Origin of the sequence: Nonomuraea sp. KM88 (assembly GCF_052245635.1) — a bacterium.
Lineage (GTDB): Bacteria > Actinomycetota > Actinomycetes > Streptosporangiales > Streptosporangiaceae > Nonomuraea.
Map to the genome: position 1 here is coordinate 280,558 of NZ_JBQQCC010000003.1, position 230,686 is coordinate 511,243.

The window sequence follows — 230,686 nt, forward strand, 5'->3', positions numbered from 1 at the left end:
GCGTACGCTGGGACGTCTTGAAGATGGCGCCGTTCTCACCCTTCACCAGGGCGTCGACATGGGGCGGCCCAGCCTCTTGACGTGTACCACCGTTCCCGGCGACTCCCGTGTCAAGGTCTCGGGCACCGCAGTGCCCATTCGGTAGCGGCAGTTCGGGGTTCGCCGTCCAAGGTCGTCTCAGCGAGGCCGTGCCACGCTGCTCGCCGCCGGCCACGACATGTGGCTCGCGCTGGAAGAGCGCTGGTACGAGCGCGCCGTCGATGCCGTGGGCGTGGCCGGTTCGCGGTGCAGGACCCGGACGGCTATCTCCTGCGCATCTCTCAGCGCCTGGGGATCCGCCCCCGATAGCCGCCCGCGTCACCGAACGCCGGCCTCCGACCTTCGGCGAAGCGATCCCGGAATCCCTCGCTGGACATCGCCGACGGATCCCGGGCGGATGACGCTAGGGGACCTGCCAGCCGCGTTCGCGCAGGGCCTCGGAGAGCGTTGCGGCCGCGTCGGGCTCCACCGACAGCTCGGCGATGCCCAGCGGCAGCCCAGGGGCGTGCTCGAGGCGCACGTCCTCGACGTTGACGCCGACCTCGTCGCACACCTGGAACAGCCGGGCCAGCTGGCCGGGGCGGTCGCCGATGACGACCTGGACGACGGCGTAGGAGGAGGCGGGGCCGCCGTGCTTGCCGGGGATACGATCGTGGCCGACGACACCCCGCTTGAGCAGCTGGGTGATCTCGCCGGTCGCGGTGCCGTCGCCCTCGGCCAGGGCCCGCAGCGCGCTCGCCGCGTCGGCCAGGTCGTGCGCGACGGCTTCGAGCACCTCGGCGACCGGGGAGGCGTTGCCCGACAGGATGCCGAGCCAGAGCCCGGGGTCGCTGCCCGCGATCCGGGTGACGTCGCGCACGCCCTGCCCGGCCAGACCGAGAGCGACGTCGGTGGCGTCGGCCAGGCGCGCGGCCACGGCGGAGGCCGCGACGTGGGGGGCGTGGGAGACGACGGCGACGGCGCGGTCGTGGTCGGTGGCGCTGACCTCGACCGCGTTGGCGCCGCACAACTCGATCAGGCGCAGCACGGCCGCCTTCGCCTCGGGGTCGGCCTCCTCCGTGGGGCACAGCGCCCACGGCCGGCCCAGGAAAAGGTCGTCCCTGGCCGCCCCCGGGCCGGACTTCTCGCGGCCGGCGAGCGGATGGGAGGCGACGTAGGCGGACAGGTCGCAGCCGAGCTGCGCGGCCCGGTGGATGGGCTCCGCCTTGACGCTGGCGACGTCGGTGTAGAACCTGGCCGCCTGGAGCCGCTGCAGCTCGAGCAGCTCGGTCGCCACGTGGGCGGGAGGCACCGCGATGATCGCCAGGTCAGCCTGCTCAGTGGCCCGGCCCTCCTGCGGGACTGCTTCCTCGAGGGCCTGGCCGCCGGGCGGGGCGAGGTGCGGGCCGCCGGGCCGCCACTCCTCGCCCGCCCCGAGCTCCCGTGCCAGCCGTACGGCTCCCTGATCGCGGTCGGCGAGCAGCACGCGCACACCGCGCTTGCGCAGCGCCAGCGCCGCGGAGGTGCCGATGAGACCGGTGCCGACGACGAGCACGGTGCGAAGATCCATCTGGTGTCCTGATTTATCGGGCCATTGGGATAGCCAGTATCTCGTTATGTGATGCCCGGTCGCTCACTGCGCGATGTCCTGCCGCAGCGCCACCGCGCCACGCAGGTAAACATGCTGGATCTCGGCTCTCGGCCGGTCGGTCTCCACGTGGGCCATGAGCCGCACCACGCGGGGCAGCGCACCCGGCACGGCGATCTCGGTGCAGCAGATCAGCGGCACCTCGTGGAAACCCAGTTTCCGCGCCGCGAGCGCGGGAAACTCGGCCGTCAGATCGGGCGTGGCCGTGAACAGCACGCTGATCACGTCATCCGGGGTCAGCTCGTTACGCTCCATGATCGCGCTGACCAGCTCGGTCGTCCCTTCGATGATCGAGCCACGGTCGTCGGCGTCCACCTGGATCGCCCCACGAATCGCGCGCACCATGTGGTCAGTCCCCTTCCCTAACCGGGAGAGCCCGCGCGAGGATCGCACGGGCTCCTTCTTCCGGCCAGGTTACAGCTTCACGGCGGCGTAGAGCTCGCCGACTTCCTTCAGGCTGAGCGCCCGGATGGTGCCCGGCTTCGTACGGCCCAGCTTCACCGGACCGAACTCGATTCTGGCCAGGTCGATCACCCGGTGGCCCGCCACCTCCAGCATGCGCCGCACGACGTGCCTGCGGCCCTCGTGCAGCACGACCTCGACCAGCGCCTGCTGCCCGTGCTCCTGCACGACGGTGAAGCTGTCGGCCTTGACGATGCCGTCCTCCAGCTCGATGCCCTGCTTGAGCCTGCGGCCCAGATCACGCGGGATCGGCCCGGGCACCTTGGCCCAGTATTTCTTCTGCACCCCATAGCTCGGATGCGTCAGCCTGTTGGCCAGCTCGCCGTCGTTGGTGAGCAGCAGCAGGCCCTCGGTCTCGGTGTCGAGCCTGCCCACGTGGAACAGCCTCGGCGCCAGCTCCTCGACGTAGTCGGCCAGGCACGGGCGGCCCTGCGGGTCGTCCATCGTGGAGACGACGCCGATGGGCTTGTTGAGGGCGTAGTAGACCAGGTCGGGGGCGGTGGGGATGCGCTTCCCGTCGACGTGGATGACCTGCGTCGCGGGATCGACCTTGGCGCCGAACCTCCGTACGACCTGGCCGTTCACCGTGACCCGGCCCTCGCCGATCATCTCCTCGCACGCCCTGCGGCTGGCGACGCCCGCTTGGGCGAGTACCTTCTGCAGCCGCACGCCGTCAGGGACCTCGGTGGTGTCGCGCTCGTCGGAGTAGCCCTCGGGGTAGAAGTCACGGTCGCGCAGGGGCTGGCGGGCCGCCTTCACCCGGTCGTGCTGAGGGCTGCCGTAGCCGTTTCCGCCGCCGCGCCTGCCCCCGATCGTCTGGACGTCGTCCCGCCGGGGACGACCGGTACGCCCGGCGTCACGCCCGGTGCGGCCGGTGTCACGTGTGGTGCGCCCGGTGTCGCGCCCGGTGCGGGCATCGCCGTCGCGCCTGCCGTAACGGGACCTGGTGGACTCGGCGCTCCGGGAACCGGCCTCACGGCGCCCGCTCCTGTCGGCCCGGAACCCGCCGCGCTCATCACGCCGCTCGCCTCCGTAGCCACCCCGGTCGGACCTGCCGCCCGGTTCGGAACGGTAACCGGTGCCGCGCTCGTCACGCCGCTCGGACCCGTAACCACGCTCGAACCTGTCGCCGCGCTCGGACCGGTAACCGCCGCCACGCTCATCACGACGCTCGTACCTGTCGCCGCGCTCGGACCGGTAACCGCCGCCACGCTCGTCCCGACGCTCGGACCGGAAACCACCGCCGCGCTCGGAACGGTAACCGCCGCCGGCGCGCTCGTCACGACGCTCGGAACGGTAGCCTCCCCGGTCGCCACGAGGACGCTCACCACGTCCGTGGCGATCCTCGCGGCCCTCGCTCTGGTAACGGTCGTCGCGGTCGTAACGGTCGTCGCGGTCGCCGCCCGTGAAGCGGTCGTCGCGGCCGGCTCCGCGCGCGTAGCGGCCGCCGCCGGCGTCGTCGCGCCCGGCGGGCCCGCCGTACCGGGCGCGGGTGCCGCCCCGGTCGGCGCGGAGGGAGTCGTGGGAGGGCCGGGAGTCGCGTGCGGAGTCGCGACCGCGGCCACGGTCGTCGCCCCGGAAGTCGTCACGGCGAGACCCGCCTCTGGAGTCTCTTCGGCCGGTCCCACCGCGGAAGTCGTCGTCACGCCGGGAGTCGCCGCGGGCGTCGTCGGAGCGGAAGGCGGGACGCCCACCACGGCCGGAGCCGCCTGTGCGTCCACGACCGCGTCCATCACCGGACGGGGTGCTGCGCCTGTTGATCACTTTGTTGTCTCCTCGAGGTTTTCCACGTCGTCGGGGAGGAAGGGCGCGAGTTCGGGGAGCTCGCTCAGATCCCGTAGTCCCAGACGTTCAAGGAAGTATGAGCTTGTCCGGTAGAGCACCGCTTGGCTCTCCGGGTCGGTGCCGGCCTCTTCGACCAGCCCCCTGGCGACGAGTGTGCGCATGACACCGTCGCTGTTGACGCCGCGTACGGCGGCGACGCGGGAACGGCTCACCGGTTGCCGGTAGGCCACGACCGCGAGTGTTTCGAGCGCGGCCTGGGTCAGCCGCGTCTGCTGGCCGTCGCGTACGAACCTTTCGACCAGCGGCGCGCAGTCGGCACGCGTGTAGAAACGCCAACCACCCGCCACTTCTCTCAAGTCGAAACCCCGTCCGGCGGCCGTGTATTCCGCCGCCAGCCCACGCAGCGCCGCGGCGACCTCGTGGGTGGGCCGTTCGAGCACCTGAGCCAGGGTCACCTCGGCGACCGGCTCGTCAACGACAAGCAGGATAGCCTCCAGCGCCGCCTCGAGCCTCGGCCCCTCCCCCGGCTCGGCTCCCACCGCGCGTCCGGCAGCGGCGTCCACGTCTGGCCCGTCGCCGGGTGCCAGGGCGCCGTTTCCCGTGGCCGGTGTGGTGTTCGTGCCGTCCGCCGCCTCGTCACGGCGGGCGCCGGTCACCGGCCCGTCGCCCTCAGCCGTCCTGTCAGCGGCGAAGGCCGGCCCGTCAGCACCAGCCACCGGCTCCTCTTGCGGCACCCGCTCCCTGTCCTGCGCCACGTCCTCGTCCGGGCCCAGGTCCTCGTCACGTCCCAGGTCCTCGTCCGGCCGCGTCCCAACCCTGGACGTCGTGCCGTCCTGGGACGGCGTCCCCCCAGGGACGGACCTGCCCCTGTGGGCCTCCGGCTCGCCCGGGCCGGGGGTGTCGTCCGCGGCCCGCGCCTCCGCAGGCAGCGTGTCGTCCGCAGCGGACGTCTCCGCACGAGACAGCGTGCCTCCCTCGACGCGCGTGTCGTCCGCGACGGACGTCTCCGCGCGGGACGGCGGGTCGTCCTGGGGCGGGTCCTCGTGGGGCGGGGGCGGGTCGTCGGGCGGGGAGGTCTCCGCCTCCGGGGCGCCGGGCTGGACGAGGGAGCCGGGGAGGGTCATCCAGGCGGGCAGCGGCGGCTCCGAGTCGGGAGACTTGCGGGGGTTAGGCAGTGGGTTGTCAGTCATGGGATGGTTTCTCCGCGGATTCCTCGTAGTCGTCCCCCACCGCGACGTCGCCGTCGTCGGCGCCCGTCCAGGTGACGTGCAGGTCGCCCAGCGGCTCGACCTGCTCGAACGTGACCGCCGACTCCCGGAACAGCTCCAGCACGGCCAGGAAGCGGGCGATGACCTCGAAGGTGCCCTCGCAGTCGGCCACCAGCGCCCTGAAGGTGGCCCGCCGGAGGCGCCGCAGGTGCATGACCAGGATGGCCGCCTGCTCCTTGACGCTCGCCAGCGGCTGGTAGATGTGCCCCACGCTGACCGTGGGCGGCAGCTTGGGCGTGAAGGCCCTGGCGGCGATCTTGGCGAGCTCTTCGGGCCCGATGCCCAGGATGAGCTCGGGCAGCAGGTCGGCGAACTGCGGCTCGAGCGGCACCGTACGGGGAAAGCGCAGGGACTCCTCGGCCATCCGCCCGGCGAAGATCTTGGCGACCTCTTTGTACGCTTTGTACTGCAGCAGCCGCGCGAACAGCAGGTCTCTGGCCTCCAGCAGGGCCAGGTCTTCCTCGTCCTCCACCTCGCCCGACGGCAGCAGCCGGGCCGCCTTGAGGTCGAGCAGCGTGGCCGCGACCAGCAGGAAGTGGCTGGTCTGGTCGAGGTCCCACTCGGGGCCGCGGGAGCGGATGTAGGCGATGAACTCGTCGGTGACCTTGGAGAGCGAGACCTCGGTGATGTCGAGCTTGTGCTTGGCGATGAGGCCGAGAAGCAGATCGAAGGGACCCTCGAAGACGTCCAGGTGAACCTGGAACCCTTGGGGCTCGGTCTGCTCTGCGGTCACCTGGCCATTGTGGCAGGCGCGGGCCAGCGCGAGAGCACTTCGCGCGCCAGCTCACGGTAGGCGTTGGCGCCGAGGGACGAGGGGTCGAAGGTGGTGATCGGCTCGCCGGCGACGGTCGCGTCGGGGAAACGCACCGTGCGGTTGATGACGGTGTGGAACACCTTGTCGCCGAACGCGTCGACCACGCGGGCCAGCACCTCGCGGCCGTGCAGGGTGCGGGCGTCGTACATGGTGGCGAGCAGGCCCTCGATCTCGAGGTCTTCGTTGAGCCGCTCCTGGACCTTGGAGATGGTGTCCATCAGCAGGGCGACGCCGCGCAGCGCGAAGAACTCGCACTCCAGCGGCACCATGACGCCATGGGCGCACGTGAGCGCGTTGATGGTGAGCAGGCCGAGCGACGGCTGGCAGTCGATGAGGCACACGTCGTAGTGCGGCAGCAGCGGCTTGATCACGCGGCCGAGCACCTGCTCGCGGGCGACCTCGGTGACGAGCTGCACTTCGGCGGCCGACAGGTCGATGTTGCTCGGCAGCAGGTCGAGCCCCTCGACGCCGGTCTCGAGCAGGACGTCCTCGGCGGTGACGCCACGCTCCATCAGCAGGTTGTAGACGGTCAGGTCGAGCTGGAGCGGGTTGATGCCCAGGCCGACGGAGAGCGCGCCCTGCGGGTCGAAGTCGACCAGCAGCACCTTGAGCCCGTATTCGACGAGGGCCGCGCCCAGGTTGATGGTGGTCGTGGTCTTGCCGACCCCGCCCTTCTGGTTGACCATCGCGACCACGCGCGCCGGGCCGTGCACGTCGGGCACCACCGGCTCGGGGAACACGGGTCTGGGCCGCTGCGTGGGCCCGAGGTTGACGCCGTTGGAAGGCGCGTTGGTCTTCGTGTCGCCCCAGGGGTTGTCGGGGGTCCCCGGGGTCGAACCCTTGGTCGTCACAGTCACCAGCTCGAACCTCCCTGACGATCCCGAACCGGACCGTCCGGACGGACACTATGGCGTCACCACTTAACGCGGCAAGGCGGCACGCCGAGGGTGCCGCACACCGCAAAGACTATAGATCACTGCCGGGCCCGTGGATGCGCCGCGGCGTAGACCTCGCGGAGCTTGTCGACCGTGACCAGGGTGTAGACCTGGGTGGTCGTCACCGAGGCGTGGCCGAGCAATTCCTGGACCACCCTAACGTCCGCGCCGCCGTCCAAGAGATGAGTTGCAAAGGAATGTCGGAGAACATGGGGAGATATCTGTTTTAGCCCGGCTCGTTCGGCGGCCGCGTGCAGCACCTCCCACGCTCCCTGCCTGGTCAGACGTCCTCCCCTGGCGTTCAGGAAGACGGCCGGCGTGCCGCGCCCGTGGGCCAGCAGGCCGGGCCGGGCGCGGACGAGGTAGGCGTCGAGGGCGGAGCGGGCATAGCGCCCCAGCGGCACGACGCGGGTGCGGCCGCCCTTCCCGCGCAGGCGCACCTGCTCGTCCTCGAGGTCGTCCACGGCCAGCCCGACGGCCTCCGAGATGCGGGCGCCCGTGCCGTACAGGACCTCCAGCAGGGCGCGGTTGCGCAGCGTGAGAGGCGCTCCGTCCGGGCCCGAGGCGGCGATCAGCCGCTCGACCTCGTCGACGGCGATGGCCTTCGGGAGCCTGCGCATCGGGCGCGGCGGGCGTACCTCGTGGGCGGGGTTGTGGGCCGTGACGCCTTCGCGCAGAGCGAAACGGTGCAGCCCGCGCACGGCCGACAGGGCGCGGGCGGCGGAGCTGGCGACAAGCGCCGGGTGTTCCCCGTCGCCCTCGCGCAGCGCGGCGAGGAAGGCCAGGACGTCCGCCTCGCCCACCTCGTGGAGCTCCAGGCGCCCGCGCGCCCGCAGGTGCTCGTAGTAGCGCCGCAGGTCACGACGGTAGGATGCGAGCGTGTTGGCAGCCACGCCCTGCTCCACCGCCAGATGGGCGAGGTAGCTGGAGAGCACGGCCTCCACGATCGGTCCTTCCGTCACGCCTCCGGGGCGTCGGCGGGGCGCAACAGGGCGAGTCCCTCAACCGAAGCCGCGTACGCGGCGAGGATACCGGCCACGGCCGGGGAATTGTGGATCATTCCCATGAGCGCCTTTTCTACCGCGTCGGGCAGAGGGACCCATTCGACCGGCATGTCGATTTCTTCGTGCCGGTGCACGAAGCCGTTCTCCTCGTCGGGGATCTTGGTCAGGTCGCGGGCCAGGAACACCCTGATGCGCTCGTCGCTCATGCCGGGAGAGGTGCGCAGGTCGACGAGCGTGTGCCAGGTGGCGGCGCGGTAGCCGGCCTCCTCGGCGAGCTCGCGCGCGGCCGCGTCGACCAGCGGCTCGCCCGGCACGTCGCGGATGCCGGCGGGCAGTTCCCACATCAGGCGGCGGGTGGGGTGACGGTATTGCCTGATGAGCAGGACGCGGTCCTGGTCGTCGAGCGCGAGCACGGCGACGGCCCCGGGATGGATCACGTAGTCACGCTCGGCCGCCTCGTCGCGCGGCATCCTGACGGTGTCGGTGACCACCTTGATGACGTGGCCCTCGAACCGCTGCTTCGTCTCGAGCACGTCCCACGACTCGGGCGTGTCCCTGATCACGCCCGGCACGAGCCGGTCGGGCGAACCGTCGCCGCCGGCGGTCACTGGCCCACCGTCGTCGCGCCCACGCGGCCGTCGGCGTAGGCCAGGGCCGCGCCGATGAGACCCTTGAACATCGGGTTGGCCCGGGTGGGCCGGGAGCGGAACTCCGGATGCGCCTGGGTGCCGATGAAGAACGGGTGGATGTCGGGGGGCAGCTCGGTGTACTCGACCAGGCGGCCGTCGGGCGACACGCCGGAGAAGACGAGGCCGACCTTCTCCAGCTGCTCGCGGTAGGCGTTGTTGACTTCGTAGCGGTGGCGGTGGCGCTCGTCGGCCTTGGCCACGCCGCCGTAGAGCTGCCGGGCGAGGGTGCCCTCGGCGAGCTTGGCGGTGTAGCTGCCCAGCCGCATCGTGCCGCCCATGTCACGCTCGCCGGCGACGACGTCCTCCTGGTCGGCCATGGTGGAGATGACCGGGTGCTTGGTGTCGGGGTCGAACTCCGTGGAGTTGGCGTCCTCGACGCCCGCCATGTTGCGGGCGGCCTCGATGACCATGCCCTGCATGCCGAGGCAGATGCCGAGCAGCGGGATCTTGCCCTCGCGGGCGTGGCGGATGGCGCCGATCTTCCCCTCGATGCCGCGCACGCCGAACCCGCCGGGGATCAGCACGCCGTCGACGCCGTCGAGCTCGCGCGCGGCGCCCTCGGGGGTCTCGCAGTCGTCGCTCTTGACCCACCGGATGTTGACCCGCGCGTCGTTGGCGAACCCGCCGGCCCGCAGGGCCTCGGTCACCGAGAGGTACGCGTCCGGCAAATCAATATATTTCCCCACAAGGGCGACAGTGGCTTCCCTCGCCGGGCGGTGCACGCGGCGCAGGAGCTGCTCCCACTCCTTCCAGTCGACGTCACGGAAGGGCAGGCCGAGCCGGCGCACCACGTACGCGTCGAGGCCCTCGGAGTGGAGCACCTTGGGAATGTCGTAGATCGAGGCCGCGTCCACGCAGGAGACGACGGCGTCCTCGTCGACGTCGCACATCAGGCTGATCTTGCGCTTGATCGACGTCTGCACGGGCCGGTCGGAGCGCAGCACGATCGCGTCCGGCTGGATGCCGATGCTGCGCAGCGCGGCCACGCTGTGCTGCGTCGGCTTGGTCTTGAGCTCTCCCGAGGGCCCGATGTACGGCAGCAGCGAGACGTGCAGGAAGAAGACGTTGTCGCGCCCCACCTCGTGCCTGATCTGCCGCACGGCCTCCAGGAAGGGCAGCGACTCGATGTCGCCCACCGTGCCGCCGACCTCGGTGATGACGACGTCCACCTCGGGACCGGCCATGCCCCTGATCCGGTCCTTGATCTCGTTGGTGATGTGCGGGATGACCTGGACGGTGTCGCCCAGGTATTCGCCCCGCCGCTCCTTGGCGATGACGTTGGAGTAGACCTGCCCGGTGGTGACGTTGGCCGAACCGTGCAGGTCGGTGTCGAGGAACCGCTCGTAGTGGCCGACGTCGAGGTCGGTCTCCGCGCCGTCGTCGGTGACGAAGACCTCGCCGTGCTGGAACGGGTTCATCGTGCCGGGGTCGACGTTGAGATAGGGGTCGAGCTTCTGCATGGTGACCCTGAGACCGCGCCCTTTGAGCAGGCGACCGAGGCTGGATGCCGTGAGGCCCTTGCCGAGACTGGAGGCGACACCGCCGGTGACGAACAGATGCTTGGTTTGCGATGCGCTGCGCAAAGGGGCTCCCGTGGCTCGAGGTGTGGTCGAAGTGTCCACGGGCTCTCAGGATATCAAACAACGCCCCTCACATGGGCGAACGGCATGACCTGAGGGTAACTTTGGACTCTATGTCACTCGTACGGCGGGCAACGGGCGCGCTGATTCACCGTGTCTACCGGGCGATCCGCCGTGCGGGCGCGATCACTCCGGCCAGTCCGGCGGGCCACCGGTTCCGCCGGCTCGGCGACGGGGTCAGCATCGCGTTCCCCCCTGGCGCGATCTTCGGCGAGCAGTGGATCGAGATCGGCGACCACACCCTGATCGGCGAACGGGTGTCGCTCTCGTGCGGCATGGGCCCGGGCGTGGACCTCGGCCCGGGATCGATCCTGCGCATCGGCGGCGGCTGCTCGATCGGCCGGGGCACGCACATCGTGGCCCACCAGTCGATCGACGTGGGCGACGACGTCTTCACCGGCCCGTACGTCTACATCACCGACCAGAACCACGTCTACGACGACCCCGACGTGCCGATCGGCAGGCAGTGGCCGCGCAACAGCCCGGTCTCGATCGGCTCGGGCTCGTGGCTGGGCGCCGGCGCGATCGTCCTGCCCGGCACGACACTCGGCCGCCAGTGCGTGGTGGCCGCCGGGGCGGTGGTGCGCGGCGAGTTCCCCGACCACAGCGTGGTGGCCGGGGTGCCGGCCAGGCGGGTACGCGGTTACACGGCCGAGTTAGGCTGGCACGCCCCCGACGTCGTCCTGGCCGACAGCGGATCCTGATCTGGACCGAACATCGTTCTGACGGTTAGCGTCACATCATGCGAACCGCCATCTGCGAACGCCTGGGCATCGAGTTCCCCCTGTTCGCGTTCAGCCACTGCCGCGACGTGGTGGCCGCGGTGACGAACGCGGGCGGCTTCGGGGTGCTGGGCGCGATCGCGTACTCGCCCGACCGGCTCGACACCGAGCTCACCTGGATCGACGAGCGGGTGGGCGGCCGGCCGTACGGCGTCGACGTGCTCGTGCCGGGCAAGGTCGACGCCTCCGCGCTCGACCGGCGCGCGCACCTCATGGACTTCATCCCCGAGCGGCACCGCGACTTCGTCACCCACCTGCTGTCCAAATACGGCGTGGGCGCGGCACCGCAGCCGATGACGGCGGTGGCCGACGAGTTCGGCCGGCGGGTGACGGCGTCGGGGGCGACAGGGCTGATCGACGTCGCGCTCGAACACCGGATCGGGCTGATCGCCAGCGCTCTGGGCCCGCCGCCGCCCGAGATGGTGGCCAGGGCCAGGGAGGCGGGCGTGCCGGTGGCCGCGCTGGTCGGCACGGTCGAGCACGCGCGCAGGCAGGTCGCGGCGGGCGCGGACCTCATCGTGGCACAGGGCACCGAGGCGGGCGGGCACACCGGCGAGATCTCCACCATGGTGCTGGTGCCGCAGGTCGTGGACGCGGTGGGGCCGGTGCCCGTGCTGGCGGCGGGCGGCATCGCGTCGGGGCGGCAGATGGCCGCGGCCATGGCGCTCGGCGCGGACGGCGTGTGGTGCGGCTCGGTCTGGCTCACGACGGAGGAGGCGGAGACGCCGCCCGCGGTCAAGCGCAAGTTCCTGGCGGCCTCGTCGCTGGACACGGTCAGGTCCAGGTCCCGTACGGGCAAGCCGGCCAGGCAGCTCCGGTCGGCCTGGACCGACGAGTGGGACTCCAGCCAGGAGAGCCCCGGCCCGCTGGGGATGCCGCTGCAGCTGCTGGTGGCCGAGGGGGCCATGGCGCGCATCGCGGCGGCGGCGGAGAAGGGCGAGCCGGGGGCGGTGGAACTGGTCAACTACTACGTCGGGCAGGTCGTGGGCCAGCTCGACCAGGTCAAACCGGCCAGGCAGGTGGTCTACGACCTGGTCAGCGAGTTCGGTCAGGCCGTGGAGCGGCTCAGGCACCTGTCCGGGTGACGCCCCTGACGGCCGGTCGGCGAGAATGGCGCTTCGGCGGCTCGTGGTCGCGCGCCGCGCTCCTACACCAAGGACGGGGACACCGTGGGCAAGACGTACGACAGCATCACCGACCGTTTGCGGACGTTCATCGAGGCGCAGCCCGTGTTCTTCACGGCGACCGCGCCGCTCGCCGGCGACGGCACGGTCAACCTCTCCCCCAAGGGAGTGAGCGGTTCGCTGGCGGTACTCGACGAGCTGACGGTGGCCTACCTCGACTTCGCCGGCAGCAACGCGGAGACCGTCGCCCACCTGCGCGAGAACGGCCGGATCACCTTGATGTGGTGCGCCTTCCAGGGTCCTCCGACCATCGTGCGGGTGCACGGGCGCGGTGAGCCCGTCTTCAGGGACGACCCCCGGTGGGCCGAGCTGGCCGCCCGCTTCCCGACGGTCGACGCCGGCGTGCACGGGCTGCGCGCGATCGTGGTCGTCCACGCCGAGCTGATCCGCGACACCTGCGGCTTCGCGGTTCCCCTCATGTCCTACGAGCAGGACCGCGACCTGCACGCGAAGCGGTTCGCCCGGGAGGACGACGAGTCGCTCAACGCCTACTTCTCGCGCAAGGAGCACGTCGCCACCAGCATCGACGGCTTGCCGGGCCTGCCGCTGCCCCTGCCCTCTCCCCGGCCGCGGGAGACCGTCGAGGGCTGACCGGGCTACGATGCGCGTGTGGTCGGGACACCGCCTCAGCTGGAGCGCGGCACCGGCGTCCCCGCGCACGTGCAGATCGAGCGGTGGCTGCTCGAGTCGATCTCCAGCGGCGAGCTGGCGCCGGGCGACCGGCTGCCCGGCGAGCGCGAGCTGGCCGGGCGGCTCGGCGTGAGCCGGATGACGCTCAGGCAGGCGCTGGCCACGCTCGAACGCGACGGCGTGCTCATCAGGACGCCCGGCAGGACGGGCGGCGCGTTCGTGGCCGAGCCGCGCATCGAGTGCGACCTGACCGGGCTGACGGGGTTCACCGAGCAGATGCGGCGGGCGCACCTCCGGGCCGAGGCGCGCATCCTGGTGGCGGCGACGGTGCCCGCGCCCGCCGCGGTGGCCACGGCGCTGCGGGTCGCTCCCGGCTCGCCGGTGCACGAGGTGGCCAGGGTGCGCTCGGCGCGGTCGGCCAGGAGGCGGTCGCCGGTGGCGCTCGAACGCTCCTACTTCCCCGACCTGCCCGGCCTGCTCGACGAGGACCTGACCGGCTCCCTCTACGCGCTGCTCGCCGGCCGCTACGACCTGGCGCCGCGCACGGCCGTCGAGCGGCTCGACCCGGTGATCGCCCGTCCGGCCGAGGCCGCGGAGCTGGGCACGACGCCGGGCGCGCCGCTCATGCTGATCGAGCGCACGGCGTACGCGGAGGGCGGCATGCCCGTGGAGTTCGCCCGCGACCTGTTCCGCCCCGACCGGGTGCGGATCTCGGTGCGCAGCGGCGTCACGGAACCAGCGGGGTCCTGACCACGGTGCCTGGCACCCAGGCGCCCTCGACCTCGATCTCCACCCCGGCCCCCGGCTCGACCGGCAGGTACGCGTACGCGATCGACTGCCCGGCGGTGTAGCCGTACCCGCCGGAGGTGACGCGGGCCAGCACCTGACCGTCCACCCGGACCGGCTCGTTGCCGAGCGCGACCGCCCCCGGGTCGCTCAGCGTCACACAGTGCAGCCGCCTCCCTGGGGCGGGGTCGAGGGCGTCCCTGCCGAGGAAGTCCTTGTCCGGCTTGACGCAGAACCCCAGCCCTGCCTCGTACGGCGTGGTCTCCGGCCCGATGTCGGCGCCCCACACCCGGTAGCCCTTCTCGAGCCGGAGGCTGTCGATGGCGCGGTAGCCGCAGGCCGCCATCCCGTGCGGTTCGCCCGCCTCCCACAGCGCCTGCCACAGGGCGAGCCCGTACTCGCTGGAGCAGTAGAGCTCCCAGCCGTGCTCCCCCACGAACGTCACCCGCAGCGCCAGCACCGGCACGTCGCCCACGGTGAGCTCCCGTGACGACATGAACGGGAAGTCGAGCGGGTCGGGGGTGAGGCCGGACAGGATGTCGCGGGCGCGCGGCCCCCACAGGGCGAGGCAGGCGTACTGCCCGGTGACGTCGGCGATCCTGGCGGCCGAGCCCGTGAGCGCGGCCTGCTTGCGCAGCCAGCCGAGGTCGTGGGTGCCGCACGCGGTGCCGGTGACGATGAGGAACTCCTCCTCGCCGCGCCGGGTGACGGTGAAGTCGCACTCGATGCCGCCGCGCCGGTTGAGCGCCTGGGTATAGGTGACGGCGCCGACCTCGCGGGCGACCCGGTTGTCGCACACCCACTCCAGCAGGGTGGCCGCGCCGGGACCGGTGACCTCGATCTTGGCGAACGAGCTCTCGTCGAACAGCCCCGCGGCCGTGCGCGTGGCCCGGTGCTCGGCCCCGGTCGCCGGCGACCACTCGCGGCCCGCCCAGCCCGCGGGGCGCTCGCCGCCGTCCCCGCCGGCTTCGTTGGCCGCGTAGTGGTTGACCCGCTCCCAGCCCGCCTTCTCGCCGAAGACGGCCCCGTGGCGCTGGTGCCACGCGTACGCGGGCGAGACCCGCAGCGGCCGTCCGGCCGACCGCTCGTGGCCGGGGTAGCGGATGTCGTAGTACGTCTCGTAGTTCTCGACCGCGCGCTTGATCGTGTACGACGGCGAGCGGTAGTGGCGGCCGAAACGGCGGATGTCCATGTGCCGGACGTCCATGGCGGGCTCGCCCTCGACGATCCACTCCGCCATCACCTTGCCGATGCCGCCGGCGCCGGCGATGCCGTGGGCGCAGAACCCGGCCGCGACGAAGAACCCGCCCACCTCCGTCTCCCCCAGGCAGAACTCGTTGTCCGGGGTGAAGGCCTCGGGCCCGTTGATCAGCTTGCGGATGCCGACGTCGGCCATCGCCGGCACGCGGATCCTGGAGTTGTCGGAGATCTCCTCGAATCTCGCCCAGTCCTCGGGCAGGAGGCGGCCGTTGAAGTCGGGCGGCACCGCGTCGAAGGTGTCGTGACCGGCCGTCCAGGGCGCACACGTGCGCTCGTAGCCGCCCATGACCAGGCCCTGCACCTCCTGCCGGTAGTAGACGAGCAGGTCGGGGTCGCGCAGCGTGGGCAGGTCCTGGTGGTCGTGAAAGGCGTCGGTCACCACGTACTGGTGGGACATCGGCACGATCGGGACGCGCACGGCGGCCATGCGCCCGATCTCGGCGGCGAACATGCCGCCGCAGTTGACCACGATCTCGCAGTCGATGTCGCCCTGGTCGGTGCGCACGCCGGTGACCCGGCCCCGTGCGGTGGTGATGCCGAGGGCGCGTGTCTTGGTGCGCAGCCTCGCCCCGCCCTCGCGGGCGCGCGCGGCCAGCGCGTAACAGAGCTGGGAGGGGTCAACCTGCCCGTCCGTGGGCAGGTACGCGGCACCCACGACTCCTTCAGGGTCCATGAGGGGGAACAGCTCGACGGCCTCCGCCACCGAGATCTCCCGCAGCGGCAGCCCGAACGTGCGCGCCCAGCCGATCTGGCGGCGGATCTCCGCCATGCGCTCGGGCGTGGAGGCCAGCTTGATGCCGCCGCACTCCGTCCAGCCGGCGTCGAGGGTGCGGTAGAGCTCGACGGAGTACTGGTTCATCCGGGTCAGCGTCGGGTCGGCGCGCAGCTGGCCGACCAGGCCCGCGGAGTGGAAGGTGGAGCCGCTGGTGAGCTCGTCCCGATCCAGCAGGACGACGTCGCGTTCGCCTAGTTGGGTGAGGTGGTAGGCGACGGACGTGCCGCCCACCCCACCACCGATGATCACGATGCGGGCCGAGTCGCTCATGGTCGCGAGGCTAACCGCCGTACCATAAAAGGTCTAGACCGTTTAGGCCGGTGGAGCTAGCATCGACCATGGCCGTTGCCCAGGTCCTCGATCGCATCCCCCTGCTGTCCGGCGTGCCACGAGCCGTGGAGGAGCTGCCAGGGGGGTTGACCAATCGCAACTATAAGGTGACCACGCCCGGCGGCACGTATGTCGTGCGCGTGTCGGCCAGCGACGGCGCGCTGCTGGCCATCGACAGGGACGCCGAGCACGCCAACTCGCTGGCCGCGGCGCGCGCCGGGGTCGGCGCGCCGGTGCACGCGTACCTGCCCGGCCAGGGGGTGCTGGTCGTGGGCTACCTCGAGGCGCGCACGTTCACCGAGGCGGATCTGCACGATCCGGCCAACCTGCCGAGGGTGGCGGAGGTGTGCCGGCGGCTGCACGCCGGGCCGCGGTTCGTGAGCGACTTCGACATGTTCGACGTGCAGCGGCGCTATCTGGAGATCGTTCAGGAACGCGGCTTCCGGCTTCCGGCCAGATACCTCGAGTTCATGCCCATCGTTGCCGAGATCCGGAAATGTCTGGCTATACGGGATGAAGGCACGGTTCCGTGTAACAACGACCTCCTGCCCGGCAACATCCTCGACGACGGCCGGCGCCTCTGGCTGATCGACTACGAGTACGCCGGCAACAACGACCCCTGTTTCGAGCTCGGCAACGTCTGGAGCGAGTCCGACCTGCCGTCCGGCCACCTGGAGGCGCTCGTCACCGCGTACTACGGCCGCCCGCTCCGCCACAAGATCGCCCGCGCCCGCCTGCTCGGCCTCATGTCCAAGTACGGGTGGACGCTCTGGGCCTCCATCCAGGACAGCGCGAACGCGAGCATCGACTTCGACTTCTGGTCCTGGGGGATGGAGAAGTACGAGCGGGCGGTGGCCGAGTTCACCGGTCCCGCCCTGGCGGGCCTCATGGACGACGCGGCCCGGGCAGACTAGGGGCATGCTCGCCGCTCTGACCGGTCTGGGCCTGTCCACGGCCGCCGGGCTCAACGCCTACATCCCGCTCCTCGTCGTGGGCGTGCTCGCCAACGTCACCGACGCCGTGAAGCTCCCCGACGGCTACGCCTGGCTGTCCAACTGGGGCGTGCTCGCCGTGATCGCGGTGCTGCTGATCGCGGAGACGGTCCTCGACAAGGTCCCCGCCGTCGACAGCGTCAACGACGCCATCCAGACCGTGGTCCGCCCGGCGTCGGGCGGCGTGGTGTTCTCCGCCACCAGCGCCGCCGCCGAACTCGACCGGTCGACATGGATGGCCGAGCACCCGTGGGCCGGATGGCTGCTGGGCATCGTGATGGCGCTGGCCGTCCACGTGGTCAAGACCACCGCCCGGCCGGTGATCAACGTCGGCACGGCCGGGACCGGCGCGCCGGTCGTGAGCACGGCGGAGGACGCGGGCGCGCTCGGCATGAGCCTCGTCGCGATCTTCCTGCCCGTCCTCGTGATCGTCGCGCTGCTGCTGCTCGCCGTCCTGAGCTGGTGGCTGATCAGGAAAGTACGCCGCCGCCGCGCCCGCGGACGGGCGGCCGGAGGAGCGCCCCCGGCCCGAAGCCGCCCCCCGGTGTGAGGCCGCCCCCGGCCTGAGCACGCCACCCGACCTGGCCCCGGGCCGCTCACCGGGCCACCCACCGGGCCACCCACCGGGCCGCTCACCGGGCCGCTCACCGGGCCGGCCACCGGGCCGGCCACCGGCCGGTCATGTGCGCAGGCGGGCCACCCACCCCTCCACCAGGCGGACGAACTCGGCGGCCCGTTCCTCGTGCAGCCGGTGGCTCGAACCCTCCCAGCACACCACCTTCGAGGCCGGATCGCTCAGCAGCCCGGCCTCCCAGCGCGCCCGGCCCGGATCCGACCAGATCGACAACACCGGGCACCGCCTGCGCGCCAGGTAGTCGTCGGAGGCCGGCCGCACCCCGATCGCGCCCGGACCGGTGAACATCGCCTCGAACGCCTCCGCCAGCACGTGCGGCGGCATGGCGTGCAACCGGCGCTTGTGCCAGCGCCTGATGACGGCGGGGGTGGCGGCGTTCGTGCACCACTCGTCGATCTGCTCGGCGACCGCGTGCGCGTGCTCGCCACGCAGGCCCGCGATCATCTGAGGGAAGCCGGCGGCGACGTCCTCCGTCATGCCGTAGCCGGGGTCGACGGCGACGATCCCGCGTACCCGCCCGGGATGTTCGACGGCGAGGATGGACACCACCTGGGCCCCCATCGAGTGCCCGGCCACGGTCGCCTGCGGGATGCCGAGGTGGTCGCCGAGCAGGGCATGCAGGTCCCCGGCCATCGCGCGGGGGGTGTTGCCGGTTTCAGGAACCGACGAGTAACCGTGGCCGCGCAGATCGACGGCGATCACGCGGTGCCGGGCGGCCAGCGCGTCGATGTGCCACGACCACTGGTGCGAGTCGGCGCCCCACCCGTGTACGAGCAGCAGCGGCGGCCCGTCACCGTCATCGGTGTAGAAGAGCCTGACATCCTCCCCGACGTCGGCGTACGGCATCGGCCTACCGCTTCCCTTCCGGCTGTTCCTCGTCCGGCCCGGTCCCGTCTCGCGGGTCCTCGTCCTGCCGGTTCCCCTCCATGCGGCTTCTGTCAGGGCGGAGCAGCAGCGCGGCCTCCCCCGCCGTCAGCCCTCCGTCGACGGCCAGCTCGGCCCCCGTCACGTACGAGGCCGCGTCGGACAGCAGGAAGGCGATCGTCTCCGCGACCTCCTCCGGCTCCCCCCAGCGCCCGGCCGGGGCCAGCGGGAAGGTGCCGTCGCCGGACACCGCGCCGAGCGGCTCGGTCATCGTTGTGACGATCATCCCGGGATGCACGGAGTTGACCCGGATGCGGTGCCGCCCGAACTCCAACGCCGCGATCTTGGTCAGCCCGCGCACCCCCCATTTCGAGGCGCCGTAGCCGCCCGTGCCGGGCAGGGCGCTGAGGCCGGCGACCGACGACAGGTTCACGATCGCACCGCCGCCCGACTCCCGCATGGGCCCCACCACCGCCTTGAGACCAAGGAAGACGCCGAGCAGGTTGACCCGCAGCACGTTCTCGAACTCCTCGGCCGACTGCTGCTCGATCATCAGCATGGTGGCGATGCCGGCGTTGTTCACAAGCCCGTCGAGCCGCCCGTGCTCGTCGACCGTCCGGGCGACCACCGCCGCCCACTGATCCTGGTCCCGCACATCGTGGGCGACGAACCGGGCGTCTAATTCCTTGGCCGTCGCCGTACCCTCCTCGACCAGCACATCCGTGAGGACCACCCGCGCCCCCGCCGCGGCACACCGCCGCGCTGTCGCCGCCCCCATCCCCCTCGCACCACCAGTGACGATCACAACCTTGTCCTCAAGCACCGCCCTGTTCCCTTCTGCCGCACAACGCCTCTGGTCGCGTCGCCGGCAGGCGTGACCCGCCGCCCGGCGACCGATGCCGATGGTGAACTGAAACACAGGCCAAACTGATCGATCAAGAGCCGCTCCGGCCAGGCACCCCAGACCCGCCCGGCCGGACTATCCTTCACATCAACAACCCCGACAGGAGGTGGCGGAGATCAGCGAAATCCTTCTCATCGCCCTGGTGATCCTGGCGTTCCTCCTGTTGCTGGGCGGCGTCGGCATCTACGTGCTGGTCAAGCTGGGCAAGAAGGCCGCCGTCAAGGCCAGGGAGGCCACGACCCGGATCACCACGCACGTCAACGCGATGGGCACGGGCCAGGCCGCCGAGACCGAGCGCCTCCGGCTCGACCTGCGCCGCGAGATGACCCTCACCCGCCAGGCCGTCGATCAGGCCCAGCGCCAGGGGTGGGGCCTGGGCGACCTGCCGAGGATCATGGCCGACCTGACGAAGCACGTCGACACGCACGACGAGCAGCTGGCGATGTTCGCCCAGCAGCAGCGCGTGTCCCCCTACGTCGACCACGTCACCCTCGACCGGCTCAGGCAGCACCAGGCCACGCTGACGGCCACGTGCGCCCGCATCCGCACCGGCCTGCTCAATGACCAGGTCCACCACACCGCGTCCGGCATCGCCGATCTGACCTCCCGCACCGACCTGGAGATCGAGGCCCGGCGCCGCGACCCCGACCCGCTGGACGAGATCGACGACCTCTACCGCCGCACGATGGAGGAGCGCAGGAACGAGCCCTGACCATCGCTCGTTGTGACACACTAGATGCGTCGCGTGAGATTCGCTGAGGAGGCATTCCGATGACCACGGCCCTCCCGGAGTGGTTCTACCCCGGCCCTCCCGGTGGCTGGACCGCCGACATGCTCGATCACCTTCCCCCCGGCGCGCCTCGGCACGTCGAGCTGATCGATGGGTCACTCATCATGATGTCGCCGCAGACTGGCTTTCATATGCTCGCGCTCCGGTTGTTCGAGCGATCACTCCGTCCGCCGAAAGAGCTCATGGCTGTTCGCGAGATGACGGTGACGCTGGGAGTGCGTCAGCGTCCTGAGCCTGACGTCCTCTTGGTCAAGAGGTCGTCCTTCAGCACCAAAGGCACTTCATTCAAGCCCGAGGACGTCCATCTCGTCATCGAAGTCGTCTCTGATGAGTCCAGGGAGAGAGATCGAGCCACCAAGCCGATCAAATATTCGAACGCGGGCATCAAGCACTTCTGGCGAGTCGAACAGGAAAACGGCCAGCCCGTGGTCTATACATTCGAGCTCGAGCCGGCGGTCAAGGCATATGTCCCTACCGGCATTCACCGCAAGCGGCTGCAGATCGACATTGGGTTCGAGGTAGACATTGATCTCGACTTGGGCGCGGTCACGGATTGACCGCTGAGGTCACCTGCAGCCCCAGTCACCGAAGATGACCGCGGCCAGCTCCGCCTCGGAAGCGCCCCTGCCCGCCATGGCCTTGGTGGCCTGAGCCTGCTCGACGGTGGGCAGCCGGCCGTCCAGGAGCACGGGCAGCGACAGGCGCCGCAGCAGCACCTCCGACGCCGAGATCCCGTACGGGCGGCGCGTCACGGCCACGTTGACCCGCAGCGCGTGCTCGTTGCCCGGCGGCACGCCCGGGCGGTCGATCTCGATGGCCGCGTAGCGGAAACCGTTGGCCAGGTCGCAGGGGGCGCATCCGGCCGGGCCCCTGCTGAGCCGGCCGCCGCACTCCGGGCAGGTCAGGCGGTCGTACGCGGCGTCCACCACGCGCCACGCATGCCGGTCCGGTTCGTCCACGACCATCTCGGCGATGAGCCGCTCGCCGGGCGGCTCCGGAGTGCCGAACTCGCGCTCCAGAAAGGCCCGCCAGCCCTCCTCCACGATCTCGTCGACCAGCCTCGCGCACCGGGCACAACCATGGGCGCCGGCCGGCTCCCACTGCGCGCACTCACCGCACCGTCGCATGCCCGCAAGGTACACGTCCGTCCGGCCGTACCGCACCGCGATATCGGGCCCCGCCCACACATGCCGGCGGCATCCGCCCGCATCGCGACAGGCCGTTTTTTCGGTTGCGGCGCTCGGGGTGGACCGGAATACTCGGGCGGAGTCGATCGCTGCGACGCGAAGGGAGGGTGAGACCGTGATGACGATTGTTCGCGTGCCGTTTTCCGCGTCCTCACACCTTCCCACCGGGCGTTCGCTGACCTGACCGCGACGAGCCGGTGGGCCTCACTTCTGGAGCAATCCCACCGTGCCCAAGCACTCGCAACACCGCCGCCGCGGCAAGTACGCCCTCGACGCCGACGACATCGCCTGGCTGGAGAGCACCTCTTCGAGCATCTCACCGGGCACCTCCTCCGGGCTCGATGACGGCCCTCCCGAAGGTGATCGCTGGTCCACCTGGGACCAGAGCACGCCGACCGAGAAGGGCCCCAGGCCCTACCCTGACTGGCTGGTCACCGACCTGGCCGCCGTCGACACCGAGCACGGCGTGCTCAAGACCGGCAAGGAAGCCGACGTCCACCTGATCTCGCGTGGCGTGCCCGGCACCGACCGCGAGTGCCTGCTGGCCGCCAAGCGCTATCGATCCGCCGACCACCGTCTCTTCCACCGCGACGCCGGCTATCTGGAGGGACGCAGCACCCGCGAGAGCCGGATGAACCGGGCCATGGCCAACCGCACCGCCTTCGGCAAGCAGGTGATCGCCGCCCAGTGGGCGGTGGCGGAGTTCGCGGCCCTGTGCCGGTTGTGGCAGCTCGGGGTGCCGGTGCCGTATCCGGTGCAGATCGTCGGGACGGAGATCCTGGAGGAGTTCGTCGGCACGCGGGACGGCTTCGCGGCGCCGCGGCTGGCCCAGGTGACCGACGACCTGGGCGACCTGTGGGAGCAGCTGGTCGCGGCCATGGTCACCCTGGCCAGGGAGGGGCTGGCCCACGGGGACCTGTCGCCGTACAACCTCCTGGTGCACGAGGGCAGGCTGGTCATCATCGACCTTCCGCAGATCGTGGACGTGATCGCGCATCCGGCGGGCCCGTCGTTCCTCGACCGCGACGCGCGCAACGTCGCCACCTGGTTCGCCGCCAAGGGCGTCACGGCCGCCGACCCCGGCACCCTCGCCGCCCTTCTGCGGGAGGAAGCCCGGATGTGACCGCCCCCGTCGTCGCGGCCGGGGCCTGCCCCGGCCGCGACGACCCTCATCCCGCTGGTCCCCCTGGTCACCGAGCGTCGGGAGCGAGCGGGCCGGGCCGTCGACGCGTGGCGCCACCGCCAGACGATCGGTTATTCGACGCCTGCCTCGCGCATGTCGCGCAGCTCGCGCTTGAGCTCCTTGATCTCGTCGCGCAGCCGGGCGGCCACCTCGAACTGCAGGTCGGCCGCGGACTGGTGCATCTGCTCGGTCAACGAGTCGATCAGGGACTCCATCTGCGCCCTGGGCATGTCGCCGGCGATGGCCTTGGCGTGCTGACCGGCCTGCCGGGCGGCGAAGCCCGGCACCGGCGCCTTGCCGCGCGACTGCTGGCGCCCCCCGCCGAGCAACCGGTCGGTGTCGGCGTCCTCGCGCTGCAGCGAGTCGAGGATGTCGGCGATCTTCTTCCGCAAGGGCTGCGGGTCGATGCCGTTGGCTTCGTTGTAGGCGATCTGCTTGGCCCGGCGCCGGTTGGTCTCGTCGATCGCCCTCTCCATCGACGGAGTGATCTTGTCGGCGTACATGTGGACCTGGCCGGAGACGTTACGGGCGGCACGGCCGATGGTCTGGATCAGGGACGTCTCCGAGCGGAGGAAACCCTCCTTGTCGGCGTCGAGGATCGACACCAGCGAGACCTCGGGCAGGTCGAGGCCTTCGCGCAGGAGGTTGATGCCGACGAGCACGTCGAACTCGCCGGTGCGCAGCTCGCGCAGCAACTCGATGCGGCGCAGCGTGTCGACCTCGCTGTGGAGATAGCGGACCCGGATGCCGAGCTCCAGGAGGTAGTCGGTCAGGTCTTCCGACATCTTCTTGGTCAGCGTGGTGACCAGGACGCGCTCGTCGCGCTCGGCGCGCTCGCGGATCTCGTGGACCAGGTCGTCGATCTGGCCCTTGGTCGGCTTGACCACGATCTCGGGGTCGACCAGGCCGGTCGGGCGGATGACCTGCTCGACGACCTCGCCCTTGACCCGGCCCAGCTCGTAGGGCCCCGGAGTGGCCGACAGGTAGACCGTCTGCCCGATGCGCTCCAGGAACTCCTCCCACTTGAGCGGCCGGTTGTCGAGCGCCGACGGCAGCCGGAACCCGTGCTCGACCAGCGTGCGCTTGCGCGAGGCGTCGCCTTCGTACATGGCGCCGATCTGCGGCACGGTCTGGTGGGACTCGTCGAGCACCAGGACGAAGTCTTCGGGGAAGTAGTCGAGCAGCGTGTTGGGGGCGCTGCCGGCCTCGCGGCCGTCCATGTGGCGCGAGTAGTTCTCGATGCCGGAGCAGGTGCCGATCTGGCGCATCATCTCGATGTCGTACGTCGTGCGCATGCGCAGCCGCTGCGCCTCCAGCAGCTTGCCCTGGCGCTCCAGCTCCGACAGGCGTTCGGCCAGCTCAGCCTCGATGCCCGCCACGGCGGCGGCCATGCGCTGCTCGCCCGCGACGTAGTGGGAGGCGGGGAAGATGTAGAGCTCTTCGTCTTCGGTGATGACCTCGCCGGTCAGCGGGTGCATGGTCGAGAGCTTCTCGATCTCGTCGCCGAACATCTCGATGCGCACGGCCAGCTCTTCGTATTTCGGGATGATCTCGATCGTGTCGCCGCGCACCCGGAACGTGCCCCGCGTGAAGGCGAGGTCGTTGCGGGTGTACTGCATGTCGACCAGGCGGCGCAGCAGCTGGTCGCGGTCGACGTCCATGCCGACGCGGAGCCTGGCCATGCGGTCGACGTATTCCTGCGGCGTGCCCAGGCCGTAGATGCACGACACGGAGGCGACCACGATGGTGTCGCGCCGGGTGAGCAGCGAGTTGGTCGCCGAGTGGCGCAGGCGCTCGACCTCGTCGTTGATCGAGGAGTCTTTCTCGATGTAGGTGTCGCTCTGCGGGACGTAAGCCTCAGGCTGGTAATAGTCGTAGTAGGAGACGAAATATTCGACCGCGTTGTTCGGCAACATCTCGCGGAGCTCGTTCGCGAACTGCGCGGCCAGGGTCTTGTTGGGCTGCATCACCAGCGCGGGCCGCTGCAGCCGCTCGATCAGCCAGGCGATCGTGGCCGTCTTGCCCGTGCCGGTGGCGCCCAGCAGGACGCTGTCCTTCTCCCCGGCCTTGACGCGGCGCTCCAGCTCGGCGATGGCCGTGGGCTGGTCGCCGGAGGGAGTCATCTCGGTGACGACCTCGAAGGGCGCCACCTTCCGCTGCAAATCTGTGACCGGTCGCATGGTGCCCACTGTAGGCGGCCGGACTGACAGAAAACGTCAAGCGGACCGCTCGCCGATCCTGGGGAAGGGGCTGGTGGAGAAGACCACTTCGACGGGCACCTCGAAATAGCCGGCGATGCGCAGCGCCAGGTGGAGGCTGGGGCTGTACTCGCCGCGTTCGAGATAGCCGACGGTCTGGTAGTGGACTCCGAGGGCCTCGGCGAGCTGCCTGCGGGTCACGTTCCGCTCCGCGCGCAGCAGCGCGATGCGGTTGTAGACGGTCTCGCTCATGGAACTCCTTGCGCGCATCCCCGACGTAGCACGTCCACTACATACGCAGCACACCTGCTACCAACAGCAATACATATGTGACGCCGCATTGCAAGCGAACAGTAAGTCATTCCCGATACGGTCGGAATCGCCTGTAGCGGAAAAGGAAGGTCCAATGTCACGTCCCAGAGAGGCACTACGCCAAGCAGGTCAGGGCATCGCCCAAGCGATGGCGCAAGGGGGTGACGTACGCCAGGCGATGGGTCAGGCCGCGGAGCAGTTCGCCGGCCAGATGGGGCCCCAAGGCGGTGGGGGCCAGGCCCCGGGCTTCGTGCTGAACCCGCACGACTTCGCGGCGGCCCGCGACGGCGGGGCCTCCATCGGCACCCTCATCGAGGCCAGGACGGCGTCGCTGAACGAGGCCGGCGAGATCGTCAACCGCAGCTTCGCCGACAACGGCATGCACGTCATCTCGCCCGTGGTGATCCCCAAGGGCAGCACCGCGAAAGTGCTCGTGCCCCTTGTCATCCTCGTGGTGCTCGGCCTGATCGGCGCCCTCGGCAACGTCATCCCCAACACCGACCTGATCTTCGGCCCGCACTACTGGTTCGTGCTGGTCCTGGCCGCCGTGTTCCTGTGGTGGCGGCGGAGCGTGGTGATGGTGCCCGAGGGATGCAAGGCGCTGATCACCAAGTTCGGCAAGCTGGTGCACATCGCGGACCCCGGGCGGGTGACGCTGTTCAACCCGTGGAAGCGGGTCAGCTACATCGTCAACACCACGCGCGAATACCCGTTCAACGCGCCGATCAGCGAAGCGCCGACCCAGCAGGGCGTCAAGGCGAGCGTGGACCTGTTCCTGCAGTTCAGGATCGAGAACCCGGCCGAGTTCATCTTCGTGCTCGGCTCGGTCAGCGGCTTCCAGTCGAAGCTCCAGAACGCCATCAGCGAGGTCACCCGCTCCCTCATCTACGCCCAGCGGGCCGAGGAGATCTACGACCTGGTGGGCGAGAGCACGCTCGGCATGCTGGAGAGCCTCAACCAGCAGTTCCTGCCCGCCGTGCGGCTCACCGACGTGAACATCACGCACGCCGAGCCCTCCAGCCAGGAATACCGCATGGACCTGGCGGCCCCCGAGATGGTGCGCGTCGCCAAGGAGGCCTACACCTACGAGTACGAGCTGAACCTGCGCAAGGAGCAGAACGAGGGCGACCTGATCAAGGAGCTGGCCGGGCTGCAGGAGACGCTGAGCGCCATCCAGGCCGAGATCGCCGGCTACCAGGCCCGCATGGACACCGCGCTCGAACGCGCCACCCACCAGGCCACGGCGCAGGCCAGGCAGCGGCTGGTCGAGGCCGAGTCCACGGCCAACGCCAACGCCGCGCTCCTGGAGGCCCAGGCCCTGGACATCAGGGCGCTGTCGGCCGCGGAGGCGCCCGAGATCCTCGACTACCGCTTCCAGCAGGACCTGCTGACCAGGCTGGAGTCCGTCTCGGCCCGGCTGCCGCAGGTGGTGCAGGTGGGCGAGCAGACCGACATCGACTTCCTGGCCCTGGCGCAGCAGCTGGTGGGCGGGAAGGGCGCGGTGCTGTTCTCCCCCGAAGACATGGCCGCCATCCGCTCCAGGCTCGACGAGATCGGCGCTCGCGTGGCGGGCCGGGAGGACGAGATCGTCGCCCTGCTCAAGAAGGCCGCCGCCGACGTGGGCGAGGCCGTGGAGACCCCGGAGCCGGACCCGGAGCTCGATCGGACCGTCGAACGCCTCCTGCCGGGCGGCCGGGCCCAGGGAAGTGAGCTCCTGTGAGCAGAGAGCAGAACCGACGCGTGTTTGAGGAGCTGAGCGACCGATGAGCAGGGAGCGAACCCGACGCAGTGAGCGGAGTGGAGGGCCGAGGAACGAGGCACTCCGCGGAGCGAATGAGGAGCTGGTGAGCGACCGATGAGCAGGGAGCGAACCCGACGCAGTGAGCGGAGTGGAGGGCCGAGGAACGAGGCACTCCGCGGAGCGAATGAGGAGCTGGTGAGCGACCGATGAGCAGGGAATTCTCGAAGATCAAGGAGTCGCTGGCCTCCTGGAGCGAGATCCGCCAGCTGCTGCGCGGAGGCGAGCAGGGCCAGCTCGTCCCCGTCGTGATCCCCAAGGACCGCCGCGGCTTCGCCTGGATGGCGCTGGTGTTCCTGGCGCTCTACTGCGCCGGCATGGCCGCGCTGACCGACCTCACCATCATCGCCGCGCTGGCGGCGCTGATCTTCCTGGCCCTGGCGCTGGTCACGATGTGGCGCAAGGCGATCATCGAGATCGAGGAGGGCACCACCGGCGTGCGCAGCCGTTGGGGCGCCATCACCAGCACGCTGCCCCCTGGCCGCCACTACCTCTGGCTGCCGTGGGACCGGGTGGACGCGGTCGTCGACACCTCGACCGAGATCCCGTACTCGGCGCCGATCGTGGCCTGCCCCACGGCCGAGAACGTGCCGCTGAAGTCGATCGAGTTCTTCCTGAAGTTCCGCATCGTGGACCCGGTCGCGTTCGTCCGCACGATCGGCGCGGGCAACTTCGACCTGGTGCTCTCCAGCGCGGTGCAGGACGCGATCAGGCAGCGCAGCCGCAGGGTCCACACCGAGCGCGCGTACGACCTGCGCGGCTCCGACGTCGGCGACATGCAGGACGCGCTCAACCGCCAGCTCGGCAGGTACGGCGTGCGCATCACGGGCGCCAACATCCCCGACGTCCAGCTGCCCGACCAGTACCAGCAGCACCTGTCCACCCGGGAGAAGGTGGCCAAGGAGATGTCGGCCTACGAGCGCGAGTGGGAGCTGACCCGCAAGCGCCGCATCGACACCCTGCTGATGGAGATCGAGCGCTCCAAGAAGACCCGTGACGCCCGCGTGGTCGAGGTCAAGGCCGCCCACAACACCGCGCGCAAGGACGTGGCGCGCATGCTGGAGGAGCAGGAGACCGAGGCGCAGCGGGTTACGTGGGAGATCGAGGCGCGCGGCAGGGCCGAGCTGACCGCCGCCGAGAACGAGGCCAAGGCGCTGCGCCGGCTGGCCGAGTCGTACCGGGACAACCGGGCCGTGCTGCAGTACGAGCTGGCCCGCAAGCGCCTCGACGTGGGCGCCAAACTGGCGGAGAACGCGCCCCAGCCGCTGGTCGTACGCACCCAGCAGGGGCAGTCGGACTCCGCGCTCTCCACCCTCCTCCTGGCCCAGCTGCTTCCCCGCATCTCGGGCACGGGCCCCGGCCAGAACGGCCACACACCTTCCGCATAGGAGAACCCCCATGGTGTTCCGCAAGTTGATGGCCGCGTTCGGCGCGGGCGTCGAGGTTGACACGGTGCTGACCAACACGGGAGTGCGCCCTGGCGAGCTGCTGCGCGGGGTCGTCCACTTCCGCGGCGGCAAGGCGGACTACAAGGTCGAGGGCATCCACATCGACCTGACGGCCGTCGTGGAGGTCGAGTCGGGCGACAGCGAGTACAAGTCGACCTACAGCTTCCTGCGCCAGCAGGTCTCGGGGCCGTTCCAGCTCGCCGCGGGCGCGCAGCACCAGCATCCGTTCGAGGTGGCGATCCCGTGGGAGACGCCGATCAGCGCGATCGCGGGGCAGCCGCTGCGCGGGATGAGGCTGGGCGTGCAGACGGAGCTGGCGCTGGCGGGCGCGCTCGACAAGGGCGACCTCGACCCGCTGTTCGTCAGCCCGCTGCCCGTCCAGGAGCACGTGATCGCCGCGCTCGACCGGTTGGGCTTCCGGTTCAAGAAGGCCGACCTGGAGCGCGGCACGCTCTACGGCTCGACGATGCCGTTCTTCCAGGAGATCGAGTACTACGCCGGCGGTAAGTGGCGGCGCCACTTCAACGAGCTGGAGCTGACGTTCATCGCCGGGCCCGGGAAGATGGACGTCATCCTGGAGGCCGACAAGCGGGGCGGCTTCCTGACCTCCAGCCATGACGCCTACAACCGGTTCACCATCCGCTACGACGATCCGCCGGGCGCGGCGGAGCAGGCCCTGGAGCGCGGGCTGGAGAAGATGGCCCGCCACCGCGGGTGGTTCTAGACCCGTGTCACGGCCAGCAGGTGACCGCTGGCCCCCAGGAGCGACGGCTCGCACTCGACCTTGCGGGCGGCGTCGAGCAGCAGCTCGCGCCGCCCGTCGTCGTCCAGCCAGGCGTTCACGTCCCCGTAGAGCCAGAACACGCCCTCCAGGCCGTAGCGGCGCGGCTCGGGCAGCCCGGCGTCGGTGAACTCGCCGGGGATCTCCTCAGGGGTGTGCAGGTAACCCCGGAATCCCGTGTCCACGGTCGAGACGATCGTCCCGGTCTCGACGGAGCGGTAGTCGGCGGCCCGCGCGGCCTGCTGCGTGAAGGTCCCGTGGTAGACGCTGTCGTGCAGGGCCGCGTACCTGCTGATGAAGGCTGCGGCGATCGTGCCGCCGGGCCGTGCGGCCCGCCGCGCCTCGGCCAGCGCCCGGACGCGGTCGGCCCGCTCGGGCAGGTGGTAGAGCGGCCCCAGCAGCAGCACCGCGTCGGCCTGCCCGCCGGGGACCGGCAGGTCGCGGGCGTCGCCGAGCCGCGCGCTCACCCCCGGCAGCGCCGCCGCCTCCTCGACGTGCAGGGGCACCGGGTCGATCACCTCCACGGCGTACCCGTCGGCCGCCAGCCACTCGGCGTGCACGCCGGCGCCGCCACCCACGTCGAGCACCCGGGCGGGCGGCGGGGGCAACGTGCGGCGCAGCACGTCACGGGTGCGGTGGAACTCCAGCCTGCCGCGCCCCTGGCGCAGCCTGGTCAGCTCTCCACCGCGCTCGTAGTAGGCGCGGACTTCCGGATCCATGATCATGCCGTTGGATCCTACGTCGGGTCGCGATCCGGGTTCGACGTGTTATCCGGCCGGCCCTTGCTCTCGCACGGGTGTCTGAGGAAAATTCCGCACCTGTTGTGTGCCGTATGCCGATGAGTTCCGCCGCCGTTCGCGGTCTATTCAGAGGGTGCCGGCGAACGGCACGTATGAGAGGAGCCCGACATGTTCACCACGACCGAGCTGGCCCAGGTGCTCTTCGCGACCGCTCTGCAGCCGTCGGACCGGCTGACGCCCGTCCAGATCCGCGAGGCCGTGAACGAGCGGCTGTGCGCGTGCGGCGGCGACCCGGCCTGGTGCGCGGCGTACGTGGCGCAGGAGGCCGGCGACCACCCCGAGACGTACGTGAGGCGGATGCGCTGGGCGCTGGGCGCGGTCGCCGGCGCCGACACGCTGGCCGCCGCCTGACACGCCGGGCGCTCGGCGGGCGCTCGGCGGGCGAGCGGCATCCGGCGGCGCCCGGCGGCGCCGTCACGCGTCCGAGGTGCCCGACATGGGACGGCCCAGCAGGTCTCCGGCCACGGCCGCCACGTGCGGGGCGAGGTCGTCGAGGCCGGCCTCGGCCAGCGCCGGGGTGGCCACGACCGAACGCAGGATGCCGATGCCGACCAGCCAGGCGCTGAGCAGCTCCGCCCGCAGCTCGGCGTCGTCGCCCTCGGCGAGGTCCTCAAGGGCCCTGACGTAGGTGGTGCAGACCTCCTCGCGGATGCGCTGCCTGGTCTCCTCGTGGGCCGAGGAGCGCAGCATGGCGAGCAGCGGGTGCTCGCCGCCGTAGCGGGTCCAGTCGGCGAAGACCACGGAACGCACCATGCGGGCGACCAGCTCCTCCTCGGGGCCGTCGAGCAGGTCGGCGGGAATGTCGGCGGGAATGTCGGCGGTGACCTCGTCGAAGAGCCGCTTCTTGTTGCCGAAGTAGCGGAAGATCAGGCCGGCGTCGACGCCGGCGTCTCCGGCGATGTCGCGCACGCTCGTGGCGTCGTAGCCCTCGCGGGCGAAGCGCAGCCTCGCGGCCTCCAGCAGGCGCGCCCTGGTGGCCTCCCGGTCTCTCTTCCGCACGTGGCACTCCCCTCACAGTCATCGATCGTTGACATTGTACGACCATGGTGTGCTACGTTCCCCATTAGTCAGCGTTCGATGACTTGGAGGATGGAATATGCGGACATATGTCGTGTCGGGCGGCACAACCGGTATGGGGAGAGGGTTGGCCCGCCACTTCCTGCGGCGCGGCGACCAGGTGACGATCATCGGCAGCGATCCCGCGAAAGGCCGGCGCTTCCTCGACGAGGCGGCCCGCGCCGGGGCCGGCGACCGGGCCGCGTTCGTCCAGGCCGACCTGACCTCGGTCGCGGAGAACGTACGCGTGGTCAAGGAGATCACGGCGCGGCACGACGCGCTGGACGGGCTCGTCCTCACCGCGATGCGGCACTTCCCCGGCCGGGTGGTGACGCCCGACGGTTTCGAGGCCACCTTCGCCCTCTACTACGTCAGCCGGATGCTGCTCAGCTACGGCCTGACCGGCCTGCTGGACAAGGGCGCGAACCCGATGATCGTCAACGTGTGCGGCGTCGGCGCCACCAAGGGCCGCATCCACTGGGACGACCTGTCTCTGGAGAAGGGATTCAACCGCATCAAGGCCGTGCTCCAGGCAGGCCGCGCCACCGACCTCCTCGGCGTCGCCTACGCCGCCGACCATCCGGACGGGCGTACGCGTTTCCTCCTGCACCACCCGGGCTTCACCGACAGCGGCACCGACAGCCTCCGCGGGCCGGCCAAGGCCGTCATCAAGGTGCTGGCCAGGTTCTTCGCCCAGCCCGTCGAGAAGAGCATCGAGCCGATCATCGAACTCATGGACGACCCGCCGGGCGGCGGCCTGCTCGCCTACGACCGGCGCGCCCCGGTCGACCCGTCGCTGCCGACCCTCGACCCGGGTGACGCGCGCCGCCTGCACGAGCAGACCGCCCACCTGCTGCGGCCGTGAGGCTCAGTACACCTCGATCCGGTCCATGCTGATCACGGTGCTGCCCGAGGCGGGGTTCTTCTCCCCCGTGACGCGGACCCGCAGGGTGTGCGTGCCACGCGGCAGGACCGGGCTCAGGTAGTTGAGCTGCTCACCGACCCGGATGCCGCTGTAGTAGTCGACGCGCTGCTCGGGGCCCCCGTCGATGGAGATCGCGGCGATGCCGTTGCCGCGGTCGCGCACGCTCAGCAGGGCCACCCTGGTACCGCTGAAGGTGACGGTGGCGGTCGCGCCGGCCTCGCCGCTCCAGTGGTCGTTGCTCCAGAAACACTGGTTGCCGCAGCCGGAGCCCGACTGCCACGTGCCGGCGTACGACACCTGCGGGTCGAAGTCGTTGATCACCGAGGTGGCCGCGCCCGGGTCGCCGGACGGAAGATCCTGGGTGGCGCCGGCGGCCAGCGGGCGGCCGAAACCGGGCGTGCCGTCGGCGTTCCAGGTGAACTTCTGCACGCGGGTGGTGCGGAAGTCGTAGGTGTAGGTGCTGCTGTTCTTGCCGTGGTAGGCGATCCAGTCCTCGGTGCCGTCGGGCGAGCGGAAGAACGAGTGGTGACCCGGGCCCCACACGCCGGTGGAGTCGTTGCGCGAGAACACCGGCCCGGGATGCTGCCTCCAGTTGGCCGCCACCATCGGGTCGGCGCCGTCCGCGATGCTCTTCATCCACAGCTGGTAGTCCGGCTTGCCGGTGTCGCAGGTGGAGTAGGTCAGGAACGTCCTGCCGTTGCGGTAGAGCGGGGTCGGCCCCTCCCGCACCTCCGTGCAACCCCCGTCGGCGGGGATGGCCACCCGGCCGCCGGTCACCGTCCACGGGTTGCTCATGCGGGCGATGTAGAGCTGCGCCGGGCCGCCCATGCCGCGGCCCGGGCCGGCCCAGACGAAGTACTGCCGGCCGTTGTGGGTGATCGGCTCGCCGTCGATGGCGTACTCGCCGAAGTCGGCGATCTTGGCCTTGAAGGTGTACGGGCCCATCGGGTCGTCCCCCGCGGACTCCAGGACGTACATGCGGTGGTTGGCGTCGACGCCGTCGGAGGCGGTGTAGTAGACGTACCAGCGGGATCCGACGTGGCGGAAGGCGGGCGCCCACATCTGGGTGTTGCGGCTCGGGTCACTGTCGCGCCACACCACCTGCTCGGGCGCCGACAGCAAAGTGGCCAGGCTGGGCGACCTCCAGATGCCGATCCGGTCGCCGCGCGTGGTGGCCACGTAGTAGTTGCCGTCGTGGTACATCAGGCTGGGATCGGCGCTCGGGTTGACCGGGTTGCGGAACGTCTGCGTCGCGGCGCTCCCTGCGGCGGCGCCGGGGAAAACCCCCATGAACGCGATGAGGACTGCGGCTAAGACGGCGGACAAGCGCGGCATCGGGATCCTTCCACGAAACCTGTCGGGTGATCTTTCCGATGGTCATGGATCGGGGTCAGCCCGTCAACGCCCGGGGCGCGGCTCCCGCGGGCCTGGCCCGCCCGCGCTCAGTCGCGGCCGGCGCGTCTCGCCAGCTCGTCCCAGACCTCGGCCACGCGGGTCTCCAGCTCCTCCAGGGAACCCTCGTTCGGCACCACGATGTCGGCCGCCGCCAGCCGCTCCTCCCGGCTCGCCTGGGCGGCGATGCGGGCCCTGGCGTCGGCCTCCGGCATGCGCCGGTGCTCGGCGAGCCGCCTGACGCGCACCTCATCGGCCGCGTCGACGACGATGACGACGTCGTACATCGAGGCCAGGTCGTTCTCCACCAGCAGCGGCACGTCGTAGACCACGATCGCGTCGTCGGGCGCCTGGCCGCGCAGCTCCTCCACCCGCTCCCCCACCAGCGGATGGACGATCGCGTTGAGCTCGGCCAGCCGCTCGGCGTCGTTGAACACGATGGACCCGAGCCGCTCCCTGTCGAGCGAGCCGTCCGGGTGGAGCACCCCCTCGCCGAAGGCGGCGACCACCTTGGCCAGGCCGGGCGTGCCCGGCTCGACCACCTCGCGCGCGATCTTGTCGGCGTCGATCACCATCGCGCCCCTGGCCGCGAGCCGCCTGGACACCTCGCTCTTGCCGGAACCGATCCCGCCGGTGAGCCCTGTCGTCAGCACGCACCCGAGCCTATCGGCCGCAGGGCGGGCACGGAGCGGTGGTCACGGCGGGGGTGAGGGCTCCGCGGGCCTGCGCAGGTGCACCAGGGTAAGGTGATCGTCCATCCGCTCCCGGTGCGTCTCCCGGTAGCCGAGGCGGCGGTAGAGCCGTACGTTGCCCTCCGACAGATGGCCCGTGAACAGGTCGAACGCGGACGCCTGCGGCACGGCCTCGTGCAGGGTGCGCAGCAGGGCCGTGCCCAGCCCCTGCCCCTGGCGGTCGGGCGCGACCACCAGCCGGCCGACCACGCACGTGGCGCCCGACAACTGCCCGCGCACCGCGCCGACGATCCTCCCCGGCCTTCCCGCGTCGAGCGCCTTGAGCACGACGGCACCCTCGATGGCCTTGCGCATCTGCTCCAGCGACTCGACGAGCGGCGGGATGTACGGGTCGCCGTAGAGCTGGGCCTCGCTCACGTAGGCCGCCCGCTGCAGGGTGAGGATCTCGCCCGCGTCCGCGGCAACCGCCCGTTCGATCAGCACGCGCAGCACCCTACCCGGCGCTCGCGCCTCTCGGGTTCATACCGTCCACCAGCGCTCCCCTGCAGGCTGTGCCGCGGGCGGGCAGCGTGCCCTTGACGAAGTAGTCGTGCACGCGGGTGCGCAGGCAGGTGGCGCGGAGCTTGCGTACGCCCTGCAGCAGGTAGGCGTCATGCCCGTCGCCGTGCCACAACACCACCGCGCCGGGGATGCGCCTGGCCGCCCGTGCCGAGCCGGAGGCGGGCGCCTCGATGTCCAGCCGCCCGATGCCCACCAGCACCCGCGCCCGCGCGGACGGCGAGGACGGCCGGGACGGTCGGGGCGGCTGGGACACTGCGGAGGAGGGCCCCGTGCCCGCCAGGCCCAGGCACCGGCCGGCCTCGTGCCTCCCGCTCATCCACCCCACGCGGGGCGCGACCGCGCGCAGCCTCTCCTCCATGGCGAGAAAATCCCGGTATCGAGGCATGGCGGGCACGTCCTGGCACCTCATCATCCGCAGCGTCGTACCGTTCGTGCCGCCAGCCGTGGCGCGAACCGCACCGCCGCCCGGGGCGAGCCCGCTCAGCGGCAGCCGAGGCGCGTCGTCCGCGCCAGCCGACGCCGGGAACGGAGACGCCAGGGAGGCCAGTTGGCGGGCATCGCCGGACCTGGCCGCCGACAGAGCCCTGGCCAGTTCGGGCCAGCGTGCCGGGGTGAGGCCGGCGTACACGGCGGCGACCAGCCGCCGGGCGTTCACCTCGCTTCGCGGCCCGTCGGGCAGCGGCACGCGTCCGGCCAGGTCGTCGAAGACCGACACGGCGTCGTCCTCGCCCAGCGGGCAGCCGAGCCGGCCACGGCACCAGTCGCGGAAGGCGTACAGCTGGCGCTCCACCGCGCGGGCCCTCGTGGTCATCCGCCGCTCCAGCCCGGATCCGGTGAGGTCGGGTACGCCTTCCAGGTACATCCGCCCCACGCGGCCCGGGAACGACTCCGCGTACGCCTGCCCGTAGACGGCGCCGTAGGAGTTGCCGAAGTAGCGCAGCCGTGCCTCTCCGAGGGCGGCCCGCAGGGCGTCGAGGTCGCGGGCGACCTGCCAGGACGTGAGCCGGGTGGCTCCCGCGGCGGCGCGGCAGCTCCTGCCGTGGGCGGCGTTGGCGCGGGCGTGGGCGCGCCAGCCGGCCGGGCCCCGGGACAGCTGGAGGCGCAGCACGTCGGGGGGCGGCACCGCGCATCGTACGGCCGCCGCGCTGTCGTGGTCGCCGGACCCGCGCGCCTCCATGATCACGACGTCGAACCACCGCGCCAGCTCGCTCACGGTGTCGGGCCGCGCCCGCACGTCCTGGATGGAGGACCCCGCACCGGTGTTCACGACCAGGTGGCCGCGACTGCGCCGCGGGTCCCGCGCGGGCATCCGGGCCACGTCGATCTCGGTACGGGCTCCGCCCGGCCTGGCCCAGTCGGCGGGCACGGACAGCTTGGCGCACCGCAACCCGTCCCCGCAGTCCCACCAGGCAAGCCCCCGCCGCGCCCCGCCCGCCCGCCGCAGCGCCGCGCGGCCACCGCCCACCTTCCGCGCCGCCGCGCCGCCACCGCCCACCTTCCGCGCCGCCGCGCCGCCACCGCCCGTCTCCAGCACCATGCGAGCGTCGCCGGCCTGCACCGCAGGAGTGCCGCCGGCCTCCGGAGCGCCGGTCACCACCGGCACGGCACCCGTCCCATGGATTTCCGGCGGGACCGGCGCGGGGCCCGCGCCGGCCGCTCCCGGTGCGGCGAGTACGCCACCCGCGCCGGCGACCGTCAGAGCGGTCGTCATCCGCAACATCCGCTGACCCATGCCCACCGCGTCGCTCCTGCAGAGTAGTGCCGACAGCGCAGGTCAGCAGTCTGTCAGCGCCCTGCGGGCCGGTGGACGGCTTCGCCGAAGGCCGTAGGGGAAATCTCCGGCAGCCTCAGCGGATCGTCCGGAAAGCGGCGCGTATGCCCGCCACCAGGGAGTCCGGCGCCGCCATGGCGACCATGTGGCTGGGGCTGTGCGCCTCTCCCCAGTAGACGATGTCGTTGCCGCGTTCGGCGATCCGCCGCATCACCGCCGGCCCGCCGTGTGTCACCCCGGTCGGCACGGCCCGCTGGTCGACGGGCAGCCCCGCGGCGCCTTCGTAGTAGGGCCACGACGACGACCCACCGGTGCCGGTCAGCCAGTAGAGGCTCGCGTTGGCCAGCACCAGGTCGCGCTCGACGGGTTCGGACCCCGCCCCCCACCCGTCGAACTCCTTGAACCTCTCCACGAGGTAGGCGAGCTGCGCCACCGGCGAGTCGGTGAAGCCGTACGCGAGCGTCTGCGGCCTGCTCGCGAGGTAGGAGCCGTACCCGCTGCCCTCGGTCATCCAGGCGGCCATCTCCGCCAGCTCGGCCCGCTCGGCCTCGCTGAACCCCTCCAGCTGCGCCGGGTCACCCGTGTGGAGGCCGAGCCCGGCCGTGATGACGGAGCCGATCACGTGCTCGCTGTCGAGCGCGGCCAGTTGCGGGGTCACCAGCGCTCCGGCGTCGTTGCCGTGGGCGCCGTACCGCTCGTAGCCGAGCCGGCGCATCAGCTCGGCCCACGCGCGCGCCACCCGCTCGATGGTCCACGGCCGCTCGTCGGCGGGCTCGGGGAACGGCGAGAAGGCGAACCCGGGCAGCGATGGCGCCACGACGTGGAAGGCGATGTCCGGGTCGAGCCCGTGCCGGCGCGGGTCGGTGAGGGGCCCGATGACGCTCAGGAACTCGGCGACGGAGTTCGGCCAGCTGTGCGTCATGATCAGCGGTATGGCGCCGGGCTCCGGAGAGCGGGCGTGCACGAAGTGGATCGTCTGCCCGTCGATGCCGGTGGTGAACTGCGGGAAGGCGTTGAGCCTGGCCTCCCACGCCCGCCAGTCGAAGCCGTCGGCCCAGTGTTCGGCGAGCTCGCGCAGGTATGGTGCGGGCACGCCCCGGCTCCACCCGCCGGGCAGCGCCCTCGCCCATCTGGTACGCCTCAGCCGGTCGCGCAGGTCGTCGAGGTCGTTCTGCGGAATGTCCAGGTGAAAGCGCTTGATGACGTTCATGCCCGGCACCCTAGGAACCCTTGCGGCAAGAAGGCTTCCGCATCGACCCGCTCGGCCGGACCGTCCGGAGGATGGCGTACGCGTGGGGTGCCGCCCGAGCGTCACCGGCGCGGCCCGGGCGCGAGCCGGAGGGCCGCGTACCGTAAATGCTCAGGGGCACCCGCGACGACACCCGCATACGAAGAACCCCGCACGGGTCGTCCGTGCGGGGTTCTCGTTCAGGCCAGGGATCGAGCCGCAGCCTTCAGTGAAGCGTCAGCTCTGGCCGCCGGCGAGCTTCTCGCGCAGGGCCGCGAGCGCCTCGTCAGAGGCGAGCGCGCCGCTGGCGGGAGCCGACGACGAGCCGCCGCCGCCCGACTGGGCCGGCGAGTCGCCGCTGTAGGACGAGGGAGCGGCCTCGCCGGCCTCCGCCTCGGCCTTGCGGGCCTCCTCGATCTGCTTCCTGTGGGCCTCGAAGCGCTGCTGGGCCTCGGCGTACTGCCGCTCCCACTCCTCACGCTGCTTGTCGAAGCCCTCGAGCCACTCGCCGGTCTCCGGGTCGAAGCCCTCGGGGTAGATGTAGTTGCCCTGGTCGTCGTAGGTGGCCGCCATGCCGTAGAGGGTCGGGTCGAACTCGACCTCGGTGCCGACACCCTCGTTGGCCTGCTTCAGCGACAGGCTGATGCGACGGCGGTCGAGGTCGATGTCGATGATCTTGACGAAGATCTCGTCGCCGACCTGGACGACCTGCTCCGGGATCTCCACGTGGCGCTCGGCCAACTCGGAGATGTGGACCAGGCCCTCGATGCCCTCCTCGACCCGGACGAACGCGCCGAACGGCACCAGCTTGGTGACGCGGCCCGGCACGACCTGGCCGATCTGGTGAGTGCGGGCGAACTGCTGCCACGGGTCTTCCTGGGTGGCCTTGAGCGACAGGGAGACGCGCTCGCGCTCCATGTCGACGTCGAGGACCTCGACCGTGACCTCCTGGCCCACCTCGACGACCTCGGACGGGTGGTCGATGTGCTTCCAGGACAGCTCGGACACGTGGACCAGACCGTCGACGCCGCCGAGATCGACGAAGGCGCCGAAGTTGACGATCGAAGAGACGACGCCCTTGCGGACCTGGCCCTTCTGGAGGGTGTTGAGGAACGTCTGGCGAACCTCGGACTGCGTCTGCTCGAGCCAGGCACGGCGCGACAGGACCACGTTGTTGCGGTTCTTGTCGAGCTCGATGATCTTGGCTTCGAGCTCGCGGCCGACGTACGGCTGCAGGTCGCGGACACGCCGCATCTCGACCAGGGACGCCGGGAGGAAGCCACGGAGGCCGATGTCGAGGATGAGACCACCCTTGACGACCTCGATGACGGTGCCGGTGACGATGCCGTCCTCGTCCTTGATCTTCTCGATCGTGCCCCAGGCGCGCTCGTACTGGGCGCGCTTCTTGGACAGGATCAGGCGACCCTCCTTGTCCTCCTTCTGGAGAACCAGGGCCTCGACGTGTTCGCCGACCTCCACGACGTCAGCAGGGTCGACATCGTGCTTGATCGAAAGCTCGCGCGAGGGGATGACACCCTCGGTCTTGTAGCCGATATCGAGAAGGACCTCGTCTCGATCGACCTTGACGACGGTGCCCTCGACAATGTCGCCGTCGTTGAAGTACTTGATGGTCTCGTCGATCGCTGCGAGGAAGGCTTCCTCGGACCCGATGTCGTTGACCGCTACCTGCGGGGTGCTCGAGGTGGCCTCAGTGCTGGACGTCATGTGTGGAATTGCTCCGAACGCGGACAGGATGTCGATGTGGCGGATGCGCGGCAGGCCCTCTTCCGCATCAAGCCGAGGAATGACGACATCGACGTGACCGAGCGCGAGCCCGCTCCGTCTGAGGCGCGCGCGAGCCCACAGCGCAGCGATCAGCATATGAGACCTTGGCCACGAGGTCAATCCAGGGAGGCGTCAGTACGCGATGACCTGGAGCCCTCGCTTGGCCCTGATATTACCGCGTAGTTTCTTCGGTATGGAGATCCGGTCGGGATCGCCGTCGGAGACGTAACGCTCACCAGGGTGCTTACGCAGCCAGTCGAGCCAGTGTTGCGAACACCACTTGCGGCACTCGCCCTTCTTGGCGTTGCTCTGGATGCGCTGGATCGCCCCCCGGTCGAATTTTTTCGCGTAGGGCGAAAGTGACGGCTCGGCCCCGGCGAGGAACACGCCTGCGAAATCATAACGCGTGCCGTCCCACTTCCCGACCCGAGCGGGCTTCTTCCCGCGGGGCAACGAGCCGTACGGCAGCGCCATGGTCCTGGAGGACGGCACGCCGAGCTTCTTGAACAGGCGTTCGAGCCGGACGATCTGCTCGTGCACCTTCTTCCGCTTGATCGTCCGCAGGTCGGGGTGGCTCCAGGTGTGGTTGGCGACCTCGTAGCCGCGGTCGACCAGCCACCGCACGGCCGCCGTCTGCGAGGGCCTGTCGCGCAGCCCGAAGGGTTCCTTGTTGATCCAGAACGTGGCGACGGGCCGGAAGGACGGGTGTTTCCTGGCCACCTCCTGGATCACGGCCACGGCCGTGCCCGCCGCCGGGTTGCCCGCGGCGTCGAGGGCGAAGTGGCTGGGGTGACCGTCGTCGAACGTGAGCACCACCGGGAACCTCCCCGCGGGGACCGGGATCTCGCCGGTGACGAACTCTCTGGCGGTGATCGGCACGTAGCCCTCCTTCGCCAGCCGCTCCAGCTCCTTCCTGAGCTGGGCGGGGGTCCTGTCGATGGAGGCCCGCCGTTCGGCGACGATCCGGTGGTACATCAGGACCGGCACCAGGCCGGCCTCGTTGGCGCGCACCTGACGGGCGAACTCCGGCGTGGACACGACGCCGGGCGGCTGGCCCACCGGCGACGGGCTGGGCGGCGAGCTGGGCGGCGGAGAGCTGTCGCCGACCTCGGCCGCGTCGTCCGGCCGCGCGTGCGGCCGCGGCTCGTCCGGTAACAGGCTGAGCCCGACGATGGCCACCGTTATCACCACCACGTTCGCTATGCCGATGATCCGCGTGAGGGACGCTGGTAACCGCACAGAACTCCCGGGCCGCTCAGGTGAGAAACACGATCAGGCTAGTGCAGATCCCCCACGACGGGCGGCCCTCGCCGTCAGTGGCAGGGCCAGTGGCAGCGTCGGTGACAGGGCCAGGGTCAGGGTCAGTGGCCGGCGTCCTCCCAGGTGCGCCCGACGCCCACGGAGACCTCCAGCGGCACGCGCAGGTGGTAGGCGGCGTTCATCTGGTCGCACACGAGCTGCGTGAGCGGCTCCAGCTCGCCGGGCGCCACCTCGAACACCAGCTCGTCGTGGACCTGCAGCAACATCCGGGAGGCCAGCCCCTCCTCGCCGAGCGCCTGGCGCACGTGCAGCATGGCGACCTTGATGATGTCGGCCGCCGAACCCTGGATGGGGGCGTTGAGCGCCATGCGCTCGGCCATCTCGCGGCGCTGGCGGTTGTCGCTGGTGAGGTCGGGGAGGTAGCGGCGGCGGCCCATGATGGTCTCGGTGTAGCCGTCGGCGCGGGCCTGCTGGACGATGGCGTGCAGGAAGTCACGCACGCCGCCGAACTCGGTGAAGTATTCCTCCTTCAGCGCCCGCGCCTCGGCCACCGGGATGTTGAGCTGCTGGGCCAGCCCGAAGTCGGACAGGCCGTAGGCCAGGCCGTAGTTCATCGCCTTGATGCGGGCGCGCAGCTCGCCGTCGATCTGCTCGGGCGGCAGGTCGAACACGCGGGCGGCGGTGGCCTGGTGGAAGTCGTGGCCCGACTCGAACGCCTCGATCAGCGACTCGTCGCCCGACAGGTGGGCCATGATGCGCAGCTCGATCTGGCTGTAGTCGGCCGTCAGCAGCGTCTCGTAACCCTCGCCGACCACGAAGCCCTGCCGGATGCGGCGGCCCTCGGCGGTGCGGATCGGGATGTTCTGCAGATTGGGCTTCTCCGACGACAGCCGGCCCGTGGCGGCCATGGTCTGGTTGAACGTGGTGTGGATGCGCCCGTCGTCGGCGATCTCCTTGATCAGGCCCTCGACGGTGATGCGGAGCTTGGCCTGGTCGCGGTGGCGCAGCATGATCGTGGGAAGCTCGTGCTCGGTCTGGGTGGCCAGCCAGGCGAGCTGGTCGGCGTCGGTGCTCCAGCCGGTCTTGATCTTCTTCGTCTTGGGCAGGTTGAGCCGGACGAAGAGGATCTCCTGCAGCTGTTTGGGCGAGCCGAGGTTGAACTGCTCGCCGACCGAGCGGTGCGCCTCCTCCACGGCGTGCTTGACGGCGGCGCCGAACTCGGCCTCGAGGCCCGCGAAGTATTCGCTGTCGACGGCGATGCCGGCGCGCTCCATCTCGGCCAGCACCGACAGCAGCGGCAGCTCCACGTCGGTCATGAGCTGGGTGCCGCCCCTCCCGGCCAGGAAGCTCTCCAGGGAGTCGGCCAGCTCGCGCACGGCGTGGGCGCGCAGCGCGAGATCCTTGGCCGGCGCGTCCTCGTCGTCGCCGAACAGCGCGGCCTGCCCGTCGGGCTCCTCCTCGGCGCGCAGGTCGCGGTTGAGGTAGCGCCTGGCCAGGTCTTCCAGGGCGAACGTGCGCTGCCCCGGCATGGCGAGGTAGGCGGCCAGCGCGGTGTCGCAGCTCAGGCCGCGCAGCTCCATGCCCTGCGCCCAGAGGGCCAGGATGGGACCCTTGGCGTCGTGGACGGCCTTGGGGCGGGCGTCGTCGCCGAGCCAGGTGCGCAGGGCCGTCTCGTCGGCCTCGGTGAGCTTGACGAGGTCGATGTGGGCGGCCGTGCCGTCGGGCGAGGCGATGGCGACGGCGTCGACGCGCCCGCCGCCGCTGCCGTAGGAGCCCTTGAACGCCAGGCCCGCGCGGCCGGCGGGCAGCGCCGACAGCCAGCCCGCGACGCGGTCGGGGCCGAGCAGCACGGTCTCCACCTCGAAGCCCTGCTCGGGCTCCTGCTCGCCGGTGCCGAGCACCTTGAACACCCGCTCGCGCAGCTCGCCGCGGATCTGCAGGGTGTCGAACAGTTTGTTGATCTCCTCGCGCTCCCACGTGCCCTGGCTGAGCGCGCCGGGCTCGACCTCCAGCGGGACGTCGCGCAGCAGCTCGGTGAGCCGGCGGTTCATCAGCACCTGGGCGACGTGCTCGCGCAGCTTGTCGCCGACCTTGCCCTTGACCTCGTCGACCCGGTCGACCAGCGCGGTCAGCGAGCCGAACTCGCGCACCCACTTGGCCGCGGTCTTCTCCCCCACGCTCGGGATGCTCAGCAGGTTGTCGCTGGGGTCGCCGCGCAGTGCCGCGAAGTCGGGGTATTGAGCGGGCGTCAGGCCGTATTTCTCCTGGACCGCCTCGGGCGTGAACCTGGTCATGTCGCTGATGCCGCGCCGGGTCATCAGAACGGTGACGTTCGCGTCGACCAGCTGGAGCGCGTCGCGGTCGCCGGTGACGATCAGGACGTTCATCCCCTCCGCCGAGGCGCGGGTGGCCAGCGTGGCGATGAGGTCGTCGGCCTCGAAGCCCGCCTTGGACAGCCGCGGGATGCGCAGCGTGTCGAGCAGCTCGAAGATCAGCTGCATCTGCCCGCGGAAGTCTTCCGGCGTCTCGCTCCTGTTGGCCTTGTAGTCGGAGTATTCCTCATGGCGGAACGTCGGCTCCGACCTGTCGAAGGCCACCGCCACGTGGGTCGGCTGCTCGTCGCGCAGGATGTTGGTCAACATCGAGGTGAACCCGTAGACCGCCTCGGTGTGCTGACCGTCGGTGGTCATCAGGTTGGCGTCCTTGAGCGCGTAGAACGCGCGATAGGCCAGGGAATGCCCGTCAAGCAGCAACAGGCACGGGCGGCTGGGGGTCACTTCACTCTTCGGCACACCCGCAGCCTAGTCTGCGTCTGCGACAGAAAACCTGAGCTCGGAAGAGTGGAGGCGTCCCTTTGACACAGACCAACCCCATGGATGCAGCGATGGTCGGCGACATGCACGCGGGCACGCTTCCAGAGCGGATGGGCGTCGAGTTCCTCGAGGCCACGCCGGAGCGGGTGACGGGCCGGATGCCGGTCGAGGGCAACACGCAGCCGTACGGGCTGCTGCACGGCGGGGCGTCTGTGGTGCTGGCCGAGACCCTGGGCTCGGTGGCGGCGGCGATCCACGCGGGGCCCGACCGCATCGCCGTGGGCATCGAGATCAGCGCCACCCACCACCGCCCCGCGACCTCCGGCCATGTGACCGGCGTCGCGACCAGGTTGCACGCGGGCCGGACCCTGGCGACGTACGACATCGTGATCAGTGACGAGCAGGGGCGTCGCGTGTGCACCTCGCGCCTCACCTGCATGCTGCGCGACCGCTGACACACCGGCCACTTGCGCGCAGCCTTTGCGCGCGCCCCCCGCGGGTCGCTACGGTTGACCGAACAGAGCCCCGCGGGGAGGCTCAGTAGAAAACGTGTACGGCCGGGGAAGCCTTACACGGCCCCAAAGGCCGCCCCGCGGGCTCGTCAACATCCACAGACGATCGTTATTCCATCGTTTTCCCCACGTGCCAGGCGTCTCCCCCGATTTAGCCCCTGACCTGCCTCGTTGGTTCCTCACATCAGTGACACACACATGTCACTAATTGGTGACGAACGATACTGAAACGGGCGCACCCAGAATAAGCTCCCGCCATTGCATTCCAGTTGTGCCTGCGATGCGCGCGTGTCGAGATGGAGGGGCACAACCCCGCCTTGACCTATTTTCGAGGGAGCACCATTGCGCAGAGCCGTGATCGCGTTCACGGCCTTCCTGGGTGGACTCATCTTCCTGCTCGCCGGTCCGGCCCACGCGGGGCCGGCCGACTGCCAGGGCTTGAGGGGAACACTCAACTTCCAAGGCCAGCCAGTGAACGGCGCCAGAATCTCCGTGACCACCGAGGACGGCAAACCCGTCTCGGAGGCCACCACCGACGCTCAGGGCAAGTGGGATGTCCAGGTCGAGGATCCAGGCAGATACAAGGTCACCCTGGATCCCGGCAGCCTGCCGCAGAACGCCGAGCCGCGGGGCGGCACGAACGTCCGCACGCTGAGCGTCCATGAGGGCAACTGCTCCACCGCCCTCTTCCCCCTCCAGCCGAAGGGCGGCGGCCAGGACCAGGGGCAGCAGAGCGACGACGACAGCGCGTTCTGGACCCGCGCCGCGCAGCTCACCTTCGAGGGCTTCAACCTCGGCCTGATCATCGCCCTGGCCGCGCTCGGCCTCTCGCTCATCTACGGCACGACCGGCCTGACCAACTTCGCCCACGGCGAGCTGGTCACCCTCGGCGCGATCCTCGCCTACGGGTTCAACGCGGGAATGGGCCTCGGCCTCATCCCCGCCGCCGCCATCGCCGTCATCGTCGCCGGCCTGCTCGGCTATCTGCAGGACCGCTTCTTCTGGGGGCAACTGCGCAGGCGCGGCACCGGCATCATCGCCATGATGATCATCTCGATCGGCGTCGCGCTCTTCCTGCGCTACCTGTTCCTCATCGTCTTCGGCGGCCAGACCGAGGCGTACACCGAGTACAACGCCCAGCCCGGCGTGCAGGTGGGGCCGATCTCGGCCGCGCCGAAGAACTTCGTCGCCATGGGCATCGAGCTGGTCGTGCTGATCATCGTCGGCATCGCCCTGCTGCGCACCCGCACCGGCAAGGCGGCGCGCGCGGTCGCCGACAACCCGGCGCTCGCGGCGTCGTCCGGCATCAACGTCGACCGGGTCGTCCGGATCATCTGGACCTCGGGCGGCGCCATCGCCGCGCTCGCGGGCATCATGCTCGGCCTCTCCCAGAACCTGAAATACACGATGGGCCAGGAGATGCTCCTGCTCATCTTCGCCGGCGTGACGCTCGGCGGGCTCGGCACCGCGTTCGGCGCGCTAATCGGGTCGCTGGTGGTCGGCCTGTTCATCCAGGTCTCGACACTGTGGGTGCCGCCGGAACTCAAGAGCGTCGGGGCGCTGGCCGTTCTCATCATCGTGCTCCTCGTCCGGCCGCAGGGCATCCTCGGCCGCCGCGAGCGGATCGGCTGATCGGGGGAGGATCAGAATGGACTGGATCACGATCTTCAGCACCACCATCAAGTCCGCGGTCGGCGTGGAGACAGTGCTGTACGGCATCGCCGCCATCGGTCTCAACATCCACTTCGGCTACACCGGGCTGCTCAACTTCGGCCAGGCCGCGTTCATGGGCGTGGCCGGTTACGGTCTGGCGGTCACCGTCGTCGTCCTCGGCATGCCGTTCTGGGTCGGCATCATCTTCGGCCTGATCGCGGCGGTGATCCTGGCGTTCCTGCTGGGCATACCGACGCTCCAGCTGCGCGCCGACTATCTGGCCATCGTCACCATCGCGGCGGCCGAGATCGTCCGGCTCGTCTTCCGCTCGGTGCAGTTCAAGGACGTCTTCGGCGGCTCCGACGGCCACCGCGGCTTCACCGAGGGCTTCTACGCTCTCAACCCCTACCCCGCGGGAAACTACGGCTTCAACCTCGGCCCCATCCCGCTGTTCTTCAACCACCGCACGATGTGGGTGATCACCGTCGGCTGGGTGCTGATCGCCCTGGCCTGCCTCATGGTCCACCTGCTGATGAAGAGTCCGTGGGGCCGCGTGCTCAAGGCCATCCGCGAGGACGAGGACGCCGTGCGCAGCCTGGGCAAGAGCGTCTTCTCCTACAAGATGCAGGCGCTGGTGCTGGGCGGCGTCATCGGCAGCATGGGCGGCTTCATCTACGGTCTGGGCTATGCCTCGGTGCAGCCTGACGTGTTCGGCACCGAGACGACGTTCTACATGTACACGATGGTCATCCTCGGCGGCGCGGCCCGCGTGCTCGGCCCGGTCATCGGCTCGATGCTCTTCTGGGTCCTGCTCGTGCTCATCTACGGCGTGCTCTCCGAGGCCGTCCGCGTGGGGTACATCACCTTCATGGACACCAACCAGGTCGGCGCCCTGCGCTGGATCCTGGTCGGCGCCGGTCTGATCCTGTTGCTTGTCTACCGGCCACAGGGCATCTTCGGTGACAAGAGGGAGATCGCAATCGATGCACGCTGAGACCATGAGCACCGACCGCAAGGCCGCCGCCCTGGCCGCCTTCAAGGACCTGGCGCGCGATCCGGGCGTGCCCAAGCCCGACCCCATCCTCGTGGTGGACCGCGTCGTCCGCCGCTTCGGCGGCCTGACCGCCGTCGACGTCGGCCACGTGGAGATCCAGCGCGGCTCCATCACGGCGCTGATCGGCCCCAACGGCGCCGGCAAGACCACGTTCTTCAACCAGCTCACCGGGTTCGACAAGGCCGACGCCGGCTCGTGGACGTTCAACGGGCGGTCCATGAACGGCGTTCCCGCCCACAAGGTGGCCAGAAGCGGCATGGTCCGCACCTTCCAGCTCACCAAGGCCCTGTCGCGCCTGACGGTGCTGGAGAACATGCGCCTCGGCGCCCAGAGGCAGAAGGGCGAGAACTTCTGGCAGGCGCTCGTGCCGCGCCTGTGGCGTGCCCAGGAGGACGAGATCACCGAGCGGGCCGAGGAGTTGCTGGCCCGCTTCAAGCTCGACGCCAAGCGCGACGACTTCGCCGGATCGTTGTCCGGCGGCCAGCGCAAGCTGCTGGAGATGGCCCGCGCGCTCATGGTGAACCCCGAGCTGGTCATGCTCGACGAGCCCATGGCGGGCGTCAACCCGGCGCTGACCCAGTCGCTGCTCGGCCACGTCAAGGACCTGCGCGAGCAGGGCATGACGGTGCTGTTCGTGGAGCACGACATGGACATGGTCCGCGACATCAGCGACTGGGTGATCGTCATGGCCCAGGGCGCGGTCATCGCCGAGGGCCCGCCCTCGACGATCATGTCCGACGAGCGGGTGATCGACGCCTACTTGGGCGCCCACCACGACGCGCCCCTGTCCGAGGGCGAGCTGGAGGCCCAGCTGCACGAGGCCGAGGCGGCGCTGGAGGCCGAGATCGAAGAGGAGACGCAGAAGTGAACGCCGGCGCAGAGTCTAAGGCGGCCGTCACCGACCGCAGCGCGCATCTGGAAGGCGCCGAGGACGCCGTGCTGCGGTGCGACGAGCTGATCGCCGGCTACCTGCCGGGCGTCAACATCCTCAACGGCTCCGACCTCTACGTCAAGGACGGCGAGCTGATCGGCATCATCGGCCCCAACGGCGCCGGGAAGTCGACGCTGCTCAAGGCCATGTTCGGGCTGGTCAACATCCGCAGCGGAACGGTGCTGCTCAAGGGTGAGAACATCACGAACATGAAGGCGCACACGCTGGTCGCCCGCGGGGTGGGCTACGTCCCGCAGACCAACAACGTCTTCCCCAGCCTCACCATCGAGGAGAACCTCGAGATGGGCGCCTTCCAGACACCGGGGAAGTTCAAGGAGCGCTTCGCGTTCGTCGCCGAGTTGTTCCCCGCGCTCAAGGAACGGCGCAAGCAGCGCGCCGGATCCCTGTCCGGCGGCGAGCGGCAGATGGTGGCGATGGCCAGGGCCCTGATGACCGAGCCCTCGGTGCTGCTGCTCGACGAGCCGTCCGCCGGCCTGTCGCCCAAGCTGCAGGACCTGGTCTTCATCCAGGCCCAGCAGATCAACAAGGCGGGCGTGACGGTCATCATGGTGGAGCAGAACGCGCGCCGCTGCCTGCAGATCTGCCACCGCGGCTATGTCCTCGACCAGGGCCGCAACGCCTACACCGGCACCGGGCGGCAGCTCGCCAACGACCCCAAGGTCATCGAGCTCTACCTCGGCACGCTGGCCAAGGCGTAGATCCGGCGATCGTTCGCGAGAACGGCGAAAGGGCTCCCCGTGAGCCCCTTCGCCGTTCTTTAATGATCGGTGTGAAACGTTTGGCGACAGTCGCGCTCATGCTCCCCGTCCTGCTCGTCGGCTGCCAGGACGCCGCCTCGTCGGCGGGGAAGTACAGCACCGGAGGCGATCCCACCGACAGCCCCTGCGCCCGCGTGGTGTCCGCCATCGGGTACGCGGGCCTCATGCTGGGTCCGAAGGGCCAGGAGGACCGCCAGCACTTCGAGGACGCCCTGACCGGCCGCCTGGCGGAGGTGCACGGCATCACGCGGGAGTTCGGCGGCCGGCTGCCCGGCTCGCTGAGCGGGGCCGTGGAGACCGTCGAGACGACGACCGCGGGGCTGTCCAGGAACGACGTGCCGCGCGAGCGGCGGGTGGCGCTGCTGAAGCGCTACCGCGCGGCCGCCGACCGCATCGTGGCCGGCTGCGCATGAAAAGGAGAAGGGCCCGGTCCTGACGACCGGGCCCTTCTCCGTCACGCGGGTGCCGGTCAGCCCTCGATGTTGCCGGTGCGGTACTCCAGCGCCTTGACCGGGTACTTGTTGTCGTCGGCGTACTGGTAGATGCCGATGGTGGCGACCGCCGGGTCACCGGCGTCGTTGAACTCGACCGGGCCGCTGACGCCGTCGTAGTCGATGTCCTTGCCGGCCTTCAGCAGGTCGACGCACTCCTTGAAGTTCTTGCACTTCTCGCCGCCCTTGCTGACCTCGGCCAGCTTGGCCGCGATGTCGGCGCCCGCGTCGCTCTTGGCGGCCTCGGCGGCCAGCGCGATCAGGTTGGCCGCGTCGTAGGACTCGGGAGCGTAGGTGTAGTCCTCGAGCTTGGGGTCGACCTCGAGGAGGTTCTTCCTGAACGCGTCGGGAGCCGAGGCGCCGGGGTAGGTGCCCTTGACGCCCGTGAGCGTTCCCTTGGGCATCTTCTCGTAGTTGGTGTTCGACATGTTGCCGTCGACCATGTACCACTTGTGCTTGCTGGCCGGCATGCCCTGCTTGACGAGCTCGCCGATGACCTTCGCGGTCTCCTCGAAGCCGATCAGGACGATGCCCTTCGGGTTCTTCGCCTTGATCTTGGCGACGTCGGCGGAGAAGTCGGGCGCCTTCGGGTCGTAGTCGACCCGCTCGACCACCTGGGCGCCGGCGTCGGTGACGGTCTTCTCCACCTGGTCGGCCAGGCCGGTGCCGTAGGAGTCCTGCATCGCCATGATGGCGACCGTGTCGTTGCCGTCGGACACCACGAGGTCGCCCAGCACGCGGCCCTGCAGCTTGTCCGGCGGCGCGGTGCGGAAGTAGAGGCCGTTGTCCTTGATCGTGGTGAACTTGTCGGAGGTGTTGGCGGGCGAGAAGTGCACCACGCCGGCACCCGTGATCTTGTCGATCACCGACTCCGACACCGACGACGACGCGGCGCCGATGATGGCGTCGGCCTTCTGCGCCAGCAGCTTGTCCACCGACTGGGAGGCGATGTTGGTCGTCGTGTCACCCGAGTCGGTGTCGAACTTCTCGACAGGCTTGCCAAGCACTCCGCCGGCCTCGTTGATCTCCTTGAGCGCGAGATCGACCCCGGCGAACTCGGGCGGGCCGAGGAAGGCCAGCGAGCCGGTCTGGGGCAGCAGCGTGCCGAGGGTGAGCGTGCCGTCACCCTTCGCCGCGGCCGGGGCCGACGAGGATGAGGCGGGCGCGGCACTTTCGGAGGTTTGCGTGGCCGTGTCGCCGCCACCACCGCAGGCTGTCAGGGCCAGGCTGGTGGCAGCCGCGACAGCCAGCGCCCGTCCCACGGGAGCAATGCGGATCATGAAGTGTCTCCTTCATTTCAGGCCGGGGATCCGTCAGCACCGCCGAACGTTCCCGATCGAATGACGGAAACGTACAAAACTGTCGCATGCTCCAACCAGATGCCGCGAGGAACTGTCGGCACTTGGATGCGGAGTCGTAATCAGTCCTCAACTTACGGGACCTGCGGAAGCAGGCTTAATGTGCGTCAGGTGAGGCGTAACACCACATTCTTGGCCGCGGTGGCCCTTCTCGCCGGGTGCGGTTCCAGCGGGCCGTCTCCCGCGACTGTCTCGGGCCCGCCCGCCGGCGTCTCCGTCACGCTCGGGCAATGGCGTTCCGACGAACCGGCACACCGGCTTCAGGTGGCCGTGCGCAACACCCGCGACACCCCCGTCTATTTCGCCGACGTCCAGCTGGTGACGCCGTCTTTCCGTACGGTGCCCGCGAGCCAGGCCCGCGCCGCCATCGGCAGGACCGAGCGCACCGACCTGCCCATCCCGTACGGCGCCGCCAACTGCTCGCCCGACGGCCTGCCCCAGGTGCGGCCCGCCACCGTCGTGGCCCATCTCCGCACCGGAGCGGAGCCGCTGCGCAAGGTCGTCTTCGAGCTGCCCCATCCCGACCCGCTGCTGGCCAGGCTGCTGCGCGACGAGTGCTCGGAGTTCCTCATCAAGCAGGCGGTGAACATCACGTTCGGCCCGGAATGGACGGAGTCCGGCAAGGTCATGCGCGGCGACCTGGTCGTCACCCGGCGCGGCGCGGGAGCGGTGACGCTGGCCGCCATGGGCGGCACGACGCACTACAACGTCGCCTACGACGGCCGGCGCCTGGGCCTGCTGCGGGCCACGGAGCAGCGCCTTGAGGTGCCGATCGAGCTCACCCCCGCACGCTGCGACGGCCACGCGTTCGGCGAGGCCAAGAAGGCCTTCCAGTTCCCCGTGCGGGCCGGCATCGACGGGGGCGAGGAGCGGGTGGTCGTCGTGGCCCCGCCCAAGCCGCTGCAGGACCGCCTGATCGGCTACGCGTTCAGGGCGTGCGGCTTCGGCCGCTGAGCGACCCGCCGCACGCGGGGTCGCTCAGCGGCCGGATCCGCAGGGTCAGCCCTCGATGTTGCCGGTGCGGTACTCCAGCGCCTTGGTGTCGTAGGTGTTGTTCTCGCCGTACTGGTAGATGCCGATGGTGGCGACCGCCGGGTCACCGGCGTCGTTGAACTCGACCGGGCCGCTGACGCCCTCGTAGTCGATGTCCTTGCCCTCCTTCAGCAGGGCGGCGCACTCCTCGAAGTTCTTGCACTTCTCGCCGCCCTTGCTGACCTCGGCCAGCTTGGCCGCGATCGACGCGCCGGAGTCGTCCTTCGCCGCCTCGGCGGCCAGGGCGATCAGGTTCGCCGCGTCATACGACTCCGCCGCGTACGTGAAGTCGTCGAGCTCGGCGTTGAGCTTCTTGAGCTTCTTCCTGAAGTCGTCAGGGGCCTCGGCGCCCGGGATGGTGCCCTTGACGCCCGTGAGCGTGCCCTTGGGCATCTTCACGTAGTTGGTGTTCGACATGTTGCCGTCCACCATGTACCACTTGACCTTGTCGGCCGACAGGCCCTGCTTGACCAGTTCCGCGATGACCTTGGCGCCCTCCTCGAAGCCGATCAGCACGACCGCCTTCGGGTTCTTCGCCTTGATCCGCGCCACGTCGGCGGAGAACTCCGGCGCCTTCGGGTCGTAGTCGACCCGCTCCACGACGCTCGCCCCCGCCTCCTCGGCGGTCTTGGTGACCTGGTCGGCCAGACCGGAGCCGTAGGAGTCCTGCATGGCCAGGATGCCGATGGTGTCGTTGCCGTCGGCGGCGATCAGGTCGCCCAGCACGCGGCCCTGCAGCTTGTCCGGCGGCGCCGTACGGAAGTAGAGGCCGTTGTCCTTGATCGTGGTGAACGCGTCGGAGGTGTTGGCCGGCGAGAACTGCACCACGCCGGCGCCCGTGACCTTGTCGATGATCGACTCCGACACGGACGACGACGCCGCGCCCACGATCGCGTCCACCTTCTGCGCCAGCAGCTTGTCCACCGACTGCGACGCGATGTTGGTCGTCGTGTCACCCGAGTCGGTGTGGACCGTCTTGACCGGCTTGCCGAGCACGCCCCCGGCGTCGTTGATCTCCTTGACGGCCTGGTCGACGCCGGCGAACTCGGGCGGGCCGAGGAAGGCCAGCGAGCCGGTCTGCGGCAGCACCGTGCCGAGGGTCAGCGTGCCGTCGCCCTTCGCCGCGGGTGCCGAGGACGCGGCGGACGACGCCGGCGCGGACTGCTGCGCCGACGTGTCGTCGCCACCGCCGCCGCCACAGGCCGTCAGAGCCAGGCTCGCCGCGGCCGCGACGGCCAGCAGGCGTCCCGCTGGAGCAATGCGGATCATAAAGAAGACTCCCCCAATCTCAGCGAAGGAACGTCCCCTTCGCCGGGTTCTCCGAGCTCAGCATGCCGCTCGAATGGCACACCAGGGAGTTGTTACGCGACTTTTATACTGATTCGTAATGTCCCAAATACCCATAGTAATGGGATGTTCCACCACAGTTACGGACACTTCACACAAAGAACGGCCCTGACCCGAAATTTCGGGTCAGGGCCGGAATGATGGGGAAGGTGGGACATGAGGGAATGCGGAGGCCGCGCCATGACAGCGCCCTGACCGCGGCCCGCCCCGAAGGCTAGGACGCGACCGGGCACACCGCGTGGTGCGGGCGCCTCAGCCCCGCTCGGCCGCGTCGTCCATAACGATCTGAGCAACCTCGCGCATGCTCAGCCGCCGGTCCATCGACGCCTTCTGGATCCACCGGAAGGCCTGGGGCTCGCTCCAGCCGTGCTGCGTCATCAACCGCCCCTTGGCGCGCTCGACCAGCTTCCGTGTCTCCAGCCGCTCCGACAGGTTGGACACCTCGGCGGCCAGCGCCACCATCTCCTCGTGCCTGCTGACCGCCATCTCGATGGCCGGCACCAGGTCCGCCTTCGTGAACGGCTTGACCAGATAGGCCATCGCCCCCGCGTCCCTGGCCCGTTCGACCAGGTCACGCTGGGAGAAGGCGGTCAGGATGAGGCACGGCGCGATGCGCTCGCCCACGATGCGCTCGGCCGCGGATATGCCGTCGAGCACGGGCATCTTGACGTCGAGAATGACGAGGTCGGGTTTCAGCTCGGCAGCCAGCCGGATCGCCTGCTCGCCGTCGCCGGCCTCGCCCACGACGACGTAGCCGTCCTCCTGGAGCATCTCCTTGAGGTCAAGGCGGATCAGGGCCTCGTCTTCCGCGATCACTACTCGCCGCTGCGTACTCACGAGCGCAAGAGTACAGACGTCCGGTAGATTAGATCCACGCTGGCACCCGTTGCTGATCATCTTCAGCGGTGGAGCGCGGCGTTGATCCGGACAAGTCCGGAAAATCAGCCGGAATGATGGAATGGCAGACATGGACGCCTCAAAAGCGTCTGCTCGAAAGGGCGTGCGGGTTCGAATCCCGCTTCCGGCACTCCATCCTCGCGCGACGGCTCCATCTGCTGGAGTCGGTTCCCCCTCCGTGCAGGCCCGGCCCCTGCACATCGCCTGCGCTGCCAGCGGGCCCGTCCTCGTGCAGGAACGTGCCGGCGCCCGCAAGCCGTCCACCCAATCAGCACGGGCCGCGTGATGCGGAGGCCGGGGTGCGGGCACCGTCCGGCCGCCATCCGGGCTGCTGGGGATGGGCATATCGGGTGCCCTAAACTGGCGCGCTGACAGGAACGCATGATCATTGGAGTGCCGCATGGCTACGCTCTCCGGGCAGGATGACGATCGCGAGATCATGGCCGCGATCGACGGCAAGGTCGACCAGATGGTGCGGGAGTCCTTGGCGGCGCGGGATCGCGATCGGGTGATCGCCGGGGTCGGCGAGAGCGACGACGGGATGGTCAGGGCGAAGGCCGACGCCGACGGCGCGATCGTCGCGCTCGCTCTCGACCCGCGCGTGATGCGGCGTGACGCGGACCGTCTCGCCGAGGATGTGTCCGCGGTGCTCAGCGCGGCGCAACGGGACGCCCGGGAGCAGGCGCGCGAGATCCTGGACGGCGCCGCCCTTTCCTCGATCACGTCCGACCGGCTCGGCGAGAGCCTGGCGACCGACAGGGACGGCCGGGCGGTGAGCGACGTTCTCCGCCGCCTCCTGGAGATGTCCGGCTCCGGCTCCGGCGCCGTTGCGGGCGAGGACGAGCGCCGGGTGCCCGATGTCCTGGAGCAGCGGTACGACGAGCTGGAGAGCCTGGTCGGCACGGGCGCGAATGCGTCCGGACACGTCACGGCGACCGCGGACGCGCACGGACGCGTCCGCGAGATCAGCATCGGGCCCCGTGCCATGCGGCTGGACAGTCACGTGCTGGCGGAGGAGGTCCTGGCAGCCGTCCGCGACGCCCGGCGCGCGGTCGTCGCGCAGGCGGAGGAGAAGGTGGTCGACGCCCTCCCGGATCTCGATCCCGAGGCCGGCATCGACGTCGTGACCCAGGATGGCCCCTCGCGCCCGCGCCGGTGACCCGGGACGGCGCCTCGTGTCACGCCGGTGAGGCGCCGTCCCGGTTTCGTCCCTAGGAGACCTTCTCCTTCTCGAGTTCCGGGATCACCAGTTGCTGGCCCGGATACAGGTGGCCCTGGTCGATGCCGTCGATATGCCAGTTGGCCTGCTGGAGGAGCGACACGTAGCGCTCGCTGCCGTATTCGCGCTGAGCGATCGCCGACAGCGTGTCGCCGCCCTGCACCGTGTGCGTGGTGGCGCCGACCGGTTGCCTGGAGCCGGATCTCGACGGTTCGCCATTGGAGCCGTGATCCCAGTTCCGGTAGTCGGGGATCGTCAGGTCGACGGGCTCGCTCTGGCCGCGGGGGACCAGGGTGTAGTTGATGGTTCCCGGGAGGAGGCCGAGGATGCGGCCCTTCCAGAAGGGGTTCAGGTTGAGGAAAGCGTTGACCGGCCCGATCTGCCTGGCTCGGTAGGTGAGGCTGTTCTTCGGGAGCCAGATCTTGGTGCCGTCGCTGAGCTTCATCTGGGCGAGATGGGAGCCCTTGGGGGTCGCGTAGCGGACGTTGGTGGCCGACATCGCGCTGCCCGCGTTGGCGGGCCCGAGTTTCTTGACTCCCCATTTGTCCGCCCTGCGCCAGGCGAGGTGCTTCAGGCCGGTCGCGTCACGGAGCAGTCCGTAGTATCCGGCGCCGAAGACCGCGCTGACGCCGCCGACGATGACGCCGTCCTTGAGCGCGGCACCGAAGCTCTTGTTCTCGAACATCATGCTCAGTGCGGTGGCGGCGCCGGCGTTGATGCCGAGTTCGAGCGCCATGTTGAACCCGAGAGGGTGGGCCTGCGCAAACCTGGTGACCGAGCCGAGCCTCTTCATGAGAGAGAAGGCGCCGCCGAGGCCGAGGAGGAAGGACAGGGTGCCCAGCATGCCCGGGGAGACCGAGAAGGGATTTTCGACGCCCCGTCCCCAGTTCGCCAGCGAGGAGTTGACGTAGTTCGCGCCGACGACGCCGATCCCGTTCTTCATGAACCCGCTCAGCACCGGGCCGCGTCCGGCCGCGCTCTTCCCGAATCCCTTGCCCAGCTGACTGAGTCTGCTGCGCAGGAGTTTGATCACCAGCATGGCACGCTGCCTGAGAGCCTTGACCATCCTCACGAGGAAGGCGCGTACCGCCGGGTTGAGGATCACCGCGCCGGCCATGATGACGCCGATCGCCGCGAGCGTCTGCAGGGTGCGCTTGACGAGGTGCTTGGACCTGTGAGTCTCCTCGGCGGCGTTGCCGAGGATCTCGGCGGAGTGTTCGGAGCGCGCCGCCCACTGTTCCAGGGTCTGGGCCTGGTCTGTCCCGCCGCCGGAAGGGTTGACGTATCTCGTCCAGGCTGCGTGGTAGGTCTGGGCGGCGTCTCCGCCCCATCGCGCCTTCTCGACCTCGTCCTCGACCGCGTCGATGTCGGGCTGCAGCGCCCGGAGCCGACGGGCTGTGTCCTCGCACGCCTGCTGCATCTCGAGGAGCTTGCGCTCGTAGTCGTCGCCGAGGCCCAGCAGGTCGAGTGTCGCGTTGAACGTCACGGACATGGTGCCGGGATCGGGGAGCTCGACGCTCTCGCGGATGGGGGGCGGGTCGTCGGGCGGGAGGAGCCGCTCGCTCCAGCCGTAGTTGGCCGCGGAGTACTTCAGGTTGCTGCCGCAGTTGCTCAGAGCGCTGGCACGCCGGTACATGGAGTCGGACAGGTCGCCGAAGAACTGGTTGTAGCCGCTGGCGAGTTCCGCCGCGCCGTCCTGGATCAGGGCGTACGTGTTGACGTCGCCCTTCGCGTGTGTGACGAACGACCTGCGGATCCCTACGAGGCTCTCACCGGCGTCCTGGCTTCTCAGGCCGGCCCGCTTGAGATGCTCAAGACCCTCCGGACCGGCGTAGCTGAAACCACTACTGGCCATGCACTTCCTTAGTGACTTTGACGACGTGGCCGCTCGACGGGATCACCGCCGCGGTCTCGTGCCGGCACTGCGCCGCTGAGGAGGAGCGGCTTGTTCGACCGTAATTCGCTAGACATTAGTTGATCAGCAATCTTTCGGTCAACCGATCTTTTACTACCTGACGTCGGTCGTTTCATGACATTTCCTACATGTCGCAGCCCATCCAGTGACGAACATGATCGTCGCACGCTTATCTTTTAGGTTAGGCTTACCTAATTAGGCTCACCACAGGAGGCGCACATGCGGGTTGCGATGTTCGGCTACCAGACCTGGGGACACCGTACGTTGCAGGCACTGCTGGAATCCGGCCACGACGTGGTGCTCGCCGTGACGCACCCGAGGAGCGAGCACGCCTACGAGAAGATCTGGGACGATTCGGTGGCCGGTCTGGCGGCCGGGCACGGCGTTCCCGTCCTGCTGCGCGCCAGGCCGGACGACGAGCTCGTCACCGCGCTCAAGGAGGCGGAGCCGGACATCATCGTCGCCAACAACTGGCGCACCTGGATCCCGCCCGAGATCTTCGGGCTGCCCCGCCACGGCACGCTGAACGTGCACGACTCGCTGCTGCCCGCCTACGCCGGCTTCTCGCCGCTGATCTGGGCGCTGATCAACGGGGAGGAGGAGGTGGGCGTCACCGCTCACCTCATGGACGGGGAGCTGGACGCCGGCGACATCGTGCTGCAGCGCGCCGTGCGCGTCGGGCCTTCGGACACGGCCACGGACCTGTTCCACAGGACCGTCGCGCTGATCGGCCCGATCGTGCGGGACGCGCTCGCGCTGATCGAGAGCGGCCGGGCCGCCCCGGTCGCCCAGGACCGGTCGAAGGCGAGCTTCTTCCACAAACGGTCCGTCGAGGACAGCCGCATCGTCTGGACCTGGCCGGCCGAGGACATCGAGCGGCTGGTGCGCGCGCAGTCCGACCCGTACCCGAACGCCTTCACGTTCTACAGGGGCGAGCGCATCCGCGTGTTGAGGGCGTCCGTGTCGAAGGGTCTGTACGGAGGCACCCCCGGCCGCGTGTTCATCCGGGAAGGCGACGGAGTGGTCATCGTCGCCGGCCCTGAGGCCCGGAGAGGGCGCGGCCACGGGCTCGTGATCGAGCAGGTCCGCACGGAGTCGGGCGCGGACCTGCCCGCCACGGAGGTCTTCCGCACGATGGGCGGCTATCTCACCGACCGGTGACCTGAGAGGCCGAGCCGGGGACGGGGGCGGCCGGGTCGGCTCCGAGGCCGACGATCCGGTTGCGCTCGTCGACGTGCACCACGAAGGGTACGTGCGATCCCGCCTGGTCGTCGGCGACATGCCGGAAGGACATGATGATCACCAGGTCTCCGGGGGACACGAGGTGTGCGGCGGCCCCGTTGATGCCGATGACGCCCGAACGCGCCTGGCCTTCGATGGCGTAGGTGACGAGCCGTGACCCGTTGGCGATGTTCACGACATGGACCTGCTCCCCCTCGATGAGCCCGGCCGCGTCCATGAGGACCTTGTCGATGGTGATGGATCCGACGTAGTGGAGGTCGGCCTGGGTCACGGTGGCCCGATGGATCTTCCCGCCGAGCAGGATGCGCTGCATCTTCAGCTCCCATGATCAATGTTAGGTAATGCTATCCTAAGTTCCATCCCATCACCTGGCCAAGAAGGACCACAGATGATCAGTTTCCGCGCGCTCCGGCGAGCCTTGATCAGCACCGTGTCAGGCCTTCTCCTGGCGGCTTCGCTGATCTCCTGCTCGGCGGGAACGCAGGCCGGGGCGCCGCGGGCCGCCGCGCCCGCCGATCCCGCCTTCCCGGTCACCATCGACCACAAGTTCGGCAGCACCACGATCGAGGCCAGGCCGTCCCGGGTCGTCACCGTCGGTTGGAACGATCAGGACTTCGCGCTCGCGCTGGGCGTGGTGCCGGTCAGCACGCGCGCGTGGTTCGACGAGTACACGAGCTTCCCGTGGGTCAAGGCGGCGCTGGGCGGCAGGCAGCTGTCCACGTTCTCGGCGGAGCTGAACTTCGAGGCCATCATCAAGCAGCGGCCCGACCTGATCATCGCCATCTACGAGACCGTCAACAAGGAGACGTACGACAAGCTCTCCCAGATCGCGCCCACGGTGATCCAGTCGGGCGACCACGCCGACGAGCAGACCCCGTGGGACGTCCAGACGCTCACCACGGGCAAGGCGCTGGGCAGGTCCGCCGAGGCGCAGGCGCTCGTCGACAAGGTCAACGCGAAGATCGCCGAGGCGAAGCAGGCGCATCCCGAGTTCGCCGGGAAGGTCCTCGTGGTGGACTTCGGGCCGGAGAACGGGCAGCACTGGCTGATCCCGGCCCGCGACCCGCGCCGCGCGCTGTTCGACGCGCTCGGCTTCGCCGCCCAGAGCGAGTCGGAGGAGATCAGCGAGGAGCGGCTCGACCTGCTCGACAGGGACGTGCTGTTCGTCAACGGCGCGACCAAGGCCACGATGCTGGAGTCGCCGGTCTTCTCCCGCCTGAAGGTGGTCAAGACCGACCGCACGATCTACACGGACTTCTCCACCCCGCTCGGCGGCGCGCTGTCCTACAGCGGGCCGGACGCGCTGCTATACGCGCTCGACGTGCTCGTGCCGCAGCTCGCGAACGCCGTCGACATGGACCCCTCGACCCCGGTCAAGGACCTGTCCGCCGTCACATGAGGCGGGCCAGCAGCGGCCCGAGGATCTCCAGGGTGCCGGCGTCCAGCAGCTCGGAATGCCGGCACCCCACCGCGACCACGCGCAGCTCCCCCGCCACGTACGGCCTCCACCGTTCCGAGGCCGCGCCGGCGAACCCCTGCTCGGGCACGGTCGCGTCGACGAAGAGCACGTCGCCGGGGTAGACGTCGTACGTGGCCCGCTCCATCATGCGGTCCCCGGCCAGATAGCTCTCCACGACCCGCTCGATCTGCTCGTCCTCCAGCACCGCGACGCCGTCGCCCATGCCGCGCAGGAAGGCGACGGCGTCCGCGGCGGACATGCGCTCGTCCGGCATCCGGTACCCCATCTCGGCCAGCAGCGCGGCGACGTCCCCCGCGACCCCCGGCACCTCCACCGGCGTGTCGAGCATGCCGAGGAGGTGGATGTCGCGGCCCTCGGCCGCCAGCCGCACCGCCACCTTGTGCGCGACCGCGCCGCCGAACGACCACCCCAGCAGGGCGACCGGCCCGTCCGGGGCCACCCCGGCGATGAGGCCGGCGTACTCCGCTGCGAGCTCGTCCATGGTCGCGGGCAGGCCGCTCTCGCGGCTCAGGCGGGGCGACTGCAGGCCGTACAGGGGGACGCCCTCCGGCAGGTGGCGCTTGAGCGGGGCGAACGGCCAGCTCAGCCCGCTGGCGGGCGGGAAGCAGAACAGCGGCGGCCGGGTGCCGTCGCCCGGCCGCAGGGTCAGCAGTTCCGCCATGGCGTCGGACGTGGCAACGCCGCCGCTGATCCGCCTGGCCAGGGCGGCCGCGGTGGGAGCGGTGAACAGCTCCGCGACCGGGATGTCCGCGCCCAGCCGGGCGCGCAGGGCGGCCGCCAGGCGCACGAGCAGGAGTGAGTGGCCGCCGAGGGCGAAGAAGTCGTCGTCGACGCCGACGGAGCCGGCCGGTCCGACGCCCAGCACCTCCGCCAGGACGGCGCAGACGGCCTCCTCGGTACGCGTGCGCGGCTCGGCCCGGGTGGCCGCCGGCGCGACGTCCACCTCGGGCAGGGCCGCGCGGTCCACCTTGCCGTTCGGGGTGAGCGGCAACGCGTCGAGGACGACGACCGCGGCGGGCACCATCCAGGAGGGCAGCCGCCGCGCGAGATGGTCGCGCAGCGCGGGAGCGGGGGCGGTGACGTACGCGACGAGCCGGTCCCGCCGGGCGGCGACCGCGACCCGCGACACGCCCGGGCAGGTCGCCGCGACCGCCTCGACCTCGCCCGGCTCGATGCGGAAACCGCGCACCTTGACCTGCTGGTCGGCCCGGCCGAGGAACTCCAGCTCGCCGCCGCCGTTCCAGCGGGCGAGGTCGCCGGTACGGTACATCCGCCCGCCGGTGAAGGGATCGGCGACGAACCTGGACGCGGTGAGACCGGGGCGGCGCAGGTAACCGCGGGTGACCTGGGCCCCGCCGAGGTACAGCTCACCGGCGACGCCGGGAGGTGCGGGGCGCAGCGCCGGATCCAGGACGTACGCGGCCGTTCCCGGCAGCGGCCGGCCGAGCGTGGGAGGCTCGTCCCGGCGGACGGTCGCGGCGGTGGCCCACACGGTCACCTCGGTCGGGCCGTACACGTTGGTCACGGAGGCGGCGCGCGCGGTCAGCTCGCGGGCCAGGACGGGCGGCAGCGCCTCGCCGCCGACCAGGACGCGCACCCCGCCCAGATCGACGCCGGGCACGTCGACGCCGCCCAGATCGACGCTGGGCTGATCGACGCGGGCCGGATGGACGTCGGGCGACAGCGTGGACCACAACGACGGCGTGGCCTGCATGACGGTGATCCGCTCCGCACGGAGCAGCCCGGCCAGCAGGTTCGGGTCGCGTACCTGCGCGCCGGAGGCCAGCACCACGCAGCCCCCCGCCTGCAACGGCCCCATCAGCTCCAGGACGGAGATGTCGAAGGAGAGCGTCGTCACGGCGAGCAGCCGCTCGCCCGGCCCGGCCACCGGGAGGGCGCCGAGGAAACACTCCAGGTCGTGCTGGGTCACGACCACGCCCTTCGGGCGGCCGGTGGAGCCGGAGGTGTAGATGACGTACGCGGCCGAGCGGGGGTCGCGCGGCGGCGGAACGAAGGACGCGGGCCCGCCGCCGAGCGTGATGCCCTCGGGGAAGAGCTCGCGGGTGCGGTCGTCCACCACGATCGCCGCCGGTCGCGCGTCGGCCACCATGAAACGCAGCCGTTCGGCGGGGAACGCGGGGTCGAGGGGGAGGTAGGCGGCCCCCGCCTTGGCCACGCCCAGCACGGCCACCAGCAGCCCGGCCGAGCGCGGCAGGGCGATCCCGACGAGGTCCTCGGGGCCGAGGCCGCCGAGCCGGGCGGCGAAGGCGTCGGAGGCGGCGTCGAGCTCGGCGTAGCTCATCGTCTCGCCCTCGAAGACGCAGGCGTCCGCGTCGGGGGTGCGCCGCGCCTGCGCCGAGAAGCGTTCGTACCACAGGGACCCGCCGGCCCGCGGCGGCCCGCCGTCCTGCCACCGGGCCAGGTCGGCCCGGTCTCGCTCCGCGAGCACGCCGGCGGTCTCGACCGGCTCGTCCGGCCGGGCGGCGACCTCGCCGAGCAGGACGAGGAGGCGCTCGACGAGCCGCCGCGCCGTCTCGGGCCGGAACCGGCCGGCGTCGTACTCGAGGATCACCTCGAACGGCTCTCCGTCGACGAAGGTGACGTTCAGGTCCACCTTGGGATCGGCGGCGACCGCGGGCGCCTCCCTCACCGGCAGGCCGAGCAGGGTGTCGCGGCCGGCCGGCCGGTGCAGGTAGCCGAGCATCACCTGGAACAGCGGGTTGCGGCCCTGCGCTCGGGCCGGGTTGACCGCTTCCACCACCTGCTGGAAGGGCAGGTGCGCGTGCTCGAACGCGGCCAGGTCGCTCTCGCGCACCCGGCGGAGCAGCTCGGTGAACGTGGGCGAGCCGGACAGGTCCGTACGCAGCACGACGGTGTTGACGAAGAAGCCGACGAGGTCGCCCAGCGCGGGGTCGGCACGGCCCGACGTGGGGGTGCCGATCGGGATGTCGGTGCCGGCGCCGAGGCGGGACAGCAGGGTGGCGAGCGCCGCGTGCAGCACCATGAACATGCTGGCCGACCCGGCCCGTCCCAGCCCGCGCAGCGCGTTGACCAGCTCGGGCGGCAGCTCGGCGGTCACCTGCCCGGCAGGCCGGGAGCCGCGGGCCCGCGAGGCCCCGTGACCGGGCAGGCCAGCGGGCAGGGCGGCGGGCGTATCGACGGGTGTGTCGACGAGTGTGTCGGCGGGCAGGATGATGCGGGTGGGCAGGCCGCGCAGCCGCCGTTCCCAGTAGGCGCGGTCGTCGTCGTGCCGGTCGTCGAGCCGCGACCAGAGCGCGTAGTCGGCGTACTGCACGGGCAGCGGCTCCCAGCCGGGGGCGTGCCCGGCCAGCCGGGCGGCGTAGGCGGTGCCGAGGTCCCGCAGCAGCGGGCCGTCGGACCACTCGTCCATCGCGATGTGGTGCATCACCAGGGCCAGCACCGTGTCGCCGGTGTCCTGCTCCTCGATCAGGGTGGCCCGCAGCGGCGGTTCTGCGGCCAGGTCGAAGGGGCGGGCGAGCGCTTCGGCGAGCGCCGGAGCGGCCGTGGCGCGGCGGACGACGGCCAGGTCGATGCGGGGCTCGGCCAGCACCCGCTGGGCGGGCCCCTCGTCGATGACCGTGCGCAGGACCTCGTGTCTGCCCGCCACGTCACGGAGCGCCGCCCGCAGGGCGGCGGCGTCGACGCCGCCGCGCAGGCGGACGAGCAGCGGGTAGGTGTAGGCGGTCGAGGCGGGGTCCAGCTGCTGGAGCAGCCAGAGCCGCTCCTGCGCGGGCGACAGCGGCACGCGGTCGGGGCGCGGCCGGCGGACGATCGCGGGCCTCGCGTTCCCCGCCGCCGGACCCGCCGATGCACCCGTTGAGAGGCCCGCCGCTGCACCCGCTGAGAGGCTCGCCGCTGAACCTCCTGAGGGGCTCGCCGGCAGGCCGGCAGGCAGAGCCGCCACCTCCGCCAGGCGGTCCGCGAGGCGGTCGGCGAGCCGGGCGGGGGTACGCGCGTCGAACAGGTCGCGCAGCGACAGGTCGGCGTCCGTCGCGGCCCGGACGAGGCCGAGCAGCCGGATGGCCAGCAGCGAATGGCCGCCCCTGTCGAAGAAGTCGTCCTCGGGCCGCACCTCCTCGCCGTCGCCGAGGGCCTGGCGGAACAGCGCGCACAGCAGCCGTTCCCGCTCGTTCGCGGGCGGCCGGGAGCTGGAGGCGAGCGCGCGGGGCGGGGGCAGCGCGGAGGTGTCCAGCTTGCCGTTGACGGTGAGCGGCAGCGCGTCCACGACCGCGTACGCCGCCGGCACCATGTGGCCGGGAAACGCGGCCTTCAGCTCGCGATGCACCTCGGCGGCCAGCGCGTCGGGGTCGACCGGGCGGTCGGGGACGAGGTAGGCCACCAGCCGGCCGCCCCCCGCCTGGTCGGGCACGGCGAGCACGGCGCTCTGGTGGACGCCCGGCCGGGCGGTGACGGCCGCCTCCACCTCGCCCGGCTCCACCCGGTGGCCGCGGATCTTGACCTGGTCGTCGGTGCGGCCGAGGAAGTCGAGGTTGCCGTCGCCGCGGACGCGGACCAGGTCGCCGGTCCGGTACATGCGCCCGCCGGGCACGAACGGGTCGGCCACGAACCTCTCGGCGCTCAGCCCGGGGCGGCCGAGGTAGCCGCGGGCCAGCCCGGCGCCGGCGATGTAGAGCTCCCCGACGGGAGCCGGGCGGAGGAAGGCGTCGAGTACGTGGCAGCGGGTGTTCCGGATCGGCCGCCCGACCGTGGTGGTGGCGCTGTCGGCGGTGCCCGCGCCGAGCGTGTTGATGGTGTACTCGGTCGGTCCGTAGAGGTTGTAGCCGTGCACGCCTTCGGCCTCGCGCAGCTCCGACCACAACGACTGGGGCACCGCCTCGCCGCCCAGGAGCACCAGGGGCGGCCGGTGGGGCCCGTCGAGGAGTCCCTCGTCGAGCAGGTGCCGGGCGTAGGTGGGCGTCACGTTCACCACGTCGACGCGGTGGCGGTGGCAGTAGGCGACGAGCGCCGTGGCGTCCCTGCGCAGCTCCTCGTCGCAGACGTGCACGTGGTGGCCCTCGACCAGCCACAGCAGCTCCTCCCACGACATGTCGAAGGAGAAGGAGACGGTGTGGGCGATGGTGAGGACCCGGCCGCCGGCCGCCGCGACCGTCGGCGTGAAGATCGCCTCGCGGTGGTTGAGCTGCATGTTGGTCAGGCCGCGGTACGGCGTGACCACTCCCTTGGGACGGCCGGTGGAGCCTGAGGTGTAGATGACGTACGCGGGATGGTCGAGCCGTCCCGCCGTGCGGGGGACGTCGACCGGGCCGGTGGGCCCCGACACGTCGTCCAGGAGCAGCCCGGCCACGGGGTGGGAGGCGAACCTGGGCGCCACCCCCCGCGTGGTGACCAGCAGGACGGGCCCGGCGTCGGCCAGCATCGCGAGCAGCCGCTCGTCGGGGTGGTCGAGTTCGAGCGGCAGGTACGCCGCCCCGGTGCGGAGCACGGCGAACAGCGCGGCGACCATGTCGACGGAGCGGGGCACCGCGAGCGCGACGATCTTCTCCGGCGCCGCGCCCCCGGCCAGCAGCGACCGCGCGATCTGGTTCACCCGCGCGTCGAGCTCGGCGTAGGTCAGGGTCCGGTCCTCGAAGGTGAGCGCGGGCCGGTGCGGGGTCCTGCCGGCCTGGGCCGCCAGGAGGTCGGCGATCGTGTCCTCGCCGACGGGCCCGGTGACCCCGTCCATGGAGGTGCTCTCCCCCGCCGGGAGCAGCGGCACGTCGGCCACGGTCGCCCGGGGGTCGGCGGTGAGGCGGAGCAGGACGTGCTCCAGCCGGGCCAGCAGGGCCTGCGCCTGCTCCCGCGCCACGACGTCTCCCCGGTACTCCAGCCGCAGGGTGAGCCGCGCGCCGGGGGTGACCACCCACGTGAGCGGGTAGTGCGTGGCGTCCACGCTGGACACGCCGACGACGCCGTGCGCCTCCTCCAGGTCGGTGAAGGTGTCGTCGTCGAGGAAGTTCTGCAGCACGTAGAGGCTGTCGAACAGGGCGTCGCGGCCCGCCGCCCGCTGGATGTCCCCGAGCCCCAGATGTTCGTACGGCATCAGCTCCACGCGCTCGGCCTGGACCCGCTTCATGACGTCCAGCGCGCGATCGCCGGGGGCGAGCCGGACCACGGCCGGCACGGTGTTGAGGAACACCCCGATCACCGACTCGATGCCGTCCAGCTCGGTCGGCCGCCCGGCGACCGTCGTGCCGAACACGGCGTCGCGGCGGCCCGACGCGTGGGCCAGCACCATGCCGAGGGCGGTGGTGAGCATCGCGTTGAGCGTCACGCCGCAGCGGCGGGCCCGGTCGGTGACCTGCCGGGTCTGCTCCTCCGTCAGCCGCGCCGACAGGCTGGTCGCCGGCACGGGGGCGGTACCCGCCGCCGCCGGGAACAGGACGGTGGGCTCCACGCCGGCCAGGGCCCGCGCCCACGCGCTGCCCGCGGCCCCGGCGTCCTGGCGGTCCAGCCAGGCGAGGTAGTCGGTGAACGTCGCCCCGCCCGTGGGGAGGGCGGGGCGCTCGCCGCGGGAGTCGTACAGGGCGAACAGCTCGCGCAGCACCAGCTCGCGCGACCAGCCGTCCCACAGCAGCAGGTGGTACGTGAGGACCAGGCGGTCGCGCCCGCCCGGCAGGTGGACCACGGTCAGGCGGCACAGCGGCGGGCGGGCCGGGTCGAAGGGCCGCCTGCGGTCCTCCGCCATCACCTCGGGCAGCCCGGAGCCGTCCGCGGACAGGTCGACCACGCCGACGGCGGCGTCGAGGCCGGTGCCGACCACCGCCACGGGACGGTGCCCCTCGCCGGCGGTGAAGCCGAGACGCAGCGTGGGATGGCGGTCGAGGAGGGCCGCGTACGCCAGGCGGAGGGCCGGCAGGTCGAGGCGGGTGGCGAAGTCGAAGGCGTTCTGCGCCACGTACACGTCGGCGTCGCCGGCGTAGCGCGCCTGGAAGAACAGCCCCTCCTGCAGCGGCGACAGCGCCCACTGCTCCGGCCCGGCCTGACGGCCCGCGGCCAGGTCGCGCAGCGCGGCGCCCCAGCCGTCGGCGAGCAGGCGGGCGTCGTCCGCGCCCAGCCCGCCCTCCGCGTACGTGAACACCGCGTGCAGCTCGGGACCGTCCGGGGTGTCGTGGCAGGCGACGTTGATCTCCAGCAGGTACGGGGTCCCCAGGTCAGGGTCGGGAGCCACGCGCAGCGCCGCGGCCTCCGGCGCGGTGTCCCAGTCGCGCGTCCCCCCGGCGGGGAACCTGCCGAGGTAGTTGAACAGCAGCTGGGGCGTGCCGAGCCGGGCGAGCGCGGCGGCGGTCCGCGGGTTGCAGTACCGCAGCAGCCCGAACCCGAGCCCTCCGTCGGGCGCCGCCCGCACCGCCTCGCGCACCTCGCCGGGCGTGGCCTGGCCGCCGGGCAGGCGTACGGGGGCGATGGCGGTGAACCAGCCGACCGTCCTGGACAGGCCCGCGTCGCCGGCGCGGCCGTGCCGTTCCAGGTCGAGCACCAGCGGCGCGTCCGTGTCCAGGCCGCGCGCGGAGCGCCAGCGGGCGACCGCGGCGTGCAGCGCCGCGACGAGCGTCCCGGTGACGTCCCCTCCTTGCTGCGCGGCCGGGACGGTGGTGAGCAGCGGCTCCGTCACGTCGGGCGGCAGGCGGAGCACGTGGTCGCGGGTGGCCCCGACGGTGAGCCCGACGGCCGGGGCGGCCGGGTCGAGCTCGCCGCCCGGGCGCAGCGTGTCCGCCCAGTGCTCGAACTCCGCCAGCCTGGCCGCCTGGGCGGCGTTCTCGGTCAGCGCCCGCGCGTGGGCGCGCAGGGAGGTGGCGACCGGGTCGAGCGCGGGCCGCTCCCCCACGGCGACGGCGTCCCACGCCTGCCGCAGGTCGTCGACGAGGATGCGCCAGGACACCCCGTCCACGGCGAGGTGGTGGGCGACGATCAGGAGCCTGCCCTGCCGGTGCGGCCCCCGGTCGAACCACACCGCCTGGAGCATCCGGCCGGCGTCCGGGTCGAGCCGGCCGGCGGCGGCGTCGGACTCGGCGGCGATGAGCGCGCGCAGGCCGTCGTCGTCGTGCCCGGTCGCGTCGACCGCCAGCACGCCGGGCTCCGGCGGGTCGCCGGCCGGACGGGCCTCCAGCGACCACAGCAGCGGCGAGGGCCTGCTGAGCTTCAGGCGGAGCGCGTCGTGCCGGTCGGCCAGCGCGCGGATCAGCTGGGCGGCCTGCTCGCGCGTCATGCCCGGCGGGGTGCGCAGCAGCTCGGCCTGGTTGAGCCGGGAGATCGTGCCACCCAGCTCGGCCAGCCGGTGCACGATCGGCATGAGCATGATCTCGCCGACGCCGTCCGACGCGGCGTTCTCCGGTACGGCGGGCTCGGGCCCGGAGCCCAGGGCGCGGGCGAGGGCGGCCGGGGTCCTGCGGACGAACACGTCCTGCGGTGACAGGTGCAACGCGCGGCGCCTGGCGAGGTTCACCAGCTGGATGGCGATGATGCTGTCACCGCCGAGGTGGAAGAAGTCGTCGTCGGGGCCGGCCGCGTCCACCTGCAGCACCTCGTCGAACAGCGCGCACAGCGCCGCCACCGCGTCCCCGCCGGCCGGCGCCGTCGCGGAGGCCGCGGTGCGGGCGGCGGGTGCCGAGGCAGGCGTACGGGCGGCGGTCGCCGTGAGCGGGACGGCGGCCAGCGCGTCCCTGTCCAGCTTGCCGTTGACCGTGAGCGGCAGCTCCTCCAGCGGGACGACGGCCGCCGGGACCGCGTACGAGGGCAGCGACCGCGACAGGTGCGACCGCACCGCGTCCACGTCGATCCGCGTGCCCGGCCGGGGGACCGCGTAGGCCACCAGCCGCCGCCGGCCTTGCCGGTCCTCGCGCACGGCCGCCGCGGCGCCGGCGACGCCGTCCAGCGCCAGCAGCGCGGCCTCGATCTCGCCGAGCTCGATGCGGTAGCCGCGTACCTTCACCTGCTGGTCGGCCCGCCCCATGTAGACGAGGTCGCCGCCGGGATTCCGGCGTGCGAGGTCGCCGCTGCGGTAGAGGCGGCCGCCGGGGGTGGACGGGTCGGCCACGAAGCGGGCGGCGGTCAGCGACGGGCGGCCGAGGTAGCCGCGGGCCAGCTGGTCGCCGGCCACGTACACCTCGCCCGTCGCCCCCGGCGGGACCGGCTGCAGGTAGCGGTCGAGCAGGTGGACGCCGAGGCCGGGCAGCGGCCCGCCGATGGTGCCGGCCGGCTCGCCCCGGGTGTCGTCCGGGGTGAGCTCCCTGAAGGTGACGTGCACGCAGGTCTCGGTGATGCCGTACATGTTGACCAGCCGGGCGGCCGGGTGGCGGCGCTGCCACGACGCCAGGCGGGAGGGGTCCAGCGCCTCGCCGCCGAAGACGACGTACCGGAGGGCGAGCTCGCCCTGCGCCGCCTCCGCCAGCGGGTGGAACGCCGACGGGGTCTGGTTGAGCACGGTCACCCGCTCGCGCTCCAGCAGGCCGAGGAACCGCCGCGGGTCGCGGGCCACCTCCCGGTCGACGACGACCAGCCGCCCGCCGTGCAGCAGCGCGCCCCACAGCTCCCACACCGAGAAGTCGAACGCGGCGGAGTGGAACATCGTCCACACGTCGGCGTCCCCGAAGTCGAACAGCTCGCCGGCCGCGGCGAACAACGACAGCACGTTGCGGTGCGTCACCTCGACGCCCTTGGGCGTCCCCGTCGAGCCGGAGGTGTAGATGACGTACGCCGTGTTGTCCGTCCCTGCCGAGGTGAGAGGGGCGGCGGCGTCACGGTCGTCCGGCTGGTCGTCCAGCAGCACGATCGGCACCCCGGTCCCGGGCAGCTCCGCCAGCGTGGCGGGCTCGGTCAGCAGGCACGCCGGCGCGGCGTCGTCCAGGATGAAGGCCAGCCGGGCGGCCGGGGCGTCGAGGTCCAGCGGCACGTAGCAGCCGCCCGCCTTGACGACGGCCAGCAACGCGACGACGAGGCCGGCCGAACGCGGCAGCGCCACGGCGACCCGCGTCTCGGGCCCCACTCCCCTGGCGGCCAGGACCCGGGCCAGCCTCGTGGCGGCGGCGTCCAGCTCGGCGTGGGTGAGCGAGGTGTCGCGCCAGGTCACGGCGGTCGCGGCGGGCTCGGGCCTGGCGGCGGCGTACGCGCCGGCCAGCGTCCCCGCGGCGGCGGGCGCCCCGGCGGCCGAGGAGGCGGCCGAGGAGGCGGCCGAGGAGGCGGCCGAGGAGGCGGCCGAGGAGGCGGCCGGCGCAGCGGAGGGCTGGGACGGGGCGGCCTCGTGTTCGGCGCCGGTGAGCAGGGCCAGCCGCGAGACCGGCGTGTCCGGGGCCGTGACGAGCTGGTCGAGCACCCGGGTGACGAGGTCGAGCAGGGTCCTGGCGCGTTCCTCCCCGACCAGCTCCACGTCGTACTTGATCTCCAGGGCGAGCCGCTCGCCGGGGAAGGCGACCAGCGAGACCGGGTAGTGCGGCGAGTCCGTGCCGGTGAAGCCGCGCAGCGCCAGCCCGGACCGCTCGCCCCCGCGCGCGGCGGGGAAGTTCTCCACCACGACCATGGTGTCGAAGAGCTCGCGGACGCCCGCGAGCCGGGCCAGCTCGGCGAGGCCGACGTGCTGGGCGTCGAGCAGGTCGCCCTGCTGCCCGTGCAGGCGGCGGACGATCTCCCCCAGGGTCTCGTCAGGCCGCCAGGACATCGGCACGGGGATGGTGTTGATCAGCAGGCCGACGACGGTCTCGACGCCGGGCAGCCGCCCGCCGCGGCCGGACACCGTGGAGCCGAAGACCACGTCGTCCCGCCCGAGCAGCCGGCCGAGCAGCAGGCCCCACGCCGCGTGCACGAGGGTGCTCACCGTCACGCCCCGCTCGCGGGCCGCGGCGGCGACCGGGCCGGCGGGCAGCTCGCCGTGCACGCTCGCGTGCCTGGACACCGCGTACGTGGCCGGGAACAGGCGCGTCCCGGAGCCGACCCCGGCCAGCGCGGCGGCCCACGCCTCGCGGGCGGCGGCCCGGTCCAGCCCGGCCACCGCCTCCACGTGATCGCGGAACGTCACCACGGGCGCGGGCAGCGCGGCGCCGCGCTCGTAGGCCTCGACGACGTCGCCGAAGACCAGCGGGTACGACCAGCCGTCGGCGATGATGTGGTGCATGGTCTCCACGAGCCGGTGGTCGGTGTCGCCGAGCGAGACCAGCGCGTAGCGCAGCAGCGGCGCGGCCGCCAGGTCGAACGGCTCGGCCAGCTCGGCGGCGGCCAGCTCGGCCAGCCGTTCGCGCGCCTCGTCCGCGTCCAGCCCTCTCAGGTCGGCCGTGCGCCACGGCACCTCGACCGTGCCGGCGACCACCTGGACCACCCGGCCGTCGGCCAGCTCCTGGAAGCACGCCCGCAGGGCGTCGTGGCGGTGCACCGTCGCGGTCACCGCCCGGCGCAGCGCCGCCGGGTCGACCGGGCCGGACAGCTCGGCCACCTGCTGCACCACGTAGGTGTCGGTGTGGCCGGCGCCGAAGGACGCGTGGAAGTACATGCCCTCCTGGAGCGGCAGCAGCGGCAGGACGTCGCGGGCGCCGGCGAACCGGTCGACGTCCTCCTGCGTGAGCGCGACCAGGGGGAAGTCCGACGGGGTGTGCCCGGCCAGGTCGCCGCAGCGGGTCAGGGCGGTCAGCGCGGCCAGCCACAACCCGGCCAGGTCGGCGACCTCTCCGTCCGCCATGAGGCCGGACGGCCAGGACAGCGTGGCCGAGAACGAAGGCCCCTCCGGTCCGTCCTGGGCCAGGGCGTTGACCTCCAATCCCATCGCGGGGTTGTCCGGGTGGACGCCCTCGCGCAGGGTCTCGCCGCCGCCGGCGAAACGGCCCAGGTAGTTGAAGAGGATCTGCGGCGGCTGCGGGAGATCGAGCCCGTCGAGGTGGCGCAGGACACCGTGGCCGAACCCCTTGCGCGGCACCGCGCGCAGCTGCTCCTTGACGGCCCTGGCGGCCCTGGCCAGCGCCGGGCCGGCCGCGGTGACCTCGTCCCAGCTCAGCGGCCCGGGATCGAGGCGTACGGGGTGGATGGCGGTGAACCAGCCCACGGTTCGCGACAGGTCGGCGCCGCCGGCGAGGTCGCCGTCGCGGCCGTGGCCTTCGAGGCTGAGGAGTACGGCGGAGCCGTCGCCGCGCCCGTGCACGCGCCGCCACCGGGCGAGCGCGACGGCGAAGCCCGTCAGCAGCACGTCGTCGACGCCGCCGTGCATCGCGGCGGGCACGGCTCCCAGCAGGGCCGCGCTCGTCTCCACGGGCAGGGACACGGTCAGCGACCGGACGGTGGCGGCCGTGTCGACCGCGGGGTCCAGCGGGCGGGCGCCCAGCGGAGGATCGTCGGTGGCCAGGACGTCGCGCCAGTATCCGGCCTCGTCCCGGAAGGAGGGACGCGCGTCCTGGATCGCCGACGCCCAGGCGCGGAAGGACGTCGGCACCGGGTCCGGCGCGGGGTCGCGGCCGGCCGCCAGGTCGGCCCAGGCGCGGGCGAGGTCGTCGGCGATCACGCGCCAGGAGACGCCGTCGATGACCAGGTGGTGGACGACCAGCAGCAGGTGACCGGGGTTGGGGCCGGCGTCGGACCAGACCGCCTGCAGCATGATCCCGCGCTCCGGGTCCAGCCGCCTGGCCACCTCCTCGGCGTCCTCCCCTGCGTCCTCCCCGGTGCGGGGTGCTTCCTGCCGCGTGCAGAGCGCGGACGCGTCGAACCCCTCCGGCGGCGGCACCGACAACGTCCACGTGTCGCCGTCGCGGTCGAGCCTGGCCCGCAGCAGGTCGTGGCGGACGCAGAGCGCCCGTACCGCCCGTTCCACCTGCCGTGCGCCGAGGCTGGCGGGGACCGGCAGGACCATCGACTGGTAGAAGCGCTCCAACGGCGTGCGGGCCAGCATCGTCTCGGCGAGCATCGGGGTGAGCGGCACGACCCCGGTCGCGGGCACGCCGGGATCGCGCGCCTCCCCCGGCGGCGGGTGCGGGAGGGCGGCGGCCAGCGCCCGCACGGTGCGGCGGCGGAAGACGTCGCGCGGGGTGAGGTTCATGCCCGCCCTGCGCGCCCGGCCCGTCACCGCGATCGAGGAGATGCTGTCACCGCCGATGGCGAAGAAGTCGTCGTCGGCGCCGACCTCGGCCAGGCCGAGGACCTCGGCGTAGATGGCCGCCAGGATCTGTTCCCGCTCGCCGCGCGGCGCCTGCCGCGCGGCGCCGCCGGGCGCGACGGGCTCGGGGAGCGCCGCCACGTCGAGCTTGCCGTTGACGGTGAGCGGCAGCTCGTCCACCACCCCGTACAGGGCGGGGACCATGTAGCCGGGCAGCCGCTCGGCCAGCGCCGCGCGCAGGGCGGCGGCGAGCTCGTCGCGGGCGCCCCCGGGCGCCGGGATCACGTACGCGACCAGCTTCCTCAGCCCCGGCACCGCGGGATCGGGGCGGGCGACCACGGCGGCCTGGCGCACCCGCGGGTGGGCCGACAGCGCCGATTCGACCTCGCCCAGCTCGACCCGGTACCCGCGGATCTTCACCTGGTCGTCGACGCGGCCGAGGAAGTCGAGGTTGCCGTCCTCGCGCCGGCGTACGAGGTCACCGGTGCGGTACATGCGCCCGCCGGGCACGAACGGGTCGGCGACGAAGCGGGCGGCCGTCTGCCCGGGGGCGTGCAGGTATCCGTGCGCCAGGCCGGCGCCCGCCACGTGGAGCTCGCCGATCACGCCCGCGGGCACGGGGCGGAGCCACCCGTCCAGCACGTACGCGCGGGTGTTCCAGATGGGACGGCCCACGGTCGGGGTGGCGCTGTCGCGGGTGCCCGCGCCGAGCGTGTTGATCGTGTACTCGGTGGGCCCGTACAGGTTGTATCCCTCGGGGCCGTCCGGCTCGCTCAGCCGCTCCCAGACGCTCTCGCTGACGGCCTCGCCGCCGAGCAGCACCAGGCACGGGGCGTGCCCGCCGTCGAGCAGGCCCTCCTCGAACAGCAGGTGGGCGTACGTCGGGGTGACGTTGACGACGTCGATCCCGTTGGCCTGGCAGTACGCGACGAGCGCGGTGGCGTCCCTGCGCAGCTCCTCGTCGCAGATGTGCACCTCATGGCCCTCGACCAGCCACAGCAGCTCCTCCCACGACATGTCGAACGAGAACGACACGGTGTGCGCGATGCGCAGCCGCTGCCGCCCGGTCCGGCGCGCGGCCGGGCCGAAGATCTCGGCCCGGTGGTTGAGCTGCATGTTGGTCAGCCCGCGATAGGGCGTCACCACTCCCTTGGGCCGGCCGGTGGATCCGGAGGTGTAGATGACGTAGGCGGGCAGGTCGCCCGGCACGTCCACGGTGAGCGGGCCGGCCGCGAAGCCGTCCACGTCCGGGAGCACGCACCGCCCGCCGAGCCGCCGCTGGTGCTCGGCCAGCGCCGAGCCCGGATCGGCGCAGACCAGGAGGACGGGCCGGGCGTCGTCGAGCATGGCGGCCAGCCGGTCGAGCGGATGGTCGAGCTCCAGCGGCAGGTAGGCGGCGCCGGCGCGCAGGACGCCGAAGAGCGAGACGACCATCTCGACGCCGCGGGGCAGCCCGAGCGCGACGATCCCGCCGGGGCCCGCGCCCTGCGAGCGCAGCAGCCGGGCGCACTGGTTGATCCGGCCGTCCAGCTCGGCGTAGGTCAGTCGCCGCTGCCCGAAGACGAGGGCCACGTCGTCGGGGCACGCGCGGGCCCGCTCGGCCAGCAGGTCGGCGATCGTCGCCGTGCCGATCGGATGCTCGGCCGCCGCCCACTGCCGGGCCAGCTCGTCGCGCTCCTCGTCGAGCATCAGGTCGAGCGCGCCGACCGGCACGGCGAGGCCGTCGGCCAGCGTCGCCAGCAGCCGGGTGAACCGGCGCACCATCCGCCGGGCGTCGCGCTCGGGCACGTCGGGCCGGTACTCCAGCTTGATCCACAGGTTGGCGCCGGGGGTGAGCACCCAGGTGAACGGGTAGTGGGTGCTGTCGGTGTAGTCCACGCCGACGATGCCGTGCTCGCGTTCCAGGTCGGTGAACGTGGTGTCGGTCAGGAAGTTCTGCAGCACGTACAGCGTGTCGAACAGCTGCTCCTGGCCGCACGCGCGGTGGATGTCACCGAGGCCGAGGTATTCGTGCGGCGCCAGGTCGACGCGGTCGTCCTGGGCGCGGCGGGCCAGGTCGAGCACGGTGGCGCCGGGCGAGGGCGCGACCCTGGCGGGGACCGTGTTGAGGAACAGGCCGATCACGTTCTCGATGCCGGGCAGCTCGGCCGGGCGGCCGGCCACGGTCGTGCCGAACACCACGTCCTGGCGGCCGGACTCGTAGCCGAGCAGGATGCCCAGCGCGGCGGTCAGCAGCGCGTTGAGCGTGACGCCGCCGCGGGCCGCCTGCTCGCCCAGCCGTGTGGTGACCTCGGCGGGCAGCGCGGCGAGGACGCGTTCGGACGGCACCGGTTCGCGGCCGGCGGCCTCCGGCGCCAGGACGGTCGGCCCGTCGACTCCCGACAGGGCCGCCCGCCAGGCGGCCGCGGAGGCGTCGCGGTCGCGCGTGCCGATCCAGGTGAGGTAGTCGGCGAACGTGCTCTCCGCCGGAGGGAGCGCGGCGCGCGTGCCGCCCGAGCCGTAGAGCGCGAACAACTCGCGCAGGACCAGCTCGCGCGACCAGCCGTCCCACAACAGGAAGTGCGAGGTCAGCAGGAGCCGGTCGCGCCCGTCCCGCAGGCGTACGACGGTCAGCCTCACCAGGGGCGGCCGGGCCACGTCGAACGGCTCCTCCCGGTCGGCCCGCGTCACCGCGTCGAGCCGGCCGTCCTGCTCCGTCAGGTCGACGACCCGTACCTCGGCCGGCACGTCCGCGGCGACGAGTTGCGCGCCACCGTCGGCGGCGAACCCCGCGCGCAGGGTGGGGTGGCGGCGCAGCAGCGCCGCGAAGGCCTCCGTCATGGCGCGGACGTCGACGCGCCGGTCGAAGTCGAAGACGTTCTGCGCGATGTAGGTGCTGTTGCTGTCGGCGAAGGTCGCCTGGTAGTAGACGCCCTGCTGGAGCGGCGACAGCGGCCAGAGCTCGCCCACCGCGCCCCCCTCGGCCGGCGGCTCCGCCTCCCGCAGGGACGCGGCGAGGGCGGCGGGCGTGCGCAGGCGGAACACGTCCCCGGTGGTGAGCTCCACGCCGTCCCTGGCGAGCAGGCTGACGAGGCGGATGGCGAGGATGCTGTCGCCGCCGACGGTGAAGAAGTCGTCGTGCACGCCGAGACCGTCGACGCCGAGCAGGGCGCCGGCGCGGGCGCAGATCATCGCCTCCTCGGCGGTCCGCGGCGGCCCGCCCCTGACGCCGGGTTCCGGGTCGGGCAGCGCGCGGCGGTCGCGCTTGCCGTTGGGCAGCACGGGCAGCCGGTCCAGCACCGTCACCGTCGCGGGCAGCAGGTAGTGCGGCAGGTCGGCGCGGAGCAGGGTGCGCAGCCCTTGGGGGTCCAGCTCCTCGCCCGGCGCGGCCACCACGTACGCGTGCAGCGCGCCTCCCCGGACCGCGACCGCCGCGTCGCAGACCCCGGCGCGGCGCATCAGCGCGGCTTCGAGCTCGCCCGGCTCGACCCGGTAACCGTTGATCTTCACCTGGTCGTCCGCCCGGCCGAGGAACTCGACCCGCCCGTCAGGCGTCCAGCGGCCGAGGTCTCCCGTCCGGTAGAGGCGGGCGCCGTCGCCGAACGGGTCCGCCACGAACCGGTCCGCGGTCGTCCCCGACCGGCCCAGGTAGCCGCGGGCGAGCTGCGCGCCGCCGACGTAGATCTCGCCGGGCGCGCCGGGCGGCACGAGCTGGAGCGCGGAGTCGAGCAGGTAGAGCCGCGTGCCCGGCACCGGCCTGCCCAGCGTCACCGGCTCTCGCGGGTCCACCTCGCCCTGGAGCACGTCCCCCGCGACCTCGGACGAGCCGTAGGAGTTGACGATCCTGGCCTCGGGCGACGCCCGGCGCAGGGAGCGTACGCAGGCCCGGCCGAGCGGTTCGCCGCTGCAGATCCAGCGGTTGAGCGCGGCGAGCCGCTCGGGCGCCGTGTCGGCGAGCGCCGCGGCCAGGCTCGGTACGGCGAGCAGCTGGGTCGCCCCCGACCGTTCCACGAGCCGGGCCAGCGCCGCCCCGTCGGTGGCCTCACCGTCGCCGGCGATGACCGTCGTCGCCCCGGCGACCAGCCCGCCGAGCAGCTCGGTAGTACCGTCGATGAAGCTCAGCGAGCTCTTGGCCAGCCGCACACGCGCATCCCAGGCGGCCGCCGCCCAGGCGAGCCGGTTGGCGAGCGCTCCGTGGGTGCCCACCACCGCCTTCGGCCGGCCGGTCGAGCCGGAGGTGTAGACGACGGAGACCGCGTCCAGCGGCGTCACGGGCGTGCCCGCCGCGGCCTGGCCCGCGGCGGCCTGGCCCGCGGCGGCGGCCCGGACGGTGAAGGAGGGCAGGTCGTGCGGGGGCAGCGTCCTGGCGTTCGCCTCGTCGGTGAGCAGGCAGGCCGGACGCGCGTCGCCGAGCATGAACTCGATCCTGGCCGCCGGGTAGCCGGGGTCGACGGGCAGGTAGGCGGCCCCGGCCCGCATGACGCCGAGCAGGGCCGCCGCCATGTCCGCCGAACGGCTCGTCGCCACCGCGACGATGTCGCCGCGCCGTACGCCGGCCGCGGCCAGCGTGCCGCACACCCGCCGGGCCCGGTCGTCCAGCTCGGCGTAGGTGAGCGTGACCCCTGCGGACATGACGGCGGCGCGCGCGGGATGCTGCGCGACCTGGCGGGCGAACAGGTCCAGCACGGAGGCGCCACCGCCCGCAGCCCCGGCGCCGGTCCCGGCGTCGGCGTCGGCATCGGCATTGGCTGCGGTCAGGACTGCCGCGGTGGTTCCGGTTCCGGCGGCCAGCAGGTGCCGGCGCTGCTCGCCGGACACCAGCTCCACCTGGCCGCACGTCAGCGTGGCGTCGTCGGCGAGGGCGGCGAGCAGCCTCTCGTACTGCTCGACCAGCAGGTCGGCCGAGGTCGCGGAGACCAGCCGCCGGTCGTGGGTCAGCGTGAGCACGATCCGGTCGCCGGGCTTGGCCATCAGCGTCACCGGATAGTGGGGCGCCTCGATCGTGTCGATCCCGGCGACCGCGAGGTCGCCCTGCTCTGCGGAGGGCTCCGGGTGGTTCTCGACGACCACCAGGGTGTCGAACAGCTCGGCCACGCCCAGCCGGCGGTGCAGCGCGGCCAGCGGGACGTGCTCGTGCTCCATCACCTCGCGTTGCGTACGCGCGAAACGGCGCAGCACCTCGGCCAGCGGGTCGGCCGGCTGCCAGCGTACCCTCGCCGGCACGGTGTTGATCAGCAGCCCGACCATCGCGTCGATGCCCGCCGGTTCGGAAGACGCGCGGCCCGACACGGCCGAGCCGAACGTCACGTCGTCGCGCCCGGTCAGCCGCCCGACGAGGATCCCCCAGGTCGCGGCGAGCACCGAGCCGGCGGTGAGCCCGTTTCCCTGCGCCCATGCCCGCAGGCGGTCGCCGAGATCGCCCGGCAGCTCCCGCCGGACCCGGCCGAACCCGCCACCCCCGGACCCGCCACCGGTCCGGCCACTGGGCCCGCCGAACGCCTCAGCCGTCATCCCGGCCTGCGGGACGGCCGGCGCGTCGGTCTGCGGGACGGCCGGCGCGCCGGCCAGCGCGCGGGCCAGCATGGTCGGTTCCCGAACGCCGGACAGGGCCTCGGCCCACGCCTCGATCGCGGTGTCGGTGTCCTGCGCCGCGAGCATCCTCAGGAACTCCCGGTAGGGCGGCGGCTCGGGCAGCGGCCTGTCCTCGTAGAGGGCCAGCAGGTCGCGCAGGAGCAGCGGCACCGACCAGCCGTCGGCCAGGATGTGGTGCACGGTGTGGACGAGGGCGTGCCGCCGCGGCCCGAACTTCACCAGCGCGAAACGCATGGCCGGCGGCCGGGCGAGGTCGAACGGCGCCGACCGCTCGGCCGCGGCGATCTCCTCCAGGAGGGGCTGGGCGAGGTCGACGTCGCTGAAGTCCTCGCTGCGCCACGGCACCTGTGCACGGCCCGCGATCACCGACACCACCTGCCCGTCGCCGGTGGTGCGGAAGGCCGGGCGCAGGTTGGGGTGGCGGCCGAGCAGGCGTTCTGCCGCGGTGCGCAGGCGCTCGCCGTCCATCGGCCCGGTGAGCTCGATGACCTGCTGGACGACGTACGGATCGCTGCCGGGGTCGAGGGTGGCGTGGAAGTACAGGCCGGTCTGCAGCGGCGAGAGCGGCAGCACGTCCTGCAGCCCTGGCGTGTCCGCCTCGATGGCGGTCACGTCGGCCTGTTCCAGCTGGACGAGCGGGAAGTCGGACGGGGTGTGCCCGGTGACCGTGTCGCTGGTGGCGATGTCGGTGAGGGTCTGCGTCCACAGGGCGGCCAGCTCCCGTACGCGGCCGGCGTCGAGCACGCCCGCCGGCCAGCTGAACGTGGTCGCCAGGACCGGCCCGCCGGCCGTGTCGACGGCGACGGAGTTGATCTCGAGTACGCGCGGCAGCGGCATGCGCGGATCGCGCCGCTCGACCACGATCTCGCCGCCACCAGCAGGCGCCCAGTCACCGGTCCGATCGCCGGCGCTCTCCTCGGCCCGAGCGGAGGCAGGATCACCGGACCAGTCGCCGGCGCGACCGGAAGGCCGCTCGGAGGACCGGTCGCCGGCTGGGGTGCCGAAGCGGCCGAGATAGTGGACGAGCACCTGCGGCGCCACGGCCAGGTCAGGGCGCGGCCCGTCCCCGAGGTAGCGCAGCGCCCCGTAGCCGAGCCCGCGTTGCGGTACCTGGCGGAGCTGTTCCTTGACCGCCTTGACCGCCTCGCCCGGCGTCCCGGAGCCGGGGTCGATCACGGCGGGGAACAGGGTGGTGAACCAGCCGAAGGTACGCGACAGGTCGGCGTCGCCGGCGGCCTCCTCCTCCCGCCCGTGCCCCTCCAGTTCCAGCAGCACGGCCGGGCCGGAGCCGCGCCAGCGGACCAGGGCGCGCGCCGCGGCGGCGACCAGCACGTCGTTCACCCCGCCGTGGACGGCGGCGGGGACCGGGCCGAGCAGGCGGCCGGCGATCGCGGCGGGGATCTCGACCGTGAGCGACCGCTCCGTGGCGACCACGTCGCGCCGCGGATCGAGCGGCCGCTCGCCGATCATCGGGTCGGGCGCCGCCGCGGTACGCCGCCAGTGGTCCTCGCCGGCGCTGAAGTCGCACTCCCGCAGCCGGGTCGCCCACTGCCGGAACGAGGTGGGCGCCTGGGGCAGTTCGACGGGACGGCCCGCCCGCGCCGCCTGCCAGGCCTGGGCGAGGTCCTCCAGGAGGATGCGCAGCGACACGCCGTCCACGACCACGTGGTGGACCACGATCGCGAGCCGCCCCTGGGCGCGCGCTCCGGCGTCGAGCCAGACGAGGTCGAGCATGCGCCCGCCGGCCGGGTCGAGCCGTCCGGGGGCGGCGGCGACCTGCCGTTCCAGGTCGGCCGCGGTCTCGACGCGGGTGATCACCTCGGCGGCCCTGGGCTGCCCCGGTGGCCGCACCGTGAGCGTCCAGCGGCCGGCGCCGGTCGTCCGCGCCCGCAGCAGGTCGTGGGCGGCGAGCACCGCGTCGATCATGCTCTCCAGCTGGTCGCCGGTCAGCCCGGCGGGCGTGCGTACGGTCATCGACTGGAAGAAGCCGTCCATCGACGGCCCGAGGTCCTGGAGCCACTCGATGATCGGCGTCGGCGGCACCTCGCCGACCCCGCTCACCGGGGGCGGCGAGGCGGTGCCGACGCCGGTAAGCGTGGCCGCCAGAGCGGCCGGGGTGGGGTGGGCGAACAGGTCGCGCGGGCGTACCGCGAGCCCGGCACGCCGCGCCTGCCTGACCACGCCGATCGCGACGATGCTGTCGCCGCCCAGGGCGAAGAAGTCGTCCTCGGCCCCCACCTCGGCCACACCCAGGACCTGCGCGAAGACCTCACACAGGACACGCTCGCGCTCGGTGCGGGGCGCGCGCGTGCCGGCCGCGGGTTCGGCCGGCCGGGGCAGTGCCTGCCGGTCCACCTTCCCGTTGGCGGTGACGGGGAAGCGGTCGAGGACGACGTACGCGTCCGGCACCATGTACGCCGGCAGCCGGCCGGCGCACCAGTCACGCAGCTCGGCGGCCGGGACGGCGTCGTTCGACCTCGCGTACCCGACGAGCCGCCGCCCGTTCTCGCTCACTACGACGGCGGCCTGCCGCACGTCCGGGTGGGTGGCGAGCGCGGCCTCGACCTCCTCCAGCTCCAGTCGCATGCCGCGGATCTTCACCTGGTGGTCGGCGCGGCCGACGAACTCCAGCGAGCCGTCGGGGGCCTGCCTGGCGAGGTCGCCGGTCCGGTACATCCGGGAGCCGTCCGCGGCGAACGGGTCGGCGACGAACCGGCCGCCGGTGAGCGCGGGCGCGTTGATGTAGCCGCGGCCGAGCAGGAACCCGGCGGCGTACAGCTCGCCGGCCGTGCCCGGGGGCACCTGTTCCAGGCGTTCGTCGAGCACGTACAGCCGCGTGTGCGGATTGGGGCGGCCGATGGAGGTCGCGATGCGCTCGGCGGTGTCGCGGTAGATGACGTGCGAGACGCCGATGGTGGCCTCGGCCGGGCCGTACCCGTGGTAAAGGGTCGTCGAGAGCTGGCCGCGGAAGCGGTCGAACAGCTCCGGGGTGAGCACCTCGCCACCGCACCAGACGTGCTTCAGCCCGGACAGCAGCGAGGTCCCGCGGGCCATCTCGAGCAGGACGTCGAGCATCGACGACACGAGGTAGACGAACGTCACGCCCTCGCGGGCGATCAGGTCCAGCAGGTACTGGGGGTCGCGTTCGCCCCCGGGCTCCGCGATCACCACGTAGCCGCCGGACACGAGCGGCAGCAGGATCTCGTTGACGGAGATGTCGAACGACAGCGGCGCCTTGAACAGGGACGCGTCGCCAGGACCGAAGCCGAGGATCTCCTCCACCTGCCAGAGCAGGCGGTGGCTGATCGCCTCGTGGCGGATCATGGCGCCCTTGGGGGTGCCGGTCGAGCCGGAGGTGAACATCACGTACGCCAGCCGGCCGCCCTGGACGGACACGGGCGGCGGCTCGGCGGGCTCGTGGGCGTACCCCCAGGAGCCCAGATCCACCTCCCGCACGCCCAGCGTGCGGGCCGCCCCCGCCTCGGCGCTGACCTGGCGGCGGCGCGCCGGCGGCCAGGCCGGGTCGACGGGCACGAACGCGCCGCCCGCCACCATGATCGCCAGGACGGAGACGACCATCTCGGCGGAGCGCGGTGTCGAGACGGCGACGACCTCCTCCGGGCGCAGCCCCTGCCTGTGCAGGTGCTGCGCCAGCTGGAAGACGCGGGCGCCGAGTTCCGCGTACGTCAGCCGCACGCCGGGCGCGACGACGGCCGGCGCCTGCGGGGTCCGGCGCACCTGGTCGATGAACAGGTCCGCGATCGTGGTGATCCTGGCGGGAGAGTTCGCTTCCATGGCTGCCTAACGTGATGACGACGTGGGGGTGCGCGCCTCCCAGGCACGCCAGAGCTGCGCGTACCGGCCGCCCGCGGCGACCAGTTCCTCGTGCCGGCCCTGCTCCGCGATCCGGCCGTGCTCCAGGACGACGACCCGGTCGGCGGCGGCGGCCTGGGTCAGCCGGTGGGCGACGATCAGGGTGGTGCGTCCCCGGGTGGCCGCGGCGGCGGACTCCTCCAAGGTGCGCGCGCCGAGGCTGCCCGCCTCCGCGGTGGCCTCGTCGAGGATGGCGATCGCCGGGTCGACGAGGATCAGGCGGGCGAGGGCGAGTTGCTGGGCCTGGGCGGTGGTCAGCTCGTGGCCGCCCTCGCCGACCACCGTGTCGAGACCGTCGGGCAGGGCCGTCGCCCAGTCCAGCGCGCCGACGGCGGACAGCGCGGAGGCGATCTCGCCCGGCGACGCCTCCTGCCTGGCCAGGCGCAGGTCCTCGATGAGAGGGCCGGCGAAGACGTGCACCTCCTGGGTGATGATCGCGACGTGCGCGCGCAGCCGGTCGGGCGGCAGCGCCACGCCGCCGACGGACACGGTGCCGCTGCCGGGGCGCAGGATGCCCGCGGCGATCGCCGCGAGCGTGGACTTGCCCGCGCCCGTGGATCCGACCAGCGCGACGCGGGCGCCGGCGGGCAGGCTGATGGAGACGCCGTGCAGCACCTCCGGCCCGGCGTCGTAGCCGAAGCGCACGCCTGACAGCTCCAGCCCGGCGCCGGCCGGCCGGTCCGCGCCCCCGTCCGCGCCAGGACGGTCCGGGTCGTCGCCAGGGTCCGACGCGAGGTCCACCACGCCGACCAGCCGGGCGAGGCTCGCCGCCGCCGCCTGCAACTCGTCGAACGTGAACAGCAGCATGCCGATGGGGTTGAACAAACGGTGGAACAGCACGGCCGCCGCGGCGCTCTGGCCGACGGTGACGGCTCCCGATCTGACGAGGAGGAAACCGACCACGAGGATCGCGGCCAGGCCGAAGAACTCCGCCCGGTTGACCCGGCCGACAAAACGGGTGAACAGCGTGAAAACCGACAGGGAGATGTCGTGCACCTGGTGCGAGGCGTCGCCGATGTCGCGCAGCCGGCGCTGCTCCAGCCGGTAGGCGTGCACCGTGCGCACACCTTGCATGTTCTCCACCAGCAGTTGCGAGTTGCCGGCCACGGCGTGCCGCTCGGCGGCGTACTTCGGCGCCGCCCGCGGCAGGTACCACCGCAGCGCCGCCACGTAGAGCGGGACGGCGACCGCGCCGGCGAGCCCGAGCCGCCAGTCCATCCCGGCCATCGCCGCGATGCTCAGCACGCCCAGCAGGAAGGCGGAGATCATCGTGGGGACCACGCTGGTGGCGGCCTTGCCGATCGAGGCGGCGTCGGTGCTGACCCGTGACAGCAGATCTCCCTTGCCGACCCGTTCCAGGGTGGTGACGGGCAGGCTGAGCGCCCTGGCCACCGTACGTTCCCGCAGGTCCGCGAGCATGTGCCCGCACACCCGGCCGATCAGGTACGTGGCCGTGCCGGTGGCCGCGCCGCCGGCGACGGCCGCGGCCACGATGACGACCACGATGGGCACGATCGCCGAGACCGGCGCGTGCTCCCTGACGCGGTCCACGAGGGTGCCCAGGGCGTACGCGGGCACCACCGACGCGGCGGCGCCCACGATGCCCACCAGCGCGGCGAGCGTGCCGCCGATCCATCGCGCACGGAGTTCGAGCCGCAGCCACGCCCAGGTCCTGCGGGCGTCGGCGACGGGCAGCCTGTCTGGTCCGGTCATCGCAGCACCGCCCGGTTGTAGTCGTCGTCGGTGACGGCCAGTTCGGCGTGGGTGCCCTCCGCGGCGACCCGGCCGCCGTCGAGGACCACGACCCGATCCGTCATGGCGAGCAGGGCCGGGCTGCTCGTCACGACCAGGGTGGTGAGCCCCCCGGAGCCGGGGTGGCGCAGGGCGCGCAGGCCGCGGGCGATCTCGTGCTCGGTCACCGCGTCCACGGCGGTGGTGGGGTCGTGCATGACGAGGATCGCGGGGCGTGCCGTGAGCGCGCGGGCCAGCGCCAGCCGTTGCCGCTGCCCGCCCGAGAGGCTGGCGCCCCGCTCCGCGACGACATGCGTGAGGCCGTCGGGGTGGGCGGAGACGACCTGGTCGGCGGCGGAGGCGGCCAGCGTGGTCTCGTCCAGCGGGCCGCCCGCGGTGACGTTCTCCTCGATGGTCCCGGTGAACAGGTCCGTGAGGTGGGGTTCCACCAGCATCGCCCGGCGGGCGTGCTCCGGGTCGAGGCGCGCCAGGTGCGTGCCTCCGACGAGGACGCCGCCTTCGTACTCTCCGGGCGCCACCCGGCCGGACAGGATCCTGACCAGTGCCTCCCCGTCGGCGGAGCGGTGGGGCACCACGCCGACGAATTCGCCGGGGCGCACGTGCAGGTCGACCCCGTCGAGCGGGCCGTACCTGAGCGCCCGCAGCTCGAGGTCGGGTGAGCCGGCGTCGAGCGTCTCCGTGCCCTCCGGCAGCAGCGCGGGCGCGTCGAGCACGGTGGCGACACGGTCGGCGGACGCCCTGGCCTCCGCGACCCAGCCGGGCACGACGGCGAGCGTGCCGATGGGCTCCATCAGGAACTGCGCGAGGCCGATGACGGTGATGAGCTCGCCGACGGTGATCCTCCCGTTGAGCGCGAACCACCCGGCCAGGATCGCGACGCCGCCGGCCAGGAGCGCGCCGCCGGCCGTGGAGGCGGACAGGTACGCGCCCTGGGTGCGCGCCGCGCGTAGCGCGGCGCGCAGGGACCGCCTGCTGACCTCGTCGTAGCGGCCGGCCGCCGCGCGCTCCGCGCCGATGCCGCGCAGCGGGCGTACGCCGCTGACCAGGTCGCCCGCCAGCGAGGTCGCCTCCCCCGCGAGGTCCTGCTGCTCGGTGACCCGCTTGGTGATGAGCGGGGTGGCGGCCTGGAGGCCGAGGAGCACCACGGGGGTTCCGGCCAGCACGGCCAGCCCGAGTTGCACGTCGATCACCAGCAGCGCGACGGCGCTCACCACGGTCGCCGTCACCGCCCCCGCGACGCGCGGCACGTAGTCCAGCAGGTAGGAGGTGTTGTCGGTGTCGGTCGTGGCCACGGTGAGCAGGTCACCGGCACGGCGGTCGGTCCTGATCCCGCGCGGGTGCATGATCTTGGCGGCCACTTCGACGCGCAGCAGGTGCGCCTCGTCCGCGATGGCGAGCATCAGCCGGCGGGCGCCGAAGCGGTAGGCCATGCTCAGCACGGTGAACAGGCCGGCCAGAGCGGCCACCCAGAGCACCAGCGCGCCGCCGTCCCCCGGACCAATGGCCCGGTCGACGATCACCCCGATGAGGATCGGCACCAGCGACTCGCAGACCTGGTGCAGGCTGATCAGGCCGGTCCCCGTGCCGAGCTGCCACCGGTTACGCGTCACCGCGCGCCACAACACCCGCCGGCCGGTCATGGGCCGCGTCACTGGTCGGCGGCCATGCTCTCGCGCAGGCTCCTGGGCCGCAGGTCCGTCCAGTGCTCCTCGACGTAGTCCACGCACTCCTGGCGCTTGCTCTGGCCGCCTTCACCGAAGACGACCCGCCAGCCCTGTGGCACCTCCTTGAACGTCGGCCACAGGGAGTGCTGCTCCTCGTCGTTCACCAGCACGTAGAAGGTGCCGTTCTCATCGTCGAAGGGATTGTTGGACATCGTGACTCCTGACTGCGTGGTGGGATCGGGGGATGACCAGCGGGGTGTGGGTCTCCGGGTCGTCGATGATGCGGCAGGGCAGGCCGAACACGTCCTCGATCAGTTCGGCTGTGACGATCTTCCGGGGGTCGCCCTGCGCCACGACGGCGCCCGCCTTCATCGCGATGATGTGGTCGGCGTACCGGCAGGCCTGGTTGAGGTCGTGCAGGACGGCCACCATGGTGTTGCGCTGCTCCCGGTTCAGGCGGAGGCAGAGTTCGAGCAGTTCGATCTGGTGGGCGATGTCGAGGAACGTGGTCGGCTCGTCGAGCAGCACGATCGAGGTCTCCTGGGCGAGCACCATCGCCACCCAGACCCGCTGGCGCTGGCCGCCGGAGAGCGTGTCGACGAGCCGCCCGGACAGGTCGGTGACGCCGGTGGCCGCCATCGCGCTCACCACGGCCGCCTCGTCCCTGGCCGACCACTGTCTGATCAGGTTCTGGTGCGGGTGGCGCCCTCGTGCCACCAGGTCGGCCACGGTGATGCCGTCGGGCGCGATCGACGACTGCGGCAGCAGGCCGAGCCGCCTGGCGACCTCCTTGGCCGGGTAGGAGTGGATGTCCCCGCCGTCCAGCACGACCTGTCCCGCGGACGGCTTGAGCAGCCGCGACAGCGCTCTGAGCAGGGTGGACTTGCCACAGGCGTTCGGGCCGACGATCACGGTGAGCGCGCCGTCCGGGATGTCGACGCTGAGGTGCTCGCTGATCGGCCGGTGGTCGTAGCCGAGAGTGAGGTCCCTGGCGCTCAGTCTCATGACCTCGCCTTCCGCATCGGCCTGGCCAGCAACCAGGCGAAGTAGAGGCCGCCGAGCGACACCGTCACCACGCCCACGGGAAGCTGGGTGGGGGCGAACGCGCGCTGGCCGAGCCAGTCGCTCGCGGTCAGCAGCAGCGCGCCCATGGCGGCCGAGGGCGCCAGCGCTATGCCGGCCGTACGCGTGAGCAGGCGGGCCAGCTGGGGGGCGGCGAGCGCGACGAACGAGACCGGTCCCGCTGCGGCGGTGGCCACGGCGGTCAGCGCCACGCCGACGACGAGATAGAGCAGCCGGGCCCGTTCGGTGCGCAGGCCGAGCGCGGCGGCGGGCTCCTCGCCCATCGCCAGCAGGGACAGGCGCGGCCCGAGAGCCAGCAGGCATCCGGCGAGCAGCACGACCGCGGCGGCCACGGGCGGGACGTGCTCCCACTTCGCCGTGTTCAGGCTGCCCTGTCCCCAGATCGCCGCGGCGACCGCCAGGCGCAGGTCGGCCCTGATGACGAACCACTGGTTCACGGAGGCGAGGACAGCGCTGATCGCGATCCCCACGATGATGAGCCGGAATCCCTGCACGCCCTGCTTGTACGCCAGCAGGTAGACCACCAGGGCGGCCGCGAGCCCGCCGATCAGGGCGCCCGCCGCGGTCTCGTAGTAGCCGCGGCCGGCCAGCACCATCGTGACCAGCACCCCCGTGTAGGCGCCGGTGTTGAACCCGATCACGTCGGGGCTGCCGAGCGGGTTGCGCAACAACGACTGGAAGACGGCTCCGCTCAGTCCGAGCGCCGCGCCGATGAGCAGGGCCAGCAACACGCGCGGCAGCCGCCACTCCACGACCACGAGGCGCGTCGCGCCCGGTCCCTGCCCGGCCAGCGCCTGGATCACCTCGCCCGGCGGCACCTCGAACTCCCCGGTGCCCAGCCCGAGCACGGCGACCGCCGCGGCCGCGAGGCCGAGCGCGGCGCAGACGAGCGCCGTGCGCGCGCCGAACCGGACGGACGCGCGGGGCCGGCGCACGATGACGACCCGGTGACCGAAGTCCACGCCGCTCACGGGCTCGTCACCGCCCGGCGGCGGATCAGCCAGATCAGCACCGGCGCGCCCAGGAACGCGGTGACGATGCCCGCCTGCAGTTCGGCGGGGCGGATCAGCACCCGTCCCGCGATGTCCGCGCCGAGCAGCAGGATCGGGGCGCAGATCACCGTGTACGCGAGGATCCACCGCTGGTCGGGCCCGACGATCCGGCGGACGGCGTGCGGCACCATCAGGCCGATGAACCCGATCGGGCCCACCGCCGCGGTCGCCGCGCCCGTCAGGAGCGCCACCGAGACCACGGACAGCACGCGTGTCCGGGTGACGCCGGCGCCCAGCGAGCGGGCGAGGTCGTCGCCCAGCGCGACGGCGTTGAGCGAGCGGGCGGCGGCGAACGCCAGCACCAGTCCGGCCAGGATGAACGGCGCGACCGCTTCGGCGATGGGCAGCGGCCGGCCGCCGAGCGTGCCGACGTCCCAGAAGCGCAGGTAGTCGAAGGCTCGCGGCTTCAGCAGCCGGATCGCGGCCGAGACGCCCCCCATGACGGCGCCGAGCGCCACGCCCGCGAGCGTCAGCCGGAGCGGCGTCGCCTCCCCGCGCCCGATGGAGCCGAGCGTGTAGACGAGCACGATGGCGAAGGCCACCCCGGCGAACGCGAACCACACGTACGACCAGATGGAGGTCAGGCCCAGGACCCCGATCGCGAACACGACGAAGAGCGCCGCTCCCGCGTTCATCCCGAGGATCTGCGTGTCCGCCAGCGGGTTGCGCGTCACCGCCTGGATGACCGCTCCCGAGACGCCGAGCGCGGCTCCCGCCAGCAGCCCCAGCACGGTCCTCGGGACCCGCAGCTCGCGCACGATCGCCTGGTCGTCGGTGTCCGCGGCGTGGGCGAACGCGTCCCAGACCGTGTCGAGGCCGATGTTCCTGGTGCCGACGGCGATGCTCAGGACGCACGTGGCGACCAGCGCCGCCACGAGCACGAGCAGCCAGCCGCTCCGGCCGGCGTTGCCCGCGGCGACGCCCGCCGGCCGGTCCGCCGGGGCGGCCGGCCGGCGATCGGAGAGGACCACTATGTCGCCGCCCTGGCCCGCGGCGTGTGGCCGGCCAGCAGCGAGTCGCGGATCTCGCCGGCGCGGACGGCGGTGGCGGACAGGAGCGTCGAGGTGAGGCCGTGGGTGTGTTCACCTGCCCCTCGCAGGTAGATGCCCGCCGACACGTGCGCGGGCGTCTCGACGCGGTAGTCGCGGCCTATCCTGAGCCGGTCCTCGTCGTCGCGCAGGCATAACTTGGCGGCCTGGCCGAGGACGGTGCCGATGTCCTGGGGCCGGTAGCCCGTGGCGTGGACGAGGAGGTCCGCCTCGAGCACCTCGTGCTCGCCGGTGGGCAGATATTCGACCGTGACGTCGAGCCGGTCGTCCCGTTCGCCGACCTCGCGGATGCGTGAGGCGCGCAGGACGCGCAGCCGCTCGCCGCCCTGGACCTTCTCCCGGTACATGGTCCGGTAGAGGGACTCGATGAGGTCCATGTCCACCACGGAGTAGTTGGTGCCGCGGTGGTAGTCGAGCAGGGACTGCTTGACCGCTGAGGGAGCGCCGAAGAACGTGTCCACGGCCTCGGGGTCGAAGATCTGGTTGGCGAAAGGGCTGTCATCGGCGGGGGTATAGCCGTATTTGGCGATGACGGCGCAGACTTCCGCGCCGGCGAAGGTGCGGTGCAGGTAGTCGGCGGTCTCGGCCGCGCTCTGGCCGGCCCCGAGCACCACGGCCCGCCGCACCGGGACCCCGGCCTCCTTGAGGGCGGCCACCCGGGGCAGCAGCTCGCTGTTGTGCCACACCCGGTCGGAGACGACCGTTCCCGGCGGCAGGTGCGGCTCCAGCCCGGTGGCGACGCACAGGTTACGGGCCCGCCGCACGGTGGTGTGCCCGGGACGCTCCGGGTCCGTGCTGATCACGTCGAACGCGGGGACGCCGCCGCCCTCCGCGGTCACCGGCTCGACGGACACGACCTCCTCGGCGTACGCGACCAGGTCCCGCACCCGCTCGGCCGCCCACTCGAAATAGGCGTGGAACTCGATCCGCAGCGGGAAGAGCGTCTTGTGGTTGAGGAAGTCCACCAGCCTGCCGCTGTCCTTCAGAAAGCACAGAAAGCTGAAATCGCTGGCGGGATCGCGCAGGGTGACCAGGTCTTTCAGAAATGACACCTGCATGGTCGCGTCGTCGAGAAGCATCCCCTTGTGCCAGCCGAAGCCGGGTTGCTTCTCCAGGAACCGCATGTGGACCCGTTCGGGTGCCGGGACCCGGGCGTTGTGCTCCCGCAAGGCGATCGCCAGCGCGAGATTCGATGGGCCGAAGCCGATTCCCAGGATGTCGTAGGTGCCGTTGAGTCTGCTCAGCAGTGTCTCCACCGAGGCATCGCCTCCTCTGCGGCAGATGCTAGATTAGGTTAGCCTTACCTTGCAAGGCGGGCCGTTCGCTCCGAGACGAGGGCCGCGGAACCGGGGTCCGGCGAGCCATGCCTGCGGACGACCGGCGTGGAAAGGGACAGCGAGTGGCTTTTCGGGACCGCTCCCACCGGGAATGACCGTCATCAAGATCGATGAAGACGGGGGTGGGCGCATGCCGTTGGACGTGGCGGCACGGGAGGCGTTCCTGGCGGAGCCGCACATCGCGAGCCTCGCCGTGGAGGGCGGCGAGGGACGGGGGCCGCTGAACGTACCCGTCTGGTACGACTACCGCCCCGGCGGCGAGATCCGGTTCCTGACCGACGGCGACTCGGTCAAGGCCCGGCTGATCGCGAAGGCGGGCCGGTTCTCGATGCTGGTGCAGCGGGTCAGCCCCACCTACCGGTACGTGTCGGTGGAGGGGCCGCTGGTGCGCTCCGATCCCACGACGCTGGAGGATCTGAGGCGCATCGCGGCGCGTTACCTGCCGCCCGACGCCGTGTCGGGTTACGTGCAGGGCTCCGACCTGCACGCGCTCGTCACGTTCAGGATGCGGCCCGAACACTGGCTCTCCGCCGACCTCGGCGCCCTGAGCTGAGCGGAAACGGTATTTTTGGCCCCGTGACTGCTATCGATCCCACCTCGACCGGCGCGTTCGGCGTCGGCCTCGCGACCATCGCCTCCGACGGCACCGTGCTCGACACCTGGTTCCCCGCACCCGAGCTGGGCGACGCGCCCGTTTCGGGCACCGAGCGGCTCCCCGCCGGCGAGGCCGGCGAACTGGCGGGGCTGACCGGGCCCGACGAGGCGCGGGGCGTGGAGGTGGTCGCGGTGCGCACCGGCATCGCCAAGCTCTCCGAGGCCCCCGTCGACGCGCACGACGTCTACCTGCGACTGCACCTGATCTCCGCGCGCCTCGTCAGGCCGCACGGCGTCAACCTCGACGGCATCTTCGGCCTGCTGGCCAACGTGGTGTGGACCGACGCGGGCCCGTGCCCGGTGCCGGACTTCGAGCGGACCCGCCTGCGGCTACGGGCCAGGGGCGCGGTGACGGTGTACGGCGTCGACAAGTTCCCGCGGATGGTCGACTACGTGATGCCGTCCGGCGTGCGGATAGCCGACGCCGACCGGGTGCGCCTGGGCGCGCACCTGGCGAGCGGCACCACCGTCATGCACGAGGGCTTCGTCAACTTCAACGCCGGCACGCTGGGCGCCTCGATGATCGAGGGCCGGGTCTCGGCCGGCGTGGTGGTCGGCGACGGCTCCGACGTGGGCGGCGGCGCGTCGATCATGGGGACGCTGTCGGGCGGCGGCAAGCAGGTCATCTCGATCGGCGAGCGCTGCCTGCTGGGCGCGAACGCCGGCATCGGCATCTCGCTGGGCGACGACTGCGTGGTGGAGGCCGGTCTCTACGTGACGGCGGGCACGAAGGTCGCCCTGCCCGGCGGCCGGGTCGTCAAGGCCGCCGAGCTGTCGGGTTCGAACGGCATCCTGCTGCGCCGCAACTCGCAGTCGGGCGCGGTGGAGGCGGTGCCGCGCGAGGGCGGCACCATCGAACTCAACGCCGCCCTCCACGCCAACTGACGCGTTGGTTCGCTCTTCTTCCCTTACGGCTGCGCCCGGTCCAATCACCCGCCGCAGGTGGCTGGACCGGGCGAAGCCGTAAAAGAGGAAACCACGTAACGGGCAGCCGGCCACGTTCTGCCGCGGAAGGCCCTCAGCCACCCGAGGCGGGTGGCTGAGGGCCGAAGCCGTGGGAGAGGGAAGAAGTCAGTGCGCGTGGGACACGGCGGATCCGATGGTGTGCACGCGCAGGGCGTTGGTGGAGCCCGGGGTGCCGGGAGGTGAGCCGGCCACGATGACGACCTTGTCGCCCTTCTCCAGCCGCCCCGACGACAGCAGCGAGGCCTCGACCTGCCGCACCATGTCGTCGGTGTGGTGGACGAACGGCACGTGGAACGTCTCCACCCCCCACGTCAGCGAGAGCTGCCCCCGCACGTGGGGCGCCGACGTGAAGGCCAGCAGCGGGATCGGCGAGCGGTAGCGGGCCAGCCGCCGGGCCGTCTCGCCCGACATCGTGAACGCCACGAGCGCCTTGGCCCCGACGATCGCGCCGACCTCGGCCGCGGCCCTGGCGATGGCGCCGCCGGTCGTCTCCGGCATGCGCTCCAGCGTGTGGGTGGCGTGCAGGGAGTGCTTCTCCGCGGCGCAGGCGATGCGGTCCATCGTGGAGACGGCCTCGATCGGGTAGTTGCCGACGGAGGTCTCGCCGGACAGCATGACCGCGTCGGCGCCGTCCATGACCGCGTAGGCCACGTCGGAGGCCTCGGCGCGGGTGGGGCGCGGGGAGCTCATCATGGAGTCGAGCATCTGGGTGGCGACGATGACCGGGCGGGCCTTCTCGCGGCACAGCTCGATGATGCGCCGCTGCACGATCGGCACCTGCTCGAGCGGCAGCTCGACGCCGAGGTCGCCGCGGGCCACCATGATGCCGTCGAAGGCCTCGACGATGTCGGGGAGGCGGTCGACGGCCTGCGGCTTCTCGATCTTGGCGAGCAGCGGGAGGCGCACGGCCTCCTGCTCCATGATGTTGCGCACGACGTCGGCGTCGGACGGGCGGCGGACGAACGACAGGGCGATCATGTCGCATCCGGTGCGCAGCGCCCAGCGCAGGTCGGCTTCGTCCTTGTCGGTCAGCGCGGGCGCGCTGACGTTGACGCCGGGCAGGTTGAGGCCCTTGTTGTCGGAGATCATGCCGCCGATGACGACGCGGGTGGCGATGCGGTCGCCGTCGACACGGGTGGCCTCGAGCACGAGGCGGCCGTCGTCGACGAGGATCGTGTCGCCGGGGCGGACGTCGTTGGGCAGCCCCTTGTAGGTGGTGGAGACCTGCTCGCGGTCACCCGGCACGTCTTCGGTGGTGATGGTGAAGACGTCGCCGAAGCCCAGCCTGACGGGGCCTTCCTCGAACGTGCCGACACGGATCTTGGGGCCCTGCAGGTCGGCGAGCACGCCTACACCGCGGCCGAGGTCGGCCGCCACCTCCCTGACCCGGTCGTAGACCTCTCTGTGCAGGTCATGGTTGCCATGACTGAGGTTGAACCGTGCCACGTCCATGCCGGCGGCGATCAGCTCGTGCAGGCGTTCCTTGGACGATGTGGCGGGGCCGAGAGTGCAGACGATTTTCGCGCGACGAGTCACGAGTCCTACCTTAATTGGTACAGACCACTTAACAGTCACTGACGACGGAGAACGTACCCGCAGAAGGGGAACAGAACGAGAACGGCACCCCCTGGACGGGCCAAGTTCGTGTGCTGCTCACGCCGTCACGGTTCGGTGGTGGCGGCCTTCCAGGCGTCCACGATGCCGTGGCCGTAGAAGCCGTTGTCCGCCTTGTCGCCCTCGCACTCGTGCGTCTCGGTCTTGTTGTAGATCGTGTAGACGTGGCGGCGGGGCGTCGGGCACGCCTTCTGGGTCGCGGTCTTGTAGAGCAGTCGCTCGGTGGTGGCGGGATCGAGGTGGAGCCCGCCCCTGCCGGGCTTGCCGAAACGGCTGATCAGGATCGCCGCGACCCCGGTGGCGTGCGGCGAGGCCATGGAGGTGCCCTCCAGATACTGGTAGTACGAGCAGCGGCCGTCCTTGCAGTCCTTGACCACGTCCGCGCCCCTGGGGTTGCCCTTGGCGTCGATGCGCCCGGACGCGCGCAGCACGTGCTCGGGTGCGGCGGCCAGGATCCCCCGGTCGGCTCTGGCGCCCTGACCGTCGAGGATGTCACCTCCGGGCGCGGCCAGGTCGGTCTGCTCGACGCCGTAGTCGCTGTAGATCGCCTTGCGTCCGGAGGGGCCGACGGCGGAGACGGAGATGACGCCGGCGGACTCCGCGGGCACGTTGACGCAGGAGTTGTCGATCTCGCGTTTCTTCTCGTCGCCCTTCGGGTAGCCGGGGCTCTGGTCGTCGACCTTGGGATGGCCGAGGTCGGTGCCGCCGTTGCCGAGGGCGGAGATGAGCGTCACGCCCTTCTTCCTGGCGTAGTCCAGGGCCCGCTGCATGCCGGTGATGACAGCCTGCTGCTCCAGCTGCTGCTTCCTGGTGTCGGCCGGGTTGGACGTGCAGTTGAACAGCCAGGGGTCGACGTAGTAGCTCATGTTCACGACGTCCACGCCGATGTCGGCGGCGTAGGCGAGCGCGTCGAGGCTGGGCTTGAGGAAGAAGAACCCCGAGTCCTGGCCGGCCCTGAGGTTCACGATCTGAACGCCCGGCGCCACCCCCGCGATGCCGATGCCGTTGATCGGGGAGGCGATCGTGCTGGCCACGTGGGTGCCGTGGCCGTCGTCGTCCACGTCGGCGGGGTCCTTGCAGCCCTCGGCCTCGCAGGGGCCGTCGAGCGTCTCGCCGTACTCGTCCTTGGGCCGGTCGGTGACGAAGTTGCGGCTCAGCTCGCGGTTGAAGTTGGGGGCGATGTCGGGGTGCTTGCCGTCGACGCCGGTGTCGATGACGCCGACCAGGACCTTCTTCGTGCCGGGGGCCTTGGCGTTCGCGCGGTCCGCGCCGATCATGCGCATGTCCCACTGGCGGCCGGCGAGCGGCTCCGCCGCGCTCTTGGTGAACGACGACGCGTCGGGGAAGGTGGCGGGCCGGGCCGCTTGATGAGTGCCCCGGCCGGCCGTGGCGTAACCGATGCGCCGGTCGGCGGACACCCCCACGATGGCCTGGTCGGCGCCCACGCCCTCGGCGAAGCCGCCGCCCGCGCCCCTGGCCAGGAGGTAGCCGAGCCTGGCGTCCTCTCCGACCGTGGTGCCGCCGGCCCGCTCGACGGCGGTCACGGCCTGGGCGTGCCGTCCCGCCGCGTAGAAGACGAGATAGTCCTTCTGGGGCGCGGCCGCTCTCTGGGGTGCCGCGGCCGGCGGTGCGCAGGCCGTGAGGGCGGCTGCGGCGGCGAGCGCCATCGTTGCTGAGGCGACTCGCCGCATGGTTCCCCCGTTCGCTGACTGGCCGTGAATCCGCATCTTCCCGACAGTCAACCAGCGATGCGCCTTAGTAGTGAAATTTCAGTTGATGGGTGGCGAAGCTAGGTCAATCCCCACCAACCTTCCCGCGCGGCCCGCGCGGCCCGCGCGGCCCGCGCGGTGAGCGCACGGATCCGGCGCAGGTACGAACGCATCGTGGCCGGCCGCGCAGCACCGCCCGGAGGCCGCCTCGCGGGCGGCCGCCGGGCCGTACCGTCAGACCAGCGGCCGCGCGGTGGGCAGGATCGGGTACGGCAGGGCCGTCTCCCCCGTCAGGAACCGGTCCACGCCCGACGCCGCGGCGCGGCCCTCGGCGATGGCCCAGACGATGAGCGACTGCCCGCGCCCCATGTCGCCCGCCACGAAGACGCCGTCCACCTTGGACATGTACGTCTTGTCACGCGAGACGTTGCCCCGGGCGTCGTAGAAGCCGTCACCGGCGACGGCGGCGAGGTCCTGCAGCAGGGCGCCCTTCTCCGGGCCGAGGAAGCCCATGGACAGGGTGACCAGCTCGGCCGGGATCTCCCGCTCGGTGCCGGGGATGGGCTTGAACCCGTTCTGCGGCCCCTCGACCTCGACCAGCCGCAGCGCCCGCACGTTGCCGTCGGCGTCGCCGGCGAACTCGGTGGTGGAGACGGCGTAGACCCGATCTCCCCCGCCGTCGGCGAGCTCCTCGTGGGCGCTCTCCATCTTGAACAGCATGGGGTACGTCGGCCACGGCTGGTTGCCCGGCCTGGTCGCCGGCGGCTGGGGCATGATCTCGAGCTGGGTGACGGACTTCGCGCCCTGCCTGATCGCCGTGCCGATGCAGTCGGCGCCGGTGTCGCCGCCGCCGATCACCACCACGTGCTTGCCCTCGGCCGAGACCGGCGACCGGTCGAGGTCGCCCTCCTGGACCTTGTTGGACAGCGGCAGGTATTCCATGGCCTGGTAGACGCCCTTGAGCTCGCGCCCGGCCACCGGCAGGTCACGCCACTGGGTGGCGCCGCCCGACAGCACCACGGCGTCGAACTGCTCGCGCAGCTCGGCGGCGGTGATGTCGACGCCGACGTTGACGCCGGTGCGGAACTCGGTGCCCTCGGCCCGCATCTGGTCGAGGCGGCGGTTGATGTGCCGCTTCTCCATCTTGAACTCGGGGATGCCGTAGCGCAGCAGGCCGCCGATCCTGTCGGCCCGTTCGAACACCACCACGTCGTGCCCGGCCCTGGTGAGCTGCTGGGCGGCGGCCAGGCCGGCGGGCCCCGAGCCGACGACGGCGACCTTCTTGCCGGTCCTGACGGCCGGGGGCTGCGGGGTCACCCAGCCCTCGGCGAACGCCCGGTCGATGATCTCGACCTCGACCCGCTTGATCGCCACCGGGTCGGAGTTGATGCCGAGCACGCACGCCGCCTCGCACGGAGCCGGGCAGAGCCTGCCGGTGAACTCCGGGAAGTTGTTCGTGGCGTGCAGCCGCTCGATCGCCTCGCGCCAGTCGGTGCGGAAGACGAGGTCGTTCCACTCGGGGATGAGGTTGCCGAGCGGGCAGCCGTTGTGGCAGAACGGGATGCCGCAGTCCATGCAGCGGGCCGCCTGCCTGGTCAGCCTGTCCTGCGGGAAGTCCTGGTAGACCTCGCGCCAGTCGCTGATGCGGACGTCCACGGGGCGGCGCGCCGGCAGCTCCCGGTCGTGCGTGAGGAAACCCTTCGGGTCAGCCATTCGGTTACGCCTCCCTTAACCCTGAACAGTGGTTGACAAGCACAGCCCGCCATGGCGGCACGGCTCATTACGGCGGGTCATGACTGCACCGCGGCCGCCATGACGGCCTCGTCGACGTTCCTGCCTTCGATGCGGGCGGCCTCGGCGGCCTCCAGCACCCTCTTGTAGTCGGTCGGCATGACCTTGCCGAACCTGCCGAGCGCGGCGTCCCAGTCGGCGAGCAGCTGCTTGGCGATCGGCGAGCCGGTCTCCGCGAAGTGCTTCTCGACGGTCTCCTTGAGGAACTCGGCGTCCCGCTCGGAGAGCGCCTCGATGGCGACCATCTCGCGGTTGACCCGCTCGGGCTTGAGATCCAGCAGGTACGCGACGCCGCCCGACATGCCGGCCGCGAAGTTGCGCCCGGTCTGGCCGAGCACCACGGCCCTGCCCCCGGTCATGTACTCGCAGCCGTGGTCGCCCACGCCCTCGACGACCGCCGTGGCGCCGGAGTTGCGCACGCAGAAGCGCTCGCCGACGACGCCGCGGACGAACACCTCGCCGGACGTGGCGCCGTACAGGGCGACGTTGCCGGCGATGATGTGGCCGTCGAGCGGGGCCGCCTCGTGCGGCCGGACGGTGATCCGCCCGCCGGACAGGCCCTTGCCGAGATAGTCGTTCGCGTCGCCGGTCAGCCGCAGCGTGATCCCGCGCGGCACGAACGCGCCGAACGAGTTGCCCGCCGAACCGGTGAACGAGATGTCGATGGTGTTGTCGGGCAGGCCCTTGCCGCCGTGGCGCTTGGTCACCTGGTAGCCGAGCATGGTGCCGACCGTGCGGTTGACGTTGCGGATGGGCAGGTCCAGCGTCACGGGGGTGCCGTTCGCGAGGGCGCCCTCGGCGAGCTGGATCAGCGTGTTGTCGAGGGCGTGCTGGAGCCCGTGGTCCTGCTCGACGACGCGCCGCAGCGCGGTGCCCGCGGGCAGCTCCGGCCGGTGCAGGATCGGCGACAGGTCGAGCCCGCCGGCCTTCCAGTGGTCCTCGGCCGCCGTCGTGTCGAGCAGCTCGACGTGCCCGATGGCCTCGTCGAGCGAGCGGAAGCCCAGCTCGGCCAGATATTCGCGGATCTCCTCGGCGATGAACTCGAAGAAGTTGACCACGAACTCGGGCTTGCCGGTGAAGCGCTTGCGCAGCTCGGGGTTCTGCGTGGCGACGCCCACGGGGCAGGTGTCGAGGTGGCAGACCCGCATCATCACGCAGCCGGAGACGACGAGGGGCGCGGTGGCGAAGCCGTACTCCTCGGCGCCGAGCAGGGCGGCGATGATGACGTCGCGGCCGGTCTTGAGCTGGCCGTCGACCTGGACGACGATGCGGTCGCGCAGGTCGTTGAGGAGCAGCGTCTGCTGGGTCTCGGCCAGGCCGAGCTCCCACGGGGCGCCCGCGTGCTTGAGCGAGGTCAGCGGCGAGGCGCCGGTGCCGCCGTCGTGCCCGGAGATGAGCACCACGTCGGCGTGCGCCTTCGACACGCCCGCGGCGACCGTGCCGACGCCTACCTCGGCGACCAGCTTCACGTGGACCCTGGACTCCGGGTTGGAGTTCTTCAGGTCGTGGATGAGCTGGGCGAGGTCCTCGATCGAGTAGATGTCGTGGTGCGGCGGCGGCGAGATGAGGCCGACGCCGGGCGTCGAGTGCCGGGTCTTGGCGATCCACGGATAGACCTTGTGGCCGGGCAGCTGGCCGCCCTCGCCGGGCTTGGCGCCCTGGGCCATCTTGATCTGCAGGTCGGCCGCGTTGACCAGATATTCGCTGGTGACGCCGAAGCGCCCGGAGGCCACCTGCTTGATGGCGCTGCGGCGCGCCGGGTCGTGGAGCCGCTCGGGGTCCTCTCCGCCCTCACCGGTGTTGGACTTGCCGCCGAGCCGGTTCATCGCGATGGCGAGCGTCTCGTGCGCCTCCATCGAGATCGAGCCGTACGACATCGCGCCCGTGGAGAAGCGCTTGACGATCTCCGAGGCGGGCTCGACCTCCTCGATGGGGATCGGCGTGCCCCTGCGCAGCTTGAACAGACCGCGCAGGGTCATCAGCCGCTCCGCCTGGGAGTCGACGAGGTTCGTGTACTCCTTGAAGATCTCGTAGCGGCGGGTCCTGGTGGCGTGCTGCAGCTTGAAGACGGTCTCGGGGTTGAACAGGTGGGGCTCGCCCTCGCGCCGCCACTGGTATTCGCCGCCGACCTGAAGGTTGCGGTGGGCGTTCGGCACGCGCGGGTAGGCGTGGCGGTGCCGGAGCTCGATCTCCTTGGCCAGGACGTCGAAGCCGACGCCGCCCAGGCGCGAGGTGGTGCCGGTGAAGCAGGAGTCGATGACCTCCTGGCTCAGGCCGAGCGCCTCGAAGATCTGGGCGCCGGTGTAGGAGGCCACCGTGGACACGCCCATCTTGGACATGACCTTGATGACGCCCTTGCCGTAGGCCTTGATCAGGTTGCGTACGGCCTTGTGCTTGTCGAGCTGGAGCGCGCCCGAGTCGACGAGGTCCTCGACGGTCTCGACGGCGAGGTAGGGGTTGACCGCGCCGGCGCCGTAGCCGATGAGCAGCGCCATGTGGTGGCACTCGCGGGCCTCGCCGGTCTCGATGACCAGCCCGATCTTGGTGCGGGTCTTCTCCTGGATCAGGTGGTGGTGCACCGCGCCGGTCAGCAGGAGCGCCGGGATCGGCGCCAGCGTCTCGGACGAGCCCCGGTCGGACAGCACGATGACGCGCGCGCCGGCGGCGATCGCCTGGGACGCCTCCGTCCTGATCTCCTCCAGGCGCCGCAGCAGCGCCTGGCCGCCGCCGGCCACGTCGTAGAGCCCGCTGATGACGTACGGGTGGAAGCCGGGCAGGTCACCCTCGTCGTTGATGTGGATGATCTTGGCGAGCTCTTCGTTGTCGAGCACCGGGTACGGCAGCACGAGCTGGCGGCACGACGTGGGGCCGGGGTCGAGCAGGTTGCCCTCGGGCCCGAGCGTGCTGGCCAGCGAGGTGACCAGCTCTTCACGGATGGCGTCCAGCGGCGGGTTCGTGACCTGCGCGAACAGCTGCGTGAAGTAGTCGTACAGGAGGCGCGGCTTCTCGCTCAGCACGGCCACGGGTGTGTCGGTGCCCATGGAGCCGATCGGCTCGGCACCGGCCCTGGCCATCGGCGACAGGATGACGCGCAGCTCTTCCTCGGTGTAGCCGAAGGTCTGCTGCCGCCTGATGAGCGCCTCGTGCGTCGGGATCTCGCGCTGTCGCGCGGGCAGCTCCTCGAAGCGGACCAGGCCCGCGTGGAGCCAGTCGGCGTACGGCAGCTCGGCCGCGAGCTCGGCCTTGATCTCGTCATCCTCGATGATCTTGCCGCGGGCGGTGTCGATGAGGAACATGCGGCCCGGCTGCAGGCGACCCTTCCTGACGATGTCGTCGGGCCTGAAGTCGAGCACGCCGGCCTCGGAGGCCAGCACGACCAGGCCGTCGGCGGTCACCCAGAAGCGGCCGGGGCGCAGGCCGTTGCGGTCGAGCACCGCGCCGGCCATGGTGCCGTCGGTGAACGTGATCGAGGCGGGGCCGTCCCATGCCTCCATCAACGTGGAGTGGAACTCGTAGAAGGCCCGCCGCGCGGGGTCCATCTCGGTGTGGTTCTCCCACGCCTCGGGGATCATCATGAGCACGGCGTGGGGCAGGCTCCGGCCGCCGATGTGCAGCAGCTCAAGGGCCTCGTCGAAGCTGGCGGTGTCGCTGCCATCCGGGTCACAGATGGGGAAAAGTCGTGAAATATCGCCAGGAATGTCGGCGGACTTCAGCATCGCCTCGCGCGCCCGCATCCAGTTGCGGTTGCCCTTGACCGTGTTGATCTCGCCGTTGTGGGCGACGTAACGGTAGGGGTGGGCCAGCGGCCAGCTGGGGAACGTGTTGGTGGAGAACCGCGAGTGCACCAGCGCGATCGCGGTCGCGTAACGCTCGTCGCTCAGGTCGGGGAAGAACGGCTCGACCTGGTCGGGCGTGAGCATGCCCTTGTAGACGATCGTCCTGGCCGACAGCGAAGGGAAGTACACGTCGGCCTCGTGCTCGGCCCGCTTGCGCAGGCAGAACGCGAGCCGGTCGAGCTCCTGCCCCTCCAGCCCGCCGGGTCCCGACACGAACAGCTGGGCGAAGTGCGGCATGACGGCCCGGGCGCTGGGCCCGGGAAGAGCGCGGTCGACGGGCAGTTCCCGCCAGCCGAGCACGGTGAGGCCCTCCTCGGCCGCGATCTCCTCGATCAGGCCGACGGCGACGCGCCTGGCCTCCTCGTCGATCGGCAGGAAGGCGATGCCGGACGCGTAGGCGCCGGCGCCGGGCAGCGCGAACGGCACGGTCGCGCGGTAGAACTCGTCGGGAATCTGCGTCAGGATCCCGGCTCCGTCGCCGGTGTCCGGCTCGCTACCCTTGGCCCCCCGGTGATCGAGGTTGCACAACGCCGTCAGCGCCTTGACCACGATGCCGTGACCACGGCGTCCCGCGACGTCGGCGACCATGGCGACACCGCAGGCGTCGTGCTCGCTGGCGGGGTGGTAGAGGCCCTGAGGCTCGGGGAACCCGAGGTGGGCAGCAGGCATGTAGTCCCTCCCGTCGTCATCGTCTGTCTCGAACTGCTCTACAGGCGGGGACGACGTTGGCCCTGCTGCGTATCGTGGGTAGAGGTTACAACACCATGCCGGAATGGTGCCCGCCACGTCCGCATTGCGAACATTCGGGCAGGTCCAGCATCCGAACTCTCTATCCCAAACTCTGCGCGAGGCCCGTGTCATTCCCGCTTGGGCGCACCTGTATGCGGCAGAGATGACGATTTTTCGCCGGCCCCGCCCGGCGGGCGGCTCGCCGGGCGCGCTGCGCGAGCGTTCCGGCGCAACCCTGGCACCTCGATAGGGTTTGCCCATGGACCGTGACGGGGTCGAGCGCCTGCTCCGAGAGGCCGGGGCCGACAGCAGGCGGCTGAGGCACGCGCTGACGCTGGTGTGCGACGGCCAGTGGTGGAGGCTCGCCGGCCTGGTCCGCGAGACCGCCACGTCGAGGCGCGCCATCGAGGCGCTGCTCCGCGAGCTGCCCCTGGAGCGATCCGGCGACGCCTTCCGCGTGCCGCTCACCAGGACCCCCGCCTACCAGGACCTCTTCGCCGTCGCACCGCCACCGGAGGACCCGGTCGCCCACCTGCTCCCCCACTACTCCGACGCGCTCGACCGCCTGAGCGACCTCATCGCCGGCGCCCCGCGCGCCCGCCACGTCCTCGACCACGTCGCCGCCACGCCCGAGACCGTGCTGCGGCGGGCACTGCTGCTCGGCGCCCGCTTCTGGCTGCCGGGCACGCGCCTGCTGTGCGTGGGCGACCACGACCTGACCTCGCTGGCCGTCAAGCTCGTCCACCCTGAGACCGAGGTCACGGTGGCCGACATCGACGAGCGCATCCTGGCCTACATCGACGCCCAGGAGCTCGGCGTCCGCACCCGCTGGGCCGACCTGCGGCTCGGCCTGCCCGCCTCGGCCAGGGGCCACGACCTGGCGCTCACCGACCCGCCGTACACACCGGAGGGCGTCGGCCTGTTCGTGGCTCGCGCCGTGGAGGGGCTGAAGGACGACGGGCGGGTGCTGCTGGCCTACGGCGCCGGCGAGCGCATGCCCATGCTGGCGTTCAAGGTCCAGCAGGCGCTGGCCGACCTCAACCTCGCCTACGAAGCCATCTACCCCGACTTCAACCGCTATTTCGGCGCGGAGGCCATCGGCTCGGCGGCCGACCTGTACATCCTCCGGCCCACCAGCAAGACCCGCCCGGCCGTGACGTCCCGCCTGAGCCGCCAGTCCACCGCCATCTACACCCAAGGCCCACAAGCTGTAGAAAACGCCCACAAGGGCATCTCAGCCCCAGAGAGGGGCATTTCGGGCTTCGAGCCCGACCTGCTGGTGGGCGAATGGCCCAAGGAGCTCACCCAACCACGGGTCAAGGTGTCGACCTGGCTCGCCAAGCCGTACGCGGCCGCCTCCGACCGCGTGGCCGTCGCCCTGCCGCCCGGCCTGGAGGCAGCGCTCCCCCGCCTGCTCCTGGCGACGCGCGCCTCTCACGTACGCGTCCTGGGCGCCGGTCTGCCGCCCCTGCCCGGCGTGCTGTCCGCCGTCTACACGTCGAGCACCGGCGAGGACATGCTCGACGCCGTGCGCCTCCCGCAGCCCGGCGACCCGGCGGCCCGCGTGCTGCGCAGGATCCTGGACAACGGTCACGCCAAGCTGGCCAACACGTGGCGCGAGGCCCTCATCGCGGCGGCCCGGGAGCAGGGCGCCACGCTCACCAAGAACGACGCCAGGGCCCTCATCCGCGAGGCGGCCCCCTGGGCGGAAGACCTGACCCCGCTGGAGGCGCCGCTGCACCGCCTGTCCAGCCTCCCCGAGGCGGTGTCCGCAACCGTCACGTCCCTGACCTCGACCTCCCCCACCCCGACGTCCCCCGGCGCCGCCTCCTGACCGGCTTTCCCAGCGCTCAGCCTCCCCCGGCGCCACTTCCCGCAGACCAGTACACGTACCTGGCGCCGCTCGCCGCGCTGACCGGGGCCGGGCGCCGCTCCCGGCCCAGGCCCCGCCTTCCCTGGCCCCGCTTTCCCTGGCCCCGCTTTCCCTGGCCCCGCCTCCCCGACACCACGTCGTCCAGGCCCGTCACCCCGGCCGTCTCTCCCAGCGCCTCCCCCGGCACCATCTTCTTCGGACCCCACCGATCGCCCGCGCGCAGGTCCGTACCGGCCAGAGGGCCGGCACCCGCCACCCGGACACGCGCGGCATCCCTGTCCGGCGCCCGCCGGACACCATCGGGCTCGCACCCACCGGCTGAGCCCGCGGCTTCCAGGGTCGCCAGGCGACAGCACGGCGTCCTGCCGGAGGCGGAGCGCCGAACCGTCCGCCCTGAGCCGAGACCGGCCCCATCCGAAGTGCGGCTACGTACCCAGATTCGGCACCGGACCGAGTCGGCGCCGTTTCGAGGTCAGGTGGCGTCGACGACGCGGTCCTGGACGACACGGCCCAAGCCGTCGAGTGCCACCAGCGCCGCGAGGAGTTCCTGCGCGGGCGCGGTGCCGCCGACCCAGCTCACCGTCACGTAGTGGCCCATGGCACGCACCTGCGCGCGACTGCCGGCGGCCTCGAAGGCGATGCCCTGGCGTACGAACCCGTCCTTGCCCAGGGCCGACACCAGCGCGTCGGAGGCTCGCCCGTCACCCATGTTGAAGATGACGAACTGGCCCGCGGTCAGGTTGCCCCTGTAGACGCCCTGGAGCGCCTGCGTGCAGCCGGAGGCCGACGCCCCCCACAGGACCTCGTCGCAGTCGCTGAACTGCTGGGTGCTCTCCAGCCGCATGGCCCCCAGGGTCTTGACCGCGGAGGTGAAGACCTCCTGCCGGGTGAGCGGGGCGGCGTCGTTCTTGCGGTCGTCGATGGCCGCGTAGAAGGCGGAAGTGGGCTCGGCGTGGAAGGCCGACGGGCGGGGTTCGTCGCGGCGCAACCACCACCAGCCGCCCGCGGCGACGGCCATCAGGGCGGCGATCACCACGGGGATGAGGAGACGACGTGACATCAGGCCAACGGCCCTGTGAGCGAGACGACCCTGCGGTAGACGGGCTTCTCCGCGCCGCGCAACGCCAAGGTCAGGGAGACGAAGTCGTCCTTGGCGGTCGGTTCTGCGCCGTCGGTTCTGCCGAGCCAGACAAGGCCGACATAGTGCCCCAGCGCGTAGCCGCCCGCCTCGGAGTAGCCCCCCGAGGGGAAGGACGCCTTGGAGGAGGGCAGGGGGATCGTCCACCCGCCCCGATAGTCGGTCTTCAACGACTCCACCAGGGCGGCGGCCGACTTGCCGTCCTTCAGGTTGAGTAGCGTGTACTGGCCGACATAGCGGCCGTCGGAGCTGACGTACAGGCCACGGGCGGCCTGGCTGCATCCGGCGTCGGAGACCTGTTCCACCACGGTCTCCCCCCACAGAGCCGCCGCACAGTCGGCGTCGAGTTGCTTGGCGACCAGCTTGAGCTTGAGCTTCTTGGTGACGGAGAGCTGTTTGTGGCCGAACATTTCCTTCTTCGTCAGCGCGCGCTTGTCCTTGGTCCTGTCGGTCAGCGGGGCGAACAGTTTGGGCGAGCTCCAGCCGTGGAAGATCCGCGGCAACGTCGAGCCGGGCGCGACCACGGCGGCACTCGTTCGCTGCTGAGGCGTGTACTCGCCGATGGAGCCCACGGCGAACACCAGCCCCGTGCCACCGGCCAGCACGCCCACGACCGCGGCGATGATCACGAGCAACCGCTGCTGATCAGGACGCAGGCCCCAGGCGGTGAGCAGCGGGAACTGCCAGTCGGACGGAGGCGTACGCCGCCGCTTGCGCGAGGGCGTGCCCGCCCTCCGCCCCACGGCCGCGGCCTCGCCCGTGCCACCGTCCTCCTGCAGCGGCCACCCGGCGCTGCCCCGCAGCTTGACCCTGCCCCCGGAGCGCTCGGCACGGCCACTTGCCCGCCTGCCGCCTTCCGACGTACCGGCCTCGCGCTGCCCGGTGCCACCTCCGTCTTCCGGCCAGGCCGCACCGCCCTGACCATCGGATCGCCCGGCACCGCCCCTGCCATCGGACCATCCGGTCTCCCCGCCTACAGGCCGCCCAGCGCCCCGCCGATCCTCCGGCCGGCCACCCTCCCCAGCGCCGCCGGACCGCCCCAGACCCCTACGGCCGGTCCGACCCGCATCCTCAGGCCCGCCGGACCGGCCCACACCCCTACGGCCTTCCTGCCAGCCGACATCCTCAGCACCGCCGGACCGCCCACCATCCCTACGGCCCCCGGTGCGGCCGGTCCCCTCGCCACCGGGCCGGCCGGGACCGCGACCGTCTTCGCGGAACCAGCCGGCACCGCCGCCTTCTGGTCCGGGCTGCCCGGTGCCGCCGTGGAAGCTCCCGCCCGCCGGCTCTGCGCCGAACGGCCCGGTGCTGGTGCCGGATCCGAAGGGACCGGTGCCCGGATCGCCTGAGAGTGGGTCGGCGGCGGCCCGGCGGGCCGACCTGCGCCCTCCACGCGTACGGGCCGACCGGCCGCCGTCGCCCTCCCCGCTCGCCGTAGCGGGCCAACCGCCGCCGGATCGGCCCCCGGTCCGGTCATCACCGTCCGCTGACCGGCCACGGGAGCTCGTGCCATCGACGTCGGGGGGCACCTGCTGCCTGCGGCCACGTACGCGCGCCCTCCGGCCGCCACGGGAGCCCGCGGACCGGTCCGCGCCGTCCGCGTGCGCGCCCTCGACCCCCGAGAACGGCCCCTGGCCTTGCGCACCCGCCGCAGGCCAGCCGTCACCACGACCCTCCGCCGCAGGCCACTCACCACTACGCTCGCCCGCGGCGTGCTGGCCGCCGCCCTGGGGGTCGGATGCGGGGCGGGCACCGTCGTGAGGGCTTCGTGAGGGGTTGCCGGAACCGGGCGCGGCTCTTCTGCGGGCCATCACAGCACCGCCGCCCCGATCAGGTTGCCCAGCGCGAACGTGACCGCGGCGGCCACCCCGCCCACCACGAGCTGCCGCACCCCGGAATACCACCAGTTACGGGCGGTCACCGTCGAGACGAGCGCGCCCGCCGCGAACAGGGCCACGCAGGAGATCACCGCCGACACCGTCAGGCTCCGCATCCCGACGAGATACGGCAGCAGCGGCAGCACCGCCCCCAGGCTGAACGACAGGAACGACGACACCGCGGCCAGCGACGGCGACGGCAGGTCGCCGGGGGCCACGCCGAGCTCGTTACGGGTGTGAACCTCCAGCGCCTGCTCGGGGTTCTGCGAGATCTGCAGGGCGACCTCGGCCGCCAGTTCCGGGGACACGCCCTTCTCGACGAACGTCTGCGCCAGCTCGACGCGTTCGTCGTCGGGGTGACGGGCGAGCTCGCGGCGTTCGACGGCGATCTCAGCCTGGGCCAGCTCGCGCTGGCTCGCCACCGAGACGTATTCGCCACCCGCCATGGACAGCGCGCCCGCGGCGAGCCCGGCGACACCGGCGAGGGAGATGACCTTGGTGTCGGCGGTGCCGCCCGCGACACCCGCGATCAGCGCGAAGTTCGACACCAGACCATCCATCGCCCCGAACACCGATGGCCGCAACCAGCCTCCGGTGACGTCGCGGTGCTGGTGGTGCGCCTCCGCGCGACCGCTCATCGCGAGTTCTTCCCCTTCGTCGCGGCCTCACCCTCGGGGATCTCCGCCGGCTCGCCGGGCGCCGGATCATCGCCCTTCGGCCCGCGATCGTCCTCGCCGCCGTCGGCCGCGTCGGCCCCCGCCGCATCGGCCCCGGCCGCGTCGCTCCGGGCCGCGTCCGCCCCGGGCGCGTCGTCCCCCGCCGCGTCGTTCCGGGCCGCGTCGTCCCCGGCCGCGTCGTCCCCCGCCAGGGAGGTCTCGTCGGAGGGCGTCGCCGCTTCCGCGCCGGGCTCACCCGGCGTGCCGCCGCCGGACCCATCCGCCAGCGGGTCAGCAGCGTCGCCCGACGACGCCGGGGAAGGGGCGTCGGGCGAGCCTGGGTCGGCCTGGCCGGACACGTGCGCCGGGTCCGGAAGCTCGGACAGGGGCACGACGATCTCTTCGCTGTCCTTCTTCCTCATCGCCCAGAGGTAGACCAGCGCGCCCGCGAACAGCACGATCGACGTCCACTGGTTGATCCGGAGCCCGAGGAAGGTCACCGCGTGGTCGACCCCGCCGACCGGGTCGATGCGCAGGCCCTCGATCCAGAACCTGCCGAGGGTGTAGCCGGCGACGTAGAGGGCGAACAGCCGGCCATGGTGCAACATGAACCGCCGCCCGGCGAACAGCAGCGCGAAGCCGAGCGCGATGTCCCAGACCGACTCGTACAGGAACGTCGGGTGGTAGAGGACCCCGGGCTCTCCCCCGTGGGCGGCGTCGATCTCCAGGCCCCACGGCAGCGTGGTCGGCGAGCCGTACAGCTCCTGGTTGAACCAGTTGCCCCAGCGGCCGATGCCCTGGGCGAAGGCGATGCCGGGGGCGACCGTGTCGGCGACGGCGCCCATGGAGATGCCGCGCTTGCGCACGGACCACCAGACGCCGACGCCGCCGAGCGCGACCGCGCCCCAGATGCCGAGACCGCCCTCCCAGATGAACAGCGCCTGGATGGGCTCCTTGATCGCGCGGCTGCCGAAATAGGTCTGCCAGTCGGTGATGACGTGGTAGAGGCGACCGCCGATCAGACCGAAGATGACCGCGGGAACCGCGATATCGATGATCGTCCCCTGCTGGCCTCCACGAGCGCGCCAACGCCGCTCGCTCAGCCAGACGGCGACGATGACGCCGAGCACGATGCAGAGCGCATAAGCCCGGATCGGGATGATTCCGAGATACCAGACCCCTTGGGAAGGGCTGGGAATCGAGGCAAGGGGCATGTCACGTGAGGGTAGCGGAAGCGCGGCTACTTGGCCGCCTTCGTAATCTCTTCGCGCAACTCTCGTGGGCTGAAGAGTACCCCGTTGTCTATTTCTATGCCGTTCAGTTTCACGGTCGGCGTATGGTCGAGCTTCTGCTCATCGCTGACCTTCTTGCTGTACGACAGCTGCGCCTGGGCGTGCTTGCCCGAGGTGACGCACTGCTCGAACCCCGGCGACGTGACCCCGGCGTCCTTGCCCCACTGCACGAGCTGCTCGGGCTTGAAACCGGGTTCGGTCTCCGGCGGCTGGTTCTCGAAGAGCAGGTCGTGGAAGGCCATCCACTGCTTGCCGTCGGCCACGCAGCGGGAGGCACTGCCCGCGCGTACGGAATTGGACTTGGTCGGCTCCTGCGAGAAGATCGTGATGGGGTGGTAGACCACCTTCGCCAGACCCTCGGCGGCGAGGTTCTTGAACGTCTGCCCGCTGACCCGCTCGAGCTCCTTGCAGGCGGGGCACTGGAAGTCCTCATAGATGTCGACCACGGGCGCGGTGACACCCTGCGTGGCCATCACGGCGGCGCCGTCGGGCTGCACCGTGATGGGTGCGAGCGCGCCGGAGGCCTCCTCCGACTGAGAGGTGCTGGCCGCATACCACCAGCCGGCTCCGACCGCGGCCACCGCCACCACTCCGGCGGTCACGTAGGTCACGATCTTCCTGCGCCGCTCCTGGGCCCGAGCGGCGGCCTGCTGTTCCTTGATCTTGTCACGCGCTGACTTCGACATGGTCTTCGTCCGCTGCCCCTTGCTCATCCTTCGTCCTCCACATCACGAGTATCGCCCCCCAGGCCGAGTGCTCCGTCGAGAGCGAAACGGCCCGGCGGGAAACGCGTGATCCAGGCGCCGAGAAGCACGAGGCCGAAGTCACGCAGGATGTCGAGCAGGTAGGTGGGCTCCTGCCCCTTTCCCAACTGGCCGCCGCCGCCGAAGCAGCCGCAGTCGATCCGCAGGCCGTTCGCCCAGGCCCAGGCGATGCCGAAGACGAACGCGAACATGAGCAGCCCCGCGACCACCGCGGCCACCCTGGTCAGCAGACCGACGACCAGCAGCACGCCGACCACGATCTCCAGCATCGGCAGGGCGTAGCCCACCGGGACGGCGATCGACTCGGGCAGCAACTGGTAAGCCTTGACCGCCACCACGGAGTCCGTCGGGTTGCCGATCTTGAGCGCACCCGCCGCGATCAGCACTCCGCCCAGGACCAGCCGGGCGACGACCGTCACCCAGGGTATCGCTGACGTAGCTCGATGTGACGGTTGTGACGCGACCACGGGCCATCTCCTCTTTCCCTGTGCCGAGATGGGCACAGTACCGGGTTCCCATCCGATCACGTTCACGATAAGCGTCGGCTAAGCCGCTTCCTCGTTCAGGCTCTCCGAGTTGCGCGTTTTACTTGGATGAGTTAAAAATTACTCATGCAAGTAAGACGGGAGGATTCGGTGACGAGCTCCGCGCGGCGCGCACAGATCGTCGCCGCGACCATCGCCACGATCGCCGAGCTCGGCTATCGGCAGGCGTCCTTCTCCAGGATCGCCGAGCGGGCCGGGCTCAGCAGCACCCGGCTGATCTCCTACCACTTCGACAGCAAGGACGAGCTGATCGGCAAGGCGATCGGCACGATCTACAGCGAGCTGGGGGCGTTCATGACCGCGCGGGTGAGCACCGCGACCACGCCGGGCGCCGCGCTCGAGACCTACATCCGGTCGCTGGTGGAGTACATCGCCGGTCACCGCGCCGAGATGCGCGCCGCCACGGAGATCTTCCTCAACTTCAGGCCGGAAGGCGGTTCTGCGGCACAGGACGCGGCCACCGACCTGTCGGTGCTGGCCCACGTCGAGCGCATTCTCGTCCGGGGCCAGGAGAGCGGCGAGTTCGGCGCGTTCAACACTCGCGTGATGGCGATGGCGATCCAGCGGGCGCTCGACGGGCTGCCGTTCCTGCTGGAGGCCGACCCGAACGCCGATCTGGCGGAATATGCCGACGAGCTGGCCGGGCTGTTCGCCAGGGCTGTGCGGCCGTGAGCCCCGGAGCAGGGGCTGCTCACCCTGGCGGTGGACGTGCCTGCCGGCCGGTGTCAGCGGCGCACGCCCTTGGCCATGTCTTTCGCGAGGACGGCGATCGACTCCCGGCCCGCTGCCTCGTCGGGGGCGTCGAGCATGCGGCGGATGAACGCCGACCCGACGATGACGCCGTCGGCGTAGGCCGCCACCTCGGCCGCCTGATCGCCGGTGCCGACCCCCAGGCCCACGCACACCGGCAGGTCGGTGTGGGCGCGGGTGCGCTGCACGAGGCCCTCGGCGGCGACGTTGACGCTCTCTCTGGCGCCCGTGACGCCCATGAGCGAGGCCGCGTAGACGAAACCCGTGCAGCAGTCGACGACGGCCTTGATGCGCTGCTCCGTCGAGCTGGGCGCCACCAGGAACACGGTGTCGATGCCGGCGCCCGCCGAGGCGGCCCGCCACGGCTCCGACTCCTCGGGCGTCAGGTCGGGCGTGATCGTGCCCGCGCCGCCCGCGTTGGCCAGGTCGCGGGCGAAGCGCTCGGCGCCGTACTTGTCGATGGGGTTCCAGTAGGTCATGACGAGCGTGGCGGCACCGGTCGCGGCGACCCCCTCGACCGTGCGCATCACGTCGGCGATGCGCGTGCCGTTGACCAGTGACCTGTGCACGGCGTCCTGGATGGTGGGCCCGTCCATGAGCGGGTCGGAGTAGGGGAGGCCGATCTCGATGACGTCGCAGCCGGCCTCCACCAGGGTCGTGGCGGCGGCGATGGCGCCGTCCTTGGACGGGAAGCCCGCCGGCAGGTAGCCGACGAGCGCGGCCCGGTTGTCCGCCTTCGCCTTGGCGAAAACCGTCTGAAGAGTCGTCATGTCTGTCCGTTTCGAAGGTCGAGTCTCACCATGATGCCCTGCCGCGCGCCCCGCCCAGAATCCTCCGCGCCGACGAAGGCCCTGGGTGTCGCGGGAGGCGGCGCGGCGAGCGGCCCGGCGCAGGCCGTCAGCGGCCCGCGTGGTCCCGGCGGCCCCGGCCTCTCAGCGGTCTCGAAGGTCTCCGAGGGCTCGGAGGTCCCGAGGCCTCGGCGGGTCTCAGAGGTTGAAGTATTTCATCGCCGTGCCCATGTCCTTGTCTCCGCGGCCGGAGAGGTTGACCAGGATGGTGGCCTCCGGGCCGAGCTCGCGGCCGAGCTCCAGCGCGCCCGCCAGGGCGTGGGAGGACTCGATGGCGGGGATGATGCCCTCGGTCCTGGCCAGCAGGGAGAACGCGGCCATCGCCTGGTCGTCGGTGACGCCGTGGTAGGTCGCGCGGCCGGAGTCTCTCAGCCAGGCGTGCTCGGGACCGACGCCCGGATAGTCGAGCCCGGCGGAGATCGAGTGGGACTCGATGGTCTGGCCCTCGTCGTCCTGCAGGACGTAGGTGCGCGCGCCGTGCAGCACTCCGACCGAGCCCGCGGTGAGGGTGAGCGCGTGCTCGCCGCTCTCCAGGCCGCGACCGGCGGCTTCGTAGCCGTGCAGTTGCACGCCCTCGTCGCCGATGAACGCGTGGAAGGCGCCGATCGCGTTGCTGCCGCCGCCGACCGCGGCGCACACCGCGTCGGGCAGCCGGCCGGTCAGCTCGAGGATCTGGCGGCGGGCCTCCACGCCGATGATGCGGGCGAAGTCGCGCACGATCTCGGGGAACGGGTGCGGGCCCGCGACCGTGCCGAAGAGGTAGTGGGTGGTGTCGACGTTGGTCACCCAGTCGCGGAACGCCTCGTTGATGGCGTCCTTCAGCGTCTGCGAGCCGTTGGTCACCGGCACCACGGTCGCGCCGAGCAGCTTCATCCTGGCGACGTTGAGTGCCTGGCGCTCGCAGTCGACCGCGCCCATGTAGATGACGCACTCCAGGCCGAGCAGGGCCGCGGCGGTCGCCGTGGCCACGCCGTGCTGGCCCGCGCCGGTCTCGGCGATCACCCGCTTCTTGCCCAGCCGCTTGGTCAGCAGCGCCTGGCCCAGCACATTGTTGATCTTGTGGGCGCCGGTGTGGGTGAGGTCCTCCCGCTTGAGCACGACCCGGGCGCCACCGGCCTGCTCGCTGAAGCGCGGCACGTCGGTCAGCGTGGTCGGCCGGCCGGCGTAGGTGCGCAGCAGGTGGTCGAACTCGCGCAGGAACTGCGCGTCGTTCTTGGCCTTCTCGTAGACCGCGGCCACCTCGTCGAGCGCCGGGATGAGGGCCTCCGGCACATATCTGCCGCCGAAGATGCCGAACTTGCCGTGCACGTCGGGATCGTCGCCGTGCGCGCCGTTGCCCGCCAGGTCGGCGGCGGTCAGGATGGAACCTTCGTGTGCCACTGCTATCCCTCTGCTGAGTGGTCGGGGCGCGTCGACGGATGAGCGCCGGCCGTCACCAGCGCCTCCACGGCCTTGCGCGGGTCCTTGCCGGTGACCAGGCTCTCCCCCACCAGGACGGCGTCGGCGCCACCTCTAGCGTAAGCGAGCAGGTCATGCGGGCCACGCACACCCGACTCGGCGATTTTGATCACATTATCGGGGATCTTCGGCGCCAGCTTCGCGAACACGTCGCGATCGACCTCGAGTGTCTTCAGATTGCGGGCGTTGACCCCGATGACCCGGGCCCCAGCGGCGACCGCCCGCTCGAGCTCGTCCTCGGTGTGCACCTCGACCAGCGGGGTGAGCCCGATCGACTCGGCCCGCTCGATCAGCGACACCAGCGCCTCCTGCTCCAGGCAGACGACCATCAGCAGCGCCAGGTCGGCGCCGTAGGCCCTGGCCTCCCACAACTGGTAGGAGGTGAGGATGAAGTCCTTGCGCAGGATCGGGATGTCGACCCTGGTGCGGACCGCGGCCAGGTCGTCGAGGCTGCCCCCGAACTTGCGGCGCTCGGTCAGCACGCTGATGACGTGGGCGCCGCCCGCTTCGTAGTCGGCGGCCAGCGCCGCCGGGTCGGCGATCGCGGCGAGCGCGCCCTTGGACGGGCTGGACCGCTTGACCTCGGCGATCACCGAGATCCTGTCACCCCCGAGCGCGGCCATCGCGTCTCTGGCCGGCCGGGCCCGCTCGGCTCGTTGCTTGAGCTCGTCCATGGACACGGCCTGCTGGCGTGCGGCGAGGTCGGCGCGCACCCCGTCGAGGATGCCGTCGAGGACACTCGGCCCTTCCGTCCGCTCACTCACGCGCTTGGGGTCCCTCCGGTCGACAGTGGGGGTGGCGGAGAGTTCGCCTCGCGTACGCTCTCCGCCTTGTCCTGCGATGGTATCGGCCCCAGCGGGGGCACCTCACCACCGGCCCTGCCTAGGGGGCGAGGAACGCGCCGACAGGCAGATTACGGACGACCCAGTAGACCATGACGACCCCGATGAAGGCCCACAGCCACGCCGGATGCGCCAGCGTCGTGCGTCTGGGCCGGCCCTGCCAGGCACGCAGCACCCATCGCCCCCACCAGAACAGCAGGAACGGGATCATGGCCACGGCGAGCGGGTTGAGCCCCAGCGCGGCGACCGGGTCGAGATGCGCGAGGGCGTGCATGGTGCGCATGGTGCCGCAGCCTGGGCAGTAGAGGCCGGTGAGCCACAGGAACGGGCACGTCGGATAGTGGCCGGGTTCGTTGGGGTCGACCACGCCGACGAAGGCGAACGCGGCGCCCACGCCCGCCGCAACACCGAGCGGCGCGAGCAGGCGCCTCGCGCGACCCGTGTCACGCCGCCCGGCTGTTGCGATGCTCATGCTTTCAGTATCCGCCTTCCAGCGCGCTGCCCGCCGTCACGCCGGCTCAGTACGTCGAGTACGAGTACGTGGACACGCTCGCGGCCAGGATGAAGAAGATCACGATGTACGCGATGATGCCGAGGACGATGCCGATGGCACCGAAGATCAGGCTGCGCTTCCACCACGTCTTGGCCTCTTCCGCGGCCTGCATCGCACCCTGGTAGTCGCCGACCTGCCACTTCGAGTTGACCTGCGACGACTTGACGAGCGCCACGATGCCGAGCGGCAGGCAGCAGAACAGGGTGGTGAGGATGGCCGGGACGAGCTGGTTGTCGGGCGGGTTGCCACCGCCGCCGTAGCCACCGCCGGGGGGCTGGCCGTAACCGCCGTCGCCGTAGCCGCCGCCGCTCGGGGGCTGCTGACCGTAGCCACCCCCGTAACCTCCGCCGCTGGGCGGCTGCTGGCCGTAGCCACCACCGCTCGGCGGCTGCTGGCCATAGCCACCGCCATAGCCTCCGCCGCTGGGCGGCTGCTGGCCGTAGCCACCACCGCTCGGCGGCTGCTGGCCGTAACCACCACCGCTTGGAGGCTGCTGGCCATAGCCACCGCCACCGCTGGGAGGCTGCTGGCCGTAGCCGCCGCCGGGCGGTTGGGCACCGTAGCCACCGTCGCCCTGGTTTCCGTAACTCATGCTAATGACCCCTCATGTCGTCATCTCGAGTCCAGTTCGCGCGGCAGCCTAGCGAGAAACCATCTTCTACGTGGATCAACGTCGATTTTGCGGACAATTCGTAATCGGACCGCAAGCACGTCGTCACGGTCCGGCTACACGTGCAGCGGGCGACCTACTGGTACTCCACCGTGCTGCTGGCGGTGCTGGCGAACCCGATGAGGGAAAGGAGCATACCGCCGAAGATCAGCCAGCACAGGAGCCAGATCACCACCGTGATGTACGACGTGACGAGGCCGCCGATGGCCATGCCCGAGCCCTCCTCTCCGGTGCGCTTGATCCGGCTGAGCGCGACATGCCCGAGGATGACGCCGGGGATGCTGGTGAGGCCGCAGAAGACCAGGCCGATGATGCCGAGGACGAGCGAGGCCACCGCCATCCCGTTGGTGGACCTGGGCTGCTGGTAGCCGTAGCCCTGCTGCGGGTAGCCCCCGTAGCTCGGAGGTTGCTGGGCGTAACCGCCGCCGTAGCTCGGCGGCTGCTGGCCGTAGCCGTAGGGCTGGTCCCCGTAGCTCGGCGGCTGCTGGCCGTAGCCACCCCCGCTCGGCGGCTGCTGGCCGTAGCCTCCCCCGGGAGGCTGTGCGCCATAACCTCCGCTACCGCCCTGATCCCCGTAGCTCATGAGCCGGCTCCCTCAACGTCCGTGGCGAGTTGCAACGGCAGCTTATTGAGGAAACGTTTGCCGGGCGCACACAGGTTCAGAACAGTGGAGGTTTCGTAACCGTCACCGGCTCAGCGGTCGTCGGTCGGGTCGTCTCCGCGGTCGAGCGCGTCCCACAGCGTCCTGTCGTGGGCCCGCGCCGAGGGGGCGCCCGCCGTGCGGTCGTAGCGGGCGGACATGCCCGCCCACCGGCCGCCGCGCACGACCGCCAGCACGCCCCCGGCCATCACCAGGACCGCTCCGACGACCGTCACGGCGGGCCAGAGCGGCGCGATCTCCCAGGACAGCCCGGTGGCGCCGGACAACACGTTCTCCTCGCGCAGGCGCGCGGTCACGGTGCCACCCGACAGCGCCGCCCACGTCGCCGCGGCGGCGCCGGCCCCGCACAGGGCGAGCAGCACCCCGACGGCCCGGCGGCCCGCGCCCTTGGTGGCCAGCACCGCCACCACGCCGGCCAGCCCGGCCAGCGCCACGGGGGTCAGCACGGGGCTCAGCCCGCCGCCGCTCGGCGCCTCGCCGTCTCCCAGGACCGTCACCCATGCCTGGCCCGCGCCCCACAACACGAGCACGCAGCCCAGGGCCGTCATGACCACCCAGCCCCACAACTCCCCGCGCCGGGAAGTCCGCGCTTCGGGCTCCATCCGCTCTCCTAGCTCGGCGCGAGCTCTAGCGGGTCGGCGTCGAAGCAGGTGCGATCACCCGTGTGGCACGCCCCGTCGACCTGGTCGACCTTGACCAGGATGGTGTCGCCGTCACAGTCGAGCGCCACGGACTTGACCTGCTGGACATGGCCGGAGGTGGCGCCCTTGACCCAGAGCTCCGCCCGGCTGCGGGACCAGTAGGTGGCCCTGCCGGTGGTGAGCGTCCGATGCAGCGCCTCGTCGTTCATCCAGGCCAGCATGAGCACCTCGCCGGTGTCGTACTGCTGCGCGATCGCGGGGACCAGGCCGTCGGGATTGCGCTTCAACCGTGCGGCGATCTTGGCGTCGAGGGACATGCAGCCCATTCAACCAGCTCGTGCCCCCGCCCCCGCCACCGGCGCGAGCCTCAGGCCAGGGCTTGGGGAAGGGTGTCGTAGATGGGGAAGAGCGGGGCCAGGTTGGTCCTGCGCAGCCGCCGGAGCACCTGCCCGGGGGGTGCGACCAGAGCCATCGTGCCGTCCCTGTCGCGCAGCGTGGCGAGCGCGCGCACCAGGACGCCCAGCCCTGTCGTGTCGATGAAGCCCAGGCCGGTCAGATCGACGACCAGTCGGGGGACGTGCTCCGCCACGGCTTCATCGAGACATTTCCTGACTTCGGAAACGTTGTCGACGTCGACCTCCCCCGCCAGGCTCACCACCACAAGATCTCCGTGTCGGCATCGCGTCATCTCCAGCACATCCGCGCCCATGCTCCTCATGACCCCTCCCGTGGGCGGCCCCGCCGAAAAGGTACACCTGCCCGCGACGCGTCACGGTGGGTTTTACCGAGAATGCGGTACGTGATGGCGCGGAGCGGAGTAATTTCGGTTTCCCGAGCCTGCCGTGGGAGGGCCGTCGTGGTGCACGTCGTAGGCTCCGCTCCCCGTTCCCACCGGGTCTTCCCCGGGCCGGCCTGGGCGGTCAGGTCCGTCGTCGTCCTGCGGGTGCGCGGTGGATAGGCAGATGCTCCGCGTCAGCTTCGCGCGGGGGCAGATCACGGGGCTGCGCAGGACCGTGACCGAGCACGCCGCCGGCGAGGGACTGGCAGGCGGGCGGCTCGAGGACTTCGTGCTGGCGGTCAACGAGGTCGCCACCAACGCGGTGGTGCACGGCGGAGGCCACGGGCGATTGCGGCTGTGGACGCGGGACGGGCGCCTGTGGTGCGAGGTCGCCGACGACGGCCCCGGGCTGCCACCCGGGTGGATGGGCGACACGCGGCCGCCCAGGGGGTACGACTTCCGGGGTCGGGGCCTGTGGCTGACCCGCATGGTGTGCGAGCACCTCGTGATCGTGTCAGGGCCACGTGGCACGACCGTGACGTTCGCCTCGGCGAAACCGTGACCAGGAGCGCCTCCCGGGGCCCGGTGGACGGCACGGTGGACGGCACGGTGGACGGCACGGTGGACGGCACGGTGGACGGCACGGTGGACGGCACGGCGGGAGCCCGGAAGGGCGAGCCGGCGCGGCGGCGGGTCACGAGTGGGCGGCCGAGATCCACGAGGCGTGCAGGTCGGCGTACACGCCCGGCCGGCCCGCCAGCTCCGTGTGGTGGCCGCGCTGCACCAGCCGGCCGCCGTCGAAGACCAGCACCTCGTCGGCGTTCTCGGCCGTGGACAGGCGGTGCGCGATCGAGATGGCGGTGCGGCCGCGGGTGACGCCCTCCAGCGCCCGCGCCAGCCGTACCTCGGTGGCCGGGTCGACCGCCGAGGTGGCCTCGTCGAGCAGGAGCAGGTCGGGGTCGGCGAGGTAGGCGCGGGCCAGGGCGACGAGCTGGCGCTCGCCCGCCGACAGTGACTCGCCGCGCTGGCCGACGGCCGTGTCCAGGCCCGCGGGCAGGCCTTCGAGCCAGTCGGTCAGGCCCAGCTCGGTCATCGCGAGACGGATCTCGTCGGTGGTGGCGGACGGCTTGCCGTAGCGGATGTTCGCCTCCAGCGTCCCGTCGAACAGGAAGCCGTCCTGGGGGACCATGACGATGCGCTCGCGCAGCGAGGAGAAGCGGATGTGACGCAGGTCGTGGCCGTCCACGGTGACGCGGCCCGCGCCCGGGTCCATGAGACGCGTCAGGAGCTTGGCGAACGTGGTCTTGCCCGACCCCGTCTCCCCCACGACCGCGACACGCGAGCGCGGCGGGATCTCGAGGGTGACCTCGCGCAGCACGGGCACGCCGCCCGGGTAGGAGAAGTGCACGTCCTCGAAGGCGACCGAGATGGGGCCGCGGGGCAGTTCCACGCCCTGGTCGCCGGGGTCGGCCACGTCCGGCGGGGTGTCGATGACGCCGAGGACGCGCCGCCAGCCCGCGACGGCGTTCTGGGCCTCGTTCAGCACCTCGGTGGCGGTCTGGAGCGGCGAGACGAACAGGGTGATCAGGAACAGGAACGCCACCAGCTCGCCCTGTGTGATCTCGCCCGACATCCCGAGCCGCACGCCCAGCAGCACGATGCCGGCGATGGCGACGGCCGCTACGATCTCGGTGAGCGGGAAGACGAAGCCGACGATGGTCTGCGCCCTGGTCTGGGCGCGCCTGTTGGCGTCGACCGCCTGGTCGATGCGCTCGGCCGTACGGCGCTCCGAGGCGTAGGCCCTGATGACGGCGGCGCCGACGACGGACTCGCTGACCGCGGCCAGCATGTCGCCGGTGCGCTCGCGCACGGTCGTGTACGCCCGTGACAGCAGCCTCTGGAAGCGCGGCAGGGCGATCATCAGGGGGATGAAGCACAACCAGACGAGCAGGGTGAGCTGCCAGGAGTAGACGAACATCAGCACCGTGGCCACGAACAGCTGGCCGAACGCCACGATGATCATCAGCCCGCCCCACTGCATGAACGTGCTGATCTGGTCGATGTCGTTGGTGACGCGCGAGACCAGGGAGCCGCGGCGCTCGGTGTTCTGGGTGAGCACGGACAGGTCGTGCACGTGCCGGAACCCGCGCACGCGCAGCGTGGCGAGGGACGATTCCGTCGCCTTGTAGAGGCGGACGTTCATGACGTAGCCGGCGGCGGCCGTGAGCAGCACCGCGCCCGCGCAGACCAGGATGGCCCGGGTGATGTACGCGGTGTCCGGAGTGCCGGTCTTGAGTCCCGTGTCGATGGTCTGCTGGACGGCGACCGGCACGATGATCTTGCCGATGGTCGCGACGACCGCCAGCAGCAGCGTGACCACCAGCCCTTTGCGGAACTCCGGCGTGAGCGAGAGCCCATGCCGGATGGTGGCCAGCGCCGAACGTTCGGAGTTGCCTCGGATGACCTCGGCCGTCATGCGCTGACTTCCTCTTCTTCTCCGGCCGGCACGTCGATGGCGGCGCGCTCGGCCTCCTCACGCTCGTAGGCGGTCACCAAGTTGCGGTAGCCGGCGCAGCGGCTGATCAGCTCGTCGTGCGGGCCGCGGTCGACGACCCGGCCGTGGTCGAGGTAGACGACCTCGTCGGCGAGGGCGATGGTCGCCATCCGGTAGGCGACGACCACGACGGTGGACGCCTCGGCGGCGTCCCGCAGCCCGTACAGGATCTTGGCCTCGACCTGGGGGTCCACGCTGGAGGTGGCGTCGTCGAGGATGAGCAGGCGCGGCCGGCGCACGACCGCGCGGGCCAGCGCGAGGCGCTGGCGCTGGCCGCCGGACAGCGAGGTGCCGCGCTCACCGACGCGCGTGTCGAGCCCGTCGGCCAGCCGGTCGACGAACCCGTCGGCCTGCGCCAGCCGCAGGGCCGCCCGCACGTCCTCGTCGCCGGTGTTGAGGCCGAGCGTGATGTTGCCGCGCACGGTGTCGTCGAACAGGAACGTCTGCTGCGGCACCAGGGCGACCGATGCGGCGATGCCGCCGTGGGCCAGCTCCCGGACGTCCACGCCGTCGAGCAGGACCTGCCCCTTGCCGGGGTCGACGAGCCGGACGAGCAGCTGCACGAGCGTGGACTTGCCCGACCCCGTGGGGCCGACCAGCGCGACGGTACGGCCGGCGGGCACGTCGAAGGTCACCTCGTGCAGCACCTCGGCCTCGCCGTAGGAGTAGGAGACGTCGCGGACCTCGAGCGCGGCGGGCGCGGTCGAGGTCGCGGCGGCCTGCCCGTACTCCATGGAGCCGCTCGCGTCCAGCACGGCCTGGACCCGCTGCCAGCCGACGACGCTGCGCGGCAGCTCGGCCAGCACCCAGCCGAGCGCCCTGATCGGGAAGGCCAGCAGCGTGAACAGGTAGGCGACCTGCACCAGGTCGCCGGAGTCGATCAAGCCGCCGGTCAGCCGGGCCGAGCCGACGCCCAGCACCGCGAGCACGCCGATCGTGGGCAGGGCCTCCAGCATCGGGTCGAACAGCCCGCGCACGCGCCCGACCGCGATGTTGGCGTCGCGCAGCTCGTGGGCGCGCCGCTGGAACCGCTCGGTCTCCAGGTCCTCCCTGCCGAGGGTCTTGATGACGAGCGCGCCGTCGAAGCTCTCGTGCGCGATCTCGCTGACCTCGGCGCGCAGTTGCTGGGCGCGGGTGGCGAGCGGGCTGAGCTTGCGCTGATAGACAAGGTTGAGTACGGCGATCGCCGGAAATATCAGGAAGCCGACCAGCGCCAGCACGAGATCCGTGAACACCATCGCGACCGCCGCCGTGACCAGCATGACGATCACGCCCACGGCCATCGGCAGCGGTGCCAGCGGCGCCCAGGCGGCCTCGGCGTCGGCGCTGGCGTTCGACAGCAGCTGCCCCGTCGGGTGCCGGTGGTGCCACGACAGCGGCAGCCGCAGGTACTGCTTGGTCACGTCCCTGCGCGACCTGGCCTGCATGCGGTACTGCAGGATGCCGGCCAGGATCCGCCGGCCCGCCACGCCCAGCGCCTTGAGCAGCGCCGTGCCCAGGATCAGGAACGTTCCCGTCCACAACGCGCCCGCGACGGCGCGGCCCTCGCCGAAGGCCGGCAGCACGACGTTCTGGGTGGCCCACCCGAGGGCCCATGCGGAGGCGACGGTCATGCCTCCGTAGACGGCGCTGGCCAGCACCGCCAGCGTGAACACCGCCTTCTCCGTGCGAATGGCCACCCCAAGGACTCGCAGTCCTTGGCGCATCACGGCCGAGGTGACCTTGCTCGCCACTCGGTGGGTCCTCTCATCGCGGCATTTCTACGTATGTCACTATCACCCCTGATCATCTCGTTATTCCCGCGGGTAGGGTTGCCCGTGTGACTCACGCTCGTGGCGAACGCACCGCGCTCTGCGACCTGCTCGACCGGATCGGCCCCGACGCCCCGACGTTGTGCGCGGGCTGGAGCACCTACGACCTGGCCGCGCACCTCGTGCTGCGCGAGCGCAGGCCCGACGCGATGGGCGGCATCGCGCTCAGGCCGCTCGCCGGCTACACCGCCTCGGTCCAGAACGCGCTCAAGGCCAGGCATCCCTATCCCGAGCTGGTCGCCAAGGTGCGCGAGCCCGGCGGCGTGTTCCGGCTCGTGAAGGCCCTCGACCAGGCCGTCAACACCATCGAGCTCTTCGTGCACCACGAGGACGTCCGCCGCGCGCAGCCGTCGTGGGAGCCGCGCGAGCTGCCCGCGGAGCTGGAGGAGGTCTTCTGGAAGCGGCTGTCGTCCGGCGCCAGGCTGATGTTGCGCAGGGCCCCGGTGGGCGTGGTGCTGCACCGGCTGGGTGGCGGAGTGCTGCTGGCCGGCCCGCGCGGAGGCCCCAAGGTCGAGGTCACCGGCAGGGCCGGCGAGTTGCTGATGTTCTGCTTCGGACGGCAGGCGCACGCGACGGTGGAGCTCACCGGCACGCCCGAGAACGCCGAACGGCTGCGCGAGGCGCCCCTCGGCATGTAGCCGCGCGCCGATGGCGCAATTCCCGGCACCACAGGCGCTCGCAGCCCGTCTCTAGCCCTTACCATGGCAGAGGAAAGAAGCCCCCCGGTTAGGATCATGAACATCTTCATAGAAGATGCCAGTGATCGCCCAGATCCGGGTATATACGGCTGGGAATGGACTGCAGGAGGCCCCCCATGCAGGTCAAGAAGGTGATCACCTACGTCGCTGTCGCGTTCGTGGTCTTCTACCTGTTCACCCGGCCGGCCGAAGCCGCCGCCGCGGTCAACGGTGTGTTCGACGGAATTCTTCAGGGAGCCAATCAGTTGGCCACGTTCTTCTCAAGTGTTCTGACCCCCTGACCAACGGTTCTGTCTGCGTCAGGTGCTTCCAAGCGCTGCCGGATCGTGTTACGCAGGCAGGATGAGAGATCGCCCGAGCGGCACCACGATCCATCAGCTCGGCGCCACCGCGCGGCGCGTCCTCGAGCGAGCAGAGCTCGAGGGCATCGAGCTGATCCGTTTCCTGTACGCCGACCACGGAGGCGTGATCCGTGGCAAAGCGGCGTCCCGGTCACGGCTGGCCGAACGGCTCAACACCGGCATCGGGCACACCGTCGCCATGATGGCGATGAACATGCTCGACCAGCTCCAGGACGTCGAGCACATGGGTCCGGTGGGCGAGGTGCGCATCGTTCCCGACCCCGCGACCTACGTCACGTTGCCGCACGCGCCGGGTGCGGCGACGATGCTGTCCGACCTGCGCCTGCCCGACGGCTCCCCATGGGGCGCGTGCCCCCGGACCTTCCTCAAAGACGCCATCGCCGAGCTGGCCGCCGAGGGTTACACGCTGGTCGCCGCGTTCGAGCCCGAGTTCACGCTCGGCCGCCGCCTGCCCGACCCGTACGGCGGCCCCGACCGGCTGGTGCCCATCGACGACTCGCCCTGCTACGCGGGCACCGGCTTCGACACGGCCCACGACTACACGATCACGCTCATCCGCGCCCTGGAGACGCAGGGCCTGCGCGTCGAGCACTGCCATCCCGAGCTGGGCCCCGGCCAGCAGGAGCTGTCGGTCCACCACGCGCCCGCGCTGCGGGCCGCCGACAACCACGTCCTCTACCGCGAGACCGTGCGCGGCGTCGCCATGCGCATGCAGCTGTGGGCCTCGCTGGCGCCCAAACCGCTGGCCGACCAGGCCGGCAACGGCGCCCACCTGCACCTTTCGCTGTGGCGCGACGGCCGCAACGCCTTCGCCGGCGACGGCGAGACGCGCGACGGCTTCATCGGCGGCCTGCTCGCCCACCTGCCCGCGCTCACCGCGCTGACCTGCGGCAGCGTCAACAGCTTCCGCCGCCTCGCGCCCCGCATGTGGTCGAGCGCGTACGCCGTCTACGGCCCCGACAACCGGGAGGCCGCGGTCCGCGTCTGCTCGCCCCTCGGGGAGACCGGGGAGCCCAACCTGGAGCTGAAGCCGTCCGACTCCTCCGCCAACCCCTACCTGTCGCTGGGCGCCGTCATCCACGCGGGTCTCGACGGCATACGGCGCAAGCTCGATCCGGGCGAGGCCGTGGACGTCGACCCCGACACGCGGCCCGGCCGGTATCCGCGGCTGCCGTCGTCACTGGACGAGGCGCTCGACGCGCTGGAGGGCGACGAGATGCTCATGGAGGCGCTCGGGCCGCTGCGGCGCGACGCGTACCTCGCCGTCAAGCGGTCGGAGGCGGCCGCGTTCGCCGCCGAGGACGCCTCCTACGAGCTGTTCCACCACCTCCGGGCGTTCTGACGCGCTAGCGGACCGGGTGGCCCGCCATCCGGAGCGTCTCCTTGACCTCGGAGATCTTCAACGTGCCGAAGTGGAACACGCTGGCCGCCAGCACCGCGTCGGCGCCCGCCGCCACCGCCGGAGGAAAGTCCTCCAGGCGTCCGGCGCCGCCGCTGGCGATCACCGGCACGCGCACGACGGCCCGGACCGCGCGCAACATCTCCAGGTCGTAGCCGTCGAGCGTGCCGTCGCCGTCCATCGAGTTGAGCAGGATCTCACCCACGCCTAGCTCCTCGCCGCGCGCGGCCCACTCCACCGCGTCGATGCCGGTGCCGCGGCGGCCGCCGTGCGTCGTCACCTCGAAGCCGCTCGGGGTGCCGGGCGCGCGGCGGGCGTCCACGGACAGCACGACGCACTGGGCGCCGAACCGCCGGGACGCCTCGGTGAGCAGCTCGGGCCGGGCGATGGCCGCGGTGTTGAGCGACACCTTGTCGGCGCCGGCGCGCAGCAGCCGGTTGACGTCGTCGACCGCGCGCACGCCGCCGCCCACGGTGAGCGGGATGAACACCTGCTCGGCGGTCCTGCGCACCACGTCCAGCATGGTCTCGCGCTCGCCGGACGACGCGGTGATGTCGAGGAAGGTCAGCTCGTCGGCGCCCTCCTCGTCGTAGCGCCTGGCCAGCTCGACCGGGTCGCCCGCGTCGCGCAGGTTCTCGAAGTTGACGCCCTTGACGACGCGTCCGGCGTCCACGTCGAGACAGGGAATGACTCTTACCGCCACGGTCATGCTCGCAGTGCCTCGATTTCGATCTCGACCAGCATCCTCGGGTCGACCAGTCCGGCCACCCGCACCCCGGTGCAGGCGGGGCGCACCTCGCGGAAGACGTCGTGGATGGCCCGACCCACGGGGTCGAAGTGGCGCTGCTCCACGACGTAATAGCGGACCATGACGACGTCCTCGCGGGTCAGGCCGCCGGTCGCGACCGCCGCCAGGGCGATGTCGATCGCGGTCAGGGCCTGCTCGTAGGCGTCGCCGATGTGGCGCACCTCTCCTTCGACGGTGGCCGTGCAACCGGACACGATCACCCGGTCACCCGCGATGACAGCGCGGGCGTAGCCGTACCTCTCCTCCCAGACGCCACCCGAGAACACCCTCCGCCCGGTGTTTTCCATGCCGATGCTGCTGACGCTCATCCCGCCCCCTCCCGGCGAAGCTACACGCGTACCGCGGCAAGCGCTTCTTCCAGCGTGAACGCGTGAGCGTACAGGGCCCTGCCCACGATGGCACCCTCCACTCCGTCGGGAACGAGAGAGGAGAGCGCGATCAGGTCGTCGAGGCTCGACACGCCGCCGCTGGCCACGACCGGCCGGTCGGTGCGGGCGCAGATCCGGCGGTAGAGCTCGAGGTTGGGGCCCTGCAGCATGCCGTCCTTGGTCACGTCGGTGACGACGTAGCGAGGGCAGCCGTCGGCCTCGAGCCGGTCGAGCGCCTCCCACAGGTCGCCGGCGTCCTTGGTCCACCCGCGGGCGGCCAGCGTGGTGCCGCGCACGTCGAGGCCCACCGCGATCCGGTCGCCGTGCTCGGCGATGATCTTCCGGCACCAGCCGGGGTTCTCCAGCGCGGCGGTCCCGATGTTGACCCGGCGGCAGCCGGTGGCCAGCGCGGCGGCCAGTGAGTCGTCGTCGCGGATGCCGCCGGACAGCTCGACGTTCACGTCCAGCTTGCCGATCACCTCGGCGATCAGCTCGCGGTTGCCGCCCCGGCCGAACGCGGCGTCGAGGTCGACCATGTGGATCCACTCGGCGCCGGCGTCCTGCCAGGCGAGCGCGGCGGCCAGCGGCTCGCCGTGGCGGGTCTCGGTGCCGGCCTCGCCCTGCGTCAGGCGTACGGCCTGGCCACCGGCCACGTCGACGGCGGGCAACAACTGCAACGACATCAGATCCTCCGGTCGAAGGCGAGGGTCACGACAACGGGTGTGAGCAGCAGGGACAGGACGAGGACGCCGAAGCTGAGCGGCGGCGAGCCCCAGACCAGCCAGACGATCAGCTGCACGAGCAGGAGCCCGAGCGCCACCACGGCGTTCTGGGCGCGGCGGCGGCGGGCGAGCAGGCCGCCCTGGCGGGCGATGCGCGCCGGGCGCGGGAACACCCGGCCCAGGAGCGCGCGGCGGCGGGCCCGGCGTGCCTGCCGCAGCTCGTTGGCCCGGATGGCGCGGGCCCGCTCCGCCTCGCGCTCGGCCCGCCGCCGAGCGCGTTCCTTGCTCACCGGACCTCCCGGCCCGCTCGCCCGCTCACAGCGTGCCGAGCCAGTTGCGGAGCAGAGCGGCGCCGGCGTCGCCGGACTTCTCGGGGTGGAACTGGGTGGCCATGAGCGGGCCGTTCTCCACGGCGGCCACGAACGGCACGCCGTGCTCGGCCCACGTGACGAGCGGATCGGAGAAACCGTCGCCCGCCTGCAGCTCCCACTCGCGCACGCCGTAGGAGTGGACGAAGTAGAAGCGGGTGGCGGGGTCGAGCCCGGCGAACAGCACGCTGCCGGCCGGCGCCTTGACGGTGTTCCAGCCCATGTGGGGCAGCACCGGAGCGTCGAGCCGGCCCACCGTGCCCGGCCACTCGCCGCAGCCCTCGGTCTCCACGCCGTGCTCGACCCCCCGGGCGAACAGGATCTGCATGCCGACGCAGATGCCCAGCACCGGGCGCCCTCCGGACAGGCGGCGGCCGATGAGCTGTTCGCCGCGCACGCCCTTGAGACCCGACATGCACGCCTCGAACGCGCCGACGCCCGGCACCACCAGCCCGTCGCAGGAGAGCGCGGCGTCGAAGTCGGACGTCACGGTCACGTCGGCGCCGGCCCTGGCCAGCGCGCGCTCGGCCGAGCGCAGGTTGCCCGACCCGTAGTCGAGCACCACCACGTTCTTGCTCACCACCACAGCACCCCCGCCGTGATCGCCATCGCCGCGCCGAACGCGCACACCGCCGCACCGAGCTTAAGCCCCTGCTTGGCGAGGGAGAACACCCCGCCGATGAGGAAAAGCCCGAGGAAGACCAGCACGCCGGCGATGAGGTTCTCGGTCATAGGACGCCCTTGGTGCTGGGCACCCCCGTGGCGCGGGGGTCGGGCTCGGACGCCTCGCGCAGGGCCCTGGCCAGGGCCTTGAACTGGGACTCCACGATGTGGTGGGCGTTGCGGCCGTAGGGGACGTGGACGTGCAGGCAGATGGCGGCCTGCGCGACGAACGACTCCAGGATGTGGCGGGTCATCGTCGTGTCGTATTCGGGGCCGATCATCGGCGCCATGCCCTCGGGCTCGGAGTGCACGAGGTAGGGGCGGCCGGACAGGTCGACGGTGACCTGGGCCAGCGACTCGTCCAGCGGGCACGACGCGCTGCCGAACCGCCTGATGCCCGACTTGTCGCCCAACGCCTCGCGGAACGCCGCGCCCAGGGCGAGCGCGGTGTCCTCGATCGTGTGGTGCGAGTCGATGTGCAGGTCGCCCTCGGTCTTGACCGTCAGGTCGAACAGGCCGTGCTTGCCCAGCTGGGCCAGCATGTGGTCGTAGAAGCCGACCCCGGTCGACACCTCGACCCGGCCGGTGCCGTCGAGGCCGACCTCCACCAGGACCGAGGTCTCCTTCGTAACACGCTCGACGCGGCCGACGCGACTCACAGCACTCCTTCCAGGGCGGCGCGGAACGCCGCCATCTCCTCGCCGGTGCCGATCGACACCCGCAGCCATTCTGGCGGGCCCACCTCGCGGATGAGCACCCCGCGCTCCAGCAGCCCCTCCCACACCGCGCGCCGGTCGGGGAAGCGCCCGAACAGCACGAAGTTCGCGTCGGAGTCGGCCACCCACAGGCCCTTGGACCGCAGCCACGCCACCGTGTCGTCGCGTTCGCGCCGCAGCGCGTCGACCGTGCCCAGCAGTTCGGCGCGGTGCCGCAGCGCCACGCGCGCCGCCGTCTGGGTGAGCGTGGACAGGTGGTACGGCAGGCGCACCAGCAGCAGCGCCTGCACCACGGCCGGGTGCGCGGCGAGATAGCCGAGCCGGGTGCCGGCCATGGCGAACGCCTTGGACATCGTCCTGGTGACGATCAGCCGCGGGTGGGCCGGCAGCAGGGTGAGCGCCGACGGGGTGCCCTCGCGGGCGAACTCCGCGTAGGCCTCGTCGACCACGACCACGCCGTGCGCGGCGGCGAGGACCGCCTCGATCGTGGCCAGCGGCTGGGCCGTGCCGGTCGGGTTGTTGGGCGAGGCCAGGAACACGATGTCGGGCCGGTGCTCCTCGATCGCCGCCACGGCCTTGCCGGGGTCGATCGAGAAGTCGGACTCGCGGCTGGCCTGGATCCACTCGGTGCTGGTGCCGCTGGTGATGATCGGGTGCATCGAGTAGGAGGGCTCGAACCCGATGGCGGTGCGGCCGTGGCCGCCGAACGCCTGCAGGATCTGCTGGAGCACCTCGTTGGAGCCGTTGGCGGCCCACACCTGCTCGGCCGTCAGGCCGTGGCCGAGGTAGGCGGCCAGGTCGGCGCGCAGGGCGGTGGCGTCCCTGTCGGGGTAGCGGTTGAGCTCGCCCGCCTGGGCCCGCACCGCCTCGGCCAGGTCGTCGACCAGCCGGGGAGAGGGCGGGTAGGGGTTCTCGTTGGTGTTGAGCCGGACCGGGACGTCGATCTGGGGCGCGCCGTACGGCGTCTTGCCCCTCAGGTCGTCGCGGATGGGCAGGTCGTCGAGGTTCACTCGGTCTCCGTGGGCACTCGCCAGTCGAAACGGGCGCGGATCGCGGCACCGTGCGCGGGCAGGTCTTCGGCGTCGGCCAGCACCGACACATGGGCCGCCGCTCCCGCGAGCGCCTCGCGGGAGTAGTCGACGACGTGAACGCCGCGCAGGAAGGACTGCACCGACAGGCCGCTGGAGTGGCAGGCGCAGCCGCCCGTGGGCAGCACGTGGTTGGACCCGGCGAGGTAGTCGCCGAGCGAGACGGGCGCGTAGGGGCCGACGAAGATCGCGCCGGCGTTCCTGACGCGGGCGGCGACGGCCGCGGCGTCCGCGGTGTGGATCTCCAGGTGCTCGGCGGCGTAGGCGTCGACGACCTTGAGGCCGTCGTCGAGAGAGCTCACCAGCACGATGCCCGACTGCCTGCCGCTCAGCGCCTCGGTGATGCGCTCGGAGTGCCTGGTCGCGGAGACCTGCCCCGGCAGCTCCTTCTCGACCGCGTCGGCCAGCTCGGCGCTGGTGGTGACCAGCACGGCGGCCGCGATCACGTCGTGCTCGGCCTGGCTGATCAGGTCGGCGGCGACGTGGACGGGGTCGGCCGTCTCGTCGGCGAGGATGGCGATCTCGGTGGGGCCGGCCTCGGAGTCGATGCCGATGCGGCCCTTGAGCAGCCGCTTGGCCGCCGCCACATAGATGTTGCCCGGGCCGGTGACCATCGTGGCCGCCGGGCACTCCTCGGTGCCGTAGGCGAACATGGCCACCGCCTGCGCCCCGCCGGCCGCGTGGACCTCGTCGACGCCAAGCAGCGCGCACGCGGCCAGGATCGTGGGGTGCGGGAGCCCGCCGTGCTCCTTCTGGGCCGGGCTGGTCACGGCCAGCGAGCCGACGCCGGCCTCCTGGGCGGGCACGACGTTCATCACCACACTGGACGGATAGACCGCCCGGCCGCCGGGGACGTAGAGGCCCACGCGCTCGACGGGCAGCCACCGCTCGGTCACCGTGCCCCCGGGCACGACCTGGGTGGTGACGTCGGCGCGCCGCTGGTCGCGGTGGACGAGCCTGGCCCGCCTGATCGACTCTTCCAGCGCCGCCCTGACCCTGGGGTCGAGCTCGCGGAGCGCCCTGTCGAGGGCCTCGGCGGGGACGCGGGTGGCGGCGATCTCGACTCCGTCGAACCTGGCGGTCAGCTCCCGTACGGCTGCCGCCCCACGATGGCGCACGTCCTCGCAGATGGGCCGCACCTTCTCCAGGGCGGCCTCGACGTCGAGCTCGGCGCGGGGCAGCACGTCGCGCAGGTCCGCGGGAAGCGAACCGCGCATGTCGATACGGGAAATCACCATCACAGTTTACGGAGTCCGGGCGGCGAGTCCCCATCGGTCCACCATGCGGACCTCCTCGGGTGGACTTTCCGGGCGCAACGTGTGACGGCCGCGGGGCGGCGCTCGCCGAAGCCGCGCCCGCGGCCGCCGTCACCCCGGACCGGGCCTGCCGGGGCGGGGGCCATGGCCGTCACGGGGGCACGGCCATGGCCGGGGAAAGCCAGAGCTCTCCCTAGCTGCCCCAGTCGGGCCATCATTAACGCGCCATGCCCGGAAATCTCATGACAGGGGAAACTTAACGTTACGGACCTTTACGCCGTCCGCGTGTCACGGACCCCGCACGGAACGGCAGGGCCACCCGCCACCTTCCCACCACGAACGGGGCGAGATGTTTCATATCGCTTGTCCTGTATGTCCGGTTCATTTACTCTCTCCGGCATGGGACAGTGGCACGGCCCCGGCGGCATCCTGGTCGAGGCGATCATCCTCGATGATCGCCCGCTGTTGCGCGTCTCCCACCAGGTCAACGGCAGAAGCTACCTGCGCGGCTACTGCGCCACCGTCGCCGAGCTCGGCGAGCACGGCGTCGACCTGGCCGACCTGGTGGAGAACGCGCCTCTTGACCATCTGTAGACCCCCGTCGGCCACTGCCGGCCCGCCGGAGGGGGTACGGCCTGCACCATGGTCCGGCTGCCTGCCTACAGGCCCATGCTGGCCCAGCTCGGCACCCTGAACGCCGTCCAGGGCGCGGGCTGGGCCGTGGAGATGAAGTGGGACGGCGTACGCGCGCTCGCCTACATCGAGGACGGCCACGTACGCCTGATGTCGCGCAACGCCAAGGACATCACCCCCGCCTACCCCGAACTGCAGCTCATGGGAAGCGCCACCGGCCGGCGCGCGGCCGTCGTCGACGGCGAGATCGTCGCGTTCGACGAGGCGGGACGGCCCAGCTTCGAGGCGCTGCAACCCCGGATGCACCAGCGCAATCCGCGGATCGTGGCCGAGCTGGCCAGGACGGCGCCGGTGACGTTCATGGCGTTCGACATCCTGCACCTCGGCGACGACACCGTCATCGCGCGCCCGTACACCGAACGCAGGGACCTGCTGGAGAGCACGCTCACGCCCGGCTACCGGTGGCAGGTGCCCGTCTGGTTCGCCGGCGAGGCCGGGCAGGCGGTCGACTCCTCCCTCCGGCTCGGGCTCGAAGGGGTCGTGTGCAAGCGGATGAGGTCGCCGTACCGGCCGGGCCGGCGCAGCGCCGAATGGACGAAGGTCAAGAACGTCAGCACCGCCGAGGTCGTGATCTGCGGGTGGAAGCCGGGCGGCGGGCGGCGTTCCGGCACGATCGGCTCGCTGCTGCTCGGCGCGTACGACCCGCGCGGGCGGCTGCGGTTCGTGGGGCACGTCGGCACCGGGTTCACCGAGGCCATGCTCCGCGACCTGCGCGATCGCCTGACGCCGCTGGAGCGGCGTGATCCGCCGTTCGACGAGCCGCTGCCGCGCGAGGACGCCCGGGACGCGCGCTGGGTGGATCCACGGGTGGTCGGCGAGGTGCAGTACGCCGAGGTCACCGGCGACGGCAGGCTGCGCCACCCGTCCTGGCGCGGCCTGCGCCCCGACCGCGAGCCGTCCGAGGCCCGTACGGCCGGAATGGCCCCGCCGGGGACGGACGCGGCCGCGGGCTGACAGGGTGACAGGCAAACCCGCAAACTACACTTTGTTTACAAATGGTGACTTAGAGTGATCTGAGGTATCGACGTGTCCGGGAGGGGCGCTGTGCCGAAGACACTGGTCATCGTGGTGGCCACGCTGGTGTGGCTGTCCCTCACGCCGGCCCCGCCCGCCGTCCGCACGGTCACCCCCATCCGCCCGCCCGCCCAGGCGCAGGCCCGTTCCGGCGCCGTGTCGTCACCGCCGATGCGCCCGGAACACGCCGTGCGCTACTGGACCGCCGAACGGCAGGCCGCCGCCGACGCCGCCGCCGGACCGCCGGACGGCTCCGCAGGAAGGCGCGGCGCACCACCGGCGGCGACGGCGAACCTCGCGGGGGCGCGGCGGCACAGCGTGCCCGCGTCCAAGCGCCTCACCCCGGGCAGCGACGCCAACGGGTACGCCCGCGTACCGCGCCCGTACACGCGCGCGGCCACCAGCCGGATCACCGGCAGGCTCTTCTTCGTCAACTCCGGCGGGCACGGCGACTCCTGCAGCGCCTCCGTCGTCCGCTCGGCCGCGCAGCAACTCGTGGTCACCGCCGCCCACTGCGTCTACAGCGTTCCCGCGGGCGCCACGACCGGCCGCTGGCACCGGCGCTTCGCGTTCGTCCCCGCCTACGACGGGCGGGCGGCCACGGTGAAGAAGCGCGAGCCGTACGGGCGGTGGGGCGGCCGGCGGGCGTGGAAACCCGACGGCTACACCGGCCTGACCGGCGGCGACTGGAACTCCGTCCACGACATCGCCCTCATCGAGGTCGGCACCCGCAAGCGCACCCTCCAGAAGGCCGTCGGCGCCTTCACCCCGATGCGCAGCCAGGGCGGCAGGCACACCATCGCCACCATGGGCTACCCCGGCGTGCTCGGCAGGCGGCCGTACGACGGCCGGGACCAGCTCTGGTGCCTCGGCCGCACCCGCCAGGCCACCGGCATGGTCCTGGGCGCCACCCTGCCCGCTTCCCTGCCGGCCGCTCTGCCCGCGGCCACGACCTCGCGGCCGGGCCGGCTGGAGACGCACAACTGCCACCTGCACAAGGGCCACAGCGGCGGGCCGTGGCTCGTCCAGGGCACCAGAGACCTGGTCGGGGTGCTGTCGGCGGGCAAGGAGGACGGCTACGCGGCAGGGAACGCCGTCGCCAACGCGCTCAACGCCGAAGGCTACGGCGCCATCGTGCGCCAGGCCGACCCGCGTGGAGTGTACGACGCACTGTCGGTCAAGCTCAGCGGGCCCGACCGGCCGGTCAGGCGCGGCTCCGACGTCACCGTCACGGCCACCGTCGAACTGCGCGGCCTGATGGCCGCCGCCCGGGTCCCCGTCACGCTCACCCTGCCGGCCGGTGCGACCCTCACGGCGACCCGCGGGGCCACCTGCGTACGCGAGCCCGCCAAGGCCTCCTGCACGATCGCCGAGATCCACCCGCGCCGGCCGGTGCGCATCACGGCCACGATCGCCGTCGCCCGGGACGCCCGCGCACCCCTGCGCGTCGTCGGGCACGTCACGTCGACCGCCCTCGACCCCTCGCAGAAGGACAACACCGGCACCGTACGGCTCAAGACCCGCCGCTGAGGCGAACGCGCCGGGCGGCACGCCGCCCGGCGGGCTCAGGTGGGGGGCGAGTGACGGGTAGGGGTCAGGTGGCCGGGTCGAGGGCGGGTTCCTTGAGCGTGCGCGCCAGCAGCCAGGCCAGCACGGGGAACACGATCAGGCACGCCAGCGCCACCCGCAGCGTCGCCGCCTCCGCCACCGCGCCCACCAGCGGGCTGGCCAGGCCGCCCACGCTCACCGCCAGCCCCAGGGTCACGCCGCTGGCCGTGCCGACCCTGCTCGGCAGGAAATCCTGACCCAGCGTCACGTGCAGCGAGAACGGGGCGTACAGGGCGATCGACGAGGCGGCGACGAAGGCGTACGCGACCGGCCCTGGAACCAGCACCACGCCGGCGACGGCGGGGACCGCCAGCAGGTAGGCCAGGGCCATCGTGCGCACCCGTCCCCAGCGGGCCGCCAGCCGGCCGCCGAGCACCGTGCCCACCGCCCCGCCGGCGAACAACACGAACAACGCCACCGCCCCGGCCGCCCCTCCCCCCATGTGGAGGGCCACGAAGGCGCTCAGCCCGACGTACACGACCGAGCGGAACACGATCACCAGCGTCAGCCGGGCGAACGACGGCCAGTCGTCCCGGCGGGAGACCGGCACGGCCGTGCGCGCCACGGGACCGGTCCCTGACAGCGCCCGGATCGCCGGGAGCGTCACCACCGCCCCCAGCACCGCCGGCGCCGCGAGGAACGGTGACGCGCCGAGCCCCCACACCGCCAGCAGCGGCGTCACCAGCACGGGAGCGCAGGCGAAGCCCAGCGTCCCGCCCAGCGAGAACCAGCTCATCCGGACGTGGCTGCCCTCGCTGGCGACCCTGGCCAGCCGTGCCGACTCCGGGTGGTAGGCCGCCACGCCCAGCCCGGACAGCGCCACCGCCAGCCAGGTCAGCACGTAGGAGTCCGTCACGCCGCCGAACGCCACCCCGGCGCCCGCGACCACCATGCTCACCGGGATCAGCCAGGGCATGCGCCACCGGTCGGTCAGGACGCCGAAGAGCGGCTGCACGATCGACGACGACAACGTCGCGGCCAGCACGATGCCGGAGACGGCGACATAGCCGTACCCGCGCTCGGCCACCAGGAAGGGCACGAGGGCGGGCACCGCGCCCTGGTAGAAGTCGACGGCCGCGTGGCCGGCGGCGAGCGAGGGGATCCTGTTCACGCTCCGATCCTGCACATGGCGTGACTGGCGCGCTTCCGATAAATTGCCAATCAATGTCGGAGATCCGCCACACGCCCGAGGCGCCCACCGGCCGGCGGCCCCTGGCCCCGGGCGCGGGCATCGACGCGCACCGGCACGACACCCACCAGATCGTGTACGCCTGCCGCGGCGTGCTCTCCGTCACCACCGGCTCGGGCATCTGGGTGGCGCCCGCCAGCCGCGCCATCTGGATCCCGGCCGGCACCGTCCACGAGCACCGCGCCCGCGGCGACACGGACCTGCGCCTGGTGGGGCTCTCCGACAACCCGCTCGGCCTCGACCGCCCCGCGGTGCTCGCGGTCGGCCCCCTGCTCCGCGAGCTGATCATCGCCTGCACCGGCGACGACGGCCCGGTCGGCGGCGAGCGGGAACGGCTGCGCGCCGTGCTGCTCGACCAGCTCAGGCGCGCCCCCGAGCAGCCGCTGCACCTGCCCGCCGCCCGCGACCCCCGGCTGGCCGCCGTCTGCGCGGCCCTGCACCGCGACCCCGCCGACGGCAGCCCCCTGGCCCGGCTCGCCGTCCAGGCCGGCACCAGCGAGCGCACGCTGGCCCGGCTGTGCCGACGCGAGCTCGGCATGAGCTTCCCCCAGTGGCGCACCCAGCTCCGGTTGCACCACGCGCTTCTGCTGCTGGCCGACGGCGTCTCCGTGACCGCCGTGGCCCACCGGTGCGGATGGGCTTCGGCGAGTGCCTTCATCGACGTGTTCCGGCGGGCGTTCGGGTACACCCCCGGCCGCGCCTTTACATTGTAGATTCGCTACAATCGGGTGTCGTGAGTAGTTCGAAAGGCAAGGGCGGCACCCCGGCCACCGTGGCGCTGACCAAGGCCAAGGCCGCGTTCACGCTCCATCCCTACGCGCACGACGCCTCCGCGCAGGCCTACGGAGAGGAGGCCGCCGACGCGCTCGGCGTGCCGTACGAACGCATCTTCAAGACCCTGGTGGCGGAGGTCGAGAGCGGGCTCGCCGTGGCGGTCGTGCCGGTGTCGGGCAAGCTCGATCTCAAGGCGCTGGCCAGCGCCCTCGACAGCAAGCGGGCGGCGATGGCCGACGCCGCCAAGGTGGAGCGGGTGACCGGCTACGTCGTGGGCGGCATCAGCCCGCTGGGCCAGCGCAAGCAGCTCCCGACGGTGGTCGACTCCTCGGCTCTCGACTTCGAGACGATCTTCTTCTCGGCGGGCAGGCGCGGCCTGCAGATCGAGACCGCGCCCGACAACCTCGTCACGCTCACCCGTGCCGTCACCGCCCCGATCGGCAGGACCGGCTGAGACTAGTTCCGCCGCCGGGGCCGGTCCCGGTGGCGGCCGTCGTGCCGGTCCCGGCCCGGCAGCGTGATCTCCACCCGCCGCGGCCTGCGCCCGAGCAGCCACTCGAAGAGATGGCGGGGCCCGCGGGCGTGGCGGTCGCCGCGCCGGCCCTCACGACGCTCCTCCTCGGCCAGCGCCTCCTCCAGACCTGGCGTGTGGCCGCCGCCGAAGCGGGACATGTCCGGCCCCGGGAATCCGCGCGGCTGGACCTCGCGCAGCGCGGGCCGCATCGACTCCACCCAGATCGGCCCCGGCAGCGATGCCCCCTGCACCGAGCCGTAATAGCGGTCACCGATCTTCACCCCCGTCAGCGGGAACCGGTACGACCCCCGGATGTCCCCGACGCTGACCGCCGCGGCCAGCGCCGGCGTGTACCCGGCGAACCACGCCGAGGTGTATCCGTTGTTGGTGCCCGTCTTGCCCGCCGCCGGACGGCCGATGCCCTGGCCCTTCATCGTGCCCTCGGTGAACACGCCCTCCAGCACGTAGTTGACGGCGTCGGCGACCGGCCGTTCGATGACCTGCTCGCATGAGGGCGGCACGTGGGTGCGCCGGCCGTCCCTGCCGACGATCTCCACGATCGCCAGCGGCCGGCAGTAGCGGCCCCTCGCGGCGAATGTCGCGAACGACGCCGCCACCGTCACAGGGTCCATCTCGTTCACGCCCAGGGTGAACGTCGGCACCTCCTTCAGCGGCTCCCCGTCGGCCCTGACGACGCCGAGCGACCTGGCCGTCTTCACCACGTTGCAGAGGCCGACCTTGCGCTCCAGCATCATGAAGAAGATGTTCACCGACTTCCAGGTGCCCGTCTCGATGCTGTGCGGGCCGCCCTCCCCCTCGCCGCTGGCGTTGAGGATGCGCGTGTTCGGGTCGTTCACGGGCCGGCCGGCGCAGTCGCGGTAACCCTGCCCGGGCACCAGGGCCCCCGGCGTCTTGAAGCCGTCGCCGAACCGCCACCCCTGCTTGAGCGCCGTGGCCAGCGTGTAGGCCTTGAACGTGGAACCGGCCTGGAACCCCTGGCCGCCGCCGTGCGCCGTGTCGGCGGGCAGGTTGAAGGTGGTCTTGGGGCCGTTCTTGCGGTTGCCGGGGTTGCGGCCGAACCCCTTGCTGGCGGCCATCGCCCTGATCCGCCCCGTACGCGGCTCCACCATCGCCTCGGCGGCAACCTCGGTGTCCTCCGGCGACACGTACCGGCGGATGGCCTGCTCGGCGGCGTGCTGCGCGATCGGGTCGAGACTCGTCCTGATCACCAGCCCTCCCCTGGCCATGCGCCTGCGCCGCTCGGTGGCGGTGTTGCCGAAGACGGGGTTCGACAGCAGCTCGCGCTGCACGTACAGGCAGAAGAACGGATACGCGCTCTGCGCGCAGCCGCCGGGCTCCGGGCGGAGCCGCAGACCCAGCGGCGCGTTCTTGGCGTCGGTCGCCTGCCGCTGCGTGATCAGCTTCAGCCCGGCCATCCGGTCGAGCACGAGGTCGCGCCGCGCCTTCAACCGCGCCCGATGCTCCCCTCCGAGCGAAGGATCGGTCGAGTACGGCATCCGCACCGCGCCCGCCAGCGTGGCCGCCTCGGTCAGGGTCAGCCTGGATGCCGAGGTGGAGAAGAAACGCCTGGCCGCCGCCTCCACGCCGTGCGCGCCGGCGCCGAAGTAGGCGATGTTCAGGTAGCGCTCGAGGATCTCGTCCTTGCGGTACTTCTCCTCCAGCGCCAGCGCCAGCCGCAGCTCGGTGATCTTGCGCGCCAGGTTGGGGGCGCGCGCCTTGTCGCGTTCGGCCTCCGTCCGCGCGCCCTCGACCAGGATGTTCTTGACCAGCTGCTGCGTCAGCGACGAGCCGCCCTGCCGGATGCCGCCGGCCTGCGTGTTGGTGAGCAGCGCCCGGAACGTGCCTCTGACGTCGAGCCCGCCGTGCTCGTAGAAGCGGGCGTCCTCGATGGCCACGATCGCCTGGCGCATCACCGGGGCGACCGCGCCGAGCCGGACGTTCGTCCTGTTGGCCTCATAGAACTGGGCGAACTGGCGGCCGTCCTTGTCCAGCAGCCTGGTCACCTGCGCGAGCGGCTCCTCACGCGGAGCGGGCGGCAGGTCGAGGAACGTGTTCGCGACGTTCTTGGCGGCCATGCCACTCCCGCTGACGGCGGGCACGGCCAGTGCCGCCGTCAGCACTCCACCGAGCGCTCCCGCCAGTCCGAGCGCACCGACGGATCTGAGTACGGTCACTTAGACGATCTGCAACGACCGGATCGACGGCAAACGCCTGCCCGTGATCCTTTACCGTTTCCTGCGGATGTCCAGACCCAGGGACGCGAACTGCTCGAACGGCCGGTGATAGCCCCGCTCGATGTGGTGCACGCCGCGCAGCGTGGAGGGACCGTCGGCCACCGCGGCCGCCAGCACCGCCGAGAAGCCCGCCCTGATGTCGGGCAGCGTCACATCCGCGCCCTTGAGCTGGGACACGCCGCGCACGACGGCCGAGTGGCGGGCGTTGGTGTCGTGGTAGCGGCAGGCGGGCCCGCCCAGGCACTGGTCGAACACCTCGATCTCGCAGCCCATCCGCTGCAGCGCGGGCACGTACACCAGGCGGTTCTCGAAGACCGTCTCGTGCAGCACCGACATGCCCTGGCTCTGCGTGAACAGCACCATCAGCGGCGTCTGCCAGTCGGTCATGAAGCCGGGATGGGTGTCGGTCTGCACGGCGGCCGCGCGCAGGCCCTCGGGCGGCGCGGTTGCGCACAGGTACTCGTCGTTGATGTCGAACTGCGCGCCCATCCTGGCCAGCGTGGTGATCGCGGTGACCAGGCGGTCCTGCGGGCAGCCGTGCACCCGCACCTCACCCTGCGTGATCAGGCCCGCCGCCAGGTACGAGAACGCCTCGATGCGGTCGCCGTTCAGCCACGTGGACGCGCCGCGCAGCCGTTCGACGCCCTCGATGACGATCCTGCGGTCGGGCGAGAGCTCGATCCTCGCCCCCATCCGCTGCAGGAACAGCGCCAGCTCCACCACCTCGGGCTCCATCGCGGCGTTCTTCAGCACCGTCTTGCCCTCGGCCAGCACCGCGGACATCAGCACCGTCTCCGTGGCGCCCACGCTCGGGTAGGGCAGCTCGATCCGGGTGCCGTTGAGCCGCTTGGCCTTGGCGAAGATGCCGGCGTCGCCCACCTCCACCTCGGCGCCCATCGCGCGCAGGGCCTCCACGTGGAAGTTCACCGGCCGCCGCCCGATCGGATCGCCGCCGACCAGCGGCACGAACGCCTCCCCCGCCAGGTGCAGCAGCGGGCCCAGCATGAGGATGGGGATGCGGTTCAGGCCGGTGAACGCGTCGGGCACCCGCGGCTCGATCTCCGGGCCCTGCGCGATCCTGATCTCCGTGCGAGAGATCTCCACGTTGATGCCGAGCGCCCGCAGCATGGCCGCCGTGATCTCGACCTCGCCCACGTCGGGCGCGTTGTGGATGCTGCTCTCGCCGCTGCCCAGCATGGCGGCGACCATGTGCTTGGACACGCCGTTCTTGGAACCGCGCACCTCGACGTCTCCCCGGAGCGGACCCGAGGGTTCTATCAGCCAGACCTCTTCTGCAATCACGAAGTGAGCCTAACCGGGGGATACCATCGAGCTGATTCGGACGCACATGTGAAGGGGAGTGGCGTGACGAGGGAAGTACGCGCTTTTGCGGTAACTGTCCTCACACTCGCTGCTCTCGGGGTGGCCGCGGGGCTGCTCTGGTCAGGCGTTTCCCCGCGGGCCCCGTACACCGTCACGGCAGGTGGCGAATCCGTGCTGGCCGATCCGTCCACGCAGGCCCTGATCGCGGCGGACGGCTGGTTCGCGGTCATCACGGGCGGGCTGGGGCTGCTCTGCGGCGGGGTGGCATGGTTCGCGGCCCGCAGATTCATGCTGCCGGTGCTGCTCGGGCTCGGCGCGGGTGGGGTGCTGGGAGCGCTGCTGACGTTGTGGACAGGGTCGACGTTCACCATCGGAGCCGTCATGGTCGAGGCCGCCGTGTTGCCCGATGCCAAAGTCGTCCCTGGGGCGCTGGAGCTGACCGCCCCTGGAGTGCTCGTGTCCTGGCCACTGCTCGCGGTGGGGCTGTTCGGGCTGCTGGAGGGCATGCACGGATACCAGGAGTCGCCGCTGCGGCACCCGTACGGCGACCTGCCCTGAGACCGGCGGGCACCGGTCACCCCCGCAACGGCGGCCAGGCCGTCGCGGGAACCCGTCACCACGGCGGACACCACCGGCCGATGCCAAGCCCGCCCCTCAGAGCGGGGGGCGGCGCCGGCCGTAGCCGGTGGCCCGCTCGAACGCGCGGGCGACGCGCAGGACCCGGGCGTCCTCGAACGGCCGTGCCACGATCTGCACCCCCACCGGCAGGCCGTCCGTCGTGAACCCGGCCGGCACGGACGCCGCCGGCGCATGAAGGACGCTGATCCAGTAGGCGGAGCGCATCCACGCGAGATAGTCGGGAAGCCGCTCGCCGTTGATCTCGCTGACATGGGGCTGCTCGACGGGGAACGGCGGCACCTGGCTGACCGGCGCGATCAGCACGTCGAAGGAGTCGAAGAAGGCGGCCATGCGCTGGTAGAGGCGGCTGCGGGCACGCTCGGCCGTCGCCAGGGCGGCCCCGGTGACCTCACGGCCCCGCTCGACGTTCCAGGCGGTGTTGGGCCCGAGGCCGCTGAGGTCGCCGAAGGACAGCGCGTAGTTCCACGCCCGGTAGGTTCTGAACGCCTCCTCCGCGCCGGAGAGGTCGAGCTCCACCTCCTCGACCCTGGCTCCCAGCCGCTCGAACACGGCCGGGGCCGTCGCGGTCACCGCCGCCGTGCGCGGGTCGACCGGCAATCCACCCAGGTCGGGGCTCCACGCCACCCGCAGGCCCGCCACGCCCTCCTCCGGCTCCGGAGCGAAGACCTCCCTGATCGAGTAGGGGGAACGGCGGTCGAACCCGGCGATGGCCGAGAACATCAGCGTGAGGTCGTCGACCGTCCTGGCCATGGGCCCCTGGACGGACAGGGTGTACCAGGCGGCGGTGTCGGACACGGCGGGCACCCGGCCGGGGGTGGGACGCAGGCCGACGACGTTGCAGAACGAGGCGGGGTTGCGCAGCGAGCCGCCCATGTCGGACCCGTCGGCCAGCGGAACCATGCCGGTGGCCAGGGCGGCGGCGGCCCCACCGCTGCTGCCTCCGGCGGACTTGGACAGGTCGTAGGGGTTCCTGGTGGCGCCGAACACCTCGTTGACGGTGTGAGAGCCGGTGCCGAACTCGGGGGTGTTGGTCTTGCCGACGGTGATGGCGCCGGCGGCGCGCAGCCGCTCGACGACCAGGTCGTCCGCGGCCGGCACGTGGTCGGCGAACAACGGCGAGCCGTAGGTGGTGCGGATGCCCGCGGTGTCGACGAGGTCCTTGTGCGCTACGGGCAACCCGTGCAGCGGGCCCTTCGGCTCGGCCGCGTCGGCCGCCTTGGCCGCCTCGATCGCCTGCTCCGCGACCAGGGTGACGATGGCGTTGACGTGCGGGTTGACCTGCTCGATGCGGTCGAGGCAGGCCTGGAGGACCTCCACGGCGCTCACCTGCCTGGTCCTGATCAGGTGTGCCAGCTCGGTCGCGGTCAGGTAGTGCAGTTCGCTCACCCTGCGATCCTGCCTCACCGGCCGTGCGAGGGCGACGGCAAGGTCTGCCCACTGCCCGCACCGGTGATTGTCGGCCGCCGCCCAGCCATGATGAGCAGCGCGGTGACGGTGAGCGTGCAGGCCAGGATGACGACGTGCACACCGAAGTGCACGGGCAGGACGGGAACCACGAGGTGGCCGACGTGAAGTCCGGTGTGCACGCCGACCGCCATCCACACCGCTCCGGTGCGCCACCGTGCCGCCGCGCAGGCGAAGCCGAGACCGACTGCCTGGAGCACGTAGAGCAGGCGCTCGGCGACCGTGTCGGCCGCGCTCTGCGAGACGATGTGCAGTAAACCGAAGCCCACCGACACCACGATCAGCACGGCTTTCGGGGACATCCGCGCGGACAACGTGTCGTAGAGGTGGCCGCGCCACAACAACTCCTCGGGAAACGCCTGGCTGAGCAGGGCGAAGGCGATGGAGAGCGGCAGGAAAGACAGGTCGGCACCGGCCCTTTCCGAGGAAACCCAGGTGGCCGCGCCGACCGTCACCGCCAGCACGCCGGCCGCGGCCACCGCGGCCCCGCCGGCGAGGACCCCCAGCAGCAGGTGCGGCACGGCCCTCCAGGATCTCGTGAGCCCCACGCCATGCCAGGTCTGGCGGCCGAGCCGGCGGATCACATGGACGAGCCCGAGCGAGGCCAGTGTGATGCCGATCATGCCGAGCGGGCGGTAGAGGGCATCGCCGGAGTCGAGCAGCAGCATGGCGGGCCCGGCGCCGAGGAGGATCTGCGTGAACATGGCGACGCAGGTGATCAGCACGGCCCAGACGGGGTGGGTGACTTTCATAGGCCGCAACGTTAAGTAACCGGGCGGTGCCGGCACATCGGGCCGTGGGTTGATTCCACCATGACCATCGGCATGGCCCTCAGGGAGGATCACAGGGCCGCCGCGGAAAACTAGGGTCGTCGGCATGCTGCGTTCCCTGGTCTGGCTGCGTGACCCCGACCGGCCGATCCTGTTCAACGTCGTGTTCTGGGTGGTGCTCGCGGCCACCGGGATCGCCCACGTGGTCTACAACGGGGAGTCCTGGTCCGTGGTGTTCGTGCTCAACCTGGCACTCGTCGCCGTGCTGTGGCCGCTCCTCCCCTGGCGACGCGACGGCGGGCCGAGCTGCAGCGCGGCATCCCGGCCCGGCGGCAGACCACGTTCCGGCACAACCTCGCCGCCCGGCGGCAGACCACGTTCTGGCACAACCTTCCGGCCAGGCAGCAGACCAAACCCTGACGCACCATCCCGGCCCGACGTCACACCGAACCCCGGCACAACGATCCGGCGCGACGGGAGACGGCGGTTCGGCGGGCAGGCGTGGCGTACCGGCCGGTGGGGGCGGGTCGCGGCGGTGGTGTTCCTGCCGGCGACCTTCACGCTCGGCCCGGCAGGCTCGGCCGAAGTGCATCAGTTGCTGACGCTCATAGCCGTCGCCAACGTGGCGTTCGTCTTCGGCATGCGGACAGCGGCCGTCATCGTCGGCTGCCTCTGCTTGGCCCTGTTCGCCTCCGTCGTGACGGTGTTCGAGCGTGGCGTGTTCGACGCCGCCGTGCAGACCGTCACTATTGTCGTGTTCGCCTCTTTCGTTCTCGGCATGGCGTCGGCCGTGCTGAAGGCGCGGCGCAGGCGGACGGAAGCGCAGCGGCTGGCGGCCAGGGTCAGGGAGCTGACCGTGGCCCAGGAACGCGCGCGGATGGGCGCGGAGATGCACGACTCCATCGGCCACCACCTGACGGTGATCAAGATGGGTCTGGAGAACGCCGAGCGATTCCGCATCCACCGTCCCGAGGAGGCCTGGCACGAAGTGAGCCAGGCGAAGGCGCTGACCGTGACGGCGCTGGCCGACGCCCGCCGCTGGGTTCGCGCGCTGCGGCCACTGGCGCTCGACGGTCACGTCAGCAGCACGGCCCTCGAACGGCTGGCGGCCTCGTTCGACGGCACCGGCCTCGCAGTGTCCTTCGAGGTCGTCGGGGACGAGCCGGCCCTCGAACCCGACGTGGAGCTGGTGCTCTACCGCGTGCTGCAGGAAGGGCTGACCAACGCAGTCCGGCACGCGGGTGCCCGCCATGTGCGCGGCACGCTCGCCTGCGACGGCGACCGCGTCGTGCTGACGGTGGCCGACGACGGCGCAGGCCGCGGACGGGAGGCGCGCGACGCTTTCGGCCTGCTCTCCCTCACCGGACGTGCCCACGCCGTGGGCGGCACCCTGACCGCGGGCGACCGGCCGGGCGGGGGCTTCGAGGTGCGCGCGGAGCTGCCCGCCCGGGTCACGGCGGCCGTGCCATGAACGTGATCAGGGTGCTGCTGGCCGACGACCAGGAGCTGATCCGGCAGGGGCTGCGGAAGATGCTGGAGATCGAGAACGGCATCGAGGTCGTCGGGGAGGCCGCCGACGGAGAGGACGCCCTGCGGGTCGCCGGGACGTGCCGCCCTGACGTGGCCCTGGTCGACGCCAGGATGCCCAGGATGGACGGCGTCGAGCTCATCACCCGGCTGGCGGCCCGGCACCCCCGTGTGGCCTCGATCGTGCTGAGCACGTTCGACGAGGACGACTACATCTTCGGCGCGCTGCGCGGCGGGGCCGTCGGCTACCTCCTGAAGGACTGCACGCCCGAGGACCTCGTCGACGCCATACGCCGGGCCGGCCGCGGCGAGACGGTGCTCGCGTCGACGGTGGCCGCGCGGCTGGTGGCCGAGATCCGCCGCACGTCGGCGCCGCCGGCCGTGCTCCGCGGTGCGGAGCGCTTGTCATCAAGAGAGGCGCAGGTGGCCAGGCTGCTCGCCGCGGGGGCCTCGAACCGGGAGATCGCGGCCTGCCTGCTGGTCGCGGAAGGCACGGTGAAGAATCATGTCTCGAGCCTGCTCCGGAAGTTCGGCCTTCCCGACCGGACCCGCCTCGCCCTCCACCTCAAGGACGCGGGCCCACCCCGCTGCTGACGTGCCGGTTCCTTCACCACCCCGTCCGGGGGCCGCCACCGTCCCGCCTGATCCCCGTAAGGACGCCCTGTGCGCCGCCCGACCGGCCATGCGGGCCGGGCCGACCCGTGGCGCACGCGGACGGCCCACGGGGCGCGCGTCACGGCGGCCCGCCACGCACACCCGGTGAGCGTCACCCTGGACAGGGCCCGGCCGCGTGCGCCGGGTGGGCCCTCCCGCGCGAAGCCGTAAAAGCCGTAAAGAGAAAGATCTGTCAGGCGCCCAGGCAGGCCGGGCCGAGCAGCTCCTTCAGGTCGCCCATCAGGGCGGGGGACGGCGTCACGCGGAGGCGGTCGTCGACGCGCATCACCGTCGTCCTGGGCCCGTTGTGCACCTGCAGGTGCACCTCGGACGTGCCCGGATGCGTCGTCAGGATCTCCTTCAGCCTCCCCACCACCGGGGGTGTGCAGCGGGTCAGGGGCAGGCTCACCAGCAGCGGCCCGCCCGCCTCCTGGCTCAGGTCGGGGGCCGTCACCTCCATGGCGATGATCTTCGCGACGTCCTCGCGCTTGTCGATGCGCCCCTTGACGAACACGATGGCGTCCTCGGCCAGGATCGTCGAGCAGAGCTGGTAGGCCGACGGGAAGATCATCACCTCGATCGAGCCCGCGAGGTCCTCCAGCTGGGTCAGCACCCAGGTGTCGCCCTTCTTGGTGACCTTGCGCTGCACCCCGCTCAGGATGCCGCCCACGGTCACCACCTGCCCGTCGGAGCGGCTTTCGTCCTGGACGGCGGCGATCGAGCAGTCGGCTCCCGCCGCGAGGATGTGCTCGACGCCGAACAGCGGGTGGTCGGACACGTAGAGGCCGAGCATCTCGCGTTCGAACTGCAGGAGCGTGGTCTTGTCCCACTCCCCCAGCGGGATCTGCACGTCGAAGGTCTGGTCCTCGCCGCCCTCGATCGCCCCGAACAGGGAGTCCTGGCCGATGGCTTCGTTCTTCTTGATGTCGATGATCGCGTCGACGGATTGTTCGTGCACCATGACCAGGCCCTTGCGCACGTGGCCGAGCGAGTCGAACGCTCCCGCCTTGATCAGCGATTCGATGACCCGCTTGTTGCAGACGATGGCCGGCACCTTGCGCAGGAAGTCTTTGAAGTCCGCGAAGCGGCCCTTCTCCCTGCGGGCGATGATGATGCCGTCGACGACGTTGGCGCCGACGTTGCGGATGGCCGACAGACCGAAACGGATGTCGGTGCCGCGCGGGGTGAAGTCGAAGTCGGAGTCGTTGACGTCCGGCGGGAACACCTTGATGCCCATGCGACGGCACTCGTTGAGGTAGAGGGCCGACTTGTCCTTGTCGTCCTTCACCGAGGACAGCAGCGCGGCCATGTAGGCGGCGGGGTAGTTGGCCTTGAGGTAGGCGGTCCAGTAGGCGACGAGGCCGTAGCCGGCGGTGTGGGCCTTGTTGAAGGCGTAGTCGGAGAACGGCAGCAGGATGTCCCAGAGCGCCTTGATGGCCGCGGCGGAGAAGCCGTTGTCCTGCATGCCCTTCTCGAAGGTCACGAACTGCTTGTCCAGCTCGGCCTTCTTCTTCTTGCCCATCGCCCGCCGCAGCAGGTCGGCGCCGCCCAGCGAGTAGTTGGCGACCTTCTGGGCGATGGCCATGACCTGCTCCTGATAGACGATCAGGCCGTAGGTCGTGTCGAGGATCTCCTTCAGCGGCTCTTCGAGCTCGGGATGGATCGGGGTGATCTCCTGCTGGCCGTTCTTGCGCAGCGCGTAGTTGGTGTGGGAGTTGGCGCCCATCGGGCCGGGCCGGTAGAGCGCGAGGGCGGCGGAGATGTCCTCGAAGTTGTCGGGGCGCATGAGCCGCATCAGCGAGCGCATGCCGCCGCCGTCGAGTTGGAAGATGCCCAGCGTGTCGCCCCGCGCCAGGAGTTCGTAGGCCTTGCGGTCGTCGAGGGGCAGCTCGAGCAGGTCGATCTTCTCGCCGCTGGTCGACTCGATCATCTTCAGGCAGTCGTCGATGATCGTCAGGTTGCGCAGGCCCAGGAAGTCCATCTTCAGCAGGCCGAGCGTCTCGCAGGTCGGATAGTCGAACTGCGTGATGATCGCGCCGTCGGAGTCACGGCGCATGATCGGGATGTAGTCGGTCAGCACCTCGGCCGACATGATCACGCCGGCGGCGTGCACGCCGGTCTGCCTGATCAGGCCCTCCAGGCCCTTGCCGAGGTCCATCGTCGCCTTGACGTCGACGTCTTCCTCGTAGAGCTTGCGCAACTCGCCGGCCTCGGCGTAGCGCGGGTGGTCCTTGTCGAAGATGCCCGACAGCGGGATGTCCTTGCCCATGACGGCCGGCGGGAACGCCTTGGAGACGCGGTCGCCGAGCGCGTAGGGGTAGCCCAGGACGCGGCCGGCGTCCTTGATGGCGGCCTTCGCCTTGATGGTGCCGAAAGTGGCGATCATGGCGACCTTGTCGGCGCCCCACTTCTCGGTCACGTAGCGGATCACGTCACCGCGTCTGCGCTCGTCGAAGTCGATGTCGACGTCGGGCATGGACACGCGCTCGGGGTTGAGGAACCGCTCGAAGATCAGGCCGTGCGGGATGGGGTCGAGGTCGGTGATGCCCAGCGCGTACGCCACCAGCGAGCCGGCCGCGGACCCACGGCCGGGACCGACGCGGATGCCGTTGTTCTTCGCCCACATGATGAAGTCGGCGACCACGAGGAAGTAACTCGGGAACCCCATCTGGATGATGACGCCCAGCTCTTTCTCGGCCCAGGCGCGGTGCTCCTCGTCGACGCCCCCGGGGAAGCGCCGCTCCAGGCCCTTCCACACCTCCTGGCGGAAGTACTGTTCCTCGGTCATCCCCTCAGGGACGGGGTAGGTCGGCATGAGGTTCTTGAACTCGAAGAACCCGGTCGGGTCGACCTTCTCGGCGACCAGCAGCGTGTTGCGGCAACCCTCGGCCCACAGATCGGAGGAGTCGACCGCGCGCATCTCGTCGGCGGTCTTGATGTAGTAGCCGCTGCCGTCGAAGCGGAACCGGTCGGGGTCGGACAGCTGCTTGCCGGTCTGGATGCACAACAGGGCGTCGTGGGAGGCGGAGTCGGACTCGTAGGTGTAGTGGGAGTCGTTGGTGACCAGAGGCGGGATGCCGAGCTCTTTGCTGATTCGGGTCAGGCCGTCACGGACCCGGCGCTCGATGTCGAGGCCGTGGTCCATGATCTCCAGGTAGAAGTTGTCCTTGCCGAAGATCTCCTGGAACTTCGCGGCCGCCTTGAGCGCCTCGTCGTACTGGCCGAGCCGCAGCCGCGTCTGCACCTCGCCCGACGGGCAGCCCGTGGTGGCCATCAGGCCGTCGGCGTGCTCGGCGAGGATCTCGGCGTCCATCCGCGCCCACTTGCGGACGAACCCCTCGGTGTAGGCGCGCGACGACAACCGCATCAGGTTGTGCAGACCCGCCTTGTTGCGCGCCCAGATCGTCATGTGGGTGTAGTAGCCGCCCGCCGAGACGTCGTCCCTCTTCTGGTGCGGCTCGCCCCACAGCACGGGCTTCTTGTTGTGGCGCAGCTCGGGCGCGACGTAGGCCTCGATGCCGATGACCGGCTTGATGCCGGCGGCGGTGGCCTGCTTGTAGAAGTCGTAGGCGCCGTGCATGTTGCCGTGGTCGGTGATCGCGATCGCCGGCATGCCCAGCTCGCCGACCTGTTTGAACATCTGCTTGAGGCGGGCGGCCCCGTCCAGCATCGAATATTCGGTGTGTACGTGCAGATGGACGAACGAGTCGCTGGACGACATGGAGCGGCGCCTCCTGGCCTCGACGGGTTGTGCGATCCGACTTTAGTCGGCCCGGCCGACACTCCGGGGTCATCGCCCGCCACCGCGTCGCCCGGCCAGGATATCGGCCGCGCGGGCCGCCCGGATGGATCACCGGCTGGGTAGGCTCGATGGCGCATGCTGGAGTGATCGTTCGGGGAGGACACGCTGGACGAGGCGAAACGGAGGATCGCCCGGACCGTCGCCGCGGCCGCACTCGGCGTCGCGCTGGCCCTGGCCTGCCTGCCGCTGGGCGTCTTCGAGAAGCTGGCCTGCGCCATGCTGGACGCGGGTTGCCCCACCACCCAGGAGCCGACCGGCCGGCTGCCGCAGGTGACGCGGCTGACGCCCGTGGAGGTGGCGCAGAGCGGCGCGTACGTCGCGCTCGGCGACTCCTACTCCTCCGGAGAGGGCGTCTACGACCTGGACGAGCGGCCGGTCAACGACGGCGCCGACCGCTGCCACCGCGCGACGGGCTCGTACGTGCCGCTCGTGGCCAGGGCCTACCGGTTCGGCGGCGGCACCGCCTTCTTCGCCTGCAGCGGCGCCACCACGACCGACCTCTTGTCGGGCCAGCACGGCCGGCAACCCCAGGTCAGCCGGGTCAGCCCGGAGACCAGCCTGGTGACGCTCAGCATCGGCGGCAACGACGCCGGTTTCACCAAGGTGCTCACGGGCTGCATCGTCAAGCTGCCCGGCTCGTCGGCCTGCGTCGAGCAGGAGACAGCCGTCGGACGCCGCATCGACGAACTGCGCTCCAGCGTCCTCACGGTCCTCAGGGAGCTGCGCGTACGCGCGCCGGGAGCCCGCGTCATCGTCCTCGGCTACCCGCGGCCGTTCCCGGCGAACCCGGTGCGCACCGTCGACAACCTCAGCCCGCAGGACCAGCGGTGGCTCAACAGCATGACGCGCCGCCTCAACGACACGGTGGGCACGGTGGCCGCCGGCTTCGACCGCATGCTCGCCGCTTTCGAGGCGCCGGGCAGCGTGGAGTACGTGGACGCCTACGACGCCTTCTCCGGACACGAGGTGGGGCGGCCCGAGCCGTATCTCAACGGGTTGCACGTGGACATGGGCGACCTCGCGGTCAACGCCCGCAGCTACCACCCGACGGGCGCCGGCTACCGCCGCTTCGCCGACCTCATCACCCGCCAGATCGCCAAGGGGCCCGGCCGGCCCATGCACAACGTCCGCGTCACGACCCCCTGACCCCGTCACTCCGGCGCCCGCGCGCTCAGCGGCGGGCGCGTTCCTCGGCCAGGTGGAGGCCTGCCTCGATGACGGCGTTCATGATGGGAGCGAGCCGCGGCTCCCCCAGCGACGGCGCGCGCGACGCCATTCGTCTCACGAGGGCGCGCTCCCGGTCGAGGTCGCGCCCGGCGAAGCCGCCGACGGGCTTGATCCGCTGGACGGTGCCCGCCAGCGCGGCTCTGCGCTCCAGCAGCGTCGCCAGGGCGGCGTCCACCCGGTCGATCGCGTCCCTGCACTCCGGCAGCGTGGCCGGCTCCTCAGGGCGGAGCAGGGCGCCCACGACGGTCACGGCCTCTTCGGCCACCCGCAGCGCCGCCTCCTCGGCTTCGGGGATCGCCCCGGGGTCCGTCATGACTTTCGGCAGCCCGTCTCCGCCCGCCGCCGCGAACTCGCGAGCCAGGACGCCCGCGGAGTCCGTCCCGCCGTTCCGGTAACCGGCGCCCCCTGCGCCGCCGGGCCGCGTGGAAGCGTCGGCGCGGTTGCCGGAGGAGGATGCCGGGTTGCCCGCGCGCTGAGAGGGCGCGGGGAGGAGGAGGCCGTCGGCGCCGGCGGCGACCGCTGCGGCAGATAGCCCGACATTTCGGGAAATGTCGGCGAGCACCGGCCTCCCGGACGCCACCCGCGCGGCCCGCATCAACCCCAGATCCAGCGAAGGCCCCTCGCAGAGGATCACTTGCCCGTCCCCCTCGGCCGCGCAGTAGTCGGCCAGCCCCAGCCACTCCTCCAGGGTCCCCGCGGCCCGTCGCTCCACCACGACCGGCAGGCCCAGCCCGGCCGCCGCCCGCACCAGCGGGATGTCGCGCGTCCACGACGATCCCACCACCACCGCGCCGGCGAGCGCGGCGATGGCCGGCAGGTCGGTCGCCGAGAGCGGCTCCACCAGCAGCGGGGCCGACCGCGCGGCCCTATCGCGCAGCATCTCGTACGCGTCCGCCCGCCCGTGGCGCTCCCGCAGGCTCACCCGGCCGTCGATCACCACGGCGGGCCCCTCGCCCACGAGCAGCTCGCCCACCGCCACCGCGTGCCGTTCCAAGGTCGATGACATCTCGATCCCTCGCTCGGGCCGGCTCTCCGGAACCGGCGTGGAAAACCAAAAAGGCAGAGACGGGGCGTCTCTGCCTCTGCCGACTCCAGGTGGTCGCTATCCGCCGACCGGCCCTCCTGGAGCCGGCTCGATAAACGCGTGGCGACAAGTCATGTCTGAAACCTTACACCCGTGCCTCCACCTGCTGGACAATGCTTCTCACATGGCGGACTGGCCCTCCGGCGAGTCGCCGTTGATCCCTGCCTATGGGAGTATTTCTTGGCCTAGAGGAGGGTTTGAGGCCGTTGATGTCGGATCGCAAGCAGGACGGACGCCGCATCGCCGGCCGCTACCAGCTGCAGGAACCCATCGGCAGGGGCGGAATGGGCATCGTCTGGCGTGCCTACGACGAGCTCCTCGACCGCACGGTCGCGGTCAAGGAGGTCAGGTACGCCGCCGCCCTGGGCGATGAGGTGCAGTTGCTGAACCGGCGCACCATGCGCGAGGCGAGAGCGGCCGCGAGATTCGAGCATCCCAACGTGATCGTCGTGCACGACGTGATCGAGGAGGATGACAGGCCCTGGATCGTCATGCAGCTCGTCCAGTCACGTTCGCTGGGCACGGTGATCAAGCAGGACGGGCCGCTGCCGCCCAAGCGGGTGGCCGAGATCGGCCTGGCCGTGCTCGACGCGCTGCACCGCGCCCACGAGGCGGGCGTGCTGCACCGCGACGTCAAGCCGGAGAACGTGCTGCTCGCCGACGACGGCAGGGTCGTGCTGACCGACTTCGGCATCGCCACGCTGGAGACGGAGACGCAGCTGACCGTGACGGGGCTGGCCGGCACCCCGGCGTTCATCGCGCCCGAGCGGCTCAAGGGGCTGCCCGCGCGGCGCGAGTCGGATCTGTGGTCCCTGGGCGCCACGCTGTACACGGCCGTGGAGGGCCGCTCCCCGCACGAGCGGGGGATGGCCCTGGCCACGATGCACGCCGTGCTCACCGACGAGCCCGATCCCATGCCGCACGCCGGCCCGCTCGCCGAAGTGATCAGCGGACTGCTGGTGAAGGAGCCGGTGCAGCGGCTCACGTACGAGGAGACGCAGCGGCTGCTGCGCGCCGCCATCGCGCAGGCGAGTCCGCCGCCGACGGCGCAGTTCCCCGCCGCCCAGCCGCTCGAGGTGCCCCCTCCGGCCGGCACACCGGCCAAGGCGCGCAAGGTCCCGTTCCCGCCCGTGTCGGCGAGCAGGCCACGGCGGGCGCCCGCTCCGGCCGTGGACGAAACCCCGACCGACCCGGCTCTGGCGGCCGCCGCGGCGGCCAAGGCCGTCCCTGAGACCGGCGCCCGGATCTCCCCGCTGACGGAGGAGCCCCGGCCGGCGTCGGAGCCGACGGTGGACGCGGCCAGGCCGGGCCAGGTGCGGGCCGGGATCGTCGTCGCGGCCGCCGCGGCGGTCGTTCTCGTCGCCGGCGTGGGCGGCTACCTCGGCCTGAACTCGGTCCCCGACGACCAGGCGGCGGGCGGGCCGGTCTCCTCCGCGCCCGCGACGCTCACGCAGGCGTCGCCGAGCGCCTCCCCGTCGGAGAGCGCGTCGGAGAGCCCGTCGGGTGATCCCTCGCCGAGTCCCAGCGACAGCCCGACCCCCGAGCCGGAGCCCACCGAGACGGCGAACGCGCTGCCGGACGGGTGGAAGATGTACAAGGACAAGAAACTGGGCTTCTCCATCGGGTTACCCAAGGGCTGGGACGTATGGGACCGCGGCGGCAGGCAGGTCAAGTTCAAGGGGCCGGGCGCGGCGTCCAACGCCTACCTGATGATCGAAGAGGCGGCCGAGCCGGGGAGTGACCCGTACAAGGATTGGAAGAAGCAGGAGCCGCAGCTCAAGCACAACTTCGGTGGCTACAAGAAGCTCGACATCAAGAAGGTCGACGCCGCGAAGTTCGGCTACATGAAGGCCGCGGCCGACTGGGACTTCACCTGGAACACCAACACGGGCAAGACCCGTGTGCGCAACCGGGGCTTCGTCACCACCAACGGACGGGCGTACGCGATCTACTGGCACACCCTGAACAGCCACTGGAAGGCCGACTACGACTTCTTCGAAGGGTTCTGCGCGACGTTCAAACCTGCGAAGTAGGCTTCCCCGCGTGGAAAGGCGGGTCAGCAACCGGTACCACCTCCTCGAGCCTCTCGGCGAGGGCGGGATGGGCGTGGTCTGGCGGGCCTACGACCAGCTGCTCGACCGCACGGTCGCGATCAAGGAGGTCCGCTACTCCGGCGTCGGCGACGCGCGGCGGGCCGAGCTCACCCGCAGGACCATCAGGGAGGCCAGAGCGGCGGGCCGCCTCGACCACCCGTCGGTGATCGTCATCCACGACGTCGTCGAGGAGGACGGCCGCCCGTGGATCGTCATGCAGCTGGTCCCCTCCCGCTCGCTGGCCGAGGTGGTCCGCGAGAGCGGTCCGCTGCGCGTGGGGCAGGCCGCGGTGATCGGCGGCCGGGTGCTCGGCGCCCTGCGGGCCGCGCACGCGACGGGGGTGCTGCACCGCGACGTGAAGCCGGAGAACGTGCTGCTGGCCGACGACGGCAGGGTGGTGCTCACCGACTTCGGCATCGCCTCGATGGAGGCGGAGGCGGGGCTGACGGCGACCGGCAACGTGGTGGGCACGCCCGCCTACATGCCTCCCGAGCGGCTGAACGGCGATCCGGCCGGGCCCGAGTCCGACCTGTGGTCGCTGGGGGCGACACTCTACGCGGCCGTCGAGGGCGAGCCGCCGTTCAAGCGCGACTCGTGGGCCGCGACCGTGGCGGCGGTCCTGCGTGACGAGCCCGAGCCGCCGACGCGGGCCGGCGCGCTGGAGCCGGTCATCATGGGCCTGCTGCGCAGGAACCCTGCCGCCAGGATGCCCGCGGAAGAGGCCGCCAGGCTCCTGTACGACGTCGCCGGCGCACCCGACCGGCCGGCGACGGCCACCGGCCCCGCGACGCCAGGCCTGGCGGGCGGCACCGCCGAAGCCCCCGGCCCGCCGGACGGCGCCCGCGCGGCGACCGGCGACCGGTTTCCCACCGGCGACAGGCGGTCCACGGAAACCGGCCGGCGTGAGCGTGCCAGGACCTGGTGGATCGCGGTGCCCGCGGCGGTGATCGGGGTGGCGGTGCTGGCCACGGCAGGCGTGCTGCTCTCCGACGGATGGACGGCGACCTCCACGACCGGCCCCCAGACCGACCCCACGACCGGCGGCGAGCCCACCGCGACGCCCACGCCCGCTGAACCCACCGCTGGGCCCACCACTGGGCCGGACCCCACGAATGCGCCGGTGCCCGAGGGCTGGCGGAGGTACACGAGCGCCGCGGGCCGCTTCTCGATCGCCCTGCCCCGGCAGTGGAGGGCGGAGAAGCACGCCACCAGGGACAGCGTCTCCTTCTCCCGCCCCGGCGCCCCCGGCACGATGATCGTCGAGTGGACCGTCCCCGACATTCCGTGGGACGACCCGCGCGGGCACTGGATCGGCCTCGAGAAGGAGATCCTGGCGAAGAAGCTGTTCAAGGGCTACGAGCGCATCCGCATCACGCCCACGAGGTTCCTCGGCCGCGAGGCCGCCGACTGGGAATTCACCCGGGAGCGCGACGGTTCCATCATTCACGTGCTCAACCGCGGTTTCCACACCGCGGACGGCCGCCCGTACGCTCTCTACTGGGAGACCACCCAGGCGCGCTGGCAGCGCGACCGGCACTACTTCGCGGCGTTCGCGAAGACGTTCAGACCCGGATGACCATGCCCTGATGACCATGCCCGTATGACCATGAAGGAACAGGCGCACTTCTGGCGGCACCCGGCGGTGCCGGAGACCGACCTGCTCAAAGCCCGCTACGTCACCCACCGTTTCTCCCGCCACGTGCACGACGGCTACGCCATCGGGGTCATCGTGGGCGGCGTCGAGGAGTTCCACTACCGCGGCACCCTGCACCGGGCGGGCACGGGCGAGCTGGTGCTGGTCAACCCCGACTCGGTGCACACCGGGCAGGCCGGCGTGCCCGGCGGGTGGGCGTACCGCATGCTCTATCCGTCGTTGGACGCGCTGGCCGCGATCGCCGCCGAGCTGGGCGCCCCCTACGCGACGCCGCACTTCCCCGAGCAGGTGGTGCGCGACAACGACGTGGCCGCCCTGCTCGGGCGGGCGCACCAGGCGGCCGAGCGGGGCGACGCGCTGGCCGCCTCGACGTTGAGCCGCACCCTGTTCGCCCGGCTGCTGACGCGCCACGCCACGCCCAGGCCGGCCGCGGCCCTGCCCGCCGAGGGCAGGCGGGCCGTGCGGGAGGCGCTCGACCTGCTCCACGGCAGCCTAGTCGACCCGCCGACGCTGGACGATCTCGCTGGCGCCGTGGGGGCGCGGCCGTTCGCGCTGCTGCGGGCGTTCAAGGCCGCGACGGGCATGCCGCCGCACGCCTACCTCACCTCGCTCCGGGTACGCCAGGCGCGCCGGCTGCTGCTGTCCGGGGTACGCCCCGCGCAGGTGGCGGTCGAGGTGGGCTTCACCGACCAGGCCCACCTCAACCGGCATTTCAAGCGTGTCGTGGGCGTTCCTCCCGCCGCCTACCAGCGCGCCGCAGGAACGTACAAGACCGGCGCTTGACCCCACGCCTAGCCTCGGCGGCATGGAACAGACAACACACCGTTCCGCCGCCGTGCGGGACGGCTTCGGCGTGGGCCTGGCCGTGGGGCTGTCCGGGCTCGCCTTCGGCGCCGCGGCAGTCACCGCGGGCCTGAGCGTGCCGCAGGCGTGCGTGCTGAGCCTGCTGACGTTCACCGGCGCCTCGCAGTTCGCGCTGACGGGCGCGGTGGGCGCGGGCGGCGACCTGGTGGCCGCCACCCTCGGCGCGCTGCTGCTCGGCGGCCGCAACACCCTGTACGGCCTGCGCCTGGCCGACCTGCTGCGGGTACGCGGGCCGCGCCGGCTGGTCGCCGCGCACGGCGTGATCGACGAGACCGCGGCCGTCTCCCTGGCCCAGCCGACCCCGGAGGCGGCGCGCACCGGGTTCGCGACCACGTTCGCCAGCCTCTACGTCACCTGGAACCTCACCACCCTGGCGGGCGCGTACGGCACGTCGTTCCTCGGCGACCCCGACGTGGTGGGCCTGGATGTGGTGGGCCCGGCCGCGTTCCTCGCCATCCTGTGGCCCCGTCTGGCGAAGAGCGCCGAGCTGCGGCTGCTGGCCGGGGCCGGCGCGGCGATCGCCCTGTGCGCGACCCCGTTCCTGCCGCCGGGCGTCCCCGTGCTGCTGTCGGCCGCGGCGGTTCTGGTGGTGATGGCCCGATGACGTTGTGGTGGGCCATCGCCGCGCTCTGCGCGGGCTGCTACGCGCTCAAGCTGGCCGGGCTGGCCGCGCCGCAGCGGGTGCTGGAGCATCCGGTGGTGAGCAGGTTCGCCGAGCTGGTGCCGGTGGCGCTGCTGGCGGCGCTGATCGCGGTGCAGATGTTCACCGAGGAGGGCGGGCTGCGGTTCGACCCGGCCCGTACGGCGGGTCTCGGCGCGGCGGTGATCGCCCTGCTGCTGCGTGCCCCGTTTCTGGTAGTTCTGGCATCCGCTGCAGCCACTACCGCGCTTGTCCGGATTTTTACTGGGTAGTCGCTCGTGCATGACCGATGCAACGGGGATGGTCGGTGGACGGTACCGGCTGGTCAGGACGATCGGCCAGGGCGGCATGGGCACGGTGTGGCAGGCGCACGACGAGGTGCTCGGCAGGGACGTGGCCGTCAAGGAGGTGCTGCCGCCTCCCGACCTGACGGGCTCGGAGCGGGAGGTGTTCGCCGTACGCACCTTCCGCGAGGCCAGGGCCGCCGGCCGGGTGGCGCACCCGAGCGTCGCCGCCGTGTACGACGTCCTGGAGGAGCGCGGGCACCCGTGGATCGTCATGCAGCTGGTCCGCTCCCGCACGCTCGGCGAGGCGATCCGCGAGGACGGCCCGATGCCCGCGGCGCAGGCCGCCCGCATCGGGCTGCAACTGCTGGAGGCGCTGCGCGCGGCCCACGCGGCGGGTGTGCTGCACCGGGACGTCAAACCGGACAACGTGCTGCTCACCAAGGACGGCCGGGCGGTGCTGACCGACTTCGGCATCGCGACCACGGAGGACGAGGCCCCGGTCACCAGGACGGGCATCCTGATCGGCACGCCCGCCTACATGGCGCCGGAACGCGCCGCGGGCGGCCGGGCGGGACCGGCCTCGGACCTGTGGGCGCTGGGCGCGACGCTCTACCTGGCGGTCGAGGGCGGCTCGCCCTTCCAGCGGGAGAACGCCCTGGCCACGCTGGGCGCGGTCATGCACGCCGAGCCGGAACCGCTGTCGCGCGCGGGGACGCTGGCGCCCGTACTGCTCGGTCTGCTGCGCAAGAACCCGGCCGAGCGCATGGCGCTGGAGGAGGCCGAGCAGCGGCTGGCCACGATCATCGCGGGCGCGGCGCCCGAACCCACGGGCCCCTTCGCCGCGCCGGAGACGCGCGGGGACGCGCCGCCCCCGACGGTCCCGGGGACGGCGCGACGGACGGCGCGACGGAGGCGCGGGCGGCAGCTGGCCGCGATCGCGGGAGGCGCGCTGCTCGTGGGGCTCGTCACGGGAGGCGCGGCGTGGTTCTCGAACCAGCCGTACAACGTGCCGGCACGCCAGCAGGTGCCCCCCGTGGTGACGACCTCGGGCGAACCGACGCCGGCGGAGGAGCCGTCGTCGGAGGCACCGTCGGAGGAGGCGCCGGAGGAGGCGTCACCGGGGCCGGAACGATCCTCGGAGAGCGGCCCCGACTCCAGACCGGGTCCGTTCTCCGAGCCGGGAGGGGAGACGCCGGCGCCGCCGACGGCCCGTGAGCGGCCGGAAACCCCTCGCGAGGAACGCGGCCGCGGCACGCGCGCGCCCGCACCCACCGAGCCCGCGGAGAAACCGCGCGAGGACGAGAAGGCGGAGCGGCCCAGCCGTACTCCCGGCCAGGTCGAGGGCTCCAAGGACGACAGGGCGGACGGCGGGGCGGCGGACGGCGAGAGCCAGGAGAGCGAAACCGGGTCCTGATCAGGACTCGGCGCGGACGATGTCGAGGGCCTTCTGCAGGTCCTGCGGGTAGTCGGTGCTGAACGACATCCACTCGCCCGTCGCCGGGTGCTCGAACCCCAGCGCGACCGCGTGCAGCCACTGCCGGGTGACCCCCAGCCTGGCCGCGAGCGTGGGATCGGCGCCGTAGAGCAGGTCTCCGACGCACGGGTGGCGCAGCGCCGACATGTGCACCCTGATCTGGTGGGTGCGCCCGGTCTCCAGCTTGATGTCGAGCAGCGACGCCGCCCGGAACGCCTCGATCGTGTCGTAGTGGGTCACGGACGGCTTGCCGCCCGCCACCACGGCGAACCTGCCGTCACCCGACGGGTGCCGGTCGATGGGCGCGTCGACGGTGCCCCTGAACGGGTCGGCATGCCCCTGGACCAGCGCGTGGTAGCGCTTGTCGACCGTACGTTCCTTGAAGGCCCGCTTGAGGTGGGAGTAGGCGTGCTCGCTCTTGGCCACCACCATAGCGCCGGTGGTGTTGGCGTCGAGCCGGTGCACGATGCCCTGCCGCTCGGCCGCGCCGCTGGTGGCGATCGTGTGCCCGGCCCCCATCAGCCCGCCGATCACGGTGGGGCCCGTCCAGCCGACGGTCGGGTGGGCGGCCACCCCGATCGGCTTGTTGACCACCACGATGTCGTCGTCCTCGTGGACGATCGTCATGCCCGGCACCGGCTCGGCGACCGGCATGGGCGTGGTGATCGGCGGCGGCATCGTCACGTCGAGCCAGGCGCCCGCGTGCACCCGGTCGCTCTTGGCCGGCTGCCTGCCGTCGACCAGCACCTCGCCGGCCCCGATCAGCTCGGCCGCGCGCGTGCGGGAGAAGCCGAACAACCGCGAGAGGGCGGCGTCGAGCCGCTCGCCTTCCAGGCCGTCGGGGACCGGCAGGCTCCGCTGCTCAGTCATCCCCGGCCACCTCCTTGGAGCCGTCGATCTGCACGTTGCGCCAGGCCAGGAGCACGGCGAGGATGCCGCCGCAGACGATCGCGGAGTCGGCGACGTTGAAGACGGGGAAATAGTCGATCACGGGGAAGTGCCCGGGGAACACCTCGATGAAGTCGACGACGTGCCCCTGGAACTGCGTGGGGCGCCCGATGCCCGACGGGTAGCGCAGGAGGCGGTCGGTGAGGTTGCCGAACGCCCCGCCGAGCAGCAGGCCGAGCGTGACCGCCCAGGCCCTGCTGCCCAGCTTGCGGGCGGTGCGTACGATGGCGACCACCACTCCGGCCGCGATGATGGTGAAGATGAACGTCATCCCGGTGCCGATGCTGAACGCGGCTCCGGGATTGAAGATCACCCTGAACTGCAGGACGTCCTGGATGACGACCAGCGGCGCCTCGCCCTCAAGCGTGCGCAACACCACCGTCTTGGTGACGAGGTCGGCCGCGTAGATCACGGCCGCCAGCACGATGAGGACGGCGAAGAGGCGCCGGCGTGGGTTGCCTACCGGCGTTCCTCCTTCTGCTTGCACTTGACGCACAGCGTCGCCCTCGGGAACGCCTGAAGGCGTTCCTTGCCGATCGGCTTGTGGCACGATTCGCACACTCCGTAGGTCCCTGCGTCGATCCTGGCGATCGCACGTTCGTTCTGCGCGACCAGATCGCGCGCATTCAGGGTAAGGGCGATCTCGCGTTCGCGCTCATACGTCTTCGCGCCGGCGTCCGCCTGGTCGTCGCCGGCTCCTTGGGTGACGTCTCCAGAGGCTATCTCGGACTCGTGCCGGAGGATGTCCGCGTTGAGTTCGTCGGTCTCGCTCTGCAGCCTGCCGCGCACCTCGGCCAGCTCCTCGTCCGACCACATCGACGGTGTAGCGGTCTGCGTGACTGCCGCCATGGCTGCCTCCATTGCTGATCAAGGCCGTAATGGTGCGGGCAGCTTAGGATCCGGATAACGGAACGGCAAACGACCCGCCGGACGGTTTACCTCCCCCGTACTATCCCGCCTCGCGCATTCAACTCCTCCTCAGCGGCGTCCATTCCCACAACTTTGTCACCGTTTACGACTTCCGGACTGACATGTCCGAACATCCTTGGCCGTAGCATGCCCCACCAGGGAAACCGGGAAGCCTTCGCCCCCACTCTGCGTTATGGTTTGAATCTGCGAGGCGTTGATGGGGCCCTACTGTGAGGGATATCACCCCGGAGCCGCCGGAAGAACGGCTCGTCCGAGCTCATTAGAACCGGCAGCAGAGCAAAGGAAGAGGGCCCCGCCCAGCGCGGAGCCAAGAAGGGTGGTACCGCGGAGCCGCACGGCTTCGTCCCTTCACGCCAGCCAGCCGGCCGATCAAGCGTGGAGGTCACGCCCGAGATGTCCCCAACATTCCGCTCTCTTCCCGCGCAGGTCGACCTGCCCGCGCTCGAGCGCGAGGTCCTCGACCGCTGGCGGGACGGGAAGATCTTCGAGCGGTCCGTCGAGCAGAACACCGGCAACCCGTCGTGGGTCTTCTACGAGGGCCCGCCCACCGCCAACGGCCTGCCCGGCGTCCACCACGTCGAGGCGCGCGTCTTCAAGGACCTCTTCCCGCGCTACAAGTCCATGCGCGGGTTCAGCGTCCCGCGCAAGGCCGGCTGGGACTGCCACGGCCTGCCCGTCGAGGTCGGCGTCGAGCGCGAGCTGGGCCTGTCCGGCAAGAAGGACATCGAGACATACGGCATCGCCGAGTTCAACGCCAAGTGCCGCGAGTCGGTGCTGCGGCACGTCGACGCGTTCGAGCAGCTGACCGAGCGCATGGGCTACTGGATCGACCTGTCCCAGGCCTACCGGACGATGGACCCCTCCTACATCGAGTCGGTGTGGTGGTCGCTGAAGGTCGTCCACGACAAGGGGCTGCTGTTCCGCGACTTCCGGATCACCCCCTACTGCCCGCGCTGCGGCACCGGCCTGTCCGACCACGAGCTGGGCCAGCCCGGCGGCTACGAGACCGTCTCCAGCCCGTCCGTCTACGTCCGCATGCCCGTCACGTCCGGCCCGCTGGCCGAGCTGGGTGCGGCGCTGCTGATCTGGACGACCACACCGTGGACGCTCGTGTCGAACACGGCGGTCGCCGTGCACCCCGACGTGACCTACGTCGCCGCCCGCACCGCCGGCGGCGAGGTGCTGGTGGTGGCCGAGCCGCTGCTGTCCGTGCTCGGCGAGGACGCGACCGAGCTGGCCCGCTACACCGGGCGCGAGCTGGAGCACACCCCCTACTCCCGCCCGTTCGACCTGGTCGACATCCCCGGCGCCCACTACGTCGTGCTGGGCGACTACGTCACCGTCGACGACGGCACCGGCCTGGTCCACCAGGCTCCCGCGTTCGGCGCCGACGACCTGGCCGTCATCAAGCGGTACGACATGCCGGTCGTCAACCCGATCGGCCCCGACGGCCGCTTCCTCGACGACGTGCCCATGGTCGGCGGGCGTTTCTTCAAGGACGCCGACGAGGAGCTGACCGACGACCTGCGCGCCCGCGGGCTGCTCTTCCGCGGCGGCCACTTCGACCACAGCTACCCCCACTGCTGGCGCTGCCACACGCCGCTGCTCTACTACGCGCTCCCGTCCTGGTACATCCGCACCACCGCGGTCAAGGACCAGATGCTGGCCGAGAACGCCAGGACCAACTGGTATCCCGACACCATCAAGTGGGGCCGGTTCGGCGAGTGGCTGCGCAACAACGTCGACTGGTCGCTGTCGCGCTCGCGCTACTGGGGCACGCCGCTGCCGCTGTGGGTGTGCTCGGCCGACGACTCCCACGTGACGTGCGTCGGGTCGCTGCAGGAGCTGGGCGAGCTGGCCGGCCAGGACGTCTCGGCCCTCGACCCGCACCGCCCGTACGTCGACGACGTGACCTTCGCCTGCCCCGACTGCGGCGCGCCGGCCCGGCGCGTCCCCGACGTGATCGACGCCTGGTACGACTCGGGCTCCATGCCGTTCGCCCAGTGGGGCGAGCGCGGCAGGCCCGAGGGCGTCTACCCTGCGCAGTTCATCTGCGAGGCCACCGACCAGACGCGCGGCTGGTTCTACTCGCTGATGGCCGTCGGCACCCTCGTCTTCGGACAGTCCTCCTACGAGAACGTGCTCTGCCTCGGCCTCATCCTGGCCGAGGACGGCCGCAAGATGAGCAAGCACCTGGGCAACATCCTCGAGCCGATCCCGCTGATGGAGCAGCACGGCGCCGATGCCCTGCGCTGGTTCATGGCCTGCTCGGGATCGCCATGGGCGTCCCGCCGGGTGGGACACAACACCCTCGAGGAGATCGTCCGCAAGGTCCTGCTGACGCTCTGGAACACCGCGTCGTTCTTCACCCTCTACGCCAACGCCGAGTCGTGGTCGCCGTCCCGGCTGCGGGAGGCCACACCGGCGGCCGAGCGCCCGCTGCTCGACCGCTGGGCGCTGGCCGAGCTGCACCGCACGGTGGCCGAGGTCACGGCGTCGCTCGACGACTACGACACCCAGCGGGCCGGGCGCAGGCTGGCCGACTTCCTCGACGACCTGTCCAACTGGTACGTCCGCCGCTCCCGCCGCCGCTTCTGGCAGGGAGAGCAGGACGCGTTCGCCACCCTGTACGAGTGCCTGGAGACGGTGCTGCGGCTGATGGCGCCCGTCACGCCGTTCGTCACCGACTACCTGTGGGACATCCTGCGGCCGGGGGACGCCCCCTCCTCGGTGCACCTGGCCTCGTGGCCCGAGGCGCGTGACGACCTGCTCGACCCGGCGCTGTCGGACCAGATGGCCCTGGTCCGCCGGCTGGTGGAGCTGGGCCGCTCGGCCCGTGCGTCGTCGGGTGTGAAGACCCGGCAGCCGCTCCGCCGGGCCCTGGTGGGCGCGCACGGCTGGCCGTCGTTGCCCGCCGAACTGCGCGGTCTGGTGGCCGACGAACTCAACGTCCAGGCTCTGGAGGACATGTCCGGCTTCAGCGCCGATCTGGTGTCCTACTCCGTCAAGCCCAACTTCCGCGCCCTGGGCAAGCGCTTCGGCTCCCAGACCAAGGTCGTGGCCGCCGCGGTGGCCGCCGCCGATCCCACCGACGTGGCCAGGGCCCTGCGCTCGGGCTCCACGGTCACGGTGGAGGCGGGCGACCTGGGCGAGGTCACGCTCGGCCCCGACGAGGTGATCGTCAACGAGCAGCCCCGCTCGGGCTGGGCGGTAGAGACGGGAGCGATCGGCACGGGCACGGGCGAGACGGTCGCCCTGGACCTCGAGCTCACCGACGACCTGCGCCGCGCGGGTCTGCTGCGCGAGGTCATCCGCCTGGTCCAGGAGGCCCGCAAGTCGACCGGCCTGTCCATCACGGACCGGATCGAGCTGTGGTGGACCGTGTCCTCGCCTGACCTGGCCGCGGCGTTGCGGTCGGACTGGCAGGTCGTGGCGGAGGAGGTGCTGGCGACGTCGGTCACGGAAGGCACCATGGCAGATCTGCCATCCCACACCGACGAGGACCTGGGGCTGACCTTCCAGCTCCGCCGCACCTGACACAGGGGCCGGCCGGGCCGTCCACGGCCCGGCCACGCCCGTCCTTCCCAGAGCCCTCGGCAATGCGCGCAAGGAGACCGGCCGGACCGGCCACGCCCGCCTCTTCCAGAGCCCGCACCGCACCGCTCAACGGCAGGTGGGCGCGTACGTCCCCGCCCCTTCCAGAGCCCGCTGCGCTCGAGGACCGCGCTCGAGGACCGTGGAAGTGCCGGTCAGCTGACCGATTCGCGGTCGTGCTGGCAGACCGAGCAGCTCGTCAGCCCGGCCGCCTCGGCCGCGGCGGCGGCCATGGTCTCCACCCCGGACTCGCCCGCACCTCTGATCAGCGGGCAGTTGGTGCTGTGGTAGCGGCGGGTGCCGACGATAACCTTCACCGTGCGGCTGTCGCCGTCCTTGGGTTCGTCGCCCGTCTTCTTCTCGGCGCCTACAACCGCGGGATCGGGGGCCGGAGTCTTGGAGCCGGCAGCCTGAGTCTTCGCGGGTGTGCCGCCGGAAGGCTCAGAACCCTGCCGTGGCCTGCCCTGCTCCTGGTCGCCCTGCCCTTGCTGGGGCTTACCGGAATCCTGCGCGCCCTGCCCTGGGCGAGGCTTGCCCGGCCCTTGGGCGCCCTGCCCTTGGCGAGGCTTGCCCGGCTCCTGGTCGCCCTGCCGTTGCTGAGGCTTGCCGGCAGGCTGGGCGCCCGTGCCGGACGGTTGCGGGCGAGCAGCCGGCGAGCCGCCCCTGGGCGTGCCGGTGTCATCGTCGGAGGGCTCTGGTGCCGCGGCCGCCTCCCGCGTGCCAGGCCGGGAGCCGGTGCCGGGTGTCGCGTTCTTCGGGCCGGCGCCGGAGGGGCCTTGCGCTGCCGCGGGCGTTCCGGTCTTCGGGGCCGTGCCGGGCTTGGCCGTCGTGCCCGTGGGACGGCTCTCCGCCGCGGACCTGGCCGTCGTGCCCGTGGGCAGCGGCCCCCTGGGCTTGGCCTCCGATTCGGCCGAAGACGCGGGCCGTTCAGGAAGGATGAGGGTCTGCCCCACCGCTGCGGAGGTGTCGGCGTCCCCGGAGGGGGTCTTCGACGGTCCGGACGCTCCCGGACGGCCTGGCGTGGCGGAGGAAGGCACCCTGGGCTGGGGCGCGGTCGCGGGACCCGCGGAGTCGTCGTCCGCCACCCCGCCCGTGGCGCCCTGCGGACGCTTGCCACCGCTCCCGGGCTGCCCGGGCTTACCACCGGACTGCTGCGAACCCGCCGCGGACTGCCCCGGCTCACCTCCGGACCGCTGCGGACCCGCCGCGGGCCGCCCCGGCTTGGCCGGGGTCCGCGCGGGCGACCCAGCGGGCGACTCTTGATCTTCGGCGGGTCTCCCCGGCCTGCCCGGGGCCTGTGCCGGCTTTCCCGCGGCCTGCTCGGGCTTGCCCGCGGGGCGCTCGGACGCGCCGCTCGGCTGCCCGGACCCGCCGCCGGGCTGCTCGGGTGTGCGGGCCGACTGGGCGGGCGACTTGCCGGGTGCGGGCCGGCCGGACGGGCCGGTCTGCGCGGACGTGGGCCGGCCGGAAGGACCGGGCGTCTTCGCGGGCGCGGACTGGCCGGACGGGCCGGACGTCTTCGCGGGGGTGCCTGGCGGGGTCCCGGGCTTGCCGGGAGAGGCCTTGCCAGGGGAAGGCTTGCCGGTCGACGGCTTGGGCGGCGCGCTGGAAGGCGGCGTCTCGGCCCTGAGCGTGTGCGGCCGGAAAACAGAAGTCTGGGTCTCCGCCTGCTCATCATCCGAGTCGGGGGCGGCGGAGGTGGAGTTGCCGAACCACCCGGCGCCTTCCTCGTGGGCGGCGGCGGGCTCCGGGCTGGGGGTGGAAGCCTTCGTGTCGGGCTTCGGCGGTGCGACCGGCGAACGTAGGTCGCGGGTCTCCGCGGAGTTTTCCGCCCGGCTCTCCGCGCTACTGGCGGAGCCGGGTGCGACGGCGGGCTCGGGGTCGGCGGCAGGCGGCAGTTGCCGTCCGCCGAGCGCTGCGTCAGGCAGGCACGTTGTGCAGGGCGTGAAGCCCTCCTCGCGGGCCTCCTCGTAGGTGAGCTCCTCGTTGGTCCGGCCGCTGAGCTGCCGGCAACCGGGCACGTGATATCTCTTGCGTCCCGGGATCACCAGCACGATCGCATCCGGTGAGATGCCCGCGGCCGCCGGGCGGCGCGGGGCGGTGGCGGCGGGAACGGTCGCCGCGCGCTGGGGTGCCCGCAGATGCGGACGCGGATGCGGTTGGGTGTGCGGGGGTGGCTGGTGAGCCATGGCACCGGTCTGGGTGTACGGCATGCTGGGCGGGGTGAGCCCCTTCGGGGGGGTGGCCGGCGCAGCGGCCTGCCCACCACCGGGAAAAAGCTCGTTTCGCCGCAGGAAGGCCCCGATCACCAGGAACAGCGCGGACAGCACGCTGACCACGATGGACCACATGATCAGGAACGGCTTCGCCAGTACGAAGCCCGCGATCAGCAAGACCACTGCCGCGAGCACCAAACCAGCACTGATGAGGATCACAGAGGGCTCTTTCGAGTGACAGGTCCTAGTGACCCTGTACTTTACCGGCGGTCGTTGTGGGGACCGTCACCGCCGGGGAAGGCGCCCTGCGGAGCCGCCTCGCCGCCGAACGGGTTGGGGCCACCGGGCAGGGGCTGCTGGCCACTTCCCTGAGACACGGCGTGCGACATGGCAGGCGCCGCCGCCTGACCCTGCGGACCGCCGGACATCACCGGGAACCCGCCGCTGCCCTCGGCCGCGACGTTGAGCTCGGCGAGCTGGTTCTCCAGGTAGAGCTTGAGCCTGCTGCGATATTCGCGCTCGAAGCTGCGCAGCTCCTCGACCTTGCGCTCGAGCTCGTCGCGGGTCTGCACCAGCGAGCCCATCGCCTGGCGGTGGCGCTCCTGGGCGTCGCGCTCGAGCGTCTCCGCGCGGGCCCTGGCGTCGCCGATGACCTGCTCGGCCTGGCGGCGAGCCTTGGTGAGGATCTCGTCGGCCTCGCGCCGGGCGCGGGTCACCGTCTCGTCCGCCTCCCGGCGGGCGTCGGAGATCGCCTGGTCGGCGGTCTGCTGGGCGAGCGCGAGCACGCGGGCCGCGGTGTCCATGTTGTCCTCCGCCGGAGGCATGTTCATGGCCACGGGGACCGGCTGCTGCACCGGCGGCGGCTCGGGGGCCCGCATGGGCTCCGGCTGCGGCGGCGCCATCATCTCGGGCTTGGGCTGTTGCTCCTGGACCGGGGCGGAGGCCATGGGCATGTTCATGCCGCCCGGCACCTTCCCCCGCAGGCACTCGGCCAGCTTGGCGCGGAGCTCCTCGTTCTCTTGGATCAGGCGGTCGAGCTCAGCCTCCACCTCGTCGAGGAAGGCGTCGACCTCTTCCTCGTCGTAGCCCGGCCGCAACCGGGTGGTACTGAACTGCTTGTTCCGCACATCAGCGGGCGTCAGCGGCATTTTTGGTCTCCTTGGCGCGCTTTGGAGTCTGTCCTGAGGACGGTAACCCGAATCACTTCAGCGCGGACACGAGTTGGATCAAGACCGGCACGACATCGGCCCGTTCAGCGAAGCGCTCCCGCGATCTGGATCAGGATCAGCACGACGATGAACAGGACAGTGAAGCTTAGGTCAAAGGCCACCGTACCCAACCGGAGCGGGGGAATGAAACGGCGGAGGAACTTGAGTGGTGGGTCTGTTGCGGTGTATGTGGCCTCCGCCAGCACCAGGACGACGCCCGTAGGACGCCACTGGCGAGCGAAAGCCTGCACCGTCTCGAAGATCATCCTGCCGATGAGCAGCACCAGATAGAGAGACAGGACAACGACCAAGATCTGACTGACGATCCCCACGGCCCGGCCGCGCCTCCACTTCTGATGTGCCCTCCCGGTCTCGGCGAGACCTGGTTGGGTGCGATAGACATACAGAGACTCTAACTCTGGTTGAAGAACCCGCGCTCCGCGATTCGAGCCTTGTCCTCGGCGGTCACCTCGACATTGGCAGGGGACAACAGGAACACCTTGTTCGTAACACGTTCAATGCTGCCATGTAGGCCAAAGACGAGACCTGCCGCGAAATCCACAAGGCGCTTTGCGTCGCTGTCGACCATCTCGGTCAGGTTCATGATGACCGGGGTGCCGTCCCGGAAGTGCTCCCCTATGGTACGCGCTTCGTTGTACGTGCGGGGGTGAAGGGTCGTGATGCGGGCGAGATCGGTCGTGCGGCGCTCCACGACCGCCGTCGCGGGCCGCGGCGCGGGCACCCCGGCCTCCGCTTCCTCGTCGCGGTCCTGGACCGCGACGGGCCGCTCTTCGCCGGTTCGCTGCACGTCGTCCTCGTAGGCGTACTCGTCCGGGTAGGTCTCATACCTCTCGTAGCGGTCGTCCTCCACGAGACCGAGGTAGACCGCCATCTTGCGCATCGCGCCGGCCATCGCTACGTCGTCCTCCTGCTCATGGTCGCACTCGCTCGGGCCCGTCTCCGGGCGCCGAGGCGGTAGGCGTACCCCCCTGGAGCTCACCGCTGATCGACCTCTACTCGGTCATGGACCTGAAGACCCACTTGAGGGGACATTACCTGACGAAGGGCTTGCGACGGCCGAGCAACGCCGTACCGATCCGCAGGTGTGTCGCGCCGTAGGCGACGGCCTCGGTGAGATCTTCGCTCATACCGGCCGAAACCATCGTCGCCCGCGGATGCTGCTCCTGTACGCGGGTCGCCACCTCCCGCAACCGGGCGAACGCCTTGGCCGGCTCCTCCCCCAGCGGAGCCACCGCCATGACGCCGCCCAGCCACACGCCCTCGGCGAGCGCCACCTCGTCGGCGAGCGCGAGCACGTCGCCGGGGCGCGCGCCGCCTCTGGCCGGGTCGTCGTCGAGCGCGACCTGGAGCAGGCAGCCGATGGTGCGGCCCTGGCGCACCGCCTCCTTGCTGATCGCCTCCACCAGCCTGAGGCGGTCGACGGAGTGGATCACGTCGGCGTACCCGACGACGGAGCGGACCTTGTTGGTCTGGAGCTGGCCCACGAAGTGCCACGTCAGCGGCAGATCGGCGAGCTCGCGCGCCTTGGGGGCGGCCTCCTGGTCACGGTTCTCCCCGACGTCGCGTACGCCCAGCTCGCACAGGATGCGTACGTCACCGGCGGGTCTGGTCTTGGTGACGGCGATCAGCGCGACCTCGCCACGGTCGCGCCCGACGGCCTGGCAGGCCGCCCCGATGCGCGCCTCGACCTCGGCGAGCCCGGCCGCGATCTCGTCCCTTCTCACTGCCTCTTCCTCTCGATTCCGATCCTGTGGCACGTCCGCCGTGAACACGACGGCGCCGCTCCCGTTTCCTCTCGGGGAGCGGCGTCAGGCGACCGGCTATTTGAGGAAGTCGGGGACGTCGAGCTCCTCCTCCTGCTCCTCGAAGACCACGCGCGGACGTTTGGCGGGCTCCGACATGCGGGAGGTGATGGGCGTGGGCGGGTTGGCGGGCTCCGGCGTCGGCCGGGGGATGGAGACGGGGCCGGACGGTTCGTCGGCGACGGCCTCCCCGGCGTCCTGCTCGGAGGCCTGCGCGGGCTCGACGGGCCGCACCGGCTCGGGGCGCGGCTCCGGACGGGACTCGGGGGCCGGCTCGGCCCTGAAGTCGGAGCGCGGCTCGGGCCTGAACTCCGTACGCGGCTCGGGCCTGAACTCCGCGCGCGGCTCAGGGCGGAAGTCGGCACGCGGCTCAGGACGGGCCTCAGGACGGACATCGGCGCGCGGGTCGGCCCTGAAGTCCCCGCGCGGCTCCGGACGCTGCTCAGCGCGCGGCTCAGGGCGCGCCGGAGGTGACTCGGACTTCACGCTGGGCGCCGAGACGCTCGGCCGGGCGGGAGACGACACCGACGGCGCGGCGGGACGTCCCATCGGACGGGCGGCGGGCTTGTCGGCCGCGGTCGGCACGTCGTCGAACCCCGCCGCGATCACCGTCACGCGCACCTCGTCGCCGAGGGCGTCGTCGATGACCGTGCCGAAGATGATGTTGGCGTCGGGCGCGGCCGCCATGGACACGAGCTGGGCGGCCTCGTTGATCTCGAACAGGCCCAGGTCGGAGCCGCCCGCGATGGACAGCAGCACGCCGTGGGCGCCGTCGATGCTGGCCTCCAGCAGCGGGCTGGAGACCGCCATCTCGGCCGCCGCCACCGAACGGTCGTCGCCGCGGGCGTGGCCGATGCCCATGAGCGCCGAACCGGCGCCCGACATGACCGACTTGACGTCGGCGAAGTCGAGGTTGATCAGACCGGGAGTGGTGATCAGATCGGTGATGCCCTGCACACCGGAGAGCAGCACCTGGTCGGCCGCCTTGAACGCGTCGAGCACGCTCACCTGGCGGTCCGAGATGGACAGCAGCCGGTCGTTGGGGATCACGATGAGGGTGTCGACCTCGTCGCGCAGCGTCTCGATGCCGGCCTCGGCCTGCGAGGCCCTGCGCCGCCCCTCGAAGCTGAAGGGCCGGGTCACGACGCCGATCGTCAGCGCGCCGAGCGACCTGGCGATGTTGGCCACGACGGGCGCGCCGCCGGTGCCCGTGCCACCGCCCTCACCTGCCGTGACGAAGACCATGTCGGCCCCCTTGAGGACCTCCTCGATCTCCTCACGGTGGTCCTCGGCCGCCTTGCGCCCCACGTCGGGGTTGGCGCCCGCGCCCAGTCCGCGCGTGAGCTCGCGGCCCACGTCGAGTTTCACATCGGCGTCACTCATCAGCAGCGCCTGGGCGTCGGTGTTTATCGCGATGAACTCGACGCCCTTGAGTCCCTCTTCGATCATCCGGTTGACGGCGTTCACTCCGCCGCCGCCGATGCCGACGACCTTGATGACCGCGAGGTAGTTCTGCGGTGCTGCCACGACGAGGGGCCTTTCCGCTCGTTGACTTGCCATTTCGGTGCGGATCGTCTCCGCTTTCAGTCAGTTCGGGTAACTCTCAACCTCAAGTTGAGATTTAGATTTATGTCAACCTGAGGATTGATACGGACAGTAGGAGTTACGCTCCAGGCGGGTCAACTAACCGCGCCGCAAGCACGTCCGGCGTGTCGCGGGCTGTCCGTTTCGCTCCGAAGTCGCGCCTGGTCGGGACCCTCCTCTGCCGAACGTCCGCTCTACAGGCTCTCACGTCGTACCCCCCACCCCGCACAGGCTCGGCGATGCTCTTGCCGCACGGTTGCCAGACCCTGACGATCACCGTCACTTCAGCGTCACCACGTCCGGGGAGCTCACGTCGTAGCGGGTGGCATCGCGCTCGCGCCGGAGCAGCGAGGTGAGGATGCGCCCCTTCTCCTTGGGCCTGTCGGCGCCACCCCAGACGACGGTGCGCCCGTCGGACAGTTCGAGGGTGACTCCCTCGGCCGTGCCCGCGCGCACCTCCTTGACCCTGACCGCCACCGACCCCGGCACCACCTGGATGACCTGGAGCGCCGCCATCAGCGCCGGATCGCCCTCGGCGGGGCGGTCCACCTTGATGAGCGGCAGCAGGGTCGGCGCCGTCGTCGTGACCTCGATCACCACGCCCTGTTTGTCGACGATGGCCACCTGGTCGCCCACGGGGACGGCCGCCACGGGCCTGCGCTCGACGACCTCGATCTTGAGCGTGCCCGGCCAGACGCGTTCGGCCTTCGCCCCGGCGAGCCGCCTGATGCCCTTGACACGGCTCTCGACGCCCGCCAGGTCGACGGTGGCGAGAGGATGGAGGTCGGCCACCCCGGCGCGCTGCTTGATCTCGTCGCCGTGCACTGTGACATTTCCCACGATCTCGATCGACCGCACGCCCAGCACGGGAGAGAAGAACACCAGCCACGCCGCCGTGCCCACCACTCCCGCCGTCAGCAGCACCAGGAACGCCGTCCGCGCCTTCATCGCCCTCCCCTGCATGTCGGCACAACCTACGCCGCCGGGTGGGTGAACACCGCGCGCCACGCCCAACGGCGGCGGCTCAAGACAGGCGGGCGACGATCTGCGGGCCGAGCTCGGTGATGTCGCCCGCGCCCATGGTGAGCACGATGTCGCCGGGCCTGGCCCGCTCGGCGATCATCCCGGGCACCGCCGCCCGGTCGGGCGCGTACGCCACCCGCTCGGCCGGCAGCGGCACCCGGCCCGCCACCATCGCCCCGGACACGCCGGGCTCGGGATCCTCGCGGGCGCCGTAGACGTCGAGCACGATGGCCTCGTCGGCCAGCCCGAGCGCGGCGCCGAACTCGTCGGCGAAGAAGCGGGTGCGCGAGTAGAGGTGCGGCTGGAAGACCGCGATGACCCGGCCGGTGCCGGAGTAGGAGGCGACCACGTCGCGCGCCGCGCGCAGGTCGGCGGTCAGCTCGGTCGGATGGTGCGCGTAGCTGTCGAACACGGCGATGCCGCCGGCCTCGCCCTTGGCCTCGAAACGCCGCTTGGCCCCGGTGAAGGCCCCCAGGCCCTGCCTGATCTCCTCGAACGGCAGCCCCAGCTCATCGGCCACCGCGATCGCCGCGGCGGCGTTGAGCGCGTTGTGCGCCCCGGGGACGGCCAGCCGCACGTCGCCCTTGCCCTCGATGGCGAACACGGTGCCGAACCCGTCGGGCGCGACCCCGGTGACGCGGTAGTCCTCGCCCCGCAGGCCGTACGTCTTGACCCGCAACCCACGCTCGCGCGCCCGGCCGGCCAGCTCGGCCGCTCCCGGGTCGTCCGCGCACACGATGAGCAGCGAGCCGACCCGGTCGGCGAACCTGGCGAAGCCGTCGTGCACCGCCCGCGGGTCGCCGTAGTTGTCGAGGTGGTCGGCCTCGACATTGGTGACCACCGCGATGTCGGGCGCGAGCATGAGAAACGAGCCGTCGCTCTCGTCCGCCTCCGCCACGAACACCGTGCCCTGGCCGTCGTCGGCGCCGAGCCCGGTGGTGACGAGCTGGCCGCCCACGCAGTAGGACGGGTCGGCCCCGCACTTCTGCAGCGCCACGGTCAGCATCGAGGTGGTGGTGGTCTTGCCGTGGGTGCCCGCGATGGCCACGCCGGTGCGCCCGGCCATGACGCTGGCCAGCGCGGCGGCCCGCGGGATGATCCGCAGCCCCTGCTTGAGCGCCTCACCGAGCTCGGGGTTGGAGTCGCGGATGGCGGTCGAGACGACCACGGTGCCGACGTCTCTGATGTGGGAGGCGGCGTGCCCGATGTGCACCGTCGCGCCCAGCTCGCGCAGCTCGGTGATCAGCTCGGAGCTGCGCGCGTCGCTGCCCGACACGGGGACGCCCCGCTTGAGCAGGATGCGGGCGATGCCCGACATGCCCGCGCCGCCGATGCCGATGAAGTGCACCCGCCCCAGATCGTCGACGGCGACGGGATCGACCAGCTTCACGAGACTCATCGGGCTATCTCCAACACTTTCCTGGCAAGCATGATATCGGCGTCCTTGCGCCCCAGCCGGGAGGCGGCCTCCGACATGCCGGCGACCCGCTCGGGGTCGTGGAGCATCGGCAGCACGTTCTGGATGATCCAATCAGGGGTCAGGCCCACGTCGTCGACCAGGATGCCGCCGCCGCCCCGGGCGATGCGCTCGGCGTTCATGCGCTGCTCGCCGTTGCCGTACGGCAGCGGCACGTAGGCGGCGGGCAGCCCGACCGCGGTCAGCTCCGCGCACGTCAGCGCGCCGCTGCGGCACAGCGCCACGTCGGCGGCGGCGTAGGCCAGGTCCATGCGGTCGAGGTAGGGCAGCAGGACGTACTGCGGATCGCCGGGCGGCGGCTCGTGCTCGACGGTGTTCGTCGGGCCGAGCACGTGGAGCACCTGCACGCCGGCCCTGCGCAGGGCCGGCGCCGCGGCGAGCGCCGCGTCGTTGACCGACCTCGCCCCCTGCGATCCGCCGAACACCAGCAGCGTCGGCCGGTCGTTCTCCAGCCCGAACCAGGAGCGCGCCTTGTCGCCCATGGACAGCCGGTCGAGGTTGGCGATGTCGCGCCGCAGCGGCGTGCCGATGTATTCGGCCTTGGGCAGCAGCTGGGCTTCGGGAAAGCCGGTGAACACGTGGTCGGTCAGCCGGGCGCCCAGCCGGTTGGCCAGGCCGGGGCGCGGATTGGCCTCGTGCACGACGATCGGCAGGCCGCGTCGCTTGGCCGCCAGATAGGCGGGGGTCGCCACGTAGCCGCCGAAACCGACCAGGATGTCGGCCTCGACCCGGTCGAGTATGGCGGCCGTGGCGTTGATCGCTCCGGCCAGCCTGCCAGGAACCGTCAGCAGGCTCGGAGTGATCGACCTGGGCAGGGGCACGGCCGGCACCAGCTCAAGATCGTAGCCCCTGGCGGGCACGAGCCGCGTCTCCAAACCGCGATCCGTGCCCACGCAGGTGATGCCGGCGCTGCGGTCAAGATGGCGCAGCGCGTCCGCAAGGGCTAGCGCGGGCTCGATGTGCCCGGCTGTCCCCCCTCCGGCGAGGACCACCCTCATCTCGGTCACTCCCTAACGTGTCACTCGGCCTTTGGTCGTAGCCCCCAGGCCCAGCCAGCTTAGGGCCCGGGCGGCGGGTCCGGGGCCACGAGCCGCCAGGGCCTCACGCGCGCCGGGCTCGCGCTTGGCGAACGACAGCAGCATGCCGAGCGCGGCGAGCGTGGGCAGCAGCGACGATCCGCCGTACGAGACCAGGGGCAGGGGGATGCCGGTGATCGGCAGCACGCCGAGCACGGCACCCATGTTGACGGTGGCCTGGCCGACGATCCAGGCCACCATGGCGGCGGCGGCCAGCCTGATGAAGGAGTCGTTGACCCGCACGGCCACCCGCAGCCCGGCGTAGCCGAGCAGCCCGAACAGCGCCACCACCATGAGCGTGCCCATCAGCCCCAGCTCCTCGCCCAGGATGGCGAAGATGAAGTCGCTCTCGCCGTGCGGCAGCCAGCTCCACTTCTGCCGGCTGCTGCCCAGGCCGAGCCCGAACCAGCCGCCGGAGCCCATCGCGATCTGCCCCTGGACGGCCTGGTATCCCGCGCCCTGCGCGTCGGCCCACGGGTCGAGGAAGGAGCTGATGCGCGCCATCCGGTAGGGTTCCACCTTGATCATGATGAGGGCGGCCAGCACCGCCAGCGACAGGATGCCCCCGAACAACTTGACCGGCGCCCCCACCACCCACAACAACGCCAGGAAGATCATGAACAGCACGAGCGTGGTGCCCAGGTCGCTGCCCAGCATGACCATGACGGCCAGGATCGCGGTGCCGGGCATGAGCGGGATCAGCATCTGCCGCCACTCGATCTTGCCCTGCCGCGCCCGCCGGGCCAGCAGGTCGGCCCCCCACAACGCGAGCCCGAGCTTGGCGGGCTCGGACGGCTGGAGGGTGAACGGGCCGATGTAGATCCACCGCTGCGCTCCCAGCTCCGACGAGCCGATGAACAGCACCATGACCAGCGCCAGGATGGACAGCGCCATCAGGGGGTAGCCCGCCCAGCGGAAGAACTTCGTCGGCAGCCGCGAGCAGGCCCACATCACCGGTACGCCCACCGCGGCCGACAACGACTGCTTGATGAACCACGAGAACGGGCTGCCGGTCTTCTGCAGCGCCTCGATGCTGGACGCTGACAACACCATCATCAACCCGAGCGCCAGCAGCAGCGCGCTGCACATGATGATCAGGTAGTAGGTGGTGAGCGGCTTGTCGAGCAGCTCCTTCAGGGAGCCGAGCTGCTCACGGGCCCAGTTGCCGGGCCCCTCCTCAGCGGTCGCGCTCACGTCGCAGCCTCAGCTCGCGCACGGCGCGCGCGAAGGCCTCCCCCCGCGCTGGATACCCGGCGAACATGTCAAGGGAGGCCCCCGCCGGGGAGAGCAGCACGGTGTCCCCTGGCGAGGCCAGCCGCGCGGCTTCGGTGACGACTCTTTCCATCACCCCAGTGTCGCGATCGGCGATGTCCACTACAGGGACATCCGGGGCGTGTCGCGCGATGGCTTCGGCGATCGTGACCCGGTCGGCGCCCAGCAGCACCGCGCCGCGCAGCCGTGGAGCCGCCTGACGCACCAGGTCGTCGACGTCGGCGCCCTTGAGCTGCCCGCCGGCCACCCACACGATCGACGAGTACGACGCCAGCGCCGCCGCGGCCGCGTGCGGGTTGGTCGCCTTGGAGTCGTCGATGTAGTCGACCTCGCCGATCCTGTCCACGTGCGACAGCCGGTGCGGATCGGGCACGAAGTCGCGCAGACCCCGGGCCACGGCCTCGGACGGCACGCCGAGGGAACGCGCCAGCGCGGCGGCGGCCAGCGCGTTGGCGACGTTGTGCGGCGCGAAGGGCCGTACGTCGTCCAGCGTGGCCAGCTCTTCCGCGCCCTCCACCGGGTCGGCGACGAACGCCCGGTCCACCAGCAGATCCTCGACCACGCCGATCTCGCCCCGCTTGGGCACCCGCAGGGTGAACCCCACCGCCCCGGGGTAGGGCGCGGCCAGCCTGGTCGCCTCGGGATCGTCGGCGTTGAAGATCACGGTGCCGGCACGTTCGTAGACACGGCCCTTGGCCGCGGTGTACTCCTCCATGGAGCCGTGCCAGTCGATGTGGTCGGGGGCCACGTTGAGCACGGCGGCGGCGTGCGGGGCCAGCGTGCCCGACCAGTGAAGCTGGAAGCTGGACAGCTCGACGGCCAGCACGTCGTACGGCTCGGCGACCGCGCGCACGACGGGGACGCCCACGTTGCCGACCGCCACGGCCTTCTGCCCGGCCGCGAGCAGGATCGAGGTGAGCATGCGCACCGCCGTGGTCTTGCCGTTGGTGCCGGTCAGCGCCAGCCACGGGGCCGGCTGCGCCGGGCGCAGCCGCCAGGCCAGCTCCACCTCCCCCACGACCTCGACCCCGGCGGCGAGCGCGGCGGCGATCAGCGGATGGTGTGGCGCCCAGCCCGTGGTGACGAGCCGGGTGACCCCCTCGGGCAACACCATCTCCCCGAACCGGGTCTCGACGCCGAGCCGGGCCAGCTCGGCCGCCGCGGCGAGCTGCCGCTCCCCCTCGGCCGCCTCCACGACCACGACCCGCTCGCCGCGACCGGCCAGCACCCTGGCCACGGCCGTGCCGGAGACGCCGAGCCCGGCGACACAGGTGAGACTCATCACCTGGGCATCCATTCGACGTAGAAGAGCCCGAGACCGAGCGCCGCGCAGAGCATCGCGATCAGCCAGAACCGGACCACGATCGTGGTCTCCGCCCAGCCTTTCAGCTCGAAGTGGTGCTGCAGCGGCGCCATCCTGAACACCCGTTTGCCGGTCATCTTGAAGGAACCGACCTGGATGATCACGGACAGCGTGATGATCACGCACAGGCCGGCGAGGATGATCAGCAGCAGCTGGGTACGGGTGGCGATGGCCAGCCCGGCCAGCACGCCGCCCAGGGCCAGGGAGCCGGTGTCGCCCATGAAGATCCGCGCGGGGGGCGCGTTCCACCACAGGAAGCCGATGAGCGCCCCGAGCACGGCGGCGGCCACCACGGCCAGGTCGAGCGGATCTCGTACCCAGTAGCAGTTGGGGCCGAGCTGGTCGATGCAGTTGTTGCGCAGCTGCCAGTTGCCGATCAGCACGTACGCGCCGAGGACCACCCCGGTCGCGCCGCTGGCCAGGCCGTCGAGACCGTCGGTGAGGTTCACCGCGTTGGAGAACCCGACGATCATGATGAGCACCCAGATGGTGAAGCCGACGATGCCGATCGACGGGCCGATGTCCCGCAGGAACGACACCCTGGTCTCGGCGGGGGTGATGCCGTAGACGTTCGGGTGGCGGACGACCAGGAACGCGAAGACGGCGCCGACGACGAGCTGGCCGAGGGCCTTCGCGCCGCTGCGCAGGCCCAGGCTGCGCTGCTTGTAGATCTTGATGAAGTCGTCGAGGAACCCGACCGCGCCGAGCCCCGTCATCAGGAACAGCACCAGCATGCCCGACACGGTGGGCGTCGAGAGCATGGCCAGGTGCGACGCGCCGTACGCGAGCAGGGCGGCCAGCACGATCACGGTGCCGCCCATGGTGGGGGTGCCCCGCTTGCTGTGGTGGCCGGACGGGCCTTCCTCGCGGACCTCCTGGCCGTAGCCGCGCCGCGAGAACAGCCGGATCGCCAGCGGGGTGCCCAGCATCGAGAGGATCAGGCCCACCGCACCGGCGACGATGATGTTGGTCACTGGGGGGCACCTCCGAGCACGAGCTCGGCCGTCCGCTCCAGACCCATCGCCCTGGGCCCCTTGATCAGCACCGCGTCACCCTGCCGCAGCCACCCCGCCAGCTCGGCGGCGGCCGCCTCGGCGTCGGGCACGTGCACGATCCGCGTCACGTGCTGCGGGCACGCCGCGTCACCGCCCGTGCTCCCGGCCGGTGCGCCCGGAACCCCGGCGGGTGCGCCCGGGACCCCGGCCGGAGGAGCGCCGGCGGGGGCGCCGGCCAGGGGGGCCACCTGTGGACCGCCTGAGGGGGGACCGGCCGCCGGGACACCCTCGGCGGAGTGCCCGCCCGACGGCGGGACAGGCGCCTGCCCCGCTCCGGACCCGTGCCATCCGTGTGCCGGGACGCCGTGCGCGGGCCCCTGCCGTGCGGGCCGGGCCGCGCCACCGCCCTGCCACTCCTGCGTGGCCTCACCCTGTCCGGGAGCCTGCCGGCCTGGTGCGGGCTCACCTTGTGCCGGAGACTGCCGGCCCCGTGAGGGCCCGGCGGGCGGGTGAGGCCCCGGGACTTGCGGGCCGGCGGACTGCGGCCCGGCAGGTCCGGCCGCCTGGGGACCGGTGACCGGACCGGCGGCCATCTGCGGGAACGTGATGGGACCGACACTCTGAGGCCTCACGGGCCGCGGGCATGTGACCGGCCCACCGGCTCCCTGCGGACCGGCGGCCTGGGGGGCCACCCCCTGCGGACCTGGACCTGGACCTGCACCGGGACCTCCGGCGCCCTGCGGGCCAGGAGTCCGCGGGCCGGGGGGCGGGGGCAGGGCGCGGGCTGTCGTGGTGGCCTGGGCGGCCGTGTGGGCGCCCTGGAGCACCGGCTCCGCGTCAGGGCCCGCCACGATCAGCCCGGCCAGCCCGGCGCCGCCGGCCAGCCGGCCGAGCTCGGCGTTGAGCGCCGGCCCGTCGTCGCCGAGTTCCCGCAGCGCCGCGATGACGGCGAACCGCCGCCGCCCGCGCCCCAGCACCTCGAACGCCTCGAACGCCGCCCGCATCGAGTCGGGATTGGCGTTGTACGCGTCGTTGACGACCGTCACCCCGTCGGGCCTGTCGTTGACCTCCATCCGCCACCGGCTGCGCGGCGTCGCCTCGGACAGCTCGGCGGCGATGGTGGCGACGGGCAGCCCGAGCTCGTATCCGGCCGCGGCCGCGGCGAGGGCGTTCTCGACCGCGTGCTCGCCGTACAGCTTGAGCGACACGTGCGCGCTTCCTGACGGAGTGCGCAGCGTGAAGGACGCGCGCCCGCGGGCGTCGAGCACGACGCCCTCCGCCCTGATGGCCGCGGACTCGCCCCGCCCGAAGTACGTGACCCGGGCGTCGGTGCGCGTGGCCATCGCTCGGACCAGCGGGTCGTCGGCGTTGAGCACGGCCACTCCGGTGCGCGGCAGCGCCTCGACGAGTTCGCCCTTGGCCTTGGCGATGGCCTCCTTGCCGCCGAACACGCCCAGGTGCGCCGTGCCGACATTGAGCACCACGCCGATCTGCGGCGGCGCGATGCGGGTCAGGTCTTTGATGTGGCCGATGTTCCTGGCGGCCAGTTCGAGGACCATGAACCGGGTGTCGGCGTCGGCCCGAAGCACGGTGAGCGGGTGGCCGAGCTCGTTGTTGAAGCTGCCGACGGGGGCGATGGCGGGCCCGATGCGGCCGGTGAGCCTGGCCAGCAGGTCTTTGGTGCCGGTCTTGCCCGCCGAGCCGGTCACGCCGATGACGGTGACCTGGGGCAGCGCGCGGACCTGCTCGGCGGCCAGCGCGGCCAGCGCGGCGGCGGCGTCCGGGACGATCACCGCGGGCGCCTCGACGGGCCTGGTGGCCAGGACGGCGACCGCTCCAGCCCTGATCGCCTGCGCGGCGTAGTCGTGACCGTCGACCCGCGCGCCCTTGAAGGCGACGAACAGGGATCCCGGTTCTACGGCCCGCGAGTCGATCACGACGGGCCCGCGCACCACGGCGCGGGGATCGGCCATGCCCGACAGGGCGCCCGAGGTTATCTCGGCGATCCTGGCCAGAGGCAACGGGATCATTAGTGCTTCCTGCTTTCCTTGCGTGCGTCGATCGCTTCGGCGACCACTTCGCGGTCGTCGAAGGGGATCACCTCGCCTGAAACGTACTGGCCCTGCTCGTGGCCCTTGCCGGCCACGACGATCACGTCGCCGCGCCCGGCCCGGGCGATCGCCAGGCCGATGGCGGCCGCGCGGTCGGGCTCAATGATCACATGAGCGCGGTCGTGCTGCGGCACGCGGAGCGCTCCCTCCATCATCGTCGCGAGGATGGTGAGCGGATCCTCCGAGCGAGGATTGTCGTTCGTAAAAATAGCGATATCTGCCAGCTGGGCGGAGATTTCCCCCATGATGGCTCGTTTGCCCTTGTCGCGGTCGCCACCGCAGCCGAGCACGATCGTCAGGGCACCCGCCGTGACCGACCGCAGCGAGCGCAGCACCGACTCCACGGCGCCCGGCTTGTGGGAATAGTCCACGAGCGCCTGGAACGTATCGTCAGCGCCCGTGATGCGCTGCATGCGACCGGGGACTCCGGTCAGGGATCCGACGCCGTGCACGGCCGTCTGCAGCGGCACCCCGGCCTCGACCAGGGTCACGATGGCGCCGAGCGCGTTGGCCACGTTGAACGGACCGGGGAGCGCGATCTGCGCGTCGGCCTCGACCCCGCCCGGACCCACCACCCGGAACGCGCTGCCGTCGGCGCCGAGCCTGGCGTCCAGCACCCGCCACTCGGCCTCCGGATCGCCCTCCGCGGAGAACGTGGTCATCGGCACCTTCGCCAGACCGATCAGCTCACGCCCGTAGCGGTCGTCGATGTTGGTCACCCCGGCACGGCTCAGCTCGGGCTGGAACAGCCGCGCCTTGGTGGCGAAGTAGTCGTCGAAGTCCTTGTGGAAGTCGAGGTGGTCCTGCGAGAGGTTGGTGAACAGGGCCACGTCGTAGAAGATGCCGTCGACCCGGCCGAGCGCGAGCGCGTGGCTGGAGACCTCCATCACGGCCGCGCCGACACCCTCCTCGCGCATCAGGGCGAACAGGCCGTGCAGATCGCAGGCCTCCGGCGTGGTGAGGGTGGGCGCGAAGCGCTCGTCCCCCACGTGGATCTCGACGCCGCCCACCAGGCCGGCCTTGTGCCCGGCCGCCCGCAGGCCGGCCTCCAGCATGAACGTGGTGGTGGACTTGCCGCTGGTGCCGGTGACGCCGAGGATCTGGACGTCGTGGGCCGGCTGGCCGTACACCCAGGAGGAGATCTGCCCCAGCAGGGCGCGCGGGTCGGGCACGATCAACACGGGCAGCCCCGTCGCGACGGCCGCGTCGCGGCCGGCCCGGTCGGTGAGCACCGCGACGGCGCCGCCCGCCATCGCCTGGGCGGCGAAGTCGGCGCCGTGCACGCGGCTGCCGGACAGCGCGACGTAGAGATCTCCCCGCCGGACGGCTCGGGAGTCGTTGGTGACGCCGGTCAGAGCCGCATGGGGCGACCGTGACGTGCCGGAATCGGCGTCGATCATGGTCGCGAGCCCGGTCAGCGGGCGAGGCGGGCTGGTCGTGGGACGCATAGACGACGGGGGACGCACGGCGAGAGCGTACCTTCCCTGGTCACTGTCCCGCGCGCGTCCGCACCGGCGGCGCGGCGGAGCCTGTGGGAGGAATCTTCCTGCTCTTGATGGCGAACGTCATCACATCCTTGAACACGGGGGCCGCCAGCTGCCCGCCGAAATGGCCGTTCTTCGGGTTCTGCAGGACGGAAAGCACCACGAGCCGGGGGTTGTCAGCGGGGCTGAATCCCACGAACGAGGCCGTATAACCGTCATAACGGCCGAGCTCGGCATCATAGCGGTTCGCCGTGCCCGTTTTGCCCGCCACCCGATAGCCGGGGATGGCCGCGAGCTGCCCGGTGCCCTCCTCGCCCACCGCGCCCTCCAGCATGGCCGTGATCTCCTTCGCCGTCGTCTGGCTCACCACCCTGGTCCGCTTACCGGGAGGAGCGGGGACGAACCTGCCCGACGGGTCCGTCGTGCCCGCGACGATCTGCGGGTCGATCTTGACGCCGCCGTTGGCGATGGTCTGGTAGACGCTGGCCGTCTGCAGCGCGGTCACCGACACGCCCTGCCCGTAGGCGACCGTGCAGCTCTGGCTGCCGGACCACTTCTTGTAGTCGGGCAGCAGGCCGGCCTCAGCGCCGGGCACGCCGCCACCCGGCCGCGTGCCGAACCCGAACGCCTTGAGCATCTCGTGCAGGCCCTCGCTGCCGACCTTGCGCGCGGCCATGATCGTGGCCACGTTGCTGGACTGCGCCATGGCCTGGCGGAACGTCATCGACTCCGTCTTGTGCGCGTGGGCGTCGCGCAGGACCTGGTCGGCGCACCGGATCCGGTCGGGCACCTCGAACACCGTGTCGGGCCCCACCACCCCCGCCTCCAGCGCCGCGGCGGCTGTGATCACCTTGTTGGTGCTGCCCGGTTCGAAGACGTCGGCGGCGGCCTTGTTGACGTAGCTGCTCGCCGGTTCTTTGCGCCAGTTGTTCAGGTCGAGCTCGGGAGAGTTGGCCATGGCGATGATCTGGGCCGTCCGCACGTCCATCACGATCACGGTGCCGCTGTCGGCACCCGACTCGCGGACCTGCTCGCCGATCGACTTCTGGGCGGCCCACTGGATGTCGCGGTCGATGGTGAGCCGCACGTCACGGCCGTTCACGGGGGCGGTGCGCTGGCTGCTGGTCATGGGGATGCGCAGGCCGTCACGGCCGGTCTCGACGCGCATCTCGCCGTCGCGGCCGGCCAGCAGCGAGTTTCTCGCCTGCTCCATGCCGCCCAGGCCGTCGCCCTCGTCGCCCACGAACCCGATGAGGCTGCCCGCCAGATCGCCTGCCGGGTAGAGCCGGCGGTAGGTGTTCTTCGCCGACAGCGCCGGCACGCGCGCCTGCAGCAGGCGGCTGGCCACGACGGGGTCGACGCCCCTGGCCAGGAGCTGGTAACGGGTGTCGGTCCTGGCCAGCTTGGCGGCGATCTCCTGCTGGTCCTTGCCCAGATGCTTGGCCAGGACGGCGGCCACGTTGGCGCGCGCGGCGGTCGGCACCTTGGTCGGGTCGATCGACACGTCGCGCGCTTCGACGGTCACGGCCAGCTCGTGACCGTTGACGTCAGTGATCGAGCCCCGCTTGGCGGGGATGTCCTCGGTGTGCTGGCGCTGGTCGGCCGCCGCGGCCGCGTACACCTTGGTGTCGAGCCCCTGCATCTGGATCAGCCGCCCGGCGAAGATCGACAATACGAACGTCATGCCGATCAGGCCTATGTTGATGCGCCTGCGCGGGCTGCCCAGCCGCAGCATCAGCGGCGGCCTGGGCGGGCGCGGCGGCGTGGGGGGACGGCGCGGCCCTCTGGGTGGCGGCACGTCTCCGCCGCGGCGCGCCGCCACCCGCTCGCGGCCGCCTCGCGCCTGCTCCGGCCCGGCGCCGCCGGCCTGCGGCCTGGCTCCTCCCGCCTGGGTACGGCGCAGCGGCCCGTCCTCCTGCCGGCTGGCGCGCCGGGGATCGCCGGCGTCCGGCCGGGCGCCGTCACGGCGCGGGCGCTGCGCCGCGCCGGGCGCCTCCTGCCGGCTGCCCCGGCCGCGCGAGCGCTCGTCGCGCCCTCTGAGCCGGTCGGCGGCGTCGCGGCCCTGCGCGGGACGCCCTCGGGAACGCTCTCCCTCGTCGCGGCCCGGCGTGGGACGTCCTCGGGACCGCTCCTCGTCACGGCCCGGCGTGGCCCGGCCGCGGGGACGTTCCCCCTCGTCCCGGCCTGGGAGGGGACGCCGCCTGGGCCCTTCGTCGCGGCTCTGCGCGGCCCGGCCGCGGAGCCGATCGTGCTCCTCACGCCCCTGAGGCGCCCGCCCTCGCGGAGCGTCGCCGCCGCGTTGACCGCGGTCGCGGGCCACGCTGCCCCTCGAGCCGTCGCCGTCGCGTGACGCGCGGCTCCTCGGCTGGTCGCTCTCGTCCCGAGGCCGCCGGCGCGCGGCGTCGCCCGCGCGGCCCCGGCCGGAGTCACGACCGGAGTCACGACCCGAGTCACGGTCGGAGCCGCCGGGGCGGCGCTCGCGCGAGGAGCCGGGCTCCTGCGGCGGGCGCTCCCTGGCCGCGTCGTCACGCCCGAACGGCAGGTCGAGCGGGTCGGGCTTGCGTGGCCGGCGAGGCGGCTCGTCCGATGGAGCCGGGCGGCCCGTGTCCTCTGAACGGGGGGAGCCGCCCTGCCGTCCTCCCCGTCCTGGGCCTCCCGGCGTACGACGAGCGGCGCCTGGCCCTCCTTGAGAGCCGGCGCCGCCAGCGCCGCGGCCGGGTCCCTGCCCCCTGCCGCTGGAGTCCCTCACCGTTCCCTGTCCACCCGGCTGGCTCGGTCGCCCGCGCTGGTCCAGGCGTTGACGTCATCCCAGTCGGGCTGGTGGCCCTGCTTCTCGGCCATCTCGGCGATGACGTTGGGCTGCGTCTTGCGCTGGTATTCCTGGTCGATCTTCTCGTTCTCCTGGCGGGCCACGGCGATCTCCTCGCGCAGGTTGGCGTCGGTGATCGCGTCCTTGGCCAGCATGGTGTTGAGCAGCAGCAGGCTCACCAGGCCGCCGCAGAGCAGCCCGACCACGAGCAGCACGAACGGCGCGCGCTGCCGGCGCGCGGGCCGTCGTCGTGGCACGGGGCGGCCGGTGTCGGCGCGGGCGCCGTCGGGGAGCCGCTTGGCCTCCGGACGCGCGCGGCCGGTGACCGTCCTCGCGCCCTGGGCGTGGGGACGTGCGTCAGGACGGGGCCGCGGCTTGGACTGGTGCTGCGCTCCAGACCGGCGCGTGCCCGTCTTGGGCACGGCGCGGCGGACGGGCGCACCCCGGCCGAACTCCTGCTCAGTCGTCAACACGGATCCTCTCTGCCGCCCGTAGCCGGGCCGAGGCCGCCCGCGGGTTGCGGGCGAGCTCTTCTTCGCTTGGGAGCTCTGCTCCCCTCGTCAGCAGGCGGAACCTCGGCTGGTGCGCCGGCAGCGGGACCGGCAGCCCCGGCGGGCTGGTGTCCTTGGTTCGCGCCGCGAGGGCCTGCTTGGTGAGCCGGTCCTCGAGTGAGTGGTAGGAGAGCACGACGACTCGCCCACCGAGCGCCAGCGCGTCGAGGGCCGCGGGGAGCGCCGCCTCCAGGGCGGACAGCTCGGCGTTCACCTCGATGCGCAGCGCCTGGAAAGTCCTCTTGGCGGGGTTTCCCCCGGTACGCCGGGTCGCGGCGGGGATCGCCGCTCGGATGATCTCCGCCAGTCGCTTGGTCGAGGTTATTGCCTCTTTGGCCCGTTCTCTGATGATCAGGCCCGCGACACGCGGGGCGAATCGTTCTTCGCCGTAGTCACGCAGGATGCGGATCAGCTCGTCCGCGGCGTAGGTGTTGACCACGTGCTCCGCCGTCAGCTCCTGCTCGGTGTCCATCCGCATGTCGAGCGGCGCGTCGTAGGCGTAGGCGAACCCGCGCTCGGCCTCGTCGAGCTGCGGCGAGGAGACCCCCAGGTCGAACAGCGCCCCGTGGACCGTCGTGCGCCCCGCGCGGGCGAGCACCTCGGCCAGATCGGCGGAGGACGCGTGGACCAGGGTCGTCCTGCCGGCATAAGGGCTCAGCCTGCGGGTCGAGTGTTCGATCGCGAAAGGGTCGCGGTCGATCCCGATCAGATGAAGGGAGGGAAAGCGGGCGAGCAGGGCCTCCGAGTGCCCACCGAGGCCGAGGTTGGCGTCGACGACCACCGGCGCGGGACCGGACAGCGCGGGACCGAGCAGTTCCAGAACGCGCTCGAGCATCACCGGAACGTGACCGTCCGTGCCAACGTCGTTATGCATCTCCAACCCCCCTCTCGCGTCCTGCTCGCGGATGACGCGTATCGATCGTCTCGCCGGTCTTCCTGGGTCCCCACCCGGCGCCGCCCGGCCAGGTCCCCATCCGCACCCTCTTCGTGGACGCCTGTCATCTGACACCGGGGAAGGTGCATCAGCTGGCAGACAGTGGTTGCGGGTGGAGACCTCGCCGAACGACATCACCGACGGATCGACCGTGGTCACTACAAGATCCCTGGCAGCACCTCCTCCGACAGATCGGCGAACGCCTGCTCCTGCGCGCTGAGATAGGTTTCCCAGGCCTGCGCGTCCCAGATTTCCAACCGGGTGTTGGCCCCGATGACAACGCAGTCACGCTCCAGCCCCGCGTACTGGCGGAGGCTCTGCGGGATCGTGATGCGCCCTTGTTTGTCTGGTTTCTCGTCGGACGCGCTGGCGAAGAAGACGCGGCTGTAGTCACGCACCGCCTTGGCGGTGACCGGGGCGGTGCTGAGAGCCTCGGTTATGCGCTGGAACTCCTCCACGGGAAAGACGTAGAGGCATCGCTCCTGGCCTTTGGTGATCACAAGACCCTCCGCCAGCTCCTCACGGTACTTAGCCGGCAGGAACAGCCGTCCCTTGTCGTCCAGACGCGGTTGATGGGTGCCGAGGAACATCGGCCCCACCTCCCGTGCCTCGTGAAGCGCTCAGCGCTGGCGCACCGGGCCCTCCACTGCGCACCACCATACTCCACTTCTCCCCACCGTCAACTGATTCGAACCGTCTTCATCATCAGTTTCCCTTGCGTTACCGCAGGTCAGAGCGGTGGAGCGGGGTGGAGGGGGGCGAGCGGCCGGTCAACCCTCATGGGCGTGTCGAGGGTTGAAAAGACCGCGGAATTAGGCGGTGTGCGCTTCACGAAGGCAGCAGTGGGGGAATGTGGTGCGGATCATGGTCCGCCCTGTCACTGGATTCGCACCCCTATGCCACAAGAACAGGAACATCGCTGAGGTTCGCTGGAATATCCACAAATGTCGCTCGCGAACCCGCAGCGTCGTAGGGTCGTACACACAATGGAAAAGGAATGGCATGGTTCCCGCAATGGCACCAACGGGACAGCCGTCGCACTTCTCTCATGGAGGCCTGGTGGCAGTTACCCATGACGTCCCTCCCCAGCTCGACGAGCTGGTCTCCACCGCCCACCGGATTCGGCAGGCCATCGAATCGGTGATCGAGGGCAAGAGCGACGCCGTCCGCCTCACGCTGACCGTCCTGCTCGCCGAGGGGCACCTCCTCATCGAAGACGTGCCCGGGGTCGGCAAGACCATGCTGGCCAAGGCTCTCGCCCGGTCGATCGACTGCCCCGTGCGGCGCGTGCAGTTCACCCCCGACCTGTTGCCCAGCGACATCACCGGAGTGAGCGCGTACAACCAGCAGACCAGAGAGTTCGAGTTCAAGCCCGGGCCGGTGTTCGCCAACATCGTCGTGGGCGACGAGATCAACCGTGCCTCCCCCAAGACGCAGTCCGCGTTGCTGGAATGCATGGAGGAGCAGCAGGTGACGGTGGACGGGGTGACGTACCAGCTGGATTCGCCGTTCATGGTGATGGCGACCCAGAACCCCATTGAGATGGAGGGCACCTATCCCCTGCCCGAGGCACAGCGTGACCGCTTCTCCGTGCGGATCGCGATGGGCTACCCGGAGCCGACCGCCGAGTTGGAGATGCTCGACGTGCACGGGAGCGCCTCGCCGCTCGACAAGCTCGAGCCGGTGGCGACGACCGCCGAGGTGCGGGCGCTCATCGAGGCCGTTCGCGGGGTCTACGTCTCGCAGGCGGTCAAGAAGTACGCCATCGACCTGGTCGCGGCCACCCGCCACTCCCCCGACCTGCGGCTGGGTGCCTCACCCCGGTCCACGCTGCAGCTCGTACGGGCCGCGCGGGCGCACGCGGCACTGGCGGGCCGCGACTACGTCATCCCCGACGACGTGCAGGACCTGGCCATCCCCGTGCTCGCGCACCGGCTGCTGCCCAGCATCGAGGCGCAGGGACAGCGCCGGCTGCCCGAACAGGTGGTGGCCGATCTGCTCAGGCGCGTACCGGTGCCCGAGTCGCGAGCGTCGTGAGAGCCGGACTGCAGGCGCTGACCTCCAGAGGCAGATCGTTCCTCGCCTCGGGGATCGCGGCGCTGCTGATGGCCGTGCTCCTGGGCGAGAACGACCTGTTCAGGATCGGGGTGCTGGTGACCGCGCTGCCGCTGCTGGCCGCGCTCGTGGCGGCGCGCACGCGCTACCGCCTGAGCTGCGCCAGGCGGCTGGATCCGTCAAGGGCTGAGGTGGGCGGCGAGGCCACCGTCACCCTGCGGCTGGAGAACGTCACCAGGCTGCCCACCGGCCTGCTGCTCATCGAGGACACCGTTCCCTACGCCCTCGGCGTGCGGCCCCGGTTCGTGCTGGACCGGGTGGAGTCGCGGGGCGTACGCGAGATCGACTACCGGGTGCGCTCCGACCTGCGCGGCCGCTACACGATCGGCCCGCTGTCGATCCGCATCACCGATCCGTTCGGCCTGGTCGAGCTGACGCGCTCGTTCACCATCAGCGACACGCTCGTGGTGACGCCGCACGTCGCGGCGCTGCCGCACGTGCGGCTGTCGGGCGAATGGACGGGCGGCGGCGACAGCCGCACCAGGAGCGTGGCGGCGGCCGGCGACGACGACGTGGCGCCGCGCGAGTACCGGCAGGGCGACGACCTGCGGCGGGTGCACTGGCGCTCGACCGCCCGCCGCGGCGAGCTGATGGTGCGCCGCGAGGAGCAGCAGTGGCAGAGCCGCGGCGCGCTCCTGCTCGACACCCGCAGGCACGCCCACCGCGGCGAGGGCCCGCGCTCGTCGTTCGAGGTGGCGGTCTCGGCCGCGGCCTCGATCGGCGTGCACCTCGCCCGCGAGGGGCTCGGCCTGCGGCTGGTGACCGACCAGGGCGCCGAGCACCTGACCGACACGGGCCTGAGCTGGTCGCTGCTCGACACCCTCGCCGTGGTACGGCACAGCCCTGCCCGCTCGCTCGAGATGGGCGTCTCCGCCCTGCGCCAGGGCGGCGGCGACGGGCTGATCGTGGCCGTGCTCGGCTCGATGGACGCGGAGGAGGCGAGGGAACTGGCCAGGCTGAGGCACAGCGGCATCACCGGAGTGGCGGTCCTGCTCGACGTGGCGACCTGGGACGGCGGCGACAGGAAGGCCGCCGAGGACCTGGAGGCGGTGCAGACCGTCCTGGCCGGGTACGGCTGGCGCATCGTACGGCTGCCCGCGGGCACCACGATCGCGTCCGTCTGGCAGGACGCCGCCAGCCATGGCAGGTACGCGGTCGGCCCGGCCGGAGGTGCGGCATGAGACTCACCGGCGCCTCCGGCGTGGCCGTGTTCACCGCGGCCATCCTGCTCTACCCGCTCTTCCAGGGCGGCACCTGGTTCTGGGCGTCGCTCGGCGCCGTGCTCGCGGTGGTGGTCGCGGGCCTGCTCACCAGCCGCCTGTCGTTGCCCGCGTGGGCGGCTCCGCTGGTCGCGCTGGCCGCGACGTGGATCTATCTGACCGTGACCTTCGCCTCGTCCGAGGCGTGGGCCCTGGTGGTGCCGACGAAGGGGTCGGTCGCGGAGCTGGCCCGGCTGCTGGACGTCGGCTGGACCGACATCCAGCGGTTCGCCGCCCCCGTGCCCGTGACCGACGGCATCACGCTCCTGACCGCGGGCGGCGTGGCCCTCATCGCGATCACCGTGGACCTGCTGGCCGCGCGGCTGCGGCGGGCGGCGCTGGCCGGGCTGCCGCTGCTGGCGCTGGCCACGGTGCCGGCCACGATCCTGGCAGAGCCGATCAGCTGGCCGGCGTTCATCGTCGCCGCGCTCGGGTTCATCGGCCTGCTGATCGCCGACGGGCGCGAGCGGGTGGGGCACTGGGGCCGGGCCGTACTGGTGCGGCGAACCACCCGCGCCGCGCAGTCTCATGACGGAGCCCGCTCCCCTGCCGACACCAGTGGCCTGCGCCTGTCCGGCAAACGCATCGGGTTCGCCGCGATCGCGCTGGCCGTGCTGGTGCCGGCCGCGCTGCCGGCAATGGAGCCCGTGTCGTTCTTCACCTTCGGCGTGGGCGGCAACGGGTCGGGGCGCGGCAACTCCATCAGCATCCCCAACCCGATCGCGAACCTGAAAGGCCAGCTGGAGCTGCCCGAGCGGCGGGTGGTCCTCACCTACAGCAACAACGACGACCAGGCCAGATATCTGCGGATCTACTCGCTCGACAGGTTCGACGGCCAGCAGTTCGGCATGACCGAGCCGAAGGGCGCGCCGCAGAACAGGACGGACAACGGCCCGCTGCCCGACCCGCCCGGCCTCAGCCGGCGGCCGAAGATCAACAACGTGATCACGAACGTCCGGATCAGCGACGAGATCGCCCGGCTGTCGTTCCTGCCGCTGCCGTACCCGGCCCGGCAGATCCGGGTGGACGGGGACTGGCGGGCCGACGTCGACACGCTCATGGTCTTCTCCACCCGTGACGAGGCCGCCGGCCTGGAGTACGAGGTGGCGACGAGCGAGCCGGAGCCCACGCCGGACCTGCTCGACTCGCTCGACGGGGAGCAGCCGAGGGTCGACGACCGGTATCTGGCGCTGCCGGACAACCTGCCGTCCGAGATCGCCGCGCTGGCCGAGCGGGTCACCCGTGGCGCCTCGACCACCTACGAGGCGGCCGTGCAGCTGCAGCGCTTCTTCACCACGGACGGCGGTTTCACCTACAACCTGCGCACGCAGGGGCACGGCAACTCTGCGCTGCGGGACTTCCTGCTGCGGGACCGGGCGGGCTACTGCGAGCAGTTCGCCGCGTCCATGGCGGTGATGGCCAGGCTGGTGGGCATCCCGTCGCGGGTGGCGATCGGCTACACGGGCGGCATGAAGATCGGCGACCGGTGGACGGTCGGGACGAACGACTCCCACTCCTGGCCGGAGCTGTACTTCGAGGGCGTGGGCTGGCTGCCGTTCGAGCCGACTCCTTCGGGGTCGGTCGGCCAGGGCAGCGCGCGCGTGCCGTCGTACTCGGTGCCCCGGCCGAGCACCACCACGGGCGAGGAGTCGACGCCGTCGACGGGAGAGAGCAGTTCGCCGGCCGACGAGCCGCAGGACCCGCAGGCCCGGCGGAACGAGCGGCAGCTGGACCGCGAGGCTCAGGCCGCGACCGGCGGGCTGCCCCCGGACGACTCGATGCCGCTGATCGGCCAGGTCGGCATCGGCGCGGGCGCGCTGCTCCTGCTCCTGCTGATCCCCGCCGGCGTGCGGCTGGTCGCGCGGAACAGGCGGGTACGCACGTTGAAGGGGATGGCGCCGCAGCCGTCCACGACGCAGGCGACGGCGCCGGGGAGGAGGCCGGGGAGGGCACGGCGCGGGCAGGGGGACATCGTCCCCTGGGTGGCGGCCGTCTGGGCGGAGCTCGACGACGTGCTGTACGACTATGGGATGGCCCGCGAGGACAGCGAGACCCCGCGGGCGCTGGCCCGGCGGCTGATCCAGCAGTACGAGTTCGATGCGGACTCCGCGGCGGCCATCTCGTCCATCGCCTCCGCGATCGAGCGCGTGTTGTACGCCAGGGACCCAGGCCCGATCGCGCCCATGAGCAAGGACCTGCGCCAGGTGCGGCAGGCCCTGGCGGCCACGGTGTCACGCGGCCGGCGGATCAGGGCGGTGCTGCTGCCTCCGTCGACGCTGCGCCGGCTGCGGGGCATGGGCGAGGGCCTGCTCGACGGGTTCGACCTGCTGGAGAACATCAGGCTGCGCCGGACGGCGGCGCACAAGGGATCATGACCGCATGACCCAGCGTGCGGCCGCTCCCCTCTCAGGGAGCGGCCGCACGCTTGGGTGAGTCAGCGCTCGTCGTGGCGACGGCGCCAGCGCTCCTCCATACGCTCCATGAAGGTGCCACGGTTGCCTCTGCGGGGCTGCTTGCCCCGAGGAGCGGCCGTGCCGCCGGGGGCGGCCGGGGGCGAGTCACCGAACCCATTCATACGTTTCCAGCTGGACAAGCCCCACAAACACGCGGCGAGCATGACCACGAAACCGCCGACGCCGAGCGGGATCAGGGCACTGCCACTGACGACCACGCCGACCATCATGACGACGACGCCGAGGGCAAAGCCGATGGAGGCTTTGATCAGGCGACGCTTGTAATGGCTGCGCGGGTCACTGATCCTTACGGTGTTGGCCCACTTCGGGTCCTCGGCGTAGAGGGCCTGCTCGATCTGGTCGAGCAAGCGCTGCTCGTGCTCAGAGAGCGGCACGGCGCCTCCCAAGGACGGCCCCAGGACGGGGAAGACGGCAACGGACGACACGGGGTGTCCGAACCTCGCGGTCGGTCATCCCCAGGATACGAGGCTGTAGACGCAGGCGAAAGCAAACGTCCAACGCAGACCAAACCGGAGGTGACGTCATGGCTCCATTGTGACCCATCTCGTCCCCCTTCCCCCAAAACTGGGGCACTGATGTCCCCCTTAATCTGGACATCGAACGTCATGTCTCTATTTCATCAAGCTTGCCACGTACTAGCGATGCTGGGAGCACCGCGTCGGGACCGAATCTCCGGATCGCCTTGTCCATGGCCTGTTCGGCCTCGCGCCAGCCGGTCTCCCGCTCGCCCAGGCTGAGCTGGCGCACGGCTTCGCCGGCCGGTCGCAAACTTTCCATCCGCACTCCCACCAGGCGCAACCTCACACGTTCGAGGCCGGCGGCGGCGAACAGCTCGCACGCGGTGGCATAGATGACCTGTGCCACGTCTGTGGGCTCGCGAAGCGTCCGCGAGCGGCTGATCGTCGTGAAATCGGCGCGGCGGAGCTTCACACTTACCGTTCTTCCCACGTGGCCGCCCTTACGCATCCGGGCGGCCACCCGCTCCGACAGGCGCAGCAACTCGCGCTTGATCACCTCGGGATCGTCCACGTCGGCCGCGAACGTCTCCTCGTTGCCGATGCTCTTGTCGGGCACGTGGGCGGTCACCGGCCGCTCGTCACGCCCCCAGGCCAGCGCCGCGAGATGGCCGCCCGCGGCCTGCCCCAGCTCCCGCCGCAGGGTGCCGGGCGGCACCCTGGCGAGGTCTCCGACCGTGCGGATGCCGAGCCGCACCAGCGCCTGCTCGGTGCGCTCCCCCACCCCCCACAAGGCCGACACCGGCAGCGGATGCAGGAAACCGACCACCTCGTCGGCGGGCACCACCAGCAGCCCGTCGGGCTTGCACTGCTTGGAGGCGAGCTTTGCCACGAATTTACTCGCGGCGACGCCGACGGAGCAGGTGATGCCGTAGCGGTCGAGGACCTGCTCCCTGATCATGGCGGCGATGGCCGCGGGCGGGCCGAGCCTGCGCCTGGCTCCCCCCACGTCGAGGAACGCCTCGTCGGAGGCGATCGGCTCGACCTGCGGGGTGATCGCGTGGAAGATCTCCATGACGCCCTTGGAGACCTCGGAGTATTTGCCGTGGCTGGGCGGGATGACCGTGGCCTGCGGGCAGAGCCGGCGCGCTCTGCTCATCGGCATCGCCGAGTGCACGCCGTGCGCCCTGGCCTCGTAGGTGGCGCTGAGCACGACGCCGCGCCCGGCGGGCGAGCCCACGATCACGGGCCGGCCCACCAGCTCGGGACGGTCGAGCAGCTCGACGCTGGCATAGAAGGCGTCCATGTCGACATGGAGGATCGGGCAGCCGCTGTCATCGACCCCGGTCCGCGGAGCGGGGCCGATGCCGGTGATCTGCTTGCGAGACACGCCGCCGATTCTATCCGAACAGGAGTTCTACACCGAGGGGAGCCGCCATCGATCTTTTCCTTCCTGGCACCGAGGTGCCGGGGCGATGAGGCGCGATCTCCGCCGCGCTCGTGCCGGTCATCGGGGCTCAGGTCCTGTGACCGAGCGCGTGCAACTGGGTGGCGATGTCTCTCAGCACCGGGTGGGTCGACGCCGCCTGCTCGAGCGCCACGAGCGTGTCCGCGGCGCCTGGCTCACCGTCGACGAGCCTGCTCGGCACCAGATCGGCGAAGACGCGCACGCCGTGGACGGCCCCGATGGAGAAACCGGTGGCGCCCAGCAACTCGACGAGCGTGGCGGCGGCGAAACGCCGGGGCGTGGGATCGCGCTCGCCCCAGCTCCCCTCCGGGTCGTCGAGCACGGACCTGGCCTCGTCGAACTGGCCGGCGAGCGCCCGGTGGATGGCGCTGGCGACCGGGTTGGCGGCCAGCACGCTCACGGCCCCGCCCCTGCGCAACACGCCGGCGACGGCGGTCAGCGCGCTGATCGGGTCTTCGACGTATTCCAGCACGCTGTGGCAGAGCACCAGGTCGGCGCTGTCGAGGCTGAGCAGCTCGCCCAGGTCGGCGACGTCACCCTGCAACGCGCGGACGCCCACGCCCTGCTCCTTGGTCCTGCGCTCGAGTGCGGCCAGGGAGTCGGGGCTCGGGTCGACGACGGTGACGCCGTGGCCGAGCGCCGCCAGGGGCACGGCGAACCCGCCGGTGCCGCCGCCCGCGTCGACGATGTCGAGCCTCTCGCGCCCGGTGGACGCGGCCCGCTCCGCCAGGACGGAACGCAACGCGTCCCAGACGACGGCGGTCCGCACCGCCGGGGTCCTCGTGACGCCTTCAGCACGCAACGTCGGCTCGCCTCCCTTTCCCTCGCGACCGGCGCCCTCGCGAACGCGCACTTCGCGAACGGCTTCTCCGCGGATGGGCCCAGCCTACGCCGTGCGCGCGATCGCCCGCTCCCCGCCGGGCGGCCCGGCGGTCAGGCTCGGGCGTCGAACTCGGCGGCCAGCCGTTTCGGCGCCCGCAGCCGCCAGGCCTCGGTCAGCAGCTCGCCCATCTCCTCGGCGTCCACCGCTCCGAACCGCGCGAGCACGATCGCGTGCCCGTCGTAATGCGGCGTGGTGAAGAACTTGGCGGGCTCGGCCGCGATCAGCCCGGCCTTCTCCTCCTCGGCCGGCACCGGGAGGACGAGCACGTCGCCCTCTTCCCTGATCCGGGCGAACCACTTGCCGCGCACGTAGAAGGCGGGGGTGCCGTACATGCTCTTCTCGGTCGTCCCGGGCAGCGTCAGCGCCAGCCTGCGCACGTCCTCTTCCGTCACCATGAGAGCCTCCTGAGTCGCCTTCGGGCGACGGGGAATCGTGAGCGGGGGGACCAGTCAAGAGGGCCCGAGCGTGCAGGCGGCAGAGTGAAGGGCGCGTCGCGGCTGGTGACGCGCCCTTGCTCCGGATGCCGGACGGGCCCGCACGCGCCGTGCGGGATCGCCGTGGTTGGAACGTACCCCGAACTCGCGGCCATGACGGCGGGCAACAGGGTGTCTAAAGGGTGAGGCTTGGCTTGAGTTGCTTGAAGCGGGCCAGCAGCCCGTTGACGAACTGGGGCGACTCGTCGGTCGAGAGCTCCCCCGCCAGGTGCACCCACTCGCTGATGACCACGCCCTCGGGCACGTCGGGCATCCACAGCAGTTCGTACGTGCCGCCGCGCAGCAGGTTGCGGTCGACCGCCGGCATGCGGTCGAGGGTCCATCCCTCGGCGTAGGTGGTGATCAGCTCGTCGATGCGCTCGTTGTGCCGGGCGACGCCCTCGACGAGGGCCGAGGTGTATTCGTTGACCGGAGGCTCCTGCCGCTCCACCCGCTCGGCGAGGATCTTCAGCGCATCCTCGCCGCGCAGCTCGGCCTCGAAAAGGATGTCGAGTGCCCGCCTGCGTGCTTTGCCGCGTGCCGACACCTCAGGCCCGGCCGAGGTATTCGCCGCTGCGGGTGTCGACCTTGACCTTCTCCCCGGTGGTGATGAACAGCGGGACCTTGATCTCGGCGCCGGTCTCCAGCGTGGCGGGCTTGGTGCCGCCGGTGGAGCGGTCGCCCTGCAGGCCCGGCTCGGTGGTGGAGATGGTCAGCTCGACGGCCGCGGGCAGATCGACATAGAGCGCGGAACCCTCGTTGAAGGCCACCGTGGCCAGGGTGTTCTCCAGCATGTAGTTGGCGGCGGTGCCGACCGTGACGCTGGGCACGTTGACCATGTCGTAGGTCTCGGTGTCCATGAACACGAACTCGTCGCCGTCCTTGTACGAATATTGCATCTCGCGCTTGTCGACGTTGGCCACCTCGACCTTGACGCCGGCGTTGAAGGTCTTGTCGACGACCTTTCCCGAGAGGACGTTCTTGAGTTTGGTGCGCACGAACGCGCCGCCCTTGCCCGGCTTGACGTGCTGGAATTCCACAACGGCCCAGAGCTCCCCGCCGTCGAGCTTCAGCACCATGCCGTTCTTCAGGTCGTTGGTCGTCGCCACTCGTTCTCTCCCGCGTGTGGCCGCTCTAAAGGACGAGCAGCTCCTTGGTCGTCTTGGTGAAAAGCTCCGGCCCGCCCTCGCGTGTCACAAGCGTGTCCTCAATGCGAACGCCGCCCCGGCCCGGGAGGTAGACCCCGGGCTCGACGGTGATCGGAACTCGATCCTCTAGTCTACCGGTCCGAGAGGGACCCAGGAACGGCTCCTCATGGATCTGCAGCCCGACTCCGTGGCCGAGACCGTGCCGGAAGTGCTCTGCGTGACCGGCGTCGGCGATCACGGAGCGGGCGGCGGCGTCCACGTCGCCGGCCGGCGCTCCGGGGGCGAGGGCGTGCCTGCCCGCCCGCTGCGCCGCGACGACCAGGTCGTACAGCTCGCGTTGCCAGGCGGCGGGTGGGCCGAGGCAGACCGTTCTCGTCATGTCGGCGTGGTAACCGCGGTAGCGGGCGCCGAAGTCCATGGTGACCAGGTCGCCGGCGCGCAGCTCCCTGCCGGTGGGAGCGTGGTGGGGGATCGCGCCGTTCTCACCGGCCGCGACGATCGTGTCGAACGCGGGCCTGTCGGCGCCCAGCTCGGTCATGCGGTTGTCGAGCAGGCGGGCCAGGTCACGCTCGGTCATGCCGGGGGCGATGCGCTGCCGGACGTCGTCGAACGCCTGGTCGGTGAGCTCGCAGGCGGTGCGCAGGAGCGCCAGCTCTGCGTCGTCCTTGACCGTCCGCAGCCCCTCCACCACCGGTCCCAGCGGGACCAGCACCTCGCCCGGCCGGTGACCCGGCCGGTGACCCAGCCGGTGACCCAGGTGGTGATAGGTGGCCACGCTCATGCTCGCCGCCTCGATGCCGGTCCTGGGCTCTTCCAGGACGCTCGCCAGCGCGCCCGCCACGTCGGCCGCCTCGACCGCCGGCACGTCGAGGGCGCGTGCCACGTCGATGTAGCGGTTGTCGGTGGCCAGCAGCGCCGAGCCGTCGGCCCTGACCAGCACGGCCGCGTTGGAGCTGGCCAGCCCGGTCAGGTAGCGGACGTTCTCGGGCGCGGTGACCAGCAGGGCCTGGACCTCGTGGGCGGGCAGGAGCCCGGCGAGCCGCTCCCGGCGCGCCGCGTAGTCGAAGGTCATTTCGCCAATTTACGCGCTATGTCCCTCATATCACGATTGCCCGCCCTGTCGCGGCGGTCAGCGGCCCGGCAGGCGCCACTCCCCCATGAACTCGACCAGCGGCCCTCCCGGTACCATGCGACCCTTCTCCTGCGCGCGCATCAGGTCGCGGTAGACCCCGCCCACGTGGTTGAGTGCCGGACCGGCGTGGCCCTCGTCGAACTTCCTGCCCGCCTTCCTGATCTTCTCGCGGGCCTTCGCCGCGACGCCGGGATCGATCCCGCCCATGGCCTGCTGGGCGTTCAGCGCCTCGTCGAACGCCTGCAGCCACCTGCCCCATCCGCCCGGAGGGATGGTCTCCCCCAGCGTGGCCTTGGGCGGCACCGTCCCGAGCAGGGTGGTCGGTCCGGTGTCGAGCGTGGTCACGATGCCGGGGGTCGGGTCGCTGGAGGGCGTCTCGGCCGGCGCCTCGATCGAGGTGCTGGGCGAAGGGGAAGGCGTGGACACGGCGGCCTGCCGCGCCCCCGACGCCGCCCACACCACCATGACGACGGTCACGACCGCGATGATCGCCACGGCCGCGCCGAGCTGGACGAACAGCTTGCGGTTGGCGGCGCTGGGCTCCGGCCCCAGATCGCCCGCCTGATAGATCGCGGTGTCACCGGCTCTGGGGGCGGCGCGCTGGTAGACCTCGGTCGCCCCACCGCCGGGAGCCCCGGCGGGGGCGCCGGTCCTGGGCGGGGCGGCCGGGTTGGCGCGCGGCCTGGCGATGGCCGCCAGCGCCCGCCGGATGGACTCGCCGCCGGCGGGCCGCCTGGCAGGGTCCTCGGCGAGCATGGCCAGCACCAGCCGGTCCAGCTCGGCGGGCACGTCCGGCCGGTGCGCGCTGGGCGGCACGACCCCGCCCCCGCGCGCTCCCGCACCGCCGGGAGCGCCTCCGCCGCCAGGCGCGCCGGTGGCCTGGTCGCCGGCCGCGGGCCCGCCGTCGCCGTCCTGGGCGGCGGCAGACCCGGACGAATCGGCATCAGCGGACGAGAACGACCCAGTGGCGGCAGAGGCGACCGAGCCGGGGGCAGCTGAGCCGGCCGGGTCGAGGGCGGCGGGCGGGTGGCCGCAGAGCAGCTCGTAGCAGACCGCACCGAGCGCGTACAGGTCACCGGGAGCCTGCGCCGCCTGGCCGGCGACCCGCTCGGGCGCCACGTACCGCTGGTCGCGGACGGGCGGCTCCTTGTCGTGCATCCCGAACCCGACGGCCTTGAGCACGCCGCTCCCGGCCCGGCGGAAGCTGTCCGGGTCCACCTGGCCGTGCACGACGCCGGCCCGGTGCGCGGCGTCCAGCCCGGCCGCGGCCTGCCCGATCAGGTCGCAGACCTCCACGATCGGCAGGGGGCCCCGCGCGGCCAGCTCCTCGCCCAGGCTGAGCCCGGTGAGGAACTCCATCACCAGGAACGGAGCGCCGTCCTCGTCGCCGACGTCGAGCACCATGGCCACGTTGGGGTGGATGACCCGCGCCGCGGCCTGCGCGTGCTGCCTGAGCACCTCTCTCGTGGCGGACCCCGCCGCCTTGGCGCCGAGGACCTTGACGGCCACGACCCAGTCGGCCCGCGTGTCGTACCCCTGCCACACCTCACCCATCGGCCCGCTGCCGATGCGCTCGTCGAGCCGGTACCGGTCAGCGACCAAGGACGGCGCGCGCTCCGTCGCGTCGGACATATCCCCGCCAATAGCTTGAACATCAGTATTTCGACCAACCATAGAGCCACGGAGACTCCGCCGCCCCGCCATCGCCCCGGACGGCGGGCTTCTCACCGCCGCCCTGGCCGCGCTCGCCGCCAACGTGGCGATCGCCTTCATCGGCGCGCCCAAGGGGATCTCCATCCCCCTCCGCGTGTTCGACGTGCCCACCTCGGGCATGGTCCCGGCCGGAGTCGCGATCGACGGCGTCAGCGCCGAGGCGATGGTCCGGCCGCAGGACGCCTCGCCGGTCGCGGGCCTGTTCTACCTGCTGATGTGGGCGCCAGGAGTGGCCATGGGCCTCCTCGCGCTGTTCACGCTCATCCGGGCACTGCGCAGGGCGAGGGCGGGCGACAGGGCGCTGTTCTCCGCCACGACGGCCGATCTCCTGCGCGGGATCGGCTGGATCGTCATCGCGGGTTCGCTCGCGTCGGCCGCGCTCGGGATGGTGGCGGAGGCCGCCCTGGCCGCCATGCTGCTGACCGAGAGCTATGCGTTCTACCCGCCGTCGAGCACGTTGCTCTGGGCCGTCGTCGCGGGCTTCGCCGCGCTGGGCGTGTCGGAGATCGTACGGCGGGGCCTGGCCCTGCTCGAAGAGGTCGAGGCCAAGGTCTGATGGGCGAACCGGTCGTCAGGGTGCGCCTCGACGAGCTGCTCAAGGAGCGCGGCATGACGCTCACCGAGCTGTCGCACCGCGTGGAGATCACCGTGGTCAACCTGTCCATCTTGAAGAACGGCCACGCCAAGGCGATCCGCTTCTCCACGCTGGCGTGGCTGTGCCAGGCGCTCGGGTGCCAGCCGGGCGACCTGCTGACGTACGAATGACCCGAACGGCCGGCCGCGCTCCGCGCCGAACAGCGCCCCGAACGGGCCTGGCGGGAAGCCGACGGCTTCCCGCCAGGGCAAGCAGGCTCAGGCCGTGACCGGTTCGGGCGCGCGGGGCGCGGGCCCTGCGGGGGCGGTGTCGAGCGGCTGCGGCGGCGCGTTGAAGACGGCCTCGTCGAGGCGGCCTTCCGAGCGGGCCACCAGGACCGGCACCACCATCTGGCCGGTGACGTTGGTCGCGGTGCGGATCATGTCGAGGATCGGGTCGATCGCCAGCAGCAGGCCGACGCCCTCGAGCGGCAGCCCGAGCGTGCTCAGCGTGAGCGTCAGCATGACGATCGCGCCGGTCAGTCCGGCCGTCGCGGCGGATCCGACCACCGAGACGAACGCGATCAGCAGGTAGTCGCCCACCCCGAGCGGCACGCCGAACACCTGGGCCACGAAGATCGCCGCCAGGGCCGGATAGACCGAGGCGCAGCCGTCCATCTTGGTGGTGGCGCCGAACGGCACGGCGAAGGAGGCGTAGCCGCCGTCCACGCCGTTGCGCTCGATGGTGACCTTCTGGGTCAGGGGCAGCGTGCCGACGGAGGAACGCGAGACGAAGGCCAGCTCGATCGCGGGCCAGGCGTTGCGGAAGAACTGGATCGGGTTGACCTTGCCCCACACCGCCAGCAGCGTCGGGTAGACGGCCAGCAGCACGATGAAGCAGCCGACGTAGACGCCGACGCTGAACTTGGCGAGCGGCGCGAGCAGGTCCCAGCCGTACGTGGAGACGGCCTTGCCGATCAGGCCGGCCGTGCCGAGAGGGGCCAGGCGGATGACCCACCACAGCGCCTTCTGCACCAGCTCCAGCACGGACCGGCCGAGGTTCAGGAACGGCTCGGCCTTCTCTCCGACGGCCAGGGCCGCCGCGCCGAGCACGACCCCCAGGAAGACGATCTGGAGGACGTTCACCTCGGTGAAGGCGGTGACGACGTTCGTCGGGACGACGCCGGTGACGAAGTCGAGCCAGCTGCCGGAGCTCTCCGGCGCCTTGGCCGCTCCGGTGTCGAGGGTGACGCCCTGGCCGGGGTTGATGACCAGGCCGAGCCCGATCGCGAACGCCACCGACACGAGCGCGGTGAGGAGGAACCAGAGCAGCGTCTTGGACGCGAGCCTGGCCGCCCCGCTGACGTTGCGCAGGTTGGCCATGCTGACCAGCACGGCGGTGAAGACCAGGGGCGGGACGGCGAGCTTGAGCAGCTGGACGAAGATCGCGCCGACCTGGGTCAGCGTCTCGGCGAGCCAGGTCACGTCCCAGATCCTGGCGACGAACCCGAGCGCGACGCCGGCCACGAGGCCGAACAGCAACTGCAGGGAGAAGGACAATCTCTTCACGGGGGAGCTCCGAGGTTTCGCGGCATGCCGAAGGGCAGGCCCAGGGGTGAAGGGTCGTGGGCGGAGCGATCAGAGACAGAGAGAGCCGCGCGTCCGGCACAGGTCGATGTGCAGCCGGCCGACCAGGCGCACGAGCACGACAGAGAACCTCACAAAGCCGGTTAACTACCCTGTATTTATGGATATTCCCCAGTGAGTGTGTTTTAGCCCACTATTCGGCGATCTCCTTGATCGTTTCGATGAGGCGTACGCGCTCCTCGTGCGTCCTGCCGAGCGGCGTCACGTTGAGCGTGGTCACGCCCGAGTCCTTCAGCGCCCGCACCCGGTCGCGCACGAACCCCTCGCTGCCGACCAGAGACATGTTCTCCAGCAACTCGGTGGGCACCAGCGCGGCGGCGGCGTCCTTCTGGCCCTCCAGGTAGAGGTCCTGGATCTGCTCGGCCTCCTTCTCGTAGCCGTAGCGCCGTGCCAGGTCGTTGTAGAAGTTCTTCCCCTTGGCGCCCATGCCGCCGATGTAGAGCGCCGCCATCGGCCGGCCGAACTCCAGCAGCCCCGCCACGTCGTCGCCGATCGCCAGCGACGCCTGCGCGATCACGTCCAGCTCGCCCAGCTCCGGGTCGCGCCCGGCCCTGCCCGCCGCCAGCGAAGGACCCCACACGTCCGCGGCCTTCTCGGGGTAGTAGAAGATCGGCTCCCAGCCCTCGGCCAGCTCGGCGGCCAGCTCGACGTTCTTGGGGCCGATGGCGGCGACCACGATCGGGATGCGGGAGCGTACCGGATGGTTGATCAGCTTCAGCGCCTTGCCCAGGCCCGTACCCTGGCCGGGCGGCAGGGGCAGCGTGTAGTGCCTGCCGTCGTGCTCGAGGCGCTCGCGCCGCCACACCTTGCGGCAGATCTCGATGACCTCCCGTGTACGGCCCAGCGGCGCGGTGTACGGCACCCCGTGGAAGCCCTCGATCACCTGCGGCCCCGAGGCCCCCAGGCCGAGCGTGAAGCGCCCGTCGGAGACGTAGTCGAGGCCCGCGGCCGTCATGGCCAGCAGCGCCGGCGTGCGGGAGTAGATCGGCAGGATGCCGGAGGCGATCTCCAGCCGCTCGGTCCTGGCCGCGATGTAGCCCATCTGGCTGACCGCGTCGAAGGAGTAGGCCTCGGCCACGAACACGATGTCCAGGCCCGCCTTCTCGTAGTCGGACAACTCTTCCACCGACTCCTTGAAGCCACCCGAGTAGTTGAGTGCCATACCGATGCGCATGCCGGGCTCCCGCTGACCGAATGTTGTTCCGTTCGAGTGGGAACAGGCTATCGTGTCGGCTGTTCGGAGCGGGAGCCACTACTCTGGATCAGATGCTGAGCCGGATCGTCGTCATCGTCTCGGCCGCGGTGGCCATGACTCTGGCGGGGCATGGGCTGATCCCGGCGCTGGGCGGGTTCACCCCCGTTCTGGAGAGCCTGCTGCCCTGGATGGGCTGGTCCGTTCCCGTGCTGCTCGCGGCCGCCACGATGGCACGTTCCAGGGCCGCCGCCGCCGCGGCGCTGGTGCCCGGGATCGTGTGGGCGGCGATGTTCGGGTCCACGCTGCTGCGCACGCCGCCGGGCGGCCCCAGCGACCTGGCCGTCGGCACGATCAACGTCGGCGTCACCAACAACGCCTCGGGCGAGGCCGTGCGGCAGGTCGCCAAGGACCTCGACCTGCTCGCCGCCCAGGAGCTGACCCGCGGCGGGCCCGCGGCCAAGCAGCTCAACAAGATGTTCCGCTACCGCTATCCGGTCAGCACGGTCGGCCTGTGGAGCCGCTACCCGATCACCAAGAGCAGGCCGCTCGACGTCGGCATGGGCTGGCCGCGGGCGCTGCGCGCCGTGATCTCCACGCCCAAGGGCAAGGTGACCGTCTACGTCATGCACCTGGCCTCCGCCCGGCCCGGGCACACCACCTCGCGCGACGCCTCGCTCGCGCAGGCGCGCAGGCTCATCGACGCCGACTCCAGCAAGCGCATCCTGCTGCTCGGCGACCTCAACACCGCCACCACCGACCGGGGCATGCGCGGGCTCACGCCGCCGCTGACCGACGCCCAGACCGCGGCCGGCGACGGGTTCGGCTTCACCTGGCCGTCGGAGTTCCCCGTCACCAGGCCCGACCACATCCTCTACAAAGGCATGACGGCCACCAGGGCGGGCGTGGCCCCCGCGACCGGCAGCGACCACCGCGCGGCCGTGGCCTCACTCCGCCTCTAGCAGGCGCAGGTCCTCCGGCGTGTCGATGTCGGCGGGGTCGCCGTGGCCGTCGCACGGCACCTCGGTGACAAGCTCGGGACGTGCCTTGATGTACGCCCGCGCGCCGACGTCCCCCTCGGCCAGCTCCGCCACCCCGGCGAAGTGCTCGCGGCCGATCAGCACGGGATTCCTGCGCCGGCCACCGTAGGTCGCCACCGCCAGCCCCGCGCCGGACGCGATCAGCGCGCGCACCGCGCCAGGACGGATCAGCGGCTGGTCGACCAGCGCCACCACCACGGACTCCGCCTCCTCGGGCAGCGCGGCCAGCCCCGCCCGCAGGGACGAGCCCATGCCGGACGCCCAGCCGGGGTTGCGCACGGTCACCGCACCCCGAACCTGCACGGTGGCCGCGCCGAGCACCACCACGACGGGATGGCAGCCGCCCTCCTCCAGCAGCCGCACACCCCGGTCGACCAGCCGCTCGCCGGCATATTCCACCAGTGCCTTCGGCGTGCCCAGCCGGGAGCCCCGCCCGGCGGCCAGCAGCAGCCCCGCCACCCCACCGGATCTCATGGGCCCTCGTGGTGGATGCGGCCCCGTGTGGTGGACAGCGGGGCGCCCGAGCCGCCCCACCGCAACTGGATCAGCTCGGCGGCGATGGCCACGGCCGTCTCCTCGGGGGTGCGCGCGCCCAGGTCGAGACCGATGGGCGAGCGCAGCCGGGCCAGCTCGTCCTCGGTGAGTCCGGACTCGCGCAGGCGCGCGAGCCGGTCGTCGTGGGTGCGGCGCGAGCCCATGGCGCCCACGTAGCCGGCGCGGGTGCGCAACGCCACCTCCAGCAGCGGCACGTCGAACTTGGGGTCGTGGGTGAGCACGCAGATCGCCGTGCGCTCGTCCACCTCCACGGAGGCCAGGTAGTCGTGCGGCCACTTGACCACCACCTCGTCGGCGTCGGGGAACCGCTTGGCGGTGGCGAAGATCGGCCGGGCGTCGCAGACCGTGACGTGGTACCCGAGGAACTTGCCCACCCTGGCCACGGCCGCGGCGAAGTCGATGGCCCCGAACACCAGCATCCGCGGCGGCGGCGCGAACGACTGGACGAACACCGCCAGGTCGTCCAGCCGGCGCTCCCCCTGGCCGCCGTAGTGCCTGATGCCGGTCAGGCCCTGGGCGAGCATGCCGCGGGCGTCGTCGTCCACGGCCTCGTCGAGACGCTCCAGGCCGAGGCTGCCCGACGAGCGGTCAGGCCAGACGACCCGGCGGGCGCCGACCTGGCCGGGGCCGGAGACGATGGTGGCCACGGCGACCGGCCGGCGCTCCTCGACGGCCGCGGAGATCTCCTCCAGCTCGGGGAACGTCTCCCGCGAGACGGGCTCGACGAAGACGTCGATGATGCCGCCGCACGTGAGCCCGACGGCGAACGCGTCGTCGTCGCTGACGCCGTACCGCTGCATGACCGGCCGGCCGGTCTCCGTGACCAGCTCCGTGGCCAGCTCGAACACCGCCCCCTCGACACAGCCGCCGGACACGCTGCCGGCCACCTCCTCGCCGCGCACCGCCATGGCCGCGCCGGGCGGCCGTGGCGCGCTGCTGAACGTGCTGACCACGGTCGCCAGCCCGAACCGGTGCCCGGACCTCCACCACTCCATGATCTCCGGCAGCACGTCACGCATGGGCGAGCCTTTCGCTGAGTTGCTCGTAGGCGGCCAGGCTGTGCCCGGCCACCAGGTCGTCGAGATGCGGCAGCGCGGCCCGCATGCCGCCGGTGAGCGGCTGGTAGTCCGCGTATCCCTTGTGCGGGTTGACCCAGATCACGCGGTGGGCCTGCCGGGCCAGCCTGGCCATCTGGGCGCCGAGCAGCGCGGGATCGCCGCGTTCCCACCCGTCGGAGGCGATCACCGCGATCGTCCCCCTGGCGCTGTAACGGGCCAGGTATTCGCGGAGTTCCTCCCCCAGGCGGGTTCCCCCGCTCCAGTCGGGAATGGTCCTGGAGACCTCGTTCAGCGCCGTGCCCGGGTCGCGGTGGCGCAGCTCGGCGGTGATCGGGGTCAGCCGGGTGCCGACGGAATAGACCCTGGTGGCCCTGGGCTCGCTCCTGACCAGCGCGTGGGCGAAGCGGAGCAGGGTCTCGGCGTACGGGGCCATGGAGCCGCTGACGTCGACGAAGAGCACCACCGTACGCGGCCTGGTGGTGTGCCTGCGGTGCCTGAGCCGCGCCACGTCGCCCTTCCTGAGCGCGTCGCGGATGGTGCGCCGCTGGTCGAGCACACCCCGGTGGGCGCTCTCGAACCGGCGCGAACGCCGCCGCGCCCGCCCGCCGCGCAGCAGGGAGAGCATCCGGTGCACCTCGGCCCGTTCGGCCTCCGTCAGCCGGGCCACGTCGCGGTGCCGCAGCACCTCCGCGCGGCTCGCGGTGGCCGGCGCCGCCGTCCCGTCGTCGCCGTCGGCGTCCTCGCCGCCGCTCTCGGCCTGCGCGGCGAGGTGCCGGGTCACGGTGGACGTGCTCGTACGGGCGACACCCGCCCGCGCCCCGCCGAAGTAGGCGGCGAAGCACCGGTCGTATCGCGGCAGGTCGTCGGGCGTGACGCAGAGGGTGAGCCGCCCGGCCCAGTAGACCTCGCCCGGGTCGGTCACGTCGAGGTGGCCGAGCGCCCTGAGCAGGTTCTGGGTGCGTTCGTGGTCGGCCGCGACGCCGGCCGCGCGCAGCGTCCTGGCGAACCCCGTCATGGTGGCGGCCAGCTCATCCATGGGCGAGCAGCCCGTTCCCGAGCACGGTGGCGACGTCCTCGCGGTATTTCAGCGCCGCGCCCAGCGTGGCCGCGGCCCTGCCCGGATCGAGCTCCTTGGCGCCGAGCGTCAGCAGCGCCTCGGTCCAGTCGAGCGTCTCGGCCACGCCCGGCGGTTTGACCAGGTCGGCCTGGCGCAGCCGCCCGGCCGCCCGCGCCACCTGCGCGGCCAGCGTCTCGGTGCAGCCGGGCAGGCGGCGCAGCAGGATCGCGACCTCGCGGTCGAAGCTCGGATGCTCCAGCCAGTGGTAGAGGCAGCGCCGCTTGAGCGCGTCGTGCACCTCGCGCGTCCTGTTGGAGGTCACCACGACGACCGGAGGCGTCGCGGCCCTGACGGTGCCCAGCTCGGGGATGGAGATGGTGAAGTCGGAGAGCACCTCGAGCAGGAACGCCTCGAACTCGTCGTCGGCCCGGTCGATCTCGTCCACGAGCAGCACGCTCGGCTGCGTCTCCACGGCCTTCAGCAGCGGCCTGGCGATCAGGAACCGACGGTCGTAGATCTCCCCTTCGAGCCGGCTCACGTCGGTGATCCCGGCGGCCTCCGCGGCCTTGAGGTGGAGGAGCTGGCGGGCGAAGTCCCAGTCGTACAGGGCCTGGGCCGCGTCGAGCCCCTCATAACACTGGAGCCTGATGAGCGGCGCCTCCAGCAGCGCCGCGAGGGTCTTGGCCAGCTCGGTCTTCCCGACGCCCGCCTCCCCTTCGAGGAACAGCGGCCGTCCCATCCGCAGCGCGAGGAAGGCCGCCGTGGCCAGCCCCTCGTCGGCCAGGTAGGCGTGCCGGTCGAGGAGCTCGATCAACTTGTCCGGCGACTCGATGTCCATTGCCTTGATTGTCCGCCGTAGCACGCTTTCAGGCTACGCCGCTATTCCTCGCGTGCCTCGCCGCGCTCGCGGATCAGGGCCTCCAGCTCGGCCGTGGCCCGGCGGGCGCGGGCCTTCTCCGAGCCCTGGATGCCCATGGCGCCGATCGTGCGCCCGTCGGAGAAGTCGATCCGCGGCCACGGGTCGCCCACGAGGAGCGTGACGTCGAGGATCTCCGGCCAGCTGTAGCGGTGGGTGCGGACGGCGTTGACGATCGTGATGCCCTCCTCGTCGGCCTCCACCCGCACCCGCCCCAGCAGGTGCAGCACGTAGGCCACCGCGCAACCGAACGCCACGATCGCCACCCGGTCGGGCAGCTTGAACGGCGCGGCGATGAGGACCGCCATGACCACCGCCCCCAGCACGATCAGCACGGCGAATCCGTAGGCGACGATCCTCGCCCGGCGTGGACGCCAGGTGATGGGCAGGGGCGGTGCGGGCTGTGACACGAAGGAAACCTACCGCACGCTAACGGAGGTCCCGGAGGAGGAGGGCGGTCTCGAGCGCGGCGACGGCCGACTCGTATCCCTTGTCCTCCTTGCTGCCCGGCAGGCCGGAACGATCAAGGGCCTGGTCGAGGGTCTCGCACGTGAGCACGCCGTTGCCGACCGGCGTCCGCTCGTCCAGCGAGATCCGGGTCAGCCCCGAGGTCACCGAGTCGCAGACGTAGTCGAAATGGGCGGTCTCTCCCTTGATGACCGCGCCCAGTGCCACGACGGCGTCGCAGCGGCGGGCCAGTGCCTGGGCCACCACCGGGATCTCCAGCGAGCCCGGCACCCGCACCACCGTCGCCACCGCGCCGCTGTCGTCGCACGCCTGCACGGCCCGCGCCACCAGCTGGTCGGTGATCGTGGCGTGCCAGCTCGCCGCCACCACCCCCACCGTCAGCCCGGACGCGTCCGGCGCCACCGCCCCGGGCCGTCCCTCACCGCTCATGACGCCTCCCCCGATGTCGTGGCGATGTCGTGGCCGAGCCGGTCGCGCTTGGCCAGGAGATAGCGCTCGTTGTGGCGGTTCATGGCCACCGGCATGGGTTCGCGGCCGAGCACCTTGATGCCGTAGCCGTCCATGCCCTTGAGCTTGGCCGGGTTGTTGGTGAGCAGCCGCACCGACTTCACCCCCAGGTCGGCGAGGATCTGCGCCGCGTTGGAGAACTCGCGCGCGTCCACCGGCAACCCCAGCTCCACGTTGGCGTCGACGGTGTCGCTGCCGTTGTCCTGCAGGCTGTACGCCCTGAGCTTGGCCAGCAGACCGATGCCCCTGCCCTCGTGGCCGCGCAGGTAGACGACCACGCCGCGGCCCTCCTCCGCGATGGCCGCCATGGCATGGTCGAGCTGCACCCCGCAGTCGCAGCGCAGCGAGCCGAACACGTCGCCGGTCAGGCATTCGGAGTGGGCCCTGACCAGGACGTTCTCGCCGCCGGACAGGTCGCCGTAGACGAGGGCCACGTGCTCGCCGCCGTCGAGCGCGCTGGCGTAGCCGTACGCCCGCCACATGCCGTGCGCGTTGGGCAGCCGCGTCTCGGCGACCCTGGTGACCATGCTCTCGGCGCGGCGGCGGTGGTCGGCGAGCTGCTCGATCGAGACCAGGGCCAGGTCGTGCTCGTCGGCGAAGCGGCGCAGCTCGGGCAGCCTGGCCATGGTGCCGTCCTCGTTGACGACCTCCGCCAGCGCGCCCGCCGCCGACAGCCCGGCCGCCCTGGCCAGGTCGACGGCCGCCTCGGTGTGGCCGCGCCTGGCCAGCACGCCGCCCTCGTGGTAGCGCAGCGGGAAGATGTGGCCCGGGCGTACGAGCTCGTCGGGCTCGGTGGCGGAGTCGGCGAGCGTGCGGATGGTCCGGGCCCGGTCGGCGGCGGAGATGCCCGTGGTGACGCCGTCGCGCGCGTCCACGGTGATCGTGTACGCGGTGCGCATGCGTTCGGTGTTGTGGAAGACCATGAGGGGCAGCCCGAGCCGGTCGAGCTCCTTGCCCTCCATGGCCACGCAGATCATGCCGCTGGTGTGCCGGATCGTGAACGTGCACAGGTCGGGCGTGGCCTTGGCGGCGGCGAAGATGAGGTCGCCTTCGTTCTCCCTGCTCTCGTCGTCGACGACCACGACGGGTTTGCCGGCGCGGATGTCCTCGATGGCGCGTTCGATGGGGTCGAGCTTGATGGTGTTCACTGCGCCACCGCCACCTGAAGCCGGGTCGTACGGGATTCGCGCAGCCATTTCACGAACCCGACGATGACCAGCACGAAGAACACGGCGTACACGTAGCCGGAGACCACGAGCCCCGAGTAGAACGCCACCGGCACCCCCACCAGGTCGACGGCCACCCACACGATCCAGAAGTCCACCAGTGCCCTGCCCTGGGCCCAGGTGGCCATCGCGCTGCCGACGAAGATGTAGGCGTCGGCCGCCACCAGGAAGGCGCCCTCGGGCAGCGGCACCGTGGCGCCCCACGACAGGCCCGTGACATAGAAGAGCAGGCCGACCGCGGCGGTGCCCAGCACCATGAAACCGATCAGGACGAGCCGTTCCCACCACCGCGCCGGGCGGATGGCCAGCTGCCTGCCGTTCTCGGTGCCGCGCCGCCAGGCCCACCACCCGTAGATCGCCAGGCCGGCGAACATCGCCTGCTTGAGCGCGTTGCCGGTGACGTGCGCGCTGATGGAGGCGATGAACAGCAACACCGAGCCGGTGAACTGGACCGGCCACGTCCACATCGACTTGCGGATGGCCAGCAGGACCGTCGACAGGGCGGCGATGTTGCCCACCAGGTCGGTCCACATCACATGCGTGCCGAACATCTCAAATCCGGCGTTGGCCCAGTTCACTTCCCGGTCACCAGCCTCTCCACATACTTGGCGATCACGTCGACCTCGATGTTCACCATGTCGCCCACCTGGCGGTCGCCCAGGGTGGTGAGCTTGAGCGTGGTCGGGATGAGGCTCACGCCGAAGCTTTCGTCGTCAACCGTCGTGACCGTCAGGCTGATTCCGTCGATGGCGATCGAGCCCTTCTCGGCGACGTAGCGGGCGAGCGGCTCCGGCAGCGAGAAGCGCACGTCGTCCCAGCTCTCACCGGGCTCCCTGGACAGCAGCGTGGCGGTGCCGTCCACGTGGCCCTGCACGATGTGGCCGCCCAGGCGCTGGTCGGCGCGTACGGAGCGCTCCAGGTTGACGGCGGAGCCCTCGATCAGCGCGCCCAGGGAGCTGCGGTCGAGCGACTCCCTGATCACGTCGACGGTGAACACGTCGTCCTCGACCGTCACGACCGTGAGGCACACGCCGTTGACCGCGATGGAGTCGCCGTGCCGGGCGTCGGAGGTGACGAGCGGCCCGCGCACCGCCAGCAGGGCTCCGCCTCCCGACCGTTCGACGGCCACGACCTCGCCCTTCTCCTCAATGATTCCGGTGAACATCACTGCTCCCTGCCTAGTGGGTGGGCGGGCCGGGCGATCAACCGAAGATCCGGCCCGATGAGGGAAAAGTCATCAAAGGTCAGGCGGTGGATCTCGCCGATCGTGCCCACCCCCGCCGCGCCGAGCGCCGCGCTCCCCGAGCCGAGCAGCGCGGGCGCCACATAGGCCAGCACCCGGTCGGCCAGGCCCTGCCTGACGAACGAGCCGGCCAGCGTGGGCCCGCCTTCCAGGAACACGCCGACCACCTCGCGCGCGGCCAGCTCCCGCAGGAGGGCGCGCAGGTCGAGGCCGTCCTCGTGGCGGGGCAGGCGCAGCAGGTCGGCTTTGAGGCCGGTGCGGGCGTCGTCGGCCACCGCGACGAGCGTGGGCGCCCGGTCGTCGAGCACCCTGGCGTGCTGGGGGGTGCGGCCCTCGGTGTCGATCACGACCCGCAACGGCGCACGGACACCCTTGGCAGGGCCGTCGTCCCCGTCGTGTCCGGGTGGCCGGGCGGTGAGGCTGGGGTCGTCGGCCAGGACGGTGCCGATGCCGGCCACGATCGCGTCGGCGGCGGCGCGCATCCGGTGCACGTCGGCCCGCGCCTCGGGAGAGGTGATCCACTGGCTGGTGCCGTCTTCGGCGGCCGACCTGCCGTCGAGCGTCGCGGCGAACTTCCAGGTCACGTGGGAACGCCCGAGCCGCGCGTACGTGAGCCACTCCTCGTTCCCCCGCTCCGCCGCGCCGGCGAGCACCCCCGACGTCACGGGCACGCCCCGCGCCCGCAGCCGCGCGGCCCCGCCCGCCGCCTTCGGGTTGGGGTCGGTCACCGCGATCACCACCCGCGCGATGCCCGCGTCGAGCAGCGCCCGGCTGCACGGGCCCGTCCTGCCGGTGTGGTCGCAGGGCTCGAGGGTCACGTAGGCGGTGCCGCCGCGGGCCCGCTCTCCGGCCCGCGCCAGCGCGACGATCTCGGCGTGCGGCCCGCCGGCGTACGCGTGGAACCCCTCGCCCGCCACCTGGCCGGCCGCGTCGAGCACGACGCAGCCCACGACGGGGTTGGGGCTGGTGGTGCCGCGCCCGTGCCCGGCCAGCTCGATGGCGCGCGCCATGTGCGCGGCGTCCTGATCGGGAGTCTCCACCCGGGTCTCCTACTCGCCAGTAGCTCTTCGCCACGGCGGGCCCCGGGGGACGTGCGATGGTGCACCCGTGCACCACAGCAGGCGCCCGGCTGGGACACCGGACACCTCGCGCGCTTCCTCCCATCCGGACTTTAACCGTCGGTCCCGGAATTTCACCGGGTCAACCGGCCGATGGCATCGGCCGGGTCGCGGACTGTCACCGCCGGTTCGGAATTTCACCGACCCCGGAGCACGCTAGCTCTTCTCGCCTACCAGTCTGCCATGCCCCGATCCGGGCGCGCGACCACCCCGGGCAAAATGGCCAACCGACCGCTTGGTCAACGCCCTCAGGCCGCCATGATGCGGTGCGCGCGGCGGGCGGCCGGGCTGTGGAGCGGGTGCCCGGGGACCAGCCCGATCCCGGTGTGCAGGGTCCGCAGCGTGGCGGTCGCCCACAGGTCGCCGACCGGCGTGGCGGGCAACCCGTACAGCCGCCTCGCCCAGCGCGGCAGCGTGGCGAACGCGAGCAGCGTCAGCGCCGGCATCGCCGGCTTGAGCGGCGTGAGCAGAACCGGGAGCGGAGCGTTGAGCGACAGGCGCAGCGGGTGGGACGCCTCGGGGACGAAACGCAGCCCCGGCCGCTCGGCGTCGATGTAGGCACGCAGCTCCGCCACCGAGCCGGGCACCTCCTCCGCCCGCAACCCCACGACCTCGGCGGCCCGCCGCCACTCCGCCACGAACGTGTCGGCCTCGTCGTCCGTCAGCCGCACCCCCGCCCTGCGGGCGACCGACAGGTAGGAGTCGACCTCGCCGACGTGCACCCAGCGCAGCGCGTCGGGCTCGTCGAGGCGGAACGTGGCGCCGGTGTCAGGATCGTGGGCGGTCAGCTTGGCATGGATCTTGCGGACGCGGCGGCCGGCCCGCTCGACCTCCGCGCGGGTGCCGTACGTGCGCACGCGTACGAACTCGGTCGTGCGGACGAACCGCGACCAGGCTTCGTTCGGATCCATGAGCGCGGAATTCTGCAGCACCCCGCGCATCGCCCTCGGATGCAGCCCCTGCATCAGCAGGGCGCGAATGCCGCCCACCAGCAGAATCGGCTCGCCCATCACCCGCCACGTCACCGAGCGGGGCCCGAAGATGCCATGGTCGCCCATAAGTGGATAGTTACCCCGGCAACCGACATTTCATGTCACGAGGCGGCGCGCTCGGCGGCGGCCCTCAGCCCGTCGACGGCGGCCATGGGGTCGGACGCGCCGAAGACGGCGCTGCCCGCCACGAACACGTCGGCGCCCGCCTCGGCGCAGCGCTCGATGGTCTCGCCGGTCACCCCGCCGTCCACCTGCAGCCACACGCGCCCGCCGTGCTTGTCGACGAGCTCGCGCGCCCGCCGCAGCTTCGGCAGCACCACGTCGAGGAACTTCTGCCCGCCGAACCCCGGCTCGACGGTCATCAGCAGCAGCATGTCGACCTCGCCCAGCAGGTCTTCGAACGGCTCGACCGCCGTGGCCGGGTTGAGCGCGAGGCCCGCCCTGGCCCCGAGCGCGCGGATCTCGCGCAGCGTGCGGACCGGAGCCCGTGCCGCCTCCGCGTGGATGGTGACGCTGCCGGCGCCCGCCTCGGCGTACTGAGGCGCCCAGCGGTCGGGCTCGGCGATCATGAGGTGGCAGTCGAGCGGCTTGTCGGTCGCCTTGCGCAGCGACTCGACCACCGGCAGGCCCAGGGTGAGGTTGGGCACGAAGTGGTAGTCCATCACGTCGACGTGCAGCCAGTCGGCGTTGGGCACGGCGGCGGCCTCGTCGGCGAGCCTGGCGAAGTCGGCGGCGAGGATGCTGGGCGAGATCTGTACGGCCATGATGCGCCAGTCTATTGAACGGCCCGCGCCCGTCTCGCCGGGGCCATCAGCCCGAGCCTGATGAACAGCACCGGCGCTCCCAGCTGCACCCAGAGCGCCAGCAGCGCGTATCCGGCATACAGGACGGCGCCGGTCTGCGGCAGCTGCTCGCGCATGACGTAGAAGACGGACGCGGCGACGAACGTGCCGAGCAGCCAGCGGGCGACGCGCATGCCGAGCGGCCCGCCCGCCTCGAACCAGCCGATCCGGTGCATGATCGACGTGCCCGCCAGCGTGCCGGCCAGCAGCCCGGCGAGGATGACGACCCGGTCGAGGTTCTCGGGGTCGATGGCGCCGGCCGGGCTCCACGCCGCGGGCGGCGACCAGCCGGAGTAGGGGGCGTTGACGAGCGCCGCCGCGCCGATCAGCCCGAACGACAGCGCCGCGGAGGCGGCCAGCTGCGCCCACAGCGCCTGCCGCCGCCACCACGCCGTCACGGGGCGTTCCAGCGTGATGACGAGCGCCAGCACGACCAGACCGAGCACCACTCCGGCCACGACGTCGGAGATGAAGTGCACGCCGAGGTAGACCCGGCTCAGGCACACCAGCCCGACGAGCCCGCCCGCCGCCCACCACGCCCACGAACCGCCCGACAGCGAGGCGAGCCGGCCCAGGCCGGCCGTGCCGCTCTGGGCGTGCCCCGACGGCAGCCCGAACGCCCCCTCCGGGGAGAGCGGGCGGACGCGGGCGTCGATCCAGTACGGCCTCGGCTGGTGCCAGGCGAGCTTGGCGAGCGCGTTCGTGGCGCCCGCCACCATCACCGTGAGCCCGAGGCGCAGGGCGAACGCGGGATTGACGCACCAGTAGAGCACGGGCAGGCACAGCAGGTAGAAGGTGTCGGTGCCGAGGGCCGACACCAGCTTCATCACCGGCAGGACCCATTCGGGCCACTGCTGGAGCCCGACGATCGTCCCGAGCTCCGCCAGGTGCAACTCGTCCAGGAGATCCACCCTGCCCATCGTGTCCCATCCGCGCCGTCATGCCCGGCGCGCCGCTCGCGGCGGCGTGATTCGCGCCGTGCCGGCACGGTCAGCCGGGCGGCGCGCCCAACGATCAGTGCCGCTTGCGCAGCAGGGACAGGAACATGGCGTCGGTGCCGTGCCGGTGCGGCCAGAACTGGGCGTGCGGCCCCTCCCCCAGGCCTTCGACGCCCGGCAGGTAGGCGCGCGCGTCGAGCTGCTCGACGTCCTCCCTGCGGGCCGCGACGTCGCCGACCACGACCCGGGTCTCGGCCAGATGGGGAGAGCAGGTCACGTACGCCACGACGCCCCCGGGACGCACGGCGTCGAGCGCCGTGCCGAGCAGCCGCCGCTGCAGCTTGCCCAGGTCGCCGATGCCGGCCGGATCGCGCCGCCAGCGCGCCTCAGGACGCCGCCGCAACGCGCCGAGCCCGGTGCAGGGCGCGTCGAGCATGACCCGGTCGAACACCCCCTGCCGCCAGGCCGGCTCCGTGCCGTCGGCGGTGACCACGCCGGCGTCCCTGGTGGTCTGCCAGACCAGCCGCGCCCGGTGGTACTGCAGGTCGGCGGCCAGCAGCCGGGCCCCTCCTGGAAAGGCGCCAGGGGCTCCGGCGTCGAGCCCGGCGAGGTCCCCGTGGACGGCGATGGCGTCCAGCAGCCCGGCCTTGCCGCCGGGCCCCGCGCACAGGTCGAGCCAGCGCTCCTCGCCCTCGCCCTCGACCGGCACCCGGGTCAGGGCGAGCGCCACCAGCTGGCTGGCTTCGTCCTGCACGGCGGCGCGCGTCTCGCCGACCGCCGCGATCTGGCCGGGATCGCCCTCAGGCAGGTAGGCCGCGTAGGGCGAGTAACGGGCCGGCGCGGCGCCCGCCTCCTCCAGCTCCGCCACCGAGCTGCGCCCCGGCCGGGCGACCAGCGTCACCAGCGGGCGGGCGTTGTCGGCCTCGAGCAGCTCGGTCACCTCGTCAGGGCCGCCCAGCGCGTCGCGGAACGCGGAGACGATCCACCGGGGATGTCCGTGAGCGACGGCGAGATGACCGACCGGATCGTCGACCGGATCGGGGGCGACGATCGGCAGCCACTCCTCGACCGTCCTCGAGCCGACCTTGCGGAGCACCGCGTTGACGAACTTGGCCGCGCCCGCACCGATGCGCAGGCGTACGAGGTCGACGGTGGTGCCGACGGCCGCGTGCGGCGGGACGCGCATGCGCAGCAACTGGTGCGCGCCGAGCCTGAGGGCGTCGAGCACGTCGGGATCGGGCGTGCGGTCACTGCACGTCTCGATGATCGCGTCGTAGGTGCCGAGGCCCCGCAGCGTGCCGTAGGCGAGCTCGGTGGCCAGCGCCGCGTCACGGCCCCTGATCCCGCGCTCGCGCAGCAGGCGCGGCAGCAGCAGGTTGGCGTACGCGTCGCGCTCGTCGACGGCGCGCACGACGTCGAAGGCCGCGTTGCGCGCCTGATCGCGCGCCGGCTTCCGCACCGATTTCTGCGCTGACTTCTGGGGCCTGCGCGTACGGTTGCCGCCGGCCCTCTGGTGCCCCCTGCTCGTCATGCCCTCAAACTTTCCGCGCGGCCTGGCCGGCGCCGTGCCGGGTCACTTGAAGCTCTCTTCGCCTTCCGGGCGGACCCCTCGGGCCCACTCGACGGCTCCCATCAGCCGCTTGCCCTGCGGCTGCACGTCGCCGAGCTCCACGGCGTCGGTCGCGGTCCCCACCCGGACCGAGGTCTTCGACGCGGAGATCTCGCCCGGCGCCAGCCGCTCGCCGGCGAGCACCCGCACCGGGCCGAGTTTCACCCGCTGCCCTCTGAACTCGGTCCACGCGCCGGGGCCCGGGGTGCAGGCCCGGATCAGCCGGTCGATGTGGAGGGCTGGTCTGTCCCAGGCGACCCGGGCGTCGGCGACGGAGATCTTGGGCGCGACGCTCACGCCCTCGGCCGGTTGGGGCCGGGCCTCCAGGGCGCCGTCCTCGACGCCGTCGAGGGTGGCGGCGAGCAGGCCCGCCCCCGAGACCGACAGGCGTTCCAGCAGGGCGCCGCTCGTGTCGGACGCCCGGATCTCCTCGGTGACCACGCCGTAGACGGGCCCCGCGTCGAGCTCCTTGATGATCTGGAACGTGCTCGCGCCGGTGATCTCGTCACCGTGCAGGACGGCGTGCTGGACGGGGGCCGCCCCGCGCCAGGCGGGCAGGATCGAGAAGTGGAGGTTGATCCAGCCGTGCCGGGGCACGTCGAGGGCTGACTGCGGAAGCAGCGCGCCGTAGGCGACCACCGGGCAGCAGTCGGGCTCGAGGGCGCGCAGCCGGTCGAGGAAGGCGGGATCGCCGGCCTTCTGCGGGCGCAGCACCTCGATGCCCGCCTCCTCGGCGAGCTCGGCCACCGGAGAGGGGTGGACCTTGCGGCCCCGGCCGGACTGGGCGTCGGGACGGGTGACGACCGCCACCACGTCGTGCCGGGGCGAGTCGATGAGGGTGCGCAGCGACGGCAGCGCCGTCGCAGGGGTGCCCGCGAAGACCAGACGCATGCTCTCAGAGCGCCTTTCCGCCGGTGGGGTGCGGCGAGGCCTTGATCACCGGAGCGGACAGCCCGCTCCACTCGGCCTCGCGCACGGCCTTCATGGCGAGCTTGCGCTGCTTGGGGTCCATGCGGTCGATGAACAGGATGCCGTCGAGGTGGTCGGTCTCGTGCTGGAAGCACCGGGCCATCAGGTCGGTGCCCTCGAGGACGACGGGCTCGCCGTGCATGGAGAAGCCCTTGGCCACGGCGCGTACGGCGCGCGGCGTCGGGAACGACAGGCCAGGGAAGGACAGGCAGCCCTCCTCGCCCTCCTCGTCGATCTCCGAGGACAGGTCGAGGTCGGGATTGATCAGGTGGCCGAGCTGATCGTCGACGTAGTAGGTGAACACCCGCAGCCCGACGCCGATCTGCGGCGCCGCCAGGCCCGCGCCCGGGGCGTCCATCATCGTGTCGGTGAGGTCTTTGACCAGCTTGCGGAGCTCCTTGTCGAAGTCGACGACCGGGGCCGCCGGGGTGCGCAGCACCGGATCTCCGAACAGCCGGATCGACTGGATCGCCAAGGGGGTCACTCCGTTTCTCGAACGTGGATCAGCCCAGTTTAGTAGAGCATGTCACCTGCCAGAGGCCTCCCGCACCGCCCGCGGCCGGCGGCGGGCGGCTCACCTGCGCAGGGCCGTCGTGCTACGACGTCGTGCGCGGACCGTCGTGCACCAGCGAGCGGGCCTTCATCGCGGCCTTGCGCGCCGCCTTGACCACAGCCTGGTCGTCGTGGGCGGTGGCGAGCATGTCGAGCACCGCGATCGTGTCGGGGTGACCGACCGCGGGCATCTCGCCGACGATCTTGATCAGGTCTTCGCCGGGCTCGGGGGTGTCGAGCCGGCCGGCCGCGTGGCCCGACAGGTGCATGAGCGCGGCCAGGGAGTCGACCGCTATCCAGGTGTGGTCCTCCGGGCTGAGCGCCGGCGCCTCGAGGTCGCGGATGTGCAGCCACGAGGCGGCGTAGCGGCGCATCAGCGGATCGCCGAGCGCCTGCCTGACGGGCTGCTCAGCCTCCGGGCCGAGCTCTTCCAGGATCGCGCCCACCGCGCCGCGCTGGCCCGCCGTGCCGGAGGCGGCGATCTCGATCAGGGCGCGGGCGGCCGACTCGGGCGAGCGGCGCTCCAGCCACCCCGCGACGGCGCTCTGCGTGGCCGCTCCCTTGACCAGCTCGTCGACCAGCTCGGCGGCGGACAGGTCGGCGTACACCTCGACCTCGGCCGCGGTCGGCGCGTCGTGCCCCTCGCGCAGCAGGTCGCGGCGGATGGCCCAGACGCCGATCGGGGTGAGGGCGGTGCGGCCTGCGGCGGTCTGCTCGACGAGCCCGCAGTAGGCCAGCAACGACAGCGCCTCCAGCAGCTCGGCGGGCAGCGCCGCGGCGAGCCTGCGCATCTCGACAGGGCCGGGAGCGCAGGCGACCTCGTGGGACTGGAGGATGCCGCGGGCGAGGTTGGCGGTGGCGACGCCCGAGCGCACGGAGTAGATCGTGGCGAGCATCTCGGCCAGGTGGCCGTCGACCACGGCCGAGCCCGTCAGGCCCTCGTCCGCGCGGTCGAGCACGTCCATGACCACGCCGTCCCAGAACTCCAGCGTGGCCTCGACGGTCAGCTGCATCGACAGCGGCCCGCGCGAGGCCCGCCCGCCGAGGATCTGCAGCAGTCCGGTGTTGACGGCGACGATCCAGATCAGGCGCAGCCGGGAGAGCGGCACCCCGAGCTCCCCTGCCGCGGCCCGCGCGGCCGCCTCGTCGAGGTGCCCCTCGGCGGTCACCTGCCGGGTGCCCGCCCAGTGCGTGAGCCTGATGGCGTCGGCGACCAGCGGGACCGTGGGCACCGCCTTGGCCAGCTCGGCGTCGGACGCCAGCAGGACCGGCGGAAACGTCAGCGCCTCATGCTCCACGGGAGTCTCCACAGGAGGCCGTGACGGCACGGCGGCCTGCTCATCGATCAGCTTGCGCAGCTCGGCGAGGTCGAAGACATTGTTGGCCACCCACGAAACTTACTGCACACGAGTCACATGAGCGTACTCAACGGATGGCCCGGGACCGGGCTTTGAACGCGGCCTTGCGGGCCGCCTTGGCGACCGTGCCGTCGGGTATGGAGCGTCCGAGCAGCTCGAGGACGTCGACGACGTCGGGGTGGTCCACCCGCCACATCTCCTCGATCATGTGGGCGGGCGGGCCGGAGGCGGCCATGTTCTCGGCGAACACCTCGAGATCCTCCTCGGCCGCAGGCATCGCGAGCGCGAGCATGTCGACGCTGACCCAGAGCAGTTCCTCCTGGGTGAGCTGGGGCGCGGGCAGCCCTCTGGCGGCCAGCCAGTGGATGGCGTGCGGACGCAGCTCCTGGTCGTCGAGATAGTCGCGCACCTGCGGCTCGGCCTCGGGCCCGAGCCGGTCGACGATGGTGATGGCGATGCCTCGGGCCACGGCGGGCGCGCCGGAGGCCGCGCCCAGCAGCTCGGCCGCGGCCTCGCCCGCCGCCCTTCCGGTCAGCCAGCGGCTGATGTCGTCCTCGGCCAGCTCGGCGGGGACGCCTTCGAGCAGCCCTTCGATGAGGCCGCGGGCGTCGGCCTCGGCCAGGTCGGACGCCTGCGGGGCGTCGAGCCCGAGCGACTGGTAGTGCTCGCGCAACCCCCACACCGCCAGCGGCGTGAGCTCCGCGGTGTCACCGGTGACCTGGATCATGCCGTGCCAGGCCAGCCGGTCGAGCACGGCGTCGAGGTCGGCCCCGCCGTCGCCGGCGATCTCGTCGAGATAGTCGCCGATCACGGTGACGGGGACCCGCACCTGGAGCCGGTAGAGCATGTCGAACAGGTCGTAGAGGCCCTCGTCGAGCTCGGCCGAGCCGGTGACGGCGCCCCGCGTGCCCGGCTCCAGCATGCGGGCCACCGCCTGCGCCCACGCCTCCATCGGGTCGCCGCCGCTGTCGGCCGGCGGCTGCTCGGCCAGCATCGGCACCGAGGCGAGCCCGGCGCGCAGGTCGTCGGGGGAGGCCAGCCGGGCGGCCGGCAGGGGCGTGCAGCCCGGGCAGTCGCAGGGCGCCTCGCCCAGATCGGGCACCTCGCCGGACGGGATGGCGATCGACTGCTCGAGCGACTCGGGCCCGATGGAGCTGAACAGGCTCTTGGCCATGCCGAAGTTGGCCGGGTCGGCGAGGGCCTCCGGCAGGCGCGGCTCGATGTCGTCGAGCCTGCCGCGCATGAGCGCCGCCGTCTCCTCGCCGACCGCGCCGCGCTCGCTGAGGTAGGCCACCAGAGTGCGGGCCGCGGACACGGTCTCACGCGCGCTCTCCGGCGGCGCGATGACCTTGCGCGGATAGATGGACAACAACAGCTCATCGAACGTCTCGGGGGTGAAGTCACCCGGCTCGTTGACGTTGAGGTAGTCGCTGGCGTAGTCGCAGAGCAGGCGGACCTCGTCCGCGTCCACCTCGACGTCCCGCGAGCGCCCCCAGGCACGCAGGTCGTCGATGGCCTGGTTCACCCATTCGATCGACACAGGGGCACGCTAACGGCTGGCCATGAGTTGAGCGAATCGGGGAAACGGTTTAAATCAGGTCGAGCGGGTCGACACTCACCTTCACCACCTCCGGTGTCTTGCGCGCCGCGCGCACTCCGCTGGCGCCCTTGAGCGCGGCCGCCAGCGCGGCGCCCCCGGCCCGGCGCACCCGGATCATGGCGCGTTCCTGTCCCGGCTCGTCCACCGGCACGGGGCCGAGCACCTGGGCGTCGGAAGGCAGGCGTACCTCGTCGAGCATCTGCCTGACCGCGCTCGCCGAACCCGTGAGCGTCGCCATCCGCACCGCGGGCGGGAAACCTAGCTCGGCCCGCTCTCCGAGCTCACGCTCGGCGTGCGTGATGGGGTCCCACCTGACCAGCGCCTGTACGGCGGGCAGTGCGGAGTCCCCGAGCACGACCAGCTCGGCGGCGGCCCGGAGCAGGGCGGCGGCGTTCATCCAGCGGCGCACCGCCTCCTCGGCCGCCCTCAGATCGGCCCGGCCGAGCAGCGCCCACCCGTCGAGCAGCACCGCCGCCGCGTACCCCCCTTCGGCCACGGGCTCCGCGCCGGGGGTCGCGACGACCAGCGCGCGGGTGGACGGCACGGTGGCCAGCACGCCGTCACGGCCCGACGTGCGCACCGGCACGGACGGGAAGGCCCTGCCGAGCTCCTCCGCCGTACGCCTGGCCCCCGTGACGACGGCGCGCAGCCGGGGACTTCCGCAGGACGGGCACCGCCAGCGCGCGTCCACCCGGCCGCACCAGCGGCAGTAGGGGGCGGCGTGGCCGCCCCTGAGCGCCAGCGGGCCGTGGCACAGCGGCCCGCCCTCGCCCGTCCCGCCGGCTCCGGTCACCTCGGCCCGGCCGGGTTCACCCTCATGGCGGGCGGGGTGCTCACGCCGGGCGCCCGCGCCGGGCTGCGCGGCCTGGGACGGGCCGCCGACCGGACCCGCACCGCCAGGCGGCCCTGCCGGGGACGGCTCGGTGAGGGGGTCCGGGCCGCCGAGCCTGATCGCCCCCGCCATGGCCGAACCGGGGGACCTCTCACTCGACGGGAGGGCAGAGGCGGCCGTCCTGGTGGGAGGCAGGACACACCGGGCAGGCGCACGGCAGTGCCGGCAGGCCAGGGCGGGCAGGTAGCCGCGTCTCGGCACCTGCACCAGCACCGGGCCTGTCTCCAGACCTTCCCGCAGGGCCCGCCAGGCGATGCTCGGCAGCCTGGCCTGCCGCGCCGCCTGGTCCTTGGCCAGTTCCGCGTCCTCACCCGCCGGGCGTACGCGGGGGGCCAGGCTCCTGATCGTCGTACGGGCGGCCACGATCGGCCTGGCCCAGCGGGAGGCGATGAGCTGCGTGGCCTCCGCGGTGCGCGCGTACCCGCCGATCAGCATCGCCGCGCCGGTCCTGTGCGCCCTGAGCCCGAGCACCTCCCGGGCATGCGGGTACGGGGCCAGGCGCTCGGCGTGCAGATCGTCGCCGTCGTCCCAGATGGCCACCAGACCGAGATCCGCCACGGGGGCGAACATGGCGGCCCTGGTGCCGACCACGGCCCGCACCTGCCCTCTCAGCACCTTCAGCCACCGCCTGTACCGCTCCGCCGGCCCCAGATCGGCCGTGAGCGCCACGTGCCTGCCAGGACCGAGCGCCCGCTCGAATGCGGCGTCCGCCAGCGCCACGTCCTTGCCGTCGGGCACCACCAGGACCGCTCCCCTGCCGCCGTCCAGCGTCGCGTGTACGGCCTCGGCCATAGCCCTCGCCCACCCGCGGGCGCCGGGCAGGGCCGACCACACGGCCCGGGGCGCCCGCCCCCCGCGCAACGCGTCCAGGAAGGAGGGCCCGGTGGGATAGGCGTCCCAGGCGCTCTCCCCCCGCGCCACCTCCCCGCCGTAAGACTGCACCGCCTGCTGAGCACCTCGGCCCAGCTGCTCCGACGACGAGGGCTCCTCCGCCGAGGACACCTGATCCGGCTGGGGCCGTCCTTCCACACCGCCGGCCTCGACGGGCCGCTCCGCCGCACCGGCGGTCTCGCCGCCCGGCGGCACGGCAGCGGTCGCGTCACCGGGCTGAGGCCGCTCCCCCTCTCCGGGACGTGACGCGTTTCCCGCGGTGACAAGATCATCGAGTCCGGGTCGAGTATCGGTAGTGGCGCGCGCGGCCGGGACGGGCGCATCGGGAGCCGGCCCGGGCGGAGCCGGGGTCTTGGGGGTCTCCGCCTCGGCCTTGGCATGGCGCGGCGGGATGGCGAGGCGCAGCACGTCGGTCAGGGTGCCCGCGTACCGGTCGGCGACGGCACGGGCCAGCCCGGCTATCTCCGGCGTGAGCACGCGCTCAGGGGAGACCACACGTTCGAGGGGCGTGAGCCGCCCATCGTGCTCGCTCTCTTCAGCCCTCTCCAGCAGGAACCCGTCCACGAGCTTGCCCGCGAACCGCACCCTGACCCGCACGCCCGGCTCGGCCTTGTCGTGCATGGAAGCCGGGACCAGGTAGTCGAAAGAACGGTCGAGGTGCGGCAGCGGGCTGTCCACGACGATTCTCGCCACCGGCCGCTCGGGAGCGGGCACCGGAGCGCCTTTGGCGTCCTTGGACGACGCTGGAGGCCGCACGGCGTCGAGCGGCAGAAGGGCGTCGTCGGAGTCGGTCACGCCCTACGTCTACCAGACCTCACCACCCGCGGCGTCCGCCGGCCGCACACGGCACGAACGCCGGATGCCGCATCCCCGGACAGGGAATGCGGCATCCGATTCGCCAGCCGGCAGGCCGTTCACGAATAGGCGGGGACAGGCGTCACGACCCCGTCGCACGGCGGGAGCCGCCCCGCGCTGCCGGGGGGCGGCACGACCACGCCCCGGCCGTCTCCGCCCGGAGAACATGCGCCGACCGGCCAGGGCCGTCCGGCCGTACGCCGAACCGGCCCCGGGCCCTGCGGAGCCCGGGCCTGCGCGTCATGCGGACCGGCGGCGTCCCGCGCCCAGGGCCGACCGGCCGGGAGAGCGAGACGCCCGCAGGCTCACAGGCCGGCGGCGGTGCGCAGGGACTCGGCGCGGTCGGTGGACTCCCAGGAGAAGCCCTCGCGGCCGAAGTGCCCGTAGGCGGCGGTCTCGGAGTAGATGGGCCGCAGCAGGTCGAGGTCGCGGATGATGGCGGCCGGGCGCAGGTCGAACACCTGGAGGACGGCCTCCTGGATCTTCTCCACGGCCACCTTCTCCGTGCCGAAGCACTCCACGAACAGCCCGACCGGCTTGGCCTTGCCGATCGCGTAGGCCACCTGGACCTCGCACCGGTCGGCGAGCCCGGCGGCGACGACGTTCTTGGCGACCCAGCGCATCGCGTAGGCGGCCGAGCGGTCGACCTTGGACGGGTCCTTGCCGGAGAAGGCTCCGCCGCCGTGGCGGGCCATGCCGCCGTAGGTGTCAATGATGATCTTGCGCCCGGTGAGCCCGGCGTCGCCCATCGGGCCGCCGATCTCGAAGCGGCCGGTCGGGTTGACCAGCAGGCGGTAGCCCTCGGTGTCGAGGTCGAGCTCCGCGAGCACGGGGTCGACCACGTGCTCCTTGATGTCGGGCGTCAGCATCTCCTTGAGGTCGATCTCGGCGGCGTGCTGCGTCGAGACGACCACGGTGTCGAGCCGGATCGGCGTGTCGCCGTCGTATTCGATGGTGACCTGGGTCTTGCCGTCGGGCCGGAGGTAGGGGACCGTGCCGTTCTTGCGCACCTGGGACAGGCGCAGGGCCAGCCGGTGGGCCAGCGTGATCGGCAGGGGCATCAGCTCGGGGGTCTCACGGCAGGCATAGCCGAACATGAGGCCCTGGTCACCGGCGCCCTGACGGTCGAGCTCGTCGCCGTCCTCGCCCTCGCGGTGCTCGTAGGCGGCGTCAACGCCCTGGGCGATGTCGGGCGACTGCGCGCCGATGGACACCGACACACCGCACGAGGCGCCGTCGAAGCCCTTGTGGGAGGCGTCGTAGCCGATCTCAAGGATCTTCTCCCGGATGACGCCAGGGATGTCGACGTAGGTCTCGGTGGTGACCTCGCCTGCGACATGGACCTGGCCGGTAGTGATCATCGTCTCGACGGCGACCCGGCTCTTCGGGTCGTCTTTGAGCATGGTGTCGAGAATCGCGTCACTGATCTGGTCGGCGATCTTGTCCGGGTGGCCTTCGGTGACCGACTCGGAGGTGAACAGGCGACGTGACAACTCAGTGGCTCCTCATGCAGCGGCTGCTGACGTATGTACGGCTCAGGGCCGGCGGGCGGACCTGGGCTTCGCCGAAGTCTAGCCCTACCCGGCGCCCGGCTGCGAAGCCGCACACCGCATGTCGGGCATCACAGGTCGGGCAGTGGATCCGGGGGAAGGGTCTCCGGCGCGAAGACCTCCGCGTCGGCGGCCTTGATCACCGCGGTGTACTCCTCATCGAATTCGAACGCCATCGAGCCCAGCTCGATTATCGGTCCAGGCTGGATGGGGCCCAGCCTCGTGTGCCTCGGAAACGACGCGAACACCGCGACGGGCCGGTCGCTTCTGAGCGTCCTGGTGGCGAGCACCGAAATAGCCGCGTCGGTGACCACGATGAGGAAATGTCCGCTTTCCGTCGTTCCCACCGAGTGGGCGGGGAAGACGTAGTGGAGCTCCCCTTGGTCGCCGAGCAATGTCCTACAACGATCCCTGACAGCAGAACCCACCGGCATTCCATCCCCCCTTGCCCCAAGTATCCGCAGGCGTATGGGGGTGTCGCAACATGCGATTTGGAAATAGGTCTGACACGGTTTGTACGTTCTTCGCCGCCCGCGCCCCTTATGCAACCGTTAGTACGGTCCCCGCTCAGGCGAGACGGGCCGCGACGAGATCCCACACGACGTCGGCGAGATCCTCCTTGGGACCGAGCGGAACCTCGACCGGGTCACCGCCCGCGACGAGCACGGTGGCCGCGTTGTCGGAGGTGCCGAACGCCCTGCCCGCACCCACCTCGTTGACGACCAGCAGGTCACAACCCTTGCGTGCGAGTTTGGCCTGCCCGTTGGCGAGCACGTCGTGCGTCTCGGCCGCGAAGCCGACGATCACCTCTGGGTACGGCTCCCGCACCGCGCCGCCCCCTGCCGCCTCCGGCCGCGCGCCACCCTCACCACCGGTCCTGACGCGCCGGGCCGCTTCATCACCAAACGCGACACCGGGAACCGCCTCACCATCGGACGCGACGCCAGGCAGCACGCCATCACGGGACGCGACACCGCGGTCCGTCTCGCCCTCGGACGCCGCCCCACCGGCCGGCTCGCCGGACGCAACAACCACGGGCCCGCTCACACCCACCGTGTCCGGCACGCCGGCCGCGTCGGGGACGCGGGCCTGACGGCGGCGGCGGCCGAGCTCGGCGAGGATGTCGGGATTTTTCGTCAAGTGAATGAACTCGGGCTCGCCGTCCGTCTTCTTGATCTTCTCGTCGTGCCGCGTCGCGGGCCGGAAGTCCGCCACGGCCGCCGCCATCACCACGACGTCGGCCTCCCCGGAGGCGGCCAGCACCGCCTCGCGCAGCTCGGCCGTGGACTCCACCCGCACCACCGTGGCCCCGGCCGGATCGGGCAGCGTGACGTTGGCGGCGATGAGGGTCACCTCGGCCCCGCGGGCGACGGCCGTGCGGGCCAGGGCATAGCCCTGCAGCCCCGACGAACGATTGCCGATGTAGCGAACCGGGTCGATCGCCTCACGGGTGCCCCCGGCGGACACGACGACCTTGCGCCCGGACAGGTCGCGCGGCCGGCCGCGCAGCACGCGCAGGCAGACCTGGAAGATCTCCGCCGGGTCGGGCAGCCGGCCGGGGCCGCTGTCGGCGCCGGTGAGCCGCCCAGCGGCGGGGTCGATCACGACCGAGCCGCGCTCGCGCAGCGTCGCGACGTTGGCGCGGGTGGCGGGATGCTGCCACATCTCGGTGTGCATGGCGGGCGCGAACACGACCGGGCATCTCGCGGTCAGCAACGTGTTGGTGAGCAGATCGCCCGCCAGCCCGTGCGCCGCCCTGGCGAGCACGTCGGCGGTCGCGGGCGCCACCACGATGAGGTCGGCCTGCTGGCCGATCCGCACGTGGGGCACCTCGTGAACGTCGTCCCACACCTCGGGGGTCACGGGATTGCCGGACAGGGCGGCCCAGGTGGGCGCGCCCACGAACTTCAGGGCGTCGCGGGTCGGGACGACCCGCACCTCGTGCCCCGACTCGGTGAACAGGCGCAGCAGCTCGCAGGCCTTGTACGCGGCGATGCCGCCGCTGACGCCCAGGACGACCTTCATCGAAGGGGTCAGACCGCGCCTTCGATGGGCTCGGCGTTGAGCAGGCCCTCGGAGACCTCGCGCAGCGCGATGGACAGCGGCTTCTCCTGAGCATGCGTCTCGACCAGCGGCCCGACGTATTCCAGCAGGCCCTCGCCGAGCTGGGAGTAGTAGGCGTTGATCTGGCGAGCGCGCTTGGCGCCCATGATCACCAGGGAGTATTTGCTGTCGACGATGTCGAGCAGCGCGTCGATCGGCGGGTTGGTGATGCCCTCCGCGGCCGGGATGGTGCCTGCCACGATTGTCAGACCTCTCGGTTGGTGGTTGTCGTGACCCCCTGAGGGTCAGTCATCAAGGCTATCAGCCGGTGGCACACGTCTTGGACACTCGTGTTCACCAGGGTGAGGTCGAATTCGGATTCGGCGGCCATCTCGATCCGCCCGGCCGCCAGACGGCGCGCGATGACGTCCTCGGGCTCGGTGCCGCGCCCGCGCAGCCGCATCTCCAGCTCCTCCCAGCTGGGCGGGGCCAGGAAGACCAGCAGCGCCTCCGGCATGCTGCGGCGCACCTGCCTGGCGCCTTCGAGGTCGATCTCGAGCAGGGTCGGTACGCCCTCGGCCAGCTTCTTCAGCACCGGCTCGCGCGGCGTGCCGTAGCGGTTGCCCGCGAACTCCGCCCATTCGAGCAGCTCACCGGCCGCCACGAGCCGGTCGAACTCGTCGCCGTCGACGAAGTAGTAGTGGACCCCGTGCGCCTCGCCGGGCCGGGGCCTCCTGGTGGTCACCGAGACCGACAGCCACACTTCGGGGTGTGCCCGCCGGAGCTCGGCGACGACCGTGGACTTGCCGACGCCCGACGGCCCGGAAAGGACCGTCAGCCGTCTCTCGCTCAGGGGCAGGAAGCCGTCCTCCACTTCCGATCCGACAGTCTCATGGGCACTGACGTCGCCGGACCAGGACCTGTCGGCCACTTCCTACCCCCCGTTGAACCTGCGCTTTCGTGTGGAACAGAGATTAGCTCTCGTTGCCACCGAACTCGCGCTCGAGGGAGGCCCTCTGGTTCGCGCCGAGGCCCCGCACGCGGCGGGACTCGGCGATGGCCAGCCGCTCCATGAGTTGCTTGGCGCGGACCTTGCCCACGCCTGGGAGCGATTCCAACAAAGCCGACACCTTCATCTTGCCGATGACGTCGTCGGTCTGCCCATCCTTGAGCACCTCAGCCAGAGAAACCGCGCCATGCTTGAGCCGGTTCTTGACCTCGGCACGCTCTTTACGGGCCTTGGCAGCCTTCTCCAGGGCTGCGGCGCGCTGCTCGGGGGTCAGGGGAGGAAGAGCCACGCCGGGTCACCTCGAATTTCTGTCGATGTACTCGGACGGGAAGGGAAACTAGCTGGTCATCGCCCCCTAAGCAACGTCAAGAGCACTTTCTCTCGCCACAAAATGCACTTCATCACTGTCCGTGTTTGTAAAATCACATTGTGCTGATCGAATTGCCGCACTTCCCGCTCAGGGCGGCGGCGCGCGACGATGTCGCGAAACGCAATGAAGATCACATTACAGCCGTCCAGCATTGTCCGAAATGCCGCCCGCACCTGGGCCGAAACCTTCTCGGCGATCGGTGCGCGACCGCTTCAGGAATGCCTTATGATCTTGTGAGCGGCACCGGACGGCAAGATCCGTCTTGCCCGCCCGTCCATGATCCACCGACCCATGGCGGCGGGTGCACGGGCAGGCGCGGCGACCACCTCTGACTCGCGCCCGTCAACCCACATCCGTCACCCCGTGCCGGGGGCGCCGCCACCGCCCGACCACACGGGACCGACGCGACATCCCGACGTCTCGCCGGCATGTGGCCGACGCTGTGCCGCGACGGCACGGAGCCCAGCGCCCCGGCCCCGGCATGACGGCCTGGTCCATGCGTGAATGCCGGGCGCGTGTCCTGCGGCCACCACGACGCGCGCTCAACCTGCCGGGTACGCGGCCATCGGCGCACCGTGACCGGCCACGGACGCGTACTCGGCTGCGGACCACCACGGTCCGGTCTGGCGCGCGTCCCCGGGTGCCGGTCCGCCACGGGCCGGGTCAAGTGTGCGCTCGTCACGGCGAGTGCCACGTGGGCCTTCACGACCGGCCATGACGGGGGGAGAGCGGTGTCGGCGCGTGCGGGCAGGCCAGGCTTGCCGTAAAGGATAGAGATCGTTACCTGTCAGGCGGAACGGCGGAGAGAGGCGGCGATGGCGGCGGCCGCGGCGCCCGGGTCCGGGGAGCCCGTGATGGGGCGGCCGATGACGAGCAGGTCGGCGCCGTCCGCGAGGGCCTGTTCGGGCGTGGCCACGCGCGCCTGGTCCTGCGTGGCGGCGCCCGCGGGGCGCACGCCCGGCGTGATCAGCCTGATCCCCTCCCCCACTTCCGCCCGCACCGCGGACACCTCGTGGGGCGAGCACACGAGCGCCGTCGCGCCCGCCTCGACCGACAGCGCCGCCAGCCGGCGCACCGCGGCGTCGGCCGGGCCGGCGAGACCGACGCGGTCGAGGTCGGCCTCCGTCAAGGAGGTGAGAATCGTCACGGCGGCGATCTCGGTGTGCGGCGCCGCCTCCACGGCGGCCCTGATCATGGCGGGCCCGCCGGCGGCGTGCACGGTCAGGATCGCGGGACGCAGCCGGGCCACGGCGCGGGCGGCGCCGGCGACGGTGTTGGGGATGTCGTGCAGTTTGAGGTCGAGGAACACCTGCACGCCACTCGCTCCCTTGACGGAGGCGATCACGTCGGGGCCGTAGCGCAGGTAGAGCTCCAGGCCCACCTTGACCGTGCTGACGTGCGGCGTCACGAGGGCCGCCCACTGGGCTGCGGTCTCCAGGTCGGGTGCGTCGAGGGCGACGGCGATCGGTGCGGGAGTCAAGACGTGCTCTCCTCAGGTGCTGGAGCGATGGCGGGCGGGGACGTCAGGGGCGCTGGTCCGCCACGGCCGCCATGAGACGGCACGGGGCATTCTCCTCCGCGGCCGGACGGCACAGGACGCTCTCTTCGGAAGTCCGCCGGAAGACGGTACGGGACGCTCACTTCCGGGCCGGCCGGCGGACCTCACGGAGCGCTCTCCTCGGAGTCGACCAGAAGGTGCCGGGGCGCGCTCCCCGGGGGACGGTGTGCCAGGCCGACGGCGTCGGCGAGGCGCTGCAGGCCGCGCGCCCTCAGGAGGTCTTCGAGCTCGCGCTCGATGCGCAGGCAGGCGTAGGGGTCGTGGAAGAGCGCCGTGCCGACCCCGACCACGCAGGCGCCCGCCAGGACGAGCTGGAAGGCGTCCTGGCCGCTCATCACGCCGCCCATGCCGATCAGCGGGACTCCGGGCAGCGCGGCGTGGACCTGCCAGACGCAGCGTACGGCCAGCGGCAGGACGGCGGGCCCCGACAGCCCGCCGGTGACGGCGGCGAGCGAGGGCCGCAGCGCCTCGGTGTCGATGGCCATGCCGAGCGGGTTGTTGATCATGGACAGCGCGTCGGCACCGGCGTCCACGCACGCCCGGGCGACCGAGACGATGTCGGCGACGTCGGGCGCGAGCTTGGCGACGACGGGAACGTCGTAGCGCATGATGGAGCGCACGGAGGCGATCACCTCGGCCGCCGCGCTGCCCTCGCGGGCGAAGACGCGGCCGCGGTCCTCCATGTTCGGGCAGGAGAGGTTGATCTCCAGTGCGGTGACCCCGGGCGCGTCGGCCAGCCTGCGGGCCAGCTCGGAGTATTCGGCGACGGTGCCCCCGCCGATCGAGACGATGGTCTTGATGCCCCGCTGGGCCAGCCAGGGCAGCTCGCGCTCCAGGAACGCGTCGATGCCGGGGCCCTGCAGGCCGACGGAGTTGAGCATGCCCGAGGGCGTCTCGGCCATCCGCGGGGTCGGCCGGCCGGCGCGCGGCGCCATGGTGATCGAGCGGGTGGTCAGCGCGCCGAGCCTGTGGAGGTCGAAGAACTGGGCCAGCTCCCGCCCCGAGGACGCGCAGCCGGCGGCCGTGGTGATGGGGTTCGCCAGCTCCACATGCGCCAGAAAAGTCCGCATATCAACTGACATGTCGTGCTCCGCCTCCGGGGGCGCCCAGCGCGTCGAACGGGATGGTTCCCACGTCCTCGAAGCGCACCCGTTCCCCCCGGAACACCGGCCCCTCCGCGCACGCCCTGACCATCCTCGTCGCCCCGTCGTCGCCGATGACGGGGAGCACGCACGTCATGCACACCCCGATCCCGCAGGCCATCGACTCCTCGACCGCCACCTGCACCGGGATGTCGAACTCCATCGCCACCGCCGTCACCGCCCGCAGCGTCGCCATGGGCGCGCAGGCGTAGACGGCGTCGGCCCGCGTGTCGGCGATCACCGAGGGCAGCGCGTCGGTGACGGTGCCGCGCAGGCCGAGCGAGCCGTCCTGGGTGGTCAGCGTGGTCGTCTCGGCCATCCTGCGGGCCCGCATCGCCCCGAAGACCCGTTCGGCCTCGGCTCCCCCGATCACGAAGTCCACCCGGCAGCCCCGCGCCAGCAGCGCGTCGGCCAGCGGGAACAGCACGGCGGAACCGTAGTCCGAACCCACCAGCACGCAGTGCGCGGGATCGCGCGGCAGCGGGAACGGCCGCCCGAGCGGCCCGACCAGGTCGAGCGTGTCACGGGCGCGCCGCTCGGCGAGCCAGGCCGTGCCGGGCCCGCCGGCGGTGAAGACCAGTTCGACCGTGCCGCCGTAGTCGGCCTTGACGTCGTGGATGAAGAACGCCCGGCGCGTCACCATCGAGGTGTAAGCCCCTCCGACCGCCACCGACACGAAGTGACCGGGGCGGTAGCGCTCGGCTATCCCCGGCGCCACCACCGTCAGCGCATGGTAGGCGTCGACGCGGCGCGTCGTCAGCACCGTGCCAGTCACCTGCACCGGAGTGCCGGCCAGTCGTCTTCACCTCCCGCCCCGGGGGTCGTACGGGGTCAGCCCCTGAGTGCCTGCGCGTGTTCCTGCAGAGACCGTACGCCCACATCGCCGCGCACGATCGCCTGGATGCCCGCCGCCGCCGCGGCGAGTCCCGCGACCGTGGTGATGCACGGGATGCCGCGCAGCACCGCGGCGGTGCGGATGTCGTAGCCGTCGAGCCGCGGGCCTGACTGCCCGGGGCTGCCGAAGGGCGTGTTGATGATCAGATCGACCTCGCCGTCGAGAATGCACTGCACGCTCGTAGGCTCACCTCCGGGCCCCGTCCCCTCGCTCTGCTTCCGCACGATCTTGGCATGGACACCGTTGCGGCGCAGCACCTCGGCGGTCCCCTCGGTGGCCAGGATCTCGAACCCGAGGTCCGCGAGCGCCTTCACAGGGAAGATCATCGCACGCTTGTCGCGGTTGGCCACGGACACGAACGCGCGTCCTTTGGTCGGCAGCTCACCATAGGCGGCCGCCTGGGACTTCGCGAACGCCACGCCGAAGAACGCGTCGATGCCCATGACCTCGCCCGTGGAGCGCATCTCGGGCCCGAGCACGATGTCGACGCCGCGGAAGCGGTTGAACGGCAGCACCGCCTCCTTGACCGCGATGGACGAGTCGAGCGGCAGCGTGCCGCCGTCACCGGTCGCGGGCAGCATGCCCTCCTCGCGCAGCGAGGCGATCGACGCGCCGAGCATCACCCGGGCCGCCGCCTTGGCCAGCGGCGCCGCCGTGGCCTTGGACACGAACGGCACGGTGCGGCTGGCGCGCGGGTTGGCCTCCAGGACGTGGAGGACGCCGGCGGACATGGCGTACTG

Annotated in this window: 191 protein-coding genes, 1 tRNA gene and 1 riboswitch (2 of these 193 running past the window's edge); of the genes, 56 read left to right on the forward strand and 136 right to left on the reverse strand. The window is 71.7% G+C overall.

Annotated features, from left to right (window positions below):
* A protein-coding gene (locus ACTWPV_RS10960; protein WP_443151660.1) for a PhzF family phenazine biosynthesis protein crosses the window boundary here: on the forward strand, positions 1 to 145 show its 3' portion. Its footprint begins 698 nt before the window's first position; only the last 145 of its 843 coding nucleotides appear in the window; its start codon lies off the left edge, out of view; the stop codon is at positions 143 to 145.
* Between the two features lie 297 nt (positions 146 to 442).
* On the opposite strand, the gene ACTWPV_RS10965 is transcribed toward ACTWPV_RS10960, so the two are convergent.
* The 9 genes from ACTWPV_RS10965 to ACTWPV_RS11005 form a co-directional block, all read right to left on the reverse strand.
* Positions 443 to 1,588 (reverse strand): prephenate dehydrogenase, encoded by a 1,146-nt coding sequence (locus ACTWPV_RS10965; protein WP_443151661.1) that lies wholly within the window; start codon positions 1,586 to 1,588, stop codon positions 443 to 445.
* Positions 1,589 to 1,651: 63 nt separating this feature from the next.
* Positions 1,652 to 2,011, reverse strand: a complete 360-nt coding sequence (aroH, locus tag ACTWPV_RS10970; protein WP_132606764.1) for a chorismate mutase — start codon at positions 2,009 to 2,011, stop codon at positions 1,652 to 1,654.
* Positions 2,012 to 2,080: 69 nt separating this feature from the next.
* Positions 2,081 to 3,892 carry a pseudouridine synthase gene (locus ACTWPV_RS10975; protein ID WP_443151662.1) on the reverse strand — a complete coding sequence of 604 codons (1,812 nt, stop codon included), beginning with the start codon at positions 3,890 to 3,892 and terminating at the stop codon, positions 2,081 to 2,083.
* Complete coding sequence (gene scpB, locus ACTWPV_RS10980; protein ID WP_443151974.1) at positions 3,889 to 4,500, reverse strand: SMC-Scp complex subunit ScpB; 612 nt, start codon at positions 4,498 to 4,500, stop codon at positions 3,889 to 3,891. Before scpB ends, ACTWPV_RS10975 begins: the two co-directional genes overlap by 4 nt.
* Positions 4,501 to 5,095: 595 nt before the next feature.
* Positions 5,096 to 5,914 carry a segregation and condensation protein A gene (locus tag ACTWPV_RS10985; RefSeq protein WP_347642862.1) on the reverse strand — a complete coding sequence of 273 codons (819 nt, stop codon included), beginning with the start codon at positions 5,912 to 5,914 and terminating at the stop codon, positions 5,096 to 5,098.
* Positions 5,911 to 6,846: a ParA family protein gene (locus ACTWPV_RS10990; protein ID WP_425465074.1), complete on the reverse strand. Its 936-nt coding sequence runs from the start codon at positions 6,844 to 6,846 to the stop codon at positions 5,911 to 5,913. Before ACTWPV_RS10990 ends, ACTWPV_RS10985 begins: the two co-directional genes overlap by 4 nt.
* A 122-nt stretch (positions 6,847 to 6,968) precedes the next feature.
* Positions 6,969 to 7,892, reverse strand: a complete 924-nt coding sequence (locus ACTWPV_RS10995) for a site-specific tyrosine recombinase XerD (protein WP_347642861.1) — start codon at positions 7,890 to 7,892, stop codon at positions 6,969 to 6,971.
* Positions 7,889 to 8,542: an NUDIX hydrolase gene (locus tag ACTWPV_RS11000; RefSeq protein ID WP_347642860.1), complete on the reverse strand. Its 654-nt coding sequence runs from the start codon at positions 8,540 to 8,542 to the stop codon at positions 7,889 to 7,891. Before ACTWPV_RS11000 ends, ACTWPV_RS10995 begins: the two co-directional genes overlap by 4 nt.
* The gene (locus ACTWPV_RS11005) at positions 8,539 to 10,206 is read right to left on the reverse strand and encodes a CTP synthase (RefSeq protein WP_347642859.1); all 1,668 of its coding nucleotides are present in this window, start codon (positions 10,204 to 10,206) and stop codon (positions 8,539 to 8,541) included. The genes ACTWPV_RS11000 and ACTWPV_RS11005 overlap by 4 nt, the downstream gene beginning before the upstream one ends.
* 110 nt (positions 10,207 to 10,316) lie before the next feature.
* Here ACTWPV_RS11005 and ACTWPV_RS11010 point away from each other — a divergent pair, with 110 nt between their 5' ends.
* From ACTWPV_RS11010 to ACTWPV_RS11025, 4 genes are all read left to right on the forward strand, one after another.
* A complete protein-coding gene (locus ACTWPV_RS11010; protein WP_347642858.1) occupies positions 10,317 to 10,967 on the forward strand; it encodes an acyltransferase in 651 nt (216 codons plus the stop codon).
* Positions 10,968 to 11,005: 38 nt separating this feature from the next.
* Positions 11,006 to 12,130, forward strand: a complete 1,125-nt coding sequence (locus ACTWPV_RS11015; protein ID WP_443151663.1) for a nitronate monooxygenase — start codon at positions 11,006 to 11,008, stop codon at positions 12,128 to 12,130.
* A gap of 84 nt (positions 12,131 to 12,214) precedes the next feature.
* Positions 12,215 to 12,820 carry a pyridoxamine 5'-phosphate oxidase family protein gene (locus ACTWPV_RS11020; protein ID WP_347642856.1) on the forward strand — a complete coding sequence of 202 codons (606 nt, stop codon included), beginning with the start codon at positions 12,215 to 12,217 and terminating at the stop codon, positions 12,818 to 12,820.
* 18 nt (positions 12,821 to 12,838) lie between these two features.
* Positions 12,839 to 13,609 (forward strand): GntR family transcriptional regulator, encoded by a 771-nt coding sequence (locus ACTWPV_RS11025; RefSeq protein WP_443151664.1) that lies wholly within the window; start codon positions 12,839 to 12,841, stop codon positions 13,607 to 13,609.
* Here the strand turns inward: ACTWPV_RS11025 and ACTWPV_RS11030 are convergent.
* The gene (locus ACTWPV_RS11030) at positions 13,587 to 15,950 is read right to left on the reverse strand and encodes a GcvT family protein (protein WP_443151665.1); all 2,364 of its coding nucleotides are present in this window, start codon (positions 15,948 to 15,950) and stop codon (positions 13,587 to 13,589) included. The two genes, ACTWPV_RS11025 and ACTWPV_RS11030, sit on opposite strands and share 23 nt — an antisense overlap.
* A gap of 68 nt (positions 15,951 to 16,018) precedes the next feature.
* Here ACTWPV_RS11030 and ACTWPV_RS11035 point away from each other — a divergent pair, with 68 nt between their 5' ends.
* Positions 16,019 to 16,924 (forward strand): phosphotransferase, encoded by a 906-nt coding sequence (locus ACTWPV_RS11035; RefSeq protein WP_443151666.1) that lies wholly within the window; start codon positions 16,019 to 16,021, stop codon positions 16,922 to 16,924.
* A gap of 4 nt (positions 16,925 to 16,928) precedes the next feature.
* Positions 16,929 to 17,552, forward strand: coding sequence for a DUF4126 domain-containing protein (locus tag ACTWPV_RS11040; protein ID WP_443151667.1), 624 nt, complete (start codon positions 16,929 to 16,931; stop codon positions 17,550 to 17,552).
* 129 nt (positions 17,553 to 17,681) lie between these two features.
* On the opposite strand, the gene ACTWPV_RS11045 is transcribed toward ACTWPV_RS11040, so the two are convergent.
* Positions 17,682 to 18,482 (reverse strand): alpha/beta fold hydrolase, encoded by an 801-nt coding sequence (locus ACTWPV_RS11045; RefSeq protein WP_443151668.1) that lies wholly within the window; start codon positions 18,480 to 18,482, stop codon positions 17,682 to 17,684.
* 4 nt (positions 18,483 to 18,486) lie between these two features.
* On the reverse strand, positions 18,487 to 19,323 hold the full coding sequence (locus ACTWPV_RS11050; RefSeq protein WP_443151669.1) for a glucose 1-dehydrogenase: 837 nt from the start codon (positions 19,321 to 19,323) through the stop codon (positions 18,487 to 18,489).
* 187 nt (positions 19,324 to 19,510) lie between these two features.
* On the opposite strand from ACTWPV_RS11050, the gene ACTWPV_RS11055 reads away from it, so the two are divergent.
* The gene (locus ACTWPV_RS11055) at positions 19,511 to 20,116 is read left to right on the forward strand and encodes a hypothetical protein (RefSeq protein WP_347642849.1); all 606 of its coding nucleotides are present in this window, start codon (positions 19,511 to 19,513) and stop codon (positions 20,114 to 20,116) included.
* 59 nt (positions 20,117 to 20,175) lie between these two features.
* Positions 20,176 to 20,751, forward strand: coding sequence for a Uma2 family endonuclease (locus tag ACTWPV_RS11060; RefSeq protein ID WP_443151670.1), 576 nt, complete (start codon positions 20,176 to 20,178; stop codon positions 20,749 to 20,751).
* Between the two features lie 9 nt (positions 20,752 to 20,760).
* On the opposite strand, the gene ACTWPV_RS11065 is transcribed toward ACTWPV_RS11060, so the two are convergent.
* Positions 20,761 to 21,321 (reverse strand): hypothetical protein, encoded by a 561-nt coding sequence (locus ACTWPV_RS11065; RefSeq protein WP_443151671.1) that lies wholly within the window; start codon positions 21,319 to 21,321, stop codon positions 20,761 to 20,763.
* Between the two features lie 286 nt (positions 21,322 to 21,607).
* Between ACTWPV_RS11065 and ACTWPV_RS11070 the strand changes: the two genes are divergently transcribed.
* A complete protein-coding gene (locus tag ACTWPV_RS11070; protein WP_347642846.1) occupies positions 21,608 to 22,504 on the forward strand; it encodes a serine protein kinase RIO in 897 nt (298 codons plus the stop codon).
* Positions 22,505 to 22,635: 131 nt separating this feature from the next.
* On the opposite strand, the gene uvrB is transcribed toward ACTWPV_RS11070, so the two are convergent.
* A complete protein-coding gene (uvrB, locus tag ACTWPV_RS11075; protein ID WP_443151672.1) occupies positions 22,636 to 24,744 on the reverse strand; it encodes an excinuclease ABC subunit UvrB in 2,109 nt (702 codons plus the stop codon).
* A 36-nt stretch (positions 24,745 to 24,780) separates the two neighbouring features.
* The gene (locus ACTWPV_RS11080) at positions 24,781 to 25,014 is read right to left on the reverse strand and encodes a helix-turn-helix transcriptional regulator (protein ID WP_443151673.1); all 234 of its coding nucleotides are present in this window, start codon (positions 25,012 to 25,014) and stop codon (positions 24,781 to 24,783) included.
* A 154-nt stretch (positions 25,015 to 25,168) separates the two neighbouring features.
* Between ACTWPV_RS11080 and ACTWPV_RS11085 the strand changes: the two genes are divergently transcribed.
* The 3 genes from ACTWPV_RS11085 (at position 25,169) to ACTWPV_RS11095 (ending at position 29,044) form a co-directional block, all read left to right on the forward strand.
* Entirely contained in the window at positions 25,169 to 26,794 is a 1,626-nt protein-coding gene (locus ACTWPV_RS11085; protein ID WP_443151674.1) for an SPFH domain-containing protein, read from the forward strand.
* 227 nt (positions 26,795 to 27,021) lie between these two features.
* Positions 27,022 to 28,260, forward strand: a complete 1,239-nt coding sequence (locus ACTWPV_RS11090; protein WP_443151675.1) for an SPFH domain-containing protein — start codon at positions 27,022 to 27,024, stop codon at positions 28,258 to 28,260.
* A 10-nt stretch (positions 28,261 to 28,270) separates the two neighbouring features.
* On the forward strand, positions 28,271 to 29,044 hold the full coding sequence (locus ACTWPV_RS11095) for a sporulation protein (RefSeq protein ID WP_443151676.1): 774 nt from the start codon (positions 28,271 to 28,273) through the stop codon (positions 29,042 to 29,044).
* On the opposite strand, the gene ACTWPV_RS11100 is transcribed toward ACTWPV_RS11095, so the two are convergent.
* Positions 29,041 to 29,826: a class I SAM-dependent methyltransferase gene (locus ACTWPV_RS11100; RefSeq protein WP_443151677.1), complete on the reverse strand. Its 786-nt coding sequence runs from the start codon at positions 29,824 to 29,826 to the stop codon at positions 29,041 to 29,043. The genes ACTWPV_RS11095 and ACTWPV_RS11100 overlap by 4 nt on opposite strands.
* 183 nt (positions 29,827 to 30,009) lie before the next feature.
* On the opposite strand from ACTWPV_RS11100, the gene ACTWPV_RS11105 reads away from it, so the two are divergent.
* Positions 30,010 to 30,252, forward strand: coding sequence for a hypothetical protein (locus ACTWPV_RS11105; protein ID WP_443151678.1), 243 nt, complete (start codon positions 30,010 to 30,012; stop codon positions 30,250 to 30,252).
* A gap of 63 nt (positions 30,253 to 30,315) precedes the next feature.
* On the opposite strand, the gene ACTWPV_RS11110 is transcribed toward ACTWPV_RS11105, so the two are convergent.
* Entirely contained in the window at positions 30,316 to 30,900 is a 585-nt protein-coding gene (locus ACTWPV_RS11110; RefSeq protein ID WP_443151679.1) for a TetR/AcrR family transcriptional regulator, read from the reverse strand.
* Between the two features lie 97 nt (positions 30,901 to 30,997).
* Between ACTWPV_RS11110 and ACTWPV_RS11115 the strand changes: the two genes are divergently transcribed.
* Positions 30,998 to 31,822: an SDR family NAD(P)-dependent oxidoreductase gene (locus ACTWPV_RS11115; protein WP_347642837.1), complete on the forward strand. Its 825-nt coding sequence runs from the start codon at positions 30,998 to 31,000 to the stop codon at positions 31,820 to 31,822.
* 3 nt (positions 31,823 to 31,825) lie between these two features.
* Here the strand turns inward: ACTWPV_RS11115 and ACTWPV_RS11120 are convergent, their stop codons facing one another.
* The 8 genes from ACTWPV_RS11120 to polA all read right to left on the reverse strand — a co-directional run bounded on the left by ACTWPV_RS11120 (position 31,826) and on the right by polA (position 43,363).
* A complete protein-coding gene (locus tag ACTWPV_RS11120; RefSeq protein WP_443151680.1) occupies positions 31,826 to 33,217 on the reverse strand; it encodes a glycoside hydrolase family 43 protein in 1,392 nt (463 codons plus the stop codon).
* A 107-nt stretch (positions 33,218 to 33,324) separates the two neighbouring features.
* On the reverse strand, positions 33,325 to 33,927 hold the full coding sequence (coaE, locus tag ACTWPV_RS11125) for a dephospho-CoA kinase (RefSeq protein ID WP_443151681.1): 603 nt from the start codon (positions 33,925 to 33,927) through the stop codon (positions 33,325 to 33,327).
* A gap of 42 nt (positions 33,928 to 33,969) precedes the next feature.
* Positions 33,970 to 34,446 carry a GNAT family N-acetyltransferase gene (locus ACTWPV_RS11130; protein WP_443151975.1) on the reverse strand — a complete coding sequence of 159 codons (477 nt, stop codon included), beginning with the start codon at positions 34,444 to 34,446 and terminating at the stop codon, positions 33,970 to 33,972.
* Positions 34,447 to 34,459: 13 nt separating this feature from the next.
* On the reverse strand, positions 34,460 to 36,238 hold the full coding sequence (locus ACTWPV_RS11135; protein WP_443151682.1) for an alpha/beta fold hydrolase: 1,779 nt from the start codon (positions 36,236 to 36,238) through the stop codon (positions 34,460 to 34,462).
* Positions 36,239 to 36,374: 136 nt separating this feature from the next.
* Positions 36,375 to 37,508, reverse strand: a complete 1,134-nt coding sequence (locus ACTWPV_RS11140) for an epoxide hydrolase family protein (protein ID WP_443151683.1) — start codon at positions 37,506 to 37,508, stop codon at positions 36,375 to 36,377.
* Positions 37,509 to 37,763: 255 nt separating this feature from the next.
* On the reverse strand, positions 37,764 to 39,251 hold the full coding sequence (gene rpsA / locus ACTWPV_RS11145) for a 30S ribosomal protein S1 (RefSeq protein WP_132332469.1): 1,488 nt from the start codon (positions 39,249 to 39,251) through the stop codon (positions 37,764 to 37,766).
* 192 nt (positions 39,252 to 39,443) lie between these two features.
* Positions 39,444 to 40,505: a polysaccharide deacetylase family protein gene (locus ACTWPV_RS11150; RefSeq protein WP_443151684.1), complete on the reverse strand. Its 1,062-nt coding sequence runs from the start codon at positions 40,503 to 40,505 to the stop codon at positions 39,444 to 39,446.
* Positions 40,506 to 40,672: 167 nt separating this feature from the next.
* Positions 40,673 to 43,363, reverse strand: coding sequence for a DNA polymerase I (polA, locus tag ACTWPV_RS11155; protein ID WP_443151685.1), 2,691 nt, complete (start codon positions 43,361 to 43,363; stop codon positions 40,673 to 40,675).
* 80 nt (positions 43,364 to 43,443) lie between these two features.
* Between polA and ACTWPV_RS11160 the strand changes: the two genes are divergently transcribed.
* The 6 genes from ACTWPV_RS11160 to ACTWPV_RS11185 all read left to right on the forward strand — a co-directional run bounded on the left by ACTWPV_RS11160 (position 43,444) and on the right by ACTWPV_RS11185 (position 48,726).
* Positions 43,444 to 43,839 (forward strand): PaaI family thioesterase, encoded by a 396-nt coding sequence (locus tag ACTWPV_RS11160; RefSeq protein ID WP_443151686.1) that lies wholly within the window; start codon positions 43,444 to 43,446, stop codon positions 43,837 to 43,839.
* A 399-nt stretch (positions 43,840 to 44,238) separates the two neighbouring features.
* Positions 44,239 to 45,528, forward strand: coding sequence for a branched-chain amino acid ABC transporter permease (locus ACTWPV_RS11165; RefSeq protein ID WP_347642830.1), 1,290 nt, complete (start codon positions 44,239 to 44,241; stop codon positions 45,526 to 45,528).
* Positions 45,529 to 45,544: 16 nt separating this feature from the next.
* Entirely contained in the window at positions 45,545 to 46,543 is a 999-nt protein-coding gene (locus tag ACTWPV_RS11170) for a branched-chain amino acid ABC transporter permease (protein ID WP_443151687.1), read from the forward strand.
* Between the two features lie 4 nt (positions 46,544 to 46,547).
* Positions 46,548 to 47,471, forward strand: a complete 924-nt coding sequence (locus tag ACTWPV_RS11175) for an ABC transporter ATP-binding protein (RefSeq protein ID WP_347642828.1) — start codon at positions 46,548 to 46,550, stop codon at positions 47,469 to 47,471.
* Positions 47,468 to 48,253 carry an ABC transporter ATP-binding protein gene (locus ACTWPV_RS11180; RefSeq protein ID WP_443151688.1) on the forward strand — a complete coding sequence of 262 codons (786 nt, stop codon included), beginning with the start codon at positions 47,468 to 47,470 and terminating at the stop codon, positions 48,251 to 48,253. Before ACTWPV_RS11175 ends, ACTWPV_RS11180 begins: the two co-directional genes overlap by 4 nt.
* A gap of 71 nt (positions 48,254 to 48,324) precedes the next feature.
* Positions 48,325 to 48,726, forward strand: a complete 402-nt coding sequence (locus ACTWPV_RS11185) for a hypothetical protein (protein WP_347642827.1) — start codon at positions 48,325 to 48,327, stop codon at positions 48,724 to 48,726.
* 56 nt (positions 48,727 to 48,782) lie between these two features.
* On the opposite strand, the gene ACTWPV_RS11190 is transcribed toward ACTWPV_RS11185, so the two are convergent.
* Positions 48,783 to 50,084, reverse strand: coding sequence for an ABC transporter substrate-binding protein (locus ACTWPV_RS11190; RefSeq protein WP_443151689.1), 1,302 nt, complete (start codon positions 50,082 to 50,084; stop codon positions 48,783 to 48,785).
* Between the two features lie 348 nt (positions 50,085 to 50,432).
* Between ACTWPV_RS11190 and ACTWPV_RS11195 the strand changes: the two genes are divergently transcribed.
* The gene (locus ACTWPV_RS11195; protein ID WP_443151690.1) at positions 50,433 to 51,116 is read left to right on the forward strand and encodes a hypothetical protein; all 684 of its coding nucleotides are present in this window, start codon (positions 50,433 to 50,435) and stop codon (positions 51,114 to 51,116) included.
* Positions 51,117 to 51,161: 45 nt separating this feature from the next.
* Here the strand turns inward: ACTWPV_RS11195 and ACTWPV_RS11200 are convergent, their stop codons facing one another.
* Positions 51,162 to 52,463, reverse strand: coding sequence for an ABC transporter substrate-binding protein (locus ACTWPV_RS11200; protein ID WP_347642824.1), 1,302 nt, complete (start codon positions 52,461 to 52,463; stop codon positions 51,162 to 51,164).
* Between the two features lie 330 nt (positions 52,464 to 52,793).
* Positions 52,794 to 53,438, reverse strand: a complete 645-nt coding sequence (locus ACTWPV_RS11205; RefSeq protein WP_347643136.1) for an ANTAR domain-containing response regulator — start codon at positions 53,436 to 53,438, stop codon at positions 52,794 to 52,796.
* Between the two features lie 47 nt (positions 53,439 to 53,485).
* On the opposite strand from ACTWPV_RS11205, the gene ACTWPV_RS11210 reads away from it, so the two are divergent.
* Both ACTWPV_RS11210 and ACTWPV_RS11215 read left to right on the forward strand, forming a co-directional pair.
* A tRNA-Leu gene (locus tag ACTWPV_RS11210) sits at positions 53,486 to 53,568 on the forward strand.
* A gap of 270 nt (positions 53,569 to 53,838) precedes the next feature.
* Entirely contained in the window at positions 53,839 to 54,597 is a 759-nt protein-coding gene (locus ACTWPV_RS11215) for a YbaB/EbfC family nucleoid-associated protein (RefSeq protein WP_443151691.1), read from the forward strand.
* A gap of 52 nt (positions 54,598 to 54,649) precedes the next feature.
* On the opposite strand, the gene ACTWPV_RS11220 is transcribed toward ACTWPV_RS11215, so the two are convergent.
* Positions 54,650 to 56,512 carry a LysM peptidoglycan-binding domain-containing protein gene (locus ACTWPV_RS11220; RefSeq protein WP_443151692.1) on the reverse strand — a complete coding sequence of 621 codons (1,863 nt, stop codon included), beginning with the start codon at positions 56,510 to 56,512 and terminating at the stop codon, positions 54,650 to 54,652.
* A gap of 279 nt (positions 56,513 to 56,791) precedes the next feature.
* Here ACTWPV_RS11220 and ACTWPV_RS11225 point away from each other — a divergent pair, with 279 nt between their 5' ends.
* Complete coding sequence (locus ACTWPV_RS11225; protein WP_443151693.1) at positions 56,792 to 57,733, forward strand: methionyl-tRNA formyltransferase; 942 nt, start codon at positions 56,792 to 56,794, stop codon at positions 57,731 to 57,733.
* On the opposite strand, the gene panD is transcribed toward ACTWPV_RS11225, so the two are convergent.
* The gene (panD, locus tag ACTWPV_RS11230; protein WP_443151694.1) at positions 57,720 to 58,127 is read right to left on the reverse strand and encodes an aspartate 1-decarboxylase; all 408 of its coding nucleotides are present in this window, start codon (positions 58,125 to 58,127) and stop codon (positions 57,720 to 57,722) included. The two genes, ACTWPV_RS11225 and panD, sit on opposite strands and share 14 nt — an antisense overlap.
* Before the next feature lie 117 nt (positions 58,128 to 58,244).
* Here panD and ACTWPV_RS11235 point away from each other — a divergent pair, with 117 nt between their 5' ends.
* The gene (locus tag ACTWPV_RS11235) at positions 58,245 to 59,213 is read left to right on the forward strand and encodes an ABC transporter substrate-binding protein (protein ID WP_347642819.1); all 969 of its coding nucleotides are present in this window, start codon (positions 58,245 to 58,247) and stop codon (positions 59,211 to 59,213) included.
* Here ACTWPV_RS11235 and ACTWPV_RS11240 read toward each other — a convergent pair.
* From ACTWPV_RS11240 to ACTWPV_RS11275, 8 genes are read right to left on the reverse strand one after another with little or no spacing between them, the layout of a single operon-like run.
* A complete protein-coding gene (locus ACTWPV_RS11240) occupies positions 59,206 to 81,741 on the reverse strand; it encodes an amino acid adenylation domain-containing protein (RefSeq protein WP_443151695.1) in 22,536 nt (7,511 codons plus the stop codon). The genes ACTWPV_RS11235 and ACTWPV_RS11240 overlap by 8 nt on opposite strands.
* A gap of 6 nt (positions 81,742 to 81,747) precedes the next feature.
* A complete protein-coding gene (locus ACTWPV_RS11245; RefSeq protein WP_443151696.1) occupies positions 81,748 to 83,532 on the reverse strand; it encodes an ABC transporter ATP-binding protein in 1,785 nt (594 codons plus the stop codon).
* Positions 83,529 to 85,211, reverse strand: coding sequence for an ABC transporter ATP-binding protein (locus tag ACTWPV_RS11250; RefSeq protein ID WP_443151697.1), 1,683 nt, complete (start codon positions 85,209 to 85,211; stop codon positions 83,529 to 83,531). The genes ACTWPV_RS11245 and ACTWPV_RS11250 overlap by 4 nt, the downstream gene beginning before the upstream one ends.
* Positions 85,212 to 85,219: 8 nt before the next feature.
* A complete protein-coding gene (locus ACTWPV_RS11255; RefSeq protein ID WP_347642815.1) occupies positions 85,220 to 85,447 on the reverse strand; it encodes an MbtH family protein in 228 nt (75 codons plus the stop codon).
* Positions 85,422 to 86,240: an ABC transporter ATP-binding protein gene (locus ACTWPV_RS11260; protein WP_443151698.1), complete on the reverse strand. Its 819-nt coding sequence runs from the start codon at positions 86,238 to 86,240 to the stop codon at positions 85,422 to 85,424. Before ACTWPV_RS11260 ends, ACTWPV_RS11255 begins: the two co-directional genes overlap by 26 nt.
* Positions 86,237 to 87,289 (reverse strand): FecCD family ABC transporter permease, encoded by a 1,053-nt coding sequence (locus ACTWPV_RS11265; protein WP_443151699.1) that lies wholly within the window; start codon positions 87,287 to 87,289, stop codon positions 86,237 to 86,239. Before ACTWPV_RS11265 ends, ACTWPV_RS11260 begins: the two co-directional genes overlap by 4 nt.
* Positions 87,286 to 88,341 carry a FecCD family ABC transporter permease gene (locus ACTWPV_RS11270; RefSeq protein ID WP_443151700.1) on the reverse strand — a complete coding sequence of 352 codons (1,056 nt, stop codon included), beginning with the start codon at positions 88,339 to 88,341 and terminating at the stop codon, positions 87,286 to 87,288. The genes ACTWPV_RS11265 and ACTWPV_RS11270 overlap by 4 nt, the downstream gene beginning before the upstream one ends.
* On the reverse strand, positions 88,341 to 89,675 hold the full coding sequence (locus ACTWPV_RS11275) for a lysine N(6)-hydroxylase/L-ornithine N(5)-oxygenase family protein (protein WP_443151701.1): 1,335 nt from the start codon (positions 89,673 to 89,675) through the stop codon (positions 88,341 to 88,343). Before ACTWPV_RS11275 ends, ACTWPV_RS11270 begins: the two co-directional genes overlap by 1 nt.
* Before the next feature lie 211 nt (positions 89,676 to 89,886).
* Here ACTWPV_RS11275 and ACTWPV_RS11280 point away from each other — a divergent pair, with 211 nt between their 5' ends.
* Entirely contained in the window at positions 89,887 to 90,309 is a 423-nt protein-coding gene (locus ACTWPV_RS11280; protein WP_443151702.1) for a pyridoxamine 5'-phosphate oxidase family protein, read from the forward strand.
* A gap of 23 nt (positions 90,310 to 90,332) precedes the next feature.
* Positions 90,333 to 91,295 carry a 2,3,4,5-tetrahydropyridine-2,6-dicarboxylate N-succinyltransferase gene (gene dapD / locus ACTWPV_RS11285; protein ID WP_443151703.1) on the forward strand — a complete coding sequence of 321 codons (963 nt, stop codon included), beginning with the start codon at positions 90,333 to 90,335 and terminating at the stop codon, positions 91,293 to 91,295.
* Between the two features lie 186 nt (positions 91,296 to 91,481).
* On the opposite strand, the gene pyk is transcribed toward dapD, so the two are convergent.
* From pyk to gltB, 4 genes are all read right to left on the reverse strand, one after another.
* The gene (pyk, locus tag ACTWPV_RS11290) at positions 91,482 to 92,912 is read right to left on the reverse strand and encodes a pyruvate kinase (protein ID WP_132508412.1); all 1,431 of its coding nucleotides are present in this window, start codon (positions 92,910 to 92,912) and stop codon (positions 91,482 to 91,484) included.
* Between the two features lie 125 nt (positions 92,913 to 93,037).
* Positions 93,038 to 94,681: a S8 family peptidase gene (locus tag ACTWPV_RS11295; RefSeq protein ID WP_443151704.1), complete on the reverse strand. Its 1,644-nt coding sequence runs from the start codon at positions 94,679 to 94,681 to the stop codon at positions 93,038 to 93,040.
* Positions 94,682 to 94,933: 252 nt separating this feature from the next.
* Entirely contained in the window at positions 94,934 to 96,412 is a 1,479-nt protein-coding gene (locus tag ACTWPV_RS11300; RefSeq protein ID WP_443151705.1) for a glutamate synthase subunit beta, read from the reverse strand.
* Positions 96,413 to 96,489: 77 nt separating this feature from the next.
* Positions 96,490 to 100,995, reverse strand: coding sequence for a glutamate synthase large subunit (gene gltB, locus ACTWPV_RS11305; protein ID WP_443151706.1), 4,506 nt, complete (start codon positions 100,993 to 100,995; stop codon positions 96,490 to 96,492).
* 319 nt (positions 100,996 to 101,314) lie between these two features.
* Here gltB and ACTWPV_RS11310 point away from each other — a divergent pair, with 319 nt between their 5' ends.
* The gene (locus ACTWPV_RS11310; protein ID WP_443151707.1) at positions 101,315 to 102,889 is read left to right on the forward strand and encodes a bis-aminopropyl spermidine synthase family protein; all 1,575 of its coding nucleotides are present in this window, start codon (positions 101,315 to 101,317) and stop codon (positions 102,887 to 102,889) included.
* A 511-nt stretch (positions 102,890 to 103,400) separates the two neighbouring features.
* Here ACTWPV_RS11310 and ACTWPV_RS11315 read toward each other — a convergent pair.
* The 6 genes from ACTWPV_RS11315 to ACTWPV_RS11340 all read right to left on the reverse strand — a co-directional run bounded on the left by ACTWPV_RS11315 (position 103,401) and on the right by ACTWPV_RS11340 (position 109,074).
* A complete protein-coding gene (locus tag ACTWPV_RS11315) occupies positions 103,401 to 103,988 on the reverse strand; it encodes a hypothetical protein (protein ID WP_443151708.1) in 588 nt (195 codons plus the stop codon).
* Positions 103,988 to 104,809, reverse strand: coding sequence for a hypothetical protein (locus ACTWPV_RS11320; protein ID WP_443151709.1), 822 nt, complete (start codon positions 104,807 to 104,809; stop codon positions 103,988 to 103,990). The genes ACTWPV_RS11315 and ACTWPV_RS11320 overlap by 1 nt, the downstream gene beginning before the upstream one ends.
* Positions 104,810 to 105,876: 1,067 nt before the next feature.
* The gene (locus tag ACTWPV_RS11325; RefSeq protein ID WP_443151710.1) at positions 105,877 to 106,581 is read right to left on the reverse strand and encodes a VIT1/CCC1 transporter family protein; all 705 of its coding nucleotides are present in this window, start codon (positions 106,579 to 106,581) and stop codon (positions 105,877 to 105,879) included.
* Positions 106,578 to 107,813, reverse strand: coding sequence for a prolipoprotein diacylglyceryl transferase (lgt, locus tag ACTWPV_RS11330; protein ID WP_443151711.1), 1,236 nt, complete (start codon positions 107,811 to 107,813; stop codon positions 106,578 to 106,580). Before lgt ends, ACTWPV_RS11325 begins: the two co-directional genes overlap by 4 nt.
* A 26-nt stretch (positions 107,814 to 107,839) precedes the next feature.
* Positions 107,840 to 108,604 carry a DsbA family protein gene (locus ACTWPV_RS11335; RefSeq protein ID WP_443151712.1) on the reverse strand — a complete coding sequence of 255 codons (765 nt, stop codon included), beginning with the start codon at positions 108,602 to 108,604 and terminating at the stop codon, positions 107,840 to 107,842.
* Positions 108,601 to 109,074: a MauE/DoxX family redox-associated membrane protein gene (locus tag ACTWPV_RS11340; protein WP_132600894.1), complete on the reverse strand. Its 474-nt coding sequence runs from the start codon at positions 109,072 to 109,074 to the stop codon at positions 108,601 to 108,603. The genes ACTWPV_RS11335 and ACTWPV_RS11340 overlap by 4 nt, the downstream gene beginning before the upstream one ends.
* Before the next feature lie 216 nt (positions 109,075 to 109,290).
* On the opposite strand from ACTWPV_RS11340, the gene ACTWPV_RS11345 reads away from it, so the two are divergent.
* Entirely contained in the window at positions 109,291 to 109,872 is a 582-nt protein-coding gene (locus ACTWPV_RS11345; RefSeq protein WP_443151713.1) for a TetR/AcrR family transcriptional regulator, read from the forward strand.
* Positions 109,873 to 109,925: 53 nt separating this feature from the next.
* On the opposite strand, the gene trpA is transcribed toward ACTWPV_RS11345, so the two are convergent.
* The 9 genes from trpA to ACTWPV_RS11390 all read right to left on the reverse strand — a co-directional run bounded on the left by trpA (position 109,926) and on the right by ACTWPV_RS11390 (position 116,341).
* Entirely contained in the window at positions 109,926 to 110,720 is a 795-nt protein-coding gene (gene trpA, locus ACTWPV_RS11350; protein ID WP_347642798.1) for a tryptophan synthase subunit alpha, read from the reverse strand.
* Positions 110,721 to 110,936: 216 nt separating this feature from the next.
* Positions 110,937 to 112,142: a tryptophan synthase subunit beta gene (gene trpB, locus ACTWPV_RS11355; RefSeq protein WP_347621659.1), complete on the reverse strand. Its 1,206-nt coding sequence runs from the start codon at positions 112,140 to 112,142 to the stop codon at positions 110,937 to 110,939.
* 38 nt (positions 112,143 to 112,180) lie between these two features.
* Positions 112,181 to 113,020 (reverse strand): indole-3-glycerol phosphate synthase TrpC, encoded by an 840-nt coding sequence (trpC, locus tag ACTWPV_RS11360; protein ID WP_347642797.1) that lies wholly within the window; start codon positions 113,018 to 113,020, stop codon positions 112,181 to 112,183.
* Positions 113,021 to 113,138: 118 nt separating this feature from the next.
* Positions 113,139 to 113,570 (reverse strand): DUF2752 domain-containing protein, encoded by a 432-nt coding sequence (locus ACTWPV_RS11365; RefSeq protein WP_347621498.1) that lies wholly within the window; start codon positions 113,568 to 113,570, stop codon positions 113,139 to 113,141.
* Between the two features lie 46 nt (positions 113,571 to 113,616).
* Positions 113,617 to 114,243: a CD225/dispanin family protein gene (locus ACTWPV_RS11370; protein ID WP_443151714.1), complete on the reverse strand. Its 627-nt coding sequence runs from the start codon at positions 114,241 to 114,243 to the stop codon at positions 113,617 to 113,619.
* Between the two features lie 154 nt (positions 114,244 to 114,397).
* The gene (locus tag ACTWPV_RS11375; RefSeq protein ID WP_443151715.1) at positions 114,398 to 114,904 is read right to left on the reverse strand and encodes a DUF4190 domain-containing protein; all 507 of its coding nucleotides are present in this window, start codon (positions 114,902 to 114,904) and stop codon (positions 114,398 to 114,400) included.
* 110 nt (positions 114,905 to 115,014) lie between these two features.
* Positions 115,015 to 115,584: a Trp biosynthesis-associated membrane protein gene (locus ACTWPV_RS11380; protein ID WP_443151716.1), complete on the reverse strand. Its 570-nt coding sequence runs from the start codon at positions 115,582 to 115,584 to the stop codon at positions 115,015 to 115,017.
* Positions 115,585 to 115,592: 8 nt separating this feature from the next.
* Positions 115,593 to 115,940, reverse strand: coding sequence for a phosphoribosyl-AMP cyclohydrolase (hisI, locus tag ACTWPV_RS11385; protein WP_347642793.1), 348 nt, complete (start codon positions 115,938 to 115,940; stop codon positions 115,593 to 115,595).
* A gap of 50 nt (positions 115,941 to 115,990) precedes the next feature.
* Positions 115,991 to 116,341: an STAS domain-containing protein gene (locus ACTWPV_RS11390; protein WP_443151717.1), complete on the reverse strand. Its 351-nt coding sequence runs from the start codon at positions 116,339 to 116,341 to the stop codon at positions 115,991 to 115,993.
* Between the two features lie 244 nt (positions 116,342 to 116,585).
* Between ACTWPV_RS11390 and ACTWPV_RS11395 the strand changes: the two genes are divergently transcribed.
* Positions 116,586 to 116,963, forward strand: coding sequence for an ATP-binding protein (locus tag ACTWPV_RS11395; protein WP_443151718.1), 378 nt, complete (start codon positions 116,586 to 116,588; stop codon positions 116,961 to 116,963).
* A gap of 132 nt (positions 116,964 to 117,095) precedes the next feature.
* Here the strand turns inward: ACTWPV_RS11395 and ACTWPV_RS11400 are convergent, their stop codons facing one another.
* Both ACTWPV_RS11400 and ACTWPV_RS11405 read right to left on the reverse strand, forming a co-directional pair.
* On the reverse strand, positions 117,096 to 118,877 hold the full coding sequence (locus tag ACTWPV_RS11400; protein WP_443151719.1) for an ABC transporter ATP-binding protein: 1,782 nt from the start codon (positions 118,875 to 118,877) through the stop codon (positions 117,096 to 117,098).
* Positions 118,874 to 120,661 (reverse strand): ABC transporter ATP-binding protein, encoded by a 1,788-nt coding sequence (locus ACTWPV_RS11405; RefSeq protein ID WP_443151976.1) that lies wholly within the window; start codon positions 120,659 to 120,661, stop codon positions 118,874 to 118,876. The genes ACTWPV_RS11400 and ACTWPV_RS11405 overlap by 4 nt, the downstream gene beginning before the upstream one ends.
* Before the next feature lie 113 nt (positions 120,662 to 120,774).
* On the opposite strand from ACTWPV_RS11405, the gene ACTWPV_RS11410 reads away from it, so the two are divergent.
* The 3 genes from ACTWPV_RS11410 (at position 120,775) to ACTWPV_RS11420 (ending at position 123,168) form a co-directional block, all read left to right on the forward strand.
* Positions 120,775 to 121,404 (forward strand): TIGR03085 family metal-binding protein, encoded by a 630-nt coding sequence (locus ACTWPV_RS11410; RefSeq protein WP_443151720.1) that lies wholly within the window; start codon positions 120,775 to 120,777, stop codon positions 121,402 to 121,404.
* Between the two features lie 176 nt (positions 121,405 to 121,580).
* Positions 121,581 to 121,745: a hypothetical protein gene (locus ACTWPV_RS11415; protein WP_165959967.1), complete on the forward strand. Its 165-nt coding sequence runs from the start codon at positions 121,581 to 121,583 to the stop codon at positions 121,743 to 121,745.
* A 61-nt stretch (positions 121,746 to 121,806) separates the two neighbouring features.
* Complete coding sequence (locus ACTWPV_RS11420; protein ID WP_443151721.1) at positions 121,807 to 123,168, forward strand: glutamine synthetase family protein; 1,362 nt, start codon at positions 121,807 to 121,809, stop codon at positions 123,166 to 123,168.
* Between the two features lie 4 nt (positions 123,169 to 123,172).
* On the opposite strand, the gene hisF is transcribed toward ACTWPV_RS11420, so the two are convergent.
* From hisF to hisD, 9 genes are read right to left on the reverse strand one after another with little or no spacing between them, the layout of a single operon-like run.
* Complete coding sequence (gene hisF, locus ACTWPV_RS11425) at positions 123,173 to 123,934, reverse strand: imidazole glycerol phosphate synthase subunit HisF (protein ID WP_132600939.1); 762 nt, start codon at positions 123,932 to 123,934, stop codon at positions 123,173 to 123,175.
* A complete protein-coding gene (locus ACTWPV_RS11430) occupies positions 123,931 to 124,341 on the reverse strand; it encodes a Rid family hydrolase (RefSeq protein ID WP_347642787.1) in 411 nt (136 codons plus the stop codon). The genes hisF and ACTWPV_RS11430 overlap by 4 nt, the downstream gene beginning before the upstream one ends.
* 20 nt (positions 124,342 to 124,361) lie before the next feature.
* On the reverse strand, positions 124,362 to 125,084 hold the full coding sequence (gene priA, locus ACTWPV_RS11435) for a bifunctional 1-(5-phosphoribosyl)-5-((5-phosphoribosylamino)methylideneamino)imidazole-4-carboxamide isomerase/phosphoribosylanthranilate isomerase PriA (protein WP_347621512.1): 723 nt from the start codon (positions 125,082 to 125,084) through the stop codon (positions 124,362 to 124,364).
* Positions 125,084 to 125,413, reverse strand: coding sequence for a hypothetical protein (locus tag ACTWPV_RS11440; protein ID WP_443151722.1), 330 nt, complete (start codon positions 125,411 to 125,413; stop codon positions 125,084 to 125,086). The genes priA and ACTWPV_RS11440 overlap by 1 nt, the downstream gene beginning before the upstream one ends.
* 25 nt (positions 125,414 to 125,438) lie before the next feature.
* Positions 125,439 to 126,071, reverse strand: a complete 633-nt coding sequence (hisH, locus tag ACTWPV_RS11445) for an imidazole glycerol phosphate synthase subunit HisH (protein WP_443151723.1) — start codon at positions 126,069 to 126,071, stop codon at positions 125,439 to 125,441.
* Positions 126,068 to 126,223 carry a hypothetical protein gene (locus tag ACTWPV_RS11450; protein ID WP_347621515.1) on the reverse strand — a complete coding sequence of 52 codons (156 nt, stop codon included), beginning with the start codon at positions 126,221 to 126,223 and terminating at the stop codon, positions 126,068 to 126,070. The genes hisH and ACTWPV_RS11450 overlap by 4 nt, the downstream gene beginning before the upstream one ends.
* On the reverse strand, positions 126,220 to 126,813 hold the full coding sequence (gene hisB / locus ACTWPV_RS11455) for an imidazoleglycerol-phosphate dehydratase HisB (RefSeq protein ID WP_347621516.1): 594 nt from the start codon (positions 126,811 to 126,813) through the stop codon (positions 126,220 to 126,222). Before hisB ends, ACTWPV_RS11450 begins: the two co-directional genes overlap by 4 nt.
* Positions 126,810 to 127,880 carry a histidinol-phosphate transaminase gene (locus ACTWPV_RS11460; RefSeq protein ID WP_443151724.1) on the reverse strand — a complete coding sequence of 357 codons (1,071 nt, stop codon included), beginning with the start codon at positions 127,878 to 127,880 and terminating at the stop codon, positions 126,810 to 126,812. The genes hisB and ACTWPV_RS11460 overlap by 4 nt, the downstream gene beginning before the upstream one ends.
* Entirely contained in the window at positions 127,877 to 129,193 is a 1,317-nt protein-coding gene (gene hisD, locus ACTWPV_RS11465; protein ID WP_347621518.1) for a histidinol dehydrogenase, read from the reverse strand. Before hisD ends, ACTWPV_RS11460 begins: the two co-directional genes overlap by 4 nt.
* 420 nt (positions 129,194 to 129,613) lie before the next feature.
* On the opposite strand from hisD, the gene ACTWPV_RS11470 reads away from it, so the two are divergent.
* The 3 genes from ACTWPV_RS11470 to ACTWPV_RS11480 all read left to right on the forward strand — a co-directional run bounded on the left by ACTWPV_RS11470 (position 129,614) and on the right by ACTWPV_RS11480 (position 132,451).
* Positions 129,614 to 129,808 carry a hypothetical protein gene (locus ACTWPV_RS11470; protein ID WP_347621519.1) on the forward strand — a complete coding sequence of 65 codons (195 nt, stop codon included), beginning with the start codon at positions 129,614 to 129,616 and terminating at the stop codon, positions 129,806 to 129,808.
* A 48-nt stretch (positions 129,809 to 129,856) separates the two neighbouring features.
* The gene (ligD, locus tag ACTWPV_RS11475) at positions 129,857 to 130,861 is read left to right on the forward strand and encodes a non-homologous end-joining DNA ligase (RefSeq protein ID WP_443151725.1); all 1,005 of its coding nucleotides are present in this window, start codon (positions 129,857 to 129,859) and stop codon (positions 130,859 to 130,861) included.
* A 90-nt stretch (positions 130,862 to 130,951) separates the two neighbouring features.
* Entirely contained in the window at positions 130,952 to 132,451 is a 1,500-nt protein-coding gene (locus ACTWPV_RS11480; RefSeq protein ID WP_443151726.1) for a trypsin-like serine peptidase, read from the forward strand.
* Positions 132,452 to 132,515: 64 nt separating this feature from the next.
* Here the strand turns inward: ACTWPV_RS11480 and ACTWPV_RS11485 are convergent, their stop codons facing one another.
* Entirely contained in the window at positions 132,516 to 133,640 is a 1,125-nt protein-coding gene (locus tag ACTWPV_RS11485; protein ID WP_443151727.1) for an MFS transporter, read from the reverse strand.
* A gap of 53 nt (positions 133,641 to 133,693) precedes the next feature.
* On the opposite strand from ACTWPV_RS11485, the gene ACTWPV_RS11490 reads away from it, so the two are divergent.
* Positions 133,694 to 134,431, forward strand: coding sequence for an AraC family transcriptional regulator (locus ACTWPV_RS11490; RefSeq protein WP_443151728.1), 738 nt, complete (start codon positions 133,694 to 133,696; stop codon positions 134,429 to 134,431).
* A gap of 20 nt (positions 134,432 to 134,451) precedes the next feature.
* Positions 134,452 to 134,946: a Cys-tRNA(Pro) deacylase gene (gene ybaK / locus ACTWPV_RS11495; RefSeq protein WP_347642779.1), complete on the forward strand. Its 495-nt coding sequence runs from the start codon at positions 134,452 to 134,454 to the stop codon at positions 134,944 to 134,946.
* A gap of 2 nt (positions 134,947 to 134,948) precedes the next feature.
* Here the strand turns inward: ybaK and ACTWPV_RS11500 are convergent, their stop codons facing one another.
* Entirely contained in the window at positions 134,949 to 137,201 is a 2,253-nt protein-coding gene (locus tag ACTWPV_RS11500; protein WP_443151729.1) for a transglycosylase domain-containing protein, read from the reverse strand.
* 51 nt (positions 137,202 to 137,252) lie between these two features.
* Entirely contained in the window at positions 137,253 to 138,563 is a 1,311-nt protein-coding gene (murA, locus tag ACTWPV_RS11505) for a UDP-N-acetylglucosamine 1-carboxyvinyltransferase (protein ID WP_443151730.1), read from the reverse strand.
* 192 nt (positions 138,564 to 138,755) lie between these two features.
* On the opposite strand from murA, the gene ACTWPV_RS11510 reads away from it, so the two are divergent.
* Positions 138,756 to 139,142 (forward strand): hypothetical protein, encoded by a 387-nt coding sequence (locus ACTWPV_RS11510; RefSeq protein ID WP_443151731.1) that lies wholly within the window; start codon positions 138,756 to 138,758, stop codon positions 139,140 to 139,142.
* Positions 139,143 to 139,238: 96 nt separating this feature from the next.
* On the opposite strand, the gene ACTWPV_RS11515 is transcribed toward ACTWPV_RS11510, so the two are convergent.
* Both ACTWPV_RS11515 and ACTWPV_RS11520 read right to left on the reverse strand, forming a co-directional pair.
* Positions 139,239 to 140,609, reverse strand: coding sequence for an amidase (locus ACTWPV_RS11515; protein ID WP_443151732.1), 1,371 nt, complete (start codon positions 140,607 to 140,609; stop codon positions 139,239 to 139,241).
* A 14-nt stretch (positions 140,610 to 140,623) separates the two neighbouring features.
* Positions 140,624 to 141,439 carry a lysostaphin resistance A-like protein gene (locus ACTWPV_RS11520; RefSeq protein ID WP_443151733.1) on the reverse strand — a complete coding sequence of 272 codons (816 nt, stop codon included), beginning with the start codon at positions 141,437 to 141,439 and terminating at the stop codon, positions 140,624 to 140,626.
* A 124-nt stretch (positions 141,440 to 141,563) separates the two neighbouring features.
* Between ACTWPV_RS11520 and ACTWPV_RS11525 the strand changes: the two genes are divergently transcribed.
* Positions 141,564 to 142,928 carry a sensor histidine kinase gene (locus ACTWPV_RS11525; protein ID WP_443151734.1) on the forward strand — a complete coding sequence of 455 codons (1,365 nt, stop codon included), beginning with the start codon at positions 141,564 to 141,566 and terminating at the stop codon, positions 142,926 to 142,928.
* A complete protein-coding gene (locus ACTWPV_RS11530; RefSeq protein ID WP_443151735.1) occupies positions 142,925 to 143,578 on the forward strand; it encodes a response regulator in 654 nt (217 codons plus the stop codon). Before ACTWPV_RS11525 ends, ACTWPV_RS11530 begins: the two co-directional genes overlap by 4 nt.
* A gap of 253 nt (positions 143,579 to 143,831) precedes the next feature.
* On the opposite strand, the gene dnaE is transcribed toward ACTWPV_RS11530, so the two are convergent.
* The gene (gene dnaE / locus ACTWPV_RS11535; RefSeq protein ID WP_443151736.1) at positions 143,832 to 147,359 is read right to left on the reverse strand and encodes a DNA polymerase III subunit alpha; all 3,528 of its coding nucleotides are present in this window, start codon (positions 147,357 to 147,359) and stop codon (positions 143,832 to 143,834) included.
* A 297-nt stretch (positions 147,360 to 147,656) separates the two neighbouring features.
* Between dnaE and ACTWPV_RS11540 the strand changes: the two genes are divergently transcribed.
* A complete protein-coding gene (locus ACTWPV_RS11540) occupies positions 147,657 to 148,586 on the forward strand; it encodes an SGNH/GDSL hydrolase family protein (RefSeq protein ID WP_443151737.1) in 930 nt (309 codons plus the stop codon).
* 25 nt (positions 148,587 to 148,611) lie between these two features.
* Here ACTWPV_RS11540 and ACTWPV_RS11545 read toward each other — a convergent pair whose 3' ends face one another.
* On the reverse strand, positions 148,612 to 149,673 hold the full coding sequence (locus ACTWPV_RS11545) for a chorismate mutase (protein WP_443151738.1): 1,062 nt from the start codon (positions 149,671 to 149,673) through the stop codon (positions 148,612 to 148,614).
* Between the two features lie 287 nt (positions 149,674 to 149,960).
* On the opposite strand from ACTWPV_RS11545, the gene ACTWPV_RS11550 reads away from it, so the two are divergent.
* The 6 genes from ACTWPV_RS11550 to ACTWPV_RS11575 are packed head-to-tail and all read left to right on the forward strand — an operon-like array spanning position 149,961 to position 156,703.
* On the forward strand, positions 149,961 to 151,784 hold the full coding sequence (locus ACTWPV_RS11550; RefSeq protein ID WP_443151739.1) for a protein kinase domain-containing protein: 1,824 nt from the start codon (positions 149,961 to 149,963) through the stop codon (positions 151,782 to 151,784).
* Between the two features lie 10 nt (positions 151,785 to 151,794).
* Complete coding sequence (locus tag ACTWPV_RS11555) at positions 151,795 to 153,420, forward strand: protein kinase domain-containing protein (RefSeq protein WP_443151740.1); 1,626 nt, start codon at positions 151,795 to 151,797, stop codon at positions 153,418 to 153,420.
* Between the two features lie 24 nt (positions 153,421 to 153,444).
* Positions 153,445 to 154,281: an AraC family ligand binding domain-containing protein gene (locus ACTWPV_RS11560; RefSeq protein ID WP_443151741.1), complete on the forward strand. Its 837-nt coding sequence runs from the start codon at positions 153,445 to 153,447 to the stop codon at positions 154,279 to 154,281.
* Positions 154,282 to 154,303: 22 nt separating this feature from the next.
* Positions 154,304 to 154,966: an AzlC family ABC transporter permease gene (locus ACTWPV_RS11565; protein ID WP_347642765.1), complete on the forward strand. Its 663-nt coding sequence runs from the start codon at positions 154,304 to 154,306 to the stop codon at positions 154,964 to 154,966.
* Positions 154,963 to 155,274, forward strand: a complete 312-nt coding sequence (locus tag ACTWPV_RS11570) for an AzlD domain-containing protein (RefSeq protein ID WP_443151742.1) — start codon at positions 154,963 to 154,965, stop codon at positions 155,272 to 155,274. Before ACTWPV_RS11565 ends, ACTWPV_RS11570 begins: the two co-directional genes overlap by 4 nt.
* A gap of 10 nt (positions 155,275 to 155,284) precedes the next feature.
* The gene (locus ACTWPV_RS11575) at positions 155,285 to 156,703 is read left to right on the forward strand and encodes a protein kinase domain-containing protein (protein WP_443151743.1); all 1,419 of its coding nucleotides are present in this window, start codon (positions 155,285 to 155,287) and stop codon (positions 156,701 to 156,703) included.
* On the opposite strand, the gene ACTWPV_RS11580 is transcribed toward ACTWPV_RS11575, so the two are convergent.
* From ACTWPV_RS11580 to ACTWPV_RS11590, 3 genes are read right to left on the reverse strand one after another with little or no spacing between them, the layout of a single operon-like run.
* On the reverse strand, positions 156,704 to 157,633 hold the full coding sequence (locus tag ACTWPV_RS11580; protein WP_443151744.1) for an RluA family pseudouridine synthase: 930 nt from the start codon (positions 157,631 to 157,633) through the stop codon (positions 156,704 to 156,706).
* Positions 157,626 to 158,135, reverse strand: a complete 510-nt coding sequence (locus ACTWPV_RS11585) for a signal peptidase II (RefSeq protein ID WP_347642761.1) — start codon at positions 158,133 to 158,135, stop codon at positions 157,626 to 157,628. The genes ACTWPV_RS11580 and ACTWPV_RS11585 overlap by 8 nt, the downstream gene beginning before the upstream one ends.
* Positions 158,136 to 158,170: 35 nt before the next feature.
* A complete protein-coding gene (locus ACTWPV_RS11590) occupies positions 158,171 to 158,560 on the reverse strand; it encodes a TraR/DksA family transcriptional regulator (RefSeq protein WP_347642760.1) in 390 nt (129 codons plus the stop codon).
* A gap of 474 nt (positions 158,561 to 159,034) precedes the next feature.
* Here ACTWPV_RS11590 and ileS point away from each other — a divergent pair, with 474 nt between their 5' ends.
* Positions 159,035 to 162,178 (forward strand): isoleucine--tRNA ligase, encoded by a 3,144-nt coding sequence (gene ileS / locus ACTWPV_RS11595; RefSeq protein ID WP_443151745.1) that lies wholly within the window; start codon positions 159,035 to 159,037, stop codon positions 162,176 to 162,178.
* A gap of 212 nt (positions 162,179 to 162,390) precedes the next feature.
* Here ileS and ACTWPV_RS11600 read toward each other — a convergent pair whose 3' ends face one another.
* The 18 genes from ACTWPV_RS11600 to mraZ form a co-directional block, all read right to left on the reverse strand.
* Positions 162,391 to 164,670, reverse strand: a complete 2,280-nt coding sequence (locus tag ACTWPV_RS11600) for a hypothetical protein (RefSeq protein ID WP_443151746.1) — start codon at positions 164,668 to 164,670, stop codon at positions 162,391 to 162,393.
* Between the two features lie 41 nt (positions 164,671 to 164,711).
* Entirely contained in the window at positions 164,712 to 165,599 is an 888-nt protein-coding gene (locus ACTWPV_RS11605) for a DivIVA domain-containing protein (RefSeq protein WP_347642757.1), read from the reverse strand.
* Between the two features lie 104 nt (positions 165,600 to 165,703).
* On the reverse strand, positions 165,704 to 165,991 hold the full coding sequence (locus tag ACTWPV_RS11610) for a YggT family protein (protein ID WP_132331012.1): 288 nt from the start codon (positions 165,989 to 165,991) through the stop codon (positions 165,704 to 165,706).
* A gap of 80 nt (positions 165,992 to 166,071) precedes the next feature.
* Positions 166,072 to 166,572, reverse strand: coding sequence for a cell division protein SepF (locus ACTWPV_RS11615; RefSeq protein ID WP_347642756.1), 501 nt, complete (start codon positions 166,570 to 166,572; stop codon positions 166,072 to 166,074).
* 139 nt (positions 166,573 to 166,711) lie between these two features.
* On the reverse strand, positions 166,712 to 167,404 hold the full coding sequence (locus ACTWPV_RS11620) for a YggS family pyridoxal phosphate-dependent enzyme (protein ID WP_443151747.1): 693 nt from the start codon (positions 167,402 to 167,404) through the stop codon (positions 166,712 to 166,714).
* A 96-nt stretch (positions 167,405 to 167,500) separates the two neighbouring features.
* Positions 167,501 to 169,009: a cell division protein FtsZ gene (gene ftsZ / locus ACTWPV_RS11625; protein WP_443151748.1), complete on the reverse strand. Its 1,509-nt coding sequence runs from the start codon at positions 169,007 to 169,009 to the stop codon at positions 167,501 to 167,503.
* Between the two features lie 336 nt (positions 169,010 to 169,345).
* A complete protein-coding gene (locus tag ACTWPV_RS11630) occupies positions 169,346 to 170,014 on the reverse strand; it encodes a cell division protein FtsQ/DivIB (RefSeq protein ID WP_347642753.1) in 669 nt (222 codons plus the stop codon).
* Positions 170,015 to 170,090: 76 nt separating this feature from the next.
* Positions 170,091 to 171,488: a UDP-N-acetylmuramate--L-alanine ligase gene (gene murC / locus ACTWPV_RS11635; protein ID WP_443151749.1), complete on the reverse strand. Its 1,398-nt coding sequence runs from the start codon at positions 171,486 to 171,488 to the stop codon at positions 170,091 to 170,093.
* Positions 171,485 to 172,564 carry an undecaprenyldiphospho-muramoylpentapeptide beta-N-acetylglucosaminyltransferase gene (murG, locus tag ACTWPV_RS11640; RefSeq protein ID WP_443151750.1) on the reverse strand — a complete coding sequence of 360 codons (1,080 nt, stop codon included), beginning with the start codon at positions 172,562 to 172,564 and terminating at the stop codon, positions 171,485 to 171,487. The genes murC and murG overlap by 4 nt, the downstream gene beginning before the upstream one ends.
* 12 nt (positions 172,565 to 172,576) lie before the next feature.
* Positions 172,577 to 173,836: a putative lipid II flippase FtsW gene (gene ftsW / locus ACTWPV_RS11645; protein ID WP_347642750.1), complete on the reverse strand. Its 1,260-nt coding sequence runs from the start codon at positions 173,834 to 173,836 to the stop codon at positions 172,577 to 172,579.
* Positions 173,820 to 175,196 carry a UDP-N-acetylmuramoyl-L-alanine--D-glutamate ligase gene (gene murD / locus ACTWPV_RS11650; protein WP_443151751.1) on the reverse strand — a complete coding sequence of 459 codons (1,377 nt, stop codon included), beginning with the start codon at positions 175,194 to 175,196 and terminating at the stop codon, positions 173,820 to 173,822. Before murD ends, ftsW begins: the two co-directional genes overlap by 17 nt.
* Positions 175,196 to 176,251, reverse strand: a complete 1,056-nt coding sequence (gene mraY, locus ACTWPV_RS11655; RefSeq protein ID WP_347642748.1) for a phospho-N-acetylmuramoyl-pentapeptide-transferase — start codon at positions 176,249 to 176,251, stop codon at positions 175,196 to 175,198. The genes murD and mraY overlap by 1 nt, the downstream gene beginning before the upstream one ends.
* Positions 176,248 to 178,302: a UDP-N-acetylmuramoyl-tripeptide--D-alanyl-D-alanine ligase gene (murF, locus tag ACTWPV_RS11660; RefSeq protein ID WP_443151752.1), complete on the reverse strand. Its 2,055-nt coding sequence runs from the start codon at positions 178,300 to 178,302 to the stop codon at positions 176,248 to 176,250. The genes mraY and murF overlap by 4 nt, the downstream gene beginning before the upstream one ends.
* Positions 178,302 to 179,831, reverse strand: coding sequence for a UDP-N-acetylmuramoyl-L-alanyl-D-glutamate--2,6-diaminopimelate ligase (locus tag ACTWPV_RS11665; RefSeq protein ID WP_443151753.1), 1,530 nt, complete (start codon positions 179,829 to 179,831; stop codon positions 178,302 to 178,304). The genes murF and ACTWPV_RS11665 overlap by 1 nt, the downstream gene beginning before the upstream one ends.
* Before the next feature lie 40 nt (positions 179,832 to 179,871).
* Entirely contained in the window at positions 179,872 to 182,187 is a 2,316-nt protein-coding gene (locus ACTWPV_RS11670) for a penicillin-binding transpeptidase domain-containing protein (RefSeq protein WP_443151754.1), read from the reverse strand.
* Between the two features lie 425 nt (positions 182,188 to 182,612).
* On the reverse strand, positions 182,613 to 183,146 hold the full coding sequence (locus ACTWPV_RS11675; RefSeq protein ID WP_347642745.1) for a hypothetical protein: 534 nt from the start codon (positions 183,144 to 183,146) through the stop codon (positions 182,613 to 182,615).
* Entirely contained in the window at positions 183,136 to 184,101 is a 966-nt protein-coding gene (gene rsmH / locus ACTWPV_RS11680; protein WP_347642744.1) for a 16S rRNA (cytosine(1402)-N(4))-methyltransferase RsmH, read from the reverse strand. The genes ACTWPV_RS11675 and rsmH overlap by 11 nt, the downstream gene beginning before the upstream one ends.
* Before the next feature lie 218 nt (positions 184,102 to 184,319).
* A complete protein-coding gene (gene mraZ, locus ACTWPV_RS11685; protein ID WP_132511788.1) occupies positions 184,320 to 184,751 on the reverse strand; it encodes a division/cell wall cluster transcriptional repressor MraZ in 432 nt (143 codons plus the stop codon).
* Positions 184,752 to 185,175: 424 nt separating this feature from the next.
* On the opposite strand from mraZ, the gene ACTWPV_RS11690 reads away from it, so the two are divergent.
* Genes ACTWPV_RS11690 through ACTWPV_RS11700 form a run of 3 tightly spaced genes read left to right on the forward strand, consistent with a single transcriptional unit; the run spans position 185,176 to position 189,910 of the window.
* Positions 185,176 to 186,198 carry an AAA family ATPase gene (locus tag ACTWPV_RS11690; RefSeq protein ID WP_443151755.1) on the forward strand — a complete coding sequence of 341 codons (1,023 nt, stop codon included), beginning with the start codon at positions 185,176 to 185,178 and terminating at the stop codon, positions 186,196 to 186,198.
* Positions 186,195 to 187,457 carry a DUF58 domain-containing protein gene (locus ACTWPV_RS11695; RefSeq protein WP_443151756.1) on the forward strand — a complete coding sequence of 421 codons (1,263 nt, stop codon included), beginning with the start codon at positions 186,195 to 186,197 and terminating at the stop codon, positions 187,455 to 187,457. The genes ACTWPV_RS11690 and ACTWPV_RS11695 overlap by 4 nt, the downstream gene beginning before the upstream one ends.
* Positions 187,454 to 189,910, forward strand: coding sequence for a transglutaminase family protein (locus tag ACTWPV_RS11700; RefSeq protein WP_443151757.1), 2,457 nt, complete (start codon positions 187,454 to 187,456; stop codon positions 189,908 to 189,910). Before ACTWPV_RS11695 ends, ACTWPV_RS11700 begins: the two co-directional genes overlap by 4 nt.
* A gap of 59 nt (positions 189,911 to 189,969) precedes the next feature.
* Here ACTWPV_RS11700 and ACTWPV_RS11705 read toward each other — a convergent pair whose 3' ends face one another.
* The 8 genes from ACTWPV_RS11705 to ACTWPV_RS11740 form a co-directional block, all read right to left on the reverse strand.
* Positions 189,970 to 190,383, reverse strand: coding sequence for a DUF3040 domain-containing protein (locus ACTWPV_RS11705; protein WP_347642740.1), 414 nt, complete (start codon positions 190,381 to 190,383; stop codon positions 189,970 to 189,972).
* A 229-nt stretch (positions 190,384 to 190,612) separates the two neighbouring features.
* Positions 190,613 to 191,854, reverse strand: coding sequence for a DNA polymerase IV (gene dinB / locus ACTWPV_RS11710; RefSeq protein ID WP_443151758.1), 1,242 nt, complete (start codon positions 191,852 to 191,854; stop codon positions 190,613 to 190,615).
* 127 nt (positions 191,855 to 191,981) lie between these two features.
* Positions 191,982 to 192,701, reverse strand: a complete 720-nt coding sequence (locus tag ACTWPV_RS11715) for a methyltransferase domain-containing protein (protein WP_443151759.1) — start codon at positions 192,699 to 192,701, stop codon at positions 191,982 to 191,984.
* A 164-nt stretch (positions 192,702 to 192,865) separates the two neighbouring features.
* Positions 192,866 to 193,210: an MmcQ/YjbR family DNA-binding protein gene (locus tag ACTWPV_RS11720; protein ID WP_347642737.1), complete on the reverse strand. Its 345-nt coding sequence runs from the start codon at positions 193,208 to 193,210 to the stop codon at positions 192,866 to 192,868.
* A 214-nt stretch (positions 193,211 to 193,424) separates the two neighbouring features.
* Complete coding sequence (gene nusB / locus ACTWPV_RS11725) at positions 193,425 to 193,835, reverse strand: transcription antitermination factor NusB (protein WP_347621564.1); 411 nt, start codon at positions 193,833 to 193,835, stop codon at positions 193,425 to 193,427.
* A gap of 1 nt (position 193,836) precedes the next feature.
* Positions 193,837 to 194,397: an elongation factor P gene (efp, locus tag ACTWPV_RS11730; protein ID WP_347642736.1), complete on the reverse strand. Its 561-nt coding sequence runs from the start codon at positions 194,395 to 194,397 to the stop codon at positions 193,837 to 193,839.
* Between the two features lie 25 nt (positions 194,398 to 194,422).
* Positions 194,423 to 195,508 carry a M24 family metallopeptidase gene (locus ACTWPV_RS11735; RefSeq protein ID WP_443151760.1) on the reverse strand — a complete coding sequence of 362 codons (1,086 nt, stop codon included), beginning with the start codon at positions 195,506 to 195,508 and terminating at the stop codon, positions 194,423 to 194,425.
* A 57-nt stretch (positions 195,509 to 195,565) separates the two neighbouring features.
* Positions 195,566 to 197,200 carry a serine/threonine-protein kinase gene (locus ACTWPV_RS11740; protein ID WP_443151761.1) on the reverse strand — a complete coding sequence of 545 codons (1,635 nt, stop codon included), beginning with the start codon at positions 197,198 to 197,200 and terminating at the stop codon, positions 195,566 to 195,568.
* 124 nt (positions 197,201 to 197,324) lie between these two features.
* On the opposite strand from ACTWPV_RS11740, the gene ACTWPV_RS11745 reads away from it, so the two are divergent.
* Both ACTWPV_RS11745 and ACTWPV_RS11750 read left to right on the forward strand, forming a co-directional pair.
* Positions 197,325 to 197,837 (forward strand): DUF2975 domain-containing protein, encoded by a 513-nt coding sequence (locus ACTWPV_RS11745; protein ID WP_443151762.1) that lies wholly within the window; start codon positions 197,325 to 197,327, stop codon positions 197,835 to 197,837.
* Entirely contained in the window at positions 197,837 to 198,046 is a 210-nt protein-coding gene (locus ACTWPV_RS11750) for a helix-turn-helix domain-containing protein (RefSeq protein WP_443151763.1), read from the forward strand. Before ACTWPV_RS11745 ends, ACTWPV_RS11750 begins: the two co-directional genes overlap by 1 nt.
* 87 nt (positions 198,047 to 198,133) lie before the next feature.
* Here ACTWPV_RS11750 and ACTWPV_RS11755 read toward each other — a convergent pair whose 3' ends face one another.
* The 3 genes from ACTWPV_RS11755 to ACTWPV_RS11765 all read right to left on the reverse strand — a co-directional run bounded on the left by ACTWPV_RS11755 (position 198,134) and on the right by ACTWPV_RS11765 (position 200,675).
* Complete coding sequence (locus tag ACTWPV_RS11755; RefSeq protein WP_443151764.1) at positions 198,134 to 199,423, reverse strand: dicarboxylate/amino acid:cation symporter; 1,290 nt, start codon at positions 199,421 to 199,423, stop codon at positions 198,134 to 198,136.
* Positions 199,424 to 199,492: 69 nt separating this feature from the next.
* Positions 199,493 to 199,576 (reverse strand): putative leader peptide, encoded by an 84-nt coding sequence (locus tag ACTWPV_RS11760; RefSeq protein WP_354534088.1) that lies wholly within the window; start codon positions 199,574 to 199,576, stop codon positions 199,493 to 199,495.
* 58 nt (positions 199,577 to 199,634) lie between these two features.
* Positions 199,635 to 200,675 (reverse strand): LLM class F420-dependent oxidoreductase, encoded by a 1,041-nt coding sequence (locus ACTWPV_RS11765; RefSeq protein ID WP_443151765.1) that lies wholly within the window; start codon positions 200,673 to 200,675, stop codon positions 199,635 to 199,637.
* Between the two features lie 92 nt (positions 200,676 to 200,767).
* On the opposite strand from ACTWPV_RS11765, the gene ACTWPV_RS11770 reads away from it, so the two are divergent.
* Positions 200,768 to 201,655: an endonuclease/exonuclease/phosphatase family protein gene (locus ACTWPV_RS11770; RefSeq protein WP_443151766.1), complete on the forward strand. Its 888-nt coding sequence runs from the start codon at positions 200,768 to 200,770 to the stop codon at positions 201,653 to 201,655.
* Here ACTWPV_RS11770 and ACTWPV_RS11775 read toward each other — a convergent pair.
* The 29 genes from ACTWPV_RS11775 to carB form a co-directional block, all read right to left on the reverse strand.
* Positions 201,641 to 202,207 carry a nucleotidyltransferase family protein gene (locus ACTWPV_RS11775; protein ID WP_347642729.1) on the reverse strand — a complete coding sequence of 189 codons (567 nt, stop codon included), beginning with the start codon at positions 202,205 to 202,207 and terminating at the stop codon, positions 201,641 to 201,643. The genes ACTWPV_RS11770 and ACTWPV_RS11775 overlap by 15 nt on opposite strands.
* Positions 202,204 to 203,307, reverse strand: a complete 1,104-nt coding sequence (locus ACTWPV_RS11780; protein ID WP_347642728.1) for an XdhC/CoxI family protein — start codon at positions 203,305 to 203,307, stop codon at positions 202,204 to 202,206. The genes ACTWPV_RS11775 and ACTWPV_RS11780 overlap by 4 nt, the downstream gene beginning before the upstream one ends.
* Positions 203,300 to 204,382, reverse strand: a complete 1,083-nt coding sequence (locus ACTWPV_RS11785; protein WP_443151767.1) for a vWA domain-containing protein — start codon at positions 204,380 to 204,382, stop codon at positions 203,300 to 203,302. The genes ACTWPV_RS11780 and ACTWPV_RS11785 overlap by 8 nt, the downstream gene beginning before the upstream one ends.
* A complete protein-coding gene (locus ACTWPV_RS11790; RefSeq protein ID WP_443151768.1) occupies positions 204,375 to 205,241 on the reverse strand; it encodes an AAA family ATPase in 867 nt (288 codons plus the stop codon). Before ACTWPV_RS11790 ends, ACTWPV_RS11785 begins: the two co-directional genes overlap by 8 nt.
* 41 nt (positions 205,242 to 205,282) lie before the next feature.
* Positions 205,283 to 205,729, reverse strand: a complete 447-nt coding sequence (locus tag ACTWPV_RS11795) for a PH domain-containing protein (RefSeq protein ID WP_181958357.1) — start codon at positions 205,727 to 205,729, stop codon at positions 205,283 to 205,285.
* 19 nt (positions 205,730 to 205,748) lie between these two features.
* A complete protein-coding gene (gene ribH / locus ACTWPV_RS11800) occupies positions 205,749 to 206,216 on the reverse strand; it encodes a 6,7-dimethyl-8-ribityllumazine synthase (RefSeq protein WP_347642724.1) in 468 nt (155 codons plus the stop codon).
* The gene (locus tag ACTWPV_RS11805; protein ID WP_443151769.1) at positions 206,213 to 207,490 is read right to left on the reverse strand and encodes a bifunctional 3,4-dihydroxy-2-butanone-4-phosphate synthase/GTP cyclohydrolase II; all 1,278 of its coding nucleotides are present in this window, start codon (positions 207,488 to 207,490) and stop codon (positions 206,213 to 206,215) included. The genes ribH and ACTWPV_RS11805 overlap by 4 nt, the downstream gene beginning before the upstream one ends.
* Positions 207,439 to 208,098, reverse strand: a complete 660-nt coding sequence (locus ACTWPV_RS11810; RefSeq protein WP_347642722.1) for a nicotinamide mononucleotide transporter family protein — start codon at positions 208,096 to 208,098, stop codon at positions 207,439 to 207,441. Before ACTWPV_RS11810 ends, ACTWPV_RS11805 begins: the two co-directional genes overlap by 52 nt.
* Positions 208,095 to 208,685, reverse strand: a complete 591-nt coding sequence (locus ACTWPV_RS11815) for a riboflavin synthase (RefSeq protein WP_443151770.1) — start codon at positions 208,683 to 208,685, stop codon at positions 208,095 to 208,097. Before ACTWPV_RS11815 ends, ACTWPV_RS11810 begins: the two co-directional genes overlap by 4 nt.
* On the reverse strand, positions 208,685 to 209,803 hold the full coding sequence (gene ribD, locus ACTWPV_RS11820) for a bifunctional diaminohydroxyphosphoribosylaminopyrimidine deaminase/5-amino-6-(5-phosphoribosylamino)uracil reductase RibD (protein WP_443151771.1): 1,119 nt from the start codon (positions 209,801 to 209,803) through the stop codon (positions 208,685 to 208,687). Before ribD ends, ACTWPV_RS11815 begins: the two co-directional genes overlap by 1 nt.
* 106 nt (positions 209,804 to 209,909) lie before the next feature.
* Positions 209,910 to 210,040: riboswitch (FMN riboswitch) on the reverse strand.
* Between the two features lie 89 nt (positions 210,041 to 210,129).
* Complete coding sequence (locus tag ACTWPV_RS11825; protein ID WP_347642719.1) at positions 210,130 to 210,939, reverse strand: oxygenase MpaB family protein; 810 nt, start codon at positions 210,937 to 210,939, stop codon at positions 210,130 to 210,132.
* Between the two features lie 35 nt (positions 210,940 to 210,974).
* Positions 210,975 to 211,637 (reverse strand): ribulose-phosphate 3-epimerase, encoded by a 663-nt coding sequence (rpe, locus tag ACTWPV_RS11830; RefSeq protein ID WP_347642718.1) that lies wholly within the window; start codon positions 211,635 to 211,637, stop codon positions 210,975 to 210,977.
* An 11-nt stretch (positions 211,638 to 211,648) separates the two neighbouring features.
* A complete protein-coding gene (locus tag ACTWPV_RS11835; RefSeq protein WP_443151772.1) occupies positions 211,649 to 212,626 on the reverse strand; it encodes a phosphatase PAP2 family protein in 978 nt (325 codons plus the stop codon).
* Positions 212,627 to 212,729: 103 nt separating this feature from the next.
* A complete protein-coding gene (locus tag ACTWPV_RS11840) occupies positions 212,730 to 214,184 on the reverse strand; it encodes an RsmB/NOP family class I SAM-dependent RNA methyltransferase (protein ID WP_443151773.1) in 1,455 nt (484 codons plus the stop codon).
* A gap of 42 nt (positions 214,185 to 214,226) precedes the next feature.
* A complete protein-coding gene (gene fmt, locus ACTWPV_RS11845) occupies positions 214,227 to 215,153 on the reverse strand; it encodes a methionyl-tRNA formyltransferase (RefSeq protein ID WP_443151774.1) in 927 nt (308 codons plus the stop codon).
* Positions 215,154 to 215,157: 4 nt separating this feature from the next.
* Positions 215,158 to 215,706 (reverse strand): peptide deformylase, encoded by a 549-nt coding sequence (def, locus tag ACTWPV_RS11850; RefSeq protein WP_347642714.1) that lies wholly within the window; start codon positions 215,704 to 215,706, stop codon positions 215,158 to 215,160.
* Between the two features lie 121 nt (positions 215,707 to 215,827).
* On the reverse strand, positions 215,828 to 217,171 hold the full coding sequence (locus ACTWPV_RS11855; RefSeq protein WP_443151775.1) for a hypothetical protein: 1,344 nt from the start codon (positions 217,169 to 217,171) through the stop codon (positions 215,828 to 215,830).
* Between the two features lie 37 nt (positions 217,172 to 217,208).
* The gene (locus ACTWPV_RS11860; RefSeq protein WP_443151776.1) at positions 217,209 to 218,681 is read right to left on the reverse strand and encodes a hypothetical protein; all 1,473 of its coding nucleotides are present in this window, start codon (positions 218,679 to 218,681) and stop codon (positions 217,209 to 217,211) included.
* A gap of 49 nt (positions 218,682 to 218,730) precedes the next feature.
* Complete coding sequence (locus ACTWPV_RS11865) at positions 218,731 to 221,319, reverse strand: primosomal protein N' (RefSeq protein ID WP_443151777.1); 2,589 nt, start codon at positions 221,317 to 221,319, stop codon at positions 218,731 to 218,733.
* Between the two features lie 365 nt (positions 221,320 to 221,684).
* Entirely contained in the window at positions 221,685 to 222,872 is a 1,188-nt protein-coding gene (gene metK, locus ACTWPV_RS11870) for a methionine adenosyltransferase (protein WP_347642710.1), read from the reverse strand.
* A 128-nt stretch (positions 222,873 to 223,000) separates the two neighbouring features.
* Positions 223,001 to 223,324: a hypothetical protein gene (locus ACTWPV_RS11875; protein WP_132603853.1), complete on the reverse strand. Its 324-nt coding sequence runs from the start codon at positions 223,322 to 223,324 to the stop codon at positions 223,001 to 223,003.
* A gap of 172 nt (positions 223,325 to 223,496) precedes the next feature.
* Entirely contained in the window at positions 223,497 to 224,954 is a 1,458-nt protein-coding gene (gene coaBC / locus ACTWPV_RS11880) for a bifunctional phosphopantothenoylcysteine decarboxylase/phosphopantothenate--cysteine ligase CoaBC (protein ID WP_443151778.1), read from the reverse strand.
* Between the two features lie 8 nt (positions 224,955 to 224,962).
* Positions 224,963 to 225,232, reverse strand: coding sequence for a DNA-directed RNA polymerase subunit omega (rpoZ, locus tag ACTWPV_RS11885; RefSeq protein WP_132510563.1), 270 nt, complete (start codon positions 225,230 to 225,232; stop codon positions 224,963 to 224,965).
* Between the two features lie 5 nt (positions 225,233 to 225,237).
* A complete protein-coding gene (gmk, locus tag ACTWPV_RS11890; RefSeq protein ID WP_443151779.1) occupies positions 225,238 to 225,846 on the reverse strand; it encodes a guanylate kinase in 609 nt (202 codons plus the stop codon).
* Between the two features lie 100 nt (positions 225,847 to 225,946).
* Positions 225,947 to 226,270 carry an integration host factor, actinobacterial type gene (mihF, locus tag ACTWPV_RS11895; protein ID WP_020541698.1) on the reverse strand — a complete coding sequence of 108 codons (324 nt, stop codon included), beginning with the start codon at positions 226,268 to 226,270 and terminating at the stop codon, positions 225,947 to 225,949.
* 868 nt (positions 226,271 to 227,138) lie between these two features.
* Entirely contained in the window at positions 227,139 to 227,831 is a 693-nt protein-coding gene (gene pyrF / locus ACTWPV_RS11900) for an orotidine-5'-phosphate decarboxylase (RefSeq protein ID WP_347642706.1), read from the reverse strand.
* A 182-nt stretch (positions 227,832 to 228,013) separates the two neighbouring features.
* Positions 228,014 to 228,991: a dihydroorotate dehydrogenase gene (locus tag ACTWPV_RS11905; RefSeq protein ID WP_443151780.1), complete on the reverse strand. Its 978-nt coding sequence runs from the start codon at positions 228,989 to 228,991 to the stop codon at positions 228,014 to 228,016.
* Complete coding sequence (locus ACTWPV_RS11910) at positions 228,981 to 229,847, reverse strand: dihydroorotate dehydrogenase electron transfer subunit (protein ID WP_443151977.1); 867 nt, start codon at positions 229,845 to 229,847, stop codon at positions 228,981 to 228,983. Before ACTWPV_RS11910 ends, ACTWPV_RS11905 begins: the two co-directional genes overlap by 11 nt.
* Before the next feature lie 35 nt (positions 229,848 to 229,882).
* Positions 229,883 to 230,686, reverse strand: partial view of a carbamoyl-phosphate synthase large subunit gene (carB, locus tag ACTWPV_RS11915; RefSeq protein WP_443151781.1) — the 3' portion only. Its footprint extends 2,484 nt past the window's final position; only the last 804 of its 3,288 coding nucleotides appear in the window; its start codon lies beyond the right edge, outside the window — the gene reads right to left on this strand; its stop codon occupies positions 229,883 to 229,885.

What these genes read in the sequence shown, in the direction of transcription:
- ACTWPV_RS11205 (WP_347643136.1), bottom strand. Translation starts at nt 53,438, where the DNA reads ATGATCAGCAACGGGTGCCAGCGTGGATCTAATCTACCGGACGTCTGT.
- ACTWPV_RS11135 (WP_443151682.1), bottom strand. Translation starts at nt 36,238, where the DNA reads ATGACGACCGCTCTGACGGTCGCCGGCGCGGGTGGCGTACTCGCCGCA.
- fmt (WP_443151774.1), bottom strand. Translation starts at nt 215,153, where the DNA reads ATGCGTCTGGTCTTCGCGGGCACCCCTGCGACGGCGCTGCCGTCGCTG.
- ACTWPV_RS11250 (WP_443151697.1), bottom strand. Translation starts at nt 85,211, where the DNA reads ATGACCGGCCGGCGGGTGTTGTGGCGCGCGGTGACGCGTAACCGGTGG.
- ACTWPV_RS11690 (WP_443151755.1), top strand. Translation starts at nt 185,176, where the DNA reads ATGGCACCAACGGGACAGCCGTCGCACTTCTCTCATGGAGGCCTGGTG.
- ACTWPV_RS11245 (WP_443151696.1), bottom strand. Translation starts at nt 83,532, where the DNA reads ATGACCGGACCAGACAGGCTGCCCGTCGCCGACGCCCGCAGGACCTGG.
- ACTWPV_RS11295 (WP_443151704.1), bottom strand. Translation starts at nt 94,681, where the DNA reads ATGCGGCGAGTCGCCTCAGCAACGATGGCGCTCGCCGCCGCAGCCGCC.
- ACTWPV_RS11400 (WP_443151719.1), bottom strand. Translation starts at nt 118,877, where the DNA reads ATGACGGCCGAGGTCATCCGAGGCAACTCCGAACGTTCGGCGCTGGCC.
- ACTWPV_RS11395 (WP_443151718.1), top strand. Translation starts at nt 116,586, where the DNA reads ATGCTCCGCGTCAGCTTCGCGCGGGGGCAGATCACGGGGCTGCGCAGG.
- ACTWPV_RS11335 (WP_443151712.1), bottom strand. Translation starts at nt 108,604, where the DNA reads ATGAGCAAGGGGCAGCGGACGAAGACCATGTCGAAGTCAGCGCGTGAC.
- mraZ (WP_132511788.1), bottom strand. Translation starts at nt 184,751, where the DNA reads ATGTTCCTCGGCACCCATCAACCGCGTCTGGACGACAAGGGACGGCTG.
- ACTWPV_RS11310 (WP_443151707.1), top strand. Translation starts at nt 101,315, where the DNA reads ATGGACCGTGACGGGGTCGAGCGCCTGCTCCGAGAGGCCGGGGCCGAC.
- ACTWPV_RS11220 (WP_443151692.1), bottom strand. Translation starts at nt 56,512, where the DNA reads ATGGCCAGTAGTGGTTTCAGCTACGCCGGTCCGGAGGGTCTTGAGCAT.
- ACTWPV_RS11365 (WP_347621498.1), bottom strand. Translation starts at nt 113,570, where the DNA reads ATGAGCATCGCAACAGCCGGGCGGCGTGACACGGGTCGCGCGAGGCGC.
- ACTWPV_RS11700 (WP_443151757.1), top strand. Translation starts at nt 187,454, where the DNA reads ATGAGACTCACCGGCGCCTCCGGCGTGGCCGTGTTCACCGCGGCCATC.
- ribH (WP_347642724.1), bottom strand. Translation starts at nt 206,216, where the DNA reads ATGAGCGGTGAGGGACGGCCCGGGGCGGTGGCGCCGGACGCGTCCGGG.
- ACTWPV_RS11790 (WP_443151768.1), bottom strand. Translation starts at nt 205,241, where the DNA reads ATGGACATCGAGTCGCCGGACAAGTTGATCGAGCTCCTCGACCGGCAC.
- ACTWPV_RS10965 (WP_443151661.1), bottom strand. Translation starts at nt 1,588, where the DNA reads ATGGATCTTCGCACCGTGCTCGTCGTCGGCACCGGTCTCATCGGCACC.
- ACTWPV_RS11735 (WP_443151760.1), bottom strand. Translation starts at nt 195,508, where the DNA reads ATGACCTTCGACTACGCGGCGCGCCGGGAGCGGCTCGCCGGGCTCCTG.
- ACTWPV_RS11030 (WP_443151665.1), bottom strand. Translation starts at nt 15,950, where the DNA reads ATGAGCGACTCGGCCCGCATCGTGATCATCGGTGGTGGGGTGGGCGGC.
- ACTWPV_RS11100 (WP_443151677.1), bottom strand. Translation starts at nt 29,826, where the DNA reads ATGATCATGGATCCGGAAGTCCGCGCCTACTACGAGCGCGGTGGAGAG.
- ACTWPV_RS11380 (WP_443151716.1), bottom strand. Translation starts at nt 115,584, where the DNA reads ATGGAGCCCGAAGCGCGGACTTCCCGGCGCGGGGAGTTGTGGGGCTGG.
- ACTWPV_RS11770 (WP_443151766.1), top strand. Translation starts at nt 200,768, where the DNA reads ATGCTGAGCCGGATCGTCGTCATCGTCTCGGCCGCGGTGGCCATGACT.
- ACTWPV_RS11240 (WP_443151695.1), bottom strand. Translation starts at nt 81,741, where the DNA reads ATGGAAGCGAACTCTCCCGCCAGGATCACCACGATCGCGGACCTGTTC.
- ACTWPV_RS11450 (WP_347621515.1), bottom strand. Translation starts at nt 126,223, where the DNA reads ATGACCGAGAACCTCATCGCCGGCGTGCTGGTCTTCCTCGGGCTTTTC.
- ACTWPV_RS11825 (WP_347642719.1), bottom strand. Translation starts at nt 210,939, where the DNA reads ATGGGCGACCATGGCATCTTCGGGCCCCGCTCGGTGACGTGGCGGGTG.
- ACTWPV_RS11225 (WP_443151693.1), top strand. Translation starts at nt 56,792, where the DNA reads ATGCGGGTTGCGATGTTCGGCTACCAGACCTGGGGACACCGTACGTTG.
- ACTWPV_RS11405 (WP_443151976.1), bottom strand. Translation starts at nt 120,661, where the DNA reads ATGCGCCAAGGACTGCGAGTCCTTGGGGTGGCCATTCGCACGGAGAAG.
- ACTWPV_RS11010 (WP_347642858.1), top strand. Translation starts at nt 10,317, where the DNA reads ATGTCACTCGTACGGCGGGCAACGGGCGCGCTGATTCACCGTGTCTAC.
- ACTWPV_RS11615 (WP_347642756.1), bottom strand. Translation starts at nt 166,572, where the DNA reads ATGGCCGGCGCGATGCGCAAGATGGCGGTCTACCTCGGTCTCGTGGAG.
- ACTWPV_RS11140 (WP_443151683.1), bottom strand. Translation starts at nt 37,508, where the DNA reads ATGAACGTCATCAAGCGCTTTCACCTGGACATTCCGCAGAACGACCTC.
- ACTWPV_RS11060 (WP_443151670.1), top strand. Translation starts at nt 20,176, where the DNA reads ATGACCACGGCCCTCCCGGAGTGGTTCTACCCCGGCCCTCCCGGTGGC.
- ACTWPV_RS11540 (WP_443151737.1), top strand. Translation starts at nt 147,657, where the DNA reads ATGCTGGACGCGGGTTGCCCCACCACCCAGGAGCCGACCGGCCGGCTG.
- ACTWPV_RS11080 (WP_443151673.1), bottom strand. Translation starts at nt 25,014, where the DNA reads ATGAGCGAGACCGTCTACAACCGCATCGCGCTGCTGCGCGCGGAGCGG.
- coaBC (WP_443151778.1), bottom strand. Translation starts at nt 224,954, where the DNA reads ATGAAGGTCGTCCTGGGCGTCAGCGGCGGCATCGCCGCGTACAAGGCC.
- ACTWPV_RS11570 (WP_443151742.1), top strand. Translation starts at nt 154,963, where the DNA reads ATGACGTTGTGGTGGGCCATCGCCGCGCTCTGCGCGGGCTGCTACGCG.
- ACTWPV_RS11105 (WP_443151678.1), top strand. Translation starts at nt 30,010, where the DNA reads ATGTTCACCACGACCGAGCTGGCCCAGGTGCTCTTCGCGACCGCTCTG.
- ACTWPV_RS11785 (WP_443151767.1), bottom strand. Translation starts at nt 204,382, where the DNA reads ATGGATGAGCTGGCCGCCACCATGACGGGGTTCGCCAGGACGCTGCGC.
- ACTWPV_RS11550 (WP_443151739.1), top strand. Translation starts at nt 149,961, where the DNA reads ATGTCGGATCGCAAGCAGGACGGACGCCGCATCGCCGGCCGCTACCAG.
- ACTWPV_RS11175 (WP_347642828.1), top strand. Translation starts at nt 46,548, where the DNA reads ATGAGCACCGACCGCAAGGCCGCCGCCCTGGCCGCCTTCAAGGACCTG.
- ACTWPV_RS11565 (WP_347642765.1), top strand. Translation starts at nt 154,304, where the DNA reads ATGGAACAGACAACACACCGTTCCGCCGCCGTGCGGGACGGCTTCGGC.
- ACTWPV_RS11200 (WP_347642824.1), bottom strand. Translation starts at nt 52,463, where the DNA reads ATGATCCGCATTGCTCCAGCGGGACGCCTGCTGGCCGTCGCGGCCGCG.
- ACTWPV_RS11775 (WP_347642729.1), bottom strand. Translation starts at nt 202,207, where the DNA reads ATGAGATCCGGTGGGGTGGCGGGGCTGCTGCTGGCCGCCGGGCGGGGC.
- murD (WP_443151751.1), bottom strand. Translation starts at nt 175,196, where the DNA reads ATGAGTCTCACCTGTGTCGCCGGGCTCGGCGTCTCCGGCACGGCCGTG.
- ACTWPV_RS11015 (WP_443151663.1), top strand. Translation starts at nt 11,006, where the DNA reads ATGCGAACCGCCATCTGCGAACGCCTGGGCATCGAGTTCCCCCTGTTC.
- ACTWPV_RS11605 (WP_347642757.1), bottom strand. Translation starts at nt 165,599, where the DNA reads ATGCCGCTGACGCCCGCTGATGTGCGGAACAAGCAGTTCAGTACCACC.
- uvrB (WP_443151672.1), bottom strand. Translation starts at nt 24,744, where the DNA reads ATGCGACCGGTCACAGATTTGCAGCGGAAGGTGGCGCCCTTCGAGGTC.
- hisI (WP_347642793.1), bottom strand. Translation starts at nt 115,940, where the DNA reads ATGTCCCTCGACGCCAAGATCGCCGCACGGTTGAAGCGCAATCCCGAC.
- ACTWPV_RS11780 (WP_347642728.1), bottom strand. Translation starts at nt 203,307, where the DNA reads ATGCGTGACGTGCTGCCGGAGATCATGGAGTGGTGGAGGTCCGGGCAC.
- ACTWPV_RS11045 (WP_443151668.1), bottom strand. Translation starts at nt 18,482, where the DNA reads ATGCCGTACGCCGACGTCGGGGAGGATGTCAGGCTCTTCTACACCGAT.
- ACTWPV_RS11545 (WP_443151738.1), bottom strand. Translation starts at nt 149,673, where the DNA reads ATGTCATCGACCTTGGAACGGCACGCGGTGGCGGTGGGCGAGCTGCTC.
- ACTWPV_RS11390 (WP_443151717.1), bottom strand. Translation starts at nt 116,341, where the DNA reads ATGAGGAGCATGGGCGCGGATGTGCTGGAGATGACGCGATGCCGACAC.
- ACTWPV_RS11120 (WP_443151680.1), bottom strand. Translation starts at nt 33,217, where the DNA reads ATGCCGCGCTTGTCCGCCGTCTTAGCCGCAGTCCTCATCGCGTTCATG.
- ACTWPV_RS11815 (WP_443151770.1), bottom strand. Translation starts at nt 208,685, where the DNA reads ATGTTCACCGGAATCATTGAGGAGAAGGGCGAGGTCGTGGCCGTCGAA.
- ACTWPV_RS11325 (WP_443151710.1), bottom strand. Translation starts at nt 106,581, where the DNA reads ATGAGCGGTCGCGCGGAGGCGCACCACCAGCACCGCGACGTCACCGGA.
- ACTWPV_RS11035 (WP_443151666.1), top strand. Translation starts at nt 16,019, where the DNA reads ATGGCCGTTGCCCAGGTCCTCGATCGCATCCCCCTGCTGTCCGGCGTG.
- ACTWPV_RS11840 (WP_443151773.1), bottom strand. Translation starts at nt 214,184, where the DNA reads ATGACGAGCAGGGGGCACCAGAGGGCCGGCGGCAACCGTACGCGCAGG.
- ACTWPV_RS11765 (WP_443151765.1), bottom strand. Translation starts at nt 200,675, where the DNA reads ATGCGCATCGGTATGGCACTCAACTACTCGGGTGGCTTCAAGGAGTCG.
- ileS (WP_443151745.1), top strand. Translation starts at nt 159,035, where the DNA reads ATGTCCCCAACATTCCGCTCTCTTCCCGCGCAGGTCGACCTGCCCGCG.
- ACTWPV_RS11665 (WP_443151753.1), bottom strand. Translation starts at nt 179,831, where the DNA reads ATGCGTCCCACGACCAGCCCGCCTCGCCCGCTGACCGGGCTCGCGACC.
- ACTWPV_RS11095 (WP_443151676.1), top strand. Translation starts at nt 28,271, where the DNA reads ATGGTGTTCCGCAAGTTGATGGCCGCGTTCGGCGCGGGCGTCGAGGTT.
- panD (WP_443151694.1), bottom strand. Translation starts at nt 58,127, where the DNA reads ATGCAGCGCATCCTGCTCGGCGGGAAGATCCATCGGGCCACCGTGACC.
- aroH (WP_132606764.1), bottom strand. Translation starts at nt 2,011, where the DNA reads ATGGTGCGCGCGATTCGTGGGGCGATCCAGGTGGACGCCGACGACCGT.
- ACTWPV_RS11580 (WP_443151744.1), bottom strand. Translation starts at nt 157,633, where the DNA reads ATGACTGAGCAGCGGAGCCTGCCGGTCCCCGACGGCCTGGAAGGCGAG.
- murC (WP_443151749.1), bottom strand. Translation starts at nt 171,488, where the DNA reads ATGAGTCTCGTGAAGCTGGTCGATCCCGTCGCCGTCGACGATCTGGGG.
- ACTWPV_RS11375 (WP_443151715.1), bottom strand. Translation starts at nt 114,904, where the DNA reads ATGAGCTACGGGGATCAGGGCGGTAGCGGAGGTTATGGCGCACAGCCT.
- ACTWPV_RS11315 (WP_443151708.1), bottom strand. Translation starts at nt 103,988, where the DNA reads ATGTCACGTCGTCTCCTCATCCCCGTGGTGATCGCCGCCCTGATGGCC.
- priA (WP_347621512.1), bottom strand. Translation starts at nt 125,084, where the DNA reads ATGTCGTTGCAGTTGTTGCCCGCCGTCGACGTGGCCGGTGGCCAGGCC.
- murG (WP_443151750.1), bottom strand. Translation starts at nt 172,564, where the DNA reads ATGAGGGTGGTCCTCGCCGGAGGGGGGACAGCCGGGCACATCGAGCCC.
- ACTWPV_RS11720 (WP_347642737.1), bottom strand. Translation starts at nt 193,210, where the DNA reads ATGGTGACGGAAGAGGACGTGCGCAGGCTGGCGCTGACGCTGCCCGGG.
- ACTWPV_RS11300 (WP_443151705.1), bottom strand. Translation starts at nt 96,412, where the DNA reads ATGGCTGACCCGAAGGGTTTCCTCACGCACGACCGGGAGCTGCCGGCG.
- rpe (WP_347642718.1), bottom strand. Translation starts at nt 211,637, where the DNA reads ATGGCCGTACAGATCTCGCCCAGCATCCTCGCCGCCGACTTCGCCAGG.
- ACTWPV_RS11530 (WP_443151735.1), top strand. Translation starts at nt 142,925, where the DNA reads ATGAACGTGATCAGGGTGCTGCTGGCCGACGACCAGGAGCTGATCCGG.
- ACTWPV_RS11520 (WP_443151733.1), bottom strand. Translation starts at nt 141,439, where the DNA reads ATGAAAGTCACCCACCCCGTCTGGGCCGTGCTGATCACCTGCGTCGCC.
- rpsA (WP_132332469.1), bottom strand. Translation starts at nt 39,251, where the DNA reads ATGACGTCCAGCACTGAGGCCACCTCGAGCACCCCGCAGGTAGCGGTC.
- ACTWPV_RS11170 (WP_443151687.1), top strand. Translation starts at nt 45,545, where the DNA reads ATGGACTGGATCACGATCTTCAGCACCACCATCAAGTCCGCGGTCGGC.
- gltB (WP_443151706.1), bottom strand. Translation starts at nt 100,995, where the DNA reads ATGCCTGCTGCCCACCTCGGGTTCCCCGAGCCTCAGGGCCTCTACCAC.
- ACTWPV_RS11255 (WP_347642815.1), bottom strand. Translation starts at nt 85,447, where the DNA reads ATGTCCAACAATCCCTTCGACGATGAGAACGGCACCTTCTACGTGCTG.
- ACTWPV_RS11490 (WP_443151728.1), top strand. Translation starts at nt 133,694, where the DNA reads ATGTCGGAGATCCGCCACACGCCCGAGGCGCCCACCGGCCGGCGGCCC.
- ACTWPV_RS11560 (WP_443151741.1), top strand. Translation starts at nt 153,445, where the DNA reads ATGACCATGAAGGAACAGGCGCACTTCTGGCGGCACCCGGCGGTGCCG.
- dnaE (WP_443151736.1), bottom strand. Translation starts at nt 147,359, where the DNA reads ATGTCGTCCAGCGACTCGTTCGTCCATCTGCACGTACACACCGAATAT.
- ACTWPV_RS11750 (WP_443151763.1), top strand. Translation starts at nt 197,837, where the DNA reads ATGGGCGAACCGGTCGTCAGGGTGCGCCTCGACGAGCTGCTCAAGGAG.
- ACTWPV_RS11905 (WP_443151780.1), bottom strand. Translation starts at nt 228,991, where the DNA reads ATGTCAGTTGATATGCGGACTTTTCTGGCGCATGTGGAGCTGGCGAAC.
- ACTWPV_RS11430 (WP_347642787.1), bottom strand. Translation starts at nt 124,341, where the DNA reads ATGAGCGTCAGCAGCATCGGCATGGAAAACACCGGGCGGAGGGTGTTC.
- lgt (WP_443151711.1), bottom strand. Translation starts at nt 107,813, where the DNA reads ATGCCCCTTGCCTCGATTCCCAGCCCTTCCCAAGGGGTCTGGTATCTC.
- ACTWPV_RS11065 (WP_443151671.1), bottom strand. Translation starts at nt 21,321, where the DNA reads ATGCGACGGTGCGGTGAGTGCGCGCAGTGGGAGCCGGCCGGCGCCCAT.
- ACTWPV_RS11525 (WP_443151734.1), top strand. Translation starts at nt 141,564, where the DNA reads ATGCTGCGTTCCCTGGTCTGGCTGCGTGACCCCGACCGGCCGATCCTG.
- ligD (WP_443151725.1), top strand. Translation starts at nt 129,857, where the DNA reads ATGGTCCGGCTGCCTGCCTACAGGCCCATGCTGGCCCAGCTCGGCACC.
- ACTWPV_RS11085 (WP_443151674.1), top strand. Translation starts at nt 25,169, where the DNA reads ATGTCACGTCCCAGAGAGGCACTACGCCAAGCAGGTCAGGGCATCGCC.
- ACTWPV_RS11740 (WP_443151761.1), bottom strand. Translation starts at nt 197,200, where the DNA reads ATGTCCGACGCGACGGAGCGCGCGCCGTCCTTGGTCGCTGACCGGTAC.
- rsmH (WP_347642744.1), bottom strand. Translation starts at nt 184,101, where the DNA reads ATGCATAACGACGTTGGCACGGACGGTCACGTTCCGGTGATGCTCGAG.
- ACTWPV_RS11040 (WP_443151667.1), top strand. Translation starts at nt 16,929, where the DNA reads ATGCTCGCCGCTCTGACCGGTCTGGGCCTGTCCACGGCCGCCGGGCTC.
- ACTWPV_RS11370 (WP_443151714.1), bottom strand. Translation starts at nt 114,243, where the DNA reads ATGAGTTACGGAAACCAGGGCGACGGTGGCTACGGTGCCCAACCGCCC.
- trpA (WP_347642798.1), bottom strand. Translation starts at nt 110,720, where the DNA reads ATGACGACTCTTCAGACGGTTTTCGCCAAGGCGAAGGCGGACAACCGG.
- ACTWPV_RS11090 (WP_443151675.1), top strand. Translation starts at nt 27,022, where the DNA reads ATGAGCAGGGAATTCTCGAAGATCAAGGAGTCGCTGGCCTCCTGGAGC.
- ACTWPV_RS11415 (WP_165959967.1), top strand. Translation starts at nt 121,581, where the DNA reads ATGCAGGTCAAGAAGGTGATCACCTACGTCGCTGTCGCGTTCGTGGTC.
- ACTWPV_RS11190 (WP_443151689.1), bottom strand. Translation starts at nt 50,084, where the DNA reads ATGATCCGCATTGCTCCCGTGGGACGGGCGCTGGCTGTCGCGGCTGCC.
- ACTWPV_RS11420 (WP_443151721.1), top strand. Translation starts at nt 121,807, where the DNA reads ATGAGAGATCGCCCGAGCGGCACCACGATCCATCAGCTCGGCGCCACC.
- ACTWPV_RS11590 (WP_347642760.1), bottom strand. Translation starts at nt 158,560, where the DNA reads ATGGCGGCAGTCACGCAGACCGCTACACCGTCGATGTGGTCGGACGAG.
- ACTWPV_RS11260 (WP_443151698.1), bottom strand. Translation starts at nt 86,240, where the DNA reads ATGAGACTGAGCGCCAGGGACCTCACTCTCGGCTACGACCACCGGCCG.
- ACTWPV_RS11805 (WP_443151769.1), bottom strand. Translation starts at nt 207,490, where the DNA reads ATGGCTGCGCGAATCCCGTACGACCCGGCTTCAGGTGGCGGTGGCGCA.
- ACTWPV_RS11470 (WP_347621519.1), top strand. Translation starts at nt 129,614, where the DNA reads ATGGGACAGTGGCACGGCCCCGGCGGCATCCTGGTCGAGGCGATCATC.
- murF (WP_443151752.1), bottom strand. Translation starts at nt 178,302, where the DNA reads ATGATCCCGTTGCCTCTGGCCAGGATCGCCGAGATAACCTCGGGCGCC.
- hisF (WP_132600939.1), bottom strand. Translation starts at nt 123,934, where the DNA reads ATGACCGTGGCGGTAAGAGTCATTCCCTGTCTCGACGTGGACGCCGGA.
- ACTWPV_RS11575 (WP_443151743.1), top strand. Translation starts at nt 155,285, where the DNA reads ATGACCGATGCAACGGGGATGGTCGGTGGACGGTACCGGCTGGTCAGG.
- ACTWPV_RS11160 (WP_443151686.1), top strand. Translation starts at nt 43,444, where the DNA reads ATGGATGCAGCGATGGTCGGCGACATGCACGCGGGCACGCTTCCAGAG.
- ACTWPV_RS11215 (WP_443151691.1), top strand. Translation starts at nt 53,839, where the DNA reads ATGGCTACGCTCTCCGGGCAGGATGACGATCGCGAGATCATGGCCGCG.
- ACTWPV_RS11115 (WP_347642837.1), top strand. Translation starts at nt 30,998, where the DNA reads ATGCGGACATATGTCGTGTCGGGCGGCACAACCGGTATGGGGAGAGGG.
- ACTWPV_RS11630 (WP_347642753.1), bottom strand. Translation starts at nt 170,014, where the DNA reads ATGAAGGCGCGGACGGCGTTCCTGGTGCTGCTGACGGCGGGAGTGGTG.
- ACTWPV_RS11280 (WP_443151702.1), top strand. Translation starts at nt 89,887, where the DNA reads ATGCCGTTGGACGTGGCGGCACGGGAGGCGTTCCTGGCGGAGCCGCAC.